This window comes from Cellvibrio sp. QJXJ (genome assembly GCF_024452345.1).
In the GTDB taxonomy this organism is placed as follows: domain Bacteria; phylum Pseudomonadota; class Gammaproteobacteria; order Pseudomonadales; family Cellvibrionaceae; genus Cellvibrio.
In genome coordinates this window covers 1,903,164-2,133,849 of sequence record NZ_CP101662.1, presented here as the reverse complement: position 1 = coordinate 2,133,849, position 230,686 = coordinate 1,903,164, and the positions used below count along the sequence as shown (strand labels likewise).

General features: G+C 49.2%; 211 protein-coding genes and 1 riboswitch (1 of these 212 running past the window's edge). Of the genes, 120 read left to right on the top strand and 91 right to left on the bottom strand.

Going from position 1 to position 230,686, the window contains the following annotated elements:
* Positions 1 to 60: 60 nt before the first annotated feature.
* The 7 genes from NNX04_RS09265 to mpl all read right to left on the bottom strand — a co-directional run bounded on the left by NNX04_RS09265 (position 61) and on the right by mpl (position 6,647).
* Complete coding sequence (locus tag NNX04_RS09265) at positions 61 to 1,950, bottom strand: PAS domain-containing sensor histidine kinase (RefSeq protein WP_261948231.1); 1,890 nt, start codon at positions 1,948 to 1,950, stop codon at positions 61 to 63.
* A 240-nt stretch (positions 1,951 to 2,190) separates the two neighbouring features.
* The gene (locus NNX04_RS09260) at positions 2,191 to 2,811 is read right to left on the bottom strand and encodes a flavin prenyltransferase UbiX (protein ID WP_007643414.1); all 621 of its coding nucleotides are present in this window, start codon (positions 2,809 to 2,811) and stop codon (positions 2,191 to 2,193) included.
* A gap of 99 nt (positions 2,812 to 2,910) precedes the next feature.
* A complete protein-coding gene (locus NNX04_RS09255) occupies positions 2,911 to 3,549 on the bottom strand; it encodes an RpiB/LacA/LacB family sugar-phosphate isomerase (protein WP_261948230.1) in 639 nt (212 codons plus the stop codon).
* A 147-nt stretch (positions 3,550 to 3,696) separates the two neighbouring features.
* Positions 3,697 to 4,410 (bottom strand): hypothetical protein, encoded by a 714-nt coding sequence (locus tag NNX04_RS09250; RefSeq protein WP_261948229.1) that lies wholly within the window; start codon positions 4,408 to 4,410, stop codon positions 3,697 to 3,699.
* On the bottom strand, positions 4,394 to 4,702 hold the full coding sequence (locus tag NNX04_RS09245; RefSeq protein ID WP_261948228.1) for a hypothetical protein: 309 nt from the start codon (positions 4,700 to 4,702) through the stop codon (positions 4,394 to 4,396). Before NNX04_RS09245 ends, NNX04_RS09250 begins: the two co-directional genes overlap by 17 nt.
* On the bottom strand, positions 4,699 to 5,172 hold the full coding sequence (locus NNX04_RS09240; RefSeq protein WP_261948227.1) for a hypothetical protein: 474 nt from the start codon (positions 5,170 to 5,172) through the stop codon (positions 4,699 to 4,701). Before NNX04_RS09240 ends, NNX04_RS09245 begins: the two co-directional genes overlap by 4 nt.
* A 35-nt stretch (positions 5,173 to 5,207) precedes the next feature.
* Complete coding sequence (gene mpl / locus NNX04_RS09235; RefSeq protein WP_261948226.1) at positions 5,208 to 6,647, bottom strand: UDP-N-acetylmuramate:L-alanyl-gamma-D-glutamyl-meso-diaminopimelate ligase; 1,440 nt, start codon at positions 6,645 to 6,647, stop codon at positions 5,208 to 5,210.
* A gap of 132 nt (positions 6,648 to 6,779) precedes the next feature.
* On the opposite strand from mpl, the gene NNX04_RS09230 reads away from it, so the two are divergent.
* The 3 genes from NNX04_RS09230 (at position 6,780) to NNX04_RS09220 (ending at position 9,772) form a co-directional block, all read left to right on the top strand.
* A complete protein-coding gene (locus tag NNX04_RS09230; protein WP_261948225.1) occupies positions 6,780 to 7,682 on the top strand; it encodes a transporter substrate-binding domain-containing protein in 903 nt (300 codons plus the stop codon).
* A 169-nt stretch (positions 7,683 to 7,851) separates the two neighbouring features.
* Positions 7,852 to 8,733 carry a hypothetical protein gene (locus NNX04_RS09225; RefSeq protein ID WP_261948224.1) on the top strand — a complete coding sequence of 294 codons (882 nt, stop codon included), beginning with the start codon at positions 7,852 to 7,854 and terminating at the stop codon, positions 8,731 to 8,733.
* A 127-nt stretch (positions 8,734 to 8,860) separates the two neighbouring features.
* The gene (locus NNX04_RS09220; protein WP_261948223.1) at positions 8,861 to 9,772 is read left to right on the top strand and encodes a hypothetical protein; all 912 of its coding nucleotides are present in this window, start codon (positions 8,861 to 8,863) and stop codon (positions 9,770 to 9,772) included.
* Here the strand turns inward: NNX04_RS09220 and NNX04_RS09215 are convergent.
* On the bottom strand, positions 9,724 to 11,499 hold the full coding sequence (locus NNX04_RS09215; RefSeq protein ID WP_261948222.1) for a lysophospholipid acyltransferase family protein: 1,776 nt from the start codon (positions 11,497 to 11,499) through the stop codon (positions 9,724 to 9,726). The genes NNX04_RS09220 and NNX04_RS09215 overlap by 49 nt on opposite strands.
* Before the next feature lie 106 nt (positions 11,500 to 11,605).
* Entirely contained in the window at positions 11,606 to 12,748 is a 1,143-nt protein-coding gene (locus tag NNX04_RS09210) for a hypothetical protein (RefSeq protein ID WP_007643392.1), read from the bottom strand.
* 286 nt (positions 12,749 to 13,034) lie between these two features.
* Between NNX04_RS09210 and serB the strand changes: the two genes are divergently transcribed.
* Positions 13,035 to 14,264, top strand: coding sequence for a phosphoserine phosphatase SerB (gene serB / locus NNX04_RS09205; protein WP_007643391.1), 1,230 nt, complete (start codon positions 13,035 to 13,037; stop codon positions 14,262 to 14,264).
* An 86-nt stretch (positions 14,265 to 14,350) separates the two neighbouring features.
* On the opposite strand, the gene NNX04_RS09200 is transcribed toward serB, so the two are convergent.
* Positions 14,351 to 16,456 carry an EAL domain-containing response regulator gene (locus tag NNX04_RS09200; protein ID WP_261948221.1) on the bottom strand — a complete coding sequence of 702 codons (2,106 nt, stop codon included), beginning with the start codon at positions 16,454 to 16,456 and terminating at the stop codon, positions 14,351 to 14,353.
* Between the two features lie 358 nt (positions 16,457 to 16,814).
* Positions 16,815 to 18,656 (bottom strand): hypothetical protein, encoded by a 1,842-nt coding sequence (locus NNX04_RS09195; protein WP_157152567.1) that lies wholly within the window; start codon positions 18,654 to 18,656, stop codon positions 16,815 to 16,817.
* A 181-nt stretch (positions 18,657 to 18,837) separates the two neighbouring features.
* Between NNX04_RS09195 and NNX04_RS09190 the strand changes: the two genes are divergently transcribed.
* The 5 genes from NNX04_RS09190 to NNX04_RS09175 all read left to right on the top strand — a co-directional run bounded on the left by NNX04_RS09190 (position 18,838) and on the right by NNX04_RS09175 (position 26,941).
* Positions 18,838 to 20,514 (top strand): methyl-accepting chemotaxis protein, encoded by a 1,677-nt coding sequence (locus tag NNX04_RS09190; RefSeq protein ID WP_261948220.1) that lies wholly within the window; start codon positions 18,838 to 18,840, stop codon positions 20,512 to 20,514.
* A 324-nt stretch (positions 20,515 to 20,838) separates the two neighbouring features.
* The gene (locus tag NNX04_RS09185) at positions 20,839 to 25,071 is read left to right on the top strand and encodes a bifunctional nitrate reductase/sulfite reductase flavoprotein subunit alpha (RefSeq protein ID WP_261948219.1); all 4,233 of its coding nucleotides are present in this window, start codon (positions 20,839 to 20,841) and stop codon (positions 25,069 to 25,071) included.
* A 193-nt stretch (positions 25,072 to 25,264) separates the two neighbouring features.
* Positions 25,265 to 25,771 carry a DUF1905 domain-containing protein gene (locus NNX04_RS09180; RefSeq protein WP_261948218.1) on the top strand — a complete coding sequence of 169 codons (507 nt, stop codon included), beginning with the start codon at positions 25,265 to 25,267 and terminating at the stop codon, positions 25,769 to 25,771.
* A 41-nt stretch (positions 25,772 to 25,812) separates the two neighbouring features.
* Entirely contained in the window at positions 25,813 to 26,229 is a 417-nt protein-coding gene (locus NNX04_RS22900) for a GFA family protein (RefSeq protein ID WP_151058841.1), read from the top strand.
* A 109-nt stretch (positions 26,230 to 26,338) separates the two neighbouring features.
* The gene (locus tag NNX04_RS09175) at positions 26,339 to 26,941 is read left to right on the top strand and encodes a PEP-CTERM sorting domain-containing protein (protein WP_151058839.1); all 603 of its coding nucleotides are present in this window, start codon (positions 26,339 to 26,341) and stop codon (positions 26,939 to 26,941) included.
* A gap of 31 nt (positions 26,942 to 26,972) precedes the next feature.
* Here the strand turns inward: NNX04_RS09175 and NNX04_RS09170 are convergent, their stop codons facing one another.
* Entirely contained in the window at positions 26,973 to 27,377 is a 405-nt protein-coding gene (locus NNX04_RS09170; RefSeq protein ID WP_007643379.1) for an NIPSNAP family protein, read from the bottom strand.
* 264 nt (positions 27,378 to 27,641) lie between these two features.
* Between NNX04_RS09170 and NNX04_RS09165 the strand changes: the two genes are divergently transcribed.
* The 3 genes from NNX04_RS09165 to NNX04_RS09155 all read left to right on the top strand — a co-directional run bounded on the left by NNX04_RS09165 (position 27,642) and on the right by NNX04_RS09155 (position 30,226).
* The gene (locus NNX04_RS09165) at positions 27,642 to 28,475 is read left to right on the top strand and encodes a hypothetical protein (protein ID WP_007643378.1); all 834 of its coding nucleotides are present in this window, start codon (positions 27,642 to 27,644) and stop codon (positions 28,473 to 28,475) included.
* Positions 28,476 to 28,509: 34 nt separating this feature from the next.
* Positions 28,510 to 28,929, top strand: coding sequence for a hypothetical protein (locus NNX04_RS09160; protein WP_007643377.1), 420 nt, complete (start codon positions 28,510 to 28,512; stop codon positions 28,927 to 28,929).
* 142 nt (positions 28,930 to 29,071) lie between these two features.
* Entirely contained in the window at positions 29,072 to 30,226 is a 1,155-nt protein-coding gene (locus NNX04_RS09155; RefSeq protein WP_261948217.1) for an ADP-ribosylglycohydrolase family protein, read from the top strand.
* Here the strand turns inward: NNX04_RS09155 and NNX04_RS09150 are convergent.
* The gene (locus NNX04_RS09150) at positions 30,184 to 30,618 is read right to left on the bottom strand and encodes an ester cyclase (protein ID WP_261948216.1); all 435 of its coding nucleotides are present in this window, start codon (positions 30,616 to 30,618) and stop codon (positions 30,184 to 30,186) included. The two genes, NNX04_RS09155 and NNX04_RS09150, sit on opposite strands and share 43 nt — an antisense overlap.
* 149 nt (positions 30,619 to 30,767) lie before the next feature.
* Entirely contained in the window at positions 30,768 to 31,973 is a 1,206-nt protein-coding gene (locus tag NNX04_RS09140; RefSeq protein WP_261948215.1) for an acyltransferase family protein, read from the bottom strand.
* 180 nt (positions 31,974 to 32,153) lie between these two features.
* Here NNX04_RS09140 and NNX04_RS09135 point away from each other — a divergent pair, with 180 nt between their 5' ends.
* On the top strand, positions 32,154 to 33,041 hold the full coding sequence (locus NNX04_RS09135) for a LytR/AlgR family response regulator transcription factor (RefSeq protein ID WP_261948214.1): 888 nt from the start codon (positions 32,154 to 32,156) through the stop codon (positions 33,039 to 33,041).
* 164 nt (positions 33,042 to 33,205) lie between these two features.
* On the opposite strand, the gene NNX04_RS09130 is transcribed toward NNX04_RS09135, so the two are convergent.
* Genes NNX04_RS09130 through NNX04_RS09115 form a run of 4 tightly spaced genes read right to left on the bottom strand, consistent with a single transcriptional unit; the run spans position 33,206 to position 38,078 of the window.
* On the bottom strand, positions 33,206 to 33,637 hold the full coding sequence (locus NNX04_RS09130) for a response regulator (RefSeq protein WP_007643360.1): 432 nt from the start codon (positions 33,635 to 33,637) through the stop codon (positions 33,206 to 33,208).
* Positions 33,615 to 35,546: a sensor histidine kinase gene (locus tag NNX04_RS09125; RefSeq protein ID WP_261948213.1), complete on the bottom strand. Its 1,932-nt coding sequence runs from the start codon at positions 35,544 to 35,546 to the stop codon at positions 33,615 to 33,617. Before NNX04_RS09125 ends, NNX04_RS09130 begins: the two co-directional genes overlap by 23 nt.
* Positions 35,547 to 35,553: 7 nt before the next feature.
* Positions 35,554 to 36,117, bottom strand: a complete 564-nt coding sequence (locus NNX04_RS09120) for a YfiR family protein (protein ID WP_007643357.1) — start codon at positions 36,115 to 36,117, stop codon at positions 35,554 to 35,556.
* Positions 36,105 to 38,078 carry a TonB-dependent receptor plug domain-containing protein gene (locus NNX04_RS09115; RefSeq protein ID WP_261948212.1) on the bottom strand — a complete coding sequence of 658 codons (1,974 nt, stop codon included), beginning with the start codon at positions 38,076 to 38,078 and terminating at the stop codon, positions 36,105 to 36,107. Before NNX04_RS09115 ends, NNX04_RS09120 begins: the two co-directional genes overlap by 13 nt.
* 721 nt (positions 38,079 to 38,799) lie before the next feature.
* Between NNX04_RS09115 and ppc the strand changes: the two genes are divergently transcribed.
* The 13 genes from ppc to NNX04_RS09050 all read left to right on the top strand — a co-directional run bounded on the left by ppc (position 38,800) and on the right by NNX04_RS09050 (position 55,582).
* Positions 38,800 to 41,415: a phosphoenolpyruvate carboxylase gene (gene ppc, locus NNX04_RS09110; RefSeq protein ID WP_261948211.1), complete on the top strand. Its 2,616-nt coding sequence runs from the start codon at positions 38,800 to 38,802 to the stop codon at positions 41,413 to 41,415.
* A 346-nt stretch (positions 41,416 to 41,761) separates the two neighbouring features.
* Positions 41,762 to 43,006, top strand: a complete 1,245-nt coding sequence (locus NNX04_RS22825; protein ID WP_315973085.1) for a methyl-accepting chemotaxis protein — start codon at positions 41,762 to 41,764, stop codon at positions 43,004 to 43,006.
* Between the two features lie 10 nt (positions 43,007 to 43,016).
* Positions 43,017 to 43,325 (top strand): response regulator, encoded by a 309-nt coding sequence (locus tag NNX04_RS09100; RefSeq protein WP_261948210.1) that lies wholly within the window; start codon positions 43,017 to 43,019, stop codon positions 43,323 to 43,325.
* A gap of 235 nt (positions 43,326 to 43,560) precedes the next feature.
* Positions 43,561 to 43,866, top strand: coding sequence for an STAS domain-containing protein (locus NNX04_RS09095; RefSeq protein WP_007643344.1), 306 nt, complete (start codon positions 43,561 to 43,563; stop codon positions 43,864 to 43,866).
* Positions 43,867 to 43,877: 11 nt separating this feature from the next.
* Entirely contained in the window at positions 43,878 to 46,079 is a 2,202-nt protein-coding gene (locus tag NNX04_RS09090) for a chemotaxis protein CheA (protein WP_261948209.1), read from the top strand.
* Between the two features lie 2 nt (positions 46,080 to 46,081).
* Positions 46,082 to 46,591: a chemotaxis protein CheW gene (locus NNX04_RS09085; RefSeq protein WP_007643340.1), complete on the top strand. Its 510-nt coding sequence runs from the start codon at positions 46,082 to 46,084 to the stop codon at positions 46,589 to 46,591.
* 26 nt (positions 46,592 to 46,617) lie between these two features.
* Entirely contained in the window at positions 46,618 to 48,276 is a 1,659-nt protein-coding gene (locus tag NNX04_RS09080; RefSeq protein ID WP_007643338.1) for a methyl-accepting chemotaxis protein, read from the top strand.
* A gap of 90 nt (positions 48,277 to 48,366) precedes the next feature.
* The gene (locus NNX04_RS09075; protein WP_255477817.1) at positions 48,367 to 50,001 is read left to right on the top strand and encodes a methyl-accepting chemotaxis protein; all 1,635 of its coding nucleotides are present in this window, start codon (positions 48,367 to 48,369) and stop codon (positions 49,999 to 50,001) included.
* Positions 50,002 to 50,019: 18 nt separating this feature from the next.
* Entirely contained in the window at positions 50,020 to 50,841 is an 822-nt protein-coding gene (locus tag NNX04_RS09070; RefSeq protein WP_007643334.1) for a CheR family methyltransferase, read from the top strand.
* Between the two features lie 4 nt (positions 50,842 to 50,845).
* On the top strand, positions 50,846 to 51,346 hold the full coding sequence (locus NNX04_RS09065; RefSeq protein ID WP_007643332.1) for a chemotaxis protein CheD: 501 nt from the start codon (positions 50,846 to 50,848) through the stop codon (positions 51,344 to 51,346).
* A gap of 95 nt (positions 51,347 to 51,441) precedes the next feature.
* A complete protein-coding gene (locus NNX04_RS09060) occupies positions 51,442 to 52,485 on the top strand; it encodes a protein-glutamate methylesterase/protein-glutamine glutaminase (RefSeq protein ID WP_261948208.1) in 1,044 nt (347 codons plus the stop codon).
* Positions 52,482 to 53,705 (top strand): EAL domain-containing response regulator, encoded by a 1,224-nt coding sequence (locus NNX04_RS09055; protein ID WP_261948207.1) that lies wholly within the window; start codon positions 52,482 to 52,484, stop codon positions 53,703 to 53,705. The genes NNX04_RS09060 and NNX04_RS09055 overlap by 4 nt, the downstream gene beginning before the upstream one ends.
* A 149-nt stretch (positions 53,706 to 53,854) precedes the next feature.
* A complete protein-coding gene (locus NNX04_RS09050) occupies positions 53,855 to 55,582 on the top strand; it encodes a phosphate ABC transporter substrate-binding/OmpA family protein (protein WP_261948206.1) in 1,728 nt (575 codons plus the stop codon).
* 57 nt (positions 55,583 to 55,639) lie between these two features.
* Here NNX04_RS09050 and NNX04_RS09045 read toward each other — a convergent pair whose 3' ends face one another.
* The 4 genes from NNX04_RS09045 to purE all read right to left on the bottom strand — a co-directional run bounded on the left by NNX04_RS09045 (position 55,640) and on the right by purE (position 59,564).
* The gene (locus NNX04_RS09045) at positions 55,640 to 57,145 is read right to left on the bottom strand and encodes a methyl-accepting chemotaxis protein (protein ID WP_261948205.1); all 1,506 of its coding nucleotides are present in this window, start codon (positions 57,143 to 57,145) and stop codon (positions 55,640 to 55,642) included.
* Between the two features lie 129 nt (positions 57,146 to 57,274).
* Positions 57,275 to 57,652: a hypothetical protein gene (locus NNX04_RS09040; protein ID WP_225318444.1), complete on the bottom strand. Its 378-nt coding sequence runs from the start codon at positions 57,650 to 57,652 to the stop codon at positions 57,275 to 57,277.
* 265 nt (positions 57,653 to 57,917) lie between these two features.
* A complete protein-coding gene (purK, locus tag NNX04_RS09035) occupies positions 57,918 to 58,994 on the bottom strand; it encodes a 5-(carboxyamino)imidazole ribonucleotide synthase (RefSeq protein WP_261948204.1) in 1,077 nt (358 codons plus the stop codon).
* Positions 58,995 to 59,072: 78 nt separating this feature from the next.
* Positions 59,073 to 59,564: a 5-(carboxyamino)imidazole ribonucleotide mutase gene (gene purE, locus NNX04_RS09030; RefSeq protein WP_007643312.1), complete on the bottom strand. Its 492-nt coding sequence runs from the start codon at positions 59,562 to 59,564 to the stop codon at positions 59,073 to 59,075.
* Positions 59,565 to 59,786: 222 nt separating this feature from the next.
* Here purE and NNX04_RS09025 point away from each other — a divergent pair, with 222 nt between their 5' ends.
* Complete coding sequence (locus NNX04_RS09025; protein WP_261948203.1) at positions 59,787 to 60,086, top strand: AbrB/MazE/SpoVT family DNA-binding domain-containing protein; 300 nt, start codon at positions 59,787 to 59,789, stop codon at positions 60,084 to 60,086.
* Positions 60,067 to 60,462 (top strand): type II toxin-antitoxin system VapC family toxin, encoded by a 396-nt coding sequence (locus NNX04_RS09020; protein ID WP_261948202.1) that lies wholly within the window; start codon positions 60,067 to 60,069, stop codon positions 60,460 to 60,462. Before NNX04_RS09025 ends, NNX04_RS09020 begins: the two co-directional genes overlap by 20 nt.
* Before the next feature lie 80 nt (positions 60,463 to 60,542).
* On the opposite strand, the gene NNX04_RS09015 is transcribed toward NNX04_RS09020, so the two are convergent.
* The 3 genes from NNX04_RS09015 to NNX04_RS09005 all read right to left on the bottom strand — a co-directional run bounded on the left by NNX04_RS09015 (position 60,543) and on the right by NNX04_RS09005 (position 63,142).
* Positions 60,543 to 61,130: a DUF1176 domain-containing protein gene (locus tag NNX04_RS09015; protein WP_261948201.1), complete on the bottom strand. Its 588-nt coding sequence runs from the start codon at positions 61,128 to 61,130 to the stop codon at positions 60,543 to 60,545.
* Positions 61,114 to 62,076, bottom strand: coding sequence for a glycoside hydrolase family 19 protein (locus tag NNX04_RS09010; RefSeq protein ID WP_261948200.1), 963 nt, complete (start codon positions 62,074 to 62,076; stop codon positions 61,114 to 61,116). The genes NNX04_RS09015 and NNX04_RS09010 overlap by 17 nt, the downstream gene beginning before the upstream one ends.
* A gap of 127 nt (positions 62,077 to 62,203) precedes the next feature.
* Entirely contained in the window at positions 62,204 to 63,142 is a 939-nt protein-coding gene (locus tag NNX04_RS09005) for a sodium-dependent bicarbonate transport family permease (protein ID WP_261948199.1), read from the bottom strand.
* A gap of 124 nt (positions 63,143 to 63,266) precedes the next feature.
* On the opposite strand from NNX04_RS09005, the gene NNX04_RS09000 reads away from it, so the two are divergent.
* Complete coding sequence (locus NNX04_RS09000; protein ID WP_261948198.1) at positions 63,267 to 64,214, top strand: LysR family transcriptional regulator; 948 nt, start codon at positions 63,267 to 63,269, stop codon at positions 64,212 to 64,214.
* A gap of 18 nt (positions 64,215 to 64,232) precedes the next feature.
* On the opposite strand, the gene NNX04_RS08995 is transcribed toward NNX04_RS09000, so the two are convergent.
* From NNX04_RS08995 to NNX04_RS08960, 8 genes are all read right to left on the bottom strand, one after another.
* A complete protein-coding gene (locus NNX04_RS08995; protein ID WP_261948197.1) occupies positions 64,233 to 64,538 on the bottom strand; it encodes a putative signal transducing protein in 306 nt (101 codons plus the stop codon).
* Positions 64,539 to 64,559: 21 nt separating this feature from the next.
* A complete protein-coding gene (locus tag NNX04_RS08990; RefSeq protein ID WP_261948196.1) occupies positions 64,560 to 65,594 on the bottom strand; it encodes an FAD:protein FMN transferase in 1,035 nt (344 codons plus the stop codon).
* 69 nt (positions 65,595 to 65,663) lie between these two features.
* Entirely contained in the window at positions 65,664 to 66,350 is a 687-nt protein-coding gene (locus NNX04_RS08985; protein WP_151058801.1) for a response regulator, read from the bottom strand.
* 30 nt (positions 66,351 to 66,380) lie between these two features.
* On the bottom strand, positions 66,381 to 69,041 hold the full coding sequence (locus NNX04_RS08980; RefSeq protein WP_261948195.1) for a sensor histidine kinase: 2,661 nt from the start codon (positions 69,039 to 69,041) through the stop codon (positions 66,381 to 66,383).
* 19 nt (positions 69,042 to 69,060) lie between these two features.
* Positions 69,061 to 69,672 carry a potassium-transporting ATPase subunit KdpC gene (gene kdpC / locus NNX04_RS08975; protein WP_261948194.1) on the bottom strand — a complete coding sequence of 204 codons (612 nt, stop codon included), beginning with the start codon at positions 69,670 to 69,672 and terminating at the stop codon, positions 69,061 to 69,063.
* A gap of 50 nt (positions 69,673 to 69,722) precedes the next feature.
* Complete coding sequence (gene kdpB / locus NNX04_RS08970) at positions 69,723 to 71,807, bottom strand: potassium-transporting ATPase subunit KdpB (protein WP_261948193.1); 2,085 nt, start codon at positions 71,805 to 71,807, stop codon at positions 69,723 to 69,725.
* Positions 71,804 to 73,525, bottom strand: a complete 1,722-nt coding sequence (gene kdpA / locus NNX04_RS08965) for a potassium-transporting ATPase subunit KdpA (RefSeq protein WP_261948192.1) — start codon at positions 73,523 to 73,525, stop codon at positions 71,804 to 71,806. The genes kdpB and kdpA overlap by 4 nt, the downstream gene beginning before the upstream one ends.
* Before the next feature lie 3 nt (positions 73,526 to 73,528).
* On the bottom strand, positions 73,529 to 73,876 hold the full coding sequence (locus NNX04_RS08960; RefSeq protein WP_261948191.1) for a potassium-transporting ATPase subunit F: 348 nt from the start codon (positions 73,874 to 73,876) through the stop codon (positions 73,529 to 73,531).
* Between the two features lie 13 nt (positions 73,877 to 73,889).
* Here NNX04_RS08960 and dauA point away from each other — a divergent pair, with 13 nt between their 5' ends.
* Positions 73,890 to 75,617 carry a C4-dicarboxylic acid transporter DauA gene (dauA, locus tag NNX04_RS08955; RefSeq protein WP_261948190.1) on the top strand — a complete coding sequence of 576 codons (1,728 nt, stop codon included), beginning with the start codon at positions 73,890 to 73,892 and terminating at the stop codon, positions 75,615 to 75,617.
* Here the strand turns inward: dauA and eptB are convergent.
* From eptB to NNX04_RS08935, 4 genes are all read right to left on the bottom strand, one after another.
* Positions 75,573 to 77,270: a kdo(2)-lipid A phosphoethanolamine 7''-transferase gene (eptB, locus tag NNX04_RS08950; RefSeq protein WP_261948189.1), complete on the bottom strand. Its 1,698-nt coding sequence runs from the start codon at positions 77,268 to 77,270 to the stop codon at positions 75,573 to 75,575. The genes dauA and eptB overlap by 45 nt on opposite strands.
* A 114-nt stretch (positions 77,271 to 77,384) precedes the next feature.
* Complete coding sequence (rdgC, locus tag NNX04_RS08945) at positions 77,385 to 78,302, bottom strand: recombination-associated protein RdgC (RefSeq protein ID WP_261948188.1); 918 nt, start codon at positions 78,300 to 78,302, stop codon at positions 77,385 to 77,387.
* A 251-nt stretch (positions 78,303 to 78,553) separates the two neighbouring features.
* On the bottom strand, positions 78,554 to 79,174 hold the full coding sequence (locus NNX04_RS08940; RefSeq protein WP_040392356.1) for an FKBP-type peptidyl-prolyl cis-trans isomerase: 621 nt from the start codon (positions 79,172 to 79,174) through the stop codon (positions 78,554 to 78,556).
* Between the two features lie 76 nt (positions 79,175 to 79,250).
* The gene (locus NNX04_RS08935; protein ID WP_261948187.1) at positions 79,251 to 80,345 is read right to left on the bottom strand and encodes an AI-2E family transporter; all 1,095 of its coding nucleotides are present in this window, start codon (positions 80,343 to 80,345) and stop codon (positions 79,251 to 79,253) included.
* A gap of 105 nt (positions 80,346 to 80,450) precedes the next feature.
* On the opposite strand from NNX04_RS08935, the gene NNX04_RS08930 reads away from it, so the two are divergent.
* Positions 80,451 to 81,368 (top strand): hypothetical protein, encoded by a 918-nt coding sequence (locus tag NNX04_RS08930; protein ID WP_225318442.1) that lies wholly within the window; start codon positions 80,451 to 80,453, stop codon positions 81,366 to 81,368.
* A gap of 103 nt (positions 81,369 to 81,471) precedes the next feature.
* Here the strand turns inward: NNX04_RS08930 and NNX04_RS08925 are convergent, their stop codons facing one another.
* From NNX04_RS08925 to NNX04_RS08910, 4 genes are all read right to left on the bottom strand, one after another.
* Positions 81,472 to 81,657 (bottom strand): FeoB-associated Cys-rich membrane protein, encoded by a 186-nt coding sequence (locus NNX04_RS08925; RefSeq protein WP_007643276.1) that lies wholly within the window; start codon positions 81,655 to 81,657, stop codon positions 81,472 to 81,474.
* A gap of 21 nt (positions 81,658 to 81,678) precedes the next feature.
* Entirely contained in the window at positions 81,679 to 83,535 is a 1,857-nt protein-coding gene (gene feoB / locus NNX04_RS08920; RefSeq protein ID WP_261948186.1) for a ferrous iron transporter B, read from the bottom strand.
* Between the two features lie 23 nt (positions 83,536 to 83,558).
* The gene (locus NNX04_RS08915) at positions 83,559 to 83,858 is read right to left on the bottom strand and encodes a FeoA family protein (protein WP_007643273.1); all 300 of its coding nucleotides are present in this window, start codon (positions 83,856 to 83,858) and stop codon (positions 83,559 to 83,561) included.
* Between the two features lie 123 nt (positions 83,859 to 83,981).
* Positions 83,982 to 86,315: a fatty acid cis/trans isomerase gene (locus tag NNX04_RS08910; RefSeq protein WP_261948185.1), complete on the bottom strand. Its 2,334-nt coding sequence runs from the start codon at positions 86,313 to 86,315 to the stop codon at positions 83,982 to 83,984.
* A 181-nt stretch (positions 86,316 to 86,496) separates the two neighbouring features.
* On the opposite strand from NNX04_RS08910, the gene NNX04_RS08905 reads away from it, so the two are divergent.
* The 10 genes from NNX04_RS08905 (at position 86,497) to nagB (ending at position 99,836) form a co-directional block, all read left to right on the top strand.
* Positions 86,497 to 87,348, top strand: coding sequence for a DUF3014 domain-containing protein (locus tag NNX04_RS08905; protein WP_225318441.1), 852 nt, complete (start codon positions 86,497 to 86,499; stop codon positions 87,346 to 87,348).
* Positions 87,349 to 87,712: 364 nt separating this feature from the next.
* On the top strand, positions 87,713 to 90,376 hold the full coding sequence (locus NNX04_RS08900) for a TonB-dependent receptor (protein WP_261948184.1): 2,664 nt from the start codon (positions 87,713 to 87,715) through the stop codon (positions 90,374 to 90,376).
* Positions 90,377 to 90,472: 96 nt separating this feature from the next.
* Complete coding sequence (locus tag NNX04_RS08895; RefSeq protein WP_007643267.1) at positions 90,473 to 91,177, top strand: SapC family protein; 705 nt, start codon at positions 90,473 to 90,475, stop codon at positions 91,175 to 91,177.
* 2 nt (positions 91,178 to 91,179) lie between these two features.
* The gene (locus NNX04_RS08890) at positions 91,180 to 92,205 is read left to right on the top strand and encodes a cupin-like domain-containing protein (RefSeq protein ID WP_261948183.1); all 1,026 of its coding nucleotides are present in this window, start codon (positions 91,180 to 91,182) and stop codon (positions 92,203 to 92,205) included.
* Between the two features lie 22 nt (positions 92,206 to 92,227).
* The gene (locus NNX04_RS08885) at positions 92,228 to 93,748 is read left to right on the top strand and encodes a tryptophan halogenase family protein (RefSeq protein ID WP_261948182.1); all 1,521 of its coding nucleotides are present in this window, start codon (positions 92,228 to 92,230) and stop codon (positions 93,746 to 93,748) included.
* A gap of 453 nt (positions 93,749 to 94,201) precedes the next feature.
* Positions 94,202 to 95,110: an N-acetylglucosamine kinase gene (nagK, locus tag NNX04_RS08880; RefSeq protein ID WP_261948181.1), complete on the top strand. Its 909-nt coding sequence runs from the start codon at positions 94,202 to 94,204 to the stop codon at positions 95,108 to 95,110.
* Positions 95,111 to 95,236: 126 nt separating this feature from the next.
* Positions 95,237 to 96,529, top strand: a complete 1,293-nt coding sequence (gene nagP / locus NNX04_RS08875) for an N-acetylglucosamine MFS transporter NagP (protein ID WP_261948180.1) — start codon at positions 95,237 to 95,239, stop codon at positions 96,527 to 96,529.
* A gap of 51 nt (positions 96,530 to 96,580) precedes the next feature.
* A complete protein-coding gene (locus NNX04_RS08870) occupies positions 96,581 to 97,669 on the top strand; it encodes an acyltransferase family protein (protein WP_261948179.1) in 1,089 nt (362 codons plus the stop codon).
* 47 nt (positions 97,670 to 97,716) lie between these two features.
* Positions 97,717 to 98,874 carry an N-acetylglucosamine-6-phosphate deacetylase gene (gene nagA / locus NNX04_RS08865; protein WP_261948178.1) on the top strand — a complete coding sequence of 386 codons (1,158 nt, stop codon included), beginning with the start codon at positions 97,717 to 97,719 and terminating at the stop codon, positions 98,872 to 98,874.
* 158 nt (positions 98,875 to 99,032) lie between these two features.
* On the top strand, positions 99,033 to 99,836 hold the full coding sequence (gene nagB, locus NNX04_RS08860) for a glucosamine-6-phosphate deaminase (protein WP_261948177.1): 804 nt from the start codon (positions 99,033 to 99,035) through the stop codon (positions 99,834 to 99,836).
* 90 nt (positions 99,837 to 99,926) lie between these two features.
* Here nagB and NNX04_RS08855 read toward each other — a convergent pair whose 3' ends face one another.
* Positions 99,927 to 100,979, bottom strand: coding sequence for a LacI family DNA-binding transcriptional regulator (locus NNX04_RS08855; RefSeq protein WP_151058764.1), 1,053 nt, complete (start codon positions 100,977 to 100,979; stop codon positions 99,927 to 99,929).
* Positions 100,980 to 101,235: 256 nt separating this feature from the next.
* Between NNX04_RS08855 and NNX04_RS08850 the strand changes: the two genes are divergently transcribed.
* Positions 101,236 to 102,075: a GTP-binding protein gene (locus NNX04_RS08850; protein WP_261948176.1), complete on the top strand. Its 840-nt coding sequence runs from the start codon at positions 101,236 to 101,238 to the stop codon at positions 102,073 to 102,075.
* 90 nt (positions 102,076 to 102,165) lie between these two features.
* Here the strand turns inward: NNX04_RS08850 and NNX04_RS08845 are convergent, their stop codons facing one another.
* Positions 102,166 to 102,480 (bottom strand): DUF1244 domain-containing protein, encoded by a 315-nt coding sequence (locus NNX04_RS08845; RefSeq protein ID WP_007643234.1) that lies wholly within the window; start codon positions 102,478 to 102,480, stop codon positions 102,166 to 102,168.
* A gap of 239 nt (positions 102,481 to 102,719) precedes the next feature.
* Between NNX04_RS08845 and motA the strand changes: the two genes are divergently transcribed.
* Both motA and motB read left to right on the top strand, forming a co-directional pair.
* Positions 102,720 to 103,577, top strand: a complete 858-nt coding sequence (gene motA, locus NNX04_RS08840; RefSeq protein ID WP_040392543.1) for a flagellar motor stator protein MotA — start codon at positions 102,720 to 102,722, stop codon at positions 103,575 to 103,577.
* 12 nt (positions 103,578 to 103,589) lie between these two features.
* Positions 103,590 to 104,561 carry a flagellar motor protein MotB gene (motB, locus tag NNX04_RS08835; protein ID WP_261948175.1) on the top strand — a complete coding sequence of 324 codons (972 nt, stop codon included), beginning with the start codon at positions 103,590 to 103,592 and terminating at the stop codon, positions 104,559 to 104,561.
* A gap of 65 nt (positions 104,562 to 104,626) precedes the next feature.
* Here the strand turns inward: motB and yjgA are convergent, their stop codons facing one another.
* The 11 genes from yjgA to NNX04_RS08780 all read right to left on the bottom strand — a co-directional run bounded on the left by yjgA (position 104,627) and on the right by NNX04_RS08780 (position 112,628).
* Entirely contained in the window at positions 104,627 to 105,145 is a 519-nt protein-coding gene (gene yjgA / locus NNX04_RS08830; RefSeq protein WP_261948174.1) for a ribosome biogenesis factor YjgA, read from the bottom strand.
* A 151-nt stretch (positions 105,146 to 105,296) separates the two neighbouring features.
* Positions 105,297 to 105,569: an HPr family phosphocarrier protein gene (locus tag NNX04_RS08825; RefSeq protein WP_261948173.1), complete on the bottom strand. Its 273-nt coding sequence runs from the start codon at positions 105,567 to 105,569 to the stop codon at positions 105,297 to 105,299.
* Between the two features lie 3 nt (positions 105,570 to 105,572).
* Complete coding sequence (gene rapZ / locus NNX04_RS08820; RefSeq protein WP_040392346.1) at positions 105,573 to 106,442, bottom strand: RNase adapter RapZ; 870 nt, start codon at positions 106,440 to 106,442, stop codon at positions 105,573 to 105,575.
* 12 nt (positions 106,443 to 106,454) lie between these two features.
* The gene (gene ptsN / locus NNX04_RS08815) at positions 106,455 to 106,904 is read right to left on the bottom strand and encodes a PTS IIA-like nitrogen regulatory protein PtsN (protein WP_007643223.1); all 450 of its coding nucleotides are present in this window, start codon (positions 106,902 to 106,904) and stop codon (positions 106,455 to 106,457) included.
* 76 nt (positions 106,905 to 106,980) lie between these two features.
* Entirely contained in the window at positions 106,981 to 107,271 is a 291-nt protein-coding gene (gene hpf, locus NNX04_RS08810; protein ID WP_007643222.1) for a ribosome hibernation-promoting factor, HPF/YfiA family, read from the bottom strand.
* 104 nt (positions 107,272 to 107,375) lie between these two features.
* Entirely contained in the window at positions 107,376 to 109,028 is a 1,653-nt protein-coding gene (locus NNX04_RS08805) for an RNA polymerase factor sigma-54 (RefSeq protein ID WP_151058756.1), read from the bottom strand.
* Between the two features lie 167 nt (positions 109,029 to 109,195).
* On the bottom strand, positions 109,196 to 109,921 hold the full coding sequence (gene lptB, locus NNX04_RS08800; RefSeq protein WP_261948172.1) for an LPS export ABC transporter ATP-binding protein: 726 nt from the start codon (positions 109,919 to 109,921) through the stop codon (positions 109,196 to 109,198).
* 5 nt (positions 109,922 to 109,926) lie between these two features.
* Positions 109,927 to 110,484 (bottom strand): lipopolysaccharide transport periplasmic protein LptA, encoded by a 558-nt coding sequence (gene lptA / locus NNX04_RS08795; protein ID WP_007643218.1) that lies wholly within the window; start codon positions 110,482 to 110,484, stop codon positions 109,927 to 109,929.
* The gene (gene lptC, locus NNX04_RS08790) at positions 110,471 to 111,082 is read right to left on the bottom strand and encodes an LPS export ABC transporter periplasmic protein LptC (protein WP_261948171.1); all 612 of its coding nucleotides are present in this window, start codon (positions 111,080 to 111,082) and stop codon (positions 110,471 to 110,473) included. The genes lptA and lptC overlap by 14 nt, the downstream gene beginning before the upstream one ends.
* 3 nt (positions 111,083 to 111,085) lie before the next feature.
* Complete coding sequence (locus NNX04_RS08785; protein ID WP_261948170.1) at positions 111,086 to 111,625, bottom strand: KdsC family phosphatase; 540 nt, start codon at positions 111,623 to 111,625, stop codon at positions 111,086 to 111,088.
* Positions 111,626 to 111,656: 31 nt separating this feature from the next.
* Positions 111,657 to 112,628, bottom strand: a complete 972-nt coding sequence (locus NNX04_RS08780; RefSeq protein ID WP_007643215.1) for a KpsF/GutQ family sugar-phosphate isomerase — start codon at positions 112,626 to 112,628, stop codon at positions 111,657 to 111,659.
* Positions 112,629 to 112,901: 273 nt separating this feature from the next.
* Here NNX04_RS08780 and NNX04_RS08775 point away from each other — a divergent pair, with 273 nt between their 5' ends.
* The 5 genes from NNX04_RS08775 to hisD all read left to right on the top strand — a co-directional run bounded on the left by NNX04_RS08775 (position 112,902) and on the right by hisD (position 117,455).
* Positions 112,902 to 113,561: an MlaC/ttg2D family ABC transporter substrate-binding protein gene (locus NNX04_RS08775; protein WP_261948169.1), complete on the top strand. Its 660-nt coding sequence runs from the start codon at positions 112,902 to 112,904 to the stop codon at positions 113,559 to 113,561.
* 207 nt (positions 113,562 to 113,768) lie between these two features.
* A complete protein-coding gene (locus NNX04_RS08770) occupies positions 113,769 to 114,014 on the top strand; it encodes a BolA family protein (protein ID WP_007643211.1) in 246 nt (81 codons plus the stop codon).
* A gap of 104 nt (positions 114,015 to 114,118) precedes the next feature.
* The gene (gene murA, locus NNX04_RS08765) at positions 114,119 to 115,384 is read left to right on the top strand and encodes a UDP-N-acetylglucosamine 1-carboxyvinyltransferase (protein ID WP_007643210.1); all 1,266 of its coding nucleotides are present in this window, start codon (positions 114,119 to 114,121) and stop codon (positions 115,382 to 115,384) included.
* A 13-nt stretch (positions 115,385 to 115,397) separates the two neighbouring features.
* The gene (hisG, locus tag NNX04_RS08760) at positions 115,398 to 116,033 is read left to right on the top strand and encodes an ATP phosphoribosyltransferase (protein ID WP_151058748.1); all 636 of its coding nucleotides are present in this window, start codon (positions 115,398 to 115,400) and stop codon (positions 116,031 to 116,033) included.
* Positions 116,034 to 116,147: 114 nt separating this feature from the next.
* Entirely contained in the window at positions 116,148 to 117,455 is a 1,308-nt protein-coding gene (hisD, locus tag NNX04_RS08755; RefSeq protein WP_261948168.1) for a histidinol dehydrogenase, read from the top strand.
* A 67-nt stretch (positions 117,456 to 117,522) separates the two neighbouring features.
* Here the strand turns inward: hisD and NNX04_RS08750 are convergent, their stop codons facing one another.
* Entirely contained in the window at positions 117,523 to 118,641 is a 1,119-nt protein-coding gene (locus NNX04_RS08750; protein ID WP_261948167.1) for a S1C family serine protease, read from the bottom strand.
* 139 nt (positions 118,642 to 118,780) lie between these two features.
* Positions 118,781 to 119,287 (bottom strand): YhcB family protein, encoded by a 507-nt coding sequence (locus NNX04_RS08745; protein WP_007643206.1) that lies wholly within the window; start codon positions 119,285 to 119,287, stop codon positions 118,781 to 118,783.
* 143 nt (positions 119,288 to 119,430) lie between these two features.
* Between NNX04_RS08745 and NNX04_RS08740 the strand changes: the two genes are divergently transcribed.
* The 16 genes from NNX04_RS08740 to NNX04_RS08665 all read left to right on the top strand — a co-directional run bounded on the left by NNX04_RS08740 (position 119,431) and on the right by NNX04_RS08665 (position 137,393).
* The gene (locus NNX04_RS08740) at positions 119,431 to 120,099 is read left to right on the top strand and encodes an alpha/beta hydrolase (protein ID WP_261948166.1); all 669 of its coding nucleotides are present in this window, start codon (positions 119,431 to 119,433) and stop codon (positions 120,097 to 120,099) included.
* On the top strand, positions 120,081 to 121,244 hold the full coding sequence (gene zapE, locus NNX04_RS08735) for a cell division protein ZapE (protein ID WP_261948165.1): 1,164 nt from the start codon (positions 120,081 to 120,083) through the stop codon (positions 121,242 to 121,244). The genes NNX04_RS08740 and zapE overlap by 19 nt, the downstream gene beginning before the upstream one ends.
* A 113-nt stretch (positions 121,245 to 121,357) precedes the next feature.
* Positions 121,358 to 121,786 (top strand): 50S ribosomal protein L13, encoded by a 429-nt coding sequence (gene rplM / locus NNX04_RS08730; protein ID WP_007643196.1) that lies wholly within the window; start codon positions 121,358 to 121,360, stop codon positions 121,784 to 121,786.
* 11 nt (positions 121,787 to 121,797) lie between these two features.
* The gene (gene rpsI / locus NNX04_RS08725) at positions 121,798 to 122,187 is read left to right on the top strand and encodes a 30S ribosomal protein S9 (RefSeq protein ID WP_261948164.1); all 390 of its coding nucleotides are present in this window, start codon (positions 121,798 to 121,800) and stop codon (positions 122,185 to 122,187) included.
* Between the two features lie 331 nt (positions 122,188 to 122,518).
* Positions 122,519 to 123,118 (top strand): ubiquinol-cytochrome c reductase iron-sulfur subunit, encoded by a 600-nt coding sequence (petA, locus tag NNX04_RS08720; protein WP_007643191.1) that lies wholly within the window; start codon positions 122,519 to 122,521, stop codon positions 123,116 to 123,118.
* Position 123,119: 1 nt separating this feature from the next.
* The gene (locus tag NNX04_RS08715) at positions 123,120 to 125,354 is read left to right on the top strand and encodes a ubiquinol-cytochrome c reductase (protein ID WP_261948163.1); all 2,235 of its coding nucleotides are present in this window, start codon (positions 123,120 to 123,122) and stop codon (positions 125,352 to 125,354) included.
* A 113-nt stretch (positions 125,355 to 125,467) separates the two neighbouring features.
* Positions 125,468 to 125,899 carry a ClpXP protease specificity-enhancing factor gene (locus NNX04_RS08710; RefSeq protein WP_007643187.1) on the top strand — a complete coding sequence of 144 codons (432 nt, stop codon included), beginning with the start codon at positions 125,468 to 125,470 and terminating at the stop codon, positions 125,897 to 125,899.
* 232 nt (positions 125,900 to 126,131) lie between these two features.
* Entirely contained in the window at positions 126,132 to 127,103 is a 972-nt protein-coding gene (locus NNX04_RS08705) for a PstS family phosphate ABC transporter substrate-binding protein (RefSeq protein WP_040392338.1), read from the top strand.
* Between the two features lie 180 nt (positions 127,104 to 127,283).
* Positions 127,284 to 129,575 (top strand): ABC transporter permease subunit, encoded by a 2,292-nt coding sequence (locus NNX04_RS08700; RefSeq protein ID WP_261948162.1) that lies wholly within the window; start codon positions 127,284 to 127,286, stop codon positions 129,573 to 129,575.
* A 15-nt stretch (positions 129,576 to 129,590) separates the two neighbouring features.
* Positions 129,591 to 131,279 (top strand): phosphate ABC transporter permease PstA, encoded by a 1,689-nt coding sequence (gene pstA / locus NNX04_RS08695; protein WP_261948161.1) that lies wholly within the window; start codon positions 129,591 to 129,593, stop codon positions 131,277 to 131,279.
* Between the two features lie 70 nt (positions 131,280 to 131,349).
* Positions 131,350 to 132,126, top strand: coding sequence for a phosphate ABC transporter ATP-binding protein PstB (pstB, locus tag NNX04_RS08690; protein WP_007643172.1), 777 nt, complete (start codon positions 131,350 to 131,352; stop codon positions 132,124 to 132,126).
* 20 nt (positions 132,127 to 132,146) lie between these two features.
* The gene (gene phoU, locus NNX04_RS08685; RefSeq protein WP_081489713.1) at positions 132,147 to 132,869 is read left to right on the top strand and encodes a phosphate signaling complex protein PhoU; all 723 of its coding nucleotides are present in this window, start codon (positions 132,147 to 132,149) and stop codon (positions 132,867 to 132,869) included.
* Between the two features lie 214 nt (positions 132,870 to 133,083).
* Positions 133,084 to 133,794: a FadR/GntR family transcriptional regulator gene (locus NNX04_RS08680; RefSeq protein ID WP_151058738.1), complete on the top strand. Its 711-nt coding sequence runs from the start codon at positions 133,084 to 133,086 to the stop codon at positions 133,792 to 133,794.
* A 90-nt stretch (positions 133,795 to 133,884) separates the two neighbouring features.
* Entirely contained in the window at positions 133,885 to 134,670 is a 786-nt protein-coding gene (locus NNX04_RS08675; RefSeq protein ID WP_007643165.1) for an SDR family NAD(P)-dependent oxidoreductase, read from the top strand.
* A 176-nt stretch (positions 134,671 to 134,846) separates the two neighbouring features.
* A complete protein-coding gene (locus NNX04_RS08670) occupies positions 134,847 to 136,412 on the top strand; it encodes a sodium/sugar symporter (protein WP_261948160.1) in 1,566 nt (521 codons plus the stop codon).
* A gap of 99 nt (positions 136,413 to 136,511) precedes the next feature.
* Positions 136,512 to 137,393 (top strand): SMP-30/gluconolactonase/LRE family protein, encoded by an 882-nt coding sequence (locus tag NNX04_RS08665; RefSeq protein WP_261948159.1) that lies wholly within the window; start codon positions 136,512 to 136,514, stop codon positions 137,391 to 137,393.
* An 8-nt stretch (positions 137,394 to 137,401) separates the two neighbouring features.
* Here the strand turns inward: NNX04_RS08665 and NNX04_RS08660 are convergent, their stop codons facing one another.
* Entirely contained in the window at positions 137,402 to 138,358 is a 957-nt protein-coding gene (locus tag NNX04_RS08660) for an AEC family transporter (protein WP_261948158.1), read from the bottom strand.
* A gap of 122 nt (positions 138,359 to 138,480) precedes the next feature.
* Entirely contained in the window at positions 138,481 to 139,896 is a 1,416-nt protein-coding gene (gene uxaC / locus NNX04_RS08655) for a glucuronate isomerase (RefSeq protein ID WP_007643155.1), read from the bottom strand.
* Between the two features lie 490 nt (positions 139,897 to 140,386).
* Here uxaC and NNX04_RS08650 point away from each other — a divergent pair, with 490 nt between their 5' ends.
* On the top strand, positions 140,387 to 140,737 hold the full coding sequence (locus NNX04_RS08650) for a pentapeptide repeat-containing protein (RefSeq protein WP_007643153.1): 351 nt from the start codon (positions 140,387 to 140,389) through the stop codon (positions 140,735 to 140,737).
* A gap of 273 nt (positions 140,738 to 141,010) precedes the next feature.
* A complete protein-coding gene (locus tag NNX04_RS08645) occupies positions 141,011 to 142,300 on the top strand; it encodes a glycoside hydrolase family 26 protein (RefSeq protein WP_261948157.1) in 1,290 nt (429 codons plus the stop codon).
* A 33-nt stretch (positions 142,301 to 142,333) separates the two neighbouring features.
* Here the strand turns inward: NNX04_RS08645 and dinB are convergent, their stop codons facing one another.
* The gene (dinB, locus tag NNX04_RS08640) at positions 142,334 to 143,401 is read right to left on the bottom strand and encodes a DNA polymerase IV (protein WP_261948156.1); all 1,068 of its coding nucleotides are present in this window, start codon (positions 143,399 to 143,401) and stop codon (positions 142,334 to 142,336) included.
* Positions 143,402 to 143,634: 233 nt separating this feature from the next.
* Between dinB and NNX04_RS08635 the strand changes: the two genes are divergently transcribed.
* Complete coding sequence (locus NNX04_RS08635) at positions 143,635 to 145,182, top strand: alpha-N-arabinofuranosidase (protein ID WP_315973091.1); 1,548 nt, start codon at positions 143,635 to 143,637, stop codon at positions 145,180 to 145,182.
* A 141-nt stretch (positions 145,183 to 145,323) separates the two neighbouring features.
* Here the strand turns inward: NNX04_RS08635 and cysK are convergent, their stop codons facing one another.
* The 4 genes from cysK to NNX04_RS08615 are packed head-to-tail and all read right to left on the bottom strand — an operon-like array spanning position 145,324 to position 149,367.
* A complete protein-coding gene (gene cysK / locus NNX04_RS08630; RefSeq protein WP_007643143.1) occupies positions 145,324 to 146,235 on the bottom strand; it encodes a cysteine synthase A in 912 nt (303 codons plus the stop codon).
* 42 nt (positions 146,236 to 146,277) lie between these two features.
* Positions 146,278 to 147,417, bottom strand: coding sequence for an ABC transporter permease (locus NNX04_RS08625; protein WP_261948154.1), 1,140 nt, complete (start codon positions 147,415 to 147,417; stop codon positions 146,278 to 146,280).
* Positions 147,414 to 148,334 (bottom strand): ABC transporter ATP-binding protein, encoded by a 921-nt coding sequence (locus tag NNX04_RS08620; protein WP_410004092.1) that lies wholly within the window; start codon positions 148,332 to 148,334, stop codon positions 147,414 to 147,416. The genes NNX04_RS08625 and NNX04_RS08620 overlap by 4 nt, the downstream gene beginning before the upstream one ends.
* 46 nt (positions 148,335 to 148,380) lie before the next feature.
* A complete protein-coding gene (locus NNX04_RS08615; protein ID WP_261948152.1) occupies positions 148,381 to 149,367 on the bottom strand; it encodes an HlyD family secretion protein in 987 nt (328 codons plus the stop codon).
* Between the two features lie 214 nt (positions 149,368 to 149,581).
* Between NNX04_RS08615 and NNX04_RS08610 the strand changes: the two genes are divergently transcribed.
* The 3 genes from NNX04_RS08610 to NNX04_RS08600 are packed head-to-tail and all read left to right on the top strand — an operon-like array spanning position 149,582 to position 151,792.
* Positions 149,582 to 149,995, top strand: coding sequence for a DUF350 domain-containing protein (locus NNX04_RS08610; RefSeq protein WP_007643139.1), 414 nt, complete (start codon positions 149,582 to 149,584; stop codon positions 149,993 to 149,995).
* A gap of 45 nt (positions 149,996 to 150,040) precedes the next feature.
* Positions 150,041 to 150,616, top strand: coding sequence for a DUF1190 domain-containing protein (locus tag NNX04_RS08605; RefSeq protein ID WP_151058716.1), 576 nt, complete (start codon positions 150,041 to 150,043; stop codon positions 150,614 to 150,616).
* A gap of 3 nt (positions 150,617 to 150,619) precedes the next feature.
* Complete coding sequence (locus NNX04_RS08600) at positions 150,620 to 151,792, top strand: glutathionylspermidine synthase family protein (RefSeq protein WP_261948151.1); 1,173 nt, start codon at positions 150,620 to 150,622, stop codon at positions 151,790 to 151,792.
* Positions 151,793 to 151,892: 100 nt separating this feature from the next.
* Here NNX04_RS08600 and NNX04_RS08595 read toward each other — a convergent pair whose 3' ends face one another.
* Genes NNX04_RS08595 through NNX04_RS08585 form a run of 3 tightly spaced genes read right to left on the bottom strand, consistent with a single transcriptional unit; the run spans position 151,893 to position 155,274 of the window.
* Entirely contained in the window at positions 151,893 to 153,206 is a 1,314-nt protein-coding gene (locus tag NNX04_RS08595; RefSeq protein WP_261948150.1) for a sodium ion-translocating decarboxylase subunit beta, read from the bottom strand.
* A gap of 3 nt (positions 153,207 to 153,209) precedes the next feature.
* A complete protein-coding gene (gene oadA, locus NNX04_RS08590; RefSeq protein WP_261948149.1) occupies positions 153,210 to 155,003 on the bottom strand; it encodes a sodium-extruding oxaloacetate decarboxylase subunit alpha in 1,794 nt (597 codons plus the stop codon).
* A gap of 16 nt (positions 155,004 to 155,019) precedes the next feature.
* On the bottom strand, positions 155,020 to 155,274 hold the full coding sequence (locus NNX04_RS08585; protein ID WP_151058708.1) for an OadG family protein: 255 nt from the start codon (positions 155,272 to 155,274) through the stop codon (positions 155,020 to 155,022).
* Between the two features lie 540 nt (positions 155,275 to 155,814).
* Between NNX04_RS08585 and NNX04_RS08580 the strand changes: the two genes are divergently transcribed.
* Genes NNX04_RS08580 through NNX04_RS08570 form a run of 3 tightly spaced genes read left to right on the top strand, consistent with a single transcriptional unit; the run spans position 155,815 to position 158,169 of the window.
* Complete coding sequence (locus NNX04_RS08580) at positions 155,815 to 156,324, top strand: hypothetical protein (RefSeq protein WP_261948148.1); 510 nt, start codon at positions 155,815 to 155,817, stop codon at positions 156,322 to 156,324.
* Between the two features lie 10 nt (positions 156,325 to 156,334).
* Positions 156,335 to 157,465, top strand: a complete 1,131-nt coding sequence (locus tag NNX04_RS08575) for a hypothetical protein (RefSeq protein ID WP_261948147.1) — start codon at positions 156,335 to 156,337, stop codon at positions 157,463 to 157,465.
* Complete coding sequence (locus tag NNX04_RS08570) at positions 157,405 to 158,169, top strand: GGDEF domain-containing protein (RefSeq protein WP_261948146.1); 765 nt, start codon at positions 157,405 to 157,407, stop codon at positions 158,167 to 158,169. The genes NNX04_RS08575 and NNX04_RS08570 overlap by 61 nt, the downstream gene beginning before the upstream one ends.
* On the opposite strand, the gene NNX04_RS08565 is transcribed toward NNX04_RS08570, so the two are convergent.
* The gene (locus tag NNX04_RS08565) at positions 158,166 to 158,711 is read right to left on the bottom strand and encodes a sugar O-acetyltransferase (RefSeq protein WP_261948145.1); all 546 of its coding nucleotides are present in this window, start codon (positions 158,709 to 158,711) and stop codon (positions 158,166 to 158,168) included. The genes NNX04_RS08570 and NNX04_RS08565 overlap by 4 nt on opposite strands.
* Positions 158,712 to 158,784: 73 nt before the next feature.
* Between NNX04_RS08565 and NNX04_RS08560 the strand changes: the two genes are divergently transcribed.
* Together NNX04_RS08560 and NNX04_RS08555 are read left to right on the top strand one after the other, a co-directional pair.
* Complete coding sequence (locus NNX04_RS08560) at positions 158,785 to 159,267, top strand: DUF1456 family protein (RefSeq protein WP_261948144.1); 483 nt, start codon at positions 158,785 to 158,787, stop codon at positions 159,265 to 159,267.
* 3 nt (positions 159,268 to 159,270) lie between these two features.
* The gene (locus tag NNX04_RS08555) at positions 159,271 to 159,828 is read left to right on the top strand and encodes a DUF1415 domain-containing protein (RefSeq protein WP_261948143.1); all 558 of its coding nucleotides are present in this window, start codon (positions 159,271 to 159,273) and stop codon (positions 159,826 to 159,828) included.
* A 56-nt stretch (positions 159,829 to 159,884) separates the two neighbouring features.
* On the opposite strand, the gene NNX04_RS08550 is transcribed toward NNX04_RS08555, so the two are convergent.
* From NNX04_RS08550 to NNX04_RS08540, 3 genes are all read right to left on the bottom strand, one after another.
* Positions 159,885 to 162,923 (bottom strand): TonB-dependent receptor domain-containing protein, encoded by a 3,039-nt coding sequence (locus NNX04_RS08550; RefSeq protein ID WP_261948142.1) that lies wholly within the window; start codon positions 162,921 to 162,923, stop codon positions 159,885 to 159,887.
* Between the two features lie 344 nt (positions 162,924 to 163,267).
* A complete protein-coding gene (locus tag NNX04_RS08545) occupies positions 163,268 to 164,248 on the bottom strand; it encodes a Gfo/Idh/MocA family protein (RefSeq protein WP_261948141.1) in 981 nt (326 codons plus the stop codon).
* 24 nt (positions 164,249 to 164,272) lie between these two features.
* Positions 164,273 to 165,103, bottom strand: a complete 831-nt coding sequence (locus tag NNX04_RS08540) for a CvfB family protein (protein WP_007643104.1) — start codon at positions 165,101 to 165,103, stop codon at positions 164,273 to 164,275.
* A 157-nt stretch (positions 165,104 to 165,260) separates the two neighbouring features.
* On the opposite strand from NNX04_RS08540, the gene NNX04_RS08535 reads away from it, so the two are divergent.
* Entirely contained in the window at positions 165,261 to 166,373 is a 1,113-nt protein-coding gene (locus NNX04_RS08535) for a site-2 protease family protein (RefSeq protein ID WP_261948140.1), read from the top strand.
* Positions 166,374 to 166,456: 83 nt separating this feature from the next.
* Here NNX04_RS08535 and NNX04_RS08530 read toward each other — a convergent pair whose 3' ends face one another.
* Both NNX04_RS08530 and NNX04_RS08525 read right to left on the bottom strand, forming a co-directional pair.
* Entirely contained in the window at positions 166,457 to 167,011 is a 555-nt protein-coding gene (locus NNX04_RS08530; RefSeq protein ID WP_261948139.1) for a hypothetical protein, read from the bottom strand.
* Positions 167,012 to 167,163: 152 nt separating this feature from the next.
* Entirely contained in the window at positions 167,164 to 168,693 is a 1,530-nt protein-coding gene (locus tag NNX04_RS08525) for a DUF3300 domain-containing protein (protein WP_261948138.1), read from the bottom strand.
* Between the two features lie 285 nt (positions 168,694 to 168,978).
* Between NNX04_RS08525 and minC the strand changes: the two genes are divergently transcribed.
* From minC to waaA, 6 genes are all read left to right on the top strand, one after another.
* Entirely contained in the window at positions 168,979 to 169,737 is a 759-nt protein-coding gene (gene minC, locus NNX04_RS08520) for a septum site-determining protein MinC (protein WP_007643093.1), read from the top strand.
* Positions 169,738 to 169,842: 105 nt separating this feature from the next.
* A complete protein-coding gene (minD, locus tag NNX04_RS08515; RefSeq protein ID WP_261948137.1) occupies positions 169,843 to 170,652 on the top strand; it encodes a septum site-determining protein MinD in 810 nt (269 codons plus the stop codon).
* A gap of 3 nt (positions 170,653 to 170,655) precedes the next feature.
* On the top strand, positions 170,656 to 170,913 hold the full coding sequence (gene minE / locus NNX04_RS08510) for a cell division topological specificity factor MinE (protein ID WP_007643089.1): 258 nt from the start codon (positions 170,656 to 170,658) through the stop codon (positions 170,911 to 170,913).
* Positions 170,914 to 170,995: 82 nt separating this feature from the next.
* Complete coding sequence (locus NNX04_RS08505; RefSeq protein ID WP_315973084.1) at positions 170,996 to 171,610, top strand: phage integrase N-terminal SAM-like domain-containing protein; 615 nt, start codon at positions 170,996 to 170,998, stop codon at positions 171,608 to 171,610.
* Positions 171,565 to 171,810 carry a tyrosine-type recombinase/integrase gene (locus NNX04_RS22820; protein ID WP_315973083.1) on the top strand — a complete coding sequence of 82 codons (246 nt, stop codon included), beginning with the start codon at positions 171,565 to 171,567 and terminating at the stop codon, positions 171,808 to 171,810. Before NNX04_RS08505 ends, NNX04_RS22820 begins: the two co-directional genes overlap by 46 nt.
* A gap of 61 nt (positions 171,811 to 171,871) precedes the next feature.
* Complete coding sequence (gene waaA, locus NNX04_RS08500; RefSeq protein ID WP_261948136.1) at positions 171,872 to 173,149, top strand: lipid IV(A) 3-deoxy-D-manno-octulosonic acid transferase; 1,278 nt, start codon at positions 171,872 to 171,874, stop codon at positions 173,147 to 173,149.
* A gap of 102 nt (positions 173,150 to 173,251) precedes the next feature.
* On the opposite strand, the gene NNX04_RS08495 is transcribed toward waaA, so the two are convergent.
* Positions 173,252 to 174,625: a TolC family outer membrane protein gene (locus tag NNX04_RS08495; protein ID WP_007643074.1), complete on the bottom strand. Its 1,374-nt coding sequence runs from the start codon at positions 174,623 to 174,625 to the stop codon at positions 173,252 to 173,254.
* A 578-nt stretch (positions 174,626 to 175,203) separates the two neighbouring features.
* Between NNX04_RS08495 and nhaD the strand changes: the two genes are divergently transcribed.
* The 13 genes from nhaD to istB all read left to right on the top strand — a co-directional run bounded on the left by nhaD (position 175,204) and on the right by istB (position 190,022).
* The gene (nhaD, locus tag NNX04_RS08490; RefSeq protein WP_007643072.1) at positions 175,204 to 176,460 is read left to right on the top strand and encodes a sodium:proton antiporter NhaD; all 1,257 of its coding nucleotides are present in this window, start codon (positions 175,204 to 175,206) and stop codon (positions 176,458 to 176,460) included.
* A 181-nt stretch (positions 176,461 to 176,641) separates the two neighbouring features.
* Positions 176,642 to 177,877, top strand: a complete 1,236-nt coding sequence (locus tag NNX04_RS08485) for a cation:proton antiporter (RefSeq protein ID WP_261948135.1) — start codon at positions 176,642 to 176,644, stop codon at positions 177,875 to 177,877.
* A gap of 69 nt (positions 177,878 to 177,946) precedes the next feature.
* A riboswitch (TPP riboswitch) is annotated at positions 177,947 to 178,056 on the top strand.
* 77 nt (positions 178,057 to 178,133) lie between these two features.
* Entirely contained in the window at positions 178,134 to 178,946 is an 813-nt protein-coding gene (gene thiD, locus NNX04_RS08480; RefSeq protein ID WP_151056758.1) for a bifunctional hydroxymethylpyrimidine kinase/phosphomethylpyrimidine kinase, read from the top strand.
* 56 nt (positions 178,947 to 179,002) lie between these two features.
* Positions 179,003 to 180,931, top strand: coding sequence for a phosphomethylpyrimidine synthase ThiC (gene thiC, locus NNX04_RS08475; protein ID WP_261948134.1), 1,929 nt, complete (start codon positions 179,003 to 179,005; stop codon positions 180,929 to 180,931).
* 81 nt (positions 180,932 to 181,012) lie between these two features.
* The gene (locus NNX04_RS08470) at positions 181,013 to 181,636 is read left to right on the top strand and encodes an NUDIX domain-containing protein (protein ID WP_007643065.1); all 624 of its coding nucleotides are present in this window, start codon (positions 181,013 to 181,015) and stop codon (positions 181,634 to 181,636) included.
* A 162-nt stretch (positions 181,637 to 181,798) separates the two neighbouring features.
* The gene (locus NNX04_RS08465; RefSeq protein ID WP_007643063.1) at positions 181,799 to 182,287 is read left to right on the top strand and encodes a DUF1249 domain-containing protein; all 489 of its coding nucleotides are present in this window, start codon (positions 181,799 to 181,801) and stop codon (positions 182,285 to 182,287) included.
* Between the two features lie 243 nt (positions 182,288 to 182,530).
* Positions 182,531 to 183,313, top strand: a complete 783-nt coding sequence (gene cpdA / locus NNX04_RS08460; RefSeq protein WP_040392304.1) for a 3',5'-cyclic-AMP phosphodiesterase — start codon at positions 182,531 to 182,533, stop codon at positions 183,311 to 183,313.
* A 6-nt stretch (positions 183,314 to 183,319) separates the two neighbouring features.
* Positions 183,320 to 183,892 (top strand): YqiA/YcfP family alpha/beta fold hydrolase, encoded by a 573-nt coding sequence (locus tag NNX04_RS08455; RefSeq protein ID WP_007643060.1) that lies wholly within the window; start codon positions 183,320 to 183,322, stop codon positions 183,890 to 183,892.
* Positions 183,893 to 183,962: 70 nt separating this feature from the next.
* Entirely contained in the window at positions 183,963 to 185,855 is a 1,893-nt protein-coding gene (parE, locus tag NNX04_RS08450; RefSeq protein WP_261948133.1) for a DNA topoisomerase IV subunit B, read from the top strand.
* A 107-nt stretch (positions 185,856 to 185,962) separates the two neighbouring features.
* A complete protein-coding gene (locus NNX04_RS08445; protein WP_261948132.1) occupies positions 185,963 to 186,595 on the top strand; it encodes a Tn7 transposase TnsA N-terminal domain-containing protein in 633 nt (210 codons plus the stop codon).
* Complete coding sequence (locus NNX04_RS08440) at positions 186,585 to 187,616, top strand: hypothetical protein (RefSeq protein ID WP_261948131.1); 1,032 nt, start codon at positions 186,585 to 186,587, stop codon at positions 187,614 to 187,616. Before NNX04_RS08445 ends, NNX04_RS08440 begins: the two co-directional genes overlap by 11 nt.
* Positions 187,617 to 187,702: 86 nt before the next feature.
* Positions 187,703 to 189,244, top strand: a complete 1,542-nt coding sequence (gene istA, locus NNX04_RS08435) for an IS21 family transposase (RefSeq protein WP_261946239.1) — start codon at positions 187,703 to 187,705, stop codon at positions 189,242 to 189,244.
* On the top strand, positions 189,234 to 190,022 hold the full coding sequence (gene istB, locus NNX04_RS08430) for an IS21-like element helper ATPase IstB (protein WP_261946238.1): 789 nt from the start codon (positions 189,234 to 189,236) through the stop codon (positions 190,020 to 190,022). Before istA ends, istB begins: the two co-directional genes overlap by 11 nt.
* A 22-nt stretch (positions 190,023 to 190,044) precedes the next feature.
* Here the strand turns inward: istB and NNX04_RS08425 are convergent, their stop codons facing one another.
* Positions 190,045 to 190,245, bottom strand: coding sequence for a hypothetical protein (locus NNX04_RS08425; RefSeq protein WP_261948130.1), 201 nt, complete (start codon positions 190,243 to 190,245; stop codon positions 190,045 to 190,047).
* Between the two features lie 172 nt (positions 190,246 to 190,417).
* Between NNX04_RS08425 and NNX04_RS08420 the strand changes: the two genes are divergently transcribed.
* From NNX04_RS08420 to arsJ, 8 genes are read left to right on the top strand one after another with little or no spacing between them, the layout of a single operon-like run.
* The gene (locus NNX04_RS08420; RefSeq protein WP_261948129.1) at positions 190,418 to 190,834 is read left to right on the top strand and encodes an arsenate reductase ArsC; all 417 of its coding nucleotides are present in this window, start codon (positions 190,418 to 190,420) and stop codon (positions 190,832 to 190,834) included.
* 3 nt (positions 190,835 to 190,837) lie between these two features.
* Positions 190,838 to 191,179: a metalloregulator ArsR/SmtB family transcription factor gene (locus tag NNX04_RS08415; RefSeq protein WP_261948128.1), complete on the top strand. Its 342-nt coding sequence runs from the start codon at positions 190,838 to 190,840 to the stop codon at positions 191,177 to 191,179.
* Between the two features lie 35 nt (positions 191,180 to 191,214).
* Positions 191,215 to 191,706, top strand: a complete 492-nt coding sequence (locus tag NNX04_RS08410; protein WP_261948127.1) for an arsenate reductase ArsC — start codon at positions 191,215 to 191,217, stop codon at positions 191,704 to 191,706.
* A 49-nt stretch (positions 191,707 to 191,755) separates the two neighbouring features.
* Positions 191,756 to 192,472, top strand: coding sequence for an arsenical resistance protein ArsH (gene arsH / locus NNX04_RS08405; protein ID WP_410004083.1), 717 nt, complete (start codon positions 191,756 to 191,758; stop codon positions 192,470 to 192,472).
* 27 nt (positions 192,473 to 192,499) lie between these two features.
* Positions 192,500 to 193,531: an ACR3 family arsenite efflux transporter gene (gene arsB / locus NNX04_RS08400; protein WP_261948125.1), complete on the top strand. Its 1,032-nt coding sequence runs from the start codon at positions 192,500 to 192,502 to the stop codon at positions 193,529 to 193,531.
* Between the two features lie 38 nt (positions 193,532 to 193,569).
* Entirely contained in the window at positions 193,570 to 194,082 is a 513-nt protein-coding gene (locus NNX04_RS08395) for a cyclin-dependent kinase inhibitor 3 family protein (RefSeq protein WP_261948124.1), read from the top strand.
* Positions 194,083 to 194,105: 23 nt separating this feature from the next.
* The gene (locus NNX04_RS08390; protein ID WP_261948123.1) at positions 194,106 to 195,122 is read left to right on the top strand and encodes an ArsJ-associated glyceraldehyde-3-phosphate dehydrogenase; all 1,017 of its coding nucleotides are present in this window, start codon (positions 194,106 to 194,108) and stop codon (positions 195,120 to 195,122) included.
* A gap of 2 nt (positions 195,123 to 195,124) precedes the next feature.
* Complete coding sequence (gene arsJ / locus NNX04_RS08385) at positions 195,125 to 196,354, top strand: organoarsenical effux MFS transporter ArsJ (protein WP_261948122.1); 1,230 nt, start codon at positions 195,125 to 195,127, stop codon at positions 196,352 to 196,354.
* 73 nt (positions 196,355 to 196,427) lie between these two features.
* Here arsJ and NNX04_RS08380 read toward each other — a convergent pair whose 3' ends face one another.
* The 4 genes from NNX04_RS08380 to NNX04_RS08365 form a co-directional block, all read right to left on the bottom strand.
* Positions 196,428 to 196,703 (bottom strand): hypothetical protein, encoded by a 276-nt coding sequence (locus NNX04_RS08380; protein ID WP_261948121.1) that lies wholly within the window; start codon positions 196,701 to 196,703, stop codon positions 196,428 to 196,430.
* 85 nt (positions 196,704 to 196,788) lie between these two features.
* A complete protein-coding gene (locus tag NNX04_RS08375) occupies positions 196,789 to 197,736 on the bottom strand; it encodes an ArsO family NAD(P)H-dependent flavin-containing monooxygenase (protein WP_261948120.1) in 948 nt (315 codons plus the stop codon).
* 36 nt (positions 197,737 to 197,772) lie between these two features.
* The gene (locus NNX04_RS08370) at positions 197,773 to 198,105 is read right to left on the bottom strand and encodes a YnfA family protein (protein ID WP_040133149.1); all 333 of its coding nucleotides are present in this window, start codon (positions 198,103 to 198,105) and stop codon (positions 197,773 to 197,775) included.
* A 119-nt stretch (positions 198,106 to 198,224) separates the two neighbouring features.
* Entirely contained in the window at positions 198,225 to 199,274 is a 1,050-nt protein-coding gene (locus NNX04_RS08365; protein ID WP_011711649.1) for a DNA-binding protein, read from the bottom strand.
* 204 nt (positions 199,275 to 199,478) lie between these two features.
* Between NNX04_RS08365 and NNX04_RS08360 the strand changes: the two genes are divergently transcribed.
* The 11 genes from NNX04_RS08360 (at position 199,479) to NNX04_RS08310 (ending at position 209,142) form a co-directional block, all read left to right on the top strand.
* Positions 199,479 to 200,501, top strand: a complete 1,023-nt coding sequence (locus NNX04_RS08360; RefSeq protein WP_139758094.1) for a tyrosine-type recombinase/integrase — start codon at positions 199,479 to 199,481, stop codon at positions 200,499 to 200,501.
* A 2-nt stretch (positions 200,502 to 200,503) separates the two neighbouring features.
* On the top strand, positions 200,504 to 200,890 hold the full coding sequence (gene merR / locus NNX04_RS08355) for an Hg(II)-responsive transcriptional regulator (protein WP_040133151.1): 387 nt from the start codon (positions 200,504 to 200,506) through the stop codon (positions 200,888 to 200,890).
* A 93-nt stretch (positions 200,891 to 200,983) separates the two neighbouring features.
* Positions 200,984 to 201,331 (top strand): mercuric transporter MerT family protein, encoded by a 348-nt coding sequence (locus NNX04_RS08350; protein ID WP_007642845.1) that lies wholly within the window; start codon positions 200,984 to 200,986, stop codon positions 201,329 to 201,331.
* 52 nt (positions 201,332 to 201,383) lie between these two features.
* Positions 201,384 to 201,662 (top strand): mercury resistance system periplasmic binding protein MerP, encoded by a 279-nt coding sequence (gene merP / locus NNX04_RS08345; protein WP_007642844.1) that lies wholly within the window; start codon positions 201,384 to 201,386, stop codon positions 201,660 to 201,662.
* 3 nt (positions 201,663 to 201,665) lie between these two features.
* Positions 201,666 to 202,085 (top strand): organomercurial transporter MerC, encoded by a 420-nt coding sequence (gene merC, locus NNX04_RS08340; RefSeq protein WP_007642843.1) that lies wholly within the window; start codon positions 201,666 to 201,668, stop codon positions 202,083 to 202,085.
* A gap of 37 nt (positions 202,086 to 202,122) precedes the next feature.
* On the top strand, positions 202,123 to 203,790 hold the full coding sequence (gene merA / locus NNX04_RS08335; protein WP_020833624.1) for a mercury(II) reductase: 1,668 nt from the start codon (positions 202,123 to 202,125) through the stop codon (positions 203,788 to 203,790).
* Positions 203,791 to 203,801: 11 nt separating this feature from the next.
* A complete protein-coding gene (locus tag NNX04_RS08330; protein ID WP_020833625.1) occupies positions 203,802 to 204,602 on the top strand; it encodes a putative bifunctional diguanylate cyclase/phosphodiesterase in 801 nt (266 codons plus the stop codon).
* Between the two features lie 19 nt (positions 204,603 to 204,621).
* Positions 204,622 to 205,056 carry a MerR family transcriptional regulator gene (locus NNX04_RS08325; protein ID WP_261948119.1) on the top strand — a complete coding sequence of 145 codons (435 nt, stop codon included), beginning with the start codon at positions 204,622 to 204,624 and terminating at the stop codon, positions 205,054 to 205,056.
* A 23-nt stretch (positions 205,057 to 205,079) separates the two neighbouring features.
* Entirely contained in the window at positions 205,080 to 205,475 is a 396-nt protein-coding gene (locus NNX04_RS08320; protein ID WP_040133152.1) for a hypothetical protein, read from the top strand.
* Positions 205,472 to 206,038 carry a hypothetical protein gene (locus NNX04_RS08315; RefSeq protein ID WP_040133153.1) on the top strand — a complete coding sequence of 189 codons (567 nt, stop codon included), beginning with the start codon at positions 205,472 to 205,474 and terminating at the stop codon, positions 206,036 to 206,038. The genes NNX04_RS08320 and NNX04_RS08315 overlap by 4 nt, the downstream gene beginning before the upstream one ends.
* Before the next feature lie 116 nt (positions 206,039 to 206,154).
* Entirely contained in the window at positions 206,155 to 209,142 is a 2,988-nt protein-coding gene (locus NNX04_RS08310) for a Tn3 family transposase (protein ID WP_261948118.1), read from the top strand.
* A 62-nt stretch (positions 209,143 to 209,204) separates the two neighbouring features.
* On the opposite strand, the gene NNX04_RS08305 is transcribed toward NNX04_RS08310, so the two are convergent.
* The 3 genes from NNX04_RS08305 to NNX04_RS08295 form a co-directional block, all read right to left on the bottom strand.
* Positions 209,205 to 209,357 carry an FAD-dependent oxidoreductase gene (locus NNX04_RS08305; RefSeq protein ID WP_261948117.1) on the bottom strand — a complete coding sequence of 51 codons (153 nt, stop codon included), beginning with the start codon at positions 209,355 to 209,357 and terminating at the stop codon, positions 209,205 to 209,207.
* 114 nt (positions 209,358 to 209,471) lie between these two features.
* Complete coding sequence (locus tag NNX04_RS08300; RefSeq protein WP_261948116.1) at positions 209,472 to 211,412, bottom strand: cytochrome c/FTR1 family iron permease; 1,941 nt, start codon at positions 211,410 to 211,412, stop codon at positions 209,472 to 209,474.
* Entirely contained in the window at positions 211,405 to 212,373 is a 969-nt protein-coding gene (locus NNX04_RS08295; RefSeq protein ID WP_261948115.1) for an arsenic resistance protein, read from the bottom strand. The genes NNX04_RS08300 and NNX04_RS08295 overlap by 8 nt, the downstream gene beginning before the upstream one ends.
* 183 nt (positions 212,374 to 212,556) lie before the next feature.
* Between NNX04_RS08295 and NNX04_RS08290 the strand changes: the two genes are divergently transcribed.
* On the top strand, positions 212,557 to 212,925 hold the full coding sequence (locus NNX04_RS08290; RefSeq protein ID WP_261948114.1) for an ArsR/SmtB family transcription factor: 369 nt from the start codon (positions 212,557 to 212,559) through the stop codon (positions 212,923 to 212,925).
* Positions 212,926 to 212,940: 15 nt separating this feature from the next.
* On the opposite strand, the gene NNX04_RS08285 is transcribed toward NNX04_RS08290, so the two are convergent.
* Positions 212,941 to 213,351: a MerR family transcriptional regulator gene (locus NNX04_RS08285; RefSeq protein ID WP_261948113.1), complete on the bottom strand. Its 411-nt coding sequence runs from the start codon at positions 213,349 to 213,351 to the stop codon at positions 212,941 to 212,943.
* An 89-nt stretch (positions 213,352 to 213,440) separates the two neighbouring features.
* Between NNX04_RS08285 and NNX04_RS08280 the strand changes: the two genes are divergently transcribed.
* Entirely contained in the window at positions 213,441 to 213,725 is a 285-nt protein-coding gene (locus tag NNX04_RS08280) for a hypothetical protein (RefSeq protein WP_261948112.1), read from the top strand.
* A gap of 41 nt (positions 213,726 to 213,766) precedes the next feature.
* Here the strand turns inward: NNX04_RS08280 and NNX04_RS08275 are convergent, their stop codons facing one another.
* The 9 genes from NNX04_RS08275 to NNX04_RS08235 form a co-directional block, all read right to left on the bottom strand.
* Positions 213,767 to 215,815, bottom strand: a complete 2,049-nt coding sequence (locus NNX04_RS08275; RefSeq protein ID WP_261948111.1) for a heavy metal translocating P-type ATPase — start codon at positions 215,813 to 215,815, stop codon at positions 213,767 to 213,769.
* 56 nt (positions 215,816 to 215,871) lie between these two features.
* Entirely contained in the window at positions 215,872 to 216,288 is a 417-nt protein-coding gene (locus NNX04_RS08270; RefSeq protein WP_261948110.1) for a hypothetical protein, read from the bottom strand.
* A 111-nt stretch (positions 216,289 to 216,399) separates the two neighbouring features.
* On the bottom strand, positions 216,400 to 219,519 hold the full coding sequence (locus NNX04_RS08265) for an efflux RND transporter permease subunit (protein WP_261948109.1): 3,120 nt from the start codon (positions 219,517 to 219,519) through the stop codon (positions 216,400 to 216,402).
* Positions 219,520 to 219,529: 10 nt separating this feature from the next.
* On the bottom strand, positions 219,530 to 220,687 hold the full coding sequence (locus NNX04_RS08260) for an efflux RND transporter periplasmic adaptor subunit (protein ID WP_261948108.1): 1,158 nt from the start codon (positions 220,685 to 220,687) through the stop codon (positions 219,530 to 219,532).
* A complete protein-coding gene (locus tag NNX04_RS08255) occupies positions 220,684 to 221,958 on the bottom strand; it encodes a TolC family protein (protein ID WP_261948107.1) in 1,275 nt (424 codons plus the stop codon). Before NNX04_RS08255 ends, NNX04_RS08260 begins: the two co-directional genes overlap by 4 nt.
* A gap of 99 nt (positions 221,959 to 222,057) precedes the next feature.
* Positions 222,058 to 222,438, bottom strand: a complete 381-nt coding sequence (locus NNX04_RS08250; RefSeq protein ID WP_261948106.1) for a hypothetical protein — start codon at positions 222,436 to 222,438, stop codon at positions 222,058 to 222,060.
* A gap of 274 nt (positions 222,439 to 222,712) precedes the next feature.
* Positions 222,713 to 223,426 (bottom strand): hypothetical protein, encoded by a 714-nt coding sequence (locus NNX04_RS08245; RefSeq protein ID WP_261948105.1) that lies wholly within the window; start codon positions 223,424 to 223,426, stop codon positions 222,713 to 222,715.
* Positions 223,427 to 223,512: 86 nt separating this feature from the next.
* Positions 223,513 to 225,108, bottom strand: a complete 1,596-nt coding sequence (locus NNX04_RS08240; protein WP_261948104.1) for an alkaline phosphatase — start codon at positions 225,106 to 225,108, stop codon at positions 223,513 to 223,515.
* Positions 225,109 to 226,183: 1,075 nt separating this feature from the next.
* Positions 226,184 to 226,375: a hypothetical protein gene (locus tag NNX04_RS08235; protein ID WP_261948103.1), complete on the bottom strand. Its 192-nt coding sequence runs from the start codon at positions 226,373 to 226,375 to the stop codon at positions 226,184 to 226,186.
* A 142-nt stretch (positions 226,376 to 226,517) separates the two neighbouring features.
* On the opposite strand from NNX04_RS08235, the gene NNX04_RS08230 reads away from it, so the two are divergent.
* The 3 genes from NNX04_RS08230 to NNX04_RS08220 all read left to right on the top strand — a co-directional run.
* Positions 226,518 to 226,919 carry a hypothetical protein gene (locus NNX04_RS08230; protein WP_261948102.1) on the top strand — a complete coding sequence of 134 codons (402 nt, stop codon included), beginning with the start codon at positions 226,518 to 226,520 and terminating at the stop codon, positions 226,917 to 226,919.
* A gap of 645 nt (positions 226,920 to 227,564) precedes the next feature.
* Positions 227,565 to 229,910, top strand: a complete 2,346-nt coding sequence (locus tag NNX04_RS08225) for an Ig-like domain-containing protein (protein WP_261948101.1) — start codon at positions 227,565 to 227,567, stop codon at positions 229,908 to 229,910.
* Between the two features lie 104 nt (positions 229,911 to 230,014).
* On the top strand, positions 230,015 to 230,686 hold the 5' portion of the coding sequence (locus NNX04_RS08220; protein WP_261948100.1) for a sigma-54 interaction domain-containing protein. 354 nt of this gene lie beyond the right edge of the window; the window shows 672 of its 1,026 coding nt (coding positions 1–672); its start codon is at positions 230,015 to 230,017; the stop codon falls past the right edge of the window.

Below are 230,686 nucleotides of genomic sequence, written 5' to 3'. Positions count from 1 at the left end.
GCAACGTGGTCATAATGATTGGAGCATCAGTTTAACAGATGCCTTTCACGCCTTGAACACTTAGGCGCTGGTGCTGAGCAGCGCAGTCTCTGCCTGGATAAGCGCATTATTTAATTCAAGCAGTTGAATAGGTTTGGTAGCAAAAGCATTCATGCCACAGGCAAAGGCGCGTTCCGCATCCGCCTGTTGTACGCCCGCCGTGAGTGCGATGATCCAGGGTTGGCCCGCAACATTTTGTTGCGCCCTGATTTTTTCGGTAGCGGTGTAACCATCCATAATCCGCATTTGAATATCCATCAATATTATATCGATAGCCATTTCCCGGCAGATATCCACGGCCTCTGAGCCATCGGCTACGGCGGTAATATTGTTATAGCCCAATTTTGATAGCATTTTAATAATAAGCATTTTGTTAACGCTATTATCTTCTACCACCAGCACGCGTGTATTGTGCGGTTTTATTTCCAGAGGCAGGTTGGTGTTTTCATCTGTTGTCGACAGCAAGGAATTTGATGTTGGTGAAATTTTTGAAGAGGGTTCGTAAGCTTTTTCGTGATAGATAAAACGGGCGGTAAAGAAAAAGCTGGTGCCTAACCCCGGCGTGCTATCCAGCCAAATGGTTCCGCCCATTTGTTGGATAATTTTTTTGGAAATCGCCAAACCTAGCCCTGTACCGCCATATTTTCGTGTAATCGAGTTATCGGCTTGGGTAAATACTTGAAACAGGTTGCCTTGTAATTCCGCTGGTATTCCTATGCCGGTATCCTGGACTTTAAAGAGTAAGGTACAGCGGTGTTTGTTGTGCTGTTTTTCTTGTAGGTTAATGGTGAGTGTGACTGCACCTGTGTCGGTAAATTTTATAGCATTGCCAATTAAATTAATCAGTACTTGGCGAATGCGCGCCGAGTCTCCCTCTACATGCAGCGGTACATCATCAGCCAAAACATACTGTAATTCCAGATTTTTATTTTGTGCACTTTTTTTGAAAAGTTCGAGGGTGTCTTCAATTAATTCCTGCAGATGAAATGGATGGGTTTCCAGTTGGATTTGCCCCGCTTCTATTTTGGAATAATCGAGGATGTCATTAATAATTACCAACAAACCTTCGCCGCAGGATTGAATAGTGCGCACCAGTTGACGTTGCTCTTCAGTGAGTTGAGTGTCGGCCAGAAGTGATGCGCAGCCAATCACGCCGTTCATGGGGGTGCGAATTTCATGGCTCATCACGGCTAAAAATGCACTTTTGGCTTTTGCTGCTTCCTCGGCTTGCTCTTTTGCGTGCGCTAGTGCTTGTTCGGTTTCCACCAGTTGGGTGATGTCTCGTGTTAGCCCCACCAACCCTACCAGTTGATTGTGGTTATCATACACCGGCGTTTTGATTGAGTCGGAATATTGTATGCTGCCGTCGGCATTTTCGACTTTTTCGCGGGTGCGTAGTGCTATGCCGCTTTGCAACATTGTTTGCTCTTCGCGAAATATTTTTTGCGCTAACTCCGGTGTAAAACGCGGGGAGTCCAAATCGCTTTTGCCGACCCAATCGGCCATATTTTCAATGTGGTGTTGTTCGCGCCAGGCACGGTTGCCACCGAGGTAACGCGACTGCGCATCTTTATAATAAAAACGATCGGGCAGTTGGTCGAGCAGGTGCATAAAATAATTGGCCGAGGTCAGCACCTGTTGTTGACGCGCATACTGCTCGGTAATTTCAAAAATGCGGCCTTCGTAAGTATGTTTGGGTGAGCCTTTTTGTGCTGATGCCTGCAGCAAAAACCAATGTTTTTTTTCAGGGCGGCTAATGGTGAAACTCAGGTCTATAAATGTGCGCTCGCCATACATCAACTGATTTAAGTGGGTGTAAATATCGGGGCGGCATTCCAGGTCAACATTTCTAAAGGGGAACTCACTGTCGGCAATGAGCGATTCTGCCGTAATACCAAATATGTCTGCCAAATTGTTGTTGCAAAAACAGATGGTGCATTTACCGCTATTTTCCGCAGTAAAGGTAAATAGTATGCAAGGCAGTGATTCCGCAAAGGGCATTGGTGCTCTCGATTTTTACAGAGTGTTGGCTTAAGTCTAGGTTAAATCGAGGGTGTTGCCAGTGGCGGGCAAATAAGGGTGGGGGAGGAGCGGATTGGTGTAGCTGCCAGCCCGGGAATGGGCTGGGTTAAGGGCAGATCTGCAGGTAGCTTAATCCTCACCCCAGCGTGGCATTAGATCCTGAGCGACGCCGAGCTGATCCAAAATGCGTGCCACAATAAAATCCACCAGCTCTTCTACCGACTGCGGTTGCATATAAAAACCGGGGCTGGCGGGCAATACAATCACGCCCATTTGGGTCAGCTTGAGCATATTCTCCAAATGGATTTCAGAGTAGGGCGTCTCGCGCGGTACCACAATTAATTTGCGACGCTCTTTCAGGGCGACATCGGCCGCGCGTTCAATCAAATTATTGCTGGCACCGTGGGCGATTGCAGAGAGGGTGCCGCCACTGGCGGGGCAAATCACCATCGAGGCCGGCGAGCTGGAACCCGATGCCACGGCAGCAAACCAATCGTCTTTGGCGAGTAGTTGTAGCTGGTCTTCATCGGCACCGTAAAGTGAGCAGAGCATCGCCTGCTGGTCTTCCAAATCGCGTGGTAAATCTAAATCGGTTTCAGTGCGGATCACCACTTCGGCGGCACTGGAAATCATCAAATACACTTTGCAATCAGCGGCCAATAAACACTGCAATAAACGCAGGCCATACTGCGCGCCAGAAGCGCCGGTAATCGCAAGGGTAATAGTGCGTGGTGTTAGTGTTTGAGTCATTCGGTGTGCCTCAGAGTGGGTGAATCGGTGCGGCGCAAATCCCTTTTACAAAGGGGGAATTAGCTCCCTCCCTTTGAAAAGGGAGGGTTGGGGAGGAATTTATTTCCCCAATACGTCCTGCACAAATGCACGGATGTTATCGTCCTGGCAGTTTTCAAAGAAACAGGCTTGGAAGCGCTCGCCGGTCACGGCTGTTTTGACCAGTTCCGGGTCGATAGCGCGCAGGCCATCCAGATAATCTTTGGCGGTAGCGGTTTTTACGCTGGTGAGGATACCGGCATTACGCACTTGCGACTCGCGGCGCTCAGCGGGGTAACCTTGGCCGCGCACGCCGGTAAAAGCCTTCTCAAAAATAGTGCGAATATTCAGCTCCGCACCCCAACCAAAACCCTTGGCAAAAGGCAGCGCCAGCGCATTGCCGTTGTTCACTTGCGCAAACAGGTAGGCATCGGTCGGCTCTATGCAGTAACCGCAGAATACACCTGGGTGCGCGTTCAGCGACATCATCGCGCCTTGGCCAGTACCGCAGCCGCTCACCACAAAATCCACCGCTTTGGAGTTCAACAGCAAGCTCGCCATGATGCCGAGGTGGATATAGGTCAGGTAATGATCATTGTCATCGCTCATGCCCACGTTATAAACGCTGTGTTGTTGCTCGGCAGCGACTGATTCCAGCTGCTGCAACACAATCGCGTTCTTCGCGGCCTGACTAAATTCGTTCATTAATGCAATTTTCATGGTTGAAGCTCTCTCAAAAGTGGAAAAAAGGTTTTTTGACAGGCTCTTTGGCACTGTTTGCTGGTAATGACCGATGTTTTGCTGAGGTGTTAATGATATAGAGGGAAGGGTGGTAATTGAAGGGGTTCCTTCCTCTGTCATTTCAAGTTAAGTCTTGATTTTTAGTAAAGATAAAGTTGCATCATATTTTAGCTTTTTGAATGTAAGATAGCTTTTTATTGCGTCTGAGCGACTTATTGATTCTAACTCTTCCAACGTTTTGTATATTTCATTTGTGATCGAGCTTAATTTCAGTTTTGTTTCGTTAGTCATTACTTCGGTGATCGACAAAGCTGTTTCATTTTTTGAATTAGTTAAATAGTCAATCAGCTCTTTGATGCTTTTTGGGCTTCCTATACCATTGCGCTCTATTAAATTATTCTGTGTATTAATGAGTTTTTCGCTTATGAATATTTCATAGCTTTGTTCAAGAAGCTGAAAGTAGGCATCAAGCTGTTTTCTGTTGTATTCATCTGTAGCTAATTTAACTTGATTTTCTAACGCGATAGCTGATCTTTTTAGTTCATATTTCGTTAGCGATAACTCCTTTCTTTGAATAAAGACAGACCAAAGCAATAGGCATACAGTGGCAAATCCAAAAATTGGATTGAGTGTTCCACCTAAAAAATCCCCAAGCTGTCCCAATCGTTCTTGGTCAAACATTGGTTGCAATGGTGGTGAAAAATGTGTGGCTACATTTACACAGATAAAACATAAGGCGCAGATAGCTAGAATTGAGATAGCCACTGCTAGCGTATATTTCATACCAAAGCCTAATATATCAAGTAGTGTGCTTTTTTTATTCTCACTCTTGCTGGTCAAGTGTTGTCTCCCAAATAGAATAATAACCTGTTTGCTTCATGTGATTGGTGATTTCATAAGCTAGATCTGACAGCATGTCAGTGTTATCTGTATTGCCCAGCACTAAGACTTCTAACTCGCTATCTGAATGTATGCTTTCCACTACATCCCAAATGAATTTACAAAATAATTCAGCATCTTCTTCATTCTTTATTCCGTTTTTGTAAATCTCACCAATATCATTTCTTTTTTTGGAGTCAATATAATATTCAAGTAAATCGGCGATATGAGGATAGCGTTTAAATTGAATCATATTGCTCTTCCGCCTCCCTTAATAATAGATAATCTGTAGGATACAAGTTTGAGTTTTGTGACAAGCTGTTCAACAAGCATGCGTTCTGTTACCGTTAAAAAATAATGCCCTTTATTTGTTTTATCTTCGACAAATTTTAATCCGGGCGGAATGTCTGCTTCTGATAAAACCCAATATATGTCAACGGGTTTATTGCCTCGGGAAAACATGCCGTGAACAAATTTTAAGTTTTCCCATGTGGCAGAAAAAGACAGTCCCATTTGGTTATCTGGAAGTATCCATTTCTCATCGGACGAGAATCTATAATCGCAAATTCTAATTCCAAGTACAGTTCTATATTTGCCTTCATTTTTATCTTTATAAAGAGTTGGGTGGTTTCCTTGAACTATTGGCCTTGATTTAACATCACCTAACTCTGAAATTATCTTCTTGAGGTCGGTGAGGCATTTATAGTGTTTTATGGTTTCCATTCATCTTTCCTTGTTTTTTACATTTTTGATTTTTTTTACAACGCGTGCTTGGTTAAATGATCAATTAATTTCTGATGCACGCCACCAAACCCGCCATTACTCATAATCACAATATGCGTATTCGCTTCGCTCAGCGAAATAGCGCAGTGAATTAATTCATCCAAATCGCGCAAAAGTTTTGCGGGCACGGGGCTTTTGTTGACTACTTCGTCCATTGCCCAATCGACATTGGCGGGTTGATACCAAAGAACATCGTCGGCGTCGGTAACGCTTTGGTTGAGGGCGTTTTTGTGTACACCCATACGCATGGTGTTGGAGCGGGGTTCGATGATGGCAATAATTTTTTGGTCGCCGACTTTTGCGCGTAAACCGGCGAGTGTGGTTTTAATCGCGGTCGGGTGGTGGGCGAAGTCGTCGTAGACTTTTATGCTGTGAACGTCCGCAAGAATTTCCATGCGGCGTTTTACACCGGAAAATTGTTCCAATGCTTTTGCGCCGTGTTCCGGTGTTACACCTACATGGCGCGCGGCGATGATTGCAGCTAAACCGTTATTCACATTGTGAATACCGGTTTGTTCCCAATTCACTTGCGCCACTTCTTCGCCGTTGTGCAGCACGGCAAATGAGGAGCCGTCCGCTGCTAATAGTTTGGCTTGCCATTCAGGAGTAGGGGCTTGCCATTCCGCTTTGTTTTCTACCGGTGAACTTTCATCGTTCGAGTTTTCATTGATGACTGCAAATTGTTGCTGCGGTGTCCAACAGCCTTGTTGGATTACTTCGGCGAGGGCTTTGTCATTGCCGGGGGAAATAATTAAACCATTGCTGGGAACCGTGCGTATCAAATGGTGGAATTGTTTTTGGATCGCGGCGAGATCGGGGAAGATATCGGCGTGGTCAAATTCCAGGTTATTTAAAATCACCGTGCGTGCATTGTAGTGAACAAACTTGGAGCGCTTGTCAAAAAAAGCGCTGTCGTATTCATCGGCTTCCACTACAAAAAACGGTGTATTGCCCAAACGTGCTGAGGTAGGAAAATTCTTGGTGACGCCACCAATTAAATAACCTGGCTCCATACCGGCGTACTCCAAAATCCACGCGAGCATCGACGAGGTGGTGGTTTTGCCGTGGGTGCCTGCAACCGCCATCACCCATTTGCCTTGCAATACATGATCGCGCAGCCACTGCGGGCCGGAGGTGTAGGCTATGCCTTGGTTGAGTACATACTCCACGCTGGCATTACCGCGGCTCATGGCATTGCCGATAATCACCAGATCCGGCGTCTGCGCCATATGCGGTGGCTGCAAATACATCGGGTCAAAACCCTGAATCAGTTCTATGCCCGCTTGTTCCAGTTGGGTGCTCATTGGCGGGTAAACATTGGCGTCGCTGCCGGTAACACGGTGGCCAAGCGCTTTGGCCAGTTGGGCGAGGCTGCCCATAAAGGTACCGCAAATGCCGAGAATATGAATATGCATAACAAGCTCTGTTTGTTGGAGAAAGGGACAGGATATTGGTGGGGATTAACCTATACTTTTCCTGTGATTGCAACTCTCGCATGGGCGAGCAGTTGCGCCGATCAATGTTCATACAACAGTGATAATAAGAGTATGAAATTACGCGCGTTTTTTATTGTTACCAGCTGCTTGTGGCTTTGGTGTGGGCTCGCGGTTGCCAGCACGGCGGAATTGCGTATTCCCAAGCCCAGGTCGGATTTGGATACCTCCTATGGCTATTACACCGAGCTGCTACACAAAGCCTTGACCAAAGCCGCGAAAGGGCGGCCTGTACCGGCATTGTTGCCGACGATGGATATGGAACAGGATCGTGCGGTACAAGAATTGATGCGCGGCCGCACAATCGATATTTATTGGATGGGGACGGATAAAAATCGCAATGCGGCGCTGCGAGCTATCCCGATTCCACTGGAGCGCGGGTTGATGGGCTATCGCCAATTTGTGGTACACCGCAAGCGTGTGGCTGAATTTGAACAGGTGCACAGCCTTGCCGAGCTGCAAAAATTTACCGCTTGTCAGGGCACTCATTGGCCGGACACCGGCATTCTGCGCGCTGCCGATTTGAAAGTAAAAACCAGTACTGGTTACGAAAATTTATTTAAACAAATTGCTGCCGGGCGCTGTGATTATTTTCCGCGCGGGTTTCACGAAATTCGCATTGAAATGAACAAGCGGGCGGGTGAATTTCCCGAGTTGGTTGCCTACGAACCACTGATTTTACATTACCCTTTTGCAGTCTACTTTTTTGTGCGTCAGGATAATCACGCATTGGCGGCCTGGGTGCAGGAAGGTTTGGAGCAAATGATTGACGATGGTGAATTGCTTGCGCATATACAACAGCACCCGCATACCCGCCGCGCTTTTCCATTGGCGCGCCTCGCCGAGCGGCGCATCATCAATATTCCCAACGACAGTTTGCCCGATAGTGCCGATCAGTTCGACACGCGCTATTGGTTTCAACCCGCCGATTTTATTCCCTCTGCCAAGGCGCAATAACCTAAACAATAACCGCGCCTGCTTGTGTAGCGCGCGTTTGGTTGAGCCTTTTTTTATAAAAAACAGTGATGTTTGTACTGTGTGATTTAAGATTGCCTAGCGCACTGAGGGCGCTGGCCTATACTGGTTAAACGTTAATCATGGCATGTTTGTTTATAGGGAGTGGCTAATGACGGTTCAGCGCTTTGGTCTGGCACTTTTGCTGCTGCTTGCGCTACCCGCATTGGCCTTGCCGTCGGTGTTAAATATCCCTAAACCACAACCCGACTCGCAGGTAGCACAGGACTATTACACCCAGTTATTACGTCTCGCGCTTGTTAATGGTGCTGCCGGGCGTGACATTCCGGAATTGCGCGAGACCAGCGTTATGGAGCAGGGACGTGCGATTTATGAATTAAATCGCGGAGCCAGTATTGATGTCTACTGGATGGGCACCAGCACTGAGCGCGAACAAAAACTGCGTGCAATTCGGATCCCGGTGGATCGCGGTTTAATTGGTTATCGCCGTTTTATCATTCGCGCTGATCGCCATCGGGAATTTGACGCCGTGAAAAGTGGTGCGGATTTAAAACGCCTGCTCGCTTGTCAGGGGCTGGATTGGCCGGATGTGGATATTATGCGCGCCGCTGCCTTGCGCGTGACTGAGGTGGCGGTGTTGGAAGGGCTGTATCAACAAGTGGTGGCCAAACGCTGCGATTATTTTCCTCGTGGTTATTACGAAGCCTTACCCGAATTAACCCAGCGCAAAAACTCCTACCCTGAATTAATTGAGCACAAAACCCTGGTATTGCATTATCCCTTTGCCGTGTACTTTTTTGTGGGGCGCGACAACGAAGAATTGGCGCGCTGGATTGAGCAGGGCTTGGAGAAAATGATCGAGGAAGGCGAATTTCTCGCTTATATGAAAAATCATCCGCTCACCAGCCATGTTTTTCCGCTCAATAAAACCCTCGCGCCCCGACATACCATTCACATCCCCAATTCTTTTTTACCTGCCGATACAAACTACTCCAATTCGCGTTACTGGTTTCAACCCAGTGATTTTGAGTAGCCTTCGACACAGTGCTTTCGCGTGGATCATTTAGATATTGCCGGGCTAGCCTATACTTAAAAATAGTATTGGGCTTTTATGGCAGCCAGCTATTTAATTAACTTAGGTTAATGGTGTGGAGACGGGCATGAGGGCGAGCGCCGGGTTGGGCATTTTACTGCTAGCGGTTGCCGTCAATCTGGCGGCGGCTGAGTTGTCCGTGATAAAAATACCTCGCCAGCAGCCAAATATGGATATAGCACGGGATTATTACGTGCAGCTTTTACACATGACCTTGATTAATGGCGCTGCCGGACGCGCCGTGCCCGAATTGCGGGAAACTACCTTGATGGAGCAGGAACGAGCCATCTCTGAGTTAAATCGTGGCGGTTTGGTGGATGTCTACTGGATGGGGACTAGCCTTGAGCGTGAACGTCAACTTCGGGCCATTCGTATCCCACTGGATCGTGGGTTGCTGGGTTATCGCCGGTTTATCATTCATCGTGATAATCAGGAAAAGTTTGATGCTATTGTTGAATATGAACAGCTAAAAAAATATCTCGGCTGTCAGGGCATAAATTGGCCTGATGTTCACATTATGCGCGCCGCGTCCTTGCGTGTGACAGAGGTTGCGTTATTTGAAGGGCTGTTTCAACAAGTGGTCGCCAAACGCTGCGACTTTTTTTCGCGTGGTTATTTTGAGGCACAGGCAGAGCTAAGTCAGCGTAGTGATATTTATCCAGACTTGCAGCTACAGAAAACCTTAGTGCTGCATTACCCCTTTGCCGTTTATTTTTTTGTCAAACACGATAACGAGTACTTGGCCAAGTGGATTGAGGATGGTTTGGAAAAAATAATTGATAGTGGCGAGATGATTGAGTTCATGACCAATCATCCACTTACCGCGCATGTTTTTCCGTTGAATAAAAAGGATTCACCACGCTATATAATTAATATTCCCAACCCACAACTTTCCCCTGATACCGATCACACCAATCCGCGTTACTGGTTTCAACCTGCAGACTTTTCGGCAGCAGTTGAATTGGTGGTGCCTAAATAGCGGGCGCGTTTGGCGGCTTTCATAAATTGCAGGTCACCAATAAATAAACCATCTACACAATTGCCAAATTCTGAGTCAACACTGAACGCTAGCAGGTGGTAGCCGCCTTCGTCGTAAAGTGCGGCATATTGTTTAAACAATACCGGAATTTTACAGTCCGCTTGATTAAACGCTTCCTGCAATACCGCAAAACCTTGCTCAGCATTAAGGCTGGCAAAACGCTGTTGCAAATCGATTAAGGCATCTTCATTGATATGGTGTGGGTGTTTACCTTCTGCCAGTGTTTCACTTTTCTCATCGGCATATTTTTGATAGTAGCGCTCGTAATAAAACACCAATAAATCGCGCAGTGGTTTGGGGTAGTGCGCGCTCATGCTCACCGGGCCAAATACATAGCGAACTTCGGGGCTATGATTTAAATAAGCGCCCAAGCCTTGCCATAAATAATCCAAACTGGCTTTGCCCCAGTAATCCGGGTGTACAAAACTACGGCCTAATTCCAGCCCTTGTTCCAAGTAAGGAGTAAGTGATGGATGAAAATCAAATAACTCGTTGGTGTAGAGTGCTTCAGCGCCTTTTTTCTGCATTAATTTATGGGCTTCACCCAAGCGGTAAGCGCCCGCGATGCACAGTTTTTCTTCATCCCACAATACCAGGTGGCGATAGTAGTGATCGTACTTGTCCAAATCGCGGCGGCTGCCAGTGCCTTCACCTACCAAGCGGAAGGTTTGTTCGCGCAAGCGGCCCACTTCGCGCAACACCACCGGATGCTGTTTGTAGTCGCATAAAAAAATCTGGTGATTGTCGCGGGTGCTGCCAATTAATTGGGCGTTTTTGAATTCCTTTTTTAACGCGGCGCGGTCTTCCGGGTGGGCGATGGTTTTTTCGGTAATAAATGGCGTTGGCTGATTATTTTTGTTTTTGCCTTTGCCAATTTTATAGAGATGTTTTTTCAGGCGTTTGATCAGTGCCTTGTCGGCCAGCTGATCGGATTCCAGTGATTGGTAGGGAATCACCTCGCCAATACGGAATTTAATTTCCGCCGATTGTTTGTTAAACATTTCGTGCGCGAGCAGCGCGGTGGCGAGCGGTTTAAAAATCATTGAGGCGCTGTAAAACAGCAGTGAGTTTTTCGCTGAAACAAAAATCGGCAAAATGGGCGCCTGGGTTTTGCGCGCAAAATGCAGAAAGCCCGCCTGCCATTTTCCATCGCGAATCCCTTTGGGGCTCGCGCGGGAGACTTCGCCTGCGGGGAAAATAATAACTGCTTGCTCGTCGTTCAGTGCCTGCAGGATATTTTTATAACTCTGCTTGTAAGCTGCGCGGGTCATATTATCGAGTGGCAGTAATAAATCGTGCAGTGGCTCAAAGGTCATGAGCATATCGTTGGCAATAATTTTTACATCCTTGCGCACTTCGCTTACCAACCGCACCAGTGCCAAACCATCGAGCGAGCCAATAGGGTGGTTGGCAATAATCACCACGCGCCCCTGCGCAGGAATATTGTTGCGCTCGCGCTGGGAAACGCTGTAACTGAAATTGAAATAATCAAAAATACGGTCGATAAAATCGATACCGCGATTGCCTTGATGCTCGAGCAAAAACGCGTTGATCTCACGCTCATGGGTGAGCTTGCGCAATATATTGAGGGTGGAGTTGCGCACTATGGGCGCTTGTTGGGTAAAACCGGGGAATTTATTGGTGATGGATTGTTCGATATTCAGCATGATAGTCATAACCTGAGCAGGACTGTTGCTCTGAGGTTATGACTGTGCTGTGACACTTAGGTGATGAAATCATGACAAATCTGTGACTGTTATGATTGTGCAGGGTTTATTGTGCGGCTGCTTGGGTCAGCTGCTCTTCCTGTTTGGCAAGCAATGACGCATAGGGTGCTTTTAAGCCAACCAATTTGCCGCTGTCGCTGATGATGTCCAAATGCTCTTGCAGGTCGGCATCAATCAAGCGCTGGCTTATTAGAATTTCGCCCTTATCGGGTTTTAAATAGTTGTTGTGTTGCACCACAAAATCTTTCAGCAGTGATTTATGGGAACTCACTGGCGCTGATAATTCATGTACAGCGGCAGCCAAATGCAAACGCGGGCTGGGGTTTTTGCCCGCGAGGTTGCTCAGCAATTGCGCAGCGCAGACGGCGCGAAAACTGCACTCGTAAAAGGCTTCACCGGTGAAATCGATAATGAGTGTTTCGCCCGAGAGCATCTGGCGCTGGCCATCGTACAAATTCAACACGCCTTGCAATTGCTTTTCAAAACGGCGCAGCACGCTCGCAAAACTTTCGCTGTTGAGCTGTTGGTAGAGTTTGCTCATGTTGGTGATGTCCAAGCTCAAGCGCACGGACACTTGTTTGGGGGCTTCCGGCTCTGGCTCGGGAATGTCTTCGATTGTGGGCATTTTTTCCACCACCGCCGTGACTATCTCGCTGGTGCTGGGCAGTTTGTCTTTTAACTGCGCCCACCACTGGCGTTGAATCGACCACCAAATGATTAACAGGGAAATACAAACACCGGCCATCCATAACAGATAAAAACGGTAATCGCGTTCGGTGTGACGGGGCACATCCAGCGAGACTTCCAAATAGCCGGCGACATTATTGTGCAGTGCAATGGGCGCCGAGAAATCGTAGCGCCGCCCGTTAATAACCTGATTGGGTTTAAAGCCGCTTTGCACCAGCAGTTTATTTTCCACATTGTGAATGGTCGCGCCGATAACATTCGGATATTGGCCCACTTCCAGCAAAATGGCCTGCAGGCTGACCAGGTCCTGCTGCAATGTGGCGTTGACCGCTTGGCGCGCCGCACTGTTCGCCAGCACCTGACCATAAAGGCCAATTTGCTCGCGCTGATTCTGTTCGCCGTTGCTGTGGTAAGACCAGGCACCCAATAGCCCCAGCGCTATAAGCAACAGGCTGCAGAGGGTGAGTTGTGGATAGGTTTTGTAGGTATTTATGAAAGCCATTTTATGGTTAAGTCCGTGTGTTCAAGGTTTAACCCCGGGTCCTGCCAGGGTCAGTCAAATAAGAGTGGCGAATTGACGAATAGTTGCAAGTATCTTATCGCTCTCTGTCGTGCAGAATCGCATTCTAGCCTAAGTTGCCCCACCTTGGCGAAATCTGCCCAGTGTCTTGATAAACGCAGCAGGCTGCACAGAAGCTGCTGTGAGCTGGGAGTAATTCCGCTAGAATGCGCGCTTTATCCCGGCGCCCCGGCCAGATGCTGTCTGGCTCCTATTGTAGTGAGGCATTGTGAACGAAATTCTCTTAATTAATGCATCGGGTCAAGACAAACCCGGTGTCACCCACGCGTTAACCCAAGTGCTTACCCACGTCGGCGCGCGCGTATTGGACATAGGCCAAGCGGTTATTCACGATACCCTGGCGCTTGGCATTTTGGTGGAGCTGCGCATTTCCGCTGATGCTCGCACCCAATTATTGGCGGCGATTCAACAGGCTGCCACGGCCAAGGATATTCAAGTCCGCTTCCAAACCATCAGCCCCGAAAGTTACGAGCATTGGGCGGAGCAGCAGGGTAAAACCCGCCACATAGTCACTCTATTGGCGCGTCAGATTGACGCCACCATGATTGCCGAGTTGACGGCGGTGACCTCTAAACATGGGTTGAATATCGACATGATCAGCCGTCTCTCTGGCCGTGTTTCATTGGCGGAGTTAAAGGCTGAGGATTTGGCACAAGGCAGCGCTTGTGTTGAATTTTCTGTGCGCGGCACTCCGGCAGATATGGCCGCCTTGCGCGCGGACTTTATGGATCTCTCGGCGCAATTGAATGTGGATGTCGCGTTCCAGCGCGATACCGTTTATCGTCGCAATCGCCGCCTGGTCTGTTTTGATATGGACTCGACGCTGATTGATGCAGAGGTGATTGATGAGTTGGCCAAGGCCGCTGGTGTGGGTGAGCAAGTGGCCGAGATCACTGAAGCGGCAATGCGCGGTGAGCTGGATTTCAAGCAGAGTTTTGCCCGTCGCATGGCCTTGCTCAAAGGTCTGGACGAATCGGTGCTGGCGGGTATTGCCGCCGAGTTGCGCTTGAACGAAGGCGCGGAAAAACTGATCTCGTCACTGAAAAAACTGGGTTACAAAACTGCTATTTTGTCGGGCGGATTTAATTATTTTGGCCGCTATCTGCAAAACAAATTGGGTATCGATTATGTCTACGCCAACGAGCTGGATATAGTCGACGGTAAAGTCACCGGTGAAGTAAAAGGCATAGTGGTGGATGGTCAGCGCAAAGCCGAATTACTCGCCATGCTGGCCAAGCAAGAAGGCATAGCCCTGGAGCAAGTCATTGCCGTTGGCGATGGTGCGAACGATTTGCCTATGCTGAGTGTTGCTGGCTTGGGTGTCGCCTTCCGCGCAAAACCGCTGGTGAAAGCCTCGGCGGAGCACAATATTTCCAATTTGGGACTGGATGCTATTTTGTATTTGCTCGGTTTCCGCGAGCGCGACAGACTGCTTTAAGAATACCTCCAGCCCCCTTTGAAAAAGGGGGGCTAGGGAGGATTAAATGGGGGCAAGGGAGATTAGGTAGTTGAAAATAAAGGGATTTACGACTCCATATTAAAATCGTAATTCATGCCCGAACTCGGTTCCTGCAAATAATGCCCTTGAATATAGTGCGCGCCCGCCTGCCACAAGGTGGAAAGCACACTGGCATTTTCCACAAAGGGCACCAGCGTAATTTTGCTTTCTTCGTTTAACTTTTCAATTAGCTGAATCAGGGTTTCGGGGCTTTCATTGTTGTTTTGAATGTCGCTGGTAAACGAGCCGTCCACTTTAATCATGCCTGCTGCTACATGGGTAAGTGTATTAAACGGATTCAGTGAGCAGCCAAAATTGCTGATGGAGAATTGTGTATTTAATTTCTTAATCCCATCGGCAAAATTCTTGGCGGCATTCAAGTGATTGGTGACATCAATTTCCTGCGCCTGGAATACCACCGCATCGGGCGATAGCTTGGCAGCTTTGAAGGCAACGGCGAGCCAGGGTAGCAGTGATTCATCGCACAGCGACTGGCGGCTGATATTGACGATAAGTTTGGTTTTATTGCCCTTGGCGCGATGCTGCGACAGCATTTTGATAGATTCCAAAATCACCCAGCGATCTATCTTGGTACAGGCACTGATGTTGGATGCCGCCTCAAAAAAGATATTTGGCGAAATTTCCGCACCACTTTCATCAATCATACGCAGATAAACTTCGTAATATTCCTCGTCGGAACCGCGCAGGCTGATGATGGGTTGGAACAATAGGCGGAAACGGTCATTGGCCAAAGCTTGTTGCAGCGTGGCGTTGATGTCGATCTTGATCTCACCCTTGGGTGAGTCGGGCTCAAACAACATGGCGCCATTGCCCTTGTTAGCCCTGACTTTCTCCATCGCCTGTCGCGCTTGTTCAATCACCGTGTTGGTGCTGGTGGTGGTTTCATTAATTAGGGAGATACCAATGCTGCAGGTCACCTGCAGGGTTTTATGGTCGATCTCGATAATATGACCTTCGATGTCTTTACACAGCTGTTGGGCGCGATTCACCGCCGCATCCGCTTTGAGGTTGTGGGTGATGATGGCAAACGTGGAATCGCCCAGACGGGCGATAGTGTCACTGGTGTGGGCCTTACCGCGCAGCAGGGTGGCAATGTCCACCAGTGCCAAGTCTGCCCCGGCTACACCAAAACTGTTTTTGATGCGTTCGCTGAATTCATCCAGTTCGATATAAAACAGGCAGGAATGCTGTTTTTCATCCACGTTATCAATGATGTGTTCAAGGTGGTTGAGTAGGTATTGGCGGTTGTAAGTGCCGGTAACCACATCCTGCCATTTGATTTGTTTGAGCTGCGCTTCCAGCTCTTCGTTGTTGCTGTGGGCGATGTGTGCGGATGCCGCGCGTGCCAAAAACTGAATGCATGGCTCTTCGTCATAGGTGACTAGCGACACTTCCAAATCAATATGGGTTTCGCTGCCATCTTCTTTTAAGCCAGTGAAACCAACGCTGCTGGATTCCGCATCATCGCCTTTGAAGACAAAATCTTTGAGGAAGGTTTTAAGCCGCGCCTGATCGGCTTTGGCCACCATATCCATAATCGGCATGGCTTCGATTTCGTCTTTGTCTTCGTAGCCAAAAAGTTCGGCAAAGGATTCATTGGCGTAGAGGTAGAGGCCATCCTGAATAAAGGCAATGGCATCGCGCGAGCTATCTAACAATTGCTGGCTGCGGCGCTCGGCTTCGCGAAAACGGCGGTCAGTATTGCGGCGTGCCTGGCGCTGTTCGCGGTTTTGCAGCTCGCGATCAATGACCAGCAACAGATGTTGGTCGTCATCCAGGTCGATAACATCCGCAGCGCCCAAACGCAGGCCTTCTACGACTGCAAACGGGCTTTCATCCTCGTCTGCTTCATATTGCAGAATTACCGGTACGTCTTTGTTAAGGCGGCGGATTTGTTTGATGGCGATCGAGGGAGTAGGAGCGGTGCTGTTCATATTGCCGATAAGCAGATCCCAGCTCTGCTCTTGCAGCAATTTTACCAATGCCTCTTCGCTTTCCACGTGTTGTGCGCGGCAGGGGTGACCGGATGCATGCAGCATACTTATCAGGCGCTCTGCCTCTGAACGCTGGTTGTTCAGAATCAGCAATCGAATCGTATCGTTACTAGTCATATGTCCATTCTATTGTCTGTCGAACTGACGGGGCGGCCTGATTCTGACTATAGCGCGTTTTAGTTAATACGCGCCGGATCCAGCCGTTTTCCGCTGTGCGGCAGTGCATTTTTTGTGTGATGTGACCAATTTGTGCCGATAAGTCGAAAAACTCTACCTTGTGTCGCGAATTGCTTGCGTCGACCGGCGCTACTTGGGTGGCTATATTACTGAAATCAGGAACTTGCTCAACTTCATCATCGGTTTATGGGATCTGGTCGAGCCTTTTAGTTATATGGGGTGAATGATGCACTGTGCCCCGGGTTGCAACAACTACAGCGCATTACAGCTGGTTTCACCCGCTAACCCTGTTAGGCCTTTATTCCCATACGGAATTAAAATCGTCTTTGGCGCTGGTGGGTTCGCCGCTGGTGCTCATCAATTCGCGGAAGGCAAATTGGCTAAAGGCGCCCGTGGCAAATAACCGCTGGGTCAGCTGGATTGATTTATCTCCCGCTGTTTGACTCCCCGGTGCCGGTTGGCTGTAGAGCCGCGCCTTGTTGTATTCGTGAAAGGAAACCGCATTGGTAATCACACTGGCCGGTTGATTAACCGCGCGCAACTCGGGGATCTGCAGTGCGCGCAAGTATTCAGAGAGGGCACCGGTTTTGTGGACTATCGCGATAGCCACCGGCACGGCTTGGGGCGCCAGTATTTGAATGCCCAGCTGGGTAGCGCCCTTGATTTGATGCGCCCAGCGCACCACCCCAATCGCCCATTTGTTGCGTCCATACTCACGTAGCCCGAGCAATTCACCTGCACGCACCTGCACCGGAATTTCACTGCGCCATTCCAGGCCGTAACCACCCAGGCTGCGATCCACCAGCGGCACTTTGTAAATCGGGTGCAGCCCCTGATAGTCCACTTGTTCCCGCTCCAGCAGTTTTTTCTCAATATTAAAGGTGGATAAGGCTTTCCCCTCCAGCGGAGTGCCGCGCACATCAAATGCATCGCCCCAGGGGTCATCGTTATTCTGGGGGGTATTTTTTTTAAGCTGAACGCCGCGTTTTTGGAAGATGTCGCCTTTCTCCGGTGCCACCGCGACTCCGCTGCTGCGATTTAAGAACACATTGAATGCTTGTTCGTCCGCGAGGTGAAAATGGATGTTACTTAGCCCCACAGTGACTTCGATCTCGGCATTTACATCCTGCCGCTCAAAGCTGCGCAGTGCCAAATGGCTCCAGGCCTGCTCCAAATGTTTAACCAGCGCCGCGCTGAGTGCGACCGGCTTGTGATCGCCATTGCTCTCGCCAGTATTTTTGGCGAGTTCATCCAGTTTGGTAACTAATTGATGGGTGCGCAGTTCCAGTGCCGTCGTTGTTTCTGCAGCGGCGGCAGGGCGCCAGTGGGATTTATAAAAAGGTGAGCGGTTGCTGTTGGTCAGTACCACAAACAGGTTTTCTTTACCCTTGGGGTCGTAATCGTCCAGTTCAGCGCTGGCGGCCAAGGTTTCCAGCAGGTTGTAGGTATTTTCAATCTCGTCCTGACGCAGTTGGTTAGGGCGTGCCGAGGCGAGCAACAACACACGTAAATACTGGTTATGGATGGTTTTTACGTCGTGTTGGTGCGGCAGGCGGTCATCGACCGGAACTTGCGCAACACCCAGCGCGCAGGCGATTTGGTAGAGCGCATGAACTTCACTCCACACCTGGCTGGCGATGGGTAAATAAAGTTGGTAGGAGCGCAATACCAACAAGCCCAGCGCCGTTAGCGCGCGAGCAATCACCAGTGCTTGCAGGTCATGGGCTTCTTTTTTGAGGCCGGGTTTTTGGCACAGTTGGCGCACCAATATCAGGTAGCCGTTGAGAAAATGCTTCTGGATCGCTTGGGCAATAGTGGCCGTTTTCAGCGCCGCCTCTGGCAGAATCAGCGGTTGGTTCAGGTACTTGCGTGCTAGGCCATTGAGGGTGTGGTGTACCGGAATCCGCAGGAGCTCCAGAATCGCCAGGCGCTGCTCGCTGTTCATCTCCGCGCGGCTGATTTCATGCACGGCTTGATAGAGCTGGGCGCTGACTTGCTGTACTTGTGTGAGCGGCAAGGTTTGCAGCCATTCTTTTACCTGAGCCTCTTTGGCGCCGCGACAAAAACTCAACTGCGCCAGATCCTGTGTTGGCACGGCCAGTTTTTTAAGCAGTAAGTGAATCTCTGTTTCCTGGGTCATCGCAGTGCCATTACGGGTCATCGGTTATAACTATGTAATTGAATATAGACGATTTTAGATCTTTTAGTCTGAATTGCTGGCTGTTCAAGCCAAACTGGTTACAATTGGTCGAAATAACCATATGGCAGATGGCTACATCTGCCCTGACAATAACAAGAATCGGAGGTGGGGAATGGGTTCCATGTCAATGAAACTCAAATTGATTTTGCTTGGGCTACTGCCCGGTATCGCTATTCTTATCGTACTCTTGGCGTTAGTTAGTTCGCGCATGCAAGGCGTAGTTGATAGAGACATGGACATATTGCGCGACACCCTGCTCAGCGCGCATAAAAACGAACTGCGCAATTCGCTGGATATCGCCAGCTCCCTCGTTAAGCCCTTATACGATGCCGCTCCCGCGGGCGACTCCGTGCAAAAAGATCAGGCCATCGCCCTGCTGAAGCAGCTTAAATACGGTAAGGATGGCTATTACTTTGGCTACGACGGCAATTCAGTGCGGGTATTTTCCGGTAGCGACAGCGCACGTATTGGCGACAGCTTTCGCGACTACAAAGACGTTAATGGTGTGTTCCTGATCAACGAGTTGGTCAAACAAGGGCAGGCAGGCGGTGGCTTTGTGACCTATCACTTCCCGCGTTTGGGGCAGGGCGATACCGCCTACCCAAAATTAAGCTATGCCATTTGGCTCGATAAATGGAACCTGATGCTGGGCACCGGTTTTTACATCGACAATATTGATGAAGCCGTCGCTTCGGCGCGCGCCGTGGCCGATGAGCATATTACCGCGACCCTGATGTGGGTGTTTGCGGCAGCGTTGGTATTGCTCGGGGCGATAGCGCTGCTTGCGGTGTATATCGCCAATAAAACTCTGGCACCACTCAATGGTTTGGTGCGCAGCCTTGAAGATATTGCGCGCGGCGGTGGCGATTTAACCCGCCGTTTAACCCGTACCAGCGACGACGAAATCGGCGCGGTAATCAGTGCCTTTAACAGCTTTGTCGATTCCATCCACGGCATGATCCAACGCATCCAGCAGCTCACCTTGCAGGTTGCCAGCATCGGCCAGCAGGTATCGCAAGACACCAGCGCTACCCACCAAACCCTGGATAACCAGCGCGAACAAACCCTGCAAGTCGCCAGCGCTATTAATGAGATGGCAGCGTCGGCGGTAGAAGTGGCGCGCAGTACCCAGGACGCAGCAACGGCAGCCAATGTAGCGGAATCCACCACCAAAGATGCGCAAACAACGGCGGCCAAGTCTATCGATAACATTCAGGCGCTGTCGTCGGAAGTCAAACTCAATACCGATGGTTTGCAGCAGCTGCAGAAAGAGGTAAACGGCATTGGCGCTGTGTCGGATGTGATTCGCGGCATCGCCGAGCAGACCAACTTGCTCGCACTCAATGCCTCTATCGAAGCGGCGCGTGCTGGCGAACAGGGGCGCGGTTTTGCGGTGGTGGCCGACGAAGTACGCGCTTTGGCAGCCCGCACCCAAGCCTCTACCGAAGAAATCCAACAGATGATCCAACGCCTGCAAGCCAGTACCACGGCAGCGAGCGATTCAATCAAACGCAGTTTGGTGAAGGGTGATGTCTCGGTGCAAATGGTGTGTGCAACATCGGATGCGCTCGGCGCTATTGATCAACAGGTCAGCACTATTAGCCAGCGCGGTTTGCAAATCGCCACCGCCGCCGAGGAGCAGACCCAAGTGATTGAGTCTATCAACCAAAACATGCATGCCATTGCTGATGCCACAGAATCCGCCAGTCGCTACGCTGCCCGCTCCCAGCAGTCAGGCAATGAATTGGCGAGTGTTGGTACGGAGCTACAGCAGTTGGTAGGGCAGTTTAAGACCTGATTTTGATCACTTTTGGTGCGTAAAGTGAGTGGCGCTCTTTCCTGTTTATGAGACATCTATCTGCTCGGTGCACCATTCAATAACAAACCGGTGCCCGAGCCCCAAAAATATGCATTTAGATGATGCAAAAAATAGTCGATACCCCAGTTCCCTCTTGCTTGCCGCAGTGAGGGGGTGGGCTTGATGTATTTAAAAATGCTATAAAAATCAGTCTGTTGAGCGTTTTTTTGGGATTCGTTTGCACGAATTTACCTAAAGCGCCACACCTTACCAGCCACTGGCATAGCGCTTGCTAAACCCCTCTTAATGAGGAGTTGCAAACCTATGTCTGAAACCATTGTTAAAATCGATAGCAAAACCGAGACTAAAAACGAAAACAAATCCGTGCGTTCGGTATGCCCCTACTGCGGCGTTGGCTGCGGCATGGTGCTGGAAACCGACGGTAAAAAAATCACCAAAGTCAGTGGCGATAAAAACCATCCTGCCAATTTTGGCCGCTTGTGTACCAAAGGTCAGACCAGCGCCCAGGCGCTCACCAACTCTGGTCGTATGGAATCTGCCTTTGTGCGCAGTGAACGCAACCGCGACCCGGTAAAAACCTCCATGGCGCAGGCGATCAGTACTACCGCCAAACGCCTGCGCGAGATTCTGGATACTCACGGCCCCGATGCCATCAGCTTTTATGTGTCGGGGCAGATGTCGATTGAATCCCAGTACCTCGCCAACAAACTCGCTAAGGGTTTTTTGCGCACCAACAATATCGAGTCCAACTCGCGCCTGTGTATGGCGAGCGCGGGCGCGGGTTACAAACTCTCCCTCGGCTCCGATGCGCCACCCGGTTCCTATCAGGATTTTGATCACAGCGATTTGTTTTTGGTGATAGGCGCGAACATGGCGGACTGCCACCCGATTTTGTATTTGCGCATGATGGATCGCGTCAAAGCCGGTGCAAAATTAATTGTGGTTGATCCGCGCCGCACTACAACTGCAGACAAAGCGGATCTGTATTTGCCGATCAAACCCGGTACTGATCTCGCATTGTTAAACGGCCTGTTATTTTTGTTGCACAAAAATGGCAAAACCGATGCAGAATTTATTGCGCAGTACACCCAAGGCTGGGAAAGTTTTCCGGAATTTTTAGCGGATTACACGCCCGAAAAAGTGAGTGAAGTTACCGGTCTTTCTGTTGAACAATTAATTAAAACTGCTGACATGATCGGCAATGCGCCCGAGTTTATGACCTGCTGGACTATGGGCTTAAACCAAAGCACCCACGGCACCTGGAATACCAACGCAATTTGCAATTTGCATTTAGCGACAGGAAAAATTTGTCGTTTGGGTAGCGGCCCTTTTTCGCTTACCGGCCAACCCAATGCCATGGGTGGTCGCGAGATGGGTTATATGGGCCCGGGTCTGCCAGGGCAGCGCACATTATTAGTGGAAAAAGATCGTGAATTTATCGAGCAAATGTGGGGCGTTGAACCAGGCAGCATCAGCACCAAACTCGGCAAAGGCACCGTCGATTTATTTGAGCGAATGGCTGCCGGTGAAGTAAAAGCCTGCTGGGTAATTTGCACCAATCCGGTAGCGTCTGTGCCCAACCGCAAAATTGTGATTGAAGGTTTGCAAAAAGCGGAGCTGGTTATCGCGCAGGATGCGTTCCTTGATACCGAAACCAATCGCTACGCCGATATTTTATTACCCGGCGCTTTATGGGCAGAAGCCGAAGGGGTGATGATCAACTCCGAGCGCAATATCACGCTCATGCAAGAAGCCGTGAATCCACCCGGTGAGGCCATGGCCGATTGGGAAATTATTGCGCGCGTCGCCTGCGAAATGGGTTTTAGTGAGGGATTCAGTTTTAATTCTGCCGCTGAAGTATTTGAAGAAATCAAACAAAGCTATAACCCCAAAACCGGTTACGATTTGCGCGGCGTAAATTACACGCGTTTGCGCGAAGCGCCGCTGCAATGGCCCTGCGCCGATGAAACTTCTACGCGCAATCCTATTCGTTATTTAAATACCGGCATCAATCAACCGCTTAAAATCGCGGAGGACGGCAGCAAACCCTTTATTCAATTTGCGACTGATTCCGGCAAAGCAATTTTTCACGCGCGCCCCCATGTGGATGCGGCAGAAATGCCGAGTGCTGAATTCCCCATTATTCTGAATACTGGCCGCGTGCAACATCAATGGCACACGCTCACCAAAACCGGAAAAATCGCCACGCTCAATAAATTAAATCCTGGCACTTTTGTGGAAATTAATCCGCAGGATGCAACCGAGTTGGGCATTAAAAACAAAGACAAAGTGGAAATCCGCTCGCGTCGCGGCTACGCCATTTTGCCTGCAGTGGTGACTGATCGGGTACAGCCAGGTTGCTGTTTTGCACCGATTCACTGGAACGATGTTTACGGCGATAACCTCTGCATCAATGCCGTGACCAGCGATAAAATCGATGCGATTTCCCAGCAGCCAGAATTAAAAGTGGCTGCGGTCGCGTTAAAACGCATAGAAGTATTTGCCGAAGCAAGCGATTCCACCGACGACTCCGCACAAAACTCCGATAGCCATGATTACGACTATGAAATGCCCATGGCCTTTGCAGCGGTGAGCGAGGAAACCAGCATGACCTTGATTAAAACCTTCGCCACCAAAATCGGCGTAGTGGAAGCCGTAGCACCACAATTTTCCGATGCTGAGCTGATTTATTTGGGCGGTTATGTGAGCGGCCTGCAAGCCAGCGCCAAGGCGATTTCCGCCGTGCCTGCACTACCTGCCGACGCGCCCATCACACCGCCGCATCGCACCTGGGTAAATGGTTTGCTCGCTGGAATGTTTAGCCGTGTGCTGCCTGCAGGTGTTGCCGCCATGGGGGTGGTTGCACCTGCGCAAGCCAAACCGGAATTGGTGCTGCTTTGGGCATCACAAACCGGTAATGCAGAAGCGCTCGCCGAAAAATTCGCGCAGCAATTATCGGTGCAGGGTTGGGCGGTTAATCTCCAATCCATGAATGATTATTCGGTAGAGAAACTGGCAAAGAATAAAGTTGTGGTATTTGTTACCAGCACCTTTGGCGATGGCGATGCGCCCGATAACGGCGGCGATTTCTGGGGTCAGTTAACCAGCGATACCGCACCGGATTTAAGCGCTGTGCAATTTGCCTTGTTGGCGTTGGGTGATTCCAATTACGACCAATTCTGTGGTCATGGCAAAAAATTATTTGCGCGTTTGCAGGCGTTGGGTGCTAGCGCATTGGTAGAGCGGGTGGATTGCGATAGCGATTTTGAGTCGCCAGCAGCAGAATGGTTTGCTAAGCTCAGTGAGCAATTAGCACCCCTAACTTCTGTTATAACAGCATCTGCGGCGAATACATCACCCTCCATGACTGCAACTACCCATCCAGCATCCACCGTGCCTTCTTTATCGGCTGCTTATAGCAAAGCCAACCCCTATGCTTCGCGCCTGGTTATCAACCAACGTTTAAATCGCGAAGGTTCCGGTAAGGATGTTCGCCAATTTGGTTTTGATTTGGGCGATTCAGGCATTACTTATGAAGCGGGCGATGCGCTGGGCGTTTGGCCAAAAAATTGCCCCGACTATGTGTTCGAGCTTGAGCAGGCGCTGAACTTTAACGCGGCAGTGCCTGTGGTTGTGGACACCCACGAAAAACCGCTACACCAAGCGCTGCTGGAAAATTATGAAATTTGCCGCCCCAGTTTAGAGGCGCTGAATTTTATTGCGCAGCGCAGCAATAGCAGCGAATTAAAAAAGTTACTCGACGCAGAACACAAAGCTGAATTACAAGAATGGCTTTACGGTCGCCAACTTGCGGATATTCTGCAAGAGTTCCCTATTCGCGCGGGTGTGGATGAATTTTTGCCGCTACTAAAACGCATGCAACCGCGTTTATATTCCATCGCCTCAAGTTCAAAAGCGCAACCAACCCGAATTGATCTTACGGTTTCGTCGGTGCGCTATAGTCGTTTCCGCGACAGCAAAAAAATTCGCAAAGGTGTTGCATCAACCTTTTTAGCGGATCGCGCCGAAGGCGTTGATGTTCCCATCTTCGTACAGCCCAGCAAACATTTCCATGTGCCGGAAAATGGTCATACACCGTTGATCATGGTCGGCCCCGGCACGGGTGTTGCTCCCTTCCGTGGATTTTTACAAGAGCGCCAGGCACGCGGTGATGCGGGTAAAAATTGGTTGTTCTTCGGTGAGCAACACGCCGCCAGCGATTTTTATTATCAGGATGAAATCCAACAATTCCAAAAAGACGGTGTGCTGAATGAATTAAGTCTCGCTTTCTCGCGCGATCAAACACAAAAAATCTATGTGCAAGACCGTATGCGCGAACGCGGCGCCGAATTGTGGGAATGGTTAGAGCAGGGTGCTTACTTCTGTGTCTGTGGCGACGCCAGTCGCATGGCAAAAGACGTAGACCAGGCCCTGCGCGACATCATCCAGCAATACGGAAAATTTGATGAAGCCGAAACCGTTAACTACATCCGCAAATTAAATATGGATAAACGCTATTTGCGCGATGTGTATTAACACATAGCTAGTAACTTCTTTGGTTATTAAAAAATCCCTCGTCAGTGAAAGTTGGCGGGGGATTTTTTTGCTCAAATATCGCACTATTCTTGGTACATATAAATTTGCTATTTTATGGGCAGGGTGCTCTCGTTAAGCTTATTGGTACGCCCAAAACTTCTCATGCTCTTTCACCCAGCGAGATGAATGTGCTATGGCCAGTATTTGTTTTACCTCCACGATCAAAAAGCGTGGAATCAATCCTTATGTACTGGTCAGTGCAATACTGGCTGCACAACTAAAAGAAAATTGGCGTAAGCCTCTTCCTGTACTGGTGCAGGTAAACAGTAAACCGGAGCCACCGTGGCGCATCAATATGATGCCTGCTGGTGATGGAAGTTTTTATTTGTATTTGAGTGGTGAAGTACTCAAAGCATCCAATACCAAGGTTGGAAGTGTTGTGGACGTAAAGCTGCAATTTGACGCAGATTATAAACCGGGGCCCGTTCATCCAATGCCTACTTGGTTTAGTGAGGTTTTAGCGCAAAATCAACTTGCCCAACAAGGCTGGGATGAACTTGTTCCGAGCCTTCAAAAGGAAATCTTACGCTACATGACTCGATTGAAATCAATTGAAGCGCAAAGCCGAAATACGCAATTGGCAATACATGTATTAGCAGGTGGTAAAGGACGGTTTTTGGCGAGATCCTGGAATGAATAGTTTGGTCGTGCTTTGGAATTTAACGCGGAGAAAATTAAAAAATGCTGAAAACATACAAAGGCAGTTGTCACTGTGGTGCACTCCAGTTTGAATGCGACCTTGATTTGTCTGCGGGTACAAGTCGTTGCAATTGTTCCTTCTGCAGTAAAACGCGATTTTGGAAAGCCTTTGCCAAGGGCGACGCTTTCCGTCTGTTGCAAGGCTCTGAAAGTTTGTCGGACTACCAGTGGACATCCCCAATAGAGTCTTCCCCCATACTTCACCACTTCTTTTGCAAGCATTGCGGTGTCAGGCCATTCTCCAGAGGCTGGTTAGCGGATTTTGGTGGAGAGTTTCACGCCGTCTACCTTACCTGTCTGGATAATGCAGAACAGGACGTCGCTGCCGCTCCAGTTCAGTATCAAGATGGTCGCAACGACGATTATGAATCTTGCCCGGCAGAGACCAGACACTTGTGAAGTTTTTTGGGGTGTCGCCTAAAGGCCTTGAGTTTCTATTTCGAAGCTGCTTATGTGAGCGATGGAGTAGATCAGCGTCTTTCAATTGGTAAAAAGGGAGGATTTTAAAATGTGTAACAAAAAAATCGTTTTATATTTCGTTTTTATTTTCTGTTTATTCGCCAGTGCTTGTAGTCAGGCAGTTGTTATTGATTTTGACGATTTGGAGCGGGATTATCCAGATCAGGTAATGCAATTAACCGATCAATATGCAAACAAAGGTGTTATTTTCGATAATGCTTATTTAGCAAGCTGGCCATCAGAAAATAGTATCACTGGCCCCGGTTTTAGCTTTTCATTTGTAGGTGAACTGCCAGTTTATGTCAGTTTTGTTTTGAATAACTTAGATGAATTAAAAAATAGTGTTTTAGCTACGGGTCCAAATAATTTTCTTGAAATACTTTCCACCGAAGGTGGGGTATGGGGAGTGGGCGCTGAAAATAGCACTCCCTACATGCCTAACCAGAAAATCACACTTCAGGCCGAATTTGGTATTTCCTACGTTCATGTTGCAAGCCAAACAACTCCTTATCTGGATGATCTGGTGTTTCACTACGCAACTGAAGTGCCAGAGCCTGAGGTATTGATTTTGTTTCTGATTGGCTTGTTGAGTATGGCAATTCGTCGTCTGAATATCATTTTTATTTTAAACAGGTACAGCTCAATTAAATGAGTGCGCATTAAGCGCACTCTATACATTTCCATTACTGGATTTTTGAAAAATCGGTAGATACTAAGAAAGTGGATTCAACCCCGGCAACTATAGGGCCATTGGCTTCGCTTTCTTTTTGAACTTTGATCCATTCTGGATCGGCAGCAAATGCCTTCCACGCCGCTTCTGCTGCAGCACGGTTTTTGTATTTCAAAATATAATGAAGTTTGTCACCGCCTTTTTGCTCGACCGGCAACCAATAGCCGACATTTACCATGCCGTGGCGCTCAAAAAGTTTGGTGGTGTGATTTTTAAAGCGTGCGAGCAGATCCGGCATTTTACCTGGATGTGTAGTGTAAACACGCAACTCAAATACTGGAGAGTCGTCGGCGGCGAGAGCGGGTGTAAGCGCAAAAAAACTGAATAAGGTGATCAAGGTAAAGATTATTTTTTTCATAGGAATTGTGGCCTGTGTGTTGAAAGGAAAAACTCAGAATAATGGTGTTCAAAAAGCTGGCCCTGAAATTACCCCGAGCCGGTGAAAACATACTATCAACATACCTGGGTGCTCAGGCGTACCGATACACAGATTACAACACGTTTTTACTTTTCTTGATAAATTTCTAAAAATGAATCCTCGGGGAGAAATACCTGCCCGTGATGGACACCGTTACGAGTTGCGCCTGTCATTGATAAAACACGATACACAAGGAGACAGTTCATGAAGTTCATTCAAGTTGCCATAACCTTTGCATTTGCCAGCTTGCTGTTTGGTTGCACGAACCTCAAGGAGGTTCAGGATTTCGCTGGTCAGTCCGCCCAACTCTCTGGTTACACCGAGCTGACGACTCGCTTTCGTGATACCTATTATCGTGAGCAGCCTTATATATCAGGTGACGCAGATCGGTTGGCGCAGGAAAATGACCTGCGTCGCAAAGCGGCCTATCAGGATTTATTAAAAATCCATCAAACCATTAGCGTTTATATGCAAACGCTAGCCACCCTGGCGGGGGATAAATCGTTTGATCTAACTCCTGGTATTGATTCGGTGGCTTCAGGTATCAAAGCACATCCCGAGTTTGGTATAGATAAAACACAAGTTGATGCGCTCTCCGGGTTGGCAAAAATTGCGGCCAAATGGGCGACGTCATCTTATCAGCAGCGCGCTGTGCGTGAGTTTATAAAGGAGGGGAATGAACCTTTGCAAACAGCTTTGATCGGCATGGAAAAACTGATTGGTTACTATCAAAAAACCAACGACAATGAGTGGAAAACCATTAACGGACTTCTGGAATTGGAACTCTCGTTTACCGATCAATCGGAAGACAAGCTTCTGGTGACGCTTGCGCGTGCTCACCTGCAGGCTAAGGCATCTGAGTATCAACTGGCCGATAAAAAATATCTTGAGGCCAGAAAAGGTATCCAAACTATTGCACAGGGGCATGGTTTATTAGTTGAAAATCTGGATAAACTTTCACGCCAGGAAATTAAGGATTCCCTCCGTCAATTTGCAAAAGATATCAAAGCAATAAACGATCATATTAATTCCATGTGAATCATGAAATGAAAAGGAAATACAGGAGATTATCATGGCTTTAACAACCCAGGCTCAAATCGAAACTGTTGCCGCGGAGCTAAATAATTGTGCCGATATTATTCATGAACGCCTGATGAAGGCAGTAAAACGAAAAGAGATTGAGCGGCCTGCTGCCCAATTGATTTTTCAGGATGAAATTATCTTGCGCCAAAAAGCCAATGGCTTGTATATCAATGCAGCCAATGGTGTGGTGACTGGACTGGCGGAAACACAAAAAAGCCTGCTGGAAACCATCGTCTCAGCCAAACAAAAACTCAAAAAAATTAACGATATAGCCACTTTTATCGATCTTACGGCGGATCTCATTGTGTTGGCTGCAGCGATCAGTGCGGCGAAACCCTCAGCAATTCTTGCGGCGTTAAAGGAAATTAAAAAAGATTGTGAGGCAATGAAAGGCGCGACAGACTCGTGAGCCGCAATATAAACCGCTGAATGTGAGGCGACCGTCCGGTCGCCTTGGTGTTTTATTCCCATTGTTCCTTTTGCCCCGCGTGATCTTAATTCCCTCTCTCATCGAATAAAGCACTGAATCATTTTTTAATTCAGGTGCGCAGGTGACTATAAAAAATTCTATTGAACTTAATAAAATTGCTATTGCTGGAAATCTGCGTGGGCTGGTCAATCACTCCCCACAAATGCGTGCCCGCGCCGCACTGTGCAATAGTTTTATCGCTGATGCCCTGGCCATGCCCGTACATTGGTTTTACAACCCATTTGATATTTATGCTGCATTTCCCGGCGGTATTCAACAATTTGAAGCGGCACCCAGGTTTCACCCCTCGTCGATTATGAATTTGCATTCAACCACTGCCGGTGGCCGTGGTGTGCAACAAGCGAATAATGGGGCGCAGGTGGTGGGTGATATTATTTTAAAAGACAAACGCCAGTATTGGGGTATTGCTAATCAGCATTATCACCGCGCCATGCGCGCGGGCGACAATACCTTGAACTTGCATTGTATGCGGGTACTGATGCGGGCTATGGCAAATAATAATGGGCGCTATTATGCCGCTCATTTTTTGCAAGATTACATTCAGTTTATGACGGCAGGTATTCCGCAGCACCCGGATACCTATGCGGAATCTTATCACCGTGGATTTTTTGCCAACCTTGCCAAAGGCTTGCCACCGGAAAAGGCAGCGGCAAAAACTCACGATACTGCTTCGGTAGGTGGTTTGGTTGGCATAGCACCGCTGGCAATCGCGGAACTGTTGTTTGATCGCTCCCTTGAGCGCGTGCAAAGGCTTTGCCGTATGCATTTATTCTTAACGCATCCCGACGATAACCTGGCAAAAATTTGCGATGCTTATGTCGCTCTGATTGAGGCGCTGTTATTTCGCACCGAAGGTGATGCGCGCCAATTTATAGCTGCTACGGCTAAACAGTCAGCGGCTATTGATGTGCCGTTATTGGTACAAAAATATGCGGATGATAATCAGGTCGTTGGCGGAAAGTTTTCGCGCGCCTGTTACATAGAGGACTCCTGGCCGAGCCTGCTCTATCTCGCATGGAAATATTGTGATGATCCACGGCAGGCACTTATCGCCAATGCCAATCTCGGTGGCGATAATTGCCACCGGGGTGCGGTGCTGGGTGTGATACTCGGCTTGGCAAGCGGCGATGGCCTGCAGGATTGGTTTGTGCAATTACAAAACGCAGCGGATATTCACGCTGAAGTAGAGACGTTATTGAAACCCGTGAATTTATAGATCGCACCCTTGTTGGTTGTGAGCGTGACTTTTTTATCGCCCATCACAATTTCGCTGATACGATTGTTTTGTAATTTAAATAGAATGTTGGTGTTGAATAGTAGCAAGCCGTTGGCTGGTGCAAGACCCATAAATTCTTCGTGATGATTACCCTGTATTTGGAAATGGATCAGCACTTTGGTGTTGTCAGTGAGGAGCAGTTCTATTTTGACATCCGGTTGCTGGAATACATCCAACAAGTAATTTAAAAAACCGCTGAATTCAATCGGATTCTGTGGATTAAATTCAGGAAACCCCTCGCACCTCAACTCTTCTGTCAAGGTTTGGGCAAGTAGTTCTGATTTGGTGATGGGAGTAATCTGAGATTGAAAAAGCGTGGCGAGGAAATGCATTGGTTGTGGATGCCTGTCGCTACAGGATTGCCCTTTGCGCAACCCGGATGATGTGCTGGCCGAGCAAGGGGCTGGGCCGCGTATTCTTGAGCGACCCTTGGAATAAGTGTGGCCACCGGGAAAGGCTATCTTGCCGTTGTCAGCGTGATTTAGCGGTGCTGGATTCCGAATAACACTCGAATGATTGGCAATCGCTTAATCAACTCAAATAAAACCACACAGCTCACTGCAACGGCGCAGATAATTAGTAGTGGCTCAAACACACTACCCAATTTATGCGGCACGACAAAATAGGCGATAACAATAATCAGCGTCTGGTGCAAAATATAAAAACAATAAACGCCGCTGTTTAAATATTTCAGTAATGGATTGCTAAACCTGAACCAATATTGCGCCCAGGCGATGATTGCCACTATCCACAACCAACCGTTGGCCGACCAGATAACGCCATTGATTTCATCGGCCAGGTCACTATCACCCAGCGAACCGCCGTTAAAGGCAAATAATGCGTAGGCGTAGGTTAATAATGCGCCGGGTAATAAATACCAGCGCAGCGACGCCAATTGATTCCATAACAGCGGCAGGCGCACCAGAGCAAAACCCATCGCAAAACATAAAAACGAACGCGCATGGTTATACCAGTCCTGCACAAAATTATGGGTGGTTGGGTATTTGTCGTAGAGCCACCAGCCAATAAGGTAAAACAAGGCGATGGGGGCAAGAATCACCACGCGGATCGATAGGGTTTTACTGAGCCATTGCCAAACCGGTGCACAAACGCGGGAATTCAGCAGCGGGTAAATCGCCCAGAAAATAAGGCTATAGGCGAGAATGTAGGGTAGAAACCACAGGTGGTTCCAGGTGAGGTGCAGCTGTCCCAGGGTTTTATGCGGCGCAAATTCGGCGCTGGTTTGATCCAGGTAGAGGTACCAAAAATGCCAATAATTCGGGCTGTTGATCAGGCCTTTGCTGTGCGCCTCCACATAAACTTGCGGCACCACTACCACCAACATGCCAAACAGCAGCGGCAGTAAAAGTAGGGGGATGCGCCCGCGAATAAATTGCCCCGCAGGTTGCTTGGCGATTAAAAAAGAGGTCGCTGCGCCACTGATTAAAAACAGCAACGACATACGCCACTGGTTTGACCAGAGCATAATGTTGGTGAGCAAGCTGCTGGTGTAGGTACTTTTGTAATGCCAGTCCCAACCTTCGGCGTAAAGCATGCCGGCGTGATACAGAATCAATAAACCAAACACCAGTACCCTGAGCCAGTCTAGCTCAACCAGTCTGTGCCGGTGAAATTCCGGCTGGAGCGGGGCTATCGTTGATGGTGAAAAGGTTTGTGCTTGTGTCATGACCGGGTTCCCCGCGAGAAGATGAAAGCGCTATGCTAGGTAAACGCAATGCCTTGCAGGGTTGTTAAGTGATTGTTCTACAACAAAATGTGACCAGCGGACGCCCGTTGTGACGGGCTGGGCTTGGCATGTCGCTTGCGCTACCCGATAGTCCGCGCACCACCAATAACTGTGACCACTATGAACCAGAGCCACCCGCTACCACACCAGCAGCCCTTGTTAATCCGGCATTTTTTAGCTCACCAATGGACCTGGGGGGCTGTGCTGCTGGCGGCGTGGTTTGGGCTTAACGTGCTGGTGCTGGCGACAACAACCTTGATGGAAGTGCGCCGCAATGGCGGGACTATTCCTACTTGGGAGCCGTTTTGCTGGGAGATCTCTAGCTGCCTTGTGCTGCTGTTACTGATTCCGATAGGGCTTTGGTTGAATGATCGCTGGATCAGTCGGTTGGGGCTAAAACTGCGGTTGCTTGCGCACCTGTTGGCGACTCTGCCTTTTTCGCTTGTGCATGTCACTGGCATGGTGGCGATTCGCCAACTGTGGTACCGCCTGATGGGGGCGCACTATGACTTTGGCGATTGGCCAGTGGAGTTTTTTTATGAGTACCGCAAGGATGCCCAAGCCTATTTGACCCTGGCACTGGTGATTGCGGGCTACCGGTTTATAGCCCGGCGCTTGCAGGGCGAGGCGAGTTACCTGGCTGATAGCGCAGAGAGCGAGACAAATGAACCCGCGTCGCCCCCCGAGCGGTTATTAATTAAAAAGCTGGGGCGTGAGTTTCTGGTTCAAACCGCTGCTATTGAATGGGTTGAAGCCTCTGGCAACTACGCCAATTTGCATATCAAAGGCAGTGTGTACCCTATGCGCATCACCATGGATAAGTTGGAAAAGCTCTTGCCTCCCAACTTTGCGCGCATTCATCGCTCCACCATTATCAACCTGGAGCAGGTGCAGGAAATAACAGCGTTGGATACGGGCGATTATGAAATTCGCTTGCGCAATGACCAAAAACTCACCCTGTCGCGCCGTTACCGCGAACGCTTTAAGGCCATGTTGAGCCTTTCCTGAACAGTGAAATTACAGCGTGCAGGAATTGAACACCCTGTGCGACGCCAGTAATAATCGGCCCTGCACTCCATTACCAAAGGGTCATGCACAGAGTTATTCACAGCTTCTGTGGATAAGGCCGGGGGGGGGCTCGGCTGTTGTGCAACTTTGTGTGAATTGTTGCTTTAGCCTTCAGGAAATTCATTGAGTTGCCAGTAAAGGCTGAGCAAATTCACCAGCTCTTTAATATCTTGTTTAAGAAAATATCCGGCAACATTTAATTGATAGCTGATGCTTTTGTCTTCATCGCGGGGTGAGGTGGTTAAAATAAAAACAATGCTGTCTTTTAGTTGTTCGTCATTGCGCATTTCTTTTAGCATTTCTATGCCATTCATCAGCGGCATATTAATGTCCAGCAATACAACGTAGGGTTTGGGGACTTTGCTCCTGTTATTTTCGCCGCGCATAATTTCAAGGGCTTCTACGCCATTGGCAGCGCGATACACAGGGTTTTTGATGCCTTTTTTATCAAACAAACGTTTGAGTGATTCAACATCTACCTCGTCATCTTCTACTATGAGAATGTTCACCACTTCACGCATATCGTCTCCGAGCATTAGCACAAGCGTCTCCTGTATTTTCCGGTTCTAACTTGGGCCATGTAAAACGAAATATTGCCCCTTTTCCAATATCTGATTCAATTGTAATAGCTCCCCCAGTGGTTGCAATAATCTTTCTGACAATTGCCAGCCCCATACCCCGACCTTTACTTTTATCGCGTGGCTGCAAGGTTTGGAACATCTCAAATATTTTGTGATGGTAGCGCGGGTCAATACCCGGCCCATCGTCACGCACTGAAAAAATGTATCCTGATGCATTTTCCTCAATATGTATGTCGACAGTGCCACATTCCTTGTCGTGGTGTTTAATCGCGTTGTTAATCAGGTTGTATAGGATTTGCTGCAGGGGAAATTTTTTTAGATTGATTTGCGCTAATTGCTCGGCAATGTTTATGTTAAAACCCGCAGGAGGGTTTAACAGTGTGGTGATCTCATCGATAAGTTGTTGGCCGCTAATTATTTCGGTGGGCTTCGATTCCATTGTTGCATCTATACGCGCATATTCCAGCGTGTCATCGAGTAGCTTATCCATAAATTTGACGCGCCTGCGTAGTTCGTCCAGGTGTTGTTTGCTTTTTTCTGGCAGTAAATCTTCCAGGTCTTCTTCCAACCATTGCGAAATAGTATCCACCGCCCTGAGTGGTGTTTTTAAATCATGAGCAGCAATATAAGCAAAACGCTCAAGTGCCTCGTTGGACTGTTGTATTTTGTGGGCATTACTTTGAAACACCTCCAATACTTTTGCTAACTTGCCAATTTCGTCATTGTGGTGACGAATTTTAGGCGCCTCGAAAGTGTTGTCTTTGGTTGCCGTGTAGAGTGCATTCACCATCGCATTCACCGGGCGTGCAATGCGGAATACAATAATGCTCCAGCAATACAAACTTAATATCAGTGCAAATAAAAATATGATGGTGCTTAGCATAATTTCTTGCTTGGCATTGTCTTCAATACGATCAACCCGCAATTGGGTTTCCGTTAAAATTTTATCTTGCAAGAGCAAGAGTGATTCAACTGCCTGGGCAGACATGCCCAGCCACATTTCGGCGCTAATTGGGTATGCCGTATCAGCCGATAGTGATGAGCCGGAATAAAACAGATCGTTGATTTGATCAAACGTAAAAAAGTAATGGGTGTATGCCTCTTCCATTAAGGGGAGGAGTTGTTCTGCAAGCTCATTATTTTTGGCGAATTTCCGCAATATTTCCCAGCCATATTCGATATTGCCGCGCAGTGACACGAGTTTTTTCTGTTGTTCCGGCGTGGGCTTTTTATTTTCAGCAATCATTTGGCCGATGATTGCATACTCCTCACCTGAGTGTTCTGCCAGCTCCCAGACAAAATATTTAAAGGTCATTTGCTGGCCGATGGTGGCGTCGATTCGTTGGTAAGTGCGGGAATACACAAGGATAAAATTTTGTGTGGCAGTAATAAGCGCTGTACTAAGGTCAAAATATTGCCTGGCAATCAGCGGGTCGCGTTGCGCAATGGGTAGTGTAAGTGCCTGGTCTATAGCGGTTCGCTGTTGCAGTAATTGTTGATAATGTTCATTAATTGTTTCTGTATTAATGGCCGCGCTGAAGTTGCTGGTGGCTAAATTGGTGAGGGCAAGCTCCAGTGCCTTATCAGCTTCCAGGCGATTTTTCAGTAAATCCTGATGCATGGATTCCGTCGATTCGGGTGGGGCATGGAGAATGGAGAGGGATGAGGCGCGCTCTAACGACCAACTTTTGGTGGCGCCATAGAGCGCATCAATAACACTTGCACCCAATTTGAGGCGCTGTGCTTGTTTATAGTTTTCCCATGATTCATACACACCATTGCCCACCAGCACCGCTATGAGGATGTTGAGAGCTCCTACAATTAATAAGAGTATGGTGCGAATACTAGGCGTCGGTTTTTTCATGAATTTTTTAACTGGCAACTATTTTTGCTAGTTTAAGCATAGGCTCCTGAATATTGAGCCCTGCGTGATTTACCGCGTTTTTATTGATATACAAATTAATTTTTTCGTCTTCTTTGCTCATCTCCACCATGCCGCCGCGCTGCGCGAATTGCGCGATATCACTAATGGTGAGCACGTTTTTATTCTGCAGAAATTGCAGCAATGCAGAGAGATTTTTTTCCTGATCGCGATGAATAATAACCACGCTGCACCCGGTGGTGTTTTCCACTTTATTGATGTGGGTTATTGAAATGAGTGCCTGTTGCGCAGTGCGCCCTTTAAGGGGGGAAAGGTAGCCGTCAAAAGGGTCCTCCCCAAACAGGCATATTTGTAATTTTCCGCTTGTTTGCGCGGGTGATTCTTTTGACCATGTAGTGTATTTGAGCAGGTTATAAACCAGCCCGGCCTTGATTTTGTGTTCATATAATTGCAGGGTTTTTTCTTCGGCGCAGACAAAAAAGGGAAGCAAGCACAGAATTATTCCTGTACTGATTACCGCTCCCATTTTTTTGCCCAGCGTTAAAATTGCCATGTCAACTTTCCAAAAATACTGCGCTCAATCTCCCCGGCATTGAGATCGGTTGCTGCGCCGAATTCGCGGTGATGGCTGGCGGTGAGGTTTTGTCCGACCAGATTAAAGCGCAGGTTTTTGCTGATGTACCCACCCAGGTTGATGTCCAGGCGTATATAGCTATCGACATTGCCCGCCGGTAATTTATCGACATAAGTGGCTGAGGTATCCAGCGTCCAATCATCGTTAATATTCCAGAATATTTTTGTACCCGCCTGGTGTCTGGGGTAAAGGCTTTCACCGCCTTCTTGTGTGGGAAGCAGTGCATCAAGGTTGATATGAAGGAAACTGTAGTTGACGGCTATTTTTAAATCCTCATTTGCCGACCAGTTAAGCACCGCTTCAAAACCGTCAGTTTTTCCTGTCATATCATTGGTAAATTTGACCGGAACAAGTAAATGCGGAGGATCAATGCCGTTGATTACCGGGACAGGGGCCAGAATGCTTACCGTTTGCAAGTAATCGTAGTCGTTATAAAAAACGGCAAGATCCATCGACAAAAGCGATGTAAGTTGCTGGCGATACCCCAGCTCATAGGCGGTTAATTTTTCTGATTTGAAATCATCATTGGGGACAAAAGCCGCCCTTACCGTCGCCGTTTTTAACAGTGTGCTGGTTAGGTCAGTTTCGAGCGGGGTTGGGGTGCGTACGGCGCGCGATATTGATGACCAGACGGTTTGGGTTTGGCTCGCGTGCCATTGCAAGCGGATGTTTGGCTGTACTTCGTAGCCTGAAAATTCGTTATGTTCAAACTTTGACCCCAGCGTTAAAAACCAGGCGTCGGGCGCTAGGGTAATTTTGTCCTGGATGAACGCGCTATAAAGGTTGTTGCGACGTTTCTGTGGCGAAAATGCGGTGTTGTTATCGCCCTCCTGATCGTCCGCGAGGAAGCGGAATCCTGCGCCGGTAGTCACTTCATGTGCGCCCAGTGGCGCAAAATTATATTGCGCCTCCAGGTCATAAATAATTCGGTTATCGACGAAGTTAATTGGCTCATCGCGCTGCGCCCAATCCACATAACTTTGGATACTGAATTGCGATCCATCTGCGCGGCTATCCGTCCAGCGCCCGAGAAGGTTGACGCCCTCATAAACAATGGTTTGTTCTTCTATGGGGTCAAAAGGGGCAATAAACGAAAAATGGCGGCGGAGTTGTTCAGCGTTGGTGCGGTAGGCATCGCCCTGCACGGTAAATTCATCGCCCCAGTCCGCGCGGAACCCGGTGCGGAAACCCTCCCATTCATCATAGGTGTCGCCACCCATAGGGTTGTGGGAGGCATCACGTTGAAATCCTTTGGCATAAACCCGATATGTTCCGGCATCGCCAAACGTTCCACCCTGGCGAACATTCAGGGTGCCTTGCTCTTCGTCGCCGTAGAGCGCACTGACTACAGTGCCTTGGGTATTGCGCGTGTGTTTGGTGCGAATATTGATCACGCCATTCACCGCGTTTGCGCCCCAGAGTGTGCCCCCCGGACCACGAATCACTTCAATCCGCTCAATATCCTCCAGCATCAAATCATGGGTTTCCCAGAAGACACCGCCAAACACCGGGTTATAGACCGTCCGGCCATCAATCAGCACCAGCAGTTTGTTTGCAAAAACCGTATTGAAACCTCGAATGCTGATGGCCCAGCTGTTGGAGTCCACGCGCGCAACCTGCATACCGGGAACCATTCGCAGCGCATCGGGGATGGTGGTAACGCCAGAGCGCTGGATGTCTTCACTGGTGACGATATAAACCGCAGCGGGGGCAGTGGCGATGGATTCTGCCTTTTTGGACACGCTGAGCACTTCGGCACTCAAAAGCTGTTCGGGGGTGAGATCGAAGTAATCGACGTTGGCGAGGGCGGACTGGCTAAGAAGAAGCATGCTCCATGCGGTGATCAAACCGGGGTGCTGTAATAACGCAGGTCTTTGCATAGCGCTCACTCCTTTTAAGGCTCTCCTACAGGGTAGGGGTACTATTTAAAGATGGTGGTGGCTTGGTATCCACTATTCCTGCTGTGGAAGAATCAGAATAGTCCAGCTACGGGTGATCCGCGCCCCTTTTTACTATCAGTTGCTTCATTTGCTGACGGGTATACATCTGTTTTGACGGTGCTCATCTATTGAGCTTTATGGCCGGAGCCAATAAATATAGTGGTCGGGGGTTTTTGCTAAAGAGCTATACACAGAGTTATTCACAGCTTCTGTGGATACTTCGTTGTGGATATTTTGTACTCTGCCGGCGTGTTTTTTGTGGCATTAGTCTTGGGATTCAGGCAAGTTGACCAGTATTGCCGCTGCCTCATTGAAAGGGTGATCCGTTGTGGGGCAGGGTGTGCCCGGTCTTCAGGCTTGGTTGCTATCCCCTTAGCGTTTTTTGCGGCAGATTGCGCGTAAATAATGCGCATTTTTTAAGCGCATCCCTAATCGTTTTTCAGCTGGCTATTGCATCCATGAGGGTGTCTTTGTAATCTGCGCGGCCGCCGTTGTGGCACGCGGTGTTTAGCCCTGCGTCTTTTTATAATTAGGCACAGATTTCGCAGCTTCCATACCTTTTGCTGCGCCCATTGGCTGACAATCTGACCGGCGATGGTTAATCCCGTCACTGTTTGATTCTCTGTTTATCTTCCTCTTATCGATTGTTGGAGAAGTGCTCATGTTAAAACTACCTGAAACCCTGCGCGAAAACGTGCGCCTGCTAGGGGAGCTATTGGGTGAAACGATTCACGCCCACGAGGGTGAAGAGCTGTTTTCCAAAGTTGAAGGAATTCGCAAGTTAGGTAAGGCAATTAACAAAGCCGAAAATGGCGATTCTGCGCCGCTGGTTGCTATGTTAAGCAGCTTGGATGACCAGAGCATCCTGCCCATCGTGCGCGCGTTTAACCAGTTTCTGAACCTGGCTAATATCGCCGATCAGGAATACTTCTCCAGCGCCGAAGCCGAGGCGGAAGACAAACTGCAGGCATTGATCATTGAGTTGGCGGCTGCGCAAGGCAAAGACGCCCTCACCGAGCTTATTAATAAGCTGCGTATCGAGTTGGTACTCACTGCGCACCCTACTGAAGTGACGCGCCGCACCCTGATCCGCAAGTATGACCAGATTGTGGACACCCTGGCGGATCGCCAGAACCCCAGCTTGCTGGTATTTGAACAAGACAAATTGCGTGGCCGCCTGCATCGCCTGGTGGAAGAGATTTGGGCCACCGATGAAATCCGCACCACCCGCCCAACCGCGGTGGACGAAGCCAAATGGGGCTTTGCCGTTATCGAAAACAGCCTGTGGCAAGCCGTGCCGGATTTTATCCGCCACCTCGATCGCCTGACCCAGCGTCATTTAGGCTGTCATTTACCGGTAGATATTCGCCCCATCAAATTCTATTCATGGATGGGCGGCGACCGCGACGGCAACCCCAATGTAACCCACAAAATCACCCGCGAAGTATTGTTGCTGGGCCGCTGGATGGCGGCTGAATTGTATTCGCGCGACATTTACAGTCTGGGTGGCGACTTGAGTATGAGTGAGGCGAGCGATGAGCTGCGCGCAATCTACCCTGATACCGCTACTCCTTATCGCGATGCGATGTACGATTTGCGCCAGCGCATCCAGGCTACGCTGGAGTGGGCTGAAGCTCGCCTGCAAGGCCGCTCGGTAGAAGCGCCCGCCGATTTGATCACCAGCCGTGAAGATTTGCTCGCGCCCTTGATGCTCTGCTTCCGCTCCTTAAATGAAGTGGGCTTGCCGCACATTGCTAACGGCCCGCTAGTTGATACCATTCGCCGCGTGCATTGTTTTGGCATCAACCTGGTGCCGCTGGATGTGCGTCAGGACGGCGACCGCCATGTGCAGGCAATTGATGAGCTGGTGCAGTATTTGGAGCTGGGCGACTATCGCGCCTGGTCAGAGGAGGAGCGTCAAGCTTTCCTGTTGGAAGCCCTAACCAGCAAGCGTCCATTGATGCCCGCTGCGTGGCCAATGAGCGATGATACCGCTGAAGTTCTCGCGACCTGCCGTGTGGTGGCGCAAGAACCCCGTGAAATCCTCTCCCATTATGTAATTTCCATGGCGCAGCAGCCGTCTGACGTGCTTGCCGTAGCACTCTTGTTGAAAGAGTCTGGCATGACCTGGAATATGCCTGTTGTGCCACTGTTTGAGACCTTGGACGACCTGGATCGCGCGCCGATTGTGATGGAGCGTTTGTGGAATCTGGAGTGGTATCAACAGTATTCAGCGCAACAGCAAACCGTAATGATCGGCTATTCCGATTCCGCCAAAGATGCGGGCAAGCTTGCCGCTACCTGGGCGCAATACAAGGCGCAGGAAAAACTGGTTGCCCTTGCCGACAAATTCGCGGTATCGCTGGTGCTGTTCCACGGTCGTGGCGGTACCGTTGGTCGCGGTGGCGGCCCGGTAGAGAAAGCGATGGCATCGCAACCTCCCGGCTCAGTAAAAGGTCGTATCCGTGTCACTGAGCAGGGCGAGATGATCCGCTACAAGTTTGGCTTGCCGCGTGTGGCTTTCAGCAGCTTGTCGTCCTACGTGACCGCAACCTTGCGTGCCACTATGTCGCCCAACGCTGCGCCCAAGCAAGAATGGCGCGACCTGATCGAGCGCATGGGCAAGTCCAGCCTTGAGGCTTATCGCGCAGTAGTGCGTGGCCATAAGGATTTTGTGCCTTACTTCCGCAACCTCACTCCCGAACAGGAATTGAGTTTGCTGGCGCTGGGCAGCCGCCCGGCCAAACGTAAATCCACCGGTGGCGTAGAAAGCCTGCGTGCGATCCCCTGGGTATTTGCCTGGACGCAAGTGCGGTTGAACTTGCCTGCCTGGTTAGGTACCCGTCAGGCGTTTGAATACGCACTGCAAAATGATCCGCAATTGCTGGAAGACATGATCAGCAACTGGCCGTTCTTTTCCAGTTTCCTCGACTTGCTGGAAATGGTAATTGGTAAAGCCGATGGCCCAATCTGCACCTATTACGAACAGCAATTGGTGCCGGTTGAATATCGCGGTTTGGGTGAAGAGTTGCGTGGCGATTTAAAAGCCTTGGAAACCCTGATTAATAAGATGAAGAAGCAAGATGTACTGCTTGCCGATGAACCCATGTTGCGTCAGTCGCTGGAAGTGCGTAAGCCCTACGTTGATCCGCTCAACTATTTACAAGCTGAGTTGCTCAAGCGTTACCGCAGCAGTGAGACCATTAGCCCCGACCTTGAACGCGCGCTCAAAGTGACCATGGCCGGTATTGCCGCCGGTATGCGCAATACGGGTTGATGCTGTCCAGGTTAATCCACTAAGGGGTTAGCTGTTTTAAGTCGACCTGCCTTAATCGCCAATCAAACGCCCAATTCTCTGTGAGAGTTGGGCGTTTTTTTATGCCTGGTAATTTCTCGCTTAACGTTCTGATTAATTTACCGATTAATTTTTCGCTCTCTTGTGTCGCCTTGGTTATACAACTGGCTGATTTCAGAAGCCTTGTCCAGAGTAATTCCACTCAAGCAACGCTTTTGACACCTCAATAAACGAGGTCTATACCTTAAACACCTACCCGACTGTTGTTAGTGCGGCAATAACTATTGCCTAAAGTCGCATTCGCTCTTCACATTGACGGACACATCTGATGCGCAATAACCAATCCTATGGTGCCAACTCTGGTGCTTACTCACATTCATCCCCCGTTCAATCGCGCCTGCCCTTATTGGCGAGCTTGGCGTTGGTAGTTCTGGTGGCGTTACTGCTGGTTTTTTTTGGTGCGGCCGGCTGGCTAAAGCTTCTTGCGCTGGTGGCCATTGCGGTAGCGGCGGCAGTGGGTTTTTACAGTGCTAATCAGTTATCCGCACAGGCGAGTCAATTAACCGCAGATTTGGAGCAGGCCAATGCCATGCTGGGTAGCGCGCAACACTACAAACCATTATTGGAAAATTATCAGCAGCTAATCAAAGAAGTGCTGCCGCTCTGGCAGCGTCAAACCGATTTGGCTCGCCACCAATTGGAGTCGAGCATTACGGAGCTGGTTACGCGTTTTTCTGATATTCATCAGCGGCTACAGGCGGCAGTGGCCAGTTCTGCCAGCACCGCGAACAGCATGAGTGGTGAAAAAGGTCTGGGGGGCGTTATCCATTTTGCCAATGCTGAATTGAACGAAATTACCCAAACCTTGCGCCAGGCTATTAATCAGCGCGATGAATTGCTGGGTGAAATTTCCGGGCTATCCAAAATTACCGTAGAGCTTAGCGGCATGAGTGCCGATGTGGCGGGCATCGCCTCACAAACTAATTTGTTGGCATTGAATGCGGCGATTGAAGCAGCGCGTGCCGGTGAATACGGGCGCGGTTTTGCGGTAGTTGCGGATGAAGTGCGCACGCTCTCCACGCGCTCGGGTGAAACCGGTGCACGTATCGGGCGCCGCATTGAGCAGGTTAATTCGGTATTGCAAACCACACTGGAACGCACCACCGAATACGCGGCGGAGGATAACTCCCGCCTGAGTAAATCAGAGGCGTCAATCACTCAAGTGCTTGAACAATTCCAACAGTCGAGTGAAAGCATTATGCACTCGGCGCAGACATTGGAACATGAAAGTTCTGCCGTGCAGGCCAGTGTGGAAGAGGTGCTGGTCAATTTGCAATTTCAAGATCGTGTTAGCCAAATTCTCAGTCACGTGACCGATGATATGGAGAAATTGGTGGGCGCTATTTCTGAGCAGGAAACGCGCATTCGCCACGGTGAAACCGTTGCGCCTATAGATATCAATGACTGGTTGCGCGCGGTACAAAAAACCTACACCACCTTGGAGCAGGTTGATGTGCATCGCGGTGCCGGTCATTCCAAAAGTCCAAACAATTCTGAAATTACGTTTTTTTAGGGAGCCGTGAATGTCCAAAGTTATTTTAGTGGTTGATGATTCTGCCAGTGTGCGTCAGGTAGTGGGGATTGCGTTGCGTGGGGCTGGTTACACTGTAGTGGAGGCCAGTGATGGTAAGGATGCGCTGAATAAACTCGATGGACAAAAAATTAATCTGGTGATCTCCGATGTGAATATGCCCAATATGGATGGCATCACTTTTGTAAAAGAGATGAAACAAAAGCCGGCCTATAAATTTACACCGGTGATTATGCTCACCACCGAAGGTGCCGACGAAAAAAACGCGAAGGCCAAGCGGCGGGAGCCAAAGCCTGGATAGTAAAACCTTTCCGTCCGGAGCAAATGCTACAAGCGGTTTCTATGTTGATTTAACGGTAGTCATTTGTGTGTGAATGATTTGGGACAGTTCTGGAAAATATATTTATCGTCATGCCCGCGAACGCGGGTATCCATAACAATCTATACCTTAGATCACTGCTTTTGCAGGAATGGCGAATCATTCAGAAGTTTCTTGGTTGAGCATATATTCGATGTACCTTTGATGGATTATAACGATGAAAATTACACGCAAAAAAACTAAGGACACCACTACGCTTTCATTTGAGGGCGACCTCACTATTTATCACGTCACTGAAAGCAAAGAAGAGCTCTTTGCTGACCATGAGCGCCTGACCGATAAAATTGCGTTCGACTTGCACAATGTCAGTGAAATAGATACGGCAGGTGTACAGCTCTTATTATTTGCCAAGGTTTTTTTTGCAAAGCTGGATAAAACGGTATTTATCGTAAAGAGCAATGAAATGGTCGATGCGGTATTAACCAAGCTCGATCTCACATCCCATTTTTCCCTTGAGTCCTGAGTGGAGTTGTTATGAATCTCGATGCGGCTTTACAAACTTTTTTTGCCGAAGCAGAGGATTTACTCAATTCCATGGAGGCAGCGTTGCTGCGCCTGGACGAGGGCGATACTGATCCGGAAACGATCAACGAAATATTTCGCGCGGCACATACCATCAAAGGTTCGGCGGGTTTGTTTGGGTTGAATGACATAGTGGCTTTTACCCACATAGTAGAGAATGTGTTGGATCGCGCGCGCGACAATAAAATTCTGGTTACCGGTGATTTGCTCAGCATACTACTGCCATGTCGCGACCATATTGCGGTGCTTATTGAACATGCGATGCATGATCACAGTAATGATGAAGAGTGCCTGGCTAAAGGTCAGGCGCTATTAAGCTCGCTACAACCCTGGCTGGAGGATGAAACAGCAGTTAAGGGTGTAGCGCTGGCGGACCCAACACCGGCCATGCAAGCGGATTATATTAAATCGCTAGTGAGTGAAAGCGAGCGGGAGTGCTGGCATATATCGGTGCGCTTTGGGCCGGATTTATTGCGCAACGGCATGGACCCATTGTCCATTATGCGTTTTCTCGCCAGCCTCGGTGATATTACCCACATCACCACCATTACCGATCACTTGCCGGATTACGAGCATTTTGATCCCGAACAACTCTACCTCGGTTTTGAAATCGCGTTAATGAGTTCAGCAAGCCAGCAACAAATTGAAGACGCATTTATGTTTGTGCGCGATGACTCCGAACTAACCATTATTCCGCCGCGCAGCAACATTGATGCCTACGTAAATTTAATTAAATCCCTGCCGGAAGATAGCAAACGTTTGGGCGAAATTCTGGTGAAAAGCCACGCCATCAGTTATCAGGAATTGGACGCTGCATTGACCATGCAAAAGCAGCAAGCCAAAAGCCAAAGTGCCGTGAGCATGCTCGGCGATATTCTGATTGAAGGTGAGGCGGTAGCGCCGGAAATTGTCAGTGCCGCACTGGATAAACAAAAGAAAAATAGCGAGCGAAAAACCAACCCGGAAAATCGTTTTATTCGGGTGGACGCCGAACGACTGGATACGCTGATCAATTTAATTGGCGAATTGGTCATTAATCGCCAACGTATTGATTTACTTGCCTCCAAAATGGGCAACCCCACATTGGTGGAGGCTGTCACCTCCATGGGTAATTTTACTGAAGCCATTCGCGATGCGGCATTAACCCTGCGTATGGTACCGGTAGGTGATACTTTCCAAAAATTTAAACGCGTAGTGCGCGATACCGCCAAGTCCTTGAACAAAGAAATTGAATTGGAAATTGAGGGCGCGGAAACCGAATTGGATCGCTCCATGGTGGAAAAACTGAATGATCCACTCATGCACATTGTGCGCAACGCCATGGATCACGGTATTGAATCCATTGCGGTGCGTGAAGCGCGCGGTAAACCGGCGCAAGGCACTATTAAACTCACCGCTTGCCACGATGCGGGTCATATAGTGATTGGTATTCACGATGATGGCGGTGGGTTGGATGTGGAAAAAATTCGCAAAAAAGCAATCGCCAACGGCATTCTGGATGAAAGCGTTCATTTAAGTCGCCAGGAATTGTTTCAATTAATTTTTCATCCCGGTTTATCCACAGCCGAACAAGTGACCAATCTTTCCGGTCGCGGTGTGGGTATGGATGTGGTGAAACGCAACATTGAAGAGCTGCAAGGTGGCGTTGAAATTGAAAGTGAAATGGGCGTTGGCACCAGCCTGAATATTCGCCTACCGCTTACGCTTGCAATTATTGATGGCTTCCATGTGGTGGCGGGCACCATCGATTTTATTGTGCCGCAAAACGCCATTCTCGAATGTGTGGATTTAAATTCACTCAATCACTCCCATGGCCAAAATTGCGTCAACCTGCGCGGAGAACAAGTACCTTATATTCGCTTGCGCGAAATATTTTCACTGCAAGGTTCAGGTGCAGAGCGCGAAAAAATTGTAGTGGTGCAGTTTGGTGAAAAACGTGCAGGCATAGTTGTGGATGAGCTGCACGGTGAAATTCAAACTGTGGTGAAACCCATGGGGCCAATCTTTCAAGCATTAAAAGGTATTGGTGGTTCGAGTCTGTTGGGAACTGGCGCCGTGGCGCTGATTTTGGATATCCAGCAACTCATCAGTTACGCCATTAATCGGGAACATTTACGTACTAGCGCGCTTCCTTTAACCGCGCAGGAGCAATAGCTATGAATCAGCCAGGTAAAGCAAAAAAAAATCAGGCGCCGGAAGTGATTAAACAATATCTCACCTTCAATATTGGCCATGAACACTACGGTTTGGAGTTATCGCAAACCCGGGAAATTATTGAATACAGCGGTATTACCGAAGTGCCACTTATGCCCAATTTTTTGCGCGGTGTAATTAATCTGCGCGGTGAAGTGGTGCCGGTAATTGATTTGGCGGTGCGTTTGGGCCGCAAACCGATTGAAGTGCAAAAACGCACCTGCATTATTGTGGTGGAGCTGGAAAATAATGACCAGAACCATGTGCTGGGTTTGCTGGCCGATGCGGTCAGTGAAGTGATTGAAATGGACGACGAAAACATCGAGGACGCCCCATCATTTGGTGCCAATATTCGTGCTGATTTTATTCAGGGAATCGCCAAACGTGACGATGAATTTATTGTGCTGCTGGATGCAAATAGTGCGCTTTCCATTCGTGAGCTGGCGCATTTGGTTGAGGCGCAGCTGCAGTAAGTTCATTGCTATTTAAGGCGATTAATATGCTAAACAATCTCAGCTTGAAATTTAAAATTTTACTGCTCAGCGCCCTCATCGTACTCGGTCTGAGCACCTTGGGCCTCTCTGCTTATATGCAGTTGCGGCAGTTCAATGCAATTGTGGATGAGACGGCGGTGCATGTGCAGCGGCGCGCGGATATTTTAGCGGCAATTGAAGCGGCAGCTATCAGTTTTAAAACCCAGGTACAGGAATGGAAAAATATTTTAATTCGCGGCAACAATCCCGATCAGTTTATGCGCTATGTGGATGGTTTTGCCAAAGCAGAAACGGTGGTGCAGGAACAGCTTAAAACCGCAATTGCGCTGCAAAAAGAAGAGGGTGTGTCGACGGAAAGTGCAGAAGCGCTGGTGCTTGAGCACAGCCAGTTGGGAAAAAATTATCGCGCTGCTCTGGAGAAATTTGATCAGGAAAATGCTGAAGCTGGAAAAGTGGTAGATAAATTAGTGAGTGGTATGGATCGTGAAACCAGCCGTCAAATGGAGGAGTTATCGGCGGCCACCTCGGCGGGCTTTTCCAAGTACCTCGTTGAGTCAGATCAAAAAACCGGAGAGGTTTACCGCGCGACCGTCAATTTGCTCGCGCTCATTTGCGTGCTTGCGTCAGTAATTATTATTGCAGTGATGACCTTTATTTTTCGCGATATGTTCCGCACCTTGGGTGGTGAGCCTGCCTATACCGCTGGCATTGTGTCGCAAGTTGCCGAAGGTTATTTGGATTTGGATATAACCTTAAAGCCGGGCGACCAAACATCCCTGCTGGCCAGTGTCGCAAATATGCGCAAACAATTGGCAGAGATTATTAGCGAAGTTCGCAGTTCTGCGGACGCACTTTCCTCTGCCTCTGAAGAGGTTAATGCGACGGCGCAATCCCTCGCGAAAGGCGCCTCGGTGCAGGCGGCGAGTGTGGAAGAAACCTCGGCGTCCATGGAGCAAATGTCGGCGTCCATCGCACAAAATACGGAAAACGCAAAAATTACCGACGGTATGGCGCAAAGTGCCGCGCGCGATGCGGCATCGGGCGGCGAAGCAGTAATGAATACTGTGCAGGCAATGCAAAAAATTGCAGAGCGCATCGGCGTGATTGACGACATTGCTTACCAAACGAATTTGTTGGCCTTGAACGCAGCGATTGAAGCGGGACGCGCCGGTGAGCACGGGCGCGGTTTTGCGGTAGTCGCATCGGAAGTGCGCAAACTCGCGGAGCGTAGTCAGGTTGCCGCACAAGAGATTGGTGCACTGGCGTTGGATACCGTAAAACGTGCGGAAAACGCGGGCACTATGCTGAATCAAATGGTGCCAGCGATTCGCAAAACCGCTGACTTGGTGCAGGAAATTGCCGCTGCCTCTGCTGAGCAAAACACCGGTGTTGCACAAATCAACGGTGCTATAGGGCAGGTGAGTCAAACCTTGCAACAAAACGCAGCGGCCTCAGAGGAGTTGAGTTCAACGTCGGAAGAAATGAGTTCCCAAGCTATTCGATTGCAGGAATCCATGACTTATTTCAAGTTACATGCCGACGCCAACACGCGCGCAGCACGGGTTGAAATACCAGTGCGTAGCGGTAACAACTCTGGCCGGAATAAAAAAAATCTTGCTGCAGGGGCGGATGATGTAGATAAAAATTTTGTACGCTTTAATTAAACCAATAGAAGTTTCAGGTAAATAGCCAATTTAAACGGCTGAAATAGCAAATTTACAGTGTTGTAATTAATGGACTTAATGGAGTCAAAAATGACCGTCGCCAAAAAAATGTTGCTGCTGGTTGCCACTGCGTTGCTGGGTATTATTATCCTCGCAGGCTCATCCCAGGTGCAGATGAATTCGGTATTTAATCAAACTAACTATACCAATGAAAACGTTGTGCCGAGTTTGATTCTGCTAGCGAATATCCAGAACAATGTTTATCGGGTAAGAATCCGTTTAAATCGTTTTATCCTGAATACCAAACCAGCTGAGATCCCCAAGTTGGAAGAGGATATCAATAAAGCGATTGCGGCAGTGAAGGCAGGTTTTAAGGATTATGAATCTGCAATTTCAGATGATAAAGATCGTGAATTACTTGCTGAGGGGATAAAACGTTTTGATATTTATTTGACGCACATTCCACCAATTTTAGCAGCATCAAAAAACAATCAGTTTGATCTCGCACGCGATTTGGTAGAGGTTGCTAAAGACGATGCTCTGGCTGCCTCCGTTGCAGTGGATAACCAGGCGTTACACAATCAAGAAATTGCGAAAAGTGCTAAAAATACTGCTTTGGAAACTATGGGTGATGCGCGAGTGTTTTCGATTGTTATTGCCGTCATCACTTTGGTAGCAATTGCACTGATTGGCTTTTTTATTACACGCAGTTTGTTGCGTCAGCTCGGCGGTGAGCCACACTACGCGGCTGCAGTTGTTGCACGTATTTCCAGTGGCGATCTCACCCAACAAATCAATGTTAAACCAGGCGATAGCACCAGTATGCTCGCGGCGATTCGTGAAATGTCCAACACCTTGTCACAAGTATTGAGTGAAGTGCGCAGCTCGGCCGATGCATTGGCCTCCGCCTCGGAAGAGGTGAATGCAACCGCACAATCTTTGGCAAAAGGCGCTTCAGTGCAAGCAGCCAGTGTGGAAGAAACCTCTGCCTCTATGGAGGAAATGTCAGCGTCTATTATCCAAAATAATGAAAATGCCAGTGTGACCGATGGCATGGCACAAAAGGCAGCAGCGGATGCTGCAACGGGCGGCGCAGCAGTGTCCAGTACTGTTGATGCAATGCGCAAAATTGCAGAGCGAATCAGTGTGATTGATGACATCGCTTATCAAACAAATTTGTTAGCGCTCAATGCGGCGATTGAAGCGGGGCGCGCCGGTGAACATGGGCGCGGTTTTGCGGTAGTTGCGTCGGAAGTACGTAAATTGGCGGAGCGCAGCCAGGTGGCGGCGCAGGAAATTGGCTCACTCGCGGGCGAAACGGTTAATAAAGCCGATACTGCCGGTAAGCTCTTGCAAGATATGGTGCCGAGTATTCGCAAAACCGCAGATCTGGTGCAGGAAATTGCAGCGGCATCCACTGAACAATCGGCGGGTGTCAATCAAATTAATGCGGCGATTGGGCAAGTCAGCCAAACCATGCAGCAAAATGCGGCGGCGGCTGAGGAATTAAGTTCAACCTCGGAGGAACTCAGTTCACAAGCTATGCGCCTGCAAGAATCGGTTAGCTATTTCACCTTGAGTAATGCGGATAACCATAGAAATAGCCAGCGCCATTTTCGCCCGCAGCCGGCACCCAGCCAACCAGCAGTAAAACCACGCAAGTCCGCACCGAATAAAACACTAAGTGATGATGAACTTGATAAGGATTTTGTTCGCTACACCTAATTGCCTGAGTGCTGTGTTATGACAACTGATATGTCGAGTGTGATTCCGACTGATCGCGAATTTCAATTGTTTCAGCAATTGATTGAAAACAAATTGGGAATTTTTTTGCCGCCGCAAAAAAAAGCACTGTTAAGTAATCGCCTGTGGAAACGCTTGATTGCCTGTGACATCAAAGGTTTTGATGAATATTATCGTTATATTCAAAGCCCGCAGGGCAAGGGTGAGTTGAATCTCGCCCTTGAATTGATTACTACCAACGAGACTTATTTTTTTCGCGAGCAGAAACATTTTGATTATTTGCGCGATGACATTTTACCGGGTGTAAAAGCTGGCAGTAATTTTCGTGTATGGAGCGCTGCGGCGTCCACGGGGGAAGAGCCTTATAGTATTGCTATGCTGCTTACTGATCGCTGCCCGACTACTTGGGAGTTGCTCTGTTCGGATGTGAACCGCAAAGTGATTGAGCAGGCAAAAGTGGGTATTTACCCCGAGATGCGCATTAAAAATATCCCCCCCGACTATTTACGCCGTTTCTGCCGCAAAGGCGTTGGCTCACAGGAGGGGAATACACGGGTGAACGCGGAGCTGCGTCAGGCAGTGCAATTTTTCACGCTGAACCTGCATGAAGATTTTCCGGATCTGGGCCAGTTTGATTTGGTATTCCTGCGCAACGTGTTGATCTATTTTGAGAATGAAAATAAAACCAAAATATTGGAGCGCATTGCATCCACCTTAAAACCCAATGGGATTTTATTTGTGGGGCACTCTGAAAGCTTGCATGGAATCAGCTCGCGTTTTATACCGGTAAAACCCGCTATTTATCGTTTGTCGGCGCGGTGAGCCTATGACTATTCCGCAGAGCCAGGAGTTGTATTCGATCCATCCGGGGGAGTGGTATTTTGGCGCGGACTATGCGCGCTTGCACACCTTATTGGGTTCCTGCGTGGCTCTTACCGCCTGGCACCCGGAATTAAAAATTGGTGGGCTCTGTCATTATTTATTGCCTGCATCACCCTATGACCGCATCATCCCTGAAAACCAACTGCGCGCCCTTTCGGATGGGCGCTATGCCGATAACGCTCTGGGGGCGATGAAAGCCGCGATGTTGCGCTATGGGGAGCTAAAGGAATTTCATATTGCGGTATTTGGTGGCGGCGATATGTTTTCCTACAGCGGCACCACCTCGATTGGTTTTGACAATATTGCCTACGCGCGTCAATGGCTGGTAAAAGAACGTTTACAGCCTTACAGGGTGGATGTAGGTGGTGCTATATCCCGCTCGCTAACCTTGGTAATCGCAACGGGCGAAATTCATGTAAAACACTACGAAATGAATAACGGCTGAAATCTTGTAATCAGGTCGCTATCGACAATACTTAGTGAGCAATCAAATGATGCGTTTCGGCTTGCCTTCTCACTGCTGTGGAATATTAACTTGCTATGACTATTGATGTGTTGGTCGTCGATGATTCGGCTGTGGTGCGTCAGGTATTGACGGCAGTGCTCAATGAGGCGCCGGATATTAATGTCTATGCCACCGCGTCAGATCCGATTTTTGCACAGCAGCAAATGCAAAAAAAATGGCCCGATGTGATTGTGCTCGATATAGAAATGCCACGCATGGATGGCCTGACGTTCTTGCGGCGCATTATGAGTGAGCAGCCAACACCCGTCATTATCTGTTCCTCGCTTGCTGAAAAAGGTGCGGAGCTGTCTTTGCAGGCGCTCTCTGCGGGTGCCATTGACATCATTACCAAACCGCAACTGGGCGTGAAAGATTTTTTGCTGGATGCTAAAAATCTACTCTGGCAAACCGTGCGTGGTGCCGCGGGAGCCCATGTGGCGCGGCGCGGAAGCAGTGCACCGTCCAAACCCCTGGCTGCTTCTCCAGCGGTGGATTTGGTGGCGATGACTGCCACTACTGACAGTATTATTGTCATAGGTACTTCCACCGGCGGCACTCAGGCGCTGGAACAAATTCTTGCCAAAATTCCCCGCACTTGCCCCGGCATTGCCGTGGTGCAACACATGCCGGAAAAATTCACCGCCGCTTTTGCCAAACGGCTGGACGGTTTATGCGAGGTAGATATTAAAGAGGCAGAGCCCGGAGATCGCTTAATTCCCGGACGTGTGCTTATCGCGCCTGGAGGTCACCATTTGGAAGTGCAGCGCTCCGGCGCCCAATATATTGCAAAAGTATTTCGCGGCCCGAGTGTGAACCGCCATTGTCCTTCCGTGGATGTATTATTTCGCTCGGCAGCACGCGCAGCGGGGCGCAATGCCATGGGCATTATTCTCACCGGTATGGGGGATGACGGTGCGCGCGGGTTACTGGAAATGCGGCAGGCGGGCTGCCGTACAATCGCACAGGATGAAGCTTCCTGCGTCGTATTCGGAATGCCTAAAGAGGCGATTAATCTTGGGGCAGCGAAAGAGGTTATGTCGCTCGCACAAATTCCTGCAGTGTTGGGAGGTAGAGTGTGAAATCCACTATTCAGGAATTGAGTGTGTTGGTTACTGACGACAGCATTACGCAGCGTCAGTACGCACAGGATTTATGCCGTGATTTGGGTGTTACTGATTTGCATGGCGCCACCAATGGTGTAGATGCACTGCAAGCGTTGGAGGCCCGTAAGATCGATGTGGTGCTGGTTGATTTGGAAATGCCGGTGATGGATGGTGTGGAATTAATCCGCTCCATCGCGCAAAAAAAATTAACGACCAGTGTGATTATTCTCAGTGCCAAAGATCCGATTTTAATTTCCAGTGTTGGCACCATGGCGGAAGCCGACGGCTTGCATGTATTGGGCACTTTTCAAAAACCGCTGTTACCCGATGCTCTGGAGTGCAGCCTGTTGCGCTTTATTCACGACGCGAAACTGGCGCAGCAACAAGTGCATCAGGTTGAACAAGAAGTGACAGCTGTTGAATTGAGTGCGGCTCTAACCAACGGTGAAATGACTTTGGCATTTCAGCCCAAATTAACGGTGCAAGGCTTGTTGTTGCGCGGTGTAGAGGCGCTGGCGCGCTGGCGTCACCCAACAAAAGGCATGATCTCGCCGGGGGTATTTATTCCGCTCGCGGAACGCCATGGGTTAATTGACCCGCTGACCCGCAATTTATTGGAGCAGGCATTTAAACATAAACGCACCTGGCAGCAATATGGTTTGCGTTTTAATCTCGCATTTAATTTATCACCCTTGTCGCTGGCTGATATCGATATTGTGGATTGGCTCTGCGCCATGGCCGATGAATACGAAGTGCCGTTTAATGAAGTGACTTTTGAAATCACCGAGAATGCATTGCTGGGGGAATTAGCCAGTGCAATTCGCACTCTCGCACGGCTGCGCTTGAAAGGTTTCCATATCGCAATTGATGATTACGGTACCGGCTTTGCCAACGCCCAACAATTATCGCGGGTACCGGCGACAGAATTAAAAATTGATCGCTCTTTAGTGCATCGCGCTGCGGCGCGACCACAGCAGAAAACCATTTTTTCCAGCACCGTGGAACTGGCCAAAAACCTCAACCTCACGACTGTGGCAGAGGGGGTGGAAACACAAGAGGATTTTCAAATTATTGTCGAACTTGGTGTGGATTTAGTACAGGGTTTTTATTTTTCCAAACCACTCTATGCCGACGATTTGCTCAAGTGGATTAAAACCGGTTTGACACAATTGCGTCGTCAACACGAGTCAAAATAATAAACCGGCGTTGAATTCCTGCGGATTTTCAACTGGGCTTTCATTTGGACTTTCATTCAGATTGCCAATTGAATTGTTATTTGGATTGTCATCTAATTGTCATCTGACATTTCTATAGTGCGCGCTTCCGTAATTGTTAGAGAAGCGCCATGTCCCCCAAATCCCATAAACATATTCATTACAACGTCGCTCTGGTCGATAAATTATGGAATTTGAAGCGGCTGTGTGAAGTGCATTTAAAAATGCATATTCCGCTCAATATGGTATTAAAGGATGAAGAGTACCGCAGTGAGTTGCTGGAAAAGGCGCTCACCGCGAACGACGATGAACTCACCTCGCTGGTGTGGGAAGTGCGCCAACTGGAGGATTCCATCACCTCCGCCTCCCATACTGGCGAACAATTCAAACCTGCCAAAAAAACCAAAAAAGGTATTCGTCTCACACGCCTGACGGCAGTTACCTGTTCACTCCTGTTGGTTCTGGGCGGTTATTTACTGCGCTCATTTTTACCGCTGGATGCCGGCGAAGTATTTGTGATTCAGGCGATTAGTGAAACCCGCATCAAACCCGCCAGCTCTTTAACACAAACTGCTGCGACGGCTAATGGAGTGCTCACGCGGGCAACCACTCCACTATTTCGCGTTCATGGTTCCAATACGGTGGGCGAAAAGTTGGCGCCGCGGTTGGTAGAGTCCTATTTAATGGCCCGTGGCGGCACCAATATTAAAACAGAGCAGGGCAAAACACCGGTGGAAAAAGCCGTTAGTGCCGAAATTAACGGGCGCGTTGAATTTGTAGAAATTCATGCGCATGGCTCCAGCACAGCATTTGCTGATTTGCTTAGCGGCCAAGCGGAATTAGGCATGTCATCGCGGCGGGTAAAAGAGCAGGAGCGCGAATTATTGCTCAGCAAACAAGGCGATCTTACCGAGCCTGGCGCGGAACATATTATTGGTTTGGATGGTTTAGCAATAATTGTGAATAGCAGTAATTCACTGGGTAGTTTGTCCATCCCGCAATTGGTGAAAATATTTTCCGGTGAAATTACTAATTGGTCAGCCTTGGGCGGTGCTGATCGCCCTATTAACCTTTACGCTCGCGATGAAAATTCCGGCACTTGGGATTCGTTTAAAAGCATGGTACTGGAACCATCCAGTGCGAGCATTTCGTTAACGGCCAAGCGCTTTGAATCCAGTACCGAGCTGTCAGACGCGGTGGCAAAAGATGAAGGGGCTATAGGGTTTATCGGTTTACCTTATGTGCGTCGCGCAAAATTATTGGCAATCTCTTCCACCAAAAGTTCCAAGGCGATAGTACCAACCCATTTCACCGTCAGCACTGAGGATTATCCTCTCGCGCGCCGCCTGTATTTTTATTTACCGCAAAAGAGCACCAACAGTGAGGCGGAAGAGTTTGTTCGTTTCAGTGCAACAGAGCGCGGGCAGAGTATCGTAGAGGATATAGGTCTGGTTTCGCAAAATATTAAAACCGGTCAACCCTTTAATAATAATTTTTACCCCGAAGAAATGCGTCAGCTCACCAATCGCTCGCAGAGATTATCAATCAACTTTCGTTTTAAAGATGGCAGTGATGAGTTGGATACCAAGTCCATCAGCGATTTACAGCGGCTAGTGAAATACATGGAAGCTAATTCCCCCAAGCGCGTACAGTTGTTTGGTTTTACTGATGACGAGGGCGCGAGTGAAGAGAATCGCGAATTGTCGTTACGCCGCGCCAAGGTGGTGGAGCAGCAATTGATTGCGCGTGGGATTTATCCACTGGTGGCGCGCGGTATGGGCGATGAGGCGCCGCTGGCAAGCAGTAAAACGGAAGAGGGAAGGCGCATGAATCGCCGTGTGGAAGTGTGGATTTTGTAGGGGGAGCAAATCCCTCCTAACCTCTCTTTTTACAGAGAGCGGTTAGGGGAAACTTGATTATTTAATTTTAAAAAATGCCATCATTTGTTGCAGCTGTAGTGCTTGTCCCGTAAGTTCTTCCGCGGTGGAATAAAGCTCTTCGGCAGAGGACGAGTTTTGTTGGGTAGCAATACTGATTTGCGTAATTGCCTGGGTAATCTGACCCGCCCCCAGATTTTGCTCAGTGCTGGCTGCAGAGATTTCTTGCACCAGATCTGCTGTTTTTTGAATCGCGGGCACTATCTGATCGAGCAATTGCCCCGCGCTTTCCGCCAGATCTACCGAGTGACCTGCTAATTCGCCAATTTCTTTGGCTGCGGTTTGACTGCGTGCGGCGAGTTTGCGCACCTCACTTGCTACTACTGCAAAACCGCGCCCATGTTCACCGGCACGCCCCGCTTCAATCGCCGCATTTAACGCCAGCAAATTGGTCTGGTAGGCGATGTCATCAATCACACTAATTTTTTGCGCAATTTCGCGCATGGCACTTACGGTATTAATTACCGCCGAGCCACCTTGTTGCGCTTCTTTGGCGCTATTGCTGGCAATGCTATCAGTGACTTTGGCGTTGTGACTGTTTTGCTCAATGGATGCACTTATTTCCTCCATAGAAGCGCTGGTCTCCTCAATGCTGGCCGCTTGCTCGGTGGATGCCTGGCTGAGTGATTGCGCTGTTGCACTCAGCTCTTCAGACGCGGAGGAGAGGGAATCAGCCGTGGAGCGTACATCGCCAATAATGCTCGATAATTTATTCACCATTTGCCAGACGGCAAACAGAATGCTGTGCTCGTCGCGCGGTTTTAGTTTCACATCGACCGACAGATCTCCCTGTGCGATGCGATCAATAATCGCAGCGGTGTAATCAGGCTCACCACCTAGTTGTTGAATTAAACTGCGGGTAATCAATAACCCGAGAATAATACTGATGACGATGCTGAAAAAAATTAGCCCGATATTAAACAGAAAAGTTTTTTCATAATTATTTTTGGTGGTTTCATAGGCTTGCGCAGCAACACTGAGTTGCACATCCACCAATTGGTTGAAACGCTCGGAGACGGGTTCAATGCTAGGGTAGAGTTTGTGTAGCACAAACTGATCGAGACGGGTTGCATCTTGCGCAGCAAATATTTCCAATAGTGTTGCAGTGGCTCTGTCTGCTTCGCCTAAGAGCGGCGTCAGTTCACTTACCAATTGTGTTTCTGCTGTCACCAACTCGGTGGCGAGATACGCTTGCCATTGCTCGCGAATAACGGTCTGCGCCTGCTGAACACTCTCGCTACCGCGTTGCCAGTTCATCCCGCCGTTGCGCACTTTGTGCGCCACATCCACGATATTTACCGCATACATATCGGCAATAAGTTTAAGATTTTTTAACGGAATTACCCGATCAAGGTAAACACTGCGCATACCATCATAGGCAGCGCCCATACCTTTAATGCCTAGATAACCAATGATGGTCATTAAGACAATTAAGGTGCTGGCTAATAAGCTTAATCGCAGTGCTACGTTTATTGTTTTGAACATTAGAGGCTCCCTTATTGCGCACCGGTTGGTGTTAACCCTAGTTAGCGCGAGTGCCTTTGTCAAAGAAGGGCACTCGGGGAGTCTTGTATTGCGGCAGTGGAATGGTGTGTGTGGCGAACGCTAGAGAATTTAGTTTTGTTCCAGCAGCCAGCGTTTGGCAGCTTCCACATCGGTAAACAAACGACCATAACCAATGGAGCGGTTGGCGAGAACATCGCGGACAAATTGTGTGGTTTCGCGGGTGCGTGGATTGTTGTCCACCCAGGCAAATGTGTATTTTTTACTAATGCCTACTTTTTTAAACAGTGCGGGGTGATCAAAGGCTTCAGCGGTGGAAACCGAATCAAATAAATATTGCTCTCCGAGCACTTTAAAACATTGGTGATGCTCACAGGCATCCACCACGCTCTGCCACATAAACAGGGCATTTTCATAATTGCCCATGCCGCGCACATTCACATGAATGTATTGCTCATGGTGCGTAATTTTTAGATCGAGATCCGTCAAGCTAAATAACTCCTGGTATTGGTTAAGTTGTAAAACAGTTTTTGCTTTTTAGCGTTAAGTAAATTGAGATATGCATAACACTACATACGTTGCTTGCAGGTGTTTCAGAGCATTATCGAGGCTTTTTGGAGTAGGAATAGTGTTCGCTAGGTAGAAACGGCTGGATACGAACAGAAAACACTGCAAAAACTATCACACTCCAGCGCTGACAAGGTGCAAACATTAACCAAACCTAACAAAAAGCCGGAGCAAGTCCGGCTTTTTGTTAAAGTGCTTCGATTGACTTTAGGCTCCAGTCGATTGCATCGCGGTAGTGGTGTTCCGGTAGTAAATCACCCAGCAGTACCAATGTTTCGCGCACTTCGGTGATGTTGTTACTCACTATATTGATGTGGCCCACCTTGCGACCGGGGCGCACCTCTTTGCCGTACCAGTAGGTGCGCGCACAGGGCAGGTCGCGCCAGGCTGGATTGTAGTCGGTGCCTATGAGGTTGATCATCACATTCTGGCCGACTACTTGTGGCGCCGGTGTCGCCATGCCGGCAACCGCGCGCAGGTGATATTCAAATTGGCTGATACTCGCGCCCGCTTGGGTCCAGTGGCCGGAATTGTGTACGCGTGGCGCCAGTTCATTAATAAGCAACTGATCGCCCACACGGAAGGTTTCCATCGCCATCACACCCACGTAATCGAGGGCGTTCAAAATCTTGCCCAGCATTTCCTCCGCCTGTGTTTGCAACGGTTGCAAGCGCGCCAGTGGTGCAACAGAGGCATAGAGGATGCCGCTTAAATGCAGGTTCAAGGTGAGTGGATAAAACACACAGTTGCCTGCCGCATTGCGCACACCCACCAGCGACACTTCTTCATCAAAGTTGATGGCCTGTTCGGCGATAGCTTCGCCCTGCCAATCCTCGGGCACTTCATCTTCATCGGTGCGCAGCCAATGTTGGCCACGACCATCGTAACCGCCGGTGCGACGTTTCAGCAGCACACGTTCGCCCAGCTGATCGCGCAATTCGTTAGCGGTGATGTCGTTAGCCACATTGCGCCAGGGAGCGGTGGCTATACCCAGTGAATCGATCAGTTCTTTCTGGGTTTTGCGATCAGCCAAACGGCCAAATACATTTTGGTTGATAAAACGCGGGTGTTGGGCGAGGGCATGGGTCACGAGGGTTTCCGGCCATTGCTCGCGTTCAGCGGTGACCAGGTCATCGGCCGCCAGGGCGGGAGCACTGCTTTCATTGATATCCACCGGGCACACGTCCAGCGCCAATGGCATACCGGCGTGTTTGAGCATCGCACCCAATTGGCCTGCACCTAAAACCCAAATTCGTTGACTCATGCCTAACCTCAAAACGCGCTTACGGATTGCAAAAAGAAACTACCGAACATCACCAATTGATTGTTGGTCTCTTGCCTTTTATTGATCTCTTGGATCGGGATTGTCCAACACTGCCTGAGTCTGGTCATGGCGGAATTGTTCGATCTTGATGGCCAGTGCTGGGTCAGTCACCGCCAGAATCTGGCAGGCCAGCAAACCGGCGTTAAACGCGCCCGCCACGCCAATCGCCAGCGTACCTACCGCCACGCCTTTTGGCATTTGTACGATGGAATACAGGCTATCCACACCGCTTAGCGCTTTGCTCTGCACCGGCACACCCAGCACTGGCAGGCGCGTATGCGCTGCCACCATACCTGGCAAATGCGCCGCGCCCCCGGCACCGGCGATAATCACGGCGTAGCCTTGCTCCACCGCGTGTTCAGCAAACTCAGTCAGTTTTTGCGGCGTGCGATGCGCCGACACCACTTCAGTGTGATATTCAACGCCCATTTGCTCCAGTATTTCCACTGCAGCCTGCATAGTGGCCCAATCACTCTTGGAGCCCATAATCACCGCGACTTTTCTTGCCATAGCTATTGCCTGAATCTGAATGAATATTCGCTCAAAAAATGAGCCGGAAACGGAAAAAAGGCGCGCATATTAGCACGATGCTGAGGGGATGCCGAACTCATTCTTTGGTGTGCTTCTTCTAGGTGCTTCATTAGTAGTGGTTAGTATTTAATCTAAAATCCTGTCCTAATTAAACTTTTGTGCCATAATTTTCATTAAATGTCATATTTGGAGGGTTGTGTCATGCTAGCGGTAAAAATGTCAGAAGGTGGAAGGGTAGTCATACCGGCTGAGTTACGTGATCAGCTGCAATTCAAGCAAGGTGATCAATTACTTATGGAGGTTAAAAACGGCGCTTTGGTGGTTACCAGCAAGGCGCAGCGCGTAGCACAAATGCGCGATGAAATCCTCGCGGCCATGCCGCCATTAGAAGCAGGGCGCTCTATGGTAGATGAGTTAATTGCTGAGCGCAGGGCTGAGGCGGCCAAAGAAGAGGCTGAAGCGGGCGAATGGGAGTTGCGTAATGCCCATTTACGTCCTTGATACATCAGCCTTACTCGCGTGGATTCAAGGGGAACCGGGGGGCGATTATGTAGCCAGCCTACTCACCCAAGAGTGCAAATTGAGTGCAGTAAACCTCACCGAACTGGTTACCAAACTGCTCGATAACAACCACACTGCACCGCAAAATCTTGGCCAGCAATTGCGTACCTTGGGAATAGAAATTTGCGTCTTCAATGAGGCACAAGCTATATCCGCAGGCATGTTACGCAAACAAACACGCGCCAAAGGCCTATCACTAGGCGACCGCGCCTGCTTGAGTTTGGCGATGGAGTTACAATCGGTAGTGCTAACGGGCGATAAAGCATGGAAAGAATTAAATTTACCGATAGAGATTGTGGATATTCGGGCGGGGTGAGATTGAGATAAAGTGTTTTAAAAACTTGTATGAACAGCTAATGACTTTTCCTTATCTGCTAGCTCACCCCAACCTATATTTTATTGGATGTTATCTATAAGTGGCCAATCATCGACATAAACACCATCTTCACAATTGGAATCACCGAACACTTTTTCTGGTTTTGGCGAGGACTGAGTAATTACATCCGCAATAGAATAAAACGCACGGTAACCGCATTCTCCCGATCCTGCATACCAATTTTCAAGAACGAGAAAATTTCCTTCAACATAACGATTTCCCCACACGACCGTTTGTGCTTCCAGGTCCCAATTTGTTTCGAATTTTGGCAGAGTTGGGGAAAGAGGTGATATTTTATCGGTATGTAAAAGGTATAAAAGTTTCCCGTCCTGATAGGCGCCCAGTTCGCAAGAAATAGCAAGCAAAGATGTGGAATTGTTAAGTACGCGTATATTCAAAAATCGTTTCGTATTGCCGTCAAATTTTGCAGGGCATTTATCGGAAAAATTAAGCATCCGATTCCAGTCTGTATAAGACATATCGCTCCAATTATGTGTTGCCGTGGACTCCTGTTGCTTTTCGGTAGGTGATTTTGAGGGGCTTTCAGCGCAGGCTGCAAGTGAAAAGCACGCGCCCAGTACAATTAAAGACTTAAACATAATTTGCATACTCATTTCCGGTAATTGCTCTATAAACATTTTTCAATCTTGCTGCCATCAAAAATTCCTCGAATATTACGGCATTTTTTGCTATTTCTTGTGCGTGATCACTGCCGTTAATAATTCTTCTTGATGATATATAATCACATGTTGTGCCAGAGATATATTGCATTAGCCTCGCTCCTGTAAAAAGCCCATCTCGCATTCCTTTGGACATTATTTTGTATGCAATTTCAAACTCTAATGCTTTGTCTGGGTCAATAAATAATTCGTCGCCTATGCCGATTTCTTTGCCAACTTTTTTGTAATTGTATTCCCATGTTATTTGTACAAACCCTCTCCCGTAGTAAACATTTTCTTTTTCTTTACCAGAAACAGGGTCTTTTACTTTAACTGCATCGCCATAGTCTTTTCCGCGTCCCTTGCCAATCTCATTTACTGGTTGCATTTTTATTCCGCATTCACGCTTTACTGTGGCGAGCATGTAAGCAACCCATCTTATATCTGTAAGATCAGTATCAGCAAATATGCGGTTGGTAAGCTTTTTAAGCGCAGCCGAGTTCGATTCAGAAGGGAATTGTTGTCCATACAAAAGCAAAAATCGATCAATATCAATTTTAACTTTTTGGTAAAATGTAGCAGCAGAATTTTCTTTGCCGACAAAATCTGTATTGATGCACGACAGTAATCGTTGGTGTGTATTTTTATTTGGATGTATTAGGCCATCTGGGCGCGAGAATTTTAAGACCTCTTTCTGAAAAAGCTTTATCTGTTCGCATGTTTTTCTTCCGCATAAACCATCAGCAACCACAGTCACTTTGCCTGAATATTTAACCCTGCAGGCATTAAGGAGCCGCTGAACCACCAAAACATCCAGTGGTTTATTGGCTCCATTAAGCCCAACGCTTTTATCAAGCTTGGAAAGATTAATTCTATTTGGATTGCTTAAAAACATAGTTAACTTCCTTGATTTAAATGTGATTTTTACAGCGGACTCAATTTAATCAAAATAAAAAATAAACCGCGAGAACCACATCTCACTCTAATGAGTAATATTAGACCAGTCAAACCTATTTCCGTCCCTACGCTCCCCCAATCACCTCCATCATCTGGTAATAAACCGGAATCCCCACTAACACATTCAACGGAAAGGTCACGCCCAGCGCCGCAAATATCGCGAGACCCACATCCGCTTCTTTAATCGCCGCTTGAATTGCAGCGGGTGCGGCGATGTAAGAGGCGCTGGCGGTGAGTGCAGCGAGTATTAATGTGCTGCCCTGGGGTAAACCTAACGCCATGCCGGCGGCAATACCTATTACGGCCAAACCAAAGGGGGCGATAAGCGCGAAGCTGATTAAGCGCCAGTGTTGTTTTGGGAAGGGATTTAAATGTTGCGATGCACACACGCCCATCTCTAACAAAAATAGCGCGAGCAAGGCTTTGAAGGCGCCGAGAAATAATGGCGCAATATCTTTACTTGCTTCGGGGCCATAGAGGTAACCGATAATTACTCCACCGGTGAGCAAGACTACACCGCGACTGGTGAGCGCTTCATGCCAAATTCCTTTCATGCCGCCGGTGCTGCCGGTGGCTTTTTTGTATAACAGGATCGCCACCACAATCGCGGGTAATTCCAGAAGCACCAAGTACAAGGTGGTTTGTGGGGCGATGCTGAGGTTGTTGGCTTCGGCAAACGCCAGTGCCACCGCAAAAGTCCCCGCACTGGCAGAGCCGTAGTGGGCGGCGATGCTGGCGCTATTGGCAGCGTTAAGCAAAATGAATTTACGCAGTAGGGGGTAGAGCAGCAGGGGGATGGCGATACCCAGCAAAATCACCGTGATCACTTCTGGCAGTAAGTGCCAGCTTACCTGGCCATGCAGCGCCAGCCCGCCTTTAAGGCCAAGGGTCAGCATCAGGAGGATGCTCAAGGTGTCGTAAGCCGCCTTGGGTACTTTAAGGTCGGACTTGGCGAGGCCGGCAAGTACACCGAGCAGGAAAAACATAATGACGATATCGGGCATGGTTCGCTCCACAGCGTGATGACAGTGACGCTATTGTCGCCAAGTTGATTAATTGACGATAATTAATGTTTATACTTATATATATTTACGATTATCTATAGTTATTTAAACCAAGGGCGTGTTTATGAATATTCGCCATCTCACCTTTCGCCTGTTGCAGGTCTATGTCGCTGTGGTGCGCAGCGGTTCCATCTCGCAAGCGGCGCAGCAATTGCACCTCACCCAGCCTACGGTGTCGCTGCAAATCAAACGCTTGAGCGAAGCCGTGGGCGAACCACTATTGGAGCAGTGCGATGGCCGTTATAAACCCACCTTTGTTGGCAATGAGCTGCACCACGCGGCACTGGATGCATTGACGCGCTTTGAGGATTTTGATGGATTTTTAACCGATGCCGCGCGCGGCAATAAAGGCCATTTCAGCATTGGGGTGGTGACTACCGCGCAGTATGTATTGCCGCGTTTGCTCAGCCCCTATGCGCAGCAATATCCGGCGGTGGATGTGACGTTTAATATCGGCAATCGCGGCAGTGTATTGCAGCGCTTTGAAAATCAGTTGGACGATTTGTATTTATTCAGTCATCCACCTACGGGTGATCATGTTGTCAGTCGCCGTTTTTTACGCAACCCGCTGGTATTGATTGCCCCCATTCATCATTGGGCGGCGCAAAGGGATGACGTAGATTTTGCAGAGTTAGTTGATGAACGTTTTTTAATGCGCGAGCCGGGTAGTGCAACGCGGATGGTGTTTGAAAATTTTCTGCGTGAACAGAATTTCCAGTTACACAACACCATGCAAATTGAAAGCAATGAAGTGATTCGAATGAGTGTGGAAAATGGTTTGGGTTTGGCGGTATTGTCCGAGCATACATTGGCGCAATCACAAGCGCGCGTGGCGAAAATTAAACTCCACAATTTTCCGCTGCACAGTCACTGGTATTTGGTGCAACACGGCGATCGCCGCTTACCAGTTACCGCCCATAATTTTATTGAATTTATGAGTGCGCATTTGCGTGAATGGGTGGAGGAGAAATATATCGGCCCTGATATGGTGGGGTTAACCTCTGGGGAGTAATACTGCTTTGGTCAGCTGTTATATTTTCTCCGTTTGGCAATTCCAACAGGTCTCAAAAGCAGCGTCGTTTTGTTCATTGCATTGTGCACATTGCCATTCCGGTGCTGTGGGCGTGTTAAACGCATTGGACAGAATATTGATGGCTTGTTCGTAGGTGGTATCGTCCACCACCCACAGTTCCGGCCAGGTATCAAAGGGCGATATTTCGCCAATGGCGCCCGAGGAAAATTCATTTTTCCACACCACACGAATTCCGGCTTGTTCGAGAATGTTCTGCGCATTACCAACTAGAAAACGGTTTTCGTGGGTGTAGACGAGTTTCATGCTGAAGAATCCTGTTGGCTATTAAGGGTTTTTAAAACTAATTCCGCTCATTGTTTTCAGTGCATCCGATTCAGTTTCAATCAGCTGGTCGCCTTCCTGATCGATAAACAATACCGCAAGATTTTGTGCGTTAGCTACTTTCAAACCTTCGCGGCTACCCAAGCAGGAAAATGCGGTGGACCAGGCGTCGCCCAGTGTGGCATCAGAGTGGAGAATGGTGACAGACACCGTGTTGTGTTCAACGGGTTTGCCACTGCGCGCATCCAGAATATGGCTGTAGCGTTTGCCATTGTCATCAAAAAAGTGACGATAGGTTCCCGAGCTGATCAGTGACATGGGTTCACCGGAATCGAAGCTCACAATTTTATGCATTTTGCGCTCATTGGGCAGGGGTTTTTCCAGTGCAATACGCCATGCTTCGCCGTCGGTTTTTTTACCTTGAATTTTTAATTCGCCACCGATTTCCACCAGATAATTTTGTACGCCGAATTGCTCCAGAATTTTTACCATGCGTTCAACTGCATAACCCTGACCGATGGAAGAAACATCGATACGCAAATTGGGAAGTTGTTTGCGCAACTGTGTAGTGTTGACGGTTTCCAAATTATCCAAACCGATGCTGGCGAGCGCCACACCTAATGCATCTTCACTCGGCGGTGTGAATACATCATTTTTAAAACCCCATAAATCAAACAGCGGTTTGATGGTGAGATCGTAACAGCCATTGCTGGCGCGATGCACAGTGCGTGCGATTTCAACCAGCTCCACCAATTCGGCATCCACGGTTTGGGCCTCGGTAGTTTTTTGCGCGTTAAATTGTTCAATCACCGAATCATCGCGGTAGTTAGACAATACCTTATCCATGCGCGCCAGTTCTTCGCTGATGGCAGTTTCAATTTTCTCCACTGGCAGATTGCTGTCGGCGGGTAATTCAAAGGTAAGGTTGTAGGTTGTGCCCTGTGCAAAACCTTCAATTTTGCTCATTTCGGGTTTAGGGCTGCAGCTGATGATAAAAAAACTGGTCGCAAGCAGTGCGAGCTGGGGGATAAAACGCATAGTCATAAATCCGGTAGTGGGTGTGACTAACGTTTGGGTTTTGCGCTGTACGATTTATCGCGGTGCAATTTATCGCGGAGCAAAGAGTAAACGGTAGCCAACACCAGCTTCAGTTTTGAGGTACTTGGGTTCGGCTGGGTCTTCTCCCAGTTTCTGCCGCAAGTGGCTGACTATTATACGCAAATAATGGGAATCTTCCTGATGGGTTGGCCCCCAAATTTCCTGTAATAATTGGGTTTGGGTAATGACGCAGTTGGGCACTTTGGCGAGTTTTGAGAGTACCGCATATTCTTTGGGGGTGAGGTCAACGGGGTTGTTGTCAGTTTTGACGAGGCGTTTACCTAAATCGATATGCAAATAACCGTCGTCCAGAATCTGTGCGCTCTGCTGTTTAATATGGTCGCGCAGGTTGGCGCGCACACGGGCGAGAAATTCTTCGATGCTAAAAGGTTTGGTCACATAGTCTTGCGCGCCTGCGTCGAGCAGTTGCACTTTTTCTTTATCGCTGTTGCGCACCGAGAGCACAATTACCGGCACCGCCGACCAGCTGCGTAATTCGCGCAGCAGTGTTTGCCCGTCCATATCGGGCAGGCCTAAATCCAGCACGACTAAATCCGGTTGCTGGCGAACAATACAGGCGAGACCTTGTTCACCATTTTCTGCCTCGCTAATGTCGTAACCTTCGCTCTTTAGTGCGATACGCAACATGCGCCGGATTTGATTTTCATCATCGATGACCAGAATTTTTGCGCTCATCACAAATGCTCGTACTTTTTACCAGTCAGTTTATTTCTGATTCAATGGTAGCGGAATTTCCACCAAAAAGCGCGTACCGGTTTTTTGTGAACCTTCCAGTGCCGTTACGCTGCCACCGTGGGCGGCGATCATACCTTTGCAAATAGCCAAGCCCATGCCGGTATTATTTTTCTTGTGGTCACCATCGGATACTACATAAAACATATCAAAAATTTTCTCGCGCAGATCTTCAGGAATGCCAGGCCCCTTGTCTTCGATATTAATGGTACAGATATCATTAATTTGTTCGAGTGTGACAGTGATTTTTTCGCCGGGCGGAGTAAATTTTGCGGCATTCTCCAGAATATTAAACACAGCTTGTTCGATTAAGGCGGCATGTGCATAAAGTAGTGGTGCAGTGCCATTCACGCGAAATTCAATCAGTGCTTCCGGGCTGTAACGTTTTAAGCGGGTGAGAGCGCTGCCGATAATATCGCTGGCGGAAACCCAGTCGCGCTCAATTTTTAAGGTGCCGTGGCCGAGGCGAGTCATATCCAACAGGTTTTGGATATAGCGGTCAAGGCGGCGACTCTCTTGCAAAATCGTATCGATTAATTCACTGCGGTCTTCGCTGCTCAGTTGTTGATCCAATAATCGCAAGCTGTCGGCAGCGCCAATCATGGCTGAAAGCGGTGAGCGCAAATCATGGGAGACGGATGAGAGCAGTGCTGAACGCAGCTGTTCAATTTCTGCTTTTACCCGCGCAGATTCCAAATCTTTAGTGAGGTAGATGCGTTGCCATGCGTTGGCCGCCTGTTGGGACATGGCGTTGATGATATCCAGGTCATAAGCGGAGAGACTGGTTTTTTCATTGTGCAAACGTACCAATATTACGGCGACAGTTTTATTATTTTTAGCGATAGGAAAACAGCTCCAGCTGGATTTACTGAGCGTATCACTAAAGCGCCCAGAGGCCGCTGCTTGTTTGCGTGTCCATTCAATTGCGGCCATGTCCAGTTCGGTGAACTTTTCGCTGCGCGTTGGAAACGTATCGAAAGTATTATCTTTATTAAATTGCACGATGTAGGTTTCTGCCAGCAGCGAACTGTTGAGTTCTTTCGTCAATGCTTGCCATAGCGCGCTTTGGTCGTCGGCAACAGCAAATTGCTCAGCGAGCCGTTGCAGGGACTCCGAGTAGCGATTAGATTCTGCGAGCAATAAAAATTGGCGGCGAATACGTGAGGCGGCGGGCCCACACACTAGGCCAATCACAACTAAAAATATTAACCGTGTGATGTCGTCTTGATTGTGTACCGTGAGCGTGTGAAGTGGTTCGGTAAGGAAAAAATTAAAACTGAAGAAAGAAAAAATCGCCGAAAATACTGCCGGTACGGCGCCAAACCGCAGACCACTGATAATCACGGCGACCACATAAATTAATACCAGATTATCCGGTGGTAACCAGTTTTTCGATAGTACGGCTACCAGAGTCGCGAGTGCGACACCAAGAATACTGAGCAAATAACCGCGTGCGCCCGGCAAGAACTTTTCTGCTGGTTGAATAAAATGATTAACGCGGCTGTGCTGATCCGGGTCGCGGTAGACACTCACCTCCAGCCCCAAACCACTGTTAATCAAACGCTGATAAAGTGGTTTGCGCCAGCGCCATTTGCGTGTGCCTGAGCCTACCAGAACAGTGTTGATGCGCTCTTCACGAATAAACGGAATAATGGTTTGCCAGGTGCTGGGGCCGCGCAGAATTTCAGTGCGCGCCCCCAATTCCTGCGCCAGTGTCATGGCTGATTGCAAGCGCGCTTTGTCTTGCTGTAGTTGCACCTGGCCAGTGTCCACCCATACCACCAACCAATTCATGCCGCGTTTTTCTGCAAGGCGACGCCCGATGCGAATTAAATACTCATGCGCGCTGCGGTTGGAAATTAATACCAACAACTTGTCGTTAATAACGAGATGTTGTTGTTCACCTCGTGAATCGAGCCTGGTTTTGAGCGAGTCATCCACGTGCTCGATAACAATTTTCATCGCCAATTCGCGCAGTGCGGTTAAATTGGCTGGCGAAAAAAAACCTTCCAGCGCGGAGCGTGCGTATTCTGCAACATAGACTTTTCCCTGCTGCAAACGCTCGATTAAATTTTGCGGGGGTAAATCGATAAAGACAATTTCATGGGCTTGATCGATAAACGAATCGGGTACGGTTTCTTGCACGCGCACACCGGTAATTTGCAGCACCACATCATTCAGACTTTCGATGTGTTGCACATTGAGCGTAGTGTAAATATTGATACCCGCCTTAAGTAGTTCCGCAATATCCTGATAGCGTCTTTTATGGCGGCTGCCGGGGACGTTGGTGTGAGCGAGTTCATCCACCAGAATAATTTTGGGGCGCAATGCGAGCGCGGCATCCACATCAAATTCAGTGAGTTGTTGATTTTGGTAGTGAATGGTTTTGCGCGGCAATATGGCACAGCCTTGTAATAAGGCTTCGGTTTCGGCGCGCCCGTGCGTCTCTACCAAGCCGACGCACACTGCGGTTCCCTGTTGCTGCAATTCCTTCGCTGCATTGAGCATGGCGCAGGTTTTACCTACGCCGGGCGCCGCGCCTAAAAATATTTTCAACTGCCCGCCACCTTGCTGCTGCACTGTTTTTAGTAACGCATCGGCTTGTTGGTAGCGCTGTGTTTGTTCGTTGTTCATAGCAAGTGTTATCTAGTGATTAGCGTGGGGCAAGTTGATCGAGCCCGAGGTTTAATAAAAGCACATTAACACGCACTTGTCCGAAAATTCCCCATTGTTTTTGTTCGGTATTGTTCGCGACTAATTGCACAACTTCTGCTTCGCTGATGCCACGCGCCCGCGCAACTCGTGCGATTTGTACTTGTGCCGCAGCGGGGGATATGTGCGGATCAACCCCTGAGCCGGAGGCGCTGATTAAGTCCACCGGAATTTGCGCGGCGCTAACTTGCTCGCGCGTTTGAATCGCGGTGCTATCTGCTTGCGCTCGCTTGCGCAGTGCAGGGTTGCTGGGGGCGAGGTTGCTGCCTGCTGTAGCCATAGGGTCGTTGTTGGCGGCGCTGGGGCGCCCGTGAAAATAGCCATCGCCGCTAAAGGTTTGTGAAACTAAAACTGAGCCGCGCGCTTCGTCCTGCTCTAAACCCCGCGTTGCGTTTTGATAGTCGAGCAAACTGCCCTTGGCTTGATAGGGAAACAATAGCTCGCCAAGTTTGGTGATGCTGGCGGAATACAGGATTCCGCACAGCACAAACATCATCAAACAAAAACGCAAGCCGGTAAAAAATTGTTGTGAAAAACTGAGTGAAAAATTCATGGTAAACCTCAACGACATAAGTGATTAGCATGCAATTACATCAACGGCGCCTACATTAACGGTGTCAGCATCACATCCAATAATTTGATTGCAATAAACGGTAGGATTACTCCGCCCAAGCCGTACACCAGCATATTGTTGCGCAGTAATTTTTCAGCACTGATCGGGCGCAGGTTGACGCCTTTTAGTGCGAGTGGAATGAGTGCCGGAATAATCAGCGCGTTAAAAATCAATGCGGCTATCACCGCACTTTGCGGGCTGTGCAACTGCATAAAATTCAGTGCGCCGATACTCGGAATCGCAGCAATAAAAATCGCGGGCACTATCGCAAAATATTTCGCCACATCGTTGGCGAGTGAAAAAGTGGTGAGTGCGCCGCGTGTCATCAGCAATTGTTTGCCAACTTCTACCACCGCAAGCAATTTGGCGGGGTCAGAATCCAGGTCCACCATATTGCCCGCTTCACGCGCAGCTTGAGTGCCGGAGTTCATCGCGAGACCCACATCAGCTTGCGCGAGTGCGGGGGCGTCGTTAGTGCCGTCGCCTACCATCGCGACCAAACGGCCTTTGGCTTGCTCGGCGCGGATCAGTGCGAGCTTGTCTTCCGGTTTCGCCTCTGCAATAAAATCGTCCACACCGGCTTCGGCTGCTATGGCACCCGCGGTTATAGGGTTGTCGCCGGTGACCATAATTGTGCGCACACCCAAGGCGCGCAAACGGGCGAAACGTTCAGCGATGCCGGGTTTGATCACATCGCTCAAGGCCGCTACACCGAGGATGGCGGTGTTGCTGGCGACTACCAGCGGTGTACCGCCAGTTTGCGCGACTTGGTTAATGAGACCCTGCAAACTACCCGGTACAAACAGATCGTAACCCTCTGCCCAGCGGCTTACCGCTGTGCCCGAGCCTTTGACAAATTCGCGCGCACTCTTGCCCTGCTCACCTTCGGTTTGGCCATCACTTGCGGGCAGGCTTAAACCCGACAGGCGTGTTTCGGCGGAGAAGGGCGAAAAGACCGCATCGCTTGGCAAGCTGGGTAACTGAAATCCACGATTCTCGGCCAGCTTGACGATGGATTTGCCTTCAGGCGTTGGGTCTTGCAATGAGCTGTAAACGGCGGCTTCCAGCAAGTCCTGTTCGTTTACACCGGCCACCGGCAAAAAGCGGGTGGCCTGGCGATCGCCAAAAGTGATGGTGCCAGTTTTGTCGAGCATGAGTGTGTCTATATCGCCCGCGACTTCCACCGCTTTGCCGGATTTGGCGACTATGTTGGCGGCCAGCGCCCTGTTCATTCCAGCGATACCAATTGCAGGTAGAAGCCCACCGATGGTAGTGGGAATCAGGCATACCAGCAGTGCGATCAGCATGGTGTTATCCAGCTTCACACCCAAAAATCCCGCCATAGCGGGCAGGCTGGCCACGGCGATTAAAAACACCATTGTCAGCGCCGCAAGCAAAACAGTGAGCGCCAACTCGTTGGGCGTTTTCTGGCGTTTGGCGCCTTCCACCAAACCGATCATGCGGTCGAGAAAACTCTCGCCCGGTTCGGTGGTGATGGCGACGACTATCTCGCCGCTCAACACTTTGGTACCGCCGATAACGCCCGAGTGATCGGTACCGGCTTCGCGCAATACCGGCGCCGATTCTCCAGTCACGGCCGATTCATTGATGCTGGCCACGCCCTCGATAATCTCGCCATCGGCAGGTACATAGTTGCCCGCGCTTACCAGTACTTTATCGCCTTTGCGAAGGTCGGTGGCGGGAATGGTTTGGGTGGTGCGGCCTTGGTTGTCGAGTCGCTCGGCCATCAGATCGCGGCGCGCTGAACGCAGGCTGGTGGCTTGTCCGCGTCCGCGCGCCTCGGCAATCGCTTCGGCCAGATTGGCAAACCAGACGGTGAACAGCAGGATCAATGCGCAGGTCAGCTCAAAGCCAAAACTGGCGCCGGCGAATAATCGCTGCAGGGTAATGCCTGCGCTTAATAATGTGCCGATAAGCACCACAAACATTACCGGATTTTTACTGGCGCTGCGCGGATTGAGTTTTTTTACGGCGATCCTGCAAGCGGCGGCGAGTTGGTTTTGGTCGAGCGCAGGCGCTGTTTTTTGGGATTTTTTGATAGTCGAATTCTTCATTTGGCAGCCCCTGAATGTTGAGCCAGTTGCAGTGCTTCACCAATCGGGCCAAGTACCATGGAAGGCAAGAAGGAGAGGAAGTTGAGCAGCAGAATCACCGTCACCAGCGTCAGGCAAAAGGTGGTGCTGCCGATATTCAAGCTGGCGCTGGATTCAGGCGCGACACGTTTACGCGCGAGATAACCGGCGATCATCAGCGGGATAAACAGTGGCAAGTAGCGGCCCAATGCGAGGCACAAACTGGTACTCAGATTCCACCAAGGGGTGTTATCGCCCAACCCCTCAAACCCCGAGCCGTTATTAGCAAAGGCGGAGACGTATTCGCAAATCACTTGGGATATACCGTGAAAGCCCGGGTTGCTGGTGCCGTTGATGGACGGGATTGCCAGCGTGATGGCGGTTAGCCCAAGGATGCACAGACTGGGTAATACGATCAGCACGCCGAGCAAGCGAATTTCCGCTGTCTCCAGCTTGCGCCCGAAGATTTCCGGCGTGCGCCCGATCATCAAACCGGCGAGGAATAGGGTGATCCATATGTACACCATAAAATTCACCAAGCCGCAGCCAATCCCGCCCCAGATGGCGTTGATCAACATGCCCGCGCGGGTCACCAAACCGGCAATCGGGTTGAGTGAATCGTGCATTGCGTTCACCGAACCGTTGGACGTTTGGGTAGTGAGCGTTGCCCAGAGTGCAGAGGCATCGGCGCCAAAGCGAACCTCTTTGCCCTCCATGTTCACATCCCTTGCGCTCAGTCCGCTAAAGGCCGCATTGGGTTGGCGCTCGCTGTAAACACTGGCGCTGATGCAGGCGATACTGAGCATTCCCATCGCCGCCAATGACATCAAGGTAAAACGGCGGCTGCGCAGCAGATAGCCCGCCATAAACACCACCGCCATGGGGATAAGCACCAGCGCCATGGTTTCCAGCGCATTGCTCAGCGGTGTGGGGTTTTCCAGTGGATTAGTGCTATTTGGTCCATACCAACCGCCGCCATTAGTGCCGAGTTGTTTGATCGCCACCATCGCCGCGACTGGCCCGCGTGGGATTGTCTGCTCAACACTGGCAGACTCGAGCGTGGTGACAGTCGCCGCACCCTCATAACTACTCGGCACGCCTTGCCAGGTTAGCAAGAGCGCGAGAATAGCGGCAGCGGGAACTAATACGCGCACCACGGCGCGGGTCACATCCACATAATAATTGCCCAGATCCCGCTCTTCGCCTTCAGCGGCAGTGTCTTTATTGTTGCCACCGAGCAGGCCGCGTAATACCGCAAGGCAAATCGCCAAACCCATCGCTGGAGTCGCAAATTGCAGGGTCACAATCGCCACCGATTGCGAGAAATAACTCAGCTGCGCCTGCCCCGAATAATGTTGCTGATTGGTATTGGTGATAAAAGATACGGCGGTGTGCAGCGCTAGATCCCAACTCAGCGGGCCGATGTCATCCGGATTTAACGGCAGGTGATGCTGAAATAAAAACAACAAAAAAGCGGCGATAAACAGCAAAAAATTGCTCAGCAGAAACGCACTGCCGTAGGTTTTCCAATTCATGCCGCGCGCCGCATTAATCCCTAAAAGGCGATAAAGGGTTTTCTCGATAGGTAAAAAAATCCGGTCGCTGGCGTGCGGCTGCGCAGAGAAAATCCCCGCTATATAAATCCCCAGAGGCCAGGCCAGCAACAGGCTGGCAACAACAATCAGCGTAATTTCCAGCATGGTTTACTCCTGAAATTTTTCAGGTGCGACCATGGCCACACACAAGTAGATGGAAAGCGCTATAACAATCAACAACAGCAACGTATTCACGGGCATAACCTCATCTGTTAACGAGGAGATCAGGTTAGGGAAAACGCGCGTAAAGAATCGAGTGGGCAAGGAGCGAGGGGCGTAAAGAAGTTGTAAAGTCGGTTTATCCATTGCATCAGCTATGCTGACAGTGATGAGTGTCCATACTGGTTGAGTAATTAAAAAATAGCGAACGTGGATTCTGGCGTTGGTTTTGCAATGATATTTGCACAAAAGACCGAACCCGAAAAACGAGGATGAAAAATCCTCATAAGGATTCATAACAAGGATTCCTATGCCCCATCGCGCCCATTTATTTTCCCTGCGAATTGGCCACGCTTTGCGCGAGGCATGTATCACTGAACATTATGGTGCGCCGCGCTTCACTCGCGATTTATTAGCGGGCATTACCGTTGGCATTATTGCGATTCCGCTGGCGATGGCACTTGCCATCGCCAGCGGTGTGCCGCCGCAATATGGTTTGTATACCGCCATCATCGCCGGGTTTTTAATTCCGCTGCTGGGCGGCTCGCGGTTTAGTATCTCCGGCCCTACGGCGGCGTTTGTCGTGATCCTTTATCCCATCGCGCAAAAATATGGCTTGGGCGGCTTGCTGGTCGCCAGTGTGATGGCTGGTGGAATTTTGGTGGTGATGGCGCTGCTGCGTTTGGGGCGGTTGATTGAATATATTCCCGAAGCGGTAACGCTCGGTTTTACTGCCGGTATTGCGGTGGTGATTGCGACTTTGCAAATAAAAGATTTTTTCGGTTTGCAGTTCCCCGAAATGCCTGAACATTATTTGGAAAAACTCTGGTTATTAATCCAAAGCTTGCCGGATTTTTATTGGCCCAGTTTTGTCGTCGCTGCCGCGACGCTCGCCATCATGCTGTTGTGGCCGTTATTAAAGTTGCCTGTGCCACCGCATTTGCCCGCGCTGATTGTCGGCACTCTGGTCGCTGTAGTGTTGAATCAATCTGGTTTTTCTGTCGATACAATTGGCTCGCGTTTTTCTTACACTTTGGCCGATGGCACCACCGGTTTGGGTATTCCACCCCAGCTGCCACAATTTGAATGGCCCTGGCTGCAGGCCGGTGCAAATGGCGAATCGATTCAATGGAATTTGCGCGTAGTGCAGGATTTACTCGCTGCCGCCTTTGCAATTGCCATGCTCGGTGCGATTGAATCCTTATTGTGTGCGGTAGTGTTGGATGGCATGAGCGGCAAACGCCACAGTGCCAATAGCGAATTATTGGGGCAGGGCATCGCCAATATGATCACCCCATTTTTCGGCGGTATTACCGCCACTGCTGCACTTGCGCGTTCGGCAGCGAGCATTAAAGCCGGTGCGGAATCGCCAGTGGCGGGCATGATCCATGCGTTAGTCGTTTTGCTGGGGTTGGTTGCGCTCGCGCCGCTGCTCGCTTATTTACCAATGCCTGCCATGGCGGCGTTGTTGGTGATGGTGGCTTGGGGAATGAGTGAAGCGCATAAAGCGGTGCACTTAATTAAAACCGCGCCGCGCGGTGATATTTGGGTGTTTATCACCTGTTTTGCGCTAACGGTATTATTCGATATGGTGATTGCGATTACAGCCGGTATTGTGTTGGCGGCGCTGCTGTTTATGAAAGAAATTGCGGCCATGACCCACGTGGATGATGTGACAGGTGATGGACGAATTGATGACAAACAATTACCGGAAAACTGGCGGGCTTTCAGTATTAGCGGGCCATTATTTTTTGCCGCCGCTGATCGCGTCTTTGGAGAACTTTCAACGCTCTGCACCGAACAGCAGCATATTATCCTCTCGTTAAAAGAAGTATCGCTACTGGATGCAGGTGGCTTGTCGGCGTTGAATAAACTGATCGCCAAATGTGAAAAAAATAATACCGAATTAATTCTGACTGATATCCCCAAACAGCCACTGAGCACGCTGGCGCACGCCAATATCAAACCGATAAAAGGCGTGCTGCGTTTTTATTTAACGCTGGCTGAGGCCAGAAGAGTGGTTGTCGAAGGCCATTGATTTTGGGTTGTCGCCGCACCAGTTATTTTGCGTGTTGATACCACCGTCGGGTGACGAGTAGCCCATGCAGCCGAGCAGGCTATCGAAAATTTGTTCATGATGTGGATTGAAATCATTTTCTTCACGCTTTTTCAGATTGGAAAATAGCGTTTGATGTTGCGGTTGTGCAATAAACTTATCCGATGCCCAAACAATAAAAGGAACGCGAAATTGTTCGGGGGGCGCCATCTCTTTGGGGGTGGCGTGGAAGTGTTGGTTTTCCTCGATAGATTCGCCGTGATCTGGAACATAAAACACTAGTGCATTTTTATTGCGCAATTTATCGAATACATTTTTTAGCATGTAATCAACGTACAGCACAGAGTTATCAAATGAGTTGATCAATTGCTGTTTGGTGCAACTATCATCTATGTCCATACATTCCGGTGTGAAGTTTGCAAAGTCTCGCGTATGACGCTGGCTATAAAGGTGATGAGATCCTTTTGTGTGCAATATGATTAGGTGTTTTCCCTGTTGGTGATTGCTAATCGATCGCTCCATTTGAGCTACTAACAACATGTCATCAATAGGATGTTTGCTGTAAGCATATTCCGCCGCAACTACTTCACGGATTTCGTAGCGATTAGCATCCAGGCTTGAATAAAACCAGGCTTCGCTTTGCATGGCAAATAATTCTGAGGTAAACCCTAATTTACGCAGCACGGCAAATACATTGCGCTCTTTGAGCGTGCGTTGGGCATCGTCTTCAGTACCATTTTCGCGTACAAACATGCAGCGTAGTGAGAGTTTTGTTGCTGTGTCGCATGAGGTGCCACGCATTGCAATCAGGTTGGGTTCTTGTGCGAGCAGCGGAGTTGTGCTGCGCTCGTAACCAAATAGCCCCATATGATCCCAGCGCGTGGTTTCACCAATCACAAATACCACAAATAAATCATCAAGTGCGGGTGTTGCTTGATAGGTGAAGTGTTTGCTTGGGTCATACAACTTTTGATTGCTGGTGCTTTCTTTGCCGAGTTGATGTAGGTAAATACTGAGGCTGGCGATCCAGTTGGTCGGTAAATAAGAGTGAGCAATAATGCCGCCAGTGCTGGCCGTATATTGATTGTTTTTACGCGCGTGATCTTCTGTGAAGGCAATAATGGTTTTGATGCTGACATTAAATACCACTAGTGCGCCTAGTATGGGTAACCAACCTTTGGCAATGGATTTAATTCCCATGTTGCTGTAGGTGGCATTGGTTAATTTGGTAAACCACAGCCACACACAGGGAGCTAATCCAGTGAGCACAAGCCACAGGAAAAATGTGTAACCTACCGCTTCACTGTTTAAGTCAGTATCGAATGTTAGCGTGGAAACAATGGCACCGTAGCCAATCACCACATTGAAAAATGTCATGTAGTAACTTGCTGCAGCAGATACAAGCAAGGTAAAGCTTGAAAAAAATTTATAACCAGTCTGCCCGAATAAACTGAAAAAACGGACAAGTAAATAACACAACGAAAATAATGCTAGGGCAGATAAAAGCGCAGAGCTTGTCTGAAGCCAGCCTCCTGCACAATTGCGAATAAGAACCGGGCTATTGAGTATTAGCCCAATGTAAACACTCAGTGCTATCGTTACCTGATGCTGACTGAAATGGGGGAAAAAGGTCATTATTATTATCCAGTAAATAGGGAAGTGCCTGATCTTCCCCTCGACTTGTGATGATGTTTAATTGCTATATGACTTTGCAAACTATTAATGGGGGCTCACTAATTCAGTCAGGTACTAATTATCTAACATTGAATCATTTTCACCACCAAAGGCTGCCAGCAACGCGGAGATAAAGTTTTTTAACTCCATCGCCATAATCGCGAAGTCGGCATCAAATTGCTCCGCTTTGCTTTCCGGGTTACGTTCGTTGGCTTTGTCGCTAATCACATCTTCAAACTTCAAGCGCTTCACTGCGACTTGATCATCGATAATGCAGCTGATGGATTCTTTCCACACCAGCGCGATTTTGCTTACGTGCATTCCGCTTTCCAAATGATTGCGGATTTCGCTTGCGGTTAAATCCTGTTTTTTACAGCGGACTACGCGGCCATCTTTTGCGGCTTGTAGTTCAACCTCTTCACCCAATTCAAACTGGTGCGGTGCTTCGCTTTCACGCAGCCAATGGGTCATTACTTGGGTGGGAATATTTTTAGGTGCGATGGGTAAACAGCGTAGGCTGCCCAGTGCTTCGCGCAATTTGCTAAGCAAATCTTCCGCGCGTTTTGCAGATGAAGAATTCACCACAATCAGCCCTTCCTGCGGCGCGATATAGGCGTAATCCAGCGACGAACGGGTAAAGGCGCGCGGTAGCAGCGAAAAAATAATTTCGTCTTTTAACGTGTCGCGCTCTTTGCGACCAACCGGGCGCGATTCGGCGTCTTTAATCGCCTGTACCTTTTCCTCCAGCTGTTCTTTGATCACGCCACCGGGCAGAATTTTTTCCTGCTTCTTAGCGCAAATCATCACGTAACCGTTAGTCACGTGTACAAACTCACTGCCGTGACGCCCCAGCGGTGGTTCAAAACCATAGCGCATTGGGTCCAGGTTGCCGCAGGGGTTAAAACAAAATTCGGCAAGCTTTTCATTTAATTCTTCAGCGGAAATAGTCCACTGTTCGGTGAGACGATACAAACGTAAATTTTTAAACCACATGGAAAATCCGTTAACAAATTAACAGTGAATAATGGGGTGCTTGTAAAGCTTATCGAAGCTGATGAAGCAGGAGTTGCGGAGGTGTTTCTGAGACCGTCGGCGACATGGACGACCCACACGGATGTGGGAAGTGCCGCAATTTGTATGGAACAAATGCGGCTGTCGACGGCGAGCCTCCAGGGAAGGATTTACGGCGTGTCTCGGAAACACCTCCGCAACTCCTGCTGGAGCTCGACGTTGGTACGAATTAATTAACCAACAATATCAATCAACTCAACATCAAAAATCAGCGTTGAGAAAGGCGCAATACTGGCACCTGCACCGCGCTCACCGTAGGCGAGGTTGTGCGGAACATACAAACGCCATTTGGAACCCACAGGCATCAATTGCAATGCTTCAGTCCAACCGGCGATTACACCGTTAACCGGGAAATCGATCGGCTGACCGCGATTCACGGAACTGTCGAACACAGTACCGTCGATCAAAGTGCCGTGGTAATGGGTTTTTACTTTAGAAGTCGCGGTTGGAACTGCACCGGAGCCTTGTGTAATTACTTCATATTGCAAACCAGATGCAGTCACAGTAATGCCCGCCTTTTTGGCGTTTTCTGCCAAGAAAGCTTCGCCAGCACCTGCCAACGCCTTGTGCTGTTCAGCCGCTTTGGCTTGCATACGGTTGTTAATCTCTTCAAAGGCGGCTTGCATCTCTTCATTGCTGTAAGGCATTGCAACATCCTTCAATGCATCCACAACGCCTTGGGCTACTGCTTCAGGTGATACACCATCAAACGGGTTGCTGGCCAATTGATCGCCCATTTGACGGCCAATGCCGTAGCTCACGAGTTCTTCAACGCTCTTGAATTGGTTAGACATAATCAAATCTCATCTTAGGGATTTATGGCTCCACTTGAGGTGGAGTCAAGGTAAAAAGGCCGCGCAGTCTAGCAGATCACTCAGCGGATTCCTCCGGCTTTTGACTCTCCAGTGCGACCGGTGGGGCATCGGGCACGTTTACATCGCGCATAAAAATTCCCCAAAAGGCGATAAATAAGGCCGCTATCACCGGCCCAATCACGAAGCCGTTAATGCCAAATAGCGCCAAGCCGCCGAGGGTGGAGAGCAACACGATATAGTCAGGCAGCTTGGTATCGCGGCCCACCAAAATCGGGCGCAGAATGTTATCAACCAAGCCGATTACTCCCGCACCAAAAGCAATCAAAATGATTGCTTTGACATTCTCACCGCTGGCAAACAGATAGATTGAAACCGGCACCCAAACAATCGCTGGCCCCACAGCGGGAATCAGCGACAGCACCGCCATTACCACACCCCACAAGAGCGCGCCGGGAATACCCAGCGCCCAGAAAATCAGGCCGCCGAGTGAACCTTGAATCAGCGCAATTACCATATTGCCTTTGATGGTTGCCCGAGTGACTTCCCCAAACTTGGAAAACAACAAGCGCTCGCGGGAATCGCCCAGTGGCAAGGCGCGGATTAATAATTCCAACAGGTAATTACCATCGCGCAGCAGGAAAAACGTCAGGTACAACATCAGGCAGATATTCAGCAGTAGCTTAAAAGTGTTTTGGCCGATACTTAACGCATTTTGTGCCAACCATTTACCGCCGCTCATGGTCACGCTCAACGCGCCTTCTTTGATCTTGGCAAAATCGATTCCAACGCGATCCAGGGTTGCTTGCACGGCGGGGAAGGCTGTGCGTACCTGATCGAGATAGCGCGCCGGGTCTACCTCTCCCGATTCCAGCTTCTTGTAGTAAGCCGAACCCTCGGCAACCACCGAGCTAATCAGGATGGTGACCGGCAATACCACAACCAAAATGCAGGCAAATAATGTGAGTAATGCGCTGGTATTGGGGCGGCCATTGAAATATTTGATCAGCCGCGTCTGCATCGGATAAAAAATTACCGTAATCGCACAAGCCCAAAAAATGGTGCCAAAGAAAGGTTTCAAAACGAGTAAGAAGCCCACAGAGACGATGAGCAGAAAGAGCAAAAAAGTGCGAGTTTCCAGTTTTTGTTGCATGGTGCGAATTCCGTAAGTAGCCCTGCTGGTGATGCGCGACTATACGGCAGCAACTCCGGCGGTGTCATCCCTTTCCCTGTGCTAATCTCAAGCAAGATGACTTCTGTGGATCAGTCTATGTGGCACTTGCGCTGGCACATCTTTACGGCCGTGTTTGTTCTCGCAAATTGTGCCCGGGCACAGGTCGCTGTTACACCTGCCGAAACTACCCCCAGCATTTATGTGGTGAATGTGGAAGCTGTCACCCCGGAGCGTGAGGATGACTACTACGTCAACCTGCTGCGCCTGATTCTCGCCGCAAGCAAAGCCCCCAATGAGCTCATTGAACTGCGATTTTCCGATCGCCAATTCACCCAGTGGCGCTGGCTTATTGAATTAAGCAATACCGAAAGCACCAATAACCTGCTGTGGACAGTCACCTCCAATCACCGGGAAACCCTGCTACGTCCCATTCGTATTCCATTATTCAAAGGCTTAATTGGCGCGCGGTTGATGGTGATTCGCCGTCAGGACGAAGCGCGCTTCAAACAAATAACCTCGCTGCAGGATCTACAACAACTGGTCGCAGGACAGGGCGCAAACTGGCCGGATACGGCTGTGCTAAAAGCGAATGGATTGCCGGTTACTGAAGGGGTAGGTAAGGAGCAGTTGTACAAAATGCTGGCGGCTAAACGCTTTGATTATTTTCCGCGCGGCGTCACCGAAATTGCTAATGAAACTGCCTTTTTGCAGCGGTACGATCTGGTGGTTGCGCCGAATTGGTATTTGTCTTACCCCGCGGCCATGTATTTTTTTGTGAATAAAGATAACGAAGAATTAGCCAAACGGATGGAATCCGGTTTTGAACGCTTAATCGATAACGGCGAATTCGAGCAGTTTTTCAAGTCCCATCCCCGCATCAAAAATGGCCTGCCTTATTTGGTGAATCGCAAACCGCTGCTGCTCAGCAATCCCTCCCTGCCCAAATCCATGCCGATTAATCAGCCGCGGTATTGGTATGGGGAGACGGGAGGAGGTTATTAGATTTTACCTTTTGAATGATTGCGCTCACGTTGGATTGATTCAGGATCGAGGTGGGATATGGGGGAGGGCACATCAAAGGGCGCGATAAATCGCGCCCCTACGTTCAATGTTGTGTTTTTTCGGTGGGATTGCTGCAGCTGGCGTCGCTGGTTTTATCGCACCCGCCACATCCACCGCAGGCGGCGGATTTTTTGGCGGAGGGGAACAGCCAGCGGCGCACTAAAAAAATCACCGCCGCCAGAACACAAATACCAACAATCAGTTCTTGCCACGGAATGTCTTGCCACATAGTTATTCCCCCCTTCGTTGATTAACCCACAATTGCGCTGGCGATTTGGTAGGTCGCCCAGGCGGCAAAGTAAGCTAATGCAAATAAATAAACGGTGAAAAAAGTCGTCGCTTTGGCGGAGTTGGTTTCGCGTTTTACCACGGCGATGGTGGATATGCATTGTGGTGCATACACAAACCAGGCGAGGTAGGCGTAGGCCACCGGCAGTGGCCAGCTTGCAGCGAGTGCAGAGCCAAGTGCAACATCAATCGATTCTTCACCTACAGCATAAACCGTTGCTAACGCACTTACGGCAACTTCGCGTGCGCCCATGGCGGGGATGAGTGCAATACACATCTGCCAATTAAAACCCAGTGGGGCAAACAGCGGCTGCATAAAGTGGCCGAGTTGACCGGCGAAGCTGTAGTCGATAGCAGGCATAGTGGCGTTTTCCGGGGCGCCGGGGAATGTCGCTAAAAACCAGAGCACAATCGAGAGGGCGAGAATAATGGTGCCCACACGGCGGATAAAAATCCACGCGCGTTCACGCAAACCCATCAACAGGTGATAGGCCATGGGCCAGCGGTAGGTGGGCAACTCGAGCAGCAGTGGAAATTCTTCGCGGCCACTGCGGCGGCGCATGATCCAGGCGATCAGTGCGGCGCTGGCGACACCGGCGAAATAGAGGGCAAAGAGGGTTAAACCCTGCAGGTTAAAAAAGCCCCACACGGTTTGTTCGGGAATAAACGCCGCAATAATTAGCGCATACACCGGGAGGCGCGCCGAGCACGTCATGAGTGGCGCGACCATGATGGTGATAAACCGCTCGCGTGGGTCGGAGATAGTGCGTGTCGCCATAATGCCGGGAACAGCGCAGGCGAAGCTCGACAGCAGTGGGATAAACGAGCGGCCGGACAAGCCCAGCCCGCGCATGGGGCGATCCAGCAAGAACGCGGCACGGGTGAGGTAGCCAGTGTCTTCGAGTACCAGGATAAAAAAGAACAGGATGATAATTTGCGGCAGGAATACCAGCACACCGCCCACGCCGGCGATTAATCCCTCCACGATAAAGTCTTTCAGAATGCCGTCGGGCAATAGCGTGCCGACTAACTCTCCAAGCCCACTAAAACCCGCATCAATTAAATCCACCGCCGGTGATGCCCAGGCAAATACCGCTTGGAAGATCACCAACAAAATACTGAATAGCACCACTAAACCGAGCAGCGGGTGCATTACCAAGGCATCCAGACGATCTTGCCAGCGCGGCAGGTGCGCGGGGGCGATGACGTATTGGCGTATCAAACTCTCGATTTCGGCATAGAGTGCCTCTACTGATTCCTGGCGGTCGCTCAGGGTCAAACTCTGCTCGCCAGCGGCCAGTGGGGGCTGTTGTGCATAGCCATCCAAGAGTGCGCGCAACTCGTTCACACCCTGGCTATTCACCGCGACGGTTTCGATAATAGGCATACCAATCGCGTGGGAAAGCGCTGCTGTATCAATACTGATGCCGCGACGCTTGGCTTCATCCATTTGGTTGAGTGCCAGTACCATCGGGCGATTGAGGGTTTTCAGCTCCATCACCAACCGTAAGCCCAGGCGCAGGTTGCAGGCGTCGACGACAGCGATAAGTAAATCCGGGCGGCGTTCACCGGCCAGTTTGCCCAGAATCACATCGCGGGCTACTTGCTCATCGGGCGATGTCACAAACAGGCTGTAGGTGCCGGGTAAGTCGAGCAATTCGGCGGGTTTCGTTAAACCGGTCACTATGCCCGAGCGGCGCTCAACGGTAACGCCGGGGTAGTTGGCCACTTTGGCGCGGGCGCCGGTCAAGCGATTAAACAGCGAGGTTTTGCCGCAATTGGGGTTGCCAATCAGCGCAAAGCGAATAGGGGAGGACATAGAGCTACCTGATAGAGGCCTGATTAGGGGTGAGTGGATGCAGGTTCCACACAGATTTTGGCGGCTTCAGCACGACGCAACGCGAATTTGGTACCGTTGACTTGCACTGCCATGGGGTCTGAGCCCATCAAGCCAAAGCCGATCACTTTGAGCAATGCGCCGGGTAAAAACCCCAGTTCTTTCAAACGCAGGCTGACGCGTTCGTCTTGCGCACCAAACAGCGGTTGTTCAATCAGGGTCGTCACCCGCACGGTCGCGCCTTTGCGACATTGATCAAGGCGCAGCACGGGGGAGAGGGAGTCAGCAAGCACAGCAGTATTCATAGATAATGTCGTCTTGAATGTAAATGAGATTGATTATTAGAAAGAATACTTCATTTACCCCTGTGCCGCAATTTACGGTGCCGTTTTTGCGCAAATCGTTAACATTTCTTTGTGAAACTTTTATTAACGATTTTCCAGCCGATTGTAGTCCAGCAATGCGGCTTCTTCCGGTGCAGCGATTTTATAGAGTTGATGAACCCTATCGCTAAATGCCCAGAAGTCGGGGTGAGTGCGCCGTATTCCAAAACGAGCCTTGAAGTTGCGGTAGTCCTGCTCCGAGCCCAATTGCTGCAGCTGGGCGATAAACTCGTCCAATTCATGAGGTTCTATGCGCATAAAACTGTTGGGGTAGGCGCCGATTACCCCGCGTGCGAGGGTGAGGTTGTCTTCGCCGGGAATACGCCGTTTGTCCTCGCCAAAGAGTGACGATAAATTGGAGTAAGCACTGTTGTGAATCAGGCTAAATAAGCCCACACCGCGCAATTCGATGAGTGTGGTTTGCGGCAAAAAACTGATGGCCTTACCGCTGGTATTTTGCAACTCCTGATAGAGCGCCAGTTTGCGCGCTGGCAATTTGGCGGTGTTGAGGTTGTGCGGCGACTGGCCCGCTTTGCCCAGATGTCGTTTCAACTTGAGGTAGAGCTCTTCCTGATGGGCGTCGCTCTGGTAGTGAATCTTATTGGTGATATCTACCTGCTTTAAGTAGAGATCAATATAGGTTTGCAGGTTTGCTTCCGCATCGCGATACCAATACTGCAACGTGGTTTGCTGCGTCTCCCGAGGCAATAATTCAACAAAATTCATCTCGCCTTCAATGCGCAAAAAATCCATGTAGAGCCGGCTCAACAGTTGATGGGAGACATTGCCGTACACATCAAAACCCGCCACCAATAAATAGTGAATCCGCTCCAGCAGCGGGTAGCCAATCACCCAGGCGGTTTTGGGCGATTGGCCAATCATGCCTTTGTGCACACTGGCGCTGTCGGCGTGGCGAAAAATGGTGAGCGCGGCGTTGTTATTACTGCCTTTATCGCCATCCCAAATACTGTGCATTTCCAGCCCGCCATTAGCGGCGATTTTTTCTTTCACAAAATTGGCTTTAGCCGCCAGATACTCTTTTTGCAGCTCTGAATACTTAATCCAGTTAGTGAGCGGCAGCAGGGTATTACCCGCACCCGCTGGCAATTGCAGGTGTTTGCTATTTTCCGCCAGAAAACGTGCATCCTCATCGGTGGCTTGTGATTCGGGTGAATAGAAAAATACCCAGAAGTGATCCTGAATCACATTGAGTGCCACCTGCCCGCGGCACACCGGGCCTTTGATGAAATTCATAATAGTGAACTGCGCTTCATTGAGCATAAAACGATAGCGCGCATTAATTGGCAGTTGTGCAAAGGTGATGAATGGGTTGGAGGCTGTTGCACTGTTGTAGTCAGGCAGGTGGCTGACTGGATAGGCGGGGGTATAAAACAGCTCTTGCCACTGTTGCGCTCGCGCCGCGTCCAGGCGATAGGGCATATGGTTTTTGGCGACGACACTGGAGGGATCTTGCCAGAGGCGGTAGTAAACCCGGCTCACGCCCGGGTCATCAAATGGGCGTGCGGTGCTGATACGGTTTATGGGCTCGCCCGGTGGCGTGCTGGAGCGCACCAGGCGGAAATACACACCGGGCGCGGCGGCAAAATCGATCTGCGCCAAAAACAGGTGTTCATAAATGTAGCGGTTGATCAACTGTGCTTTGAGTGTGTTGCCATTTAAAAAGGCTTCCCAGCGTGCGACTTCAGTGTAAATTTTTTCCGGGAGCACTGGTGCTTTGCCCATCGCCGCTCCCTGTTTAAGCCACTCCATGGTGACCTTATGCTCTTGTTCATTCAGCCCCGGCAGGCCATAGGGCATACCCAATAATGGGTTCTTGGCGGTATAGCTATGCAGGTTTTCAATGCTGGCGCAGTACTGGGGGCTATTAATGTCCAGATTGAACGCCTCCGAGAGCAGGGCATCTTCTGGCAGTGGATTGTCTTGTTTTAACTGCAGCAGCTGGGCTGTAACACTTGCATTGATATTGGCGCTGGCGCTATTGCCACGCTCGTTGATTACCGGGTGAAAGCCTTTGCTGCGCCACTCAGCCGTGGACTGGGCATCCTCAAACAAGCGGGTCAGGCTGGCGCCCAGCAGGCGAGTACCGTCATAAACTTTGGCGGGGTTGGCGCCGCGCAATAGTCCTTCATAGGATTCAAGTTTGAGTTGGCAGGGCGAGTCGTAACAACCGTGGCACACCACGCAGCGCTGTTCGATGATGGTTTTGGTATCGCCATAATAAGTGTGAGTCGCCAGTTGTGGGCCGGAGGAAAGCTCACGCGGAACGGCTTTGCCGTAGCGTTGATCCCACTGGGAACCCCCGATACTGACACAGCCTAACAGGGTTAAAAAAAGAGCAAAAAGAGCAAGGCGACTCATAGAAATCCTTAAAATCTTCAACGCTGAACAGGCCAGAAATAGCCGTCAGTCTAGCGGTTGTCAGTAAAAGTTGGGAACCCTGTATCAAGGAGGCTGTCAGGCCTATAGGTATTGCGCCATAATCGCCCATTAATTCGTGTTATCCACCATTACCAACAAGTCACCAACAAAAGGGTTTGCCATGAGTGATGATTACCAGCCCCGTCCCAAATCTTCGTCTACTGCCATGATTGTTACCGTAGTCATTGCCTTGATTGCGCTGGGCCTTGCCTTTATGTTCCTGCGCGATGATGGCCCTGCAATTACCCCTACGCAGGTAACGCCTGGCGCTACCACCCCAACGGCTGTTACTGCCAGTAGCGTTCCGGCGGAACAGGCGCCCATCGAAGAATATCAACCACCGGCCCAAGTAATTGAAGTTGAGCCGCTACCAGCACTCGGCGAGAGTGACAGCAGTGTATTGGCGGCGTTAATGCAATTGCGCGGCGAAGGGCTCATTGAATTACTGGTGCCGCAGGAATTGATTCGTAAATTTGTATTGGCTGTGAACAATCTTTCCGAGGGTAAAGTCATTCACGAATACCGCCCGGTCATATCACCACCGCCACCATTTATTGTGGATAGTTTTACCGTGATGATTGAAGGCGAAGCGGTTGAGCAGGAGCGCGTATCCACCAACAATTACCAGCGTTATGAAACCTATGTCACTACCTTGGCGTTAATTGATAGCGATGCAGCAATTGCCGTGTACCGTCGTTTTTATCCTTTACTCGAAGAAGCCTTTCGCGAATTAGGTTTGAAAAAACCGAATTTCCACAGCGTGCTGATTGCAGCGATTGATAACATCTTGGCAGCGCCAGATCATCAAGGCGACTTATTGTTAGTTCGTCCAAAAGTGTTTTATCAATACGCTGACCCGGCACTGGAACAATTACCACAAACCCACAAATTAATGCTGCGCATGGGCCCCGAAAATGCGCGCAGCGTGAAGGCAAGTTTGCGCCAATTGCGTGCACGCCTTATTACCCAGTGAGTTATTGTTGTGCGTAAGTAGGTGGGCGTTAAAGCCTGAAAAAAGCCGCATTTTTGCGGCTTTTTTTATGCCTGGAAATTCAGGTGTGTATTTTCGTAATGTTTTTTCGGTAACAACAAAAATAATTTTTTTTGCGGTGTTTGGCACATAAATAATCTAATCATTTGATTTGTAATAGATTTCTTCTAAAACTCCACAGCAGCCATTGATTTACTTTCTTTTACGCGGATTTACAAAGTTGTTGACAACGTTGTCTGGTCTGGATAGTGTTGATTCATCGACAACGTTGTCTTGGGGCGGCGATTTTCGAAAAGGTTTAATCGTTATCAATACACATAAAAGTACCAATCTCGGGAGATTAACCATGCGTAATAAGTTAAGTGACGCGATCAAGCTAGCCAACAAAAGTGCAATCATGCTCGGTTCTGTTGCAGCCGTTGCGATGATGGGGTTTGCAGTAACTGCTAATGCACAAGATGCGGGTGCAGAGCCGGAAGAAGTATTGGTAACCGGTATCCGTGGATCGCTCAAGCAATCAATTGATGTTAAACGTAATGCTGCCACTGTAGTGGATGCAATTAACGCGGAAGATATTGGTAAGTTTCCGGATCGCAACGCGGCAGAGTCTCTGTCTCGTATCCCTGGTGTGAATGTCAGTCGTGAGTTTGGTGAAGGCGAAAAAGTAAATATTCGTGGTACTAGTTCAGATTACAACCGTACACTATTGAATGGCCAAACCGTAGCATCAGCTGACTGGTTCATTCTGGATAACCCAAACCGCAGTTTTAACTACACCTTATTGCCATCCGTTCTTATCGGCACTGTTGAAGTACATAAGAGCCCCGAAGCTTCTCAGGAAGAAGGTTCTTTGGGTGGTACTGTAATTATCAAGACCCGCAAGCCGCTTGAGCAAGAAGCTAACAGCTTTACTGTGTCTCTCGAAGGTCAATATCAAGAGACTTCAGAAAAAACTGATCCGCAAATAGCTGCGCAGTACTCTTGGAAAAACGATGCAGAAAGTTTGGGAGCGTTGATTTCTTACACCAAGCAAGATCGTTCAGTTGTTCGTGAAGGTTTTGAGGTGTTGGGCTGGGGTGCTGAAAATGCCAATGGTGTATCTGCTCCTAGCCAGCCGATGGGTGTTCCGCGCTTTGAGCAAAGCCGTGAGCGTGAAACAGCATTTGTTTCCCTCCAGGCTGCGCCAATAGATTCATTGACTATGACTTTGAATTTGTTGAATTCCAAAATGGATGCAAACAACCAAAATGCTAACTGGCTGGTTTGGCCAATCACTGATATCTCTGGCGCCACCATCGAAAATGGTAGCGTGGTTGCTAACGAGTCCGACTCTGTGAATGTAGGTGTGAACTGGATTAACCGTGTTTCAAGCACCGAAACCAAGTCTTACAATTTTGAAACCAAATACGAAACTGATGCGTTTACATTGACTGGTATTGTTGGTTATACCGAGGCTGAAGGCGGTACTTTCCGTGAGACGTCATGGGAATATGTTGCCGCTGGTTCAAGTGCAAGCTTTGACCTGACTGCGCCAAGTCTGGTGTCAGACCCTGCTCCAGCAGATGCTTCTGCCTTTGGTGCTGGTTGGATTTGGGGTGGCTCTAAGCCAACTACCGATGAAGAGACATATGCTCAAGTAGATTTGGTGTTCCCTGTTGAGTTGGGTGCATTTAATGCCATTAAAGTGGGTGCAAAATTACGTGATGCAGAGCGTACACAAGACCGTCATGCTTACAGTTGGCATGCTGATCCGGTTGGTGATAACGGTGGCTATATGTGGTACGTCTTTGACCAGTGCCCAAATTTGGCAACTTGTGACCTGAATTCTTTAGGTGTGCAGAGTGTTGATGCACCTGTAGGTGGAAATTTCCTTGACGTAGTTAAGCAAAACCGTGCGGTAATGGAAGAGATTGCATTTGTTGGATTGAATGGTCGTCCTGCTACTTATGCTATCTGGAATAACTTGCCTGAGATCTGGACTGTTGAAGAGGATATCACTGCATTGTATGTGCAGGGTGATTTCGAATCTGACTCTATCAGCGGTAACGTGGGTTTACGTTATGTTGATACCTCGCAAACTTCAGGTGGTTATGACTACACCGGCTCTGGTTTGCAGCTCGTTAACGTGGACGAAATTGACCCTGCATGGGCTGCCTTGATATCTCCACCTACAGATACTGTGAACTGGACAACAGTAGATAACGATTACAGTGAAATCCTCCCTAGCGTGAACATCAAATATGATCTGAATGATGAGATGGCCTTGCGCTTTAGTGCTGGTCGTGTGATGGCTCGTCAAAATCAGGCATCACTTTCTGCTTACGAGACTGCTGGCGCATTGAACGTTCCTAACCCAACGGGTTCTGCTGGCAACCCATTGCTGAAGCCAACGTTTGCTAACCAGTACGACTTGTCTTACGAGTGGTATTTGGCTGATGCATCTATCGTATCTGCTGCTTACTTCTTCAAAGATATTAGTTCATACATTGGTACAGAAACTTATGTTGAACCTCGTTTGCGTGAAGAAGACAACACTATGGTTGATGTGGCATTCAATAAGCCAACTAATGCTGAAGGTGGCACGGTTTCTGGTCTTGAGTTGGCTGCGACACATACCTTTGAAAATGGTTTTGGTTTAACAGCTAACTACACTTATACCGATGCAGAAAATGATGACCCTGAAGCTTACACTCCAGGCGTTTCACAAAACATGTATAACCTGTCTGGATTCTATGAGAACGACTTGTTAAGTGCTCGTGTTATGTATAACTTCCGTACTGACTGGTACAAAGGTAAGCATAGCAACGGTAATGACTTATTTAACGATGACTTTGGTCAAGTGGATGCAACCATCAGCTTCAATCTGATGGAAGGTTTGAGCCTGAACTTTGAAGCTCTTAACCTGACAGATGAAGAAGTAACTGAATATGCTGATGATAATGAGTCTCGTCTGATGTCTATTTATGAAAATGGTCGTCGTTTCACTGCTGGTATACGTTATACCTTCTAATGAAATGGCCTAGCGTTTAATAAAAAGCCGGGCACTTGTCCGGCTTTTTTATTGCAAATGAAATAGGTTTTAAATGAGTTTTCAATAGGTGTTGTGATGGCAAATATAGAACTTTTGGATAAAAGTTTACACGTAGACTTATGTGTGTATAACAAGTTGAGTTTTGAACATGTTCAGAATGCGAATCTTGTGCCTTTGGTTGCTGATGAATTTATTTATGCAGCAGTTAATTTCCCTGTCGTATTTGTCAAAGATCCCGTTACAGGAGAGTTTCGCGCTGCTGGATTGGTGGGGTTAGAGAAAAATGAAAATCTAATTTTCAGCAATAAAGGTGCTCTATCAACCTATGTTCCGGCTTCAATTTATAGATATCCATTCTCTGCTGTTCTTAATGAAGGTACTGGAAATTTAAGTTTATGTATTGATATGGATAGTAAGCTGGTTGGTAAGCAGGGGGAGCGCTTGTTTCATTCGACTGGGGAACCAACAGAATTAACCATTCGAAAAATAAATGATCTTTCTAAATTGATGGATCAGGAAGTAAATACTTACAAATTTATGGAGTTTCTTTTTAAGAAAGGCTTAATTGAGCCTGTAGAGCTAAAAATTAACTTGGGTAATGATCAAAGTATTCTTGGTGGGATATATAGAGTAAGCCAAAAGGCTTTGAGCGAACTGGATGATGAAACCATTATTTTTATTCAGCGCAATAATTATTTTAGTTTAATTTATTCTCATTTGCTGTCATTTGGACATATCCAGCGCTTGATCGATTTTAAATTAAAAAAACGCGCTGAATAATCATGATATCTATCATTGACCAGCTTCCAAAAGTAGAGATTTTCCATGAATGGCAGTCTCCAGCGCTTTATGAGCTTCTAAAAAAGAAATCTGTTCCTGTGCTATTGAAAGGGCTTGTTAAGTCTTGGCCTATAGTCAATGCAGCGAGTCAGTCGGATGAATGCCTTTTTAACTATTTGTGCAGCAAAGCATCGCCTGGATTGGTCAATACATTGGAGGCTCCCTTTTCAACGAATGGTTATATTTTTTATAACGATACATTGCAAGGTTTTAACTTTGAACGAAAACAATCAAGTTTTCGCGAATTTTCCGATCGCCTGTTAAGTTTCAGAAACAGAAACTCCGCTTTTTTATCCATACAGAGCGCGTTTATTGATGATCATTTTCCAGGCGTGAATATTGAAAATACTATGACGGTTATGGGCGAGAAACTTCGTCCGCGCATTTGGATTGGCAACAAAACTATTGTTGGTGCACATTATGATGATGCAGATAATATAGCGTGTGTTGTCGCCGGCAGGCGCAGATTCACACTCTTCCCTCCTCATCAAATTAAGAATTTGTACGTTGGCCCTTTAGAGTTCACTCCAGCGGGAGCGACTGTCAGTATGGCCTCACTTGTTAATCCTGATTTTGATAAGTTTCCGCTTTTACGGAATGCGCTTGATAATGCGCTTGTTGCTGATATGGAGCCAGGAGATGGATTATTTATTCCTACCTTATGGTGGCACCACGTTGAAGCCTTGGGTGAGATAAACGCGTTGATTAATTATTGGTGTGGTGGATCTATCGGTGGCGGCATGGCGCCACCTTATCCTCATGCCGCAATGCTTATGAGCATGTTGGCGATGAAAAAGCTTTCTCCTTCTGAAAAAAAATCCTGGAAAGAAATATTTGATTATTATGTATTTCAAGAGAGCGACGAAATGGCGGGACACTTACCGCAGGATAAAAGAGGCATCATGGGAGAAATAAATGAAAAAGCTATGGAACGACTAAAAAAATGGCTGATTTCCCAGTTGCAATAACCTTCTGTAAAGAGTCTTGGATATGACAGTGTCATCAATAATTATAGTGGGAGGTGGAACAGCAGGATGGTTGTGCGCCAATCATTTGGGCAAACGATTTAGTGCATCAACAGAATTTAGTCCGCAAATTACTCTGATCGATTCCAACGAAATCCCACCTATCGGTGTCGGTGAAGGCACTGTGCCCGCCATAAGACAATCGCTGAAATACCTGGGTATTTCTGAAACTGAATTAATTCGCCATTGTGATGCAACTTTTAAGCAAAGTGTAAAATTTATTGGTTGGAATCAACAGTCAGCCCCAAATTATTATCATCATGTATTTGACTTTCCAGAGCTGAGGTCGCCAGACCAAATTTATTCATGGTTGGCGAGTGCTAGGCCGGAAATTCCATTTACTGATATGGTCTCTATTCAGGGGCATCTATGTGATGTGGGTCTGGGGCCGAAGCTCATTACCCAGCCGGAATACGCCGGTGTTGCAAATTATGCGTACCATTTTGACGCGGCTAAATTCAGTCAGCTTTTAATGAAAAATGCGACTGAAAAATACGCAGTTAAACATTTAAAAGCCGATGTCGAACAGGTAAAAATAACTGAAATGGGTGACATAGAATCTCTGGTCACTAAACAACTAGGACAGCTAAGAGCAGATTTATATATTGATTGCTCCGGTTTTTCGTCGTTACTCTTGGGGAAATCACTCGGAGTTCCCTTTGTCGACAAGAGTGGTGTTTTATTTGTTGATACTGCGCTGGCCTATCAAATTCCCTATGAATCAGCCGAAGCGCCAATTCCTTGCAGTACCTTGGCGACAGCGAAAAAGGCTGGATGGATATGGGATATAGGCTTGAGTTCGCGTCGTGGTGCCGGTTATGTGTATTCTTCCTCGCATACAACTGATAGTGCTGCGGAACAGGATTTTGCGCGTTATCTAGGGCTGCAGGAGAATGATGTCAATTTTAGAAAAATTCCTATGCGGGTAGGGTATCGGGAAAAGTTTTGGCAAAAAAACTGTGTTGCAATTGGTTTATCCCAAGGATTTGTTGAGCCTTTGGAGGCGACGGGTTTATTGATGTTTGATGCAACCGCCAAAATGCTCGCCGAATTAATTCCTTCATCCTCCTCAACTTTTCCAGTGGTCGCCAAACAGTTCAATAAGATAGTGCGAGCAGCTTGGGACAATGTGGTCGACTTTATCAAGCTGCATTATTGCATTTCAGATCGTACAGACAGTGATTTCTGGAATGATAACCGAGAGTTAAATGGGGTTCCTGACTCCTTGCAGGAAAAGCTGGAGTCGTGGCGCTGGCGCACACCCAATACTTATGATTTTCCCAATAAATTGGGGATTTTTCATTGGGAAAATTATCTCTATGTGCTCTACGGAATGGACTTTAAAACCAGCTCTGTCCATCGTGAAAGCGAAAATCCGGATTTAACAGGGCAGTGCTCCAGGAGATTTACAGAGCTTAATCTAAAGCTCGATAAACATCGCGATCTTATTAATAAAATCAAACAATATGGGTTGAAAAAAATCTAACATTTCTTACGCTATTTTTTATAAAAATTTCAGTTTGGTGAATCTTCCAATAACCTGAAAACTGCACTGCCAATAATAGTGTTGCCTGCTTCTGTGGCCATAAATTGGCTGGCCAATAAAAAATTTCCAAAATACTCTTTATTTCTTTGACAACGTTGTCCGCAAGGCGTAATCTAATCCTGTCCGATGATGAAAGCCGGGCGGGGTAGCTCTCCATATCCTGTGTGGTGTCAGCGGGCATGAGTTCTCTAGAGCTGTAGTAGTGGTCTTGTGGTTAGTGCCCGAAAGGGCGCTAACCTTTTTTGAATCCGGATTGGATTTAAATAACCACCTTTGTCGCAGCTGGACATGGAAATATGCGACCATTCCACTGTCAGACTTTAAATAGCATTTGGCATGGTTGCGTGGCGCTGTAAGAGCCAAAGTTTATATTTAAAAATAAAGAGGTAGATCATGGTGAAAATGCCGCGTGGCGAGCAGACCTTGTACATCGGGATTGACGGCGGCGGCACCAAGTGTCGTGCCAGTATCATGACCGCTGATTTACAAGTGCTAGGCACTGGCGTTGGCGGCCCGGCTAACCCTTTCCATGGTGTACAGCAAGCTAAAGATTCTATTCGCACTGCCGCCGAACTGGCTCTTATCGATGCCGGTTTACCACCTGCTGTGATGGGGCAGTTGATTGCGGGCGCGGGTCTTGCGGGTGTAAATGTTCCCAGTCTCTATGAAGTGATGAGCGATTGGCAGCATCCCTTCAAAAAAATGTTTCTCACTACCGATTTGCATATCGCCTGCCTTGGTGCTCACAACAGTGATGAAGGAGCGGTGATGATTGCAGGCACAGGTTCTTGTGGTTATTCCTACGTTAATAATGCGTCGTTGTTTTTAGGCGGTCACGGTTTTCCAATCGGCGATAAAGGCAGCGGTGCCTGGATGGGATTGGAAGCGATTAAAGCCGTGCTGCTCGATTACGACAACCTTGGCCCGGCCACTATTTTGAGCCACAGCATTAGTAGTTTTTTGCAGGCTGAGGGTGTGATGATCGTGGACAAAATGTTTGGTGCCAAACAAGGTGATTACGCCAAATTTGCCATTTTTGTGGTGGATGCTGCAGATGCGGGCGATGAAGTTGCAATGAGTATTGTAAAAGAAGGCGCTGCTTATATGAGCGCTGTAGCTCGTCGCCTATGGGCAACCCAGCCTGGTCGTATGTCGATTATTGGTGGTTTGGCGCCGCGCCTTATTCCCTGGATGGACAAAGACATGGCGGACAACCTTTCGCCTGCGTTGTATCAACCAGAATTCGGCGCTGTCTATTTTGCCAAGCAGCAATTTAATGTTCAGGAAATCTCTAGCAAATAGATTTTTGTCTTGCCCGCAAACACGGGGGCTCATAAAAACCACGAAACAATGAATTCGGTCAGTACCAATAGCCTTACCTAAAAACATAAGAACCCAATGTAAACCCACTAGCGCAGGTTACTTACTATGTCAGTCGAAACTATGGCGGTACCCAAGCAGTCATCCAACTTAATTCCCTTGGCGATGATTGCCGGTTTGTTTTTTATTTTTGGCTTTGTAACCTGGCTCAACGGTTCTCTGATGCCGTACCTGGAGTTGGTACTAACCCTGACGCCTTTTCAAGCATCATTTATTTTATTTTCGTTTTACATTGCAGTAACGGTTTTTGCTTTGCCCTCATCCTGGGTGATTCGCAAAGTCGGTTATAAAAATGGGATGGCCATTGGTTTAGCGGTGATGGCATCTGCCGCGCTGTTATACATTCCCGCTGCAAAATCCCATTGGTTTCTGTTGTTTTTAGTTGCGCAATTTATGATGGGGGCGGGCCAAACGTTAGTGCAAACTGCCGTTAATCCCTATGTAGTAAAAATGGGGCCGGAGGAGTCTGCTGCTCGCCGTATCAGTATTATGGGGATCTTGAATAAATCGGCAGGCATTGTGGCGCCCTTGGTATTTACCGCTTTGATTCTTGGTGGCATGAGTGGCACCGCATCAAAAACACCAAGCCCCGAAGAAATCGAACAGCTCGCGGATAACCTTGTATTACCCTATATCTACATGGCGTTAGTGATTGGTATTGTTGCCTTTTTGGTAAGAATTTCGTCGCTGCCAGAATTGGATTTGGATGAAAGTAAAGAAGAAAAGCTGCCGCTACGCGAAGTGTTTCAGTTTCCGAATTTAGTGTTGGGTGTTGTCGCGCTGTTCTTGTATGTGGGCGTGGAGGTGATCGCAGGCGATACCATTGGCTCCTATGGGCGCAGTATTGGCTATACCAATTTTTCTATCCTCACCTCTATCACTATGGCCTGTATGGTGTTTGGTTACATTCTTGGCATAGTGTTAATTCCGCGGGTAATTTCCCAACAAAATATGCTGTTGGTCTCCGCTGTGTTGGGGGTATTTATCAGTTTGGCAATTGTGTTTGGTAGCAACGAATCCACTTCTATTTCATCGCTTTTTTCATTCCTGGGTATGCCCGCTATTCCCAACACTATTTTGTGTATTGCGCTGCTGGGGCTTGCCAATGCCATTGTATGGCCAGCTATTTGGCCTTTGGCGCTGAGCGGTCTGGGTAAATACACTGCAACTGGTTCGGCGCTATTAATTATGGCAATCGCCGGTGGTGCGGTAGTGCCGGTTATTTTAGGTGCGGCGTCCACTATTGTGGATCGTCAGACTGCATACATCGTAATGACACCCTGTTATTTATTCATTCTTTATTACGCAGCAAAAGGATACAAACTGCGCAGCTGGAAATAATTCATCGCGAGTTATTTTTTGGAACTATTTTTATCATCTGCGAGGTATCCGGTGGTCAAACAACGTTTTCAGGCTTTGGATGTAATGCGTGGTTTGACCCTCGCGTTGATGATTCTGGTCAACACACCGGGTTCGTGGAGTTTTGTTTACGGCCCTTTATTGCACGCTGATTGGCATGGCGCCACAGCTACCGATTTTGTTTTTCCCTTCTTTATGTTTATCGTTGGCTCCTCCATGTATTTCGCTATGCGTGGTTTACGTCAGCTTGCGCCTGCGGCACAAGCACAAAAAATTCTGCGCCGTGTGGTGCTGTTATTTGTGATTGGTGTTTTGCTCTCGGCTTATCCGTTTACCAGCAACATTGAAAATTGGCGGGTGATGGGGGTGTTGCAGCGCATTGCGATTGCCTACGGTTTTGCGGCATTTATTATTTTATGTTTTGGTTTTACCGGTCGGGTAGTGATGAGTGCGATCTTATTGCTTGGCTATTGGGGTTTGCTAAATGTCGCTGCTGACCCTTACAGCCTTGAACATAACCTGGTGCGTCAATTTGATTTGGCAGTATTGGGTGCAAATCATTTGTGGCAAGGCAAGGGGCTAGCCTTTGATCCGGAAGGCATCCTCAGCACTGCTCCCTCTATTGTAAATGTGATTATTGGCTTTGAAGCGACGCGGCTATTGCTGGCGAGTGAGGATAAAGCAAAAGCCTTAAGCCAATTATTTGTTACAGCACTGTTATTGATTGGTTTGGCGCTGGTGTGGAATTTGTTGTTCCCGATTAATAAATCACTCTGGACCAGTTCTTTTGTGGTATTGACCTGCGGGGTTGCCATCCTGCTGCTGTTATTGCTGGTTAAACTTGAACAATCTGCGGCGGCAAGCGTGGTTAAACCGGTTTATCATTTTTTTGAAATTATTGGCAAAAACCCCTTATTTATTTATGTGCTGTCGGGTTTGTTGGCTACAACCTTGTATTTAATTCCAGTGGGTGGTGAATCGGCTTATGCGGCACTTTATGCGGTCTTCTGCACTTTTGCTGATCCCTATTTGGCCTCATTATTGTTTGCGCTGCTGATGGTATTGATTCTGTGGTGTGTGGCTTGGGTGCTGCATAAGCGCAATATTATTATTAGCCTCTAAAAAACGTCTTTTTACTTTAGGCGTTAAACCGTTTCACAGGTGTTTTTATGAAACAAGCTTTGGTCGGTGCACGCATTTTTACCGGCGAAGAATTTCTGGATGACTACGCGCTGGTACTCGCGGGCGAAAAAATTGACGCGCTGCTACCACGTGCGCAACTGGATTCATCCATTCCGCAAACACTGCTGGCAGGTGGTGTGCTGGCGCCCGGTTTTATTGACCTGCAAGTAAATGGCGGCGGTGGGGCATTTTTTACTAACGATACCAGTGTCAGTGCCATTCAAACCATACTCGATGGTCATCGCCCGACCGGCACTACATCGCTGCTGCCAACCTTGATTAGCGATACCCGTGAGGTGCATCAGGCCGGTGTAAAAGCGGTGGCGGATGCGGTTGCTGCTGGTATGAAAGGTGTTCTTGGCGTGCATGTGGAAGGGCCGTTTTTTGATATGGCACGTCGCGGTGCGCACAACGAGCGCTACATTCGCGCAATGGAGCAGGCGGATATTGATTGGTTGGTGGCCTCGGTAAAAGGTCAGCACGATTTTAAAGTGATGCTCACGCTGGCGCCCGAGCATGCGGCGCCCGGTCAAATTAAACAATTAACGTCGGCCGGTGTAGTTATCTGTGCGGGTCATACGGATGCGCATTACGAATCGGTAGTCAATGCGCTAAAAGAAGGACTCTCCGGATTTACGCATTTGTATAACGCGATGCGCCCGACTACTGGTCGTGAACCCGGAGTCGTGGGGGCTGCACTTGAGGACGCTAACAGTTGGTGCGGAATTATTATTGATACCTATCACGTGCATGCGGCGTCTGCGCGAATTGCTTACTCTGCAAAACCCAAGGGCAAAATGTATTTAGTGACGGACGCTATGTCGACTGTCGGCTCGCCGGAAAAATCGTTTCAAATTTATGGCGAAACTATTTATGAAAAAGACGGTTGCCTGGTTAATGCGGAAGGACGTTTGGCGGGTAGTGCGATTGGGATGATAGATGCGGTGCGTCTGAACACTACCTGGGTTGGTGTGGAGTTGGCGGAGAGCCTGCGCATGGCCTCGCTTTACCCTGCGCAATTTATGCAGGTGGATGATTATTTGGGGCGTATCGCCAGCGGTTATCGCGCGGATCTCGTTCATTTTACTGATGATTATCGTGTAACCCATACTTGGGTGGCGGGCGATTTTCAGGTGCACCTTTAGTAAGACCGGTCAGGCAGCGGATTTTGTTGGCAGACACGTCGTGAATACATCCATGTAGGCTTGTCGTCGACATCCCTGTCTCCGACAGTCTGCCAACAAAATCCGCTGCCTGACCTTAGTGCTAAATTTCTAGTTAATGCCACTCACTGGAGTGTTCGATGAAAGTTGTAATTTTAAAAGATGCTGCCGCTGTTGCGCGTTATGGTGCAGATATTTTTATCCAACAAATTAATCAAAAACCTGATTCAGTTTTGGGTTTGGCGACGGGTTCCACGCCGGTTGCACTCTATAAAGAGTTGATTGCTGCTTATAAAAATGCTCAGGTTTCATTTAGACGTGTGAACAGTTTTAATCTGGATGAATACCTTGGCTTGCCATCAAGCCATCCGCAAAGTTATCGCTATTTTATGAATCAACAGTTGTTTGATCATGTTGATATCGACAAGGCGCAAACTCATGTTCCGCCGGGTGATGCGCAAGATCCGTTTAACGCTTGCGAAATTTATGAAGCGGCCATTAAACACAAAGGTGGTATTGATATTCAATTACTCGGCATTGGTCGCAACGGGCATATTGGTTTTAATGAGCCATCTTCGTCACTTATGTCTCGCACACGAGTAAAAACCTTAACGCGCGCGACTATCGAAGACAACGCCCGTTTTTTTGGCGCAGACGAATACCAGCCCCATCTATCCATCACCATGGGTATAGGTACAATTCTCGAATCAAAAAAAGTGGTGCTACTCGCCACGGGTGAAAATAAAGCTGAGGCAATTAAAGCAACAGTCGAAGGGCCATTAACCGCCGCTTGCCCGGCATCGGCCTTGCAGTTGCATGAACAGGTGGTGTTAGTAATTGATGAAGCGGCTGCTTCGCAGCTGTCGGATGTGGATTTTTACAAACATATCGAAATAGAAAATCAAAAATTATTGGAAAGATTGGAGCAGTTGAAACTTCGTTGATTCACACTTCCGTTAGAGTATCGCTAAAAACCAAAAAGGCCGACTTGCAACAAGTCGGCCTTTTTATTGATTGGTATCTGAGTTATTGAACTAGCGTTTAGTCGGGGCTGGGCAGGTGGAGTCACGCACAATTAACTGCGGATAAAAACCTTCACTCTCCACGTCGCGGTGCGCGCGAATTGTGTCAATTAACAGCCCGGTCGCCCGTTCAGCAATCGTGGTATTGGGTTGCTGTGCAGTGGTGAGGTTGGGCCAGGCTTGACGCGAGAAGGGGCTGTCTTCAAAGCCGACAATAGAAAGTTGCTGCGGAACTTCCACGCCTTGAATCCGCGCGGCAAATAAAGTGCCCGCGGCTATTTCGTCGTTACAGGCAAATACAGCAGTAGGTTTTAAGTTGGATGCCAATAGTTGGCGAGTACGTTTTACCCCTGACTCAAACGAATATTCACCGGGGATAATTAATTTTTTATCGAGTGTAATTTTGTTAGCTTTGAGTGCGGCTTTGTAGCCTTCCAAGCGTTCAATACTGGATTTATGGGTTTCTTCACCACCTAAAAAGGCGATAGATTTGTGACCAAGGTCGATCAGGTATTGGGTAATTTTGTAAGCTGCTGTGCGGTCGTCGATAAAAATACAGGGGCCTTTTTTATCGGGCGGCTGCGAGCCGGACAGAATGCGCACAAATGGGATTTTACGTTTGCCCAGTGCAGAGAGTACCTCAGGCATTTCCGACATGGGTGGTGTGAGCACCAAGCCGCCTACTTGACTGCGATCCACCATGTTCAACACTTCATCGATAATGTCGTCGGCTTTGGAATCGCAGGGGTGAATCACCAACTCATAACCCTGACGGCGACATTCGCCCAATATGCCTTTTTGCATATCGATCACGTAGTTGCTGTTGGGGTTGTCGTAAATAAACCCGATGGAAGAGGCCGCTCCACGCAGTAACCGCGCAGATAGATTCGGTTGGTAGTTCAGCGCCTTGACCGCCTGCATCACTTTTTCCTGCAGCTCTTGCCCAACCGTACCCTCTTTATTAATGACGCGCGATACGGTTTTAAACGAGACGCCAGCCAGTTTGGCGACATCTTTAATCGTGGCTTTGGACTTGGGTGCGTGTTTATCGACACTGGTTTTCATAGTGGTAGGTTTCAGTTGATCAGCAAAGTGCTAGGTTAGAGCTTAGGCTGGCAGAGCGCAATCATTTCACTGGCTGTGACACCACTGATTAGCCCGGCAAATCAGTGAGGCCACGCAAGGATATGTAAAACATTTTGGATCTGTATATCAGCAGTGGCACCATGAACGCGCAAACAGATGTGGATGCGCCGACTGTTGCACAAGTGTTATTGCTGCGCGTGTTCGTGTTGACCCATAACCATAATGAGGTTTATCCATGAAAAAATTCTCTACGCTCATCGTTTTATCATTTAGTTTGTTATTTGCTGGCGCTCAGGCTCAGGCTGCCAAACAATTGGAATCACTGTGGCAAACGATCGATTTACCCACGCCCGAGTCAGTGCTTTATGTGGCCGACAAAAAGGCGCCCTACCTGTTTGTAGCATTGATTGACGGGCAGGGTGATGTGGCTGACGGCAAAGGTGGCATCACAAAATTAGCCACCGATGGCAAAGTAATCGATAAAAACTGGATTAGCGGGCTCAACGCGCCCAAAGGTATGGCGCTGCACGAGAATTACCTCTATGTGGCCGATATTACCGAACTGGTCATTATTGATATCAAAAAACAGAAAGTTATCAAAAAAATTCCTGTTGCCGATTCAGTTTTTTTAAATGATGTGACGGTAAATTCTTCCGGTGTGGTGTTTGTATCTGACACGCGCACGAATAAAGTCCACCGCTATCTGGATGGTAAAATCGAACTCTATTTGGATAAGGTCAGCAGCGCCAATGGCCTGAAAGCCTTAGGTTCTACCCTGGTGGTAGGCGCTGGCCAAGAGTTAATATTGGTTGATGCAGACAAAAATCGTGCAGTGATTGCCAAAGGGTTTGAGTCAGGAATTGACGGTATAGAAATGATTGAGCGCGGTGAGTTTATTGTGTCTTGCTGGGTGGGCTTGGTGTATTACGTTCACAGCGATGGCCGTCTTGAATTGTTGATCGATTCACGCGAACAAAAAATCAATACGGCGGACATCGGTTACGATCCCAATACCCAGCAGCTGTTTGTGCCCAATTTTTTCAAAAATACGGTGACAGCGTATCAATTGAAATAATCCCTGCAATTAATCGCTCCACTGCTTATGGGGTCTGCTAAAAGCCGTTGCAGTTGCAACGGCTTTTTATTGTCTCTATATTTGTGTTGGCTAATCTTTTTTGTTCATTTCCTGCGCAAATTTTGCCTGTTGTTCCGGCGAAGCTTCCGTTTGAAATTGTGTTTTCCATTCACTGTAGGGCATACCATAAATGTGTGTGCGCGCGTCTTCATAATCCAGCTCAAGCTGTTGTTCTGCTCCGGCGGCTACATACCATTTGCTTAAGCAATTGCGGCAAAACCCGGCGAGGTTCATCAAGTCGATATTTTGCGCATCTTTGCGACTATCCAAGTGTGCAACCAAGCGACGAAAGGCGGCGGCTTCCAATTTTTCCCGCATGGCTGGGCTGAGATCTTCAATTTTCATAGGTTGATACTCGAGTAAATTAAAATGGTGCCGATATTCTACGATGCTTTATCTGAATCAGGGGTAATTGCTGTGTTGCCGTCGTCTGTTGTGGATTAAATCCTGTTCTTGTCTTGAACCTCAATTCAAGCTGCCTATACTCAAACGGTACTGTTAAGCTTGTCGCCTGAATTGTTTTGTTATTTCACGGGTTGCTTATCTCTTCGGGGCAAGCCTGTTTTTGGATTGGGGGTTTTTGCGTGAATATCATTTTGGGCATTATTGTTGTCCTCGGTTGTGTTATCGGTGGCTTTGTTGTCCATGGCGGTAACCCAATGGCGCTGATGTCGCCTATCGAGGTATTGATTATCTGCGGAGCATCTTTCGGGGCAATGATTATTGGTAATCCGCTGTCGGTGACTATGGGGGTTATCAAATCCGGCGGCTCATTGATGACGCCCTCCAAATTCAACAAGGTGTTTTACCTGGAGCTGCTGACGCTGCTCTATGACATCCTCAACAAAACTCGACGTGAAGGTTTGATGGCCATTGAGGGTGATATCGAAGAGCCCGACTCCAGTCCTATTTTTGCTAATTACCCTTCTATTTTGAAAGATCACCATATCGTTGAATTCATCTGCGATTACCTGCGCATTATGGTGGCAGGCAATATGGCGCCCCATGAACTGGAGTCACTCATGGAGCAGGAGCTCGATGGTCATCATCAGGAAGCCTCTGTAGTGCCTGGTGCCATTCAGAATGCGGCAGATGGTTTGCCCGGTTTTGGGATTGTCGCGGCTGTGCTCGGGGTAATTATTACTATGGGTAAAATTGGTGGGCCACCAGCGGAAATTGGCGCTGCTGTAGCGGCGGCTCTGGTGGGGACATTGCTCGGTATTTTGTTTGCCTACGGTTTCATCGCACCATTTGCGAGTTATTTACAGGGCAAGGTACGCGACGAGAGCCGTTCCTACGAATGTGTAAAAGCGGTACTGGTTGCTTCCATGAACGGAGTACCACCGCAGGTCGCGGTCGAGTTTGGTCGTAAAGTTCTTTTCCACAGTGTTCGCCCCAGTTTTAAAGAGCTGGAAGAGCAATATCGCGCCAGCAAGAAGTAAGGTCGATTTTTTATGGAAAAGAATTCAGCTCAGCAACCCATCATCATCAAAAAGAAAAAGGGCCATGGCCATGGTCATCATGGTGGTTCATGGAAGGTTGCGCTCGCCGACTTTATGACGGCGATGATGGCGTTTTTTTTGTTGATGTGGCTATTGGGTAGTACTACACCAGAGGAAAAAAAGGCCATTTCTGGTTATTTTGTGGATCCGGGTAGCCCCTATGTGGTGGGCGAGGGCGGTGCTAACCCCGGTTTGATCAGCTTGGACCAGCCCGTGCAACCTTCTACCCCTACTGAAGCCCAAGAGGCTCCCGCGCAGGATGTGAATGAAGAGCAGCTTAAAAAGGAAATGGAGCGCATTGAAAATGAGCAGCTGGAAGAACTGAAAAAACAACTGGAGACGGAGATTAACGCGCTCGATTCGGTGTTCCAACAAATTAAGGATCAGATCCTCATCGATTTTACCGCGTTGGGTTTACGCATCCAGATCGTCGATAAGGATCAGCGGCCGATGTTCGATGTGGGAAGTGCCAACCTCAAACCTTATTCGGTGGATGTGTTGAACGCCCTTGCACCTATCCTCAATAAAGTGCAAAACAAAATCAGCATCACTGGCCATACAGATTCAACACCTTACGGTGTTGGAGCTACCTACACTAATTGGGAGTTATCTGCTGATCGCGCCAATGCCGCGCGCCGCGCGTTGTTGCAGGGATCTTATCCGGAAGAAAAAGTAGCCACCGTTCAGGGTATGGGCTCAGCCGCTCCCTTTCTGGTGGATCGCCCGAATGAACCCATTAACCGCCGCATCGCCATTATTGTGCTGAAAAAAGCGGTGGCCGATGCTTTGGGTAGTGGGGCAGGTATAGACAGCAGCAAGCTGATCAACAGCAGTGATACCTTCACAGCACCACCGCCAGCCGGCCCTAAGATTTTGTCGCCAACAGAGGTGAATGACGCGATTGATGCGGCCAATGCGCCCTGATGTAATTCCAATTGCCATAATGAAAAAGCCCGGATCATGTCCGGGCTTTTTCATTATGGGCAGTCTCAGTCTTGTGCAGCGAGTTGATCGCGAATGAAACCGAACAGTTTGCGTGCATTGGCTGGCGGTTTGTTCTCCTCTCGCTCCTTTTGCGCAGCGCGGACCAGTTGGCGTAAATGTTGTACATCAAGACCTGGGCAGGATGTTACCAGTGTCTGGAATATCTGTTTGTCACCTTCAATCAGCAAGTCTCGGTAGCGTTCGATCTGGTGTTGGCGATGCACGTATTGATCGCTGCGGTTTTGCATTTTATCAACCGCTGCTTTGATCTCCTCGTGATTGCCCTCGCGCATCAAACGGCCAATGTATTGAATCTGGCGACGACGTGCTTCTTTGGGGGGGAGTTTGCGCGCAATGTAAATTGCATCCAGCATGGTGTCGCTCAGGGGAATGTTGGCGAGCTGCTTTTCGTTCATATCAATGAGACTTTCACCCAGCGCTTGCAGTGCATGCATATCGCGTTTGACCTGCGATTTGCTGAGGATGTAGTCATCGGGATTGATGTCGTCGTAGTTATAAACCATAAAAATATCTGTATTGATCGGGTGAGTAGCGGCTGGTGTGCAGATTTATCTGCCAATTGATTGCCGATAAAAAGGGAAACGATGTAAAAGGTCGCGCAGCTTAGTGCACTCAAGCGGTAGTAACAACCGCTTTAGATTAACAATAGAGTATTTATTCGCCTTCTTCAAAGCGATCAGCGATGAGTGCACGGATGGCAGTCATTGCCGCCTCGGCATCATCACCTTCTGTGCTCACTTCCAGGCGGCTGCCACAGCTGGCGGCAAGAAGCATTAATGACATAACACTTTTGGCATCGGCCCACATGCCGTCGCTCACCCGCGCTTGCACCTTAGCCTGAAACTGGTTGGCTAAGGTGGCAAGTTTCGCGGCAGCGCGCGCATGCAGTCCGCGTTTATTAATGATGTCGAGAGTTTCAATTGCCATGATTTAATGTTTTTTGTGTTTATTGATATCGCGATGTCGAACCTGAACATCACTAAAACTCTGGTCAAAATAGCGTTGTAGCTTTTCTGCCAGGTAAACAGACCTGTGCTGGCCACCCGTACATCCCACCGCAATGGTGATGTAACTACGATTGTTCGCCTGATAGCGCGGCAGCCAGCGTGCCAAATAGTGCTCGATATCGTCGTACATCTCTTTGACGGTAATCTGTTCTTCCAAAAATTCGATTACATCCTGATCTTTGCCGGTAAGCGGGCGCAGGTTAGGTTTCCAGTGGGGGTTGGGAAGGCAACGTGCGTCAAATACCAGATCGGCGTTTACCGGAATACCATGTTTGAAGCCAAAGGATTCAAACAAAATTGCCATCGTCGATTCGCTGCGGCCTACAACACGTTCTTTTACCAAGTCGCGCAATTCGTGCAAATTTAAATGACTGGTATCTATGACCTGATCGGCACAATCGCGAATAGGCTCAAGCAGCTGCTGCTCTGCGGCGATGGATTCCTCAAGGCTGGTGTGTTTATCCGACAGCGGATGCTTGCGCCTGGTTTCGCTAAAACGTTGGATAAGTACGGCGGGTTGAGAATCCAGAAACAGGGTTTGAAATGGCAGGTGCGCTTCTTTCAGCGTACTTATCATCTGCGGGAATATATTCAGATCCTGCCAGGCGTTGCGCACATCAATGCCGATTGCAAAACGCTGTTGGTCATCTTTATGAATTTGTATTTGTGCAACCAGCGCGGGTAGCAGGCTGACTGGTAGATTGTCGATGCAGTTAAAGCCCACATCTTCAAGGACATGCAGGGCGGTACTTTTTCCTGAGCCTGAAAGCCCGCTTACAATCACGAGGTGCATGGTATTGACCTGCTAAGGCGCTATAGCGACCTGATAAAGTGCGGCATCGCTATCGGCAGCACGCAAACGCTGGCGATAGTCAGCATTATTCAGCGCCCCAGCCAGAGCGGCCAGTGTTTGTAGGTGCTCATCATGAGCATCTTCGGGCACTAACATGGCGAAGAGAATGTCCACAGGCTGGGAATCTATGGCATCAAAGTCAATCGGGTCAGCCAATGTCAGGAGTGCACCGATCGTGCCGCTGCAGTTTTCAACCCTGCAATGCGGAATGGCAATGCCGTGTCCTATACCGGTTGAGCCAAGTCGCTCGCGACCAATCAAACGGCGAAATAACTCATCGGCATCAATGCCAGGAACATCCTGTGCGATGGCGTTGGCCAGTAGTTCCAGAGCACGTTTTTTGCTGCCGCCTTCAACGGCACACAAGGTTCGGCCGGGGCTAATAAGATTTTGAATTTGCATGGTAGGAGGTGATTACCAGGAATCTCTCAATTGTTGAGGCAGTGAGCGGAGATGATCTCGCTGCCTCCAGGGTGGGTTAGCGATGACTGCGCATCTTTTCTTTGTGCTTAATTAATTGGCGATCCAGCTTATCGGCCAATGAATCAATTGCTGCGTACAGATCTTCGTGAGTGGCATCCGCAAACAAATCTTTGCCGCTGACATGGATGGTTGCTTCTGCTTTTTGAATCAACTTGTCGACGGAGAGGATGACGTGAGTACTGGTAATGCGATCGTGGTGGTGGCTCAGGCGCTCAATTTTGCTGCTGACATAGTCTTTCAGCGAATCGGTAACTTCCAAATGATGACCACTGATGTTTATTTGCATAGATACTTCCTCTCGATAGAAACAAAATGGTTGTGATCAGCACAACCTAACAGCTCGTCCGTGATTTTCTTCCGAATTTCGTATTTATAACCGGTTAATGATAATTAAATGGTTTTGCGCTCATTAGAGGGTGGAATATTCAGCGACTCGCGATATTTTGCAATGGTACGACGCGCTACCTGAATTCCCTGTTCCGCGAGCAGGTCGGTGATTTTGCTGTCGCTCAACGGTTTTTTGGGGTTTTCCGCACTCACCAACTTTTTAATAATTGCGCGAATCGCTGTTGAAGAGCACTCGCCGCCGCTATCGGTACTAACATGGCTGGAGAAAAAGTATTTCAGTTCGAAGATACCCTGCGGTGTGTGCATATATTTCTGGGTGGTTACCCGCGAAATAGTGGATTCATGCATCTCAACAATTTCAGCAATATCGTGCAGCACCAGCGGCTTCATAGCCTCGGGGCCGTAATCGAGAAACCCGCGTTGTTTTTCCACAATACAACTGGCTACTTTAAGCAGAGTCTCATTGCGGCTCTGTAAACTTTTCAGGAACCAGCGGGCTTCTTGCAAATTATCCTTGAGAAATGTGTTGTCGCTGCTCGAGTCCGCGCGCTTTACCATGGAGGCATAATTGGAATTGATACGCAGGCGCGGTGCAATTTCCGGGTTTAATTCAACAATCCAGCGGCCATCGCGCTTTTCAACGAACACATCCGGTACTACATATTCCGTGTCACCACTGGCAATAATATCGCCTGGGCGAGGGTTTAGGCTTTGGATCAGGGTGATGGCCTGGCTCAACTCGGCCTCTTTCAGTTTGGTGCGGCGCATTAACTGACGGTAGTCGCGACTACCCAATATAGGCAAGTAAAGTTTGGCGATTAATTTTGCCGAATCCAAAAAGGGTGTTTTGGGGTCAAACTGTTGTAACTGCACCAATAAACATTCAGATAAGTTTTGGCTGCACACACCGCAGGGATCAAACTGCTGCAGCCGGTGTTGAACTGCAACAACTTCATCCAGTTCCAGCTCTTCAAAATCGCCACGCATTCCTTCGAATATTTCTTCGATGGTAATAGACAGCATGCCGCTGGGTTCAACCGCGTCGATAATTGCCATCGCTAACACCCGGTCGCGATCTGACATGGGCGTTAAATTGAGTTGCCACATCAAATGATCATAGAGTGAGTCGGTAACGGCGCGACGACTTTCAAAATCATTGTCTTCATTGTCGTAGTTGCTGGAGCTGCCGGTTGATGAGGTTTGGTAAACATCGTCCCAGCTGGTATCTACCGGTAAATCGCTGGGAATCGAGTCGCTCCAGTCACCGCTGTCGGCGCTGAAACTATCGCCTTCACCATAGACATCGCTATCACCAAAGGATTCCCCATCGCTAAAGCTTTCGCCCTCGCCAAAACTTTCAGATTCGCCGTAGCCTGGTTCGTTGAAGTTATCAGCGGTTGATGACGAGAAATTGTCGCTGGCACTGAAGTCGGCGCTATTGTCGGTGCCGGATTCTGCAGCAATTTCCTGCTGGCGGGTGTAATCAATCTTATCGTCCGCGCTGCCTTCGTAATCGCTGCTGGTAGTTGCTGAGTCAAAACCTTCCTCAACTTCCAGCATGGGATTGGATTCGAGCGCTTCCTGGATTTCCTGTTGAAGATCCAGCGTGGAGAGCTGCAAAAGACGTATCGCCTGTTGCAGTTGGGGAGTCATTGTCAGCTGTTGGCCGAGTTTAAGCTGGAGAGATTGTTTCATTGTTGTAGCAACAAACCCTTATTTAACGCGGGATGGAAAACATCTGTTAGGTGGAGTTTAGTCAGGGTTTGCGCTTCAAGCAACATACTTAAGCAAGCTTTATGCCTAGTAGCCAAATAATATTACTTGTCAAGTTGTTTGTCGGGTAGTTAAAGAGTTTGTTGAACTTACAGGCGAAAGTGTTCGCCCAGATAGACTTCGCGGACTTTGCTGTTACTCAACACTGTATCGGCATCACCTTCGGCAATAATGTGCCCTTCGCTTACGATATAGGCAGTCTCGCAGATGTCCAAGGTCTCGCGTACATTGTGGTCGGTAATAAGAACGCCAATCCCGCGATCTTTGAGGTGACGGACTATTTCTTTGATGTCGTTAACCGAAATCGGGTCAACACCCGCAAAGGGTTCATCGAGCAGGATAAATTTAGGGTCTGTCGCCAGTGCGCGGGCGATTTCTACCCGGCGCCGCTCACCACCTGAGAGTGCCATGCCAAGGCTGTCGCGAATATGGGTGATGTGAAATTCGTTTAGCAGTGCTTCCAGTTTTTCTGCGCGTGCTTCCCGATTCAGGTCTTTGCGAGTCTCAAGGATCGCCATAATGTTATCGGCGACGGTAAGTTTGCGGAAAATGGATGCTTCTTGTGGCAAATAACCAATACCGGCACGTGCGCGTCCATGAATTGGCAGTTGGGTGATATCGCGATCATCAATTAATACGCTGCCATTATCTGCCGGTACTAAACCGGCGATCATATAAAAGCAGGTGGTTTTTCCGGCGCCATTAGGGCCCAGGAGCCCAACAATATGGCCGCTCTCTACTGTGATAGAGACATCGATAACCACTTTACGTTTTTTGTAGCTCTTGGCGAGGTGTCGCGCGTGCAAACTAGGCATAGGAATCAGTTGCTATTGGCTGTGGATGAGGGGGCCTGCAGGTCTTCTGGTTTCGCGGATTTAGGGGGAATGACTATCTCTATTCGTTGTCCTTCGCCAGTGTTGTTGCCTTCTGCCTTCATCACTTCTTTGACCAGATCGTAATCGATATGTGGGCCACTCATGACGGCACCATTTTGCTCAACGGAAGCATCTTCAATGAGTAGTAAATGCTCATTGTTGGGGGTGTAGGTAATTTGTTTGGCGGATGCGGTGACTACCCCTTGTTCTGCTTCCGGCTGTTGCTGGAATTTCGCAGGGCTGCCAGTGGCGATCATTTTTTCCACGCCACCTTCATTGTTGGTGTGGATGATGATTGAGTCGGCATTGATAATGAGTGAGCCTTGGCGGATCTCAACCGAGCCTGTGTAAGTTGCCACCCCGTTTTTTTGATCAACGGTCAGGTTGTCAGCGGAGCCGCGGATAGTTTCATTTTTGTCGCTTGGTAACGCCCAAGCTGTCACCGAACAGCATAAGCCCGCGAGCAGGGGAAGTATTTTAAGCAGTGATTTAGCGCGGTTCATAAGCGGCCTTAACTTGGGACTTTAACTGAAGCTGACTATTGGCGAAGTCTGCTTCCATGCCTTGGGCCGACATCTGGCCTTTTGCGCTGCGCATCTTAACAGCTTTGTCGGTGCGCGCGAATTGTGTCTTTGGGAATAGGTCCAGTAGGCTGGTGGTGATACGTACAACACCATTGGAGTTGGTTTGTTGTTGAATCACGACATCGTCCTGCAGCCGGATGAATTCACCATTGAGTTGGCTTTTACCTTCGCGCGCATTAACTAGCCAGGGCGCAGTAGCGTCTTTATCGTAAAAAGCCATGGCGGGTTGTTCAAAGAGTGTGTAATCGTGCTCCGAAGGGCCGTCTGCGCTGATTTGATAATGGGTTACTTGTGGTGTCGTTAGTTGATAGCGAAGTGTTCCCTCTGGACTGTATTCGCGTGTCTCCACGGATTTCATGTAGTACTGGGGAAAACCGCTGGACTCATATTGGCCAGGTTGAATGTCGTCTTTGTGCCTGAGTGAAAAGGCAAAAAACACCACCACCAAGGCAAAGGCGACTAGCCAGGGGCCCGGAATATGCTGGTGTAATCGCTGGATGCGCTGTAATAGGGCCATAATTTAGTGAGTGCTTCCAGTGAGGTAGGTATTTAAGGCGGTATCAAAGGTATTTTGTGCTTGCATTATAAGATCACAAGCTGCGCGCACCGCACCTTCACCACCGCGTTCGCTGCTTTGCCAGTGCGCGCGTTGGGCAACACTGAAATGGGCGTTGGCCACAGTGAAGGCAAGGCCGACCCGTGTCATAACGGTAAGATCCGGCCAGTCATCACCCATAAAGGCAATTTCATGCAAGGCAAAGCTGTGATGCTGGAGTATTTCCTGTAGTGCATTCCACTTGTCTTCGCGGCCTTGTACTAAAATCTCGATTCCCAAATCGTTGGCGCGTTTGGCAACCAGGTTGCTGGTTCGTCCAGTAATAATCCCTACTTTAACGCCGGTTTTCTGCAGGGCTTTGATCCCTTGTCCGTCCAATGTGTTGAATGATTTAAATTCTTCGCCGCTATTGCTGAAGTAGAGGCGGCCGTCGGTAAGTACGCCATCCACATCTAACAATAAAAGTTTGATCTGTATGGCGCGCTCGCGTAATTCTGAGTTCATGCTCTGTTCCTGGTGGTGCTGCAATTGCACGTTAGATGATGCCCGCGCGCAACAAGTCATTGATTTTTACGACACCGACAAGCTGTTTTTGTTCGTTGCTGACCAGTAGTACGTTTATTTTTGCTTCTTCCATTACCGCTAATGCTTCGGCGGCGAGCATGTTCTCGCGGAGAATTTTGGGGGTGGTGTTCATTAACTCGTATGTTTTAGCGCTGCGCACATCTACACCGCGATCAATACTGCGGCGTAAATCGCCATCGGTAAATATACCAAGCAGTTCATTATCGCTATTCATGACGGTTGTCATGCCAAAGCCTTTTTCTGACATCACCATTAATGCATCAAGTAGCGGTGTTTCAGGGGAGACGCGCGGTATATCACCGCCGGTATGCATGACATCTGAGAGGCGCAGCAGTAGTTTGCGTCCCAGTGCACCACCGGGGTGAGAGAAGGCAAAATCTTCCGCGGTAAAACCGCGTGCTTCCAGCAGTGCAATGGCGAGAGCATCGCCCATTACCAGTGTGGCGGTGGTGCTGGAGGTGGGGGCTAAATCGAGTGGGCAGGCCTCGTGAACTACGCTGATGTCGAGGTTCACTTCAGCGACTTCGCCCAATGTGGATTGGGCATTGGCGGTCATGCTGATAATTTTGATTCCCGCGCGTTTTAATAGTGGCAACAGGGTAACAATTTCGCTGGATGTGCCGGAATAGGAAATGGCCAGCACTATGTCACTTTTGGTGATCATGCCCAGATCACCGTGACTTGCCTCGCCGGGATGAACAAAAAAGGCAGGGGTGCCTGTGCTTGCCAGTGTGGCTGCGATTTTTTTGCCAATATGACCGGATTTACCCATGCCGGTCACTATAACTCTGCCGCTACAGGCCATTATCAACGCGCACGCACGGGTGAAGTTGGCATCGATGCGCTCACTTAATGCGTTAACGGCTTCTGCTTCAAGGCGGATAGTGCGTAATGCAGAGCTAAGATAATCAAAACTGGCCATGTGACTATTCCAAAAAGCGGGAGGGCATTATAGCGGTCATGTTCGCCAAGGCGAGGGGCTGCGATGTTTTTTCCGCTTTAGCGGTTATCGAGCGGCAGATCAAAATGCTATAGTCCGCCGCGCAAACCTGCTCGCTGCGCCTTCAGGTTAAGTTAACCTCCCCTTTGGTTCAATAAATCGCCACACCCACAATGTCCTTAAAAAGAATGGCACCATAAGGAACTAGCGCTGTCCGAGTTTCGGTCACCTTAGTCTGGCTCAGGGCAAACTTGAATGAATTCATCTGACTTAATGGAAGGTTTTACCATGAAATATCTGCTTACCAAAATATCCGGTGCTGTTCTAAGCACGTTTTTATTATTCGGCGTCCATACAGTTGCCCAAGCAGCTGACGCGAATCAAGAGCCGAAAGTTATTGTAGAGTCGGTTGCACAGGAACTCTTCGGTTTGGTTAAGGAAAAAAATGCGGCTAAAACCGCAGACGATATCTATTTCAAGCAGGTAGAAAAGGTACTTGATGAAGTGGTTAACTTCCCTTTCATTGCTGCCTCAGTGATGGGCAAGTCCACCTACAGCAAGGCCACTCCCGCGCAACGGACGCAGTTCCTGAAAGTGTTTAAAGATGGCATGGTGAAATCTCTGGCTAAAGGCATTCTCGGCTATGCAGATAGCAAGGTTACACTCGCGGGTGTGGTGACCGATCCCAAAAACGCCAAGCGCGTTGTAGTAAAGCAAGAAGTAATGGCTGAAGGCACTAGTCACAAGCTTGATTACACTATGGTGCAGGGCAAGTCTGGCGAGTGGAAGCTCATCAATGTGGTTCTCAATGGGGTAAATCTTGGGCAGTCATTTAGCGGTCAGTTCAAGGCCGGCTTGAAGAAGCATGGTGGTGATATTGATCAGGTGATTGCCAACTGGCTTGTTGATGCGTGATTTGTGATCTGACCTCAGTATCTTTTTATCCTCAACCCCCAGCCCCGACTGGGGGTTTTGCATTTCAGGGAGCGGATTTTTAAGTGCGATATGGGCGACATTCCGGTAAACTCCGCGCCTTATTTACTTATCGCTAGATTATGTTCGCCCAAGGCTGTTCACTGCCTGTGACTGCCGGGTGCGAACCAGCCATTATCGGAAAATATTATGCAAGCCGAACAAATTAAAGCCCTGATTGAAAGCCAAATCCCTGAGTGTGATGTGAAATCCGTAGAGGTGCAGGGCGATCATATAGGTTTGGTGATTGTCAGCCCGGCTTTTGCTGGCCTGACTCCTGTTAAAAAACAGCAGTTGGTGTTGTCTACACTCAGCGCCCAGTTTGCCGATCGCAGTATCCATGCGGTGGACTATATCAAGGCGTTTACCCCCGAGCAGTGGCAGGCCCAGCAGTAATTCCGGCTGCAGTCTTGTTCGCTCATTTCGGTGGCTATAGCGATTATTAGTCGGCTATTCCGCTTTTTTGCCTCGGTGCATCTTCTTTTAATTTCAGGTTGGCAATGGATAAGTTTTTGATTTCGGGCGGCGGGCCGCTCTCTGGTGAAATTCGTATTTCAGGCTCTAAAAATGCCGGTTTGCCGCTTTTAGCGGCCTCTATATTGGCCGATGGTGAGGTGCGCCTCACCAATGTTCCACACTTAAAAGACATGACCACCATGGTGCAGCTACTGCGCACCCTTGGCCTGACTATCGAGATTCAGGGTGAGCATGTGGTGATTGTCGACCCTAATACTATCAACTCCTATACCGCCTCCTACGAGCTGGTAAAAACCATGCGTGCCTCGATTCTGGTGCTCGGGCCGCTGCTTGCACGCTACGGCGAGGCTAATGTGTCCTTCCCTGGCGGCTGCGCAATTGGTTCGCGCCCGGTGGATATCCATTTGCGCGGCTTGGAGGCTATGGGGGCCAGCATCGAAATTGATGGTGGTTATATTCGCGCTCGCTCCAATGGCCGTTTGAAGGGCTGTCATTTCCTGATGGATATGGTCACCGTGGGCGGCACTGAAAACTTGCTGATGGCCGCTGTGTTGGCTGAGGGCAAAACCGTACTGGAAAACGCCGCGCGCGAACCGGAAATTGTCGACCTGGCTAATATGCTGGTCGCCATGGGCGCAAAAATTGAAGGTATAGGTACATCGACCTTGACCGTTTACGGCGTCGAAAAATTGAATGGCTGTGAATACAGTGTGATGCCTGACCGCATCGAAACCGGCACTTATTTGGTGGCTGCTGCTGCAACACGCGGCAACATCAAATTGACCCATACCCGCGCCGATATTCTCGAAGCGGTGATCTTAAAGTTACAGGAAGCGGGGGCCGATATCGCCGTGGGCGAGGATTGGATCACACTGGATATGCACGGCAAGCGCCCTAAAGCCGTCAGTTTGAAAACCGCCCCTTACCCGGCGTTTCCCACCGATATGCAATCGCAATTTATGGCGATGAATGCGGTGGCTGAAGGGGTTAGCCATATCACTGAAACGATTTTTGAAAACCGTTTGGTGCAGGTGGCCGAATTGAACCGTATGGGCGCGCATATCGAGCTGGAACACAACACGGCCATTGTGACCGGTGTGGAGCGTTTGAAAGCGGCGCCGGTAATGGCATCGGACCTGCGCGCCTCGGCGAGTTTGGTGATTGCCGGTCTGGTTGCTGACGGCGAAACATTGATTGACCGCATCTACCATATCGATCGCGGTTACGAGGCGATTGAACAAAAATTCCAAAACATTGGCGCCAGTGTGCGCCGTGTTAAAGGTTCGTAAGAAGGTGGATGCCATGAGCCAAACCCTGACTATTGCGCTCACTAAAGGGCGCATTCTGGAAGAGACTTTGCCCCTGCTGGCCGCTGCCGGTATTGAGCCGCTCGAAGATATGGAAAAAAGCCGCAAACTGGTGTTCGACACCACCCAGGCCAATGTGCGGCTGCTGTTGTTGCGCGGCGCCGATGTGCCCACCTATGTGCAATTTGGCGCGGCGGATATGGGTATCTCGGGTAAAGATACCTTGATGGAAAACGGCGCTGAAGGCCTGTATGAGCCGCTTGATTTAAATATCGCACGCTGCAAATTGATGACTGCCGGGGTGAAGGGCGAATCACTGCCTGCTGGCCGTATCCGTGTTGCCACCAAGTACGTCAATATCGCCAAACAATACTACGCATCACAAGGTCGCCAGACGGATATCATCAAGCTTTACGGTGCGATGGAATTGGCACCGATTATGAATCTGGCTGATGAGATTGTGGATATTGTCGATACCGGCAATACCCTGCGCGCCAATGGTTTGGAGCCGCGTGAATTTATTGCAGATATCAGTTCACGTTTGATCGTGAATAAAGCCTCAATGAAAATGAAACACGTACAAATCCAAACCATTATCGATCATATCGCTACCGCCGTAGCGGTCGATTAGTTTTCTATACCGTCCATTGCAAATGCCAATGGGTATTTGTAATGGATCGGCTGCATGATCAACCTATTATTTTTTTAGTTCACATTGTTATTGGTTTTTTTAAAAGAGAATTCCATGTCTGAATCTATCATCACCCGTTTGGATGCAAGCCAAAGCGATTTTAATCAGCGTTTGGATCAGCTGCTCGCGTGGGAATCGGTAAGCGATACCCGTGTTGCAGCAGTGGTCGATGATATTTTGCAGCAGGTAAAAACCCGTGGTGATGCAGCGGTAGTGGAATTCACTAATAAGTTTGATCGCCGCTCGGCGCAGAGCATTAACGATTTTGTGGTTACTTCCGCGCAATTGCAGCATGCACTGACTCAAATCAGCGTCGAGCAGCGCGCCGCATTGGAAATTGCGGCTGAGCGTATTCGCAACTATCACCAGCATCAGTTGCAAAGTTCCTGGCGCTACACTGAAGCCGACGGCACTGTGCTCGGCCAACAAATTTCAGCGATGGAGCGTGTGGGCTTGTATGTGCCCGGCGGCAAAGCGTCTTACCCCTCATCGGTATTGATGAATGCTATTCCAGCGAAAGTTGCTGGCGTTGATGAATTAACCATGGTGGTACCTGCGCCCGATGGCGACATAAGCCCGATGGTATTGGCAGCGGCGGCAATCGCCGGTGTAGATCGCGTCATTACTATTGGTGGCGCGCAAGCGGTTGCGGCACTGGCTTATGGCACAGAAACTATTGCCAAGGTCGATAAAATTGTCGGCCCCGGCAATATTTATGTAGCTACCGCCAAGCGAGCAGTATTTGGTCAGGTGGCGATTGATATGATCGCCGGCCCTTCAGAAATTTTAGTGGTGTGTGACGGCCTGACCGATCCGGATTGGATCGCGATGGATTTATTTAGTCAGGCGGAACATGACGAGCAGGCGCAATCAATTTTGCTGTGCCCGGATGCCGATTATTTAAATAAAGTGGAGGCCTCGCTCAAACGTTTATTGCCAACGCTGGCGCGCGAAACTATTGCGAGTGTGTCATTAAAAAATCGCGGCGCATTAATTAAAGTTGCCGATATGGAGCAAGCCATTGCGGTGAGTAATCGCATTGCACCGGAACATTTGGAGTTGTCGGTTGCTGATCCAGAATCGTTGTTGCCGCAGGTGCGTCACGCCGGTGCCATTTTTATGGGGCGTTTTACTCCGGAAGCACTCGGTGATTATTGCGCTGGCCCCAATCACGTATTGCCCACGTCGGGTACAGCGCGTTTTTCATCGCCTCTGGGGGTGTACGATTTCCAAAAGCGCAGCTCAATTATTATGTGTTCGGCAGCGGGTGCATCAGTGTTATCGAAGACAGCATCAGTACTGGCGCGTAGTGAATATCTGGAAGCGCATGCGCGCTCCGCGGAATACCGGATTGTCGATTAATTATTTGTTGATAGCGATGAAATAAAAATGGGCACTTAAGTGCCCATTTTTTATATTTTTTTAGCTTTTATGTTTTGGTTTGAGTATTGCTCCGTTCACCGGCTATGGCTTCAACTTCTATGGGGTTGCCCTCGCGTATGAGGCGGATTTTAACTTTGGATTGCGGAGCTAATTTATTGACCAGCTCCATGCATTGGCGTGCGTCCTGAATTTCTTCGCCATTGATGTGCGTAAGTAGGTCATTGGGGTGAATGCCTGCAATATGTGCCGGACCGTTGGGATAAATCCCCGAGATTACAATGCCCTTGTAGCGTGGGTGCGGTACACCTTCTATACCCAACCAGCCGCGAATCACACGTCCATGTTCGGCGATTTGGCGCAGGCTCTCCATGGCTATTTGGGCAGGGACAGCAAAACTGATTCCGGATGAGGTATTTGACTCATCCAGTACAGCGGTATTTATTCCAATAAGATTCCCGTAGGCATCAACCAAGGCGCCGCCAGAATTACCTGGGTTTATTGCCGCATCAGTTTGGATAAAGTTTTCGCGGTAAGCTTCTTCGCTGATTCCCACATTCCAGCGGCCGGTAGCGCTTACTATTCCTTGGCTAACACTTTGACCAACGCCAAACGGGTTGCCGATCGCCAGAACGACATCGCCAACACGGACGTTGTTTGAGTTACCCAAGGTGATGGCGCTGATGCCATCTAGCTGGATTTTCAAGACTGCCAAGTCATTGTCCGCATCCATTCCAATTAATTCTGCATTGGTTACGCGCCCATCGTAGAGCAATACGGAAATCCGATCAGCGCCATTAATAACGTGATTATTGGTGAGAATTAACCCAGAGTTATCGACAATCACTCCCGAGCCAAGCGTCTTTTGCATGCGCTCTTGCTGGGGAGTATTGGAGTTGTTGTACAGATGGCGAAAAAATGGGTTGTTGGATAGGTTTTGATAGCGTTGTACAACACGCTTTTCGGTATAAACATTCACTACAGCCGGGGCGGCGCGACTGACTGCATCTGCATAGGAAACTACGCCTAGAGTGTGTTTTTGTTCATCAGGTTTTGGTGCGTTGTTGCCACGTAGTTGGGGAAATAAGAGAAGAGCAAGTAACGCAATAATAACGCCTGCGGTAATCGGCCAGCTTATAAACTGCAGCAAGCGCTTTAATAGAATCAAGGGTGTCTCCGTCGAGCGGTATTTGTCAGGCCAACAAAAACCCCGCTAGATGCGGGGTTTTACTTTTGTTCGACATCCTGTGTGTGAACTCAATGGGGAGCTATGCATTAAATAATCCGTTAGATGCAGATATTAATTTTTAGTATCGATTCGCTTTGCCGTCAAAGTCGTAATCATCTGCGGACTCTGTGGGCAAGCGAGAACTATCTACCGGGTCATCGCGCAAATCGTAGTCTTCGCTGAGTGTGCCTTTGGTGCCTGGTGCTTTGGGGGCCCAGTCGCGGGGCGGTTCGATATGCTGCCCACTGATGTAGGATTTAGTATTGCCGCCCAACCCACTATTGGCGGAATCCAGTATCTGGCGGCTGATGGCGGGTGTTGCCAACTTTAGCGCACCGCTAGCAAGGTGTTCGTGCACTTCACGATAGGATTGAGTCAGGTTGTTCACCAATTGCGATGTTTGTGCAAAGTGTTCGGCAACGTCGCGTTGATAAGCTTGTAGTGTGGTTTCAGCGTGATGTAGGCGCTGCTCAAGATTGTGCCCCAATAACTGGGCGCGAAACGTATACATAATTAGGGCGGTAAGGCCACCACCGGCGAGCAGGCAAACCAAGCCACTGATGATAAGGGTACTAAGTGAATACACAGCTATCTCCTACTGAACAAGGGCGTCGCTCTGACAATATGCTGCCAGAAGCACCAATAAATCTATTATAAGTCCATTTTCTCATTAAAATGGGCAAAAATTATTGCCCATGTGCGAACTCGCACTGAATTTAGAGGTATTGCATGACTTTTCCTTTTGCCAAAGAGCAGGCGCTTTTGATTCCCGGACCTTGTGGTCATCTGGAGGTGATGATCCACGCTGCTGATGACGGGGGTGTATTTGCGGCGCGCCAAGCAGTGGCGATCATATGCCATCCACACCCACTGCATGGCGGCACTATGGATAATAAAGTGGTAACAACACTCATGCGTGTCTACCGCGATTTAGGGGTTCATGCGGTACGCTTCAACTTTCGCGGTGTGGGGAAAAGCGAAGGCGATTTTGATAATGCGATCGGTGAGCGAGAGGATCTGTTGGCGGTTGTTGCGTGGGTAAATCAGCAGTTCCCCAGTGCACCCTTACTCCTGGCTGGATTTTCATTTGGTTCTTCTGTTGCGGCGCAGGTTAGTTATCAAGTCCCAAAATTGCAGCACCTAACCTTGATTGCCCCGCCGGTGGAACGGTATCCCTACGCGCGTGATGGGCGCTTCGGCTGTCCAGTTTGTGTTGTGCAGGGTGATGTAGATGAGCGTGTTATTGCTGAGGGTGTCTATCAATGGGTTGGTGAATTGCAGGGTATGGTTGAGCTGGTTCGCTACCCGCAGGCTGGGCATTTTTTCCATGGATATTTAACAGCACTCAAGGCGGATTTGAGTGTGGTGATTGAGCGGCAATGGGTAAACATAGTATGACAATCGCCATGATGGATTCTTCAGTTTCCCTATCACCTATGGCGCGCTACCAGCGCGATTTAACTCGGCCAGATTTTCGCCATGACCCTGCACAGGAGCTGGCTGTTCAGCATCTGCAGCATCTCTATGAGGAGTTGCTGGTAACTTGGCGTGAAGAGCAGCAGCAATCGGCGCTGGGCAGTTTTCTAAAACGGCTCAAGGGTGGTGATTCACGCAAGCTGGTGCGTGGTCTGTACTTTTGGGGTGGGGTAGGGCGCGGTAAAACCTATCTAATGGATAATTTTTTTGAGAGCTTGCCTTTTGAACAAAAATTACGCGCGCACTTTCATCGCTTCATGCGACGGGTACATGCGGAGCTTAAAAAGTTGGATGGGCAAAAGAACCCGCTTAAAAAAGTCGCCGATATTATTGCGAGCGAGGCGCGTGTTATCTGTTTTGATGAATTTTTTGTCTCGGATATTACCGACGCAATGATTCTTGGTACTTTGATGGAGGAGTTGTTCGCGCGCGGCGTAACGCTGGTTGCGACCTCCAATATAGTTCCGGATGGCTTATATAAAGACGGTTTGCAGCGTGCGCGTTTTCTGCCTGCTATTGCCTTGTTAAATCAGCACACCTTGGTAGTGAATGTTGATGGGGGTGTGGATTATCGGTTGCGCGCTCTGGAACAGGCGGAGTTGTATCACTCGCCACTTGATGCTGCTGCCGATAAAAGCCTGATGTGTAGTTTCAAGAGCTTGTTACCTGCCAGTGCAGTGCTGCAGGATGATGTAGAGCTGGAGGTTGAAGGGCGCATGATTCGCGCGCGCCATCTCGGCGAAGGTATTGCCTGGTTTGATTTTGTCGAGCTGTGCGATGGGCCTCGCTCGCAAAATGATTACATCGAGCTGGCGCGTGAGTTGCACACAGTTATCCTTAGTAATGTGCCGGGTCTTGGGCGTGCCAATGACGATCAGGCGCGTCGGTTTGTGAATTTGGTGGACGAATTTTATGACCGTCAGGTGAAGTTGGTGATTTCGGCCGAACAGCCTTTGGCTAGCCTTTATTCTACTGGAAAGCTGGATTTTGAATTCCAGCGCACGGTTAGTCGCCTGTTGGAAATGCAGAGTCATGACTACTTGGCTCGTCCGCATCGGCCAGAATAAGCATAAATATAGGTTGAAATACAAGCATTGGCTGTGTAGTATGCCGCCTCCCTGTTTTAGGGGATTTTTATGTACATCTATTTAGTATCCACATCCGATTAGGCAGGAATAACATGAAGACCTATATTGCCAAAGCAGAATCTGTCTCTCAAGACTGGTTCATCGTGGATGCGGCGGGAAAAACACTCGGCCGTTTATCTGCGGAAATCGCCTCGCGTTTGCGTGGCAAGCATAAGCCAGAATTCACTCCACACGTTGATACCGGCGATTACATCGTTGTAATCAACGCTGCTCAAGTGCGCGTGACTGGCCGTAAAGCAACTGACAAGATTTACTACTCGCACACTGGTTTTGTGGGTGGCATTAAATCTATCAGCTTCCAAAAGTTGATTGAGAAAGCGCCAGAGCGCACCATTCAAACTGCCGTTAAAGGTATGTTGCCGAAGGGTCCACTGGGTCGTGCTATGTTCAAAAAACTGAAAGTTTATGCAGGTAATGAGCATCCACATGCTGCTCAGCAACCTAAAGAACTGAACATCTAAGGGGAGCTGACATGTTTGCACAATTTTACGGCACCGGCCGTCGCAAAACCTCTACCGCGCGCGTGTTCATTACCGCTGGTTCAGGTACCATCACTGTAAATGATCGTCCTTTGGATGAATATTTCGGTCGTCCAGTAGCACGCATGGTAGTGCGTCAGCCGCTGGAGTTGGTTGGTTTGGTTGAAAAGTTTGATGTAAATGTCACCGTAGTTGGCGGTGGTAGCTTTGGTCAAGCGGGCGCTATTCGCCATGGTCTGACTCGTGCTCTGATGGAGTATGACGAGAGCCTGCGCGGTGAGTTGCGTAAAGCTGGCTACGTAACTCGCGACTCACGCGAAGTTGAACGTAAGAAAGTGGGTCTGCGTAAAGCGCGTAAGAAGCCACAATTCTCCAAGCGTTAATGGTTTTCTCCAGCAGCTTTTTGTGCTGCTGGTTGATGATCATCAAAAACGCCCAAGTCTTTGCTGGCTTGGGCGTTTTTGATGATCATCAAAAACGCCCAAGTCTTTGCTGGCTTGGGCGTTTTTTTATGTCTAAAATTGCACCCCTATAACCCACTATATAAGTGTGGTTATTCTTGTAAGCCGCGTGTTAATTCATTAAGATTGCCCGCCTTTTCTTGAGTCACCCAATAATCCTTTGTCGCCAGACTTCGTATAAGCCTTAGTATCAGGTTGTGGGGCGATGTGAGGCGATTTGCTAGCCGTTAAAGCTGTTAGGGGAGAATTCGTCATGAGTAATGACGCAGTAAATAAAACACGCCGTCGCGTGTTGATCGGTGCCACTTGTGCAGTGGGGGCGGTCGGCGTGGTGGGTGCAGCAATTCCATTCGTGGGCTCCTGGAGTCCCAGTGCCAAAGCTAAAGCTGCTGGTGCACCGGTTAAATACAACATTAGCAAAATAGAGCCGGGCGCGATGGTCACTGTAGAGTGGCGTGGCAAACCGGTATTTATTGTGCGCCGCACCCAGGCTGCATTAGATAGCCTGAAAACAGTGGAAGAGCAGGGTGTACTGCTGGATCCAGAATCCAAAGAAACCATGCAACCAAGTTATGCACAAAACCCTGAGCGAGCGATTAACAAAGAATTCGCTATCTTGCTGGGCATTTGTACTCATCTTGGTTGTGCACCTATGTTCCGCCCGGATGTGGGAGCTGCTGATCTAGGTGGCGATAAGTGGCAGGGTGGTTTCTTTTGCCCTTGTCATGGTTCCAAATATGACCTTGCTGGTCGTGTTTATTCCGGTGTGCCCGCTCCTCTCAACCTGGAAGTTCCTCCTCACCGTTATGAGAGCGACTCAGTAGTTGTGATTGGCGAAGATCAGGAGGCTTGATATGAATTGGTTAACAGGTTTGTGGCAGTGGGTTGATAAGCGTCTGCCAGTACAGCGCGCGTGGGATACCCACATGGGTAAGTACTATGCGCCTAAGAATTTCAACTTCTGGTATTTCTTTGGTGTTCTGTCACTGCTGGTATTGGTTAACCAATTGGTGACCGGTATCTGGTTGACTATGAGCTACAACCCATCTGCAGAAGGTGCATTTGCTTCTGTTGAATACATCATGCGCGACGTGGATTACGGTTGGATTCTTCGCTACATGCACTCTACCGGTGCCTCGGCATTCTTTGTTGTTGTTTATCTGCATATGTTCCGCGGCATGATGTACGGTTCATACAAAGCACCACGTGAATTGGTGTGGATTTTTGGTATGACTATTTATCTGGTGCTGATGGCAGAGGCCTTTATGGGTTACGTATTACCCTGGGGTCAAATGTCATACTGGGGCGCACAGGTAATCGTATCCTTGTTTGGTGCAATTCCTGTCGTCGGTGAAGGATTGGTGGAGTGGATCCGCGGCGACTACCTTATTTCTGGTATTACCCTGAACCGTTTCTTCGCGTTGCATGTTGTGGCGCTACCGATTGTATTGCTGGCGCTGGTAGTGATGCATATCCTGGCGCTGCACGAGGTGGGTTCAAACAACCCCGATGGTGTTGAAATTAAAAAGAACAAAGATGAGAACGGCATACCGCGTGATGGTGTCCCTTTCCATCCTTTCTACACAGTGCATGATTTGGTTGGTATCACTGTTTTCTTGTTTGCTTTCTGTTTCATCATGTTCTTCATGCCGGAAATGGGTGGCTTCTTCCTGGAGTATGCCAACTTTGAAGAAGCGAATAACCTGAAAACACCGACGCACATCGCACCTGTCTGGTACTTCACACCTTTCTATGCGGTGTTGCGTGCAGTGACTTTGCAAATCGAACTTGGGCCAATGGTATTGACTGCAAAACTGCTTGGTTTTGTGGCGATGGGCGCAGCGATTGCACTTTTGTTTGTATTGCCTTGGTTTGATCGCAGCAAGGTTAAATCCATGCGCTACCGCGGTCATATTCCGCGTGTGATGTTAATTGCTTTCGCAGCTATGTTCGTGATCTTGGGTTATCTGGGGGTTAAGGCACCTACCGACGGCAGAACCTTGTTGTCGCAAATCGCTACTACCTTCTATTTCGCTTACTTTCTGACTATGCCAGTTTGGACAACTACTAGCCCGGAAAAAGCCAAGTCCATGGCGTCATGGATTGTGTGCGGTGTTTTTGCCGTCATCTTCGCCTGGATGGGAGTTGATTACATTGGTGGGGATGTGCCTGCATTATTGTTGGTTCTCTGCTTCGCATTAGCAGCAATTTTTGCAGTATTGCCTTTACTGGCAGCACGCGATAAAGACTTGGTTGAACCGACCCGTACCCAAGCGAAAGGTTTGCCTGCGATTGTTGTGCTTGGTGGTTTTGCGCTGTTCCTGATTCTGATGATTGTGCCCATCAAAGCGGTCGCAGCAGGTGGGGCATTTGCCTGCGGTGCCATACCTTGCGACAAGATGGAGCCGGATTTACATAACAAAGAATCCTTGCAAAGTGGTGCCAAATACTTCATCAACTACTGCATGGGCTGCCATTCTGCCAAGTTTTCACGTTACGAGCGTGTTGCGGATGACTTGGATATTCCGCATAACTTGATGGAAGAAAATCTGATTTTTAGTGGTCAGCGTATCGGTCAGCTGATGGAAATTGCTATGAAACCACAGCAATCCAAAGTCTGGTTTGGTGTTGCACCGCCGGATTTGACCCTGGTAGCGCGCTCGCGTTCGCCAGAGTGGTTGTACACCTACCTGCGCAACTTCTACAAGGATGATACCCGTCCGTGGGGTGTCAACAACCGCGTATTTCCTAATGTTGGTATGCCGCACGTGCTCATTGGTCCGCAAGGGCTGCTGGAATGCGGTGCCGGTCCTAAACTGAATCACCATGGTGGCGCGGCGCGTAACGACTTGGGTGAAGTGGAAATGGATGAGCATTGCGGTGCATTGGTCGAGGGCAAGGTAAAGGGCACTATGACTACTGCCGAGTTTGATCAAGCGATGTATGATCTGGTGAATTTCCTCGAGTATGTAGCTGAGCCTGCGGCAGTTAAGCGCGAAGCGATTGGTTATTACGTATTAGGTTTTCTGATTGTTCTGTTTATCTTTGTTTACTTCCTGAACCGCGAGTTCTGGAGAGAGATTCACTGATCGCAGTAAATAACAGCGGAAAGGGCGACTTAGGTCGCCCTTTTTGTTTGAGCTCTTGGCAAAACAAGGTAAATTGCAATTTGTTTAGCCCTGATCAGACCAAGGAAACACTTATGTCCATGACGTCCAGTCGTCCTTATTTTTTACGTGCCGTCTATGAATGGATTTTAGATAACAACTGCACGCCACATATTTTGGTTGATGCCCATGTGACCGGTACCCAAGTACCGCAGCAACACGTCAACAAGGAGGGACAAATTATTCTGAATATCTCCCCTTCGGCGATTAAAGATTTTTTTATGGATAATACTGCCGTATCGTTTAATGCGCGCTTTAGTGGGGTGGTCAATAATCTCTATATTCCCTGTGGTGCAATTTTAGGAATTTATGCTCGTGAAAATGGGCAGGGTATGATGTTCGAGCCGGAAGTTAATCCTGCACCGCCGCCGCCCAGTGGGCCGACTCCTGTGTCGACGGGAGGCGGTTCTGTACCCTCGGGTGACACTCCTCCCGCCAAACGACCGGGCTTGCGCGTGGTTAAATAAATCGTCTCGTTTTTGATGTTCACAAACACCAGCTTCGGCTGGTGTTTTTGTTTTGGGTGGCGGTATAACCCTGGTTTGGCTGTATGACATTTGTGCGACACATTTGTGACAAAAATTTCCTCCGGTCACATAACTGTCATATTTGCTGGGTAAAGTAAGTCTCACTGAAGGGACAACTCTTCACAGGTAGACACACTATTTATTACTCATGTAATCACAGATGGAGCGCTCTATGAACGCTATGAAAATTATGAAGGGGTTGGTTCTTGCCGGCTCTATGGTTTGTGCTACTGCATTGCAGGCTGCAATTGATCCAGCGCTGCCAGAGTACAAGGCGACCACTGGCGTATCAGGTAACGTCAACTCAATCGGTTCTGACACACTCAACAACCTGATGACCCTTTGGGCTGAAGATTTCAAAAAGTGGTATCCCAACGTCAATATCCAGATTCAAGGTGCTGGTTCTTCAACTGCACCACCGGCCTTAACCGAAGGTACTGCTAACTTCGGGCCTATGAGCCGCGCAATGAAAACCGAGGAAATCCAGGCGTTTGAAGCCAAGCATGGCTACAAACCCACCGCTGTACCGGTAGCGATTGACGTACTTGCAGTTTACGTAAACAAAGACAACCCGATCGAAGGTTTAAGTATTCCTCAAGTGGATGCCATTTTCTCGGCAACCCGCAAATGTGGTGGTGCCAAAGACCTGACTCGTTGGGGTGATGTGGGCTTGACCGGTGCATGGGCAAATCGTGATTTCACCATGTACAGCCGCAATGCCGTTTCTGGTACTTATGGTTACTTCAAAGATGAAGCCCTGTGTAAAGGTGATTTCAAATCCAACATTCTCGAGCAACCAGGTTCTGCATCTGTAGTCCAGGGTGTGTCTGAATCGATCAACGGTATTGGTTACTCAGGTATTGGCTACATCACTTCAGGTGTGCGCGCCGTGCCTCTGTCCAAGAAAGATGGGCAGCCTTACGTTACTGCCGATGCAACTCACGCGCTGGATGGAACCTATCCGCTGTCACGTGTGTTGTTCATGTATATCAACAAGCATCCGAACCGCCCGCTGGATGCGATTCAGTTAGAGTTTGTGAAGTTGATTCTTTCCAAGCAAGGCCAGGAAACCGTAGTGCGCGATGGTTATATCCCGCTGCCTGCGTCAATGGCCAACAAAGCACTGGCTGAATTGCAGAAGTAATCAGCGCGGGCCTGGAGCTTCTTGTGTTACCCATAAAAACGCCGACTTGTTCGGCGTTTTTTTATAGATAGAGCCAGGGTAAATATGACAGTCAGATGACGGTTTCGGGTTTTTGTAACAAAAGTGTCATCTTTGATTGTTAGGATTCTTGCGCCAGACGATAAAACAGGTGAGTAGACCATGTCCGAACCCATTACAGCGGCAAAGCCAATCCAGAGCCTGATGCCCAATCGCGAGCAGCGCAGCAAGTTGCGCAACATTCGCAAATTTAAAGACCAGCTATCGCGCTACGGGGTGATGTCTGCCGGACTCGCGGTAGTATTTTCACTCGGTTTAATTTTCTTTTATCTATTCTCCGAAATTGCTCCCTTGTTTCGTGGTGCCTCGGTTGAACCCTTGCACAGCTACACGCCCGCCCAGTTGCAACAGCAGGCCTCCGACCCGACTGAATACCTCACGCTGGAACGCTACGAAGAAATTGGGGCCAGTTTCAAGCGTAGCGGCGCAGTGCATTTTTTTAATGTCAGCGATGGCAGCCAAGTGCTTAATGCCCAGGTATCGCGCGCCGCTGATGTGAGTTTTACCAGTATGGCGACCAGTACGCCTGATTACGGTCTGGTTGCTTATGGTTACAGCAATGGCCAGGTATCAATAACCAAAGCCAATTACGCGCTCAGTTATCCAAACGATAAACGCCAAATCACACCGAGTTTGGTGTATCCCTTGGGTGATTCTCCCTTAACCTTGGATGACCAAGGTGCAGCGCTTACCCAGCTAGCCGTACAAGAGACTTCCAGCGGTATTTTATTAGCGGCCATGACGGTAGATGAGCGTCTACTGCTCGCTATTTTTAGCAGCAGTCAAAATATGATTACCGGGGAAGTCAGTATCAGTCAGGAAGTGATAGCGCTTCCCTCGCTTCCAAATGGCAGTAAGCCCGTATCTATGCAGATTGATAGCGGTGCCCAGCATTTAGTGATTGCTACAGATCAGTCGCAATTATTGCTCTACAGCATCATCAACCCTAGCGCTGTAAAAGTTCAGGCACCAGTGACTATTCCTGATGGCAAAGTAACCCGTATGGAGTTTTTGGTGGGAACTGCCTCGCTCATTATTGGCACCGACAAGGGCGCTCTGAGCCAATGGTTTCTGGTTCGCAACGCCGACAACATTTATGAATTGAAATATGTACGTGGTTTTGAGGCGTTGGATGGCGCCATCACCCGTATCACACCTGAGCATGCGCGTCGCGGTTTCTGGGCTGGCGACGACAAAGGCAATATCGGTATTTACTACGCTACCTCCCAGCGCACCTTATTAATTGAGTCGGTGAGTGATAAACCTATTCAGCAGCTTGCTATTTCTCCCATTCACAATCGCAGCTTGTGGTTGGATGACGCTAATAACCTGAGTGTGGCCGATGTCTGGAACAAACACCCCGAGGTTTCTTTCAGCTCGCTCTGGAAAAAAGTGTGGTACGAAGGGCGCGATGCACCGGAATACATTTGGCAGGCATCATCGGGCAGCGATAATTTTGAACCTAAAATGAGTTTTGTTCCGCTTTCTATCGGCACGTTGAAAGCTGCATTTTTCGCGATTCTGTTTGCGGTACCTTTGGGGGTGATGGGGGCAATTTATACCGCCTATTTTATGACGCCCAAATTGCGCGGCATTGTTAAACCCACTATCGAAATTATGGCTGCATTGCCCACTGTTATTTTAGGTTTCCTCGCAGGTTTGTGGCTCGCACCGTTTATCGAAAATCATTTGCCAGCAATATTCAGTATTTTGATTTTATTGCCGATTGTTATGCTAATTACGGGCTATCTCTGGAGCCGGTGTCCGGATTCGCTGCGCAACCGCGTACCTGAGGGTTGGGAAGCTGTCATTCTAGTGCTGCCGATTATTCTCACCGTGTGGGCTTGTATCGCCGCCAGCCCTTTAGCGGAGATCTGGTTTTTTGATGGCAGTATGCGTCAGTGGTTTACTGAAAACGGTATTAGCTACAGCCAGCGCAATGCTTTGGTGGTCGGCATAGTAATGGGCTTTGCTGTTATCCCAACAATTTTTTCCATTGCTGAAGATGCGGTGTTCAGTGTGCCCCGCCATTTAACACAGGGCTCATTGGCGCTTGGCGCAACACGCTGGCAGACAGTTGTTGGTGTGGTGTTGCCTACGGCCAGTCCTGGAATTTTTTCCGCGGTGATGATGGGGTTTGGTCGCGCTGTTGGTGAAACCATGATTGTGCTTATGGCTACTGGTAATAGTCCTGTGGTGAATTTCAATATCTTTGAAGGCATGCGCACACTCTCGGCCAACATCGCGGTGGAGTTGCCGGAGACGGCGGTTGCAAGCACCCATTTCCGCGTTTTATTTCTTGCAGCTTTGGTGCTATTGGCATTGACCTTTGTGGTGAACACGCTTGCTGAAGTTATTCGTCAGCGACTGCGTCAGCGCTATAGCAATCTGTAATTGGTGGTGAATCCGATGAAAAAATTAACGCGTAAAAATAGTTCCTGGTTTAGCAGTGGATCGCCCTGGATATGGCTCAACGGCGGTGCTGTTGCTCTGTGTATGATCATGGTTGTTGGGCTGCTTGGTTTGATTGCAGTGCGCGGATTTGGTCATTTTTGGCCGGCTGATATTTTGCAAACCAGTATTGTTGATCGCAGCGGCCAAACACACATCATTATGGGCGAAGCTGTACGCGATGAAGTGATTCCAGCTGCCGTTGCGCGCGATGGTGGTTATCAAATTGAATCAGACGTTGAATTAATTACTCGCCACCTTTTTAAAATGGGTAATCGCGATATTAGTGGGCGTGATTTTGTGTGGTATCTGGATATTGGCATGAAACCATGGGAGTACCCGGAAAATGCAGTCTCCATTGAACGGCGCGAGTGGGGTAATTTTTACGGTTATCCGGTTGCGATTAAAGAGGGCAACACACTGGTCAGTGAGTTGGGCAGCAAGGATTTTTGGGAGCAATTGGATCAGCGCTTGGCGCGCGCATTGGATTTACATGCGCAAATTCATCGCATTGAAAAAGTCGATATAGGTCGTATCAACAAGCGCATGGATGATTTGCGCCTTGAGCGTCGCGGTTTGGAATTGGATGGTGTAACCGGCACAGCGTTGGCCACTGCCGATGTGAATTTTTCCGAGCGTCGCGCCGCGCTTGAAGCTGAGTATGCGATTATTAAAAAAACGCGTGATGACATATTGGCACAAGCGACCCGCGATAAATTATTGGTGCGCACTGCTGATGGCAAAGAAGCCGTTATCGCTTTTGATCATATAGTACGTGTCACTCGCCCCAATGTAATGAACCCGGTACAAAAACTGGGTCAGTACGCCGAACGTGTGTGGGAATTTTTGAGCGATGAGCCGCGCGAGGCGAATACCGAAGGGGGTATTTTCCCGGCTATTTTTGGCACCATTACTATGGTGATTGTCATGTCAATTATGGTTACGCCGCTGGGTATTCTCGCCGCTATTTATCTGCGTGAATATGCAAAGCAAGGCACGCTGCTAAAAATTATCCGCATTTCGGTATACAACCTTGCGGGCGTGCCATCGATTGTGTACGGCGTATTTGGTTTGGGATTTTTTGTATATATTCTCGGTGGCAATATCGATCAGTTGTTTTATCCGGAATCACTGCCGGCGCCAACCTTTGGTACACCAGGTTTATTCTGGGCATCGCTCACGCTTGCACTCTTGACCTTGCCAATTGTTATCGTTTCTACCGAAGAAGGTTTATCGCGCATCCCCAGTACTATTCGTCAAGGCAGTTTGGCTCTGGGAGCAACTAAAGCAGAAACACTGTGGAAGGTAGTTGTACCTCTGGCAACACCGGCAATGATGACTGGATTAATTTTGGCGATTGCCCGTGCGGCAGGTGAGGTGGCGCCACTGATGTTGGTGGGGGTGGTGAAATTGGCACCTGCACTGCCAATTGATGGCAATTATCCCTATTTGCACCTGGATCAAAAAATTATGCACTTGGGCTTTCATATTTACGATGTCGGCTTCCAAAGCCCGAATGTGGAAGCTGCGCGGCCATTGGTTTATGCAACGTCTCTGACGCTGATTTTGTTGATCATCGCCTTGAATATTACTGCGATAAAAATTCGCAATGATTTGCGTGAGAAATACCGCAGTGCGTCGGATTAATCGCACTGCGCTTGTGAGTTGATAAATAGTACACACATCGATTTATTTGAATTTTATACAGGCAATTTTTATGAGCCCGACTTTATTAGCAGAGCCCACCAAGCTGGAAGTAAAAAATCTGGACTTGTTTTATGGTCAGAAGCGCGCGCTGAATAGCGTGAGCATGAAAATTCCAGAGAAAAAGGTAACCGCGTTTATCGGTCCGTCTGGTTGTGGTAAATCAACCCTGTTGCGTTGTTTTAATCGCATGAACGATTTGGTTGACTCCTGTCGTGTTGAAGGCGAGATTTTGCTCGACGGCGATAACATTTACGAAAAAAGTGTCGATGTTGCTGAGTTGCGCCGTCAAGTGGGTATGGTGTTTCAAAAGCCCAACCCCTTTCCTAAATCGATTTATGAAAATGTGGCCTATGGTTTGCGTTTGCAGGGGGTTAAATCCAAGCGTGTGCTCGATGAAGTGGTAGAGAAATCACTTAAAGGTGCTGCGCTGTGGGATGAAGTAAAGGATCGACTACACGACAATGCATTTGGTTTATCAGGCGGGCAGCAACAGCGCTTGGTGATCGCGCGTGCGATTGCAATTGAGCCGGAAGTGATTTTGTTGGATGAGCCCGCCTCGGCGCTTGATCCAATTTCAACCTTGAAAATTGAAGAACTGATCAACGAATTAAAACATCAGTACACCATTGTTATTGTGACGCACAATATGCAGCAGGCGGCGCGGGTGTCTGACTATACGGCGTTTATGTATATGGGGGATTTGATTGAGCACGATCTGACAGATACGCTCTTTACCAACCCGAGTAAAAAACAAACCGAAGATTACATCACTGGCCGTTACGGTTAATGCGGAGGCGCATCATGGTTATGGATATTACAAGTCACACTCACCACATCTCCCAACAGTACAACATAGAACTGGAGGCGATTCGTACTCATCTGTCGGAAATGGGCGGTATGGCTCAGCGTCAGGTGAACGATGCAATTCAAGCGCTGATTGATGCCGATGTGGAGCGCGCCGAGCAAGTGGTGCGCTCGGATACCAAAGTCAACTCCATGGAAGTGACAATCGACGAAGAGTGCGTGCGTATTCTCGCCCGTCGTCAACCGGCCGCGAGCGATTTGCGTTTGGTTATCGCCGTTACCAAAGCGATTACCGACCTTGAGCGTATCGGCGATGAAGCGACTAAAATCGCCCGTCAAGCTATCGCCATGAATAAAGATGGTTTGGCGCCACGCGGTTATATTGAGGTGCGCCATATTGGTGGTCATGTGTCGCACATGTTGCAAGATGCATTGGACGCATTTGCCCGTCTGGATATGCAGTTGGCGCTCACGGTGGTGCAAACCGATAAACAGGTAGATATGGAATACAGCACGGCGATGCGCGAGCTGGTCACTTTTATGATTGAAGATCCGCGCAGTATTACGCGGGTACTCAACATCATGTGGTCACTGCGGGCGTTGGAGCGCATTGGCGATCACGCGCGCAACCTGGCGCAATACGTCATCTATTTGGTTAATGGTGAGGATGTTCGCCACGCCAATCTGGAGCAGATCACCGAAAATGTGAACGCCAAAGACGAATAAGCCCGTCATTTGGCGCGCGCCGCATTTTTTGCGTGACTAAAGCCACTGCCTCTTGTTAAATAACCCGCGTCTGCGTTAAGGCGCGGGTTTTTGTTTTTAGGGTCAACATAAAAGTGGCTTCTGATATTAAAAAATGCATTTTTTGGCGTCTCAACCACCAGGAAATGCTTGTCGGATACCCAACAAATATATAATATAAATAGGCTAATTAACTATGCTGGACACAGGGCGTAATCTTACACACCAGTTAACCCATCAATTGGGTGCGGCAATTGTTCAAGGTCAATATGCGATTGATAAATCCTTCCCGACGGAAGCGGAGTTATCGCAACAATTTAATATCAGCCGCAGCGTCACGCGCGAAGCGGTAAAAATGCTGACGGCTAAAGGTTTGATTGCCTCGCGGCCACGCCAGGGCATTCGGGTCATGCCGAGCAGCCACTGGAATATGTTTGATGCCGATGTGCTGGGTTGGACACTCAATGCGCGCCCCTCGCTGGAGCTGCTGCGTGAATTTACCCAACTGCGTATGGCCATTGAACCGGAAGCAGCGGTATTGGCTGCTGAAAACAACAAGGACACCGCACGTATCAAAGCGATTGGCGATGCGCTGGCGCGTATGAAGCGTGCCGATGAAGGATTAGATGATCCGCTCACGGCCGATATTGAGTTTCACTGCGCCATTCTCGCGGCAGGCAACAACCGCTTCTTTTTTCAGTTGCGCGATTTCATCCAGGTTGCGCTGCGTGTGAGTATCGCCAGTACCAACCAGCTTAAAGGTGTACTGACCGCTGACTACGATGATCACAAACGCATCTATGACGCCATTTGTGCGGGTGATCAGGAGGAGGCGAGCAGGGCGGTAAAAGTGTTGCTGCAAGAAGTAATGCAATTGATTAATTTATCTCTGGTTAAACCTGCATGAGTGCAGTGATCAAAAATACCTGTTCAGGTTGATTGATTCTGCCTAAGCTCATAACAGCCTAACGCCGCGTGAATCCGGAGAGAGATCAACATGTATAGCTACTCAGCCCATACAGGGTATACCCGCTACGCCAGCCTGCAGGGGCGCAGCGTATTTATTACCGGCGGTTCAACCGGTATCGGTGCCGCGTTGGTTGAAGCCTTTGCGGCGCAGGGCGCACGGGTTGCCTTTGTCGATATAGATGCCGAGGGCGCCATTGAACTGTGTGATGCAATCGAGCGGCAGGGTTATGCCCGCCCCTGGTTTGAAATTTGCGATGTGAGTGACATCAAGGCGTTACAGCAAAGTATCGCGGATGCATGCGTCGTGAATGGTGATATTAGTGTGCTGATTAACAACGCCGCTAACGATCAGCGTTATGACACCCGCGCGATGACCGAAGAGCGTTGGCATCGCAGTTTGGCGATTAACCTGCATCCGGCGTTTTTTGCGGCGCAGGCGGTACAGCCGATGATGGCGTTACAAGGTGGCGGTTCGATTATCAATATCAGCTCCATCAACGTGCAATTTGGTCCGCCAAATTTGGCTAGTTACATCACGGCGAAAGCCGGAATTTTAGGAATCTCCAAAGCGCTGGCCACGGACTATGGTCAAGATAATATTCGTGTGAACTCCATTTTGCCCGGCTGGGTGGCAACACCCAAGCAGTTGGAAAAATGGTTATCGCCGGAAGAGGAAGAAGAATTAATGAAACGCGTGTGTCTCAAGAAACGTTTGGGCGCACACGACGTGGCGAACCTGGCACTCTTTCTCGCGGCGGATGACTCCGCCATGATCACCTCTCAAGAATTTATTGTGGACGGTGGCCGGATTTAAGCACTGCGGTTAAGTAGTGCAGCAAGACAACCTGGAAGCATTCATTAGTGATCCTGATGAATGCTTCTTGTTTAAGGGGCTGTTCAATTTTTATCGGGTTGATAAGCGCCAATAAAAACAAAATTTTTTAATAACAAGATGCTCTCCAACCACAGCATCACTACACAGAGGTCAATATGATTTTAAACGGACTCGATATCGGGGTATTGGTTGCCTACACCCTGATTCTGCTCTTTGTTGCCTATTGGGTGTCGCGTGACGAAAAAGGCCACGAAAAAAACGCTAACGATTATTTTCTTGCCAGCAAATCCCTGCCTTGGTGGGCGATAGGTGCATCCTTAATCGCCGCCAACATCTCCGCTGAACAAATCATCGGTATGTCTGGTTCGGGGTTTGTGATTGGTATGGGGATCGCCGCTTACGAACTGATGGCAGCAATAACCTTGATTGTGATCGCAAAATATTTCCTGCCGATTTTCCTCGCCAAGGGCATTTACACCATGCCGCAATTTTTGGAGAACCGTTACGATGGCCGCGTGCGCACCATCATGGCGATTTTCTGGCTGGCGCTCTATACCTTTGTGAATCTGACCTCTGTGCTCTATTTGGGGTCTTTGGCAATCTCACAATTTATCGGCGTAGACATGATTTACGGAATGATCTTCCTGGTGCTTTTCTCTATGGCTTACTCGGTTTATGGCGGTCTTAAAGCGGTTGCCATGACAGACATAGTGCAGGTGATTATGTTGGTGTTGGGCCGTTTATTCGTAAGCTATTTGGCGCTGAACCAAATCTCGGGCGACAACGGTGTTATTCAAGGTTTTACCACCCTGATGGAAAAAGCCCCGGAAAAATTCGACATGATTTTGTCGAAAGATAACCCCAACTACATCAGCTTGCCCGGTATTTCAGTATTGATTGGTGGTCTGTGGATTATGAACATCAGCTACTGGGGCTTTAACCAATACATTATCCAGCGTGCACTGGCGGCAAAAAGTTTGCAGGAAGCGCAAAAAGGTATGGCGTTTGCTGCCTACGTAAAATTATTTGTGCCAATTATTGTGGTATTGCCTGGCATCTGCGCCGTAGTGCTGGCCCCGGATCTGGCTAAAGCTGACCAAGCCTATCCGGAAATGATGAAATTATTGCCACATGGTTTGTTGGGAATTGCGTTTGCTGCACTGGTCGCCGCGATTGCTTCTTCACTCAGTTCTATGAGCAATAGTATCTCTACTATTTTCACCATGGATGTTTACAAGAAGTTGGTGAATCCGGCAGCGAGCGAACACAAACTGGTATTTGTAGGGCGTATGACGGCATTGATCGCCATGGTTGTTGCGATTTTGCTGGCCAAGCCATTAGTTGGGCAATCTCAGCAGGCATTCCAATTTATTCAGGAATTTACGGGCTTCTTTACGCCAGGTATTGTGGTGATTTTCCTGTTTGGTTTCTTCTGGAAAAAAGCCAGCGCTAACTCTGCGCTGGCAGCGGCAATTGGTTCAGTGGTTTTCTCTGCGCTGTTCTACAAATTCCTACCTGAATTTCCGTTTATGGATCGTGTGGGTGTAGTGTTTATACTTTGCTGTATTGTTGCAGCGGCTATCACTTTGCTCAGCGGCACTAAAGAGCAGGCCAATGCGATTGATTTGCACGATGTTAGCTTCAAAACCACTGGCGGGTTTAATGTTGCAGCGATGGGAGTCATCCTAATCCTGATCGCGATCTACGCTACCTGGTGGTAAGCTGCGTATCACTTGCGCCACCTGAAAAACGCCCCGCTTGGGGCGTTTTTTTTACGGCTTATTATTTTTTTGCCCTCACTGGATTACCAAGAGCTGACCATGACATCACTGACACTTATCGATACCGTTCCCTGTGCTAATCAGTTAGGTGAGGGCGTGCAATGGAATCATCAGGATGGCTGCTTTTATTGGACGGATATTCACAGTAAAAAACTCTATCGCTATGCGTTGGCCACTAAAAAACTGATGCATTTTGATTTGCCTGAACGCTTATGTTGTTTTGCCTTTGCGAAAAACGATGCGCGTCTGCTCGCTGCATTTGAATCAGGATTTGCCTGGTTTGATATTGCAACCGGTGCAATTGAATGGATTGCGAAGCCAGAAGAGGGTATTAGTGGAAATCGCTCCAACGATGGTCGCTGTGATCGGCAAGGGCGCTTCTGGATGGGTTCGATAGTGGAGAATCGTACCAGTGAAGAACAAAGTGCGGGTCTTTATTGTTTGGATACGGATTATTCCGTCACCCAACATTTTAGCGGTTTGATGATTTCCAATGCGCTCTGCTGGAGCCCGGATTCGCGTAAGCTTTATCACGCCGATTCGCCCACACACTCATTGCGGGTTTATGATTTTGATGCGCAGACGGGCGAATTATCTAACCCGGAAATTTTTGCCCACACTGCACTTGGGGTAGAGCCGGATGGTGCCTGTGTCGATGCAGAAGGCTATGTGTGGAACGCGCAATGGGGCGGCAGCCAAGTGGTGCGCTATGCGCCGGACGGTAGTAAAAATCTGGTATTGGATTTACCTGTTACGCAACCAACCTGTGTGGCATTTGGTGGTGAGCAATTAAATGTATTGGCCGTAACCAGTGCGCGCGTCGGCTTGAGTGATGAAGCGTTGAAACAGCAACCACAAGCGGGCAATTTATTTATTTTTGCTACACCCTTTACCGGTTTAACAGAAAATTGGTTTGGTTGATTCTCGCGTTAAATAAAATTCAATATCTCCAATAACCACAAACCCAGGGTCACGCTGAACAGCGACCAGAGCGTTGTCTGCACCACAATATTCGCTGCGAGCACAGCGTTGCCTTTCATCGCCTGCACCATCACAAAACTGACGGTGGCGCTGGGGGACGCGGCCAGTACAAACAAAATGGCGAGGTTTTCACCGCGCACACCCAAGCCAATCGCTATGCCGCAAGCCAGCAGTGGCGATATCACTAGTTTCCATAGTGTCGCACTAAGAGTTGCTGCGTCCACGCGTTTTAGTTGCGATAAATCCAACGCACCGCCAATACAAATCAGTGCCAGTGGTAACACCATTTGGCTTAGGTATTTGCCGCTGTCGAGCAAAATAACAGGCATTTTTAATCCGCTGGCGTTGAACAAAAGCCCAGCGACTATCGCCAGCATAAGCGGGTTTTTAACAATGTCTTTGAGTGTGGCTTTGAAGGAGTTACTGCTGCGCTGCAAGCTGCGATTCAACACATAAATGGACAGGACGTTGTAAAGCACCACGGTCATTGCGACTGGCAAAGCGGCTGTAGCCAAACCACGTTCACCGTAAGCATTGGCGCAAAAGGCTAGCCCCAAAATCACCAAATTGCCGCGAAACGCACCCTGGACAATCACGCCATGGTCGCGTGGTTCCTGAGTAAACCAATGGGCGGTAAGCAAGCTGCCCGCAAATACCAGCAAGGTCATCACCCCAAATGCAATTAATACACCTGCATCGGCCATATGGTTAACGTCGGCGCTGGCGCTGGTGGTGAACAACATGACCGGCAGGCCGATGTTATAAACGAGGCCGGACGCACTTTTGATAAAGGCATCGTCAATCATGCCGCGTTTTTTTAGCAGTACACCGAGAAACAGCACCACAAAAATGGGCGCAGTGATGCCAAAAGCAAAGGAAAAGGTGGTGAGAGCGTTAGTGAGCAAAGTGATTTCCCAATAAATAATAAAGCCCGGCGAGCCGGGCTTTATTATCGCATGCCTGTCACTAATTGCTCAGGCCATTATCGCGTGGGGAAAAACTATTCAGGAGCAGTTTATTCCGATACTTATTCAGGTACGACAAACGGGAAATAATTTTTCGCGTTATTAAAGCTGATGTCCTGAATCATTTTGCCAACCATCTTGGTGTCGTTGGGCACCAGACCTTTGGCCATATCGCGGCCCAACATGCCACACAGAATACGGCGGAAATATTCGTGGCGTGAATAGCTTAGGAAGCTGCGACTGTCGGTGAGCATGCCCACAAAACGGCTCAGCAAGCCCAATTGGCTCAGGGCTTCAATCTGGCGGGTCATTCCATCCATTTGATCCAGGAACCACCAGCCGCTGCCGAATTGGATCTTGCCAGCGGCAGAGCCGTCCTGGAAGTTGCCAATCATGGTGCCGATCATTTCGTTATCGCGCGGGTTCAGGTTGTAAATAATGGTTTTGGCGAGTTTGTTCTGATCGTCCAACCGGCCCAAAAATTTCGCCAGTGGTTTAGCGTAATTGTGATCGCCAATAGAATCAAAACCGGTATCTGCCCCCAAGGTGCGGAACAAGCGTGGGTTGTTGTTGCGAATCGCACCAATGTGGAATTGTTGCACCCAACCTTTTTTATGATCCTGCAACGCAAATTCCACCATCATCGCTGATTGGAACTTTTCAATTTCCACTGCATCGAGATTTTTATGGCTGCGAATTTTCAGGAAAATAGTTTTGATTTCTGCTTCGGTGTAGTCCGCAGCATAGACAGTTTCCAAACCGTGATCCGACAAACGGCAGCCGTTCGCGTGGAAGTAATCGTGGCGAATATCCAGCGCGTTGATCAAATCGTCAAAGGTATTGATGTTGACATCGGCCGCAATCGCCAGGCGATCCAGATATTTGTTATAGGCTTCGGTGTCTTCCACCATCATCGCGCGATCGGGGCGCCAGGTGGGCAACATCGCTGATTTAAACGAGCTGTCGGCGGCAACACTTTTGTGATGCGCCAGGTCGTGGATTGGATCGTCGGTGGTGCATACCAATTTCACATTAGCTTGCGTCATCAAACCGCGTGCGCTGAATTCCGGGGTGGCGAGCAGTTCGTTACATTCATCCCAAGTGCGTTTGGCGGTGCTGCTATCGAGCAGGCGATCGGTAATGCCAAAGGGTTTACGCAACTCCAAATGCGTCCAATGGTAAAGCGGGTTGCGCAAGGTGTAAGGCACGGTTGCACACCACTGCTCAAACTTTTCCCAATCGCTGGCATCGCCAGTACAGAAACGTTCATTCACACCATTGGAGCGCATGGCGCGCCATTTGTAATGGTCGCCTGCCAGCCAGACTTCAGTAAGGTTTTTGAATTGCTTATTTTGACCTACTTGCTCGGGGGGAAGATGGCAGTGGTAATCAATGATCGGCATGTTTTTGGCGTACTCATGAAAGAGTACTTTGGCCTGCTCGGTGTCGAGCAAAAAGTCGTCGTGGATAAAGCTCATTCTCACAATTCCTCAATAATGCCGAAGCGACAGCAATCCTGCGTGAGGCTGTGCGATGGCAAGATAATTTTTACGCTCAACGCCTCTGATGGCCCTGCTCAAACACTGAGCGGCCAACCTGTGTGTAGGGAGACTGGTTGAAGATTTTTATTCCATCGGGTTGCGCCCGAGGGGATAAGTTTGACCGAGGATTGCCTGCCAAAAGGCTAGATGAATACCCAACATGGATTTGTTATTGGTTGGGTTGCGCCGCTATGTTGCAGCTTGCCGATAAGTGTAACGCTTGCCGTTTAAAATACCAACCTGCAGCATAAGAGTTTAATGCTGGCATTACACTTCTTAAACACGGGTGTAATCGTTTACATTATAATGCTGCGAAGCTGGTAATCGGTTAAGCAGGATTGGCATCTTGGGCTATAGTCAAAGTGCGGTGAGAGCAGCAATGTTATCGTTGCGTTTTCAAAAAACAGCGTAGTTCACGGAGCCCATTATGAGTAAACCCATTATTCATCAGAACCCTCTCTATCAATTATTAAAAACGGAGCGGGTTGCGGAATTTAATCAACGCAAAGCACGCGGCGAAGTAAAAGAGGGCATGTTGCGCGGCGGCGATTTTCGCGGTTTGGATTTACGTGAGCTGGACGCCGATGGCCTGGACTTGCGCGATGCTTATTTCCGGGGAGCGGATGTCCGCGGGGTAGATTTTCGCAATACCCAATTAGAGGGCGCGAGTTTTTGTCAGGCACATTTTTCCGGCGCGTTTTTCCCGCGTGAAATTAGCGCCGAAGAATTGCGGCTCTCTTACGATATAGGTATACGCGTGCGTTACAACGCTCGCTAGAGCGATTGTTTTACTTTAGCGCAACAGATCTTTTTGTAATCGGGTGATTGGATGGTTTGCAGCCAGCCAATCACCCGATTGCATTAGTAATTCACAACAGCCGATCCTTTATATATAGAAAGTGACTTATCCAAAGTGACCTATAAAAATATATTTATAAAAAGCATTTATAAAAAAATAGCTAACCCGATTAATTGAAACGATTCATTTTCTTTGTCGATAGCATTGATAAAAAACGCCATTACAAAGAGATTTAGTCAGAGGACAACAACAATGAAAGAAATGTTTTTAGTGCGGCCATTCGCTGCAAGGCTCGCTATTGCCATGCTGGCGCTGGCGACATTAATAGGCTGCAAGCCTGCGGAAAATCCTACTACTGCTTTGCAAAGTGTCAGCAGTGTTGCTGCTGTGCAAGAAGTAGCGGCAGTGGAAGTATCGCTGGTAGATAAACAGGCAACGGCGGAAACCCGTTCGCTGTTCGCGTTTATGCAAACGCAACGTAAGCAGTCGATTATGTTTGGTCACCAGCACGATACCACCCAGGGTTTAACCATCACTACAACAGACGGTACACAATCCGATACCTTTAATGCAGTTGGCGATTTTGCGGCCGTTTACGGGTGGGATACGCTTTCTATCGTCAGTCCCAAAATGGAAGGCGATGTGGTAGAACAAGTCAAAAAAGCTTACGCGCGCGGTGGCATTATCACCGTGAGTTCGCATTTCGATAATCCCCTTACCGATCAACAAAAAGGCGAGTGGCCGGTGGGTACTTCCTGGGATAAAACCCCTGCGGTAGTTGCCGCCTTACCGGGCGGTGAAGCCAACGCCGTTTATAACGGTTACCTGGATCAATTAGCCGAATGGGCGAATAATTTGAAGGATGAAAACGGCGTGTTGATTCCAGTGATTTTCCGCATTCTGCACGAAAATACCGGCAGCTGGTTTTGGTGGGGCGAGGAGCAATCCACCCCCGAGCAATATAAAAAACTGTATCAGTACACCGTGGAATACCTGCGCGATACCAAAGGCGTACACAATTTTTTATACGCCTACTCACCCAATAATTTTTGGGAAGTGACGGAAGAAAATTATTTGCTGCGCTACCCTGGTGATGCCTATGTAGATGTGCTGGGTTTTGATACCTATGGTGAAGTGGAGAACAATGAAAACTGGTTTAAGAATGTAGTGGATAATGCTGCTCTGGTAGCACGCATGGCTGATGCGCGTGGGAAAATTCCAGTGATTTCCGAGATTGGTATTCGCGCTCCGGATATCGAAGCCGGTAAATACGACAATCAATGGTATCGGAAATTAATTGCAGGTCTAAAAGCGGATAAGGATGCGCGTAATATTTCTTTCCTGCTCACCTGGCGCAACGCACCGGAAGGTGTACCCGGGCCAGATGGTAAAAATGTTCCCCATTACTGGGTGCCTGCCAACCGCGAGGAGAATATTCAAAACGGTACCCTGGAAGATTTCCGCGAATTTTATCGCGATGACTTCACCGCGTTTAATCGCGATATATCCGGGGTTTATACTATTAAAACGGTTGCTAAATAACTGGTTCTTGGCGGCCTCGCAATGAGGCCGCTGTTATGCCGACCGATTAAACAGCTCCAATTGCACAAAATGATTGTGCTCGCGTAAATCAATAAACCTCACTCCCACGCCGAGCAAGCGTACCGGTTGTTCTTTACGGTGATAGGCTTCGCTGCACAGGGCGATAAATTCATCGGGTTGAATGCCGGTTGCGCTGCGCTCAATGGTGGTGGTGCTGAAATCAGAGAATTTTATTTTTACGAACAGTTTTATGATTTTGTAATCATCATCCACCCGACGTAAACGTATTGCCAGTTGTTGGCTGAGTGCTGGTAGTTCATGCAAGCACTGCGGTAGGTTTTGTAAATCTTTTGCGAAAGTATTTTCTACACTGAGTGATTTGCGACGTCGGTCTACCGTTAATTCCCGCTCATCTATCCCGCGGCTTAATTTGTACAGGCGCGAACCCATTTGACCAAAGCGCTGCGACAATTCAAACACCGACAGTTTTTGTAAGTCGGCGCAGGTAAAAATACTGAGTTCTGCTAATTTACTTGCCATGGCTTTGCCCACGCCAAAAATCTTTTTCACTGGCAGTTGCGCCACAAAGCTATCTACTTGTGCAGGAGTAATCACAAACTGGCCGTTGGGTTTGTTCCAATCGCTGGCGATTTTGGCGAGAAATTTATTGGGCGCTATGCCCGCCGAAACCGTGATGCCAATTTCCCGTTGAATGCGCGCGCGAATTTCCTGGGCGATAAGGGTTGCACTGCCTTGGTGGTGCTTGCAGTCGCTGACATCCAGAAACGCTTCGTCCAGCGAGAGTGGCTCGATTAAATCGGTGTAGTCGTAAAAAATGTTGCGCATTTGCTGCGAAGCTTCGCGATAAGCATCCATACGGTGCGGCAGGATCAATAAATCCGGACAGAGACGCATCGCGGTACTGGAGGGCATGGCGGAGTGCACACCAAAGCGGCGCGCCTCGTAATTGCAGGTGGAGATAACCCCGCGCCGATCGCTGCTACCGCCCACGGCAATCGGGCGACGGGCCAAGCTTGGGTCATCGCGCATTTCTATCGCGGCAAAAAAACAATCGGCATCGCAGTGAATGATTTTGCGCATGGTGAAAAGGCAGCAGTGGAGGCATAGTTAATAAGATGGCTGTATTTAAATACAGTATTTGGTGCCTGTCATCTATTTTCACTTATGAATCTATTTTCATTGAAATGCGATGTCGTAAATTTAGGTTAACTTGTATGACAATAAGACCTTTTTGCCTTTATGCTCGCTACTAACCGATGTTCAACAGACGGCGGCGTTAGATAGATAACAACAAATAGGAGACATCTATGAGAATGATAAAACCATTGGTAATGGCCCTCGGGTTGGGCATGAGCATTGCTGCTCTGGCCGACACCCAAGTCAAAATCGATACCACCAAAACCGGTCCGGTCATCAATAAAAACATCTACAGTCAATTCGCCGAGCATTTGGGCCGGGGGATTTATGAAGGCCTGTGGGTTGGTCCCGAATCTTCCATTCCCAACACCAAGGGTTGGCGTAATGACGTGGTTGGTGCCTTAAAAGAATTGCAGGTGCCGTTGATCCGCTGGCCTGGCGGGTGTTTTGCCGATGAATATCACTGGCGTGAAGGCATTGGCCCGCGTGGCGAACGCCCGGCACGTGTTAATACCAATTGGGGCGGCGTGATAGAAGATAACGCAGTAGGCACGCATGAGTTCTTCGACCTGGTTGAAATGCTTGGCGCGGAAGCCTACGTGAACGGCAATCTGGGAACCGGCACCCCGCAGGAGATGGCAGAGTGGCTGGAGTACATGACCTCGGACAGTAAATCCACGCTTGCTGAGCTGCGCCGCAAAAACGGCCGTGATAAACCCTTCCGTGTGCATTATTTTGCGATTGGTAACGAGGCATGGGGTTGTGGCGGCAATATGACCCCCGAGTTCTACACCCATCTTTACAAGCAATACGCCAGCTTCCTCAAAACACCAAAAGACAATACGCCTGTTTTAATTGCGAGCGGCGGCCACACTGAAGACACCAGCTGGGCGGATCACCTGACTGCCAACGTGAAACCCAATTGGGCATTGCGTATGGATGCTGTGAGTTTCCACTACTACACCTTGCCGACTGGCGATTGGGTGAAAAAAGGTGCTGCGACGGGTTTCCCCGAAAGTGAATGGATGTCCACTATGGTGAACACCCTGAAAATGGATGAGTTCATCGTCAACAACAAAAAAGTGATGGACAAAAACGACCCGGAGAAAAAAGTTGGTTTTTATGTGGATGAGTGGGGCACATGGTACGACGTAACTGGCGATGACGATCCAGGCTTCCTGTATCAACAAAACAGCCTGCGCGATGCGATTGTAGCTGCGCTCAACTTCAATATTTTCCACAAACATGCTGACCGTGTGCACATGAGTATCATTGCGCAAATGGTTAACGTATTGCAGGCGATGATTTTGACGGACAAGGAAAAAATGATCCTCACTCCGACATATCACGTGTTCAAAATGTACAAACCATTTCAGGATGCAACTTCACTGCCGATTGAGCTGAAAAACGTAGCGCGCTACAAGCTCGGTAAATCCTCAATCCCGGCGGTGAGTGCAACGGCGGCACGCGCAAAAGATGGCAAAATTTATATCGCCTTGGTCAACGCTAATCCAAATCAGGCAGAGACTGTTGATATTAATCTTGCAGGTATTAATTTGAATGCTGTTAAGGGTGAAATTCTGACTGCAGCGGCAATGGATACCCACAATACTTTTGCGGCACCAGAGAACATCAAGCCAGCACCTTTTGCTGCGCAAGCGACCAATGGCAAGTTGGCGATAGAAGTTCCTGCCAAAGCGGTTATTGTGGTGGCGGTGGAATAAACAAAAGGGCGCGATAAATCGCGCCCCTACAAGATAAAACCATTTTGTAATTTCGTAGGGGCGCAATTTATTGCGCCCTTTTTATTACGCCCCTTCATTGCACCTCATTACGTCATTTCAATCTAGAATTTTTTGGATTTTCTAAAACAAATCCTCAATTGATAAATAACGCTCGCCGGTATCGTAACTAAAAATAAGTACACGGCTGCCGGCTTTCATCTCTGCTTGTTTTTGGGCAACGGCGGCGAGGGTGGCGCCGGAGGAAATGCCAACAAAAATCCCCTCTTTTAATGCGCACTGGCGAGTCATATCAAACGCTGCTTCTTCACTCACCAGAATGGTGCCGTCGAGTGTTTCTTTGTTTAATACTTGGGGAATAAAACCGGCGCCAATACCTTGCAGACGGTGCAAACCTTTTTGACCACCGCTAATCACCGGGGATTTTTCCGGCTCCACCGCGAAGGTTTGGAAGTGCGGGTAAGCTTGTTTGAGTATTTCACTGCAGCCGGTAATGTGTCCGCCGGTGCCGACACCGGTAATCATGTAGTCGAGGCCATCGGGAAAGTCGGCAAGAATTTCGCGAGCGGTGGTGGTGCGGTGAATCTCCACATTTGCCGGGTTATTGAATTGTTGTGGCATCCAGCTGTTCGGTGTTTCCGCGAGTATTTCATTCGCTTTGGCAATGCAGCCGCCCATGCCCAGTTCTTTGGGCGTGAGTACTAATTCTGCCCCCAGTGCCTTCATATATTTGCGGCGCTCGACCGACATAGATTCCGGCATGGTAAGAATTAATTTGTAACCTTTTACCGCGCACACCAGCGCCAAACCAATACCGGTATTGCCTGAGGTGGGTTCGATGATGACGGTGTTTTTGTTGATTATGCCTTTGGCTTCGGCGTCTTCAATCATCGACAGGGCGATACGATCCTTAATGCTACTGCCAGGGTTGAAACGTTCGACCTTCATCCAGACTTCGATGTCACTGCGAAATAGATGGTTGATGCGAACGTGTGGAGTATTGCCAATAGTCTGCAGAATATTATCGAATTTCATAAGGTTCCCTCGTGAGTAAATAAGCCAGCACTGATTCTACGCCTAGTCCAGGCGTTTCTTAAAGCGACTTGCCGCCGCTATCACCCCAAGCACGGTAAACCCGATCAGCCACCATAAATCCGGCTGCAAATCTTCCAGCGTTGCGCCGCGCAAGACTATGGCGCGCACCATGCGGATAAAGTGAGTCGCAGGCAGCGCCTCGGCGATCCACTGCGCCGCTTTGGGCATTCCCTCGTAGGGGAACATAAAGCCGGAAAGCAGAATTGATGGGATCAATAAAAACACTGTAAGTTGCATTGCCTGCAACTGGGTTTTGGCGATGGTGGAAACCAGCAGGCCAAGCGTGAGGCTGGCGCTGATAAAGGCGAAGACGCCGAGCACCAGCTGATCCAGCCGACCATTGATCGGCACATCAAAAATTAAATGCCCGAGGCCGAGAATAATCGACACCTGAATCAGGCCGACAAAAATATAGGGCACGATTTTACCGATCATAATTTCGCTGGAGCGCACTGGTGTAGTGATCAGCAATTCCAGGTTGCCGCGCTCGCGCTCGCGTACCAGCGCCGCCGAGGTGAACATCACCATCGTCATAGTAAGCACAATCGCCACCAAGCCGGGCACGATATTAATGGCTGAGCGCCGCTCGGGATTAAAGAAGAGCGCGATCTCAAAGGTGTTTTTGCGCGCGCTGGGCTGTGCCTCAAAACCACTGGCAAAGGGCATTTGTTGCAGCGCAAGCAGCGCGTTGCTGACCATGGTGTCGGAGCCATCAATTAGCCACTGGGCGATAGGGCGTTGGTCTTGCAGCCGTTGGCCAAAATCCTCGGGGATCACCAACACGGCGTGCACATGGCCACGGCGAATTGCGTCTTCCGCCTGCTTGGGGGTTTGATAGGTTTCGGTAAAGCTAACGACTTGGGTGGCGGTGAGGTCGCTAATTAATGCGCGCGCGGTTTGGGTATGGCTTAAATCCACCACGCCGACGGGCAGGTCGCGCACGTTGGTGTTGATGGCAAAACCAAACAATAGCAGTTGGATCAAGGGCACCATCACAATCATGCCGAAGGTAGGGCGGTCACGCGTCAACTGGCGCAGCTCTTTAAACACAATCGCACCGATCCGCTGCAGGCTTTGGCCAAAGGCGTTAATCGCCGTTGCTTTCTTAGTCCGCGCATTCATTGCCGCGCTCCTTGTCTGTCAGGTGCATTACTGCCAGTGCAATGGACAAACACGTCTTCCAGGCTCGGGCGTACAGCATGTATCTGGCGATTGGCAACTAATTCCGGGTGCACACTGCGCAGCCAGCTTTCCGGCTCGTCAATCGCTTCTTTGATCAATACGCGCAGATGCGTTCCCTGTTGCGCGGTAGATACCACTTCGGGCAACTCTCCCAATTGTTGCTTGAGCAAACGTAAATTTTCGCCATCGATTTCAACCACCCGGGCGCCCAGCTCGCGCATCAATTGCGCGGGTGCACCGTCGGCGCGTTTAACGCCGCCCTCCATAATCGCTAAACCGTGACAGCGCTCGGCTTCGTCCATGTAGTGCGTAGAAACCAGAATGGTGGTGCCGCTATCGCAGAGGTCGAATAACTTCTCCCAAAAATCGCGCCGGTTTTCCGGATCTACTGCTGAAGTAGGTTCATCCAGAATCAATAATTCCGGTTGATGTAAGGTGGCTGCAGCAAGTGCCAAACGTTGGCGTTGCCCGCCGCTGAGTGCACCGGCAAGACGGGTTTTGCGTTCATCCAGTTGATAGCGGCTGAGCTGGCTGTCGATCAGTTGTTTTACGCTGCGGCTTTCAAGGTTGTAGATCTGCGCCATAAAGCGCAGGTTTTCCTGTACGGTTAAATCGTCGTACAGCGAAAACTTTTGCGTCATATAGCCGAGGCGACGGCGCAATAATTCCGCTTGTTCGGGAATATCCATTCCCAATACACGCACGCTGCCCGCACTCGGCGTGAGCAGGCCGGTGATCAAGCGCATGCTGGTGGATTTGCCACAGCCGTTGGGGCCGAGGAAGCCGTAAATCGTTTTGTGGGGGATGCGCAAATCCAGCTGGTCTACGGCGACAAAATCGCCAAAGCGGCGGGTCATGCCGCGTGTCTCTATCGCCCATTCATTCGCCCCGATTTGTAGTGAATCAGTCATGGGGCAGCTCAACCTGTACCGGTAAACCGCTGGGCAAATTGGCTGCGGAGTCGGGCAGCTGCACTTCCGCTAAATAGACAAGACGGGCGCGATCCGTAGAGTTGAGCGCGAAGTAGGGCGTGAAGGCCGGGTCTTGTGAGATCCAGCGCAGCTTGCCGGTTTGCGGTTGAGCCAGCCCATCCACATGGATCACCAATTCCTGCCCTGCACTCACTTTCAGGCGATGGGTTTCGGGAACATAAATCCGCGCATAGGGCGCATTTTTATCAAGCAAAGTCGCCACTGCTTCGCCGATGCTGGTGCGCTCGCCCAGATGTTTGGGTAGATGATCCAGACGCGCGTCGCTGGTGGCGCGAATACTGAGTTCGCCCAGATTGTACTGCTCTAATTCCAATGCAGCTTTAGCGAGCGCGACCTGTGCTTCGGCTTGCTGCAAATCTTCTTCGCGCGTGCCGTTGGTCAGTAGCAATAAGTTTTCGTGTGATTTATCGAGGTTGGCCTGCGCCGAATCGCGTTTGGCACGCGCGCTATCCAGTTCAGCGGCTCCGGCCAGTTTTTTGCTCACCAGGGTTTCAGCGCGGGCAAAGGTTTTTTGCGCTTCAACTAACTGCGCTTCTGCACCTTTTACTTGTGAGCGTGCGGCGGCTATATCTTCCGTCCGCGCGCCGTTTTGCAATTTGGTGAGATTGGCTTGCGCGCTGGCGAGACTGGCATCGGCTTTGGCAACCAGTGCCTGCTGGCGGCGATCATCCAGTTGCAGCAATAAATCGCCCGCTTTGACATCGCTGCCTTCGGCAATGGGTAGTTGGGTGATAATTTCGGCAGCGGTGGCTTTGAGCACTATGCGGTCGCGCTCCAGGGTGCCGAGTGCGAGATTGGCGTTGTGGTCGCTGCAGGCCGTGAGTTGTGCAGCGAGTGCGAGCAGTAGGCTTGGCATCAACATTTTCCTGATGCTTTTGTTGATAAGGCGCTTGTTCATAAGGCGGCTGTTCCTGATGTTCATCGAGGTACCGAAAAATACTTGGCAATAGAATTCACTGAGTGTGCCAGAAATAGCGTGTAATCATGGGCAAAACTCCCGCGCCTTGTGCGCTTATATTGAAGGATAGAATCTGCCGATAGAGCCATGTGGACTTTTATGTCAGAATCCCGCCAGTTTTCCATTTATCACCCTGCCAACAAAGGAACTATTCATGCTTGAAACTACCTTGTCATCACTTAACGGCTTGCCCGCTTTTCTGGCGTATTTTGCGATGGCAATTGTGCTATTGCTGTTATTTATTCGTATTTATACCTGGGTGACGCCACAGGATGAGCTGGCGTTAATCCGCGCTAATAATGTCGCTGCCGCATTGGCATTTGGCGGCGCGCTAATTGGCTTTGCGCTGCCACTGGCTAGCGCCATTACCAACTCTATGTCGCTGCTGGATTGTGCAGTATGGGGTGCCGTCGCCTTGGTGGTGCAGGTATTAACCTTTGTGGTGCTGCGTGTGGCCATCAAACAATTGCCGGAACGCATTAACCAAGGCGAAGTAGCAACCGGCAGTTTTGTGGCAGCGAGTGCCATTGCTGTAGGTTTGATCAACGCCGCGTGTATGACTTATTAATCTTTTGCAGGCCATTAAATTATGAAACAGACTAAACGAGCAGTAATGAAACGCAGTAAAAAAGCCGCATTGGTATTGATGGTTCCTGTGGCAACTCTGTTGCTCGCCGGGTGTGGTGAGGAGAGCGAGCAGGCGATGGTATTCAGCGACCCGAGCGAGTGCAGTGCCGCCGGGTTGAATGACACAACACAATGCAATGCGGATTACGCTGCTGCCCAAGCCTTGCACCCGCAAGTGGCGCCCAAGTATTTGAACAAAGAAGAATGTGAAACCGACTTTGGTGCTGGCCAATGTGAAACCGCGCCGCAGCAAACTGCACAGGGTGGCAGTGTATTTATGCCGATGATGATGGGTTTTCTCGCGGGGCAGATGATGAATCGCGGCGGCAGTAATTTGCAACAGCCCGCAGCGGCGGGTGCTGGCTCAAAAGTTCCGACACAACCGCTGTACAAATCGCGCGATGACCGCGGCACTTTCCGCACCGCGACCAATACGCCAGTTGCCAAGGGCATTGGCCCTATCACCCTCAAACCTTCGCAAGTAAAACCGCAAGTCGGCCAGGTAGTTCGTCGCGGTGGTTTTGGCCAGCAAGCGGCTGCACGCAATAGTTTTGGTGGTTAATGCATGAAACGCATCAGTGTTACTGAGCGCGCGAATTGGCGCGCTTACGCCGAAGAAGTTGGATTTAATTTTCACACGTTTGACGGCGAGCCCTATTGGGATGAAACCGCGTATTACCAATTCAACTTGCGCCAAATTGAAGAGGATTTGGAAGCGCCCACCGAAGAGTTGCACCAGATGGTGATGGATATGGTGGGCGATATTACTCGCAGCGAAGAAATGCTCACGCTGCTGAATATCCCGCGCGATTTCTGGAGTTATATCTGGAATTCCTGGAACAAAGGCGAACCCCATTTGTATGGGCGGATGGATTTGGTTTACAACGGTTTTGGCCCCGCCAAATTGTTGGAATTAAATTACGACACACCAACATCATTATTTGAAACCGGATTTTTCCAATGGGTCTGGTTGGAAGATCAAATCAAAAATGGTGTGTTGCCGGAAAGTGCCGACCAATTTAATTCCCTGCACGACAAAATCGAAGCCGCTTTTGCGCAGCTCAATTTACCCCAGCCCTTTTATTTCGCCAGCGTGCGCGATAATTTGGAGGATTTGGGCACCGTAAATTATTTAATGGACATGGCGGCGCAAGCGGGTGTGGATGTGCGCTATATCCCGCTGGAGGATATTGGCGAGCTGCAAGAGCAATTTGTCGATTTGGATAATCAACCGATAAAAGGCCTGTTCAAGTTGTACCCTTGGGAATTTATGGTGCAGGAAGATTTTGCCAAAACCATCATGGCCGCCAACACCCAAATGCTCGAACCAGCGTGGAAAATGTTGTTATCCAATAAAGGTATTTTGCCGCTGCTGTGGACTCGCTACCCCAATCACCCCAATTTGTTGCCCGCGTTTTTTGAAACGGCAAGCAGCGAGCCACTGGGTGTGGGATGGGTGCGTAAACCGCTGTTGTCGCGTGAAGGTGCCAACGTGGATTTAATCACCAGCAGTGGTGAAAAAATTTCCGCCGCAGGCCCTTACGCCGACGGCCGCTACGTGCGCCAAGCCTTACATGCACTGCCAAAATTCCGCGACGAATATCGCAACGCCGACACCTACGCCATGCTTGGTAGTTGGGTAGTGGGCGACAGCGCTGCGGGAATTTGCATCCGCGAGGATGCAACCTTGATTACCAAAGATACATCGCGTTTTTTACCGCATATTATTTTGGATTGATTGGTTAGCAAAGGGCTCAATGACGGCAATAAAAAAGGGGCTGCAAACGTTTGTTTGCAGCCCCTTTTTGTTTTTTTGCAGTTGTTTTGCGATTGTGTGATTAACCCGCTGGCAAGTTGGACACAATGGTAATCATCACGCCCGCTGCAATGGCTGAGCCTATAACCCCGGCTACATTTGGCCCCATCGCATGCATCAACAAGTAGTTCTGTGGGTTGGCTTGTAGGCCAAGTTTGTTGGACACACGCGCTGCCATAGGTACTGCCGAAACACCGGCAGAGCCAATCAGTGGATTGATTTTGTGTTTGCAGAACAGGTTCATGGCTTTGGCCATTAGCACGCCGGCGGCAGTGCCAATACCAAAGGCCACAATACCCAGTGCCAGAATGCCCAGGGTTTTGGGATCGAGGAATTTATCCGCCGCCAGTTTTGAACCCACTGCCAAGCCGAGGAAGATGGTGGTGATATTGATCAGGGCGTTTTGCGCTGTGTCAGACAGGCGATCCACCACGCCCGATTCACGCATCAGATTACCTAAACAGAAAGCGCCCAGCAGCGGAGTGGCATCCGGCAGAATCAGGCCGACCAGCGCCAGCATCACAATCGGGAAAATGATTTTTTCGCGTTTGCTCACGGTGCGCAGCTGCTGCATCACAATGCCGCGTTCAGCCTGGGTGGTGAGCAGGCGCATGATGGGAGGTTGGATCAGCGGTACCAGTGCCATGTAACTGTAGGCCGCGACCGCGATGGCGCCCAGTAAGTCAGGGGCCAACTTGCTGGCGACATAGATCGCCGTTGGGCCATCGGCGCCACCAATAATGCCAATGGCTGCGGCGTCGGCGATAGAGAAGTCCAGGCCGAAATAACTTAATCCAATTGCTCCCAATACTGTCGCAAAAATACCAAACTGTGCGGCAGCTCCAAGTAGCAGGGTTTTGGGGTTGGCGAGCAGGGGGCCAAAGTCGGTCATGGCGCCGACACCGATAAAAATTACCAGTGGCGCGATACCACTGGCAATCGCCACCTTGTAAAAGGTGTAGAGCATACCGTCGTTATAGCCAGCTGCCTGCGCGGTGTGCAGTGCTGTTTGGTAGAGTTCCGGGCTGCCGTTACTGAGCGCTTTATAGATTACGGCATCCGCCGTGTCAGCGCTCAGGCCTGCAAGTTGTGCCAGGGCCATACCTATTTCGGGCGTTCCGTTGTGCAGTGCGTGTTCCACCGCTGAAAACGCGAGGCCCGCCGCAGGCAGGTTGGCCAGCAGGCCGCCAAAACCAATAGGCACCAACAGCATGGGCTCAAAACCTTTGCGGATGGCGAGGAACAGCAGTAGCAGGCAAATGCCGATCATGATCATCTGACCGGACTGCATGTGGTAAATGCCGGTGGATTGCCAGAGTCGTAACAGGGTATCCATCAATTATTCCCCCGCAATCGCAAGCAGGGTTTTGCCAACCACGACAGAATCGCCGGTTTTGACATCGATACTGGTGACAGTACCGCTGCAGGGCGCACTGATCTGGGTTTCCATTTTCATGGCTTCCAGCAGCAGTAATAGATCGCCTTCTTGTACTTCATCGCCAACATTGACCGCAATTTTGATGATATTGCCTGCCAGAGGTGCATTGACTGGTCGCGCTTGTACATCGGCGGCCGGTTTGCTGGCCGAGGTACTGGTTCCCGTGTGCAGGGGCTTGATGCCGGTCAAGTCGCCCCCGTTGTTTACGCTTACCGTGTACTTTTTGCCTTCCACTTCCACGGTATAAATTTCTTCACCCGCGTCATTGGTCACTACAGAAGACTCTTTACCGGTAGGTGCCGGCTCAAATGCGGTTGGGTTGTTGCGATGTTCCAAAAAGCGCAGGCCGATCTGTGGAAAGAGCGCGTAGGTGAGTACATCATCCAGTGCGTTTTCACCGGTTCTCAGGGTGATATTGCGCAGTGCCGCTTCTTTTTCCAGAGTCGATGTCAGTTGCGCCAGTTCCGGCGCGATGTTATCCGCCGGGCGGCAGGTAATGGGCAGTTCGCCGTCTTGTAATACTTTTGCCTGCAGTTCGGCGTTCATGGGAGCGGGCGTGGCGCCATATTCACCGCGCAATACACCGGCAGTTTCTTTGGAGATATTTTTGTAGCGCTCGCCGCTCAGCACATTCAACACCGCTTGGGTGCCAACGATTTGTGAGGTGGGGGTTACCAGCGGGATAAAGCCCAAATCCTCACGCACGCGCGGGATTTCGCCCAGCACTTCATCAAAACGGTCGATGGCGCCTTGCTCGCGCAGTTGGCTTTCCATATTGGTCAACATGCCACCGGGAACCTGGGCGATGAGGATGCGCGCATCCACACCTTTTAATGAGCCTTCAAACTTCGCGTATTTTTTGCGAATTTCACGGAAGTAGGTGGCGATTTCTTCCAGCAGTACCAAATCCAATCCGGTGTCGCGATTGGTGCCTTCAAGGGTGGCGACCAGAGTTTCAGTTGGGCTGTGACCGTAGGTCATGGACATGGAGGAAATGGCGGTATCCACATTGTCGATGCCTGCTTCCACGCACTTCAAAATAGTCGCGTGCGCCAAGCCGGTGGTGGCATGGCACTGCATATGAATCGGAATGTCGCACTCGGCTTTGAGGCGTTTGACCAGTTTAAAACCGTCGTAGGGTTTGAGCAGGCCGGCCATGTCTTTAATACAGATGGAGTCGGCGCCCATGTCTTCGATTTGTTTGGCTTGGGCAATCCAGCCATCCAGGGTGTGTACAGGACTCAGGGTGTAAGAGAGTGTGCCCTGCGCGTGTTTGCCGTGGCGTTTTACCGCTTTCATGGCAATTTCAATATTGCGCATATCGTTCATCGCATCAAATACGCGGAATACATCAACGCCACTGTTGGCGGCGCGCTCTACAAACGCTTCAACAACATCGTCGGCATAGTGGCGATAGCCCAGCAGGTTCTGGCCGCGCAGCAACATTTGCTGCGGGGTTTTGGGCATGGCTTTTTTCAGCTCGCGAATGCGATCCCAAGGGTCTTCACCCAAATAGCGAATGCAGGCATCAAAGGTGGCGCCGCCCCAGGATTCGAGCGACCAAAAGCCTACCCTGTCCAGCTTTTCGGCAATCGGCAGCATGTCATCCAAACGCAGGCGGGTGGCAAACAATGACTGGTGCGCATCGCGCAGCACTACATCGGTAATTCCCAGAGGGTTATTGTTGTTCATCATGGTAAAAACTCCTGAATCAGCCGCGCGATTGTTTGTCGCGATGTTGACGAATGGCTGCCTGAATAACGGCTAGGGTAGTGGGGTCAATCGCGTCGGAAGTCGTTTTGCGTTTAGGTGCCGGCGCTTCTTCTACCACCGCTTCCGGGAAGTAGGTATCGATAAAACGCGACATCATATTGACCGCGACAACCAATAGGGCGAGGAACACAAAGACCGTGCCCATGCCAAAAATCAGTAAGTCGAGCGCTTGCTCAAACAGTGTCATTTGCATAAAAACAGACTCCTCGTGGTACTTATCGGCGATGAAGCATGCCGTTATTGGCGTAGGGATTTGCGGGATCGCCAGGAAAATCGCGCGTTTATTATGGTGATGCTTTCAGGGTGTAGCGCTGTCGATCAAAGAGGGTATACGCTGGTTCAGGTAAACCCGGGGTGGGACACCTTAAAAAAATTGGCGCCATTGGGCAAGCAAAAACATACACTTGGCTGCGAATGGCTGGTTATTGGGAGGGATCGTGCGCCCATCAAATCCTGCAAGGTTGGTCTATTCTTGCTGTCATCGGCAATTTAAAAACGGGGAATGGCGGTTGATACCGATAAAAATTCGCGCTTTCGTGGCTATAGCGCTGCTCTGTTGTGTGCAACCTTCACGGGCCAATGATGGCCTATCGATTATCTACACCTATGCCAAAGATTCTTTCGGCGCAATTCTGGAAGAGTTCTCGATTTTTATAAAACGCTACGCCAACGTGAATTGCCCTATCCAGGGTGCAGTTACCAGTGTGCGGTCGATCTGTTTAAAAGCGGGGCAGTGGCTTACACCATCAATGGTGACTGGATTGGCAAGGAGTTTCATGCCGCTCTGGGGGAGGATCTGGGCGTCAGTGCTATTCCTACCGCCGACGGGCGCAAAATGGTACCCACCTTCAGCTCCCATGTATTGTCCTTCCCCAACCAAAGCCTGACGGGCAGTAAACGCGCGCAGTTGCTTAAACTCGCCAATTACCTGCAAAGCATCGCAGTGCAAAAGCATTTCTGGCTGGCGATGGGCGCAATTCCCGTTGAACAGGCGGCATTTGAGCACGCGCAGAAAAATGCACGCGGCTACCTTAAAAAAACCATTGAACTCATGGCGGAAACCAAACCCCTGCCCGCGGATAAAGAGATGACCTTTATTTGGGATGCGATGGGCAAAGGCTTTTTACGTCACCGCGAAGGCGCACTGGATGGACAGGCCGCCGCAAAATATATGCAGCAGTTGGCCGAGCGTCATATTCGCAATGCCCAGCGCATGGTGACGCCAGCTACTGCTAACCCCTGAGGAGCCGATCTTGACCCAGCAGGCCGTTCCGAGTTTTCGTCGCACAGTCTTACTGCTGGTGTGGGCTGTCATTGCAGTGCCGCTAATAATTTTGTGTATTTATCAATTGCGCGCCGACTATGAGCGGCAAGTTGCCAGCTACCAGCGCGAGTTGGTACATGAAACCGAGCGTTTTTCGTTTCAGTTGACGCAGGCCATGCTGCAGTTAATGGGTGACCTGGATCGCATCGCCAGCGATGGCTCGGTTATTCGCTCGCTCTCCATGCCCATTTTGTCGCCCATTTCCGTGCAAAAAATCGAAGCTTATCTTGGCACTAATCCGGCAGCTGAAACGGTAATGCTGATCGATAAAGAGTTTTTCCCTATAGAGGTTATCCCCACCTGGGCGCTCACCGAGGATATTTCGGCCTACGAGCCCTACATGGCGCAGGTCGTTTCATCGCCTGAATCCATCAGTGATCCACGCCCGCGATTGTTTATTTCGCCCAGTTTGCCGGAGAAGCCGCGAACGCTGATTTTTATCCGGCCGATACTCACGGCCAGTAGTTCCCTGTCCCAACCGTTTCAAGTGGATGGCCTGCTGCTGGTTGTAGTTAATGCGGAAAAGTTGGTGCAGGCGGGTGTGGACCCTCACCAGCGTCAGCCAGCCTTATTGCGCCTGCTAGCCGGTGACGAGGTGATTGTTAGCCGCAGCGATAGTAGCAATGATCTTTTTCGCCATCAGGCGGCTATTGTGCTCGGTTCGGGTAACCAGTCGCTGCAACTGGAGCTGGGCCGCCCGATTCAAGGCATTCTCGCGCAGGTGCTCCTGGCCTATCGTCCGCAAGTAATAGTGGTAGTGGTATTTATTGCCTTGATGGTGGTGGTGATTAACAGGCTGGCCGATAAAGTCGTGCGGCCATTGCAATTACTGGATGCGCAGCGCGCCGCCCTACAGCGGTTGGTGCAATATGCCATGCAGGTTCATCAGGCCGACCCATTGGACGAGCTTGGGCAATTGAGCTTGGCCTTGGCGCAAACAATTGGTGGTCAGGTATTTGGTTTGTATCTGCTGCGCAGCGAGTTTTTGCGGGTTGTGAGTTGCTGGGTAAGCTGGATCAATCCACCCAACAACTCCTGCGCAAGCATCACGACGCCTTGAATAATCATGCCTCGCTGTCGCTGTTGATGGACAGCCGGGAGGATCTACACCTGTTTGCGATTGGTGGTGAGGGGGTGGATTATCAGGGGTTTTTAATCACCGCACGCAGTGACCGCAGCAAACTGGCAGAGGAGGCGCTTATGGTGTTGTGTAGCATGCTCTCCTCGGCGCTGCGCCAGCACCGCCTCAATGCCCGGCTGCATCAACTGGCCCATTTGGATTCAGTGACAGGGCTGCCTAATCGTCATCTGTTTAATGCCCGTTACAACGACAAAATTGCCGCCTTTCCGACCACAGATCAATCCGCCCACTTCGGCGTGTTTGTGGTGGATGTGAATGGGCTGAAATATGTAAATGATCATTATGGTCACCAATACGGTGATCAAATGCTGGTTGAAGTAGCGCGCGCCCTTAAAAAAGCGGCGCGAGCAAACGACACAGTGGCGCGGGTGGGCGGCGACGAATTTTATTTGCTGTTGGAGCAGGCAACTGAATCTGTATGTGAAGGTTTTGCCGAGCGACTGAAGGCACAGTGTGGTGATTTGCACATGAACATTGCAGGCGAAACACTTCCCATCAGCTTCAGTATGGGGTTTGCCAGTACCGACAAAGATTCACTTAAAAATTTATTGATGCTGGCTGATGAGCGTATGTATTCCGCTAAAAAACAACATTACCGGCAACAATCGCCCCACTCCAGCTAGGGCTGATTGACTGTTACCGTTTTAATCACCTTACAAGGGTTGCCTGCGGCTACTACACCTTCGGGAATATCTTTATTGACCAGGCTGCCAGCACCGATTACCGAACCTTTGCCAATAGTCACACCTGCCAAAATAATCGCCCCACCGCCAATCCAACAGTCATCGCCGATGGTGACGGCCGCGCAAAACTCTTTTCCAGTCGCACGCTCCTGCGGGTCGAGTGGGTGAGTGGTGGCGTAGATTTGTACATTGGGGCCGAACATTACATTGTTGCCAATACGCACTTCGGCTACATCCAAAATCACGCAGTTATGGTTGGAATAAAAGCCGTCACCCAAAAAAATGTTGCTGCCATAATCGCAAAAAAAACTGGGCTCAATATAGGCGCGCGACACCTGACCAAACAATTCTTGATACAGCGGTTTGCGCGCTTTGGTTTGGTCGGCGCGCAGGGCGTTCAATTGTTGACAGAGTTGTTTGGCGCGTTTGCGCGCGGCTACCAATTCTGGTGCGAAGGGGTTGACCTCAACAAACGGGTTCATAGTTTGACTCTCTGGTAAGGGGTATTTGCGGTAGAATGGCGTGAAATCCAGCTGTAATCATAGAGCAAGCCCCATGAGAACCAACGATATTTTTCGCAAAATTACCCAGTCACTTACGCTGGGCAACTTACAAATCCAACAGTTATTTGCGCTGTCTGCGATCGACCTGAACGATAAAGAAATCGCCAACCTATTGAAAACCGATTATCAGCCCGGCTTTGAACCCATGCCGGATTATGTGTTGCTGATTTTCCTCAATAACCTGATTGAACAACAACGCGGCAAAAAAAACGACGCTGAACAAGAGGTGATTGAGAAACACGCCAAAATCTCTAACAACGATGTGCTAAAAAAATTGCGTATCGCCTACAACTTGCATGAACAGCAAGTGCGCGATGCACTAAAGTTGACAACCATTGAGTTGACCAAATCGGATCTTGCGGCCTTATTCCGCAAACCAGGTCATGTGCATTTCAAAGCCTGCGACGATGAGTTGGTGCTGGATTTTATTGAAGGGTTGGGGTTGTTGCTGCAACAGCGCCAGGCAGGGGCCTAAGTTATGGAGCAAAATACCGCTGCCCGTGTGGCTGTGGCACGCTGGCTAAATGAAGTGGTGATTGGTTTAAACCTTTGCCCCTTCGCCGCAAAACCCACAGGAGAAAACCGCGTGCGGATGGTGGTGAGTAATGCCACTGACGATGAACTGCTATTGCAGGATTTACAGCGCGAACTGGAATTGCTCGATGCAACCCCTGCCAGTGAAATAGAAACAACACTGCTAATTATTCCGCAACACTTGCAGGACTTTTTTGATTACAACCAATTTTTAAATTGGGCCGATCAGCTGCTTAAACGCAATCGCTGGACAGGTGTTTATCAGTTGGCCACCTTTCACCCGGATTATTGTTTTGCGGGCGCTGAACCGGACGACGCCGAGAACCTAACCAATCGCGCGCCCTATCCAATCCTGCATATTATTCGTGAAGCCAGTTTGGAAAAGGCGCTGCAGTTTTTTCCTGATGTGGAAGCGGTGCCAGAAATAAATAAAGCGCGGGTGGAAAAATTAACAGCGGAAGAAAAGCAGGAGTTGTTTCCGTATCTCTTTCGCGGAATCTGATTGCAAGAGTGTTTAGCCTGGCAGTGCATTCCTTTGCTAGCGCCAGATATTGTTAATTAGTACTGAACCTGAAAGCTGATAAATACTTCTCTGCCAACATAGTCATAGCCACTATACAGCGGTGAGTTGCCAACGCGGTTGTAGTAGCCTGCAGAAATTTCTGGTGGTGTTTCGTTAGTCAGGTTGCGCACACCCACTGTGGTTTTCCAATTGTCTGCCTGGTAGCGAGCGGAAAGCCGGTGTTCAAGATAGCTTGGCACCCTGTAGTCAGAAAAACTTTCGGCGGGGTCTTCATCAGCTTCCGCGTAACCATCCATGCTGCTAATCCAATCCACGCCATAGGTAAATTTCCAGCTGTCGATTGCGTAACCTATTTCACCTGAACCGCCAAACTCCGGGCTTTCCAAACTGCCGTTAAATTCTTCCAGCGGGTCGTCGCTGAAAAGTTTGGACGACTGTTCGTAATATCGTGTCAAGCTTAAATTGAGCGACACTGTGCCCGCTCCCAGCTCCTGTGAAAGTGTGGTATTGATGTCTAACCCACGCACAATTTCTGTAGCGAGATTCGTGTAAGTATCATTCACTGTTAATTGTTTGGTGACTGGGTCGCGGCGCACTAATCGGCACAGACCTTTGTCGGCTGCAAAATCTGCGGAATCGTAGCAGCGATCCAAAATTTCATCTTCCCCGGCTTTTTGTACGCCGTTATTAATTTGAATATCAAAATAATCGATGCTGATGCTCAAATCCGTGCTGTCGCCAAGGGTGGGGGTGAAAATAATACCGTAGGTGGTGTTGTCGGATGTCTCTGCAAATAAACCTGCGTCAGCGCCGCCCAAACTAAACACTTCAACGCCATTGGTGGCCAGAAACTCAGGTTGCCCTGGCAATTCCAGTGCGCAGTTTGCCGCGCGATTTGGGTTGATTCCGTCTGCTCCGTATTCGTTACAAGGGTCAAGCGATGCAGAGCGAAAGCCGCTGGTTGGGCCTTGAAATTGTTCAAATAGCGCCGGTGCGCGAAATGAAGTGCCGCGCGATGCACGCAGTGAAATCCAATCCGTGGGTGAATAAATAAAACCAATTTTGTAAGTGTCGTCTGAGCCGTAGGAATCATAATCCGTATAACGAATTGATCCGTTAAGGGTTAGTTCTTCTGCAAATCTTGCTCCGAGTAAAATCGGAATTTGAATTTCGGTATAGATTTCGTTGACATTGTCATCGCCAATTGTGGGGGTTGCACTACTCAAATTAAAAAGATTGCCAGCGATGCTGTTTGCATCGGGTTGATCATTAATTTCCATGCGGCGATGTTCAATACCAAACACGCCTTGCACTGAACCTGCGGGAACATTAAATAGCGGGCCATCGATAATTGCGCTGAAAATGGACTCTTCATATTCGGTAGAGCCTTGGGTATTGCGAAAAATATAATCTTTAAAGTCTTGTGGTAATTCGCCCCCGACCACAGCAGCGGTTAGATGCGGGTAGGGAATGCATTTTTCATCGGGATTGGTGAGATTAATTTCACAGGTGAGACCGTCGCGAATCAGTGTTGGATCTACGCCGGCGGGCGCACTAATCGCGTCGCTGGCGTAGGTGAGTTTATCAATCAGGAACGAATCCCTTTCATAGCTGGCATCCGACTTGGCATAGCTGGCATAAATGTCGTAGCGCCAGTCAGGTAAAAATGTCAGGTCGCCGCGTATACCAATTGTGGGTTTGTAAAAATCGATCTCCTGTACGCTGCTGTCGTTGCCGAAACCCACAAACGCGCGCACACCAACCCGCTCTCCATCGCTGGTTCCCTGGTCGGCCGCAAAATCGCCGTAGGCAAGTTCAGAGGGAATTAATGGGCTGCCGCGGCGGTAATCCATTGAGAGTTGACGATAACTGGTTTGGTTGGACTCGCGCCGCGACGCTAGCAGCTCGGCATATAATTGCGCGTCCCCCAGTGTTTGCAAATCGTATTTACTTTGTAAAAAACCGGTATAGGTTTTTGCCGGGGAAATTAAATCTTCATTCAGCATGCGTTGTTCAAATGTGTCGCGCACATTCAAATCATTAGTGCCACCGCCGACTCCCTCGTAGCCAATCACGCCGGTTGTCACTGAAGCGTTAGGGCGAAAGCGGGTAAAGGTAGTTCCGGATGAACCGGGCCCGCCCACGACTGGGCCATTCAAGCCAAGAGTATCCCAGTTATCTGCCGTTACGCCCTGGGTGCCAATGGTATTAATAGTTACACCATTCGAACCCGTAGTGGTGATGGGGTAGCATTTTGATTTGCCCGTATTAGGGTCAATAAAATCTGCCGATTCTCCGGTTTGCGGATCGCGCAGCTTATCCTGATTGCAGCGCGTCCACTTTCTGTCACCCAGGGTGAGTGGTTTACGTTCGTAATAATCAAAAGAACCGGAAAGTGAAAAACGTTCCTCGTTCATGCCACCGGAAAGTGATAAACGAATTTGTTCACCGTCCCCTTCGGTGGGGTAATTAAAATCTCCTTCAATGGCCCAGCCTTCCACCGCTTCTCTGGTGATGACGTTAATAACCCCACTTACTGCATCTGAACCGTAAATAGATGAGGCACCATCGCGCAATACTTCGACACGTTCGATCATGGCAGTGGGTAAAACATTTAAGTCCGCCGTGCCGACTGCACCTTGGGTGCCGGAGGGAGCGACACGCCTGCCGTTAATCAGTACCAGTGTGCGGCTTGCACCCAAGCCACGCAGGGAAATGGTATTGGCACCCGGGCCGCCATTGGTGACATAACCACCGTAGGCATTATTGATTTGTGATGCACCACCGGTGAGGGCATTGGATTGCAATAAATCAACCGTGGAATTTAACCCTGCGGTGGCAGCACTTTCGCGGGTAATCATTTGGGTTGGTGATATTGTTTTTAAATTGGTTTGGCGAATGCGCGAACCCACTACCACCAACTCTTCAATTTCACTGGCGCTATTTGGATTGCCGGTTTGGCTTAATGCTGAGGGGCTTAACAATAATAATGTGCTGCCAAGCGGCAACAGATATTTAGTTAGCGAGACTTTGGTAGTGGTTATGGCCAAGTGCAAAGCATTTTTAGTAAACATCACAACTCCTTGCGTTTTTCGGGTTAGATTGAATTACGAAGAGTGCATCCAGAGTTGTTGGTCTATTGCACGCGAATGTGCACGCCCATGCAGTCTGAATTGTTTGGTGGATGTATAACTTTTTACATTCTAGTAATAAGCAAAAAGCTTGCCGCGCAAAAACGGGTAAAAGTGTGTGATGTTGCGCACAACTAATGCGCAATTCAGAGTGAAAAAATAATTAATAAAATTTTAGGCGACAAGGTGATGTGTTGGTGCGGTGCAATCAAAATGGTCAGGCAATAATTTGGTGCGGTTTTTTAATTTTATTTTTAAATTTTATTGGCGCGTAATAAAACATTTATTCAAATGGCGCTAAAACAATCCATCAATTCCATTACGGCCAACGCATCCATCAAGCTGCAAGGGTTGTCACCTTCGCCGCGGAAATAGGCGTTTACCTGTGCAATCAATGGCTGCTGCACATGCGGCGGATAATTCATCCTGATGCTGTGTTTGCCATCACCATTAACGACATGAAACTCGGTGTCATCAAAAAAGCTGAAACTGATACTGCCCTGGGTGCCAATAATTTCGCAGTGATCGCGCTTATACATTGGCGCCAATGTAAAGTGCCAGCGGCCTTGCAGTACAACACCGGATTCCAATTGTGCCCACCCTTGCACCAGATCATTCGCCTCACTTAAATGACGTTGATTGAGTGAAAATCCATTGGCAGTGGTCACGGCGCCAAACCAGTGCAGCATTAAATCCAATTGATGCGGTGCTAAATCGTGAAACAAACCGCCGCCGGAAATGGCGGGGTCAAGTCGCCAATTATTTTCGTTTGGCGGTGTTGTAGGCGCGGGGCGCAACATATCAATCTGTGCCAGTAGGGGTATGCCTATGGCACCGGTGCGCAACAGCTCTTTAATTTTTACAAAGCAGGGCATTGCGCGGCGGTAGTGCGCGACACACACTTTGTTGCTACTTTGTTCGGCGGCAGCAATCAGTTGTTTGCATTCGTCTGCATTGAGAGTGACGGGTTTTTCGATATAGACATCTTTGCCGGCGGCCAGTGCTGCCAGTGCGTAGTTTTTGTGTTGCGCGGGTGGAGTTGCGATATAAATGGCATCTATATCTGGATTGCTGAGCAGCGCTTCGGCATTGTCATACCAGCGTGGGACTTCATGGCGTAGCGCATAGTCTTTGGCTTTTTCAAGATCACGACGCATCACCGCAAGCAATTGCGAGTTGGGGTTTTTGTAAAACCCCGGGCCACTTTTTGCTTCGCACACACTGCCAACACCAATAATGCCCCAGCGGATTGTTTTGTTCTTGTTCATATTGTGTGGTGCCAGTGTGAATTTTTATACGAGAGTAATTTTATCTTTTTCGATCAAAATTTTGCGTTGTTTATAAAGCAAGCTCAGGGCATTTTTGTAATTGCCTTTGCTTACGTTAAACGCTTTATGAATAGCATCCGGGTCGCTTTTGTCGGTCAAGTAGGAGACGCCGCCTTTTTGTTCCAGATCGCTGAGAATTTTTTCGGCTAAATCTTCTTTGGTGTCGCGTGCGTGTTTTTGCAAACTCAAATCAATTTTGCGATCAGCGCGAATTGCTTTGATATAACCTTTTACTTTTTCGCCGTAGAGCAGGGTACGGAATGCATCGTCGCGGAAAATAAGCCCCAGGTGAGTGTGATTCACAACGGCTTTGTAACCCATATCGCTGCGGCCGCAAATAATTAAATCTACGGCTTGCTGCGCGCGCAAACCACTGGCGCGCTCTTCCAAATGGCGGTTTAACCGCGAGGACGCGGTAATGCGGCCGGTGTATTCATCTTGATAAATACACACCACATAAGAGCGGCCCACTTCCATGGGTTTGTGCTGTTCGCTATAAGGCACCAGTAAATCTTTGGGTAGGCCCCAATCCAAAAATGCCCCCACGTTGTTCACTTCTTTCACTTCCAAAAACGCACATTCACCCACCATGGCTTTAGGGGTAAGGGTGGTGGCGATAATGCAGTCGTCTGAGTCCAGATAAATAAATACATCCAACTCTTCGCCGATTTTCATATCAGCTGTCACGTAGCGTTTGGGTAATAAGATGTTGCCAAACTTGCCACCATCAAGAAAAATGCCGAAATCGGTGTGTTTGATGATTTTTAAGCGGTTTTGCTGACCTATACGTAACATACTTGACTCAGTGAAAGACGTTGCAGATTGAGCGCTGTGCGCGAATAGCGCACAGTTTATTAGCAAGGTGGGGTTAAGGCCAGCAAAACTCCGGCGGGGTGTATGTTTGGTGTGTTTGGGTTGTGAAATTTTATTGATGAATGTTGAGTTGTAATTTATGCAGTTATTTTCGTTTGACTATGCCGGCCACGAATTTATGGTCGCAGCGACACCGGCAACGGGAGAAGAGCAAGTCGTGGTTGATGGGCAGTTGATGTCCAGCAGCCGCAATTTTGGGATCACTAGCACCCACGAGTTTGTCGTGCCGGCACTGGGGGCGATGAAATTGGTTTATGTACTCAACTTGCGTGCAGGGGACGTGAACTACGAATTGTGGCTCAACACGCAGTGTGTAATTGAAGGCCGTGCGCCGGTTTCTACCGAGCAGCAGGTTGCCGCCCAGGCGTTTGCAGCGCAACAGCAAGCCTTGGCCGATGGGGTAAATCCAGGTGCGGCGCCTGCTCCGGGTAAGAGTAACTCCTGGTTATCGATTGGGTTAATCGCCTTCAAGTTTTTAAAAGCCGCACAAGTGGTAAAGGTCGCCTTGATGGCCGCGTCGGTTGCCGTGTACAGCGTGATGTTTACCCTGGAATTTGCGCTGGCGTTAATTGGCGTATTGGTATTTCACGAATATGGTCATTTACGGGCGATGAAAAAATGTGCTCTACCCACCAAGGGTATGTATTTGATTCCGTTTGTGGGTGGTTTGGCGGTGGGTGATATGCCTAAAACCCGCTGGCAAGATGTGTATATTTCCATGATGGGGCCGGTATTTGGCCTGATCCTGACGGTAGCCTTTTATATCGTGTATCTGATTACCGGAAGCCATTTTGCTGGTTTGGTGGCATCCACCAGTGCGCTGTTGAACTTGTTTAACCTGATTCCTGTACACCCGCTGGATGGTGGGCGCGTGGTTAAATCGCTGGTGTTTTCCGGGCGCAATTATCTGGCATTGGTGGCTTTGCTCATTATTTCCGCGCTGTGTTTTGTATTGGCGTGGAAATTGGGTTTGTATTTCATCACCTTTTTTATTGTGCTGGGAGTAATTGATATTCTTGCTGGTTGGCGCGTGGGTTTAGCGGAGGATATTCCCCCTTTAACACGCTACGGCATCTGGTTTTCAGTACTGTGGTATTTAGCCGTAGTGGCGATGTTTATCGGTATGATTTTATTGATCGCTGCCGATGAACTGCCGGGTTCCGAGATTGCGATTAAGGTATTGGCTTCTTAGGTTGTTGTTTAATCTGGTTCGCTTAACGCAAAAAATCCCCAGTTGGGGATTTTTTGTTTTTAGGGCGGTGAGATCTGAACTACTTACAAAAAAGGATCATCTTCATCGGCAGGGAAATAGCGGTCGGCGGTAATCACCTCGGGTTTGATTCTGTGTGCCAGCAGGTCATCCACATCCTGATTTACTTGATTGATCAAGGGCAGGGCTTGGTCGCGATCAAGTGATTCCAACAACGCGTTACCCCAGATGGATACATGGCGCAGATAAATAGTGCGCGTATCCGACTTTTTAGCCCATTCGCCCGATACCAAACGCCCTATGCGGTCGATTTTGTAGCGGATTTCAGTGACTTGTTGCGGATCTTGTACCTGGGCAACCAGCTCATCGGTCATTTTGATCCAGCCGCGGCGATACAACTCCCAGCCATTATAAAAACGCAGAATCCAGGTGAGGTATTCATCTCTTGTCTGGATTTGCTTATTGATTTTGTCTGCCTCATACACTTTTACAAAATACGCGCGGGAAGGCATGGCGTCTGGCCAGGTGTCTTGCGCAGAGCGATGGGTGCTACAGGCCAGTAATGTTGAAGTGAGTGCAATCAGTATCAGTAAACGAAAAAGTTGTGCGATTTTCTGCATGGGAAAGAAATGCTCTGTTGTGCTAGAGGGTGAAGCCAGTGTGATCCACCAATGTTGCAGTAGTATAAAAGTTAGTTGATTGATTGCACAGCGCTGTGCTTTTTCAGGAGGCGAAAAGTGAGGGCCCCGCATGAGCGGCGGGGCCAATGATCTTAGCGTTCGCGTTCGCCGCGCATGCCGGCGCGGTTGTCACTGCCGCGATCGACACGGGGCGTTTCGCGGCGCTCGTTAGTCTGGAAACGGGATTGGGCGCGCTCGACTGGCTGCGGGCGCTGGGTTTGGATCCGCTCCATGCGGCTCGGTTCTATCTGCCGGCTGGGTTGCTCGGTGCGATAAATGCGCTGCCGTTCCTGGTTTGTGTTTGGACTGGGCTGTACCCGATATTCCGGTTGTTGGGTTCTGGCCGCAGGCTGTTGCACAGCATTATCGCGACGTTCCAGTTGCCGACTGTGACGCTCTACCTGGTTGTTTTCTCGCTCTGCCTGGAAATTGCGCACCCGCGGCTGTTCCTCGCCCTGACGAATACGCGGTGACTGTTGCTCAGGGCGATTGTGTTCGGCACGATTATTCATGCGCTCGCGCAGTTGCTCGGCACGGGCGGGATTGCGCTGTTCATCGCCACCGTAGATCCGTGCACGCGCATCGTTACCGCCAATAGGGCCAGCCTGGCGGCGCTCCAGACGTTGCTGGAATTGCTCGTCGCGCCCCTGGCGTTGATCCCGTGCGCGGTTAGGTGCGATGTTGTTGTCGCGCAGATTGCTACGGTACTCGCGGGTATCCCGATAGCTTTCGCGTGGGCTATTGAAGCGTTCGCGAGTGTGATTGTCGTAATAGGCCACGCCGCGTCTATGCACGGGGTTGTGGTGCCAATGACGGGCATTGCTGTGACGCACAATACTGCGGCTGTTGTAAAAGCGGTGATGGTGGTGGTGATCTACCACTACCACACGGCGGTGATGCCAATGTACCGCGCTGAAATAAAAGCGGGGGCCGAGGTAAACGCGGGGGCCCCAGTAGAAACCGGATACAAAGACATAGCTGCTGGGGTAGTGCCAATACACCGGTGGGTAGTCCGGCCACCACCAGCTGCCATACACCACGCGGGTATCGTAAGCGGGTACATACACCACTCGCTCAACCGAGGGTTCAATTACAATGGTTCGCTCTTCGCGAATCACTCGCACATGTTCAACTTTGTCCAAATTACCCGAATCATACGCACGGTTACGCAGGTTCTGGATACTGTCCATCACCCGCTCTTCATTGGCGAGAAAGGCGTCACCCAACTGCTGGGTCCAATCCAGGTCATCGCTCATGCGCTTTAAAATTTCAGGGAAGGCGACCAAGGCTTTTACGCTGGGGTCCCAATCCTGATTGTCTACTGCATTAACGGCATCTTCCCCTTTATAGCGCGGGTTATTGCGCGCCCAGCGGTCTGCCTCCACCACTTCAAGCGGGTAGGTGGATGCGATCAGCACATGGGATAAAACCGTGTCGGGGTAGAGGGCGACAGGGGCGAGCAGTGAATCCAACTGCGCTTCACTAAAGCTCGCTTGCGTCGCGGCACCGCGATAGGCTGGAGGCTCCACGGCGTTAGTGGTGGTACAACCCACTAGTAACGGCAACAGCAGGCTGAGTGTTAACGCTAGTTTTCCGGGGCGTTGCAGTAGCTGGCTAGTCATGATGCTTCTCACTGTTATCACGCATTTATCAACCCAAGCACCCATTAGAGGGCGGATTGGCGCTCATGGTTCATTTATAGGCGCACGGGGCTTAATGCTGGCTGAACTGTTTATCACCGCTTTGCTCCCGGTTATAGCTCCCTCGGTCTTCACTACTTATCTGTACTGCTTACGCTGTTGCTTGACTAATCAACAAGCGCCCCGATAATGGCGCACCGCTGTAATGCAAACTGCAGTATTGCCCCTCATACCCGAAAACCCAGAGCCGAACGCCGAGAGCCGCGCATGATTGATGTGAATTTTCAGTTAAAAGGTAGTGCTATTACCGTAGTGGTATTAGCGATTATTCGCTACGAACCCAAGAGTTTGATAGACGAACTGAAAGAGAAAATTACCCAAGCGCCGCAGTTCTTTGTGAACTCCCCGGTATTGATTAATCTGGATCGTCTTGAAAATCCGGAAAGCCTGAAAAAAATAGCGGATTTACTGACCATTTGCCGCGAACTGGATTTACAACCACTAGGTTTTAGCGGCGTACCTGAGGTATTGTTAGCGCCAGTCAACAAGACCGGTTTGGCCATATTGCCAACCCCCAGTGAGCGTGCGCTTAAACTCCCCAAACAAGATACACCTGCTGCGGTAGAAACGGTGGTTGAGCGTGTTGTGGAAACCGTTGTTGAAACTGTGATTGAAGAGCGACTGGTGCAGCGCCAGAGCAAAGTCATTACTCGCCCGGTGCGCTCAGGCCAACAGATTTACGCGGAAGGCGCGGATTTGATTGTTCTGGCGCAAGTCAGTGAAGGTGCGGAAGTCTTGGCTGATGGCCATATCCATATTTACGGCACCCTGCGCGGCCGTGCACTTGCCGGTGTAAAAGGCGATGAAACGGCGCGCATTTTCTGCCAGCAAATGGAGGCGGAATTAGTTTCGGTGGCAGGTAATTTTGTATTGCAGGATTCCCTGCCAAAAGAATTATTCAAAAAGCCGGTGCAGGTATCACTGCAGGGCGAAAAAGTGGTTGTGGACGCATTGGTAAATAGCTAGATGCGCATGCCCATTTGATATTTCCGGATTTTGTTTAACTATCCATGATTTGTTATTTATCCATTATTTTTATTTAGCTAGTTTTGTTATTTAAAGGAGCCTCCCTTGGCCAAGATTATCGTTGTTACATCAGGTAAAGGCGGAGTGGGCAAAACCACCTCCAGCGCAGCAATCAGCACCGGCTTGGCGATGCGCGGCCATAAAACCGTGGTTATCGATTTTGACGTGGGTTTGCGTAACCTCGATCTGATTATGGGTTGTGAACGCCGCGTTGTTTACGACTTCGTAAATGTTGTGAAAGGCGAATCGACATTGAATCAAGCGTTAATCAAAGATAAACGCACAGAAGGTTTGTACGTTCTGCCTGCCTCGCAAACTCGCGATAAAGACGCACTTACCCGCGAGGGCGTTGAGGTTGTTATCAACGAACTCTCCAAAGATTTTGAATACATCGTGTGTGATTCACCGGCCGGTATTGAACAGGGCGCTTTGATGGCATTGTATTTCGCCGATATCGCGATTGTAGTCACCAACCCGGAAGTATCTTCCGTGCGTGACTCGGATCGTATTCTCGGTATTCTGCAAAGCAAGTCGCGTCGCGCTGAGCAAAATCTGGAGCCAATCAAAGAGCATTTGCTACTCACTCGCTACAACCCGGTGCGCGTAGAGGCGGGTGAAATGTTAAGTGTTAGCGATGTAGAAGAAATTCTTGCCATTCCGCTGCTGGGTGTAATTCCCGAATCAGAAGCGGTATTAAAAGCGTCGAATCAGGGTACTCCGGTGATTCTCGACGACGCAACTGCTGCAGGTCAGGCCTACAACGACGCAGTGGATCGCCTGCTGGGTAAAGATATTCCTCACCGTTTCCTGGAAGCGGAAAAGAAAAGTTTCCTTAAGCGTTTGCTGGGGGTATAAGCCGTGAGCATTTTTGATTACTTGCGCAAGAAGCGCGCGCCGTCATCGGCATCTGTAGCAAAGGAACGTTTGCAAATTATCGTGGCGCATGAGCGTACTAAACGCAACTTGCACCAGCCGGATTTCCTGCCGCAAATGCAGCAGGAAATTATTGCGGTAATTCGCAAATACATTCACATCGAATCCGATCAGGTGACTGTGAATCTCGACAATTCTGACAACTGTTCGGTGTTGGAATTGAACATCACACTGCCGGATTAAACCATGCGCAGTGTGATTCTGCAGCCAATAAAAAAGGGACGCGCTGTGTAAGCGCGTCCCTTTTTTTACCACAGTAGCTTGTATGGCGATGGTGCGTGGTGAGGTTCGGTTGCGTGGGTGTAGTATCCGCACTGAAAAAAGTTATTTGTTTTGGATCAAGCAATTTATTTTTTTTCATCAGAAGCGGCGCCCTAATGAAATGGGGGCTGCTAAGGTTAAGGTGTTTTTGACATGGCTTGCGGTGAAGCGCAATCTGGCGATTAATACCCAGAAGGTTGGCTTGAACGCCTTGGTTTTTCTTTATGCCAAGGTGCTTAAAGTGGAGCTGGGTGATTTGGGCTTTGCGTTGGCAACCAAGCAGCGTTATTTGCCTTCGGCATTAATACCCGATGAGGTGTTGCGCATACTGAATCACTTGCAAGGACGTGATCGTTTAATTAGCGAAATGTTGTATGCCAGTGGTTTTCGTATTACCGAATGTTTGCGCCTTCGGGTACAGGATATCGATTTTTCTGCGCATTCGATTTGCGTTCGCGATGCAAAAGGCAATAAGGATCGCCAAACATTATTAAGTGCTTCGTATTTCCATCTTCCAAGTTGTGTGAGCACCCGGTTTCGGGGGTTCAGTGTCGTCATCATTTATATGACTCGGTGGTGCGCAAAGCATTACAAAGAGCAGTTGTGCTGGCAGGCGTAGATAGAAAGCGGATAAGTTGCCATACTTTTCGTCATTCTTTCGCTACTCATTTATTGCAGTCAGGTTGCGATATTCGCAATTTGCAAGAATTGTTGGGCCACAAAGATGTTAAGACAACGCAGATATATACCCATGTTATCGGGCGTCACTTTGTTGGAATTAATAGTCCATTGGATGTCTTGCGTGGTGGGTTGCGGTAGTTGCTTCGCCTCGCGCACGCCATTTGTTATGCTGAGCGCCGTTTAGCTTAGTGGATCAATCATGCGTACTTTATATACCGGCCTGTTTTACTTTTTGCTTCCTTTTATTTTATTGCGCTTGTTGTGGCGCGCTATGGCGGCTCCTGCTTATGCGAAGCGCTGGGCGGAGCGGTTTGGTTTTTTCTCGCCGTTGGTTACCAATAAAAAAGTAGTGTGGTTACATACTGTTTCAGTAGGGGAATTTTTAGCGGCGCTGCCGTTGATTCGTCGCCTGCAGGCTGATGCGAGTTTGCAGTTAGTGATTACAACTACCACGCCTACCGGTTCGGAACGTGTGCGCAGTGCGTTGGGTGATTCAGTATTTCATGTGTACGCACCTTATGATTTGCCTGACGCTCTTGGGCGATTTTTACGACGGGTAAAACCCGCGTTGTTTTTGGTGATGGAAACAGAGCTTTGGCCGAACACTCTGGCGGCGTGTGCCAAGCGAGCGATTCCTTCATTGCTGATTAATGGGCGCTTGTCTGAAAGGTCGGCGCGCGGTTATGCGCGTTTTTCGGCGTTGACCAAACCAATGTTGGGCGATCTCTCATTGGCGTTGATACAAAATACGGTGGACGCGCAGCGGTTTATTGATTTGGGCCTGCCCAAGGCTAAAGCGGTAGTGACTGGCAATATTAAATTTGATTTGTTTTTGGGGGATGAATTGCGCGGTCAGGCGCAACAGTTAAAACAACAATTGTCTGCGCAGGGGCAGCGCCCGGTATTGATCGCGGCCAGTACGCATCAAGGGGAAGATGAAATAATTCTCGACGCATTTGCGCAAGTGCGTGCCAGTAATTCAGCTGCAGCGCAACGGGCGGTATTAGTGTTAGTGCCGCGCCATCCCGAACGTTTTGAGCGGGTGGGGCAGCTGTGCAGTGCTCGTGGTTTTGAGTTGGCTCGCCGCAGTGAACAGCAGTGGTCTGACTCCGCCGATATATTGCTTGGCAATACCATGGGTGAATTGCTCTTAATGTTTGGTGCGAGCGATATGGCGTTTGTGGGTGGCAGCCTGGTGCCTAATGGTGGGCATAATTTTATCGAGCCAGCGGCCTGGGGTTTGCCCTTACTCAGCGGTGAGCATCTGTTTAATTTTGCGGAGGTGGCGAGTTTAATGACGGAGGCTGGCGCATTAGTGCGAGTTAGTTCGGCAGCGCAGTTAGCACAGGCGTTTTTGCAATTGATTGATGATAAATCCGAGCGCGAGCGGCGTGGTGCGGCAGCTTTAAATGTTGCCTTGGATAACCGTGGCGCCCTGGATAAAACCTGTTCTCTTATTCAGCGCTATATTGAATAGGGTGGCAGCGCGACGTTATGGCGTTGATAAAACATAGATTCGATAAAAAAATGCCAGGCAAAAGCCTGGCATTTTTTTTGGAGCATTTGTACTCGGGCAGGCTTAGTTTTCGTATTGGCTACGGTTTACTAATGCGTCGTCCAACAGCCACTTATCAATTTCCTGCACGTCAGCAGGCGTGAGCATACCGGCTACTTCGCGCAATTTAATGGTATTGATTACGTAGGTGTAGAGCGCATCGGAATAGTTGCGGCGCGCTTGATAAAGGTTGCGCTGGGCGAGCAATACTTCTACCAGGTTGCGAGTTCCCACTTCATAACCGGATTGGGTTGCTTCCAGTGCAGATTGGTTGGAGACGATCGCCTGCTTGCGTGCTTGAACGTTGGCGACATCGGTTTCTACTGACAAGTGCAGGGCGCGAGTGTTTTGAATCACGTTGCGCTGGGTACTGTTGTAAAGCTCTTGTGCCTGGGTGTATTGCGCATAGGCTTGACGGCTGCGGCCAGAGGTTGCGCCTCCACTATATATAGGTACATCAAGGCGCAGTGAAATGGTTGTGCCATTTCTGCTGATGTCGCTTGGCCCACCGGTTTGCCCGCCATTATCGCTGTCCGATTCGCTATCGGAATAACCCAGGTTAGCGCCCAATGTTGGCAAATGGCCCGATTTGTTAGCTTTGGCAAATTGCAACGATGCATCAGCTTGTAGCTTGGACGCTTTCAGGTTGTAGTTGTTCTGTAACGAGAACTCAACCCAGTCGGCGCGGTTAGCGGGTGTAGGTGCAACGACCGGGAACTTGGGAGATAGGGGAGCAACCTGGTCTTCCGGTTTACCGGTCAGTACTTCAAGTGCTTCGTAATTGATACTTAAGTTGCCGCGTGCAACCAATGTGGCTGCGCGTGCGCTGTCAAAAGCAGCTTGGGCTTCGTGCACTTCAGTGATTGCGGTCAAGCCCACATCAAAACGCTGTTTGGTTTGCTCCAGCTGTTTAGCCAAGGCTTTTTCTTCTGCGATGGTTGCTTCCAGGGTTTCTACTGAACGCAATACATTGAAGTAGGCTTCTGCCACGCGCACAATCAGGCTTTGTTGGTCGGCACCGTATTGCGCTTCGGCTTGTTCACTCAGCTTCCCACCTTGTTTGTAGCTGTACCAGTAGGACATGTTGAACAAGGGTTGGCTCAGCGAGACTTCCCAGCTTTTACCATCGGTATCATTTTTGAGGCTGGTATTGGTCAGATTGTCAGTGGTTTCGATATCGGAGTTCGAGATCTGGGCGTTGGCATTGATCTGCGGCAACAAATTGGAGCGGGCGATAGTTTTATTTTCAAGGCCTGCTTCATATTTAGCTCTGTCGGCTTTTAATTGGGCGTCATTTTGCAGTGCGAGTTCGTACACATCCAGCAGGCTATTGGCGCTGGCAGTAAAAGGCGTTAGCGAAAACAGGCTAACGAGTAAGTAGAGCTTGGTCTTTTTCATAGAGGTTTCCAAAGTCCAGAGTTTAAGAATTCCAGTTCAGCATCCGCAGTATTTATTGCCTGAGGGCGCAATTAAAAACGGATGTAAGCACAAATATACAAGTTGCGTGGAGTTTAGCCGCTTGCTGTCTTGGGGTCGAGAAATGAACAAGGGTTCAGTGGTTAAAAAGGGTAAAACGTTAGTGCCGCAACAGGAAGTTACAAATGTAAGCGGGGTTCCTGTGTTTACCTTTCTAAACCTGCCGGACGCTATATTGGCGAGTTCAATTAGCCCAAGTAATTCCTTAGATGCAATAAAACAGCATACAGATTCACTGTTCGCAAAATTGTTAGTTTGTGTTTATACCGTTGGTAGGTCCTAAATAGGTCATTTTTGGCGAATATCACCTCTTACGCAGAATGTTTGATTGCTTCGCCGCAGGCCAACTTTTATCATGCGCGCCCATTTGCACTGTGCCGGGTTTGGGTAAAACCCTCCTTCATGCCGGGCCGAATCGTTACTTGTCAGTTACAAGTCCTTCGATACGATGTTGGTCTGTTGCCTTGCTGCCGATTTTTTAACTACCAAAAGGGTCTTTTATGACTATGTCCATTGAAATCGTATTGGTGATCTTTGCCGTACTCGCCCTGCTTGGGGTGGTGTTCGAGGAAGTTATCCATATCAATAAAGCCAAAACTACTTTGTTTTTCGGCAGCTTGTCGTGGTTGGTGATGTTCATGTTTGCCGGTGATCACGCACACCAGGAAGTGATGCTGGAAAAGCTGAATCACAACCTGTTGGAGATTGCGACACTGTGGTTGTTCCTTATGGCGACCATGACTTTTGTTGCTTACCTCAATGCCAAGGGAATAGTGCAGTCCGTCGTGCAGCGCCTGTGCCCCGCACAGATGAGCACCCGCAGTTTGATGATATTGGTAGCCTTGTTTGCCATGACACTGTCAATGGTGTGCGACAACGTGACCGCAACCTTGGTAACGCTCGGCTTGGTGCATGCTTTTGATGTGGATCAGCGCACGCGCATCAAACTCGCGGTGTTGGTTGTTTTTGCGGTTAACTCTGGTGGTGTTGCCTTGATCACCGGCGATGTCACCACGCTGATGATCTTCCTCTCCGGCCATGTGACAATGCCGCAACTATTACTGCTTTGGGTTCCGGCGATTGTAGGGGTCATGGTATTAGCGGGATTGATGTTCCCTGGTGTGTCCGGCCAAGTTGCTACAGAAAAAGATGCCCGCACCTTTACTGGCATGGATTGGGCGATTGTCGGCACCTTCTTCAGCACCATTGCCTGCACCATGTTATTCAACTTTTTCTTTGGTGTGCCGCCGGTACTGACCTTTTTGGTGGGGCTGTCAATTATGTTCTTTATTGGCCATTTTATGGACATGGACCCGGAAGAAACGCGTATTTTGGAATATGTACGTCAAATCGAATATGAAACCCTGTTGTTCTTTCTCGGGATTTTGTTATTGGTCGGTATGCTCAAAGAAATTGGCACCCTGGATTTGCTCACCAATTTCTATGCCCAGTTGGCTCCGCAATACGCCAACTACTTGATGGGCTTGTTCTCCGCCATGATCGATAACGTGCCCCTGACAGCAGCGCTTCTCAAATCGGAGCCCGTGTTGCAAACACCCGAATGGTTGGCGTTGACCTATGGCGTAGGTGTGGGTGGTTCATTGTTGGCAATTGGCTCTGCGGCGGGAATTATCGCTATGAGCAAAGTGAAAGGGCTAACCTTTGGTGCATTCTTGCGCTATACCCCCTTTGTATTTATTGCGTATACCTGTGGTTATGTAGTCGCTTTGACATTGGCCAATGTAGTATTTGGTTGATCGCCAGGAGCGGTGCTGAAAAACCGGAGCTTTGACTCCGGTTTTTTTATGGGCGATCGAAAACCCGCAAGGGGTAAAAAGGGTACGAATTTACACACAATTTATAAAGTTATTTCACGCCAGCTGTCAGCATCCGCACATTCTTTGCTTTAACATTTTTTCACTTTTCTGCGGAGCACTTATGTCGTCATTGGATATCGCCAAGCTCGACCTCATGTATGTCGGGATCATTATTTTTACCGGGCTGTTAGGCGGTGTGATCGCCAAAAAAATAAAGGTACCCGACATAGTCCTTTTTTTGCTCATCGGGATTGGTTTGGGGCCCACCATCGGCGGGGTATTGCATGTGCCAGCTGACTCAACGATGAATCAGCTAATTCTCACCATCGGCGCTTGTTATCTGCTGTTTGAAGGCGGGGCAACGCTGCGTTTTGCTGTGTTAAAAGAAATATGGATTTCATTAGCGGTGATCGCTACCTTCGGTGTATTAATTACCGGGGCGATCATTACCTACGCCGGCGTCTGGTTGGGCATTCCTATTGGTGTTGCACTGGTGTTAGGGGCGTTGACGGCATCCACTGACCCCGCCACTCTGGTACCGATTTTCAAACAAGTCCCGATTAAAGATCGGGTATCACAAACGGTTATGAGCGAGTCAGCGCTCAATGATGCCATGGGTGCGATTGCGACATTTGCAGTGGTGGCTTATGTGATGGGAACCGGCGAGGGGTTTAGCTTGACTCACTCCCTGGGGGAGCTGGCGTATGAGGCTGGCATGGGCTTGGTGTTAGGGGCGATTGTTGGCTACAGCGCCGCGTTTTTAATGGCGCACAACAGTTTTGGTATTTTTCGCGAAGTGACGCCATTTGTGATTATCCTGGCAGTTATCACCGTCTATTTGCTGGCCGACAAAATCGGTGCCTCCGGTTTTATGGCGGTATTTACCTGCGGTGTGATGATCGGCAACAAAGAGACATTTAATTTGCCGCTCGATGATCATGAACACGAGTATCTGGAAGATTATGTGGGTAATACCGCGCTATTAATGCGTATGTTTATCTTTATCCTGCTGGGCTCGCAGGTAGATTTCCACTTGCTCAAAGAATACTTGGGTGTTGGTCTGGTCCTGTTGTTTATTTTTATGTTTATCGCCCGTCCCCTGACGGTATTTATTTGCGCAGGCCCTGACCGTCGTGCCAAGTGGACATGGAAAGAGTTGGTATTTATGAGTTGGACCCGTGAAACCGGGGTAATCCCGGCAGCGCTGGTGGGTATTCTGGCTGGCATGAAGGTGCCGGGTATCGATGTGGTCGGTGCAATCACCTTTATCTTTATTCTGGGCACCATTTTGATCCAGGCTCCAACCACTGCACTGTTGGCAGGGAAATTGGGCTTATTGAAATCCCAGGAAAAATAACCTCACCGGTAGGGGCGCAGCAAGCGGCGTCCCTACCTTTACTCTGCAGCTTAACTCCAATAGACTGCGGTTTTCTTGTCGGGGTGCTTTTTGTTCGCTGTATGCGGGCAACGAGGCTGAGATATACCCGCCGACCTGATCCGGTTAGTACCGGCGTAGGGAACGAGAGCCTCCAGTTTTTGCATGCCTATTAAGTGTGCCTTGGTTATTTCTCTCCTTTCCGCGCTTTACTGTTTTTACTCATTGCGGAAATTTAATGAACCCTCACCTGCAGACCCCTATAGCCCTGACCATTGCTGGTAGCGACAGCGGCGGTGGTGCCGGTATTCAAGCGGATCTAAAAACCTTTTCCGCGCTGGGAGTATTTGGTACCAGTGCCATCACCTCGCTCACTGCGCAAAATACTATGGGGGTGCAAGGTGTATTGCCTATTCCTCCGGCGTTTGTGCAGCAGCAAATTCATTCGGTATTGAGTGATATCAATGTCGGTGCGATCAAAAGTGGCATGTTGGCAACAGCGGAAATTATTGCAGCAGTGGCTGAATCCCTGAGTGCTTACCCACAAATTCCTTTTGTACTGGATCCGGTAATGGTCGCCACCAGTGGCGATAGATTATTGGCAGAAGATGCAATCCACACACTGATTGGAAAATTGCTACCACTCGCTACGCTGGTTACTCCAAATTTGCATGAGGCGGCGGTATTGTTGAACACGCGCATGGCGCAAAATCGTGAGCAGATGCAATTGCAAGGTGAACAAATTATTGCCTTGGGCGCGCGCGCGGTATTGATGAAGGGCGGGCACACCGATGGTGAGGAAGCAACCGATTTATTAATTACCCCGACGGGCGTTGAAGCTTTTTCTGCGCCGCGGCTAGCCACTAAAAATACCCACGGAACCGGTTGTACTTTGGCATCGGCAATTGCCGCTGGTTTGGCCAAACAATTATCACTCAGTGACTCGGTCAAACAGGCAAAAAATTATTTACATCAAGCCTTGGTGCACTCTGAAAAATTGCACATAGGGCAGGGCTCAGGCCCGGTTCATCACTTCTATTCTTTTTATTAAATCACGTTCTATTATCCAAATTTATTTAAATACCTGATTAAGACAAGGCCACTATTATGAATACCAGCGTCGAAAAAATTCTCAGCCAAACCGCCGAAGTCGATAAAGCTTCGGTACAGCCCTTTACTGGCTCACAAAAAATTTATGTGCAGGGTTCGCGCGCGGATATTCAAGTGCCCATGCGTGAGATTACGCTCGCTGATACTCCGACTGATTTTGGCGGCGAGAAGAATCCACCGGTACGTGTCTACGACACTTCCGGCCCTTACACAGATCCGAACGTAAAAATTGATTTGCGCACCGGTTTGGGCGATGTGCGCACCGCCTGGATCGAAGAGCGCAATGACACCGAAATATTGGAAGACAGCCATTCGGAATTTACTAATGCGCGCCTGAACGACCCTAAATTGGCGAGCCTGCGTTTCAATCTCACCCGTAAACCGCGCCGCGCCAAACCGGGCATGAACGTATCGCAAATGCATTACGCCAAAAAAGGGATCATTACCCCGGAGATGGAGTACATCGCCATCCGCGAAAATATGGCGCTGGCCCAAGCGCGTGAATTGAGTGTAGATCCTCAATATAAAGCTTTGGGGCAGCAGCACAAAGGCATGAGTTTTGGTGCAAGTATTCCCGATGAAATCACTCCGGAGTTTGTGCGCGATGAAGTGGCGCGCGGCCGTGCGATTATCCCTGCAAATATCAATCACCCGGAATTGGAGCCGATGATTATCGGGCGTAATTTTCTGGTAAAAATTAACGGCAATATCGGTAACTCAGCATTGGGTTCATCAATTGAGGAAGAAGTAGAAAAACTTACTTGGGGTGCACGTTGGGGCGCGGATACGGTGATGGATTTGTCTACCGGCAAAAATATTCACGAAACCCGCGAGTGGATTATTCGCAACTCCCATGTACCTATTGGCACTGTACCTATTTATCAGGCGCTGGAAAAAGTAGACGGTGTTGCGGAAAATCTGACGTGGGAAATTTTTCGCGATACATTAATTGAGCAAGCTGAGCAGGGTGTGGATTATTTTACGATTCACGCCGGTGTGTTGCTGCGCTACGTGCCGCTCACCGCTAAACGTGTGACGGGCATTGTATCGCGCGGTGGTTCGATCATGGCCAAGTGGTGTCTGGCGCATCACAAAGAAAATTTCCTTTACACCCATTTCGACGAAATTTGCGAAATCATGAAAGCCTATGACGTTAGCTTTTCATTGGGTGATGGGTTGCGCCCTGGTTCGATTGCTGATGCAAATGACGAAGCGCAATTTGGCGAGCTGGAAACGCTCGGTGAGTTAACCAAGATTGCGTGGAAACACGATGTGCAATGCATGATTGAAGGCCCGGGTCATGTGCCTATGCATATGATTAAAGAAAATATGGATAAGCAATTGGAGCTGTGCGATGAAGCACCTTTCTATACGCTTGGCCCATTAACGACGGATATAGCACCGGGTTACGATCACATCACCTCGGGTATTGGTGCGGCCATGATCGGCTGGTTCGGTTGCGCTATGCTCTGCTATGTAACACCCAAAGAGCATTTGGGTTTACCGAATAAAGATGACGTGAAAGAAGGGATCATCACTTACAAAATTGCCGCGCACGCAGCGGATTTGGCCAAAGGCCATCCGGGGGCGCAGCTGCGTGATAATGCGTTATCCAAAGCGCGTTTTGAATTCCGCTGGGAAGATCAATTCAATCTCGGCCTTGATCCGGATACTGCGCGCTCTTATCACGATGAAACTCTGCCGAAAGATTCGGCCAAAGTTGCACACTTCTGCTCTATGTGTGGCCCGAAATTTTGTTCGATGAAAATCACCCAGGAAGTGCGCGACTACGCGGCAAAAAATGGCACTGATATTTCGGTGATTGGCGATCAGGATATTATCAAGATGATCGATGTGGAAGCGGAAATGAAACAAAAATCCAAAGAGTTTTTGGAAGCAGGTGCTGAGATTTATCACAGAGTTTAAATCAGCGACCAGGCTTTAAATCCCCTGCTCCCCTTTGGGAAAGGGGAGCAGGGGATTTAAATAATCAATAAGACTTTATCTATGATCAAAAAACCCGAATTCACTCGCGCGGATGTGGAAATCATTCGCCGCGAAGAAATGTACAAACGTTTTTTCCGTGTAGAAAAAATCTTTCTGCGCCACAAATTATTTGATGGTGGCTGGGGCAAGGAGATTGGTCGCGAATTATTTGTGCGCGGTGAAGCAGTAGCAGTTGTGCTTTATGATCCAAAACAGGATTTGATCGGCATGGTAGAACAATTTCGTATAGGAGCCTTGGATGAGCCTAACGGCCCTTGGTGTTATGAAGTGGTTGCCGGCATGTTGGAGGAGGGCGAGTCGCCAGAAGAGGTTGCGCGGCGCGAGCTAATCGAAGAGGCAAATATAGTACCTTATGCGATGGAGTATATTTGCAATTATTTATCCAGCCCCGGCGGCTGCGACGAGAAGTTACATTTATTTTGCGGCTTGTGTGATCTCAGTGAGGCCGGCGGTGTTTTTGGTTTGCCAGAGGAAGGTGAAGATATTCGCGTTCATGTACTAGCCGCTGATGATGTTTTCGCAGAGTTATTAAACGGTGCGTTTAATAATGCCGCCGCGTTAATTTGTTTGCAGTGGTTGCAAATGAATCGCAACCGTTTGCGTTTGCAAGTTGCTGCAGAATAAATTTTTCTTGCCATTGACTTAGTCCTGTCTGTGACTAACACTTCTCTCAGGGTGAAAAAGAATGTGCGCCCGGGCAATGGTGCGATATCACCCGCATGGTGTAATAAATTATTCGTTTTAATCCGGTACTATTTCGTCCGGGACTACTTTAATCAGGCCTCTATGTTTACATTGCGTGTTGCCAAGGCTCAGCCCGAGTACGTTACTTACAAAGAGCGTTACAAGGTTGATTTACCTTTGCAAATGGCGGAGTGTGAGGCAAATTATGCACGCTTGACGAAATTAACCGCGCCTGTTGAGGCCGATGAAATTCGGTTTATGGTTACTCGTGCAAATCAACAGTGGTTACATTTATTAAGAGTCACCGAGCGCTCCCCCTACACCACCACTCTGGAGCTGAGCCGAACAAGTGTGGGGCAATCATCGCAATGGCTCTCCATGCCCAAACTTACCCTGCGTATGTATCACGATGCCAAGCTTGCTGAGGTATTGGCGTGGGAGGGGCACAAACGTTTACGTCCCCGTTACGACTACCCCAACCAATCCATGTACCAAAGTGATGAAAAATACCAACTAAACCGTTTTTTGGGGGAGTGGTTGAATCTTTGTTTGGAGCAGGGGCACGCGGTTGGTGAACTCGCCTCTTTTTAAAAGAGTGTCGATCAGGTCACAGTGACGCTCAAGTTTTACACTTCTTGGCCTTCGATCATCTCATTTTTCTTTTTTGATACTGGCGTGATAACTCCCTTGCGTATATTGTTGCTGTTAATATCGCTATTAGTTTGACGTCTCAGTCATCGTGACAGGTCGTCAAAGTCCGATGATCTGTTCAAACCCGACAAAAATAACCCAATCACCAAAGAAAACCCGACTATCAAAGGATGAGAGCCGCCAGTGCGTCTGATTCAGATAACCGATTGCCATTTGGGAGCGCAGCAGAGCGAATCCCTTCTGGGGCTTAATACTGACCAGAGTCTTGATGATGTTTTGCAGCTGATTCAAACCTCTGAGGTTGGTTTTGATCATCTTTTGTGTACTGGCGATGTGGCCAGCGAAGCGCATAGAGATTGTTATCAGCGTTTTGAAACCAATATTCGCCGCTACTTCTCCCAGCCTATGAGCTGGTTGCCTGGCAATCATGACTCAGCGGAATTGATGGCCGCCAATCAGGAGCGCCTTGGCATTCAAAGCCGTTTGGTGATGTTGGGGCAGTGGGTATTGGTTTTATTGGACTCCAGTGTGCCCGGACAGGTTTACGGTCAGTTGGCTGCCAGTGAACTGGATTTTCTTGAGCATGCCTTGCGTGCGCATCGCGATAAGCATGTGATTATTTCCCTGCATCACCAACCAGTGCTGGTGGGGAGTGTATGGATCGATCAATACATAGTGCGCAATGCCGATGCCTTCTTCCAGCTGATTGATGCCCATACGCAGGTAAAAATTGTGACCTGGGGGCATGTCCACCAAGAGTTCCAGCAGCAGCGCAAAGGTGTCACCCTGCTGGCCACGCCTTCAACTTGTGTGCAGTTCAAACCCAAGTGTGATGATTTTACAGTGGATACCCAAATGCCCGGTTATCGCTGGTTTGATCTGCGTGGTGACGGTAGTTTTGATACGGGTGTGCTGCGCGTTACTAACAAACAGTATGTGATTGATTATAAATCGGCAGGTTATTAATCCCCCATGGCGGCATTGGTGTACATCCATGGGTTTCTGAGTTCCCCTCTCTCCTTTAAAGCGCAGCAAACGGCGCAATGGCTCGCGCAGCAGCACCCGGAAATCAGCTTCCACTGCCCGCAACTCCCCCCTTATCCGGCACAAACCCAGCTGCTGCTGGAGGCATTGGTTGAATCGCTTTTGCCTGAGCCTGTGTATTTAATGGGAAGTTCACTGGGCGGTTTTTGGGCGACTTGGCTGGCAGAAAAATATAACTTGCGTGCGGTATTGATTAACCCGGCGGTGCGCCCGCAGGATTTTATGCCCGCCTATTTAGAGGTTGACCTGAAAAGTTATCACACCGATGATAGCTACCGCTTATGTGCGCACCACATAGATGAAATTATCGCTGTGGATATAGCTCCCTCGCGCCTACAGAATTATTGGCTATTGGTACAAGCGGGCGATGAAACCCTCGATTACCGCAAGGCGGTACAAAAATATGCAGGTTGCAAACAAACAATAGAGGCGGGTGGCGATCATGCCTTCCAGGGCTTTGAACGGTTTTTTGCTGACTGCATGGATTTTTTTAATCACTAGGCTTTTTTTTAACGACTCAGCTTTTTTTAACTATTCAGCTTTTTAAATTAATCGGTAAACAGAAAATAAGATGGCTAATTATTCCGCAGAAGATATTGAAGTACTCACGGGATTGGACCCGGTAAAAAAACGCCCGGGCATGTACACCGAAACCACACGCCCCAATCACTTGGCGCAGGAGATTATCGACAACTCGGTAGATGAGGCGCTCGCCGGCCACGCTAAAACTATTGATGTGATTTTGCATAAAGATCACTCGGTCACAGTGGTGGATGATGGTCGCGGAATGCCGGTGGATATTCATCCGGAGCAGGGCAAGCCCGGCGTAGAAGTGATTTTGTGTACGCTCCATGCCGGTGGCAAATTCTCTAATAAAAATTACCAATTTTCCGGTGGTTTGCACGGCGTAGGTGTATCCGTAGTGAACGCCTTGTCGGAAAAATTAATTGTTACCGTGAAGCGTGACGGCAATGTTTACCAGATGGGTTTCTCCAATGGCGATAAAGCCAGCGACCTGGAAATTATCGACACGTGCCCCAAGCGTCAAACCGGTACCAGCGTCCATTTTTTACCAAATCCGACTTATTTTGATTCGCCCAAATTCTCTGTCAGTCGCATGCGCCATGTGTTGCGCGCCAAAGCGGTATTGTGCCCCGGCCTGACCGTCACTTTCCTCGATGAGTCAACCGGCGAAAAAGATGTTTGGTATTACGAAGACGGTTTAAAAGATTATCTCGCCGGTGCCACACAAGAGTGGCTAACCCTACCTGACAGCCCCTTTGTGGGCGATTTCAGTGGCCAAACCGAAGCCGTGACCTGGGCGGTGCAATGGTTGATGGATGGCGGCGAGTTGGTGCAGGAGTCCTACGTCAACCTGATTCCCACCGCGCAGGGTGGAACCCATGTCAATGGTTTGCGCACTGGTCTATTGGATGCGCTGCGCGACTACTGCGAATTTCGCAATTTAATTCCGCGCGGTATTAAACTCGCACCAGAGGATTTGTGGAATGCCTGCTGTTATGTGCTCTCTTACAAACACGCCGACCCACAATTTTCCGGTCAAACCAAAGAGCGCTTAACCTCGCGTGAAGCGGCAGCGTTTGTGTCGGGTATTGCTAAAGATGCGTTTGCACTCTGGTTAAACCAGCACACTGAAGACGGCGACAAACTTGCCGAATTTTGTATTAGCAATGCGCAAAAACGCGTGCGCGCCAGTAAAAAAATCGAGCGTAAACGTGTGACTCAAGGCCCGGCGCTGCCCGGTAAATTAGCCGATTGCTCCAGTGGCGATCCGGCGCGCAGCGAATTATTTTTAGTGGAAGGGGATTCAGCAGGCGGCTCGGCCAAACAAGCGCGCGATCGTGAATTTCAGGCGATTATGCCGCTGCGTGGCAAGATCCTGAACACCTGGGAGGTGGACTCGGGCGAAATTCTCGCCAGTCAGGAAGTGCACGATATTTCAGTTGCGATTGGCATGGACCCGGGCAGCGAAGATTTAAGTGAGCTGCGCTATCACAAAATTTGTATTCTCGCGGATGCGGACTCGGACGGTTTGCATATCGCGACACTCTTGTGTGCGCTGTTTGTGAAGCACTTTCCGGTATTGGTACGTCGCGGTCATGTATTTGTGGCCATGCCGCCGCTGTACCGTATCGATATTGGTAAAGAAGTGTATTACGCGCTGGATGAAGGCGAAAAAAATGGTGTGCTCAATCGCATCGCTGCCGAAAATAAAAAAGGCAAACCCAACGTGCAACGCTTTAAAGGTTTGGGTGAGATGAACCCGTTACAGCTGCGTGAAACTACTATGGCGCGCGATACCCGTCGTTTGGTACAACTCACGATTGGTGAGGACGACGGCACCATGCAAATCATGGATATGATGCTCGCTAAAAAACGAGCGGGTGATCGCAAAACCTGGCTGGAGGAAAAAGGGAACCTGGCCGAAATCGCTGTGTTGTAAATCACAGGTAAAGTTTATAAATTTATAGGATAAGGTTATAAATTTCATAGGATAAATTTATAAAGTAGAGTATATTTTGAGCAAGGATGCTCAGGAAATGCTCGAAAATGAATATTCCCGCCCGCAAGCTCAAAATGTCAGCCGTCAAAAATATTGTTCGCTTCCCTGCGATCAAGGCAAATGGCGGTAAAACCATCCTGGTGGAATCGGTCTTAGAGTCTAAATATTGTCTTCACCTCGAATTTGATTCTACGGTCGAAACCTATTTCCCCCAGCCTAAGACTTTCGCTATCCCTGGTGAGAGTGAGCAAAACAGGTATACCCCGGACTTTGAAGTTCATTACACGTGTGGTCAGCGAAAATATGTAGAAGTTAAACCGTTTAATCGCGCAAGTTCAGAGCATTATCAACTCCTCTTCTCCCGTTTCGAATTGTCACTCGAAAAAACTCTTACTAAGTTCCTGCTTGTAAATGAGGCTGAAATTCTTAGGCAGCCACTCCTATCTAATTACGAAAAACTGTACCAGTACAGGAAACGTCCCACGATCGATATGAGGAACTTGCATCAATTTGCCGAAATTCACCATATTTCGATGCCATTGTCCCGTTTGATAAGTGAACTAGGAAATCAAATTAGCCTTAGAGAAATTTATACTTGGCTTGCCTTAGGGTACTTACGGTTCGACATACATTCAGAACACTTAAGCATGATGACGGAGGTGAAATTCGATGTCTGTTGAATTATGGATCGAAGGTGTTATCGCCGAATTCAAAGATGGAACTCCTTTCAGTAGGGCTATTGTACGTGCGGTAGGCAGAAATGAAATCGTGATGGCCGATATAGTCAACGGTTCAACACTTCGGCTCGATCGTTCAGAACTAGATGCAATTCACGCAGCTGGAGGCGTGAAATTTCTAGCAGACTCACGATATTTAGGTGACTTGAAATTTTCGGATCTCACCGAAAAAGAACAGCTCGAAACAAATCGAAAGCTTAAATATATACAAAAATTGCAAGAACAAAAAATTAATAAAATTACGGAAAAGCGTGCTGTCAAAACTATTTTGGCTGTTGCGCAGGAGCTAGGTGAAAAACCACCTCATTGGCAATCCGTCAGGTCCTGGTACAACAGCTTTGTCGAGGCTGGGATGAAAATGCGAGGGCTTTATCCTAATCATCGATCAAAAGGTTTTTTCGGACCTAAACTGAGTGAAAAAGTATTGGAGATCATCAATGAAGCTGCTAAACGCTATCATCGTCCAAGCAGGCCGACAATGGCATCCATCCACCGAAATGTTGTAGAGAAGGTGATTGCTCACAACTTGGATAACCCGAATGATCTTCTAATTGCCCCCACCTACTGCGCCGTACAGTCACGAATTCTCGATGTGTCCTACCAACATAAAACAAAGTCGAGACGCGGGAGCCGTGCACTTCAAGCCGAACTTGCTGGTGCACATAGCGGAATTGAAACAAGTCGAGTTTTAGAACGGGTCGAAATAGACCATACCTTACTAGATATTCATGTACTTCATGATGAACTCAAGACGCTTTTAGGTCGACCAAGTATTACGGTTCTGATCGATCATTATTCTCACATGGTCCTTGGTTGCCAGCTCTCTTTTGAAAAGCCGTCATTTGCATCCGTATGCATGGCTTGCATGAATGCGTTCCTACCGAAAGATTCGATGATGAAAAATTTGGCGATTGAAGCTGATTGGCCGGCTCACGGAATCCCTACGATGTTGATTTGCGTTTAAAACTGACCCACTAAACCCGCATATTTGCGTCGAAAATTGACCCACGTAACCGACTATCCTGCTTGTTTTTTGAGCGGGAGATAGGAGTGATTAACGTGGCCATTTTGAGCAAGATCAGACGTTGGTATTTCCGTGACAAACTCTCGTTACGGGAGATTGCACGACGTACCGGATTTTCCCGCAACACCGTTCGCCGCTACCTGCGCAATGAGATCAGCGAACCGGTTTATCCCAAGCGACAAACACCCAGTAAGCTTGATGCCTTTGCCGATAAGTTGCGGCAGTGGTTGGTCGATGCTGCACGCACCTCCCGCAAGCAGCGTCGTTCACTCAAACAGATGCACGCTGATTTACGTGCGTTGGGGTTTGAAGGCTCCTATGATCGCGTTGCTGTCTTTGCCCGCGATTGGCGCCGCCAGCAGTTGGAATCGAGTAAAGGTGCGAGCAAGCACACCTATATCCCATTGCAATTCAAACCCGGTGAAGCATTCCAGTTTGATTGGAGTGAAGACTGGGCGGTAATTGCGGGCGAACGGGTAAAGCTGCAAGTCGCTCACTTCAAATTGAGTTACAGCCGAGCTTTCTTTGTCCGCGCTTATTTGCTGCAAACCCACGAGATGTTGTTCGATGCGCACCATCATGCCTTTATGGCTTGGGGTGGCATTCCGCAACGCGGGATTTACGACAACATGAAGACGGCTGTCGATAAGGTAAAACGTGGCAAGCAGCGTGATGTGAATGCGCGCTTTGCAGCGATGGTGAGTCACTACTTATTTGATGCAGAGTTCTGCAATCCTGCTGCGGGTTGGGAGAAGGGTCAGGTCGAGAAGAACGTGCAGGATGCGCGAAGAAGGCTTTGGCAACAGGTGCCCGCCCAACCTTCATTGATTGCTTTGAATGACTGGTTACACGAGCGCTGCGTTCAACTCTGGAGTGAATCCACCCATCCCACTGAAGCATTAACCATTCAAGCGGCATTGGATCATGAGCGATCTTTCCTGATGCCGGTGGGGCAACCGTTCGATGGTTTTGTCGAGCAGCCCAAGCGCGTATCGCCCACCTGTTTAATCACCTTCGAACGCACGCGTTACAGCGTACCGTCTTCCTTCGCTAATCGACCGGTGAGTTTGCATACCTATCATGATCACCTGGAGGTGATTGCGGAAGGCAATATCATCGCGGTGCATACCCGCGTGTTTAACCGCAGGCATGAGCAGGTAACGACAGTGTATGACTGGCGACATTACCTCTCGGTGTTGCAGCGCAAACCCGGAGCCATTCGCAACGGTGCTCCCTTCGCAGAATTGCCCAAAGCCTTTCAATCACTGCAAACCATTTTGTTAAAGCGTGTCGGTGGTGACCGCGAGATGGTGGATATTCTTGCACTCGTGCTGCTGCACGATGAGCAAGATGTTCTCACCGCTGTAGAACTTGCATTGGAAACCGGTTCACCCTCCAAACAAATCGTGATCAATATCCTGAGTCGATTAGTAGAGGGAACACCCATCCCACCGATTGAAGTACCGCCTGCATTAGCACTGAGAGTGGAACCACTGGCTAACGTCACTCGCTACGATAACCTGCGCGCTCAAACCATCAGTACTCAAGGAGGACACCATGCACACTAATCCCATGATCCCCGCACTGAAGTCACTCAAACTCTACGGCATGGCCCATGCACTGAACGATCTTGCTGAACAGGATTCACCAGCATTCCAGGCGAGCACCGGCATCCTTGATCATTTACTCAAAGCAGAACTGGCCGAGCGCGAAGTACGTTCGGTGGCTTATCAACTGAAGACTGCCAAATTCCCAGCGTACCGGGATCTGAGTGGCTTTGATTTTACGAGCAGCATGGCCAATGAAGCATTGATCCGGCAATTGTGTGCCGGTGACTTTATGGATAACGCGCAGAATGTCGTGTTTGTCGGTGGCCCTGGAACGGGCAAAACCCACCTTGCCAGTGCCATCGGCATTCAAGCGATTGAGCAACTACATCGCCGCGTTCGTTTCTTCTCGACCATTGAATTGGTGAATGCATTAGAGAAGGAAAAACAGCAAGGCAAAGCCGGACAAATTGCATCACGTTTAATGCATACCGATTTAGTGATTCTGGATGAGATGGGCTATTTACCCCTCAGTCAAACTGGTGGGGCTTTGTTGTTCCACTTAATGAGCAAGTTGTATGAACGCACCAGCATGATCATCACCACCAACCTCAGCTTTGCTGAATGGTCGAATGTATTTGGTGATGCAAAGATGACTACAGCGTTATTGGATCGAGTCACCCATCATTGCCATATTGTTGAAACCGGCAATGATAGCTATCGTTTCAAAGAGAGTTCAGCACAACCGAAAAAGGAGAAAAAGACGACAACTTATCCACAACCCAAACCTGTAAAATAAACCATTAAGGGTGGGTCAAAATTCAACGCAAAAGGTGGGTCAGTTTTAAACGCAAATCAACAGCAAGGTTAAACATCGCGAGCTCACGGATTCGATGAGAAATCTGTAAACGCACCCGGATTGCCCATACGTCACTGACTTTTAGTGGCGCTTTTTGACCTATAAGTTTTCCTTTATTCCAGGGTTCTTTGAGTAAGTGTTTATCAATGCTGGATGTAAACATAATGAAATACCTCCTGAGATGAGGGGGCTTCTATTATGCGCCTGTGTCACGGAGGTGGTCTGGCTGGACTTCGTTGAGGCGTTAGATCTGGTGCCGACAAGCCTACCCATACTTGCCATCATATTCGTTTATCCGTATATTTGGATCTCCATATGTACAGGGTTGAACCATCATGTCCTACAAAATCCCCGTTCTCTTTGTTTGCACCGGCAATTCCGCCCGCTCCCAGATTGCCGAGGCTTTGCTTCGCCATACGGATAGCCAGAATTTTGAAGCGGCCAGTGCCGGTACCAACCCCAAACCGATCAACCCCAAGGCATTGGAGGTACTGGAAAAAGCCGGAGTTTCAACCGAAGGGCTTTACAGTAAATCACTGGAGACGCTTTCTGATCGACGCTTCGATGTCGTGATTACCCTGTGTGACAAAGCCGCCCAAGAGTGCCAATTGCTGGCAAATCCTGCTGAGGTGTTGGCGTGGAACTTTGAAGATCCTTCGGCAAGCAGCGATCCCAAAGCATTCGAACATATCCTGCAAGCGATTCACGAACGCATCAAGTTGTTCGTGCTGGTAAAAACCAAACGGAACTAAGTTATGCCCTTGACCCCGGATCAATTCAGTAAATGCCTTGCGGATGAAACCCGCGCCCGGATCGCCCTGCTGGTTGCGGGTGAGAAAGAGCTTTGTGTGTGTGAGCTGACCTGCGCCCTGGATGAAATTCAGCCCAAAATCTCCCGCCATTTAGCGCAACTGCGCACCGGTGGTGTGTTGGCAGATCGCCGTCAGGGCCAATGGGTGTATTACCGCTTACACCCGGATCTCCCCACATGGGCGGTCAAGACTTTGAAGCTGATGCGCGAAGCGCACAGTGACTGGCTCGCGCCCAACGTGAGCCGCTTGTGTGGCATGGAAGATCGTCCCCAGCGTTGCTGCTAACCCCGTTCCCAGACCGGTATTCCGGAGGCGATTACATGAAAATTTTATTCCTCTGCACCCACAACAGTTGCCGCAGCATTCTCAGTGAAGCGCTGTTTAACCATATAGCACCCAAAGGCTGGACGGCCTATAGCGCAGGCAGTTTCCCCAGCGGTGAAGTAAATCCACTAACCCTTGAGGCATTGGTTCGCGCCGGGGTATCCACCGCTGGCTTGCGCAGCAAATCATCCGATGAATTCGAACATCTGGAACCGGACATCGTGATTACCGTGTGCGACAAAGCCGCTGGTGAGGCCTGCCCACTGTATCTCGGGCGTGCGGTACGCGCGCACTGGGGGTTGAATGATCCCTCCGAGCTTGCACGAGGTGCTGCTGCACTCAAAACCGACCAGGTTGCTGCTGCCTTTGACGAGTGCATGGCAATCATCCGGCAGCGGATCGATACGATGTTGGCTTTACCGCTGGAGGTGCTTGCCCTTAATCGGGATCAACTCCAAGCCGCGTTAAATGGCATCGGTGAATTGTAATTTTTCGATGCGACAGTAACCCCCTGACTTTTGCTGTGGTGAATTGACGATGACTGATTTGACGCTACCCAATCTCAATACGGATTTGATGGATATTCCCGAGTCCCTGTCTTTAGGGCAGGAGAAGATGTCCACCCACAAACCGCGCATTTTGTTGCTCTACGGCTCTAACCGCCCACGCTCCTTTAGCCGTTTGTTGGTGGAGGAAGCTGAGCGCCTGTTGCAACACCTGGGCGCAGAAACGCGAGTATTTAATCCCAGTGGATTGCCATTGCCCGACGATGCACCGGATACCCACCCCAAGGTGCAGGAATTGCGCGAGTTGGTGCTGTGGTCGGAAGGTCAAGTCTGGTGCTCACCCGAGCGTCACGGTGCAATGAGCGGCGTATTTAAAGCGCAAATTGATTGGATTCCGTTAACCATGGGCGCTGTTCGCCCCACACAAGGGAAAACACTCGCCGTCATGCAAGTCTGTGGTGGCTCGCAATCGTTTAACGTGGTCAATCAACTGCGAGTGCTCGGCCGCTGGATGCGCATGTTCACCATTCCCAATCAATCGTCTGTTGCCAAAGCATTTCTGGAATTTGACGAACAGGATCGCATGAAACCATCTGCCTATTACGACCGCGTAGTAGATGTCATGGAAGAGCTGGTGAAATTCACCTTGCTCCTGCGCGACCGCAGCGATTATTTAGTAGATCGCTATTCCGAGCGTGTTGAGTCAGCGGAAGCCTTGAGTACACGTGTAAATCAATCGGCTATTTAATGCAAAATTTATAAGTAGGCAAAAAATATGGGTTTATTTGAACGCTATTTATCGCTCTGGGTTGCATTGTCCATCGCTGCCGGTGTGATTCTCGGCAATTATTTTCCGGCGGTATTTGCGCAGATCGCTGCACTGGAATTTGCCCATGTGAATATTGTTGTTGCGGTTTTAATTTGGGTGATGATTTACCCCATGATGGTGCAAATTGACTTCAGCGCAATAAAAAATATCGGCCAGCGCCCGCAGGGATTGATCTTAACTGTCGTTATCAACTGGTTAATAAAACCCTTCACTATGGCCGCCTTGGGTTGGTTATTTTTTAAAGTACTTTTTGTTGACTGGGTTGATCCACAAACCGCGCAGGAATATATCGCGGGCATGATTTTGCTCGGCGTTGCGCCCTGTACCGCGATGGTATTTGTGTGGAGCCAACTGACCAAGGGCGATCCCAATTACACATTGGTGCAAGTGTCGCTTAATGATGTGATTATGATTTTTGCCTACGCGCCTATCTGTGCATTTTTGTTAGGCGTCAGCGATATCCATGTGCCCTGGGAAACGCTGATTATTTCTGTTGTGCTTTATGTGCTGCTACCACTGATTGCAGGCGTAATGACTCGTCGCTGGCTGGAATCCAAATCCGGCATCAACGCCAGCCAGCAATTGCAACAATTCCTCGCTGCCTGCAAACCTTGGTCAGTGATTGGTTTACTCGCAACAGTAGTGCTGCTATTTGCCTTTCAAGCGCAGACTATTCTGACCAAACCGCAAGCCATCTTTTTAATTGCTATCCCACTTCTGATTCAAACCTACGGCATTTTTGCGATCAGTTTTGTGGCGGCCAAGGCGATGAAACTACCGTACAACATCGCCGCACCCGCCTGCATGATCGGTACTTCTAACTTTTTTGAGTTGGCAGTGGCCGTAGCTATTTCATTGTTTGGTTTGCACTCGGGTGCAGCGCTGGCCACGGTGGTGGGTGTTCTGGTTGAAGTGCCAGTGATGTTATCGCTGGTCGCGTTTTGTAATCGCACGCAACACTGGTTTGCTCGACCCTAAATTTAATTTTTATTGTTATCTATTTTTAAGGAAACCTTATGTCGCTAGCTCATCCCTTCACGCCGCTTATGATTAACGATGAAGTGGGACAATTATTGTTTACGCCGTGCCCCGGCACCAAAGAGGTGGGTTTACAGCAGTCGCTGGAACAGTTAGCCGCTGCGGGTGCAAACGCGATTCTCACGCTTATGCCAAATGACGAAATGCAACGCAATGCGGTGATTGATTTACCCGAACTCTGTGCAAAGTTGGAGTTGGAATGGTTTCACTTGCCGATTGAGGATGATCATGCACCTGAACAACTTTTTCAGGATGCCTGGCAGAATGCGAGAGAGAAAATTCATGCATTGGTCAATGCCGGTAAAAGCATTGCAATTCACTGCAAAGGTGGCTCAGGGCGCACAGGTCTAGTTGCAGCGCAAATCTTATTGGAGCGCGGCATTCCACTGGATGATGTGATCACACGCGTTCGCGCGATTCGCCCCAATGCGCTACAGATTCCTGCGCATCAGGAGTATATCGCTACACTCGCACAACAAATCTCTGCTTAATAACGTGAATAAAGGATTGGATTATGAAAAAAATCAAAGTTGGTATTAACGGTTTTGGCCGTATTGGTCGTTTGGCATTGCGCGCATCCTGGCATTGGCCAGAGTTTGAATTTGTGCAAATCAATGACCTTGCTGCCGATGCGGAAACTTATGCGCATTTGCTGAAATATGATTCAGTGCAAGGCACCTGGCCGGAAGCGGTTAGTGCAGAAAATGGTGCACTGATCATTAACGGAAAATCGATTCGCATCACCACCAACAAGGCCATTGCCGACACCGACTGGTCGGGTTGTGATCTGGTGATTGAAGCCAGTGGCAAGATGAAAACCGTTGCTGTATTGCAAGCTTATCTTGACCAAGGCGTTAAGCGCGTTGTCGTGAGCGCGCCAGTAAAAGAAACCGGCGCACTGAATATTGTGATGGGTGTAAACCAGCACCTGTTTAATCCCGCCGAGCATCACATCGTCACCGCTGCATCCTGCACTACCAATTGCCTTGCGCCAGTAGTGAAAGTGATTCATGAAAAGCTGGGAATCAAACACGGTTCTATTACGACTATTCACAATCTCACCAACACCCAATCCATTCTGGATCAACCGCATAAAGATTTGCGCCGTGCACGCGCATCCGGTTCCAATTTAATTCCGACCACAACCGGATCGGCGACAGCGATTGCTGAAATATTTCCGGAATTGCGCGGCCGATTGAATGGTCACGCGGTACGTGTCCCCTTGGCCAATGCGTCATTGACGGACTGTGTCTTTGAAGTGGAACGCGCTACCACCGTTGAAGAAGTGAATGGCTTGTTAAAAACAGCCAGCGAAAACGAACTGCTGAATATTTTGGGCTATGAAGAACGCCCCCTGGTGTCTACCGATTACTGCGGTGATCCACGCTCGTCAATTGTGGATGCTTTATCCACCATGGTAATCAACGGCACCCAAGTGAAAATCTATGCCTGGTACGACAACGAGTGGGGCTATTCCAATCGCACGGTTGAATTAGCAAAACTGGTTGGCCTTGCGGACGCAGGAGCATAAACATGGCAACTACCGGGGCTGGCAAGCTGAGCGCAGAGATAAAACAATACTTTGTTGTCACCGGCAATTATTGGGCATTTACCTTAACCGACGGCGCTTTGCGTATGTTGGTGGTGCTGCACTTTCACCAATTGGGTTATAGCCCGCTGCGAATTGCTGCCCTGTTTTTGTTTTATGAAATTTTTGGAGTGATCACCAACTTGGTGGGCGGTTATCTCGGTGCCCGCATCGGCCTTAACCGCACCATGAATATCGGCCTCGCACTACAAGTTATTGCATTGTTGATGCTTGCAGTGCCCACGATCATGCTCAGTCCACTGTGGGTCATGGGTGCACAGGCGATCTCGGGTATCGCCAAAGACCTCAATAAAATGAGTGCAAAAAGCTCAATCAAATTATTGGTACCAGGCGATCAACAGGGCAAATTATTTAAATGGGTTGCACTGCTGACCGGCTCCAAAAATGCGTTGAAAGGTGTTGGCTTTTTTCTCGGTGGCGCATTGTTGGCGCTGATGGGATTTACCAATGCCGTGATCGCGATGGCCGCTGTCCTGGGTGTGATTTGGCTGGCAAGTTTACTTCTCCTGAAAAAAGATTTAGGCAAAGCCAAAAACAAACCCAAGTTCAGTGAATTGTTTTCCAAAAGCCGTGCAATCAATATTTTGTCGGCAGCGCGCCTGTTTTTATTCGGCGCGCGCGATGTGTGGTTTGTGGTGGCCTTGCCGGTATTTTTAAGCAGCCAGCTCGGCTGGGATTTTTGGTGGGTGGGCGGCTTTCTGGCGGCCTGGGTGATTGGTTACGGCATTGTCCAATCTATCGCTCCACTGATTATCGGCAAAGCACAAGGCAAGGTTCCTGGTGGTGGTCACGCCTTCCTGTGGGCACTCATCCTGACGGGTATTCCAGCGGCTATTGCACTGGGCATGAGTTTCACTAGCTTGCCGGTAACTCAGGTATTGATTGGTGGTTTGTTGGTATTCGGCGCCGTGTTTGCGATCAATTCATCGCTGCACAGTTATTTGATTGTGAATTACGCGAAGTCCGATGGCGTTTCACTGGATGTCGGTTTTTACTACATGGCAAATGCCTTGGGGCGCTTGATAGGTACGCTATTGTCTGGCTGGGTCTATCAGGTCGCCGGGCTGGAAGCGTGTTTGTGGGTATCGACTGGTTTTATTGCGTTAGCAGCGTTAATTTCATTGGCCTTACCAAAGCACGTTGCACCCACGTAATTTTTTTCTGTGTTAAGCCGAACAAAAAAGCCCGACTATTTTTGCAAATAGTCGGGCTTTTTACGTTCCGGATTTACTCTGCTTTTGCAAGCAACTTCAAATACTCTTCTGCGGTTTTCATATCATCGGTCTTGAGGGTTTTTCCTTCAGGGCCTTTACCAATCAACGTGACTTGTTTTGCTGGCTCGCCATGCTCCTGAAATTGTTTCAAGGCTTCAGAATCCGTTTTAAATACCCACACACGGCCATCTTTTTCAAAGGTGACGAAACCTGGTTTATCGTAAGGGCCAGCGAATACAGACATCGAAACAAACGCAGTCAACGCGGCAATTGCCAATGATTTTTTCATGAAATTATCCTCGCAGTGTTTAAATTTACCGGGAACAATTTCAACAGCGGCAGGTTACGGTTTTATGACAGCTGTAACATTTCCGTTAAGATTTAGCCAGATAATGCTCGATTTCCTCTGCTGTAGTTCGTGCCGTTCGCCCCACGCCAATCAGCGTGGCAGAGGCCAATCCCGTCCACTCGCCGTAACCGACTAACCACAAGCGTGGTTCCTGTACTGAGCGGGTACCCTCCACATCAACTTTGCCTTCAGAATTGATTACGCCCAATGAATGCAAATGCGAAAGTGCGGGGCGAAATCCGGTACACCAGATCACGGCATCTACCGAAGTCTCGGAACTATCTTCCCAGATAACACTGGTCGCCGTGAACTGTTTGAACGGCCGCACGGAATGCAGCACGCCACGTTCGCGCGCCTCTTTAACGGGTGGCACCATGACCACATCGCCCAAACCACCCACGGGTTGATCGACCTCTCGCCCTTCAAGATGCGCTTTCCAGCGATCCGTAGCGCGCTGGAATAACACGCGCCCATCCACATCATCGGGCAAAAACAGCGGTTCACTCGGAGTAACCCAGGTGCTATCAGCAAGGCGCGATACTTCCGCGAGAATTTGCGCCCCGGAATTGCCGCCGCCTACGACCAGCACTTTTTTATTTTGGAAAGGTATAGGGGATTGGTAGTGAGCCGAGTGGAGCTGAAGCCCTTGGAATAGATTGATACCGGGATAAGGTGGTATGAACGGATTTCGCCAGGTACCGGTGGCACTGACCACGACACGCGCATGCCAAGTCTGGTGTTGGCTGACAACTTCCAGATGATCGCCATGGTTATTCACGGCATTGACTAACAGCGGACGCTGCACCGGAAATTCGTACCGGGATTCATAGTTGGCCAGATACCGAATTACTTGATCGCGACTTGGGTAAGTTTCCTGCGTGGGTGGCATTTGCCAGCCCGATAACGAACTCCAGGTGGAGGGCGAGAAAGAGGTCCGGCCGGTAAAAGCGTTGGATTTAGCCACTTTGAGCATAAGCGGCTGATATTATTCAACATTATGGCGCCTTGCCTAACCGGCCGTTGGCTGTATAACGATGATGGTAACCCCTACCAATGCGACCAAAGCCCCCGCGATGTCCCAACGGGTGAGCGCCACTCCGTCAACAATACGCAACCAGAGGAGAGCAACGCCCAGATATATGCCCGCATAGGCAGCATAAGTGCGACCTGCCGCCGTTGGGTGAAGCGTCAACAGCCACGCAAATAACGCCAGCGAAAGCGCAGCAGGAATTAACAACCATACCGACTTGTTCTGTTTCAGTACCAGCCACGGCAGATAACAACCTACAATTTCGGCAACCGCAGTAATTACAAATATTGTGAAAATTGACAGCAGATTCATTGGCAAAAGATCCTTGATGTGAAGAAGCACAGAAGCTTCAAGTGGAAGAACCGACAAATTTGATGAGCTACGACGATTCCACCATTAAGCTGCCGGGCGCTCAAAATACATCCATCCGGCTACAGCGAACTTTGGAGCTGTTTAAATTGACCTTGGATCACGGCTTTTTCCTGAAGAATGACTTTATTCTCGTCGATCAGAAGCGCCGCTTTATCCTGGGTGGTTTTCAATTCGGTTTTTGTGGTCTCCAGTGTTTGGGATAAGACGGCCACTTGCTTATCAACATCAGCTTTCTGAGTGGTGAGCACGGCCATGTTTTGCGCCAAATGATCATTTTGATGCTGGTATTCCCGGCACTTTGCCACGGCTTCTTCAAGCTCGTGTTTCAGGTTCTGGACATCTTCTATCTTTCCCTTCACGTCGCTATTTAGCGCCCCATTGGCCCGTTTTAATTCATCGGCATGTCGTTGTAACTGCACATTGGCGTCAAACAGCTCTGACGCTCTCGACTCAGCCTGGGCGAGCCGGTGTTGCAGATCCTGGATCTGATCGTTCAGCCCCTGGTTAACTGAACGGAATTGTTCGCGCTCCTGCTGGCGGTCTTCGGCAGTACGCTGCTGGTAATGTTCGAAATGATCGCGGATATCCTTATTTTCTTGTTTGAGTTCCGCAACGCTCTCCTTCAATTCAACAATCCGTGCAGCAGCTTCGTCCCGCTGGGACTCGGCCTTGGCCAGGCTGACACGCGCGTCTTCCAGGGACCGACTTTGCTCGCTTTTTTCTTTGCTCAGCCGTTCGGTCTGGTTCTCCAGGTCCCGTTGTCGGGCAGTTAGTTGCGCCATGGTGTTGTCGGCATGGGTCAACTCTTTGCGGAGTTCTTCCTTTAAAGTCTCGAATTCCTGGCGAGCTTGTTCGATACGGTGGTCGGCCATCTGCTGTACCCGCTCATGCAGGGACTTTACCACCTCGACGAGGTCGTTCGGCAGCCCACTGACATCGGCCGCCTCCCCATTGTCTGACCGCCAACGCTTGAGCAATGGCGCGATGGTGCTTTTGCTGCCGGTGCCCAGGTGTTCGCGCACCCGATCCACCGTGGGTTCCTGGCCTTGCGTTTTAATGGCTTCAGCGGCTTTAGCGATATCGTGATAAGTGACTCCGGCACGGGCCATGGTGATTCCTCTCGGATTATTTAGTAACATATTACATAACACGTAATATAACATTATATTGGTTCGTTTCAAGATCGCTTGAATTCATGATACTAACCACTGATAATCATCCTTATCGTGGGCTAGTTGATCTTGACGTAAATTTTCGACTTGTAACGCCGGTACATAGCCGCCTTTTGAGCGACATCGAAGGAAATCCTATTCATGAACAACAAACCGCCAATACAGGCTAGCAACTTGTCGTTACGTAATAAGGATGCGACCCTGGTTGAACGCCAGGGGCCCGAACCACTACGGCAATACCTCCAGGCAGCGACATCCGACAACACACGTAAAGCCTACCGTTCGGCCATTCGACAATTTGAAAAATGGGGTGGTCGCCTGCCCTCGGATCGGGATACTGTCGTGCGTTACCTGCTGGCCAGAGCCGAATCGCTTAATCCCCGAACCCTGGATCTGCACCTGACCGCTATTAGCCAATGGCACCATTATCAAGGGCTCATCGATCCAGTAAGTGATCCGTTGGTCCGCAAAACCATGGAAGGCGTTCGTCGTACCCATGGCCAACCCAAGCGCAAAGCCAAGGCATTGCGCTTGGAGCACGTCGCCCAAATGGTGAATCATTTGCGGCAACTACCAACCACCAAAAAGAAACTGAGGGATATCGCGCTGGTGTTGACCGGCTTTTTCGGTGCCTTTCGCCGTAGCGAATTGGTGGCCATTCGCTACGGTGATCTGGTGTGGGAACCTGAAGGACTTCTCATCCGGCTGTCTAGTTCCAAGACCGATCAACAAGCCTCCGGCTTAGTGCGAGCATTACCTTTCGGTGCACCAGACTGCTGTCCTGCTACGGCCATGAAAAACTGGATAGAACTGGGTGGCATTAATGAAGGTCCGGTTTTTCGCCCCATTAACCGGTGGGATAAGATTCAGCCTAAAGCGTTGAATCCCAGTGCCATTAATGAATTACTCAAGACTTTGGGTAACGCCTGCCAGTTCGATTTTGTACCGGAATTGAGCAGCCATAGCTTCCGGCGCGGCCTCTCTACATCGGCAGCCCGAGAACGAGTTGATTTTGAGTTGATTAAAAAGCAAGGCGGATGGAAGAGCGATGCCACCGTCTGGGAGTACATTGAAGAAGGACAGCAGCTCTCCAATAACGCTACCCATATATTGATGGAGAAAATGGCGGTTCTTATAGATACCGTTCGGGTAAAAGAGATATGAACATGACAAGAACTATCAGTAAAGTTGCCAAAGAACTGGCTATCAATATAGAAACCGTTCGCTTCTATGAGCGTCGTGGATTAATAGAGCAACCGCCAAAACCCGAGTTGGGCTACCGCCATTATCCCGATGAAACGGTTAATCGCATCCGGTTCATTAAGCGGGCGCAAGAATTGGGGTTTACCCTGGAAGAGATCGCCAACCTGCTAAGCTTGAATGACCGCCCATGTGCTCAGGTGCAGGAGCTGGCCGAGTATAAACTCAGCGCCGTCATGGAAAAAATTGCCGATCTGAAGCGGCTCGAAAGCGCACTCAAGGCATTATTGACGCAATGTCAGAGTAATAACGATGACTCACATTGTCCCATTATCGACTCCCTGCAACCTTAATTAGTTTTACACGGGCATCACAAAAACGTTTGACTCCGTACATCGGTACGGAGATTACACTTGCTCCATACACTGAAATCAGAGGAGTAAGTCGTGTCACAGAAAGAATCCAATCTACCTATTATTGGCGGCGTTATCGCGGCTGTTGGCGCTGGCCTGTGCTGCGCTGGTCCTTTCGTGTTGTTGCTGCTAGGCGTGAGTGGCTCCTGGATTGGTAATTTAACCTTGTTAGAACCTTATCGTCCCATTTTTATCCTGCTGGTTTTAGCCTTATTTGGCTTCGCAGGCTGGAAGGTCTATCGCCCCGTTGAGGACTGTGAGCCAGGCACCGCCTGTGCAGTTCCTCAAGTGCGAAAACGCCGGCAGGTGATCTTTTGGTTAACGGCACTGACTGCGTTGGTGCTAGTCACCAGCAATTATTGGATTGTCTGGTTTGCCTGAATACTTTCTTACCGCTCACTTTTATTAATGACTTAATACGTTACTGGAGAAAATGATGAAGAAAATTGCCTTGTTGTCTTTGCTAGCCTTGACCAGCCTGACCGCTTTTGCTGCGCCGAAAACAGTTACTTTGGAAGTTCCAACCATGAACTGTGTGACCTGCCCCTTTACGGTCAAAAATGCCTTAAAAAATGTTGAGGGTGTGAGTAAAGCTGAAGTCACCTTTGAAACCAAATTGGCAGTTGTCACATTCGACGACGAAAAAACCACAGTAAAAGCACTGACCGAAGCCACCACTAATGCGGGTTATCCATCAACGCTCAAGGAGTAAAGCATGGAAATGCTAATACAGTTACTGACCCGTTTCGGCGATAAGATTAGCTCATTGGGCGCGCTGGTTTCTGCTATGGGATGCGCCATGTGTTTCCCGGCCATCGCCAGCCTGGGCGCTGCGGTCGGGTTGGGTTTTCTCAGCCAATGGGAAGGTTTGTTTGTTAATACCCTGTTACCGTTGTTTGCCTGGATTGCCCTGGTACTCAACGGACTTGGCTGGTTCAGCCACCGGCAATGGCACCGTAGTGCGCTGGGTGTGGTCGGCCCCATTTTATTGCTGTTATCGCTCTATCCGTTTTTCCAATACGGCTGGAGCAGCTATGTCACCTATTCAGCGTTAGGCCTGATGGTTGCCGTATCGCTTTGGGATATTTTTTCACCCGCGAATAAACGCTGTGATGATGACAGCTGTGCTGTTTAACACGACGCAATGCCTGACTACTATTTGAGGAAAACGAATGATCTTACTATCGATAGAAGGGATGACCTGTCCAAGTTGCGTCGCTCACGTTAAAGAAGCGCTCGATGCGATCGAAGGCGTGAATAAGGTTGAAATATCTTATGAAAACGCCAGCGCAACGATCACCACAAACGGTGGGGTCAGCGTAACCGATCTCATTGGAGCGATTGAAGCCCTGGGTTATACCGCAAAAGAAAACCCCTTAGCGGAAAACACAGCACCGAACGCCTACTGTGACAACGAAAATACCAGCAACACAGAAAGCAACCGAACTCAACATGTGGCGATTATCGGTACGGGTTCCGGCGCTTTTGCCTGTGCTATCAAAGCCGCTGAAGGTGGTGCCAAGGTCACTCTTATTGAGGGAGCCGATGTGATTGGCGGCTGTTGCGTGAATGTCGGCTGCGTACCCTCAAAAATTTTGATCCGCGCCGCTCAATTGGCACAGCAGCAACGCAATAATCCCTTTGCCGGACTGGAAAATCATGCGCCCCAATTGAGTCGAGCCTTGTTGGCTCAGCAGCAGACCGCTCGAGTCGAAGAGCTGCGCGCTGCAAAGTATCAGAATATTCTAGAGACAAATCCTGCGCTTAGTTTACTTAAAGGTTGGGCGCAATTTAAAAATGCAAACACCCTGATAGTCAGAAAAAATGATGGCACTGAGCAGGAAATCTTTGCTGATAAAATCCTGATCGCCACTGGCTCCACGCCAACCATTCCTCCCATCGAGGGGCTGGCCGAAACGCCTTACTGGACCTCTACCGAAGCGCTGTTTGCCGAGGAATTGCCGCAGCACCTGGTGGTGATTGGTTCATCGGTCGTGGCGCTAGAAATTGCCCAGGCTTACCGACGATTGGGCAGTGAAGTCACCGTGTTGGCAAGACACTCACTACTTTACAGTGAAGACCCCATAATCGGTGAAAAACTGGCAGGCTGTTTTGAAAAAGAAGGCATTCGAGTTTTAAACAACACGCAAGCCACCCAAGTGACCCACGATGGAAATCAATTCACCCTGAACACTAATGCAGGCGAGCTCAGTTGTGATCGTTTGCTGGTAAGCACCGGGCGACACGCCAATACCAGCCAACTCAATCTGGACGCGGTGGGTGTCACCACCAACAAAAAGGGCGAAATCGTTGTTAACGAACGCATGGAAACCAATGTTGCTGGTATTTACGCTGCCGGTGACTGCTCTAACATGCCGCAATTTGTCTATGTCGCCGCGGCCGCCGGTAGCCGTGCTGGTATCAATATGACGGGCGGCGACGCCAAACTGGATCTGTCCACCATGCCCGCCGTGATCTTTACCGATCCACAGGTGGCTACCGTCGGACTGACCGAGGAGCAAGCCAGGGCTCAGGATATTGAGACCGACAGCCGCGTACTGGGTATGGAAAATGTCCCACGTGCGTTAGCCAACTTTGAAACCGACGGTTTTATCAAACTGGTCACAGAGAAGGAAACGGGGTTGTTGCTAGGCGCGCAGATCCTGGCTCACGAAGGCGGCGAACTGATCCAGAGTGCGGCTTTAGCCATCCGCAACCGTATGACGGTGACGGAATTAGCCGACCAGCTTTTCCCTTACCTCACCATGGTGGAAGGTTTGAAGCTCTGCGCGCAAACCTTTAACAAGGATGTCAAAGAACTGTCCTGTTGTGCAGGATAAGAGAGGGCAGTATGGGAACGGCACCCGCCACGCATTCACTGACAGCCCCAACGGTCAATGCGTTGGCGGATGGATTGAACAAGGGTGAATTCGTTCCTTTTTACCAGCCTCTATGGGATGTTCAACACCAATGCTGGGAAGGCGCTGAAACGCTCATTCGCTGGCAACATCCAACTGAAGGATTGATCCAGTCAGACACCTTTATTCCCGTTGCCGAACAAAGCGGATTAATTCTGGAACTGGGCGCGTTTGTCTTACGGGCGGCCTGTCAACAGATGATGCATTGGCGTCAACGCGGTTTACCCGAGGGTATCATCGCGGTCAACGTCTCTGCCTTACAAATCCACCAACCTGACTTTGTCGAAGACCTTGCCAGGATATTGCGTGATACGGGACTGCCTGCTCCGGCATTGGAACTGGAATTAACCGAAACACTGGCCCTGGAGGATACGCCAATCCTGATCGAAAACCTGCATCGCTGCCAGGCGCTGGGCATTCGCCTGTCCATCGACGATTTTGGTACCGGGAGTTCGTCGCTGGCACGCTTGCAATGCTGCCCAGTGACCCGCCTAAAAATCGACAAAACCTTTGTCACGCATATGACAACCGAGCCAAAGGATCGCGCCATTACCGAAAGCGTCATCACCCTTGGCCATAACCTGAATTTATCCATCGTCGCGGAAGGGGTTGAGACGGCCACTCAACAACAACTTTTAGAGAAGCTTGGCTGTGATGTATTACAGGGCTATCGGCTGGCGCGGCCAGCCGATGCCGAAACGACTGAAGCGTTGTGGCCAGGCCGCAGTGTTTGAAACGAACGGAGACAAACCCATGTCAAAAGCCGCCGTGTCAAAAGATGTGTCACGATACTTTGAGGTGATCCCCGACTTTGCGGCATTCATGGATGCCGATGGGCAGACACTCGAATTTCCCCTGACGATCTCGCAACTGGCGAAACCCGCGCAAACCACAGTGCATACCGTCAGGAATTACGTCTTGGAAAATTTGGTACTTTGCCCAGAGCATTCCGCGGGTGGTTTCGGTTTATACAATCAATGCGCTTTAAACCGGCTGCGCTTCATTCGCGCAGCGCGTGCGGCGGGCCTGCTGATCCTGGATATAAAACCCTTGCTCTACGCCATCAACGAAGGCGACCAGCAAGCCTGTGAAGCCGCCATGCGCGAACTGCAAACCAAAATTGATGAACGCCAGGCTTACTTGCAGGCATTGGATTCACAGCTGTCGGAGCTGCGCCAACTGGCCTGATCGCCATAACAAAGGAGTATACGATGTCAGAAAAATGTGAAACCGGCCCCCACGACTGGGTAGCCAATAAAGGCCGATTTATTCTCACCTGGGTATTGCCAGCGATACTCATAGTGATTACCGGCATGATGCAACTTGCACCGTGGATGACCGGCAGTATCTGGGCGATCGCTTTAAGTTGGATGGGATATGCCTGTTTAAGAAATGCGCGTCAATGTGGGCGAATGCATTGTTTTTTCAGCGGGCCATTTTTTCTGGGTTCCGCCATGTTGGCATTAGGCATTGGGATGCAGTGGATACAATGGCTCACCTTTAACGGATTAGGACTCTTTTTACTGATCGGTACACCACTGGTTTGCGTGTTACCGGAGATGTTCTGGGGAACTTACAAAGTTGCGACAAACGGCAAAGAAGAATGAATGCGATAGTGAAGCGCGCTACAAACTCTATAAAACGCCTCTGGTCACTTGTAGTGTATGCATTTCAATCGCCGGTTCAGGATTCTCACTCAAAACGGCGTACCGCGATCCTCTTTAGTCTGGTGCTGGTCGTCCACTTGGTTGTCCTGCCAGCGCATGAACTGGGTTCCGATATTGGCTTGCGTTCTTTTGCACATCTTAATCTGAGAATCGCGCTATTTGCGTTTTTGTTCGCAACGCTGGAGAGCGTTCTCATCAATTTATGGGTTCAACTGATACGCAAGAAGACCCATTGCAGAACGGCACCAGCGGCGGGCGGCATAGTTATCGGGATTGTAAGCCCCCTGTTGTGTTGTACCCCGCTGCTGCCGACCATCTTAAGTTTTATCGCCATTTTGTTTCCTTCCGCTGTTTCTGGTATGGGTCTCAAAATTCAGTATGCGGTCAATGTGTATCAAACCGAACTGTTGCTGTTGGCGTTGGTATTACTGTTGTTTGCGATTGTTCAAAATGCTTGGCATCTCAATTCAGGCGACGTAATGGCAGGCCATCACAAGGAATAAAGCAATGAAAGCCACTTGCGACTAATCTAGGCATATCCAAATGACGACTAGAAACCTGATAACTATAACGCGATGCTTTTACACAATAATGCATCTATCAGAGAAAATTTAAGTCGATGGCCGCTATCTATCAGACAGCTTATCCACGAATTAAATCTGATATCACCGAAGATGAGTTAGGGGATGTCTATACACCTACGCCGGAAGATCAGAAGTTTGCACTGCGTCACTGTAAACGAACCAGCGCATCCTTTTTGGGGCTCCTGATTCAGCTAAAAATCACGCAGCGATTGGGCCGGTTCGTAAACCTGGGTGAAATACCAAAGGTGATCATCACGCACATTAAAAATCAGTGCCGTTCGCGGGTGACACTGAAGGATCTCCAAACCTATTACACATCGGGCGCGAAGGATCGTCACGTAAAGCTGATTCGGCGCCATCTTAATATAAAAGCCTACGATGCGGCCAAGACCTCTGAATTGGCACAGATTTGGGCACTTGAGGCAGCGACTACCAAAGAAGCATTACCGGATATCATCAATGTCACGTTGGAATATTTGGTCAAAGAGCGATACGAGTTACCGGCGTTCAGTGTACTTGAGCGGATATGTCAGGCGGCCAGGGCCGAAGTCAACACTCGGTATTACGATCAATTGTGTGGCTTTTTAGAGTCTGAAAGTCGCCAATGCATCAACGATATTCTTCGATCTAGCACAGGACTGAATGGTTTTGGTTGGAGCACGCTGAAAAATGAACCCAAACGCCCGACCCCTCGCAATATCCATGCGTACATCCAATACCTGGAATGGCTTACATCCCTGCAAACACTTTTGCCCACGGATTTGGGGTTGCCGCCAGTTAAACACCAGCAGTTTATCAACGAGGCCAAGGCCCTGGATTACGCCGAATTGATGAAACTAAAGCTGAACAAGCGACTCGCACTCGTCATCGTTTTAATCCGGCACCAATACGCACAAACACTGGATAACGCCGCCGATATTTTTATCAAGATGTTGTTAAAAATGGATCGCTCGGCGCAGAAGCTGTTGGAGAAGTACCTTGCAGACCATCAAAAGCAAACCGATCATTTGATTTCTGTGTTGTCTGGGACGGTCAAGGTGTATCTTGATAAACCCGATTCGGTGGCAGCTTTTGATCCGATACTGGGAAAGAACAGTGATCAGCTAATGCAAATGTGCGAACAATATATGGCATTCGCAGGCAACAACTATTTGCCGTTTATGGTTCGACTCTATAAAAAGCAACGATCCACCTTGTTTCGTACGATTGAAATACTCAACCTGGCATCGGCCACGGAAGACAAGGACTTGCTCAATGCGTTCCAGTTTATTTTGACGCACAAAAAGCGTCGCACGGAGTTCCTGTCAATTCAAAGCGATCCGAACGATCCCTCTTCCAGAAATGTCATTAATATTCGCTGGATTCGCGAAAGCTGGTGGAAATTAGTCACGGGAAAATCAACCAAATCAGCACAGGTGTCGGAGGTTAATAAAACCTGTTTTGAGCTGTGTGTGTTTGAACGGATCGCTGAAGAACTAAGTACCGGTGACTTGTTCATTCCCTACAGTGAAACCTTCGATGATTACCGGGAGCAGATGATCACCTGGGAAGAATACGAAGCGCAGTTGCCTACCTATTGCGAGGAGGTAGGGCTCGTCGCCGGTGATACTGAATTTACAACAACGCTGAAGAAGTCCATGGAAACGAGCTGCCGGAAAGCTGACAGCCAATTCCCGGAGGACGAACTGGTTCGTATTGAAAACGGGAATCTGATTATCGGTAAACCAAAGCCTGATCAACCCTTACCTGAAGTCGAAGAAATTGGAGCGCTTTTGCGCGATCGGTTGGACAAAATCAACCTGCTTGATGTGATTATCAATGTCGAAAAGTGGCTGAACCTGAATAAACATTTTGGCCCGTTGTCGGGCTTCGAATCACGTATCAGCGACCCGGAGTTACGTTTTGTCCTGACCGTGTTTTGTTACGGTACCAACATTGGTCCCACCGAAACCGTGCGATCTGTGCAGGGCGTTTCTCGCAAGCAAGTCGCCTGGCTTAACTTAAAACGCACGACGGAAGCGCGTCTCGATAAAGCTATTGCGAAGATCAATAGCGAGTATAAGAAATACCGGCTCATTGAGTGTTGGGGATCAGGCAGCAGTGTGTCCGCTGATGGAAAGCTTTGGGATCTCTACGAAGATAATTTGCTATCTGAATACCATATTCGGTATGGCAGCTATGGCGGCATTGCCTATTACCACGTCTCGGACACCTATATTGCATTGTTCAGCCGGTTTATTCCCTGCGGTGTCTACGAGGCGATTTATATCTTGGACGGCCTACTCAACGATGAATCTGATTTTAATCCGGACACCGTTCACGGCGATACACAGGCGCAATCCACACCCGTCTTTGGCCTGGCGTACTTGCTGGGCATAAAGCTCATGCCCCGTATCCGAAATATCAAAGATCTCAGCTTTTATAAGCCTGATCGCTCCATGGTACTCAAGCATATTCAGTCTTTGTTCAAGGAGCCGATCAAGTGGGATCTCATTGAAAAGCACTATGCGGATATGATGCGAACGGCCATGTCAGTTAAAGCAGGGAAAATCACCGCTTCGACAATCCTGCGCCGGTTCGGCACCAAGAACCGGAAAAACAAGCTGTACTTTGCGTTCCGTGAACTCGGGCGCGTGGTCAGAACCATGTTTTTGCTGGAATACATTACCGACGTTGATCTGCGCAAAACAATCCAGGCAGCGACCTGTAAGAGCGAAGAGTTCAATGAGTTTGCCCGGTGGTTGTTTTTTGCTAATGGCGGGAAAATTCCTGCAAACTTGAGACACGAACAAAGCAAAATCGTTAAATACAATCATTTGCTGGCCAACTTCGCGATCTTATACAACGTAAACGCGATGACCGAAGTGTTCAATCAATTGAAGTCGGAAGGGTACAATATTACCCGCGACATTATGGCCGAATTCTCACCGTATCATACCGAGCATTTGGGGCGGCTAGGAAGTTTTGGGCTGGATCTAACCAAGCAGGTTAAGCCCATGACTTTTGAACTGCTGGTTGATTAATTCATAATATTCAATCGGTTACGTTAGAAGTGGCTAAATTCAACGCTTTTACCGGCCGGACCTCAGAAAAGACGCAAACTGTCCCAGCCATGTTGCCAGGCACCGCCGGGGGAAGTCTCTGCATCCAGAATAACGAAGGAGTAATCCGTGCGACGCAGATAGTAAGCTACAGAGAGTGCGGCCTGACCGCCGCCGATAATAACGACATCAACCATTGTTTCCATTACAACGAAGATCCTTTATCCAAACTCATCAAGAAAGCATTAGCGCTATGCCCGTAATTTCACATGACAGGATAGCGCTAATTTAACCAAAGCCATTCATTTGAATTATTTGATCGTATTGTTGCGAGTTTTAAACCAACTCCAACCGAAGCCACCTGCTGCAACAAAGGCTACGATTATTTGTGAGATAAATGTCTCCAGTGTGGGATAAAGTCCGAGCCATTCGATACGTGGGATCGTAATGAGCGTTACGCCTATCCATCCTGCCTCTTGCAAAGCGGATACGCCCTTGCCAATTAACACTACCGCAAGTACAACCACCAAAATGGAGGTAAAAGAGAAGAATGTTCCAAGCGGCATACGTGCGCTTGTGCGCAGCAATGCCCACGCGATTATTATCAATAACACTAACGCTGTGAAAAAACCGGCCATCAACGCGCCGCCATTTCCATCTGCTGCCAGTGCGGAATAAAACAACACAGTCTCAAAAACCTCTCGATACACTGCGATGAATGCCAGCGCGAACAATGCCCACGCTGAACCCTGCGACACTGCCTTTGACATTTTCCCTTTCAAATAATCTTGCCACTTGCCAGCGCTGCTTTTCTGGTGCATCCACAATCCAACACTAAGTAAAACAACTGCTGCGAGTACTGAGCCAATTCCCTCCGTCACCTCACGATTAGCACCGCTAATGCCGATTAGATAAGTTGCTACGACCCACGTCAGCACGCCAGCGAGCAAGGCGCTTATCCACCCTCTATGGACATGGCGGAGTACCTCAGGTCTATCTGTTTTTTTCAAGAATGTAATCATGCCGATCACAATCAACAACGCTTCGATACCTTCGCGTAAAAGAATCGTGAGTGCTCCAACAAACGTTGTTGTAGGGTCAGCTTTCGCTTCTTGCATTAGCGCATCGACTTGTACAAAAAGTTGTTCCAATTGAACTGCCGCAGTCTCAGCTTGTTCAATGGTTCCTTTTGTAATTGCTGAGCGATAGGTGAGCATCGCGGTTTCAACGGCAATCATCAAAGCACCGTCACGAGTGGCCACTATAGGCTCCAGTGGTTCGAATCCATCCAGGTATGCTGACAAGCTCAAACGTGTCGCGAGGTTTCGATCTCCGGCTCGTGCAGCGGCCAGACTTTCCGCAAGACGCAATCGGGATAGCGCCAAACCAACAGGTTTATTTTTTTCTACAACATCGGGGTTGTTTCGTAAGTAAGCGGTGACAGCGCGAGCTTTATGTTCTTGTATGGTTTCGGCCAGTGCTGCTTCGGTGATTGTCGTAAGCATGGTCAAATCAGCGAAGTGGCTCTTTATTTGTCCATCGTTATTCCAGAATTGCTTACCTTCTTCGCGCATGGATTCATCGTAAGAAAGCGTACCGATATAAAATGCGAGCGCCCATCGATCTGCTTCTGGGAGTGCTTCAAAACTCGCCATCGATGTGCCTTCCACTCCTTGCGAAATCACCTGATATAAAGCCATCAGGCTGCGTGTGCGGGCACGCTCTGCATCCGTAAATGCAATCGGCTTGGGTTCCAGGCTTTCAGCAAGCGGACCATCACCTTTTCCATCCACACCATGGCATGCAGCACATTGCGCCGCATAAAGAGTTTGTCCGCGAGCAAGCTCGGGGACTGTTGCAGGAGCTACTGGAAAGGGATAGGCAGTTATCAGTGATGAATTTGCCTGATTTGCTAGTCGGCTGACTTCGGCGCTTGCCTCTTTACGCAGGACAGCTGCGCGCAACTCGGCAATTTTTTGGGCAATAGCGGGTTTGGATACGTGCTCCGGGAGAGACTGTAATAACGAGCCCGCATTCTCTGTAAAATCCAGCATCTCAGCGTATTCCGCCTCGCTGATGATGACACCATCGGCGACAGCCCCGCTGTAATCTACCGCAACATAATCAAGCAGCTGCCATAGCTGCTTTGCATCGCCCGATGCTCCAGTTTGTGCGAATGCAGTGCCTGAAATAAGAAACCAAATAGCAACAACACTGGCGATCCGCGTAAGAAAACGTTTTTGATTATTCACTTTTATTATTGCCTCCAAGTTTCGGGATCAAGCGGATATAAATCAGCTCGCTAATAAGCTCGACCATCGTTTGCGTCACGATAATGGCGGGCAATACGGGAATAGCACCGGGTACGGCCAATGCCAGCGGCAGTATGACCAGTGAATTACGGGTGCCCGCGCTGAATGCGACGGCTCTGCCAGCAGCTGCTTCAAGCCGCAACAGGCGAGCAACAATCCATCCGAGTAGCGGAGCAATTACTGCAAATGCGACGTACACCGGTATAACTTTTAATGTTGCATCGATAGCGGTTTCAAGTTGGGGTATCAATGCTGCGATAACAATGAATAAAACCAGCGCGGTTGCTGGCACTGGTAATAAGCCGAGTGCATTGGAAACACGTTCACCAACGGAGGTTCGTGTGGCCCATAATTGCACTAGCGCTGCTAATCCGAGTGGGACGGCAATTAACCAAATGAAGGCGTGCACAAATGGGCCGATTTGTACGAGATCTGCCGCTGCCTCTCCCAAAAACATCTTGAGATAAGCGGGCAATAAAAGCATTTGAGTAATGAGTAGCGCCGGAGTTGCTGCCAATAATAAACGGGCGTCAGCACGCCCCAAATGTGAGAAGGTAACAACGTAATCGATACAGGGCGTGAGCAATACAAACAGGACGCCTAGTCTAATCATCGGATCATTGGGTAAAAACTGAATCAAGCCCGCAACGAGCAATGGAACAATAAGAAAATTAGTGATCAGCAATGCGCTCAGGAAGCGAATTCGAGTGAAGGCGCGACCTAAATCGGCCACAGGAACTTGAAGAAAAGTGACAAAAAGCATTAACGCTAAAGCAGGATTGATTGCGCGTTCCAGCATGCTCATGCCCGGTACCATTAGTGCAATTACTGCGGCAACGATGACCGCAACAAAGTAAATTATGACCTGCTGATTTTCCAGTTTTTCACGAATGTGTTGCATAGCTTGATTCCATTGTTATCAAATACCCGGCGTTTGCAGGAGGGCGCACCCTTCAGGAGGATGGCTTGTGCCAAAGCGCGGTTATAATAAATGAGACTGTTTATCATTTCTATATTTGTTGAAGTATTAAAATACTGGTGAATCTTTTTGGGATCACCCTATTTACCTAGTGAGCATTGTTATATGGAACCATCTCGTATGATGGCTGAGCAGCAAGCACTTGCCAGCTTCGCTGCCATCGCGCAGGAAACCCGGCTGCGTATTATTCGCATGCTTGTTGTGGCAGGTGCAGACGGCATGGCGGCGGGAACTATTGCAGAGCAATTAGGAGGGGAAGCGCCGTCTCGTATCTCATTCCATTTGAATCAGCTTGAGCAGGCGGGTCTTATTGAGAGCAGACGCGATGGGCGATCAATTATTTACAGCGTGATTTTTTCAACATTGTCGGATCTGGTTGCATTCTTAATGCACGACTGCTGTCAGGGTCATTGCAAATATTGCGATAGAGCAATTGAACTCTTTGCCAAATGCGAAGGCCGTCCGAGTGATTAGCGATCTATGCGATACTTAGTTTTTCAGATTGGATAAGGCATCAACAATAGTACATTCAGGCGCTCGGGCACCTGGACAACAACATTGGCAATCCTTTGCCATTTGCTCCAACGCCTTTTGGATACGCTGAAGCTCGACAATTTTTTCGCTCACTTCGCATAAATTATTATTCACCAAGGCTAGTGCATCTGCACAGGATCGTTCCGTGTTTTCCGCAAGGCTCAACATCTCGCGAGTTCGCTCCAGATTGAATCCCAAGCCACGGGTTTTCAGAATAAATGAGAGACGTTTTTGATGGACAGAGTTGTAGAGGCGATGGCCGCCTTCAGACCTGAAAGGTTTTTCCAATAGCCCAAGCTTTTCATAATAACGGATGGTATCAATCGGGCAGCCGGTGGCATGTGAAAGTGCGCCAATCCCAAACATAGTTAATCCTTGATAAAACACTTGAATCTGTAGTTACTCCAGATTTTACGCTAAAGACTCCTGTGCCTTCATTCAATTTTGGAGTTTTCATGAACAACCGTAAATCAGTATGGTTAGTATTTACAGCGGCTATTGCGTGTATCGGCTGTTGTGCAGTCCCGCTGTATTTAGTCATTGCTGGCGCGTCTTCAGCAAGCTTGATGGCAATAGTAACTGGGCCGAAAAGTGTAGATCTACTTCTATGCCTCCTGCCTGTAGCAATCCTTGGTATTATTTATATGGCGACTCGTCGTAAAAAACAGTGCTGCCCTGAACCTTCCGATGAATGCGGTAAGAATCAGTGCAGCACCTCCAGCATAAAAAATGCAGAGTAACGCTAAATTATTCCGATGGCTGGCGCTATGTCGATCTTCTCTCAAAATTTCATTCGCTGAATTCGCACCGCGTTCAAAATCGCCAGCAGCGCTACGCCAACATCCGCAAAAACCGCTTCCCACATTGTGGCTAAGCCTCCAGCACCCAGTATTAATACGATGGCTTTTACACCGAACGCGAGGGAAATGTTTTGCCAAACAATGCGTTTGGTTTGTTTACCGATGGCGATGGCAGTGGGAATTTTGCTGGGTTTATCATCTTGAATAACAACATCGGCTGTTTCGATTGTTGCATCGCTGCCAAGGCCGCCCATCGCTATACCGACATCGCTCAGGGCAACGACCGGTGCGTCATTAACACCATCACCTACGAATGCAACGGTTTCATTGCGCGCTTTGATTTCTTTTACCTTGTTAACTTTATCTTCTGGCAGCAGATCACCAAAGGCATTCGCGATACCTAATTTCTGTGCGACAAATTGCACCACGGAATTTTTGTCACCGCTAAGCATGGTAATGTTGACACCGAGTTGTTTCAGCGTGTCTATCGTTAATTGCGCATCCTCTTTTATGCTGTCAGCAATGGTGATGTAACCCGCGAATTTATGGTCGTAGGCAATCGCAATGACGGTATACACAATCGAGGCCGGATCAATATCGTAGGCGACGGCGAATTTATCGAGCAGCCTGAAATTACCGACCAGTAACACTTTGCCATTCACGTCGGCTTTCAATCCATGACCCGATATTTCTTCAACATTGTTCAATGTAATGCTGCTATCGATATCGCCTACATATTGATGAATAGCGGTCGCTACCGGATGCGTACTCTGGCTTTCCAGCGCATTAACCATTTTCAGGATTTCATCGCGATTGAACTCGGGCTTCAGGTTGACCTCTTGTACTTTAAAAACACCTTCCGTCATGGTACCGGTTTTATCCATCACCACGTTTTGAATGGTAGAAATGGTGTCCAAAAAGTTACTGCCTTTGAATAAAATACCGTTTCGACTGGCTGCGCCTATGCCGCCGAAATAGCCCAGTGGAATGCTAATGACCAGTGCACACGGACAGGAGATCACCAGGAAAATCAACGCACGGTACAACCACTCACTGAATACATAAGTCTCCACAAATACGTATGGCACCACACAAATCGCAACGGCCAACGCAACTACAATAGGTGTGTATATTTTGGCGAATTTTCGGATAAATAATTCGGTAGGCGCTTTTTGCGCAGCAGCGTTTTGTACTAACTCTAAAATTCGGGACAGTTTGCTGTCGGTGTAGGCAGTGGTTACTCTGACTTGAGACACTGCATTGAGATTAATCATGCCCGCCAAAACACTATCACCTTTGGTTTTTGTGTCAGGTTTGCTCTCGCCGGTCAGCGCAGCGGTATTAAATGAGGCGGTTTCAGATAAGAGTTCACCATCCAATCCTAATTTCTCACCTGCTTTGAGTTGGATAATATCGCCAATGCTGACGGTCTCTGCTTTGAGAGTCATCGCTTGATTATTGCGTAACACGGTTACTTCGTCGGGGCGTTGATCAAGCAGGGTTTTAATATTGGTTTTTGCTCTTTTCACGGCGAGGGTCTGGAATACTTCACCGACAGAATAAAACAACATCACGGCAACACCTTCCGGATATTCACCAATAGCAAAAGCGCCGATGGTGGCAATACCCATCAATAAAAATTCAGAAAACACTTCACCTTTGACGATGCTCTCAACGGCCTCTTTCAACACGGGCAGGCCGACAGGTAAATAGGCGGCAACATACCAGCCAATACGTACCCAGCCCGTAAACCAGGTTTGTGGAAAATAATTATCCAGTGCTATTGCAATCAGCAGTGCAACGAAACTCAGTGCGGCAGGTAGAAATAGCCTGATATTGTTACCATCCTCACTGGCATGATCGTGGTCATGACTATCATCATTGGTATGCTGATCTTGATCGTCACCGGAACAACTACAGCTTTTCATGGGGCTATTTTTTATTAGCGCATTTGCTGTGTTATTGATTTTTGCTTCTTCTGTGCAACACAGTTGTTTGCCCTGTTCATCATATTGGTGTGTATGTTCCATAGCGTATCCTTTACTTGAAAATAGTGATGGAAAATGAAGAGTCATATCACAAAAAATCAATGAGGCTCATGCGGCTTTTTTTGATAGCTGGCTTTAATAATCAATGTCTGCGGGTGGATATTATTGATCACTATTGAAAAATAACCCGTGCGTCGGGTATTCGGCTTGAAGTGAAGATGGCAGGGAGAATAATCAGTGGCGATGGTTTTTAATAACACGCCTTGAGTGTCGAATAGCTGCAATTGTATTTGACCGCACTTCACATGCACTTGCTTGTGTTCGGGCCAAACACCACCGCTCAAGGTCAGGGTTCCCTTATCAAATTTGGCCGCCGCTTTCACAAGACTCAAGTGATGTTGCCGAAGTTCACCATCCTCAAACGCGACTTGGGGCTGAGTCATTGATGGTGATTGGCAGGCATTTAGTAATATCCCAATCGATAGCAAAATAATTAATTTTTTAAAGGTGGTCATAGTCAATGCTCCTGTGAAAAAACCGGTTGATGACCGGGCACTCTGTGCCCCGGTCATCGGTTTTCATCAAATCGGTACAATCAGCGCCAAACGTTGAGCCTTCGAAGGAAATTAATTCTTTGGCCTGGTCGCCCCAAATTTGCTATGAAGCCAGTGATATAAAACGGGTAACACAAACAACGTCAGCAGCGTCGAGGAAATAATCCCGCCGATAACAACGGTTGCCAATGGACGTTGGACTTCTGCACCGGTTCCCGTGTTCAGTGCCATTGGTACAAAACCAAGACTTGCTACCAATGCGGTCATCAGAACCGGTCGTAAGCGAACAAGTGCGCCTTCGGTCACAGCCAACATCAAATCCCCTTTTTCGTGCCAGAGATCACGAATAAAAGCGAGCATGACGAGGCCGTTGAGTACGGCAACACCGGAAAGCGCAATAAAACCAATACCTGCCGATATGGACATGGGCATATCTCGAATGGCTAGCGCCAGCACTCCACCCGTGAGCGCCAAAGGCACGCCACTAAAAATAATTAACGCGTCTTTTAGCGAGCCAAACGCCATAACAAGAATGCCGATGATCAGCAGCAGCGTCAGTGGCACCACAAGAGACAGGCGCTTACTGGCCGATTCGAGTTGCTCAAATGTTCCGCCGTAATCCAGCCAATACCCTGCGGGCATATCCACCTTGTCGGCAATTTGCGCTTTAACATCTTGCACAAAGCCGCCCAGATCGCGTCCCCTTACATTTGCGGTCACAACCACCCGGCGCTTGCCATTTTCCCGGCTAATTTGTGCAGGTGCCGGAGAAATGTCGATAGTTGCTACTTCAGCGAGCGGAACGTAATCGCCGTTAGGCAGTGGCACCGGTAAAAACTTGAGCTTCTCGACATCGCGCCGCACAGCTTCCGGTAATCGCACGATGAGTTCAAAGCGCCGATCACCCTCATACAATATGCCCGCACTTTCACCGCCAACGGCAGCGGCGACCCAATTTTGAAGTGTTGACACATTCAATCCATAGCGGCCCAACGCGCTTCGCTTCGGAATAATTGAAAGTGTCGGCAACCCTGTCACCTGTTCAACGCGTGCATCGGCCACACCTTCTACCTGATTCAAGGCTTCGAGTATGTCGTTAGCGGTCAACACCAGTTGATCAAGGTCATCGCCAAACACCTTGATACCCAGGTCGGCTCTGACACCTGAAATGAGTTCGTTGAACCGCATTTGGATGGGTTGGGTGAACTCATAATTATTACCGGGTAGTTCCTCAAGCGATTTTTCCATTTCCTCCACCAACTGCTCTTTGGTCTTATCGGGATTGGGCCATTCGGATCGAGGCTTTAAGATAACGAAATTATCGGCAACATTCGGGGGCATTGGATCGGTCGCAACTTCGGCAGTACCTATGCGTGCAAAGACTTTATCTACTTCGGGAAACGACTTGATGCGCTGTTCGAGAACTTCCTGCATTTCGACCGCTTGTTCGAGGCCGGTACCGGGGATTCGCATGGCATGTAACGCGATATCGCCTTCGTTAAGTTGCGGAATAAATTCAGATCCCAGTGTTGTGGCAAGCCACGTGCAAATGATGACAAGACCGGTAGCACCGCCAATCACAAACCAACGGAATTTAAATGCCAGCAACAATAAAGGCTTATAGATTTGCTTCGCACTGCGAATGGCAACGCCTTCTTGTTCACTGATTTTCCCGCTTAAAAAAACCGCGACCGCAGCCGGCACAACAGTGAGGGATAAAACCATTGCGGCGACAAGTGCCATCACGACCGTTGCGGCCATGGGGTGAAACATTTTGCCTTCCACGCCGGTGAGGGAAAAAATCGGGATATACACAACGGTGATGATCGCGACACCAAACAGACTGGGCCGAATAACTTCAGAGGTTGCCTCAAAAACCACGTTCAAGCGTTCGCGCAGGCCAAGAGCGCCTTCACGTTGAGCATGGGATAAACGCCGGATAGCGTTTTCCACGATAATCACAGTGCCATCGACGATGATCCCGAAATCCAATGCCCCAAGGCTCATTAAGTTTGCGGACACCCCGGTGTGTACCATGCCGGTTATGGTGGCAAGCATCGATAGTGGGATTACTGCCGCCGTAATCAGTGCTGCACGCAAATTCCCGAGTAACAGGAAAAGCACCACAATCACCAATAAGGCGCCTTCCAAAAGGTTTTTACTGACCGTTGCAATGGCTTTATCGACTAACGCTGTACGATCATAAACGGGTGTCGCAACAATGCCTTCGGGGAGTGAAGCTTGAATATCAATCAGCCTTGCCGCTACGTCTCGCGCTACGGTGCGTGAGTTTTCTCCGATGAGCATCATGGCCGTACCCAGCACCGTTTCAACACCATCCTGGGTTGCCGCACCGGTTCGAAGCTCTTTCCCGATGGCAATATCGGCAACATCACTGATTTTGACGGGAACAGAATCCTGCTGCGCAACAATGACGTTGGCGATGTCATCCAAGGTTTGCAGTTGGCCGGGCGAGCGCACTAGTAATTGTTGCCCATTGCGCTCGATGTAACCTGCACCACGGTTATCATTATTGGATTCAAGCGCATCAACCAGGTCTTCCATCGACACCCCGAAGTGCAGGAGTTTCTGTACATCTGGCGTAATGTGGTATTGCTTGTTATAGCCACCAATACTGTTTACCTCTACCACACCCTTTACCTGCGCCAACTGGGGTTTGATTATCCAGTCTTGAATTTCACGAAGGGCAGTAGAATCGTATGGTTTACCGTCTTGCGTTCGCGCCTCGGGAGTCGCTTGAACGGTATACATAAATATTTCACCCAATCCTGTCGAGATGGGTCCCATTTCAGGTTCCATACCGGTAGGCAGCACACTTTTCATCGATCCCAGTTTGGTGTTGATAAGATTCCGGGCAAAATAGATATCGGTACCTTCGTCAAACACCACAGTAACCTGTGATAAACCATAGCGAGACAACGACCGCGTATAGGATAGGTTGGGTAACCCTGCCAACGCGGTTTCTATCGGGTAAGTAATCCGCTGTTCGGCTTCTAACGGCGAATAACCTGGTGCGGCGGTATTAATTTGCACCTGGACATTGGTGATGTCGGGCACCGCATCAATAGGGAGTTTTTGATAACTCCAAAATCCGATGCCGACGATTAATAAAACAAAACTTAAAAATAGATAACGCCGCTCGATGGCTAAGCGTAGTAGTGAATCAATCATGCTACACCCCTTAGTGTTCGTGCTCGGCTTCGGATTTTTCGATATCGGCTTTAATGAGATAGCTATTTCGGGTTACGTATTCTGTATCGGGTTTCAGGCCAGATATGACCTCGGCATAGCTGTCATCTTTTCGCCCCACGACCAAAGGAATAAATTCGTATTTATTACCATGTTTGACAAAAACCCCGGTGCGCCCTCCCAGGGTTTGCAGTGCATCTATTTTTACCGCTACGTCTACGTTAAATTCATCGATAACAATACGTCCTTCAGCCATTGCGCCTGGAGAGAGCATTGACTCATGGTTGTTTAGTTTTGCGCGCGCAATGAGATATGGCTGCTCATCACTGGCTGGGAGGAGGTGCTCAATTTTTGTTTCAACTTTTTGCTCGCCCATACTCAGAAAAACTTCTTGCCCGATAGCAACAGAGGAGCGTTGAGCGGGAAAAATACGCAACTCGGCCCACAAGTTATCAAAGCTCGAAATTGAAAACAGTGTTTGATCTCCTGTAACCTCGCCCGAATTAGCGTGCCGTTGCACGATCATTCCGGCAATGGGTGCGCGGATACTGTATTTTCTCAAACTCTCGTTGGCTTCAACTTCAGCCAGAAGATCACCGGCTGCCACTGTCTCACCAATAGTGACCTGTACCGACGTTATAACACCTGAAAATCGTGCGCGCACATGGCTGGTTTGCTCGGGAGCTGTGGTTAATCGCCCATAGGTAAGAACGGTTTGATGAAGTGTTTGTTCACCAGAGCGTTCCGTCACAATACCCACAGTTTGTGCCATGGGGTCTTCAATTTGAGTGGTTCCCTCTTCATCTTCATGACCGTGTCCGCCACTCTCCACATGACCATGCCCATCTTCACTTTCCTGTTTGCTTTCATCTCCGTGCTCTTCGTGCTTCCCTTCATCTCCATGCTCTTCGTCTTCGTGTTTCCCTTCATGCTTCTCGCCGTCCCCATGGTCATGTTCATGGGAGCCTGCTTCTTCAGTATGTTCATCTTCTTGATGTTGGTGATCATCGCTAGTCGTTGCTGCACTGGCCATATAAATATCGGCCAAAAACATCACCAGTAACAGCGCCAAAATTAAAACCACGCCCGGAGCGGATTTCAGCAAATTTTTCGATGAAGGTTTCGCTAAATGTTTGTTCGATGTTTTCATGGGTTAACCTCAAAATTCTGTTCGTTCAGGGGGGAGCCAATCATTCGCTCCAGCTCAATTCGAGTTTCCTGCATGCGGGCAGCGGCCCCTACCAAGGCTTGCTGGGCATCCACCAATTGGCTTTGCGCAAGGTTTAATTCCAGATAGCTGTAACGCCCCCGGTCAAATGCATTGGCAGTACTGCGCATGGCTTTTTTTAGCGAAGGAAGGACCTCGTCACGCAACACATCCACTTCATCAATCGCTTGCCGATGAGCCTCATAAGTGGAGATCAGTTGAGCTTCTAATTGCACTCGCGCGCTGTCTCGTTCGAGTTCAGCACTTTGTTGATTGGCATTAGCGGTTGTGATTGCGCCACCGGCTCTACTGCCTGCGCCTAAAGGCATGCTCAAGCCAAGAACGACAGCAGAATCCTCGGAAGCCTGAAGACGACGAACGCCCGCATTCCATTCCAGCGAGGGGCGTCGTTCGCTACGCGCTTGTTGCACTTCAGCAATGCGAACATCGACTTCTTTAGTTAATTGCTCCAAATCCGGATTGCCTGACAACTTGTCCAACAACGTCGGTAAAGGCATTGCCGTTGGAACCGCATAAAGATCGGCTTTTACCGCTGTAAAATCCGGCGAGGAATCTGCCCAATAAGCGCTGAGTTTGACTCGCTCGCTACTCACGATTTGTCGGGCTTGTTGCAAGGCAATTTTGGAACGCGCCAATGCGGCGTTTCCGCGCAAGAGTTCACTGTCCGCCGTACCGCCTGCCTGAACCTGCCTGGTCAGTGAGTTGAGGGTTTGTTGGATTAACTGATGCGACTCTTCCTGCAATGCCAGTTGTTCCTGCGCGGCCAGTAATTGAATGAATTGATGAGTCACCGCTGTAATCACATCCAACGTCAGTAGGCGCTGGGTGGATTGCAATTGCTGTTGGCGGGCGGTCACGACATTCATGCGCGCATCGCGCTGACCACCCAACTCAATAGCGGATGACAATGAAATGGTCAGTTCGCTGGCTTCGGTACCGCTAAATTCACCGGAACCTGCGACATTCTCAAGGTCAGCGCTGATGCGGTACTCGGGCCGCAGCGCGGCAGTTTGCTTTTCTCCTGCCAAGGCATTGGCCTTAAAGGTATAGCCCGCCAGTTGAGGATTTTGTTGCAGTGTTGCCCGGACTGCCTCACTCAACGTGAGTGTTGATTGTGCAGCTGAGGACGCCGCATAGGCACTACAAGTAATGGCAATAACCGAGACGGTTAATGCCCGATGGATAAATTGCATAGAAAGCTCCAGCCATATAGGTATTTCCCGGCGCAGCACGTGGAAGCACAATGGAAATACACGAATTACCCCTGTCAAAAAAAGGGGCGTTATGGGTAATCAGGCTGGAGTGACGGGAGGTGCGCGCGATGGTGGACGTAAACCGACAATACGGCGTGGGTGAGCGGTTTGAGAAGCCGGGAAGAATATTGCGGATCGAGGCAATACCTGAAGCAAAAAGGTCGCAACGAGCAACAACGCCAATGGCGTATCAAATTTCAAAACTTTCGTGATAACCGATTGAGATAAGTCTACATCGATATCCTGATGCGATTCATCTGCTGAATGGACCTCGTGCCCATCTACTACGTCAACATGAAGGGAGATTGGTGGCTCCTGTCCGTCAAAACAAAAGTGCCCGTGCACACCGCTCCAGCTGATCATCAGCCAAAACAGCAATGCCAGAAGCGCAAACGTTTTATAACGGGAACTAATTCTCACCTGAGAAGCACCTAGCTAGTTAAGCGATTGAGGATAAAACAATTTGCCTGCTATAGCCACCGCCGAAGCTGCTGGTATGTTATGAACCCGCGCTCCTTATTCACTGAACCATGTAACTTTTAAGGCAAGAACCCAAGTGACAAACGCACGCAACAATCCTCGGCGTGCAAATATTTAACTCGTAGATCGGGATTAAGTCGAAATAAAAAGGGAAAACCGTTGGAAATAAAGCGCTATCCCAAGTGCAAAGGAACACCTGGGATAGTGAGTAGTATCAATGGGAATGTTCGTGCGCGCCCAACAGGGAATGCTGGACTTTCATTACGAAGGGATCGCGCTCCATATCACCCAAATCAGAATACTCAATAAACCGGTAGCGACTAATGTTTTGAGGGGCTTTTGAATCATCTGACGTGAGCAAGGGTTGTTTTAATTCGGTCACGCGGGTTACTCCTTTTTCTACCGTCTTGACCCGTGTGGCCAGCGCAAGTTCGGGCAACCAATCTACTTCATAAGTGACCTGATCAATGGTGCCGCGATACTGAATTCGATTCATGTCGCCCAATGGACTGATTTCACGAGTTTTGGGTAATTTTTGTAGCAGCGCAGGATTGATTGCAGCTGCAAAGGATTGCCATGCCGGGGCAACCTGAAGCAAATTCAAATCCACTGGGGAATATTCGATGACCTGTTGATCAGCATGAAATGCTTTGCTGTAGAACCACAGGTTTTGACTGGTTTTTGTCCATATCTCACTGGTATTCGTGGTGATGTCCAGCCACTCAACCCGTGTCGGGGATCGCCACAGGTGCCCGTGAGTTAGGGCGTCACTTCCAGTACCGTAAACGCGTGTAGTGAATTCCGCATTGACCGTTGAGAGACTTGTTGCGATGGAATTTTGCGTGACACTGGGCGGGGACGTTTGATGAGTTGTGCATCCTGCCAGGGGCATCAATACGAATAGCAAAAACAGCAATTGTTTCTTCATTTGAAAATACACTCTTTTAACAGGAAAACACCGCTGCCAATAGGCAACGGTGTTGTAGGGTTGGTAAGGCGTGTTCTTATCCGGCGTTAGCGACCACGCTTATTGAGACCCAAAGCATCAGCCATGATGTGGTAAATCACATGCTGTTCTTGCACACCACGGAACAGGTGCGCGTTCGGACCTTGTGCATACAAGCCTACGTCTTCACCGGCATGAGTTTCCGAGCCAAGCGGAACGGTTGCTTCTTGCATATAGGCGGGGCTGGTAGTGTCCACATAAGTCAGATCCGGGCGAGCTGCACCACCTTCATAAATGGCTGGTACCGGGCTCTCGTTGGTGCCATTGAACTCACGGCGAGTAAATCCGCCTGTAAAGCCAGGGCCGTTAGCGTAGGACACTGTGGTGTAAGGCAGCCCCAAACTATCCTTGGCGGCTACACCATTAACCGCTGCTTTACCCAGAATAGGGTTGCCGCGCTCCGGGTAACCGGCAATAGTGAACACATGGCTGTGGTCTGCTGTTACCACGATCAAGGTTTCGCGCGGATCAGTCATCGCCACAGCGGCTTTGACCGCATCAGACAGGGCGATAGTATCGGTCAGTGCGCGGAAGGCATTCCCCGAGTGATGGGCATGATCGATACGACCTGCTTCAATCATCAGGTAGAACCCTTTTTTGTTTTTCTCCAGCATCTTGATCGCTTTAGTCGTCATTTCTGCCAGCGATGGCTCACCGGCAATATCCTGCGCACGATCAGCTTCATAACGCATGTGGGAAGGCTCGAACAGTCCCAGCAGGTGGTTTGTCTTGCGAGGATCGATGGCATCAAACCCTTTTTTATCCCACACATAAGCTGCTTTCGAATATTTGCTTACCCACTCTTGATGCAGGTTGCGCCCGTCGCGGCGAATACCGGTGCGACCGGTGTATTCAGGGTCAGCTTCAGTTTCTGCCGAGAAATAACGGCGTCCGCCACCTAACACGACTTCCAGGCCATTGCCGTAAGGGAATTCAAGCAGCTGGCGGGCGATATCCTTCACTGTTGCACCAGCTGGCAAATTGGCATCGGCTTCCCAGTCACGATTGGGCGTATGTGCGAAGTTAACGGCTGGAGTCGCATGGGTAACGCGTGCGGTGCTCACTACACCGGTAGACATACCGCGCTCTTCCGCTTGCTCAAGAATCGTTTTCACGCTGGCCGCAGCCACAACACTGGCATCTTTTTCACTGCGTGACACGGTTTGATTAACCGAAATAGCACCGTCATTGGCTTTAATGCCAGCAACCATCGCCGTCGCGGTTGGTGCTGAATCGGATGTTTGTTGGTTAGCACTGGCAGTGACACTTAGCGCAAAATGCGGGAGTTGTTCGAAAGCCAATCGATTGCTCTCACCGTCACGATTGTTCAACTGTCCCTCAAGAATACGGGCGGCGGTGACGGTGGATACACCCATGCCATCGCCCACAATCAGAATGACATTCTTGGCGTTGGTACCGGCATACGCCTTCCGCTTGGCTTCAGCTAACGCTTCCTGCCCAGACTCGTACCAGTAGGCAGGGGTATTAAATTCAGCTTGAGGTTTATCGGGGTTGTGAGGGTTCTTGTGGGCAGCGGCCAAGGGAGCAGCCATGGCTATGGCAAGGGCTAATGCGCTCGAAGCGAAGGTCTTAATGTTATTCATGAAATAGCACCTCTTGGATTGAGACGAAAGTGTCATCTCGATAATCTAAAGGGGTTTATTGACAGAATAATGACGAACAAAAGTCTTTTGTGTGACCAACTTGAATTAGAGGCAAGAAATTGACTATACGAAGAGGTTTAATAAGGTGTCAGTTCGGTGGTAGATATTTGCAAAAAAAGATGAAATAAAAGTTATCTTCAGCGCAATTTTAATATTATAGGCTTACTTACCAATTTGGCCGCTGACATGTCACCAATGTCCACTTTTGGTTGGGCGCGCGTGACTTGCCAACTTCCGGTATTGGCGTGCGCCGTGATAAGGCGGCGCTTTCCCCGTGGGTGAAAATCCCACTCGGCTATCGCTCCAGCCGAAAGCAACCGGAGCAACTATGGAGGCAACGAAATGGTTGAAGCCTCCGGTGAAGCGTGCCACAAAATACGGTGGCAGCGCGAGTGTGCAGGCCGTAACGCGAGTGAGCGCCGAGCAATCCTCGAAAAGGACGTTGCACAGGCCGACCTGACCGTCATATCGGGGAAGGCTGATACAACTGGGGGACTTGAGCAAGGCTGATCCCAGTTGCTGTGCCGGGGTAGTGGCGACAGCATGTACACAAGGGAGGCGCGCGCAACACGGGAAGCCCCTCTGCGTGATCTGGGGAGATCAACCGAACACCCGCGAGGGAGCGTTCGGGCGCATTGGGGTGGCGGAGAGGCTCGTAGTACCGTAGAAGCCGGGTAATGCCAGTGGAGGAAAGGGGCCTCAGTTCAAAACCAATGTTTAAAGTAGGAAAGGATCAGGAGATTGGGCAACCTAGCAACTCCAATTAGCGTTCGGAAACTACAGAGAACATTACACGTAAAAGCGAAGACTGAAGATAGCTACCGTTTCTACTCCCTCTATGACAAATTGTATCGACAAGATGTTTTGGCTCATGCCTACACCAAGTGCCGCGCTAACCTTGGGGCTCCGAGTGTAGACCGACAAGATTTCTCGGATATAGAAGCATACGGTGTTGAGCGAGGGTTAGGGGAAAAATTACGTCAGTGACCTGCTCAAGAGAATACTCTGCTAAAGGTTACGATTTCTTACTGGGAGGGTCAGTCGGCTTGGGGTCGGGCTGAGCATCAAGCCTAACGAAATTGTCTGGTGAATATGTAACAGATAAATCCAATGGATCGGCAGAGAAAAAAGCGTCGCCTGCTTTGCGGGTATTTGGAGAACGAATACGTGCTAGCAGAGCATCAAGTTGGTCTTTCATATCGGACACAGGTTTCACCTTAAGGATAGTGATATCAGAATGAACAGCATTCCAGACTTCAATAGCCGATTATCTCAACACCGACACATTGAATACCAAATCCCTTTTTCCATGAAATGTACACGCTCCATTCCTGAGGGAGCACCCAAGCATGGTCGGCTCTACAGACATGGATCATCCTCCCGAGCAACAGCCAAAGTCAAACATCGAAAGGTTGATTTCGACATCAACCAGCGGGAAGGGGTACTACTCAATGGATAAGGCTCATGCCGTAGTTTACAAATCTCCGCCAGACAAAACCGATCGTGTGGAGGTTTGGAAGCTTGAGGAAAAACAAACTGAAGTTGCTACGGCGCTTACCGCTTACTGGGGTGCTCAAAAGGGCAATGCTGAGCAGCTAGTCTTTATTTCAAATGACACCGACCTTGAACCAGCCCTCATGGCCATCAGAGAAGACTATGGTAACCAGGTTCAGATCGGCGTCGTGTTGCCCATTGGTGAGCGCCCCCAAGGCACAGTGCGCCGCCCGGGAAATAACCACTGGGTGTTTTAACTGATTGGGCGCGTGGTGTCGTTTAAAATGATGAGATCGCTTCAAGCCAGTTACCTATGACGAGAGCAACCAGAAAAAAACCCATCAGGAAGCCTCATTATTGATAACGGTTTCCAAACAAGTCCGTGAGGATCTTACTGTACTGTCGGGCTGCGAAGCCTTGCTTTATATAATATTCTTTTTAGCAACTACGTAGGATCACTCAACCCTCAAATCCATGCTATCAAAGAATACGACGCCCTGAGCTTCTATATAGATTTTCCCTCGGGGTTAGCAGTGCCTATTTCTCCTTTTTGCTGCGGCAGTTGAGATTTGGTGATTTAGAATCGCGGCATGGAATTTTTTATAAACTATTCCTATAAATTTGTAGCGAAGCAATTCCTATAAATCGTCCATAACCTAGATGGTTCCGCGCCGGATTTATAGACTTATCCCATAATCCGCATGTGTAGTTATAAATTGCAGCGAGCGTAACTTATCGTGTCATAAGCAAAAGGCAAGCCTTCCGGGGTTTGCCTTTTTTTTTGGCAATAGATCACACTCATCGAATTGCGGTAATGGTTTGTAATTGACAGGCTCGCAGCTTTTGAAAATGAGACTAGACTCAATTGTTGTGGCACTAACCGTCTTGCTCAGGGATCTATTATGAAGAATAAAATACACTTGTTCCTGTTATCTACGCTCGTACTGTCCACCTTTGCCCTGCAGGGCTGCGGCGGAAGTGATACCGAAAAAGCTCCACCGCCCTCGGGCCCAGATGCCTATGTGGTGGGCACCCATCCACGTTTTGACCCTGTCATTTCCGATTTACCATTCAATACCGATCTGATTTTTGCGGCGGCAGCGACCAGCGATGGCACGGCTAATCTGGGTGCGCCGACAGACCCTGTGCGGGCAACCATGAATCAGTTGGATGGATTCTCCACCTCAGCTTTTTTTGATATTCAGCTAAGCGGTAGCCTAAACCCGGCGAGCGCACTGGCGTCGCAAACAGTATTTTTGATTGAGTTAAGTGCGACGGGTGATGCGCTGAATCCTGCCAATATCACCGGCATTGCTGGCCTTGCTAATTACGATGTTCAGGTGGTGTCATTGGATGGTGGTAGCAACAACACCATTCGTATTCGTCCTACTAAACCACTGAAAGCCAAAACCAAATATCTGGTGGTATTAACCAATGACCTGCGCGACAGTAGCGGCGCACCACTAACCCGTTCCTGGACCTACAACGCGCTGCGCGACCCAACTTACACAACCTTGGAAGCCTTGGTGCCAGTACGCAACGCGATAGTAGGCTGGGAAACGCTGGGCAGTGGTTTTCTGGCAGCGGCCAGCGGTGGGGCATTGAGTGTGGCAGCGGCAAAAGAAAAGCTGGTGCTAACCTATACCTTCACCACAACCGACCCCATATCGCCCCTGATTGCGATGGCGTCACCCCGTGCCGCCATCGCCGGGTTACAAATTGCGGCGGGTGCTTCACCATCCACCGCTGTGGCCAATGTCCAACAATTAGAGTCTTTTGGGCTTTTGCCTACACCCAAAGCCCGCAGCCTTGGCATTGCCGGTGTTACGGGAGTTGATTTCTCAGCTTTTAGCAGCCAGTTGGCGGCTAATGTTGGCAAGCTGTATACCGGTTATATCAAGCTGCCTTATTACCAAACTGCGGCGACGGGTTTGCCTTTTGGTGAGTATTTAAAGCGCAACTGGAAACCGGATTTAACCCTTGCCGGTGCCTTGGGGCGGACCATACCGACCGATGTGGATGGCAGCTATAACGTCACCTACCGCTATCCGTTTGCGGCAAAAACAGGCGATGAATCTGTACCTTTGCAAGTCACCATGCCGCAAGACAACTGGGTGCCCGGTTATGCCGGTGCTGCTAACTGTGGCCAAATCTATGCGGCGACCGGTTACCCCACGGTGATTTATGTGCACGGCATTACCAGCGATCGGGCATCGGTTGTCGCTTTGGGGCATACCTTGGCCAGTCGCTGCGTAGCCACAGTAGCCATCGATTTACCGGTGCACGGCATTCCCGCCAACAGCGCTTTTGTGAATGTACTGAACGTGGAAAAGAGTGCGGTTATCCCCTTTGCCACACTCTATGGCGACAACGCACCCCATGAGCGTCACTTTAATGTGGCCGGTTCCGGTGGTGCTCCCGCGCCGATGAATTTTGAAACGCCGGGTGCAAGTGACGGTTCGGGCGCGCAATTTATCAACCTCGGTTTCCTAACCAATACCCGCGACAACAATCGCCAAGCGGTAATGGATTTACTCAACCTCAACGCCAGCCTTGCGAGCGTAAATACGGAGATGCTCAAAACAGTCAGTACCGGTCTGGATTTGAATCGTGTTTATGTTGTAGGCGTTTCATTGGGAGGAATACTGGGTAGCGTATTTACCACCGTGAATCAGTTGGCGATTGCCAATGATGCACAGGTAGGGCTCGCTTCCAACCTCAACCCGATTCGCGGTTTGATCACCAGTGCTGCCGGCACGCAAGTGGCGCAAATTTTAGTGAACTCCGCTACTTTTGCCCCTGTGATTAATGGTGGCCTGGGGGCGAGTGGGGTGATGGTGGGAACCACTAACTATGAGCGGTTCTTGTATGCCGCACAAAGTGCGATGGATGCGGGTGATCCAGTCAACTACATGGAAACTCTGGCCCAGCTAGGTGTACCGGTATTGGTGCAGCAAATCAATAATGACCTGGTGATTCCCAACAATGCAGCCGGTGCGCCGCTTGCGGGAACCCAGGCCATGGCATCGCTACTCAATACCACGCAGCTGGGGCTAGGCTCAACTCAACTGGGGCGCGGTTATGTTAAACACACTGCTGGTGGCCATGCATCATTACTGCGTCCGGAGGGAGGTGCACCACAGGTTACTGCTGAGCTGCAAACCCAGGTTGTCACCTTTGTGTTAAATAATGGTGGTGTGGCGGTCGGCGGAGGTGCGCCCGGTAATATCGAGTTGCCTGCAAACTAACAAACATTCCAGTGAAAAAAGCCCGCTGCCACGCGGGCTTTTTTTACAGCGTCATAACCCTCTGTCATTCAACAATCTCTCAACACTGTTGGAAGGAATCAGTCATGGAATCTATGCTGGATTCTCTGACCCGCTGTTCAGGGGTAGGGGATAACTATTACACCGATGATCAACCTTTGGCCCGTATTTGTGGTCACTCATCTGCCATAGTGGAGGTGCGCCAGCAGATCAGGCTCTGTGCGGCGGCGGATACCTCGGTGCTGGTCTACGGTGAAACTGGCACAGGCAAGGAATTGGTGGCGCGCGCGCTGTACGCGTTAAGCCGCAGGGCGCAACGCCCCTTTGTTGCCATTAATTGCGGCGCCTACCCCAATGAATTGATTTTGAATGAACTCTTCGGCCACGAACGCGGCGCATTTACCGGTGCCCAAGCGCGGCAAGAGGGGCTGATTAGCCAAGCGCAAGGCGGCACTTTGTTTCTGGATGAGATCGACAGCCTGTCACCTGGGGCGCAGGTTTTGCTGCTCAGGTTTATCCAGGAGCGCTGTTTTCGCCCGCTCGGCTCCGGTCGTGAATGCCATGCCGATGTGCGCATCATTGCCGCCACTCACTGCGATTTGCAGGAGCGTATAAGCGAGGGTCGTTTTCGCGACGATTTGTTTTACCGCCTTGATGTATTGCGCATCCAGCTGCCGCCGCTGCGCGAGCGCTGTGAGGACATTCTGCCGCTTGCCCATAGCTACTGGCGCAAGGTAGCTGAACAGCATCAGCTTTAC

Coding starts and splice junctions, on each gene's coding strand:
- NNX04_RS09170 (WP_007643379.1), bottom strand. CDS start 27,377: ATGAAAAAAATAATCTTTACCTTGATCACCTTATTCAGTTTTTTTGCG.
- NNX04_RS09115 (WP_261948212.1), bottom strand. CDS start 38,078: ATGCAAAGACCTGCGTTATTACAGCACCCCGGTTTGATCACCGCATGG.
- rplM (WP_007643196.1), top strand. CDS start 121,358: ATGAAGACCTATATTGCCAAAGCAGAATCTGTCTCTCAAGACTGGTTC.
- NNX04_RS08675 (WP_007643165.1), top strand. CDS start 133,885: ATGTATAGCTACTCAGCCCATACAGGGTATACCCGCTACGCCAGCCTG.
- NNX04_RS08365 (WP_011711649.1), bottom strand. CDS start 199,274: ATGGCCCGTGCCGGAGTCACTTATCACGATATCGCTAAAGCCGCTGAA.
- NNX04_RS09095 (WP_007643344.1), top strand. CDS start 43,561: ATGAAAATTACACGCAAAAAAACTAAGGACACCACTACGCTTTCATTT.
- NNX04_RS09245 (WP_261948228.1), bottom strand. CDS start 4,702: ATGATTCAATTTAAACGCTATCCTCATATCGCCGATTTACTTGAATAT.
- hisG (WP_151058748.1), top strand. CDS start 115,398: ATGAGCCAAACCCTGACTATTGCGCTCACTAAAGGGCGCATTCTGGAA.
- NNX04_RS09120 (WP_007643357.1), bottom strand. CDS start 36,117: ATGGCAATTTTAACGCTGGGCAAAAAAATGGGAGCGGTAATCAGTACA.
- lptC (WP_261948171.1), bottom strand. CDS start 111,082: ATGGCCCTATTACAGCGCATCCAGCGATTACACCAGCATATTCCGGGC.
- waaA (WP_261948136.1), top strand. CDS start 171,872: ATGCGTACTTTATATACCGGCCTGTTTTACTTTTTGCTTCCTTTTATT.
- NNX04_RS08905 (WP_225318441.1), top strand. CDS start 86,497: ATGAGTGATGATTACCAGCCCCGTCCCAAATCTTCGTCTACTGCCATG.
- pstB (WP_007643172.1), top strand. CDS start 131,350: ATGAGCCCGACTTTATTAGCAGAGCCCACCAAGCTGGAAGTAAAAAAT.
- NNX04_RS08310 (WP_261948118.1), top strand. CDS start 206,155: ATGGCCGCTATCTATCAGACAGCTTATCCACGAATTAAATCTGATATC.
- NNX04_RS09010 (WP_261948200.1), bottom strand. CDS start 62,076: ATGTTTTTAAGCAATCCAAATAGAATTAATCTTTCCAAGCTTGATAAA.
- nagP (WP_261948180.1), top strand. CDS start 95,237: ATGTCAGTCGAAACTATGGCGGTACCCAAGCAGTCATCCAACTTAATT.
- NNX04_RS09240 (WP_261948227.1), bottom strand. CDS start 5,172: ATGGAAACCATAAAACACTATAAATGCCTCACCGACCTCAAGAAGATA.
- NNX04_RS09065 (WP_007643332.1), top strand. CDS start 50,846: ATGACTATTCCGCAGAGCCAGGAGTTGTATTCGATCCATCCGGGGGAG.
- NNX04_RS08395 (WP_261948124.1), top strand. CDS start 193,570: ATGTCGCTAGCTCATCCCTTCACGCCGCTTATGATTAACGATGAAGTG.
- NNX04_RS08890 (WP_261948183.1), top strand. CDS start 91,180: ATGATATCTATCATTGACCAGCTTCCAAAAGTAGAGATTTTCCATGAA.
- NNX04_RS09050 (WP_261948206.1), top strand. CDS start 53,855: ATGTCCCCCAAATCCCATAAACATATTCATTACAACGTCGCTCTGGTC.
- NNX04_RS08625 (WP_261948154.1), bottom strand. CDS start 147,417: ATGAATGCGCGGACTAAGAAAGCAACGGCGATTAACGCCTTTGGCCAA.
- ptsN (WP_007643223.1), bottom strand. CDS start 106,904: ATGCAAATTCAAAATCTTATTAGCCCCGGCCGAACCTTGTGTGCCGTT.
- NNX04_RS09140 (WP_261948215.1), bottom strand. CDS start 31,973: ATGACACAAGCACAAACCTTTTCACCATCAACGATAGCCCCGCTCCAG.
- cysK (WP_007643143.1), bottom strand. CDS start 146,235: ATGAAATTCGATAATATTCTGCAGACTATTGGCAATACTCCACACGTT.
- NNX04_RS08375 (WP_261948120.1), bottom strand. CDS start 197,736: ATGCTCAAAGTGGCTAAATCCAACGCTTTTACCGGCCGGACCTCTTTC.
- NNX04_RS08850 (WP_261948176.1), top strand. CDS start 101,236: ATGAAAAAATTCTCTACGCTCATCGTTTTATCATTTAGTTTGTTATTT.
- NNX04_RS08390 (WP_261948123.1), top strand. CDS start 194,106: ATGAAAAAAATCAAAGTTGGTATTAACGGTTTTGGCCGTATTGGTCGT.
- rpsI (WP_261948164.1), top strand. CDS start 121,798: ATGTTTGCACAATTTTACGGCACCGGCCGTCGCAAAACCTCTACCGCG.
- NNX04_RS08280 (WP_261948112.1), top strand. CDS start 213,441: ATGAACAACCGTAAATCAGTATGGTTAGTATTTACAGCGGCTATTGCG.
- NNX04_RS08230 (WP_261948102.1), top strand. CDS start 226,518: ATGGTCGGCTCTACAGACATGGATCATCCTCCCGAGCAACAGCCAAAG.
- NNX04_RS08915 (WP_007643273.1), bottom strand. CDS start 83,858: ATGAATACTGCTGTGCTTGCTGACTCCCTCTCCCCCGTGCTGCGCCTT.
- merA (WP_020833624.1), top strand. CDS start 202,123: ATGATCTTACTATCGATAGAAGGGATGACCTGTCCAAGTTGCGTCGCT.
- NNX04_RS08610 (WP_007643139.1), top strand. CDS start 149,582: ATGCTTGAAACTACCTTGTCATCACTTAACGGCTTGCCCGCTTTTCTG.
- NNX04_RS08960 (WP_261948191.1), bottom strand. CDS start 73,876: ATGAATCCTTATGAGGATTTTTCATCCTCGTTTTTCGGGTTCGGTCTT.
- arsB (WP_261948125.1), top strand. CDS start 192,500: ATGGGTTTATTTGAACGCTATTTATCGCTCTGGGTTGCATTGTCCATC.
- NNX04_RS08540 (WP_007643104.1), bottom strand. CDS start 165,103: ATGTTACGTATAGGTCAGCAAAACCGCTTAAAAATCATCAAACACACC.
- NNX04_RS08415 (WP_261948128.1), top strand. CDS start 190,838: ATGCCCTTGACCCCGGATCAATTCAGTAAATGCCTTGCGGATGAAACC.
- NNX04_RS09195 (WP_157152567.1), bottom strand. CDS start 18,656: ATGACCCAGGAAACAGAGATTCACTTACTGCTTAAAAAACTGGCCGTG.
- kdpC (WP_261948194.1), bottom strand. CDS start 69,672: ATGAATTTTTCACTCAGTTTTTCACAACAATTTTTTACCGGCTTGCGT.
- merP (WP_007642844.1), top strand. CDS start 201,384: ATGATGAAGAAAATTGCCTTGTTGTCTTTGCTAGCCTTGACCAGCCTG.
- arsH (WP_410004083.1), top strand. CDS start 191,756: ATGACTGATTTGACGCTACCCAATCTCAATACGGATTTGATGGATATT.
- uxaC (WP_007643155.1), bottom strand. CDS start 139,896: ATGAGCTTTATCCACGACGACTTTTTGCTCGACACCGAGCAGGCCAAA.
- NNX04_RS09215 (WP_261948222.1), bottom strand. CDS start 11,499: ATGCTGAATATCGAACAATCCATCACCAATAAATTCCCCGGTTTTACC.
- NNX04_RS08530 (WP_261948139.1), bottom strand. CDS start 167,011: ATGCAGAAAATCGCACAACTTTTTCGTTTACTGATACTGATTGCACTC.
- NNX04_RS09005 (WP_261948199.1), bottom strand. CDS start 63,142: ATGCCCGATATCGTCATTATGTTTTTCCTGCTCGGTGTACTTGCCGGC.
- NNX04_RS08535 (WP_261948140.1), top strand. CDS start 165,261: ATGCAGTTATTTTCGTTTGACTATGCCGGCCACGAATTTATGGTCGCA.
- NNX04_RS09130 (WP_007643360.1), bottom strand. CDS start 33,637: ATGCTCGGAGACGATATGCGTGAAGTGGTGAACATTCTCATAGTAGAA.
- NNX04_RS08470 (WP_007643065.1), top strand. CDS start 181,013: ATGATCAAAAAACCCGAATTCACTCGCGCGGATGTGGAAATCATTCGC.
- NNX04_RS08260 (WP_261948108.1), bottom strand. CDS start 220,687: ATGAAAACATCGAACAAACATTTAGCGAAACCTTCATCGAAAAATTTG.
- merC (WP_007642843.1), top strand. CDS start 201,666: ATGGAAATGCTAATACAGTTACTGACCCGTTTCGGCGATAAGATTAGC.
- NNX04_RS09020 (WP_261948202.1), top strand. CDS start 60,067: ATGCCCATTTACGTCCTTGATACATCAGCCTTACTCGCGTGGATTCAA.
- NNX04_RS08910 (WP_261948185.1), bottom strand. CDS start 86,315: ATGAGTCGCCTTGCTCTTTTTGCTCTTTTTTTAACCCTGTTAGGCTGT.
- NNX04_RS08330 (WP_020833625.1), top strand. CDS start 203,802: ATGGGAACGGCACCCGCCACGCATTCACTGACAGCCCCAACGGTCAAT.
- NNX04_RS09255 (WP_261948230.1), bottom strand. CDS start 3,549: ATGAAAATTGCATTAATGAACGAATTTAGTCAGGCCGCGAAGAACGCG.
- NNX04_RS08895 (WP_007643267.1), top strand. CDS start 90,473: ATGGCAAATATAGAACTTTTGGATAAAAGTTTACACGTAGACTTATGT.
- nagA (WP_261948178.1), top strand. CDS start 97,717: ATGAAACAAGCTTTGGTCGGTGCACGCATTTTTACCGGCGAAGAATTT.
- NNX04_RS08465 (WP_007643063.1), top strand. CDS start 181,799: ATGTTTACATTGCGTGTTGCCAAGGCTCAGCCCGAGTACGTTACTTAC.
- NNX04_RS09060 (WP_261948208.1), top strand. CDS start 51,442: ATGACTATTGATGTGTTGGTCGTCGATGATTCGGCTGTGGTGCGTCAG.
- nhaD (WP_007643072.1), top strand. CDS start 175,204: ATGACTATGTCCATTGAAATCGTATTGGTGATCTTTGCCGTACTCGCC.
- NNX04_RS08780 (WP_007643215.1), bottom strand. CDS start 112,628: ATGGCCAGTTTTGATTATCTTAGCTCTGCATTACGCACTATCCGCCTT.
- NNX04_RS09160 (WP_007643377.1), top strand. CDS start 28,510: ATGGCTTTAACAACCCAGGCTCAAATCGAAACTGTTGCCGCGGAGCTA.
- NNX04_RS09230 (WP_261948225.1), top strand. CDS start 6,780: ATGAAATTACGCGCGTTTTTTATTGTTACCAGCTGCTTGTGGCTTTGG.
- phoU (WP_081489713.1), top strand. CDS start 132,147: ATGGATATTACAAGTCACACTCACCACATCTCCCAACAGTACAACATA.
- yjgA (WP_261948174.1), bottom strand. CDS start 105,145: ATGGTTTATAACTACGACGACATCAATCCCGATGACTACATCCTCAGC.
- NNX04_RS08455 (WP_007643060.1), top strand. CDS start 183,320: ATGGCGGCATTGGTGTACATCCATGGGTTTCTGAGTTCCCCTCTCTCC.
- NNX04_RS09100 (WP_261948210.1), top strand. CDS start 43,017: ATGTCCAAAGTTATTTTAGTGGTTGATGATTCTGCCAGTGTGCGTCAG.
- rapZ (WP_040392346.1), bottom strand. CDS start 106,442: ATGCACCTCGTGATTGTAAGCGGGCTTTCAGGCTCAGGAAAAAGTACC.
- NNX04_RS08925 (WP_007643276.1), bottom strand. CDS start 81,657: ATGTGGCAAGACATTCCGTGGCAAGAACTGATTGTTGGTATTTGTGTT.
- merR (WP_040133151.1), top strand. CDS start 200,504: ATGACAAGAACTATCAGTAAAGTTGCCAAAGAACTGGCTATCAATATA.
- kdpB (WP_261948193.1), bottom strand. CDS start 71,807: ATGAAGAATTCGACTATCAAAAAATCCCAAAAAACAGCGCCTGCGCTC.
- NNX04_RS09090 (WP_261948209.1), top strand. CDS start 43,878: ATGAATCTCGATGCGGCTTTACAAACTTTTTTTGCCGAAGCAGAGGAT.
- NNX04_RS08410 (WP_261948127.1), top strand. CDS start 191,215: ATGAAAATTTTATTCCTCTGCACCCACAACAGTTGCCGCAGCATTCTC.
- NNX04_RS08845 (WP_007643234.1), bottom strand. CDS start 102,480: ATGAAAATTGAAGATCTCAGCCCAGCCATGCGGGAAAAATTGGAAGCC.
- NNX04_RS09190 (WP_261948220.1), top strand. CDS start 18,838: ATGTCAATGAAACTCAAATTGATTTTGCTTGGGCTACTGCCCGGTATC.
- NNX04_RS08565 (WP_261948145.1), bottom strand. CDS start 158,711: ATGAACCCGTTTGTTGAGGTCAACCCCTTCGCACCAGAATTGGTAGCC.
- NNX04_RS09015 (WP_261948201.1), bottom strand. CDS start 61,130: ATGCAAATTATGTTTAAGTCTTTAATTGTACTGGGCGCGTGCTTTTCA.
- NNX04_RS08225 (WP_261948101.1), top strand. CDS start 227,565: ATGAAGAATAAAATACACTTGTTCCTGTTATCTACGCTCGTACTGTCC.
- NNX04_RS08805 (WP_151058756.1), bottom strand. CDS start 109,028: ATGAAACAATCTCTCCAGCTTAAACTCGGCCAACAGCTGACAATGACT.
- NNX04_RS08270 (WP_261948110.1), bottom strand. CDS start 216,288: ATGACCACCTTTAAAAAATTAATTATTTTGCTATCGATTGGGATATTA.
- dinB (WP_261948156.1), bottom strand. CDS start 143,401: ATGCGCAAAATCATTCACTGCGATGCCGATTGTTTTTTTGCCGCGATA.
- NNX04_RS08320 (WP_040133152.1), top strand. CDS start 205,080: ATGTCAGAAAAATGTGAAACCGGCCCCCACGACTGGGTAGCCAATAAA.
- NNX04_RS08715 (WP_261948163.1), top strand. CDS start 123,120: ATGAATTGGTTAACAGGTTTGTGGCAGTGGGTTGATAAGCGTCTGCCA.
- NNX04_RS08555 (WP_261948143.1), top strand. CDS start 159,271: ATGGAGCAAAATACCGCTGCCCGTGTGGCTGTGGCACGCTGGCTAAAT.
- NNX04_RS08420 (WP_261948129.1), top strand. CDS start 190,418: ATGTCCTACAAAATCCCCGTTCTCTTTGTTTGCACCGGCAATTCCGCC.
- NNX04_RS09025 (WP_261948203.1), top strand. CDS start 59,787: ATGCTAGCGGTAAAAATGTCAGAAGGTGGAAGGGTAGTCATACCGGCT.
- NNX04_RS08325 (WP_261948119.1), top strand. CDS start 204,622: ATGTCAAAAGCCGCCGTGTCAAAAGATGTGTCACGATACTTTGAGGTG.
- NNX04_RS22900 (WP_151058841.1), top strand. CDS start 25,813: ATGCTGAAAACATACAAAGGCAGTTGTCACTGTGGTGCACTCCAGTTT.
- NNX04_RS08935 (WP_261948187.1), bottom strand. CDS start 80,345: ATGCAACAAAAACTGGAAACTCGCACTTTTTTGCTCTTTCTGCTCATC.
- NNX04_RS08700 (WP_261948162.1), top strand. CDS start 127,284: ATGTCCGAACCCATTACAGCGGCAAAGCCAATCCAGAGCCTGATGCCC.
- NNX04_RS08360 (WP_139758094.1), top strand. CDS start 199,479: ATGAACAACAAACCGCCAATACAGGCTAGCAACTTGTCGTTACGTAAT.
- pstA (WP_261948161.1), top strand. CDS start 129,591: ATGAAAAAATTAACGCGTAAAAATAGTTCCTGGTTTAGCAGTGGATCG.
- NNX04_RS09000 (WP_261948198.1), top strand. CDS start 63,267: ATGAATATTCGCCATCTCACCTTTCGCCTGTTGCAGGTCTATGTCGCT.
- kdpA (WP_261948192.1), bottom strand. CDS start 73,525: ATGCTGGAAATTACGCTGATTGTTGTTGCCAGCCTGTTGCTGGCCTGG.
- NNX04_RS08315 (WP_040133153.1), top strand. CDS start 205,472: ATGAATGCGATAGTGAAGCGCGCTACAAACTCTATAAAACGCCTCTGG.
- NNX04_RS08775 (WP_261948169.1), top strand. CDS start 112,902: ATGAATTCATCTGACTTAATGGAAGGTTTTACCATGAAATATCTGCTT.
- minC (WP_007643093.1), top strand. CDS start 168,979: ATGATTGATGTGAATTTTCAGTTAAAAGGTAGTGCTATTACCGTAGTG.
- eptB (WP_261948189.1), bottom strand. CDS start 77,270: ATGACCTTTTTCCCCCATTTCAGTCAGCATCAGGTAACGATAGCACTG.
- NNX04_RS09080 (WP_007643338.1), top strand. CDS start 46,618: ATGCTAAACAATCTCAGCTTGAAATTTAAAATTTTACTGCTCAGCGCC.
- thiD (WP_151056758.1), top strand. CDS start 178,134: ATGAACCCTCACCTGCAGACCCCTATAGCCCTGACCATTGCTGGTAGC.
- NNX04_RS08605 (WP_151058716.1), top strand. CDS start 150,041: ATGAAACGCAGTAAAAAAGCCGCATTGGTATTGATGGTTCCTGTGGCA.
- NNX04_RS09200 (WP_261948221.1), bottom strand. CDS start 16,456: ATGACTAGTAACGATACGATTCGATTGCTGATTCTGAACAACCAGCGT.
- NNX04_RS08505 (WP_315973084.1), top strand. CDS start 170,996: ATGGCGATGGTGCGTGGTGAGGTTCGGTTGCGTGGGTGTAGTATCCGC.
- dauA (WP_261948190.1), top strand. CDS start 73,890: ATGCCCCATCGCGCCCATTTATTTTCCCTGCGAATTGGCCACGCTTTG.
- parE (WP_261948133.1), top strand. CDS start 183,963: ATGGCTAATTATTCCGCAGAAGATATTGAAGTACTCACGGGATTGGAC.
- NNX04_RS08900 (WP_261948184.1), top strand. CDS start 87,713: ATGCGTAATAAGTTAAGTGACGCGATCAAGCTAGCCAACAAAAGTGCA.
- arsJ (WP_261948122.1), top strand. CDS start 195,125: ATGGCAACTACCGGGGCTGGCAAGCTGAGCGCAGAGATAAAACAATAC.
- zapE (WP_261948165.1), top strand. CDS start 120,081: ATGGGTAAACATAGTATGACAATCGCCATGATGGATTCTTCAGTTTCC.
- NNX04_RS08585 (WP_151058708.1), bottom strand. CDS start 155,274: ATGCAAATGACACTGTTTGAGCAAGCGCTCGACTTACTGATTTTTGGC.
- purK (WP_261948204.1), bottom strand. CDS start 58,994: ATGAGTCAACGAATTTGGGTTTTAGGTGCAGGCCAATTGGGTGCGATG.
- NNX04_RS09185 (WP_261948219.1), top strand. CDS start 20,839: ATGTCTGAAACCATTGTTAAAATCGATAGCAAAACCGAGACTAAAAAC.
- NNX04_RS08370 (WP_040133149.1), bottom strand. CDS start 198,105: ATGAATCTGCTGTCAATTTTCACAATATTTGTAATTACTGCGGTTGCC.
- NNX04_RS09165 (WP_007643378.1), top strand. CDS start 27,642: ATGAAGTTCATTCAAGTTGCCATAACCTTTGCATTTGCCAGCTTGCTG.
- NNX04_RS08995 (WP_261948197.1), bottom strand. CDS start 64,538: ATGAAACTCGTCTACACCCACGAAAACCGTTTTCTAGTTGGTAATGCG.
- hpf (WP_007643222.1), bottom strand. CDS start 107,271: ATGCAAATAAACATCAGTGGTCATCATTTGGAAGTTACCGATTCGCTG.
- motB (WP_261948175.1), top strand. CDS start 103,590: ATGGAAAAGAATTCAGCTCAGCAACCCATCATCATCAAAAAGAAAAAG.
- NNX04_RS08710 (WP_007643187.1), top strand. CDS start 125,468: ATGTCCATGACGTCCAGTCGTCCTTATTTTTTACGTGCCGTCTATGAA.
- NNX04_RS08595 (WP_261948150.1), bottom strand. CDS start 153,206: ATGGATACCCTGTTACGACTCTGGCAATCCACCGGCATTTACCACATG.
- NNX04_RS22825 (WP_315973085.1), top strand. CDS start 41,762: ATGCGCAATAACCAATCCTATGGTGCCAACTCTGGTGCTTACTCACAT.
- NNX04_RS09225 (WP_261948224.1), top strand. CDS start 7,852: ATGACGGTTCAGCGCTTTGGTCTGGCACTTTTGCTGCTGCTTGCGCTA.
- purE (WP_007643312.1), bottom strand. CDS start 59,564: ATGGCAAGAAAAGTCGCGGTGATTATGGGCTCCAAGAGTGATTGGGCC.
- hisD (WP_261948168.1), top strand. CDS start 116,148: ATGTCTGAATCTATCATCACCCGTTTGGATGCAAGCCAAAGCGATTTT.
- NNX04_RS08705 (WP_040392338.1), top strand. CDS start 126,132: ATGAACGCTATGAAAATTATGAAGGGGTTGGTTCTTGCCGGCTCTATG.
- NNX04_RS08885 (WP_261948182.1), top strand. CDS start 92,228: ATGACAGTGTCATCAATAATTATAGTGGGAGGTGGAACAGCAGGATGG.
- NNX04_RS08265 (WP_261948109.1), bottom strand. CDS start 219,519: ATGATTGATTCACTACTACGCTTAGCCATCGAGCGGCGTTATCTATTT.
- istB (WP_261946238.1), top strand. CDS start 189,234: ATGCACACTAATCCCATGATCCCCGCACTGAAGTCACTCAAACTCTAC.
- NNX04_RS09175 (WP_151058839.1), top strand. CDS start 26,339: ATGTGTAACAAAAAAATCGTTTTATATTTCGTTTTTATTTTCTGTTTA.
- ppc (WP_261948211.1), top strand. CDS start 38,800: ATGTTAAAACTACCTGAAACCCTGCGCGAAAACGTGCGCCTGCTAGGG.
- NNX04_RS08620 (WP_410004092.1), bottom strand. CDS start 148,334: ATGACCCGCCGCTTTGGCGATTTTGTCGCCGTAGACCAGCTGGATTTG.
- NNX04_RS09260 (WP_007643414.1), bottom strand. CDS start 2,811: ATGACTCAAACACTAACACCACGCACTATTACCCTTGCGATTACCGGC.
- NNX04_RS08290 (WP_261948114.1), top strand. CDS start 212,557: ATGGAACCATCTCGTATGATGGCTGAGCAGCAAGCACTTGCCAGCTTC.
- NNX04_RS09210 (WP_007643392.1), bottom strand. CDS start 12,748: ATGGCTTTCATAAATACCTACAAAACCTATCCACAACTCACCCTCTGC.
- NNX04_RS08855 (WP_151058764.1), bottom strand. CDS start 100,979: ATGAAAACCAGTGTCGATAAACACGCACCCAAGTCCAAAGCCACGATT.
- NNX04_RS08255 (WP_261948107.1), bottom strand. CDS start 221,958: ATGCAATTTATCCATCGGGCATTAACCGTCTCGGTTATTGCCATTACT.
- NNX04_RS08680 (WP_151058738.1), top strand. CDS start 133,084: ATGCTGGACACAGGGCGTAATCTTACACACCAGTTAACCCATCAATTG.
- NNX04_RS09085 (WP_007643340.1), top strand. CDS start 46,082: ATGAATCAGCCAGGTAAAGCAAAAAAAAATCAGGCGCCGGAAGTGATT.
- NNX04_RS09045 (WP_261948205.1), bottom strand. CDS start 57,145: ATGTTCAAAACAATAAACGTAGCACTGCGATTAAGCTTATTAGCCAGC.
- NNX04_RS08635 (WP_315973091.1), top strand. CDS start 143,635: ATGATAAAACCATTGGTAATGGCCCTCGGGTTGGGCATGAGCATTGCT.
- NNX04_RS08550 (WP_261948142.1), bottom strand. CDS start 162,923: ATGTTTACTAAAAATGCTTTGCACTTGGCCATAACCACTACCAAAGTC.
- NNX04_RS08425 (WP_261948130.1), bottom strand. CDS start 190,245: ATGTTTACATCCAGCATTGATAAACACTTACTCAAAGAACCCTGGAAT.
- NNX04_RS08495 (WP_007643074.1), bottom strand. CDS start 174,625: ATGAAAAAGACCAAGCTCTACTTACTCGTTAGCCTGTTTTCGCTAACG.
- NNX04_RS08545 (WP_261948141.1), bottom strand. CDS start 164,248: ATGAACAAGAACAAAACAATCCGCTGGGGCATTATTGGTGTTGGCAGT.
- NNX04_RS08650 (WP_007643153.1), top strand. CDS start 140,387: ATGAGTAAACCCATTATTCATCAGAACCCTCTCTATCAATTATTAAAA.
- lptA (WP_007643218.1), bottom strand. CDS start 110,484: ATGAACCGCGCTAAATCACTGCTTAAAATACTTCCCCTGCTCGCGGGC.
- oadA (WP_261948149.1), bottom strand. CDS start 155,003: ATGATGAACAACAATAACCCTCTGGGAATTACCGATGTAGTGCTGCGC.
- petA (WP_007643191.1), top strand. CDS start 122,519: ATGAGTAATGACGCAGTAAATAAAACACGCCGTCGCGTGTTGATCGGT.
- NNX04_RS08645 (WP_261948157.1), top strand. CDS start 141,011: ATGAAAGAAATGTTTTTAGTGCGGCCATTCGCTGCAAGGCTCGCTATT.
- NNX04_RS08600 (WP_261948151.1), top strand. CDS start 150,620: ATGAAACGCATCAGTGTTACTGAGCGCGCGAATTGGCGCGCTTACGCC.
- NNX04_RS08980 (WP_261948195.1), bottom strand. CDS start 69,041: ATGAACAACGAACAAACACAGCGCTACCAACAAGCCGATGCGTTACTA.
- NNX04_RS09220 (WP_261948223.1), top strand. CDS start 8,861: ATGAGGGCGAGCGCCGGGTTGGGCATTTTACTGCTAGCGGTTGCCGTC.
- NNX04_RS09070 (WP_007643334.1), top strand. CDS start 50,020: ATGACAACTGATATGTCGAGTGTGATTCCGACTGATCGCGAATTTCAA.
- nagB (WP_261948177.1), top strand. CDS start 99,033: ATGAAAGTTGTAATTTTAAAAGATGCTGCCGCTGTTGCGCGTTATGGT.
- NNX04_RS09150 (WP_261948216.1), bottom strand. CDS start 30,618: ATGCATTTCCTCGCCACGCTTTTTCAATCTCAGATTACTCCCATCACC.
- nagK (WP_261948181.1), top strand. CDS start 94,202: ATGGTGAAAATGCCGCGTGGCGAGCAGACCTTGTACATCGGGATTGAC.
- NNX04_RS08740 (WP_261948166.1), top strand. CDS start 119,431: ATGACTTTTCCTTTTGCCAAAGAGCAGGCGCTTTTGATTCCCGGACCT.
- NNX04_RS08825 (WP_261948173.1), bottom strand. CDS start 105,569: ATGGCAATTGAAACTCTCGACATCATTAATAAACGCGGACTGCATGCG.
- rdgC (WP_261948188.1), bottom strand. CDS start 78,302: ATGTGGTTTAAAAATTTACGTTTGTATCGTCTCACCGAACAGTGGACT.
- NNX04_RS08285 (WP_261948113.1), bottom strand. CDS start 213,351: ATGTTTGGGATTGGCGCACTTTCACATGCCACCGGCTGCCCGATTGAT.
- NNX04_RS08240 (WP_261948104.1), bottom strand. CDS start 225,108: ATGAATAACATTAAGACCTTCGCTTCGAGCGCATTAGCCCTTGCCATA.
- NNX04_RS08615 (WP_261948152.1), bottom strand. CDS start 149,367: ATGAACAAGCGCCTTATCAACAAAAGCATCAGGAAAATGTTGATGCCA.
- NNX04_RS08525 (WP_261948138.1), bottom strand. CDS start 168,693: ATGACTAGCCAGCTACTGCAACGCCCCGGAAAACTAGCGTTAACACTC.
- NNX04_RS09075 (WP_255477817.1), top strand. CDS start 48,367: ATGACCGTCGCCAAAAAAATGTTGCTGCTGGTTGCCACTGCGTTGCTG.
- NNX04_RS08445 (WP_261948132.1), top strand. CDS start 185,963: ATGAATATTCCCGCCCGCAAGCTCAAAATGTCAGCCGTCAAAAATATT.
- NNX04_RS08305 (WP_261948117.1), bottom strand. CDS start 209,357: ATGGTTGATGTCGTTATTATCGGCGGCGGTCAGGCCGCACTCTCTGTA.
- NNX04_RS08245 (WP_261948105.1), bottom strand. CDS start 223,426: ATGAAGAAACAATTGCTGTTTTTGCTATTCGTATTGATGCCCCTGGCA.
- NNX04_RS08485 (WP_261948135.1), top strand. CDS start 176,642: ATGTCGTCATTGGATATCGCCAAGCTCGACCTCATGTATGTCGGGATC.
- NNX04_RS09135 (WP_261948214.1), top strand. CDS start 32,154: ATGAACCAGAGCCACCCGCTACCACACCAGCAGCCCTTGTTAATCCGG.
- NNX04_RS08665 (WP_261948159.1), top strand. CDS start 136,512: ATGACATCACTGACACTTATCGATACCGTTCCCTGTGCTAATCAGTTA.
- NNX04_RS08990 (WP_261948196.1), bottom strand. CDS start 65,594: ATGCGTTTTATCCCCCAGCTCGCACTGCTTGCGACCAGTTTTTTTATC.
- NNX04_RS08770 (WP_007643211.1), top strand. CDS start 113,769: ATGCAAGCCGAACAAATTAAAGCCCTGATTGAAAGCCAAATCCCTGAG.
- NNX04_RS08940 (WP_040392356.1), bottom strand. CDS start 79,174: ATGTCTAACCAATTCAAGAGCGTTGAAGAACTCGTGAGCTACGGCATT.
- murA (WP_007643210.1), top strand. CDS start 114,119: ATGGATAAGTTTTTGATTTCGGGCGGCGGGCCGCTCTCTGGTGAAATT.
- NNX04_RS08275 (WP_261948111.1), bottom strand. CDS start 215,815: ATGGAACATACACACCAATATGATGAACAGGGCAAACAACTGTGTTGC.
- NNX04_RS08295 (WP_261948115.1), bottom strand. CDS start 212,373: ATGCAACACATTCGTGAAAAACTGGAAAATCAGCAGGTCATAATTTAC.
- NNX04_RS08985 (WP_151058801.1), bottom strand. CDS start 66,350: ATGAGCGCAAAAATTCTGGTCATCGATGATGAAAATCAAATCCGGCGC.
- NNX04_RS08785 (WP_261948170.1), bottom strand. CDS start 111,625: ATGAACTCAGAATTACGCGAGCGCGCCATACAGATCAAACTTTTATTG.
- NNX04_RS09125 (WP_261948213.1), bottom strand. CDS start 35,546: ATGAAAAAACCGACGCCTAGTATTCGCACCATACTCTTATTAATTGTA.
- NNX04_RS08560 (WP_261948144.1), top strand. CDS start 158,785: ATGAGAACCAACGATATTTTTCGCAAAATTACCCAGTCACTTACGCTG.
- mpl (WP_261948226.1), bottom strand. CDS start 6,647: ATGCATATTCATATTCTCGGCATTTGCGGTACCTTTATGGGCAGCCTC.
- NNX04_RS09180 (WP_261948218.1), top strand. CDS start 25,265: ATGGCCAGTATTTGTTTTACCTCCACGATCAAAAAGCGTGGAATCAAT.
- feoB (WP_261948186.1), bottom strand. CDS start 83,535: ATGTCCTCCCCTATTCGCTTTGCGCTGATTGGCAACCCCAATTGCGGC.
- lptB (WP_261948172.1), bottom strand. CDS start 109,921: ATGCCTAGTTTGCACGCGCGACACCTCGCCAAGAGCTACAAAAAACGT.
- NNX04_RS08670 (WP_261948160.1), top strand. CDS start 134,847: ATGATTTTAAACGGACTCGATATCGGGGTATTGGTTGCCTACACCCTG.
- NNX04_RS08380 (WP_261948121.1), bottom strand. CDS start 196,703: ATGAAAAAATCATTGGCAATTGCCGCGTTGACTGCGTTTGTTTCGATG.
- NNX04_RS08440 (WP_261948131.1), top strand. CDS start 186,585: ATGTCTGTTGAATTATGGATCGAAGGTGTTATCGCCGAATTCAAAGAT.
- thiC (WP_261948134.1), top strand. CDS start 179,003: ATGAATACCAGCGTCGAAAAAATTCTCAGCCAAACCGCCGAAGTCGAT.